This is a genomic window from Phenylobacterium sp. VNQ135 (assembly GCF_049445735.1).
Classification (GTDB): Bacteria; Pseudomonadota; Alphaproteobacteria; order Caulobacterales; family Caulobacteraceae; genus Phenylobacterium.
Map to the genome: position 1 here is coordinate 927,588 of NZ_JBMSDS010000001.1, position 203,326 is coordinate 1,130,913.

The 203,326-nt window shown below is 70.3% G+C and carries 202 protein-coding genes, 1 tRNA gene and 1 pseudogene (1 of these 204 running past the window's edge); 93 read left to right on the top strand and 111 right to left on the bottom strand.

Annotated features, from left to right (window positions below; all coding sequences use genetic code 11):
- Both ACO2Q0_RS04630 and ACO2Q0_RS04635 read left to right on the top strand, forming a co-directional pair.
- Positions 1-219: the end of a CaiB/BaiF CoA transferase family protein gene (locus ACO2Q0_RS04630; protein ID WP_423350303.1), read on the top strand. It extends 2,376 nt beyond the left edge of the window; 219 of the gene's 2,595 nt are visible here — the last part of the coding sequence; its start codon lies beyond the left edge, outside the window; the stop codon is at positions 217-219.
- Positions 220-534: 315 nt separating this feature from the next.
- Entirely contained in the window at positions 535-1,563 is a 1,029-nt protein-coding gene (locus ACO2Q0_RS04635; protein WP_423350304.1) for an alpha/beta hydrolase family protein, read from the top strand.
- Positions 1,564-1,661: 98 nt separating this feature from the next.
- On the opposite strand, the gene ACO2Q0_RS04640 is transcribed toward ACO2Q0_RS04635, so the two are convergent.
- From ACO2Q0_RS04640 to ACO2Q0_RS04680, 9 genes are all read right to left on the bottom strand, one after another.
- On the bottom strand, positions 1,662-2,435 hold the full coding sequence (locus ACO2Q0_RS04640) for an IclR family transcriptional regulator (protein WP_423350305.1): 774 nt from the start codon (positions 2,433-2,435) through the stop codon (positions 1,662-1,664).
- A 143-nt stretch (positions 2,436-2,578) separates the two neighbouring features.
- On the bottom strand, positions 2,579-3,100 hold the full coding sequence (locus ACO2Q0_RS04645; protein ID WP_423350306.1) for a 2,4'-dihydroxyacetophenone dioxygenase family protein: 522 nt from the start codon (positions 3,098-3,100) through the stop codon (positions 2,579-2,581).
- A gap of 174 nt (positions 3,101-3,274) precedes the next feature.
- Positions 3,275-6,484: an efflux RND transporter permease subunit gene (locus ACO2Q0_RS04650; protein ID WP_423350307.1), complete on the bottom strand. Its 3,210-nt coding sequence runs from the start codon at positions 6,482-6,484 to the stop codon at positions 3,275-3,277.
- Between the two features lie 2 nt (positions 6,485-6,486).
- Complete coding sequence (locus tag ACO2Q0_RS04655) at positions 6,487-7,647, bottom strand: efflux RND transporter periplasmic adaptor subunit (RefSeq protein WP_423350308.1); 1,161 nt, start codon at positions 7,645-7,647, stop codon at positions 6,487-6,489.
- Positions 7,644-8,900: a TolC family protein gene (locus ACO2Q0_RS04660; protein WP_423350309.1), complete on the bottom strand. Its 1,257-nt coding sequence runs from the start codon at positions 8,898-8,900 to the stop codon at positions 7,644-7,646. The genes ACO2Q0_RS04655 and ACO2Q0_RS04660 overlap by 4 nt, the downstream gene beginning before the upstream one ends.
- A 52-nt stretch (positions 8,901-8,952) precedes the next feature.
- On the bottom strand, positions 8,953-9,318 hold the full coding sequence (locus ACO2Q0_RS04665) for a hypothetical protein (protein ID WP_423350310.1): 366 nt from the start codon (positions 9,316-9,318) through the stop codon (positions 8,953-8,955).
- Positions 9,319-9,413: 95 nt separating this feature from the next.
- Complete coding sequence (gene cydX / locus ACO2Q0_RS04670) at positions 9,414-9,533, bottom strand: cytochrome bd-I oxidase subunit CydX (RefSeq protein ID WP_423350311.1); 120 nt, start codon at positions 9,531-9,533, stop codon at positions 9,414-9,416.
- 10 nt (positions 9,534-9,543) lie between these two features.
- The gene (cydB, locus tag ACO2Q0_RS04675; protein ID WP_423350312.1) at positions 9,544-10,692 is read right to left on the bottom strand and encodes a cytochrome d ubiquinol oxidase subunit II; all 1,149 of its coding nucleotides are present in this window, start codon (positions 10,690-10,692) and stop codon (positions 9,544-9,546) included.
- Between the two features lie 11 nt (positions 10,693-10,703).
- Positions 10,704-12,269: a cytochrome ubiquinol oxidase subunit I gene (locus ACO2Q0_RS04680; protein ID WP_423350313.1), complete on the bottom strand. Its 1,566-nt coding sequence runs from the start codon at positions 12,267-12,269 to the stop codon at positions 10,704-10,706.
- A 180-nt stretch (positions 12,270-12,449) separates the two neighbouring features.
- Here ACO2Q0_RS04680 and cydD point away from each other — a divergent pair, with 180 nt between their 5' ends.
- On the top strand, positions 12,450-13,988 hold the full coding sequence (gene cydD / locus ACO2Q0_RS04685) for a thiol reductant ABC exporter subunit CydD (RefSeq protein WP_423350314.1): 1,539 nt from the start codon (positions 12,450-12,452) through the stop codon (positions 13,986-13,988).
- The gene (locus ACO2Q0_RS04690; protein WP_423350315.1) at positions 13,985-15,604 is read left to right on the top strand and encodes an ATP-binding cassette domain-containing protein; all 1,620 of its coding nucleotides are present in this window, start codon (positions 13,985-13,987) and stop codon (positions 15,602-15,604) included. The genes cydD and ACO2Q0_RS04690 overlap by 4 nt, the downstream gene beginning before the upstream one ends.
- Positions 15,605-15,671: 67 nt before the next feature.
- On the opposite strand, the gene ACO2Q0_RS04695 is transcribed toward ACO2Q0_RS04690, so the two are convergent.
- From ACO2Q0_RS04695 to ACO2Q0_RS04715, 5 genes are all read right to left on the bottom strand, one after another.
- On the bottom strand, positions 15,672-17,600 hold the full coding sequence (locus tag ACO2Q0_RS04695; protein WP_423350316.1) for an alpha/beta hydrolase family protein: 1,929 nt from the start codon (positions 17,598-17,600) through the stop codon (positions 15,672-15,674).
- Between the two features lie 245 nt (positions 17,601-17,845).
- Positions 17,846-20,482 (bottom strand): TonB-dependent receptor domain-containing protein, encoded by a 2,637-nt coding sequence (locus ACO2Q0_RS04700; protein WP_423350317.1) that lies wholly within the window; start codon positions 20,480-20,482, stop codon positions 17,846-17,848.
- Between the two features lie 121 nt (positions 20,483-20,603).
- On the bottom strand, positions 20,604-21,650 hold the full coding sequence (locus ACO2Q0_RS04705; RefSeq protein ID WP_423350318.1) for a FecR family protein: 1,047 nt from the start codon (positions 21,648-21,650) through the stop codon (positions 20,604-20,606).
- Positions 21,647-22,201: an RNA polymerase sigma factor gene (locus ACO2Q0_RS04710; protein ID WP_423350319.1), complete on the bottom strand. Its 555-nt coding sequence runs from the start codon at positions 22,199-22,201 to the stop codon at positions 21,647-21,649. Before ACO2Q0_RS04710 ends, ACO2Q0_RS04705 begins: the two co-directional genes overlap by 4 nt.
- Positions 22,202-22,322: 121 nt before the next feature.
- Positions 22,323-22,398 (bottom strand) — tRNA-Ile (locus ACO2Q0_RS04715).
- 115 nt (positions 22,399-22,513) lie between these two features.
- On the opposite strand from ACO2Q0_RS04715, the gene ACO2Q0_RS04720 reads away from it, so the two are divergent.
- Positions 22,514-23,257 (top strand): SIMPL domain-containing protein, encoded by a 744-nt coding sequence (locus ACO2Q0_RS04720; protein ID WP_423350320.1) that lies wholly within the window; start codon positions 22,514-22,516, stop codon positions 23,255-23,257.
- On the opposite strand, the gene ACO2Q0_RS04725 is transcribed toward ACO2Q0_RS04720, so the two are convergent.
- Both ACO2Q0_RS04725 and panD read right to left on the bottom strand, forming a co-directional pair.
- Positions 23,247-23,633, bottom strand: coding sequence for a hypothetical protein (locus ACO2Q0_RS04725; protein ID WP_423350321.1), 387 nt, complete (start codon positions 23,631-23,633; stop codon positions 23,247-23,249). The genes ACO2Q0_RS04720 and ACO2Q0_RS04725 overlap by 11 nt on opposite strands.
- A gap of 67 nt (positions 23,634-23,700) precedes the next feature.
- A complete protein-coding gene (panD, locus tag ACO2Q0_RS04730) occupies positions 23,701-24,057 on the bottom strand; it encodes an aspartate 1-decarboxylase (protein ID WP_423350322.1) in 357 nt (118 codons plus the stop codon).
- A gap of 318 nt (positions 24,058-24,375) precedes the next feature.
- Between panD and ACO2Q0_RS04735 the strand changes: the two genes are divergently transcribed.
- Together ACO2Q0_RS04735 and ACO2Q0_RS04740 are read left to right on the top strand one after the other, a co-directional pair.
- Positions 24,376-24,924, top strand: coding sequence for a YbhB/YbcL family Raf kinase inhibitor-like protein (locus ACO2Q0_RS04735; protein WP_423350323.1), 549 nt, complete (start codon positions 24,376-24,378; stop codon positions 24,922-24,924).
- Positions 24,925-25,008: 84 nt separating this feature from the next.
- Positions 25,009-26,256 carry a serine hydrolase domain-containing protein gene (locus ACO2Q0_RS04740; protein ID WP_423350324.1) on the top strand — a complete coding sequence of 416 codons (1,248 nt, stop codon included), beginning with the start codon at positions 25,009-25,011 and terminating at the stop codon, positions 26,254-26,256.
- A 13-nt stretch (positions 26,257-26,269) separates the two neighbouring features.
- Here ACO2Q0_RS04740 and ACO2Q0_RS04745 read toward each other — a convergent pair whose 3' ends face one another.
- A complete protein-coding gene (locus ACO2Q0_RS04745) occupies positions 26,270-26,617 on the bottom strand; it encodes a hypothetical protein (RefSeq protein WP_423350325.1) in 348 nt (115 codons plus the stop codon).
- A 100-nt stretch (positions 26,618-26,717) separates the two neighbouring features.
- On the opposite strand from ACO2Q0_RS04745, the gene ACO2Q0_RS04750 reads away from it, so the two are divergent.
- From ACO2Q0_RS04750 to ACO2Q0_RS04765, 4 genes are all read left to right on the top strand, one after another.
- Positions 26,718-26,939 carry a flagellar basal body rod C-terminal domain-containing protein gene (locus ACO2Q0_RS04750; RefSeq protein ID WP_423350326.1) on the top strand — a complete coding sequence of 74 codons (222 nt, stop codon included), beginning with the start codon at positions 26,718-26,720 and terminating at the stop codon, positions 26,937-26,939.
- A 91-nt stretch (positions 26,940-27,030) separates the two neighbouring features.
- The gene (locus ACO2Q0_RS04755) at positions 27,031-27,519 is read left to right on the top strand and encodes a hypothetical protein (RefSeq protein WP_423350327.1); all 489 of its coding nucleotides are present in this window, start codon (positions 27,031-27,033) and stop codon (positions 27,517-27,519) included.
- A gap of 45 nt (positions 27,520-27,564) precedes the next feature.
- Positions 27,565-29,220 (top strand): alpha/beta fold hydrolase, encoded by a 1,656-nt coding sequence (locus ACO2Q0_RS04760; protein ID WP_423350328.1) that lies wholly within the window; start codon positions 27,565-27,567, stop codon positions 29,218-29,220.
- A 94-nt stretch (positions 29,221-29,314) separates the two neighbouring features.
- Complete coding sequence (locus ACO2Q0_RS04765; RefSeq protein ID WP_423350329.1) at positions 29,315-29,836, top strand: hypothetical protein; 522 nt, start codon at positions 29,315-29,317, stop codon at positions 29,834-29,836.
- An 81-nt stretch (positions 29,837-29,917) separates the two neighbouring features.
- On the opposite strand, the gene ACO2Q0_RS04770 is transcribed toward ACO2Q0_RS04765, so the two are convergent.
- Together ACO2Q0_RS04770 and ACO2Q0_RS04775 are read right to left on the bottom strand one after the other, a co-directional pair.
- On the bottom strand, positions 29,918-30,367 hold the full coding sequence (locus ACO2Q0_RS04770; protein ID WP_423350330.1) for a DUF6152 family protein: 450 nt from the start codon (positions 30,365-30,367) through the stop codon (positions 29,918-29,920).
- A 69-nt stretch (positions 30,368-30,436) separates the two neighbouring features.
- Positions 30,437-31,303 (bottom strand): hypothetical protein, encoded by an 867-nt coding sequence (locus ACO2Q0_RS04775; protein ID WP_423350331.1) that lies wholly within the window; start codon positions 31,301-31,303, stop codon positions 30,437-30,439.
- Positions 31,304-31,438: 135 nt separating this feature from the next.
- Between ACO2Q0_RS04775 and ACO2Q0_RS04780 the strand changes: the two genes are divergently transcribed.
- Complete coding sequence (locus tag ACO2Q0_RS04780; RefSeq protein WP_423350332.1) at positions 31,439-32,059, top strand: TIGR02466 family protein; 621 nt, start codon at positions 31,439-31,441, stop codon at positions 32,057-32,059.
- A 75-nt stretch (positions 32,060-32,134) separates the two neighbouring features.
- Here ACO2Q0_RS04780 and ACO2Q0_RS04785 read toward each other — a convergent pair whose 3' ends face one another.
- Positions 32,135-33,775: a M28 family metallopeptidase gene (locus tag ACO2Q0_RS04785; protein WP_423350333.1), complete on the bottom strand. Its 1,641-nt coding sequence runs from the start codon at positions 33,773-33,775 to the stop codon at positions 32,135-32,137.
- Positions 33,776-33,875: 100 nt separating this feature from the next.
- On the opposite strand from ACO2Q0_RS04785, the gene ACO2Q0_RS04790 reads away from it, so the two are divergent.
- The 3 genes from ACO2Q0_RS04790 (at position 33,876) to ACO2Q0_RS04800 (ending at position 35,799) form a co-directional block, all read left to right on the top strand.
- On the top strand, positions 33,876-34,427 hold the full coding sequence (locus ACO2Q0_RS04790) for a sigma-70 family RNA polymerase sigma factor (protein WP_423350334.1): 552 nt from the start codon (positions 33,876-33,878) through the stop codon (positions 34,425-34,427).
- The gene (locus ACO2Q0_RS04795) at positions 34,424-35,152 is read left to right on the top strand and encodes an anti-sigma factor (protein WP_423350335.1); all 729 of its coding nucleotides are present in this window, start codon (positions 34,424-34,426) and stop codon (positions 35,150-35,152) included. The genes ACO2Q0_RS04790 and ACO2Q0_RS04795 overlap by 4 nt, the downstream gene beginning before the upstream one ends.
- An 83-nt stretch (positions 35,153-35,235) precedes the next feature.
- Positions 35,236-35,799, top strand: a complete 564-nt coding sequence (locus ACO2Q0_RS04800; protein ID WP_423350336.1) for a fasciclin domain-containing protein — start codon at positions 35,236-35,238, stop codon at positions 35,797-35,799.
- Positions 35,800-35,865: 66 nt separating this feature from the next.
- Here ACO2Q0_RS04800 and carA read toward each other — a convergent pair whose 3' ends face one another.
- Complete coding sequence (gene carA, locus ACO2Q0_RS04805) at positions 35,866-37,038, bottom strand: glutamine-hydrolyzing carbamoyl-phosphate synthase small subunit (RefSeq protein ID WP_423350337.1); 1,173 nt, start codon at positions 37,036-37,038, stop codon at positions 35,866-35,868.
- Between the two features lie 75 nt (positions 37,039-37,113).
- On the opposite strand from carA, the gene ACO2Q0_RS04810 reads away from it, so the two are divergent.
- The 3 genes from ACO2Q0_RS04810 (at position 37,114) to ACO2Q0_RS04820 (ending at position 38,582) form a co-directional block, all read left to right on the top strand.
- The gene (locus ACO2Q0_RS04810) at positions 37,114-37,545 is read left to right on the top strand and encodes a DUF1330 domain-containing protein (RefSeq protein WP_423350338.1); all 432 of its coding nucleotides are present in this window, start codon (positions 37,114-37,116) and stop codon (positions 37,543-37,545) included.
- A gap of 62 nt (positions 37,546-37,607) precedes the next feature.
- A complete protein-coding gene (locus ACO2Q0_RS04815; protein WP_423350339.1) occupies positions 37,608-37,853 on the top strand; it encodes a DUF1272 domain-containing protein in 246 nt (81 codons plus the stop codon).
- A gap of 33 nt (positions 37,854-37,886) precedes the next feature.
- The gene (locus tag ACO2Q0_RS04820; RefSeq protein WP_423350340.1) at positions 37,887-38,582 is read left to right on the top strand and encodes an HAD family hydrolase; all 696 of its coding nucleotides are present in this window, start codon (positions 37,887-37,889) and stop codon (positions 38,580-38,582) included.
- Here the strand turns inward: ACO2Q0_RS04820 and ACO2Q0_RS04825 are convergent.
- Positions 38,575-39,011 (bottom strand): annotated as a pseudogene (locus ACO2Q0_RS04825) (GxxExxY protein). The gene ACO2Q0_RS04820 and the pseudogene ACO2Q0_RS04825 sit on opposite strands and share 8 nt — an antisense overlap.
- A gap of 132 nt (positions 39,012-39,143) precedes the next feature.
- On the opposite strand from ACO2Q0_RS04825, the gene ACO2Q0_RS04830 reads away from it, so the two are divergent.
- The 5 genes from ACO2Q0_RS04830 (at position 39,144) to rpoD (ending at position 45,342) form a co-directional block, all read left to right on the top strand.
- Complete coding sequence (locus tag ACO2Q0_RS04830) at positions 39,144-39,539, top strand: hypothetical protein (RefSeq protein ID WP_423350341.1); 396 nt, start codon at positions 39,144-39,146, stop codon at positions 39,537-39,539.
- Entirely contained in the window at positions 39,532-40,098 is a 567-nt protein-coding gene (locus ACO2Q0_RS04835; RefSeq protein WP_423350342.1) for a hypothetical protein, read from the top strand. Before ACO2Q0_RS04830 ends, ACO2Q0_RS04835 begins: the two co-directional genes overlap by 8 nt.
- Before the next feature lie 10 nt (positions 40,099-40,108).
- Entirely contained in the window at positions 40,109-40,969 is an 861-nt protein-coding gene (sigJ, locus tag ACO2Q0_RS04840; protein ID WP_423350343.1) for an RNA polymerase sigma factor SigJ, read from the top strand.
- Between the two features lie 105 nt (positions 40,970-41,074).
- Positions 41,075-42,994, top strand: a complete 1,920-nt coding sequence (gene dnaG / locus ACO2Q0_RS04845; protein ID WP_423350344.1) for a DNA primase — start codon at positions 41,075-41,077, stop codon at positions 42,992-42,994.
- 425 nt (positions 42,995-43,419) lie between these two features.
- Positions 43,420-45,342, top strand: a complete 1,923-nt coding sequence (rpoD, locus tag ACO2Q0_RS04850) for an RNA polymerase sigma factor RpoD (RefSeq protein WP_423350345.1) — start codon at positions 43,420-43,422, stop codon at positions 45,340-45,342.
- 12 nt (positions 45,343-45,354) lie between these two features.
- Here the strand turns inward: rpoD and ACO2Q0_RS04855 are convergent, their stop codons facing one another.
- The 3 genes from ACO2Q0_RS04855 to ACO2Q0_RS04865 form a co-directional block, all read right to left on the bottom strand.
- Positions 45,355-45,765, bottom strand: coding sequence for a cupin domain-containing protein (locus ACO2Q0_RS04855; protein ID WP_423350346.1), 411 nt, complete (start codon positions 45,763-45,765; stop codon positions 45,355-45,357).
- A gap of 101 nt (positions 45,766-45,866) precedes the next feature.
- Complete coding sequence (locus ACO2Q0_RS04860; RefSeq protein WP_423350347.1) at positions 45,867-48,797, bottom strand: TonB-dependent receptor plug domain-containing protein; 2,931 nt, start codon at positions 48,795-48,797, stop codon at positions 45,867-45,869.
- Positions 48,798-49,057: 260 nt separating this feature from the next.
- Positions 49,058-49,285 carry a hypothetical protein gene (locus tag ACO2Q0_RS04865; RefSeq protein ID WP_423350348.1) on the bottom strand — a complete coding sequence of 76 codons (228 nt, stop codon included), beginning with the start codon at positions 49,283-49,285 and terminating at the stop codon, positions 49,058-49,060.
- Positions 49,286-49,523: 238 nt separating this feature from the next.
- On the opposite strand from ACO2Q0_RS04865, the gene carB reads away from it, so the two are divergent.
- The 4 genes from carB (at position 49,524) to ACO2Q0_RS04885 (ending at position 54,686) form a co-directional block, all read left to right on the top strand.
- The gene (gene carB, locus ACO2Q0_RS04870) at positions 49,524-52,817 is read left to right on the top strand and encodes a carbamoyl-phosphate synthase large subunit (protein ID WP_423350349.1); all 3,294 of its coding nucleotides are present in this window, start codon (positions 49,524-49,526) and stop codon (positions 52,815-52,817) included.
- 199 nt (positions 52,818-53,016) lie between these two features.
- Positions 53,017-53,190, top strand: a complete 174-nt coding sequence (locus ACO2Q0_RS04875; RefSeq protein WP_423350350.1) for a hypothetical protein — start codon at positions 53,017-53,019, stop codon at positions 53,188-53,190.
- Between the two features lie 201 nt (positions 53,191-53,391).
- Positions 53,392-54,165: a glucose 1-dehydrogenase gene (locus tag ACO2Q0_RS04880; RefSeq protein WP_423350351.1), complete on the top strand. Its 774-nt coding sequence runs from the start codon at positions 53,392-53,394 to the stop codon at positions 54,163-54,165.
- An 11-nt stretch (positions 54,166-54,176) separates the two neighbouring features.
- Positions 54,177-54,686, top strand: coding sequence for an AAA family ATPase (locus ACO2Q0_RS04885; RefSeq protein WP_423350352.1), 510 nt, complete (start codon positions 54,177-54,179; stop codon positions 54,684-54,686).
- A gap of 3 nt (positions 54,687-54,689) precedes the next feature.
- Here ACO2Q0_RS04885 and ACO2Q0_RS04890 read toward each other — a convergent pair whose 3' ends face one another.
- Complete coding sequence (locus tag ACO2Q0_RS04890; protein WP_423350353.1) at positions 54,690-55,319, bottom strand: glutathione S-transferase family protein; 630 nt, start codon at positions 55,317-55,319, stop codon at positions 54,690-54,692.
- A gap of 195 nt (positions 55,320-55,514) precedes the next feature.
- On the opposite strand from ACO2Q0_RS04890, the gene greA reads away from it, so the two are divergent.
- From greA to ACO2Q0_RS04910, 4 genes are all read left to right on the top strand, one after another.
- Positions 55,515-55,988 carry a transcription elongation factor GreA gene (greA, locus tag ACO2Q0_RS04895; protein WP_423350354.1) on the top strand — a complete coding sequence of 158 codons (474 nt, stop codon included), beginning with the start codon at positions 55,515-55,517 and terminating at the stop codon, positions 55,986-55,988.
- 10 nt (positions 55,989-55,998) lie between these two features.
- Positions 55,999-56,973, top strand: coding sequence for a mitochondrial fission ELM1 family protein (locus ACO2Q0_RS04900; protein WP_423350355.1), 975 nt, complete (start codon positions 55,999-56,001; stop codon positions 56,971-56,973).
- A gap of 42 nt (positions 56,974-57,015) precedes the next feature.
- Positions 57,016-58,062, top strand: a complete 1,047-nt coding sequence (pseG, locus tag ACO2Q0_RS04905; protein ID WP_423350356.1) for a UDP-2,4-diacetamido-2,4,6-trideoxy-beta-L-altropyranose hydrolase — start codon at positions 57,016-57,018, stop codon at positions 58,060-58,062.
- Positions 58,063-58,124: 62 nt separating this feature from the next.
- Positions 58,125-59,684 (top strand): DegT/DnrJ/EryC1/StrS family aminotransferase, encoded by a 1,560-nt coding sequence (locus tag ACO2Q0_RS04910; protein ID WP_423350357.1) that lies wholly within the window; start codon positions 58,125-58,127, stop codon positions 59,682-59,684.
- An 8-nt stretch (positions 59,685-59,692) separates the two neighbouring features.
- Here ACO2Q0_RS04910 and ACO2Q0_RS04915 read toward each other — a convergent pair whose 3' ends face one another.
- Both ACO2Q0_RS04915 and ACO2Q0_RS04920 read right to left on the bottom strand, forming a co-directional pair.
- Complete coding sequence (locus ACO2Q0_RS04915; protein WP_423350358.1) at positions 59,693-61,384, bottom strand: hypothetical protein; 1,692 nt, start codon at positions 61,382-61,384, stop codon at positions 59,693-59,695.
- Between the two features lie 4 nt (positions 61,385-61,388).
- The gene (locus ACO2Q0_RS04920) at positions 61,389-62,327 is read right to left on the bottom strand and encodes a hypothetical protein (protein ID WP_423350359.1); all 939 of its coding nucleotides are present in this window, start codon (positions 62,325-62,327) and stop codon (positions 61,389-61,391) included.
- A gap of 117 nt (positions 62,328-62,444) precedes the next feature.
- Here ACO2Q0_RS04920 and ACO2Q0_RS04925 point away from each other — a divergent pair, with 117 nt between their 5' ends.
- On the top strand, positions 62,445-63,149 hold the full coding sequence (locus tag ACO2Q0_RS04925) for a cytidylyltransferase domain-containing protein (protein ID WP_423350525.1): 705 nt from the start codon (positions 62,445-62,447) through the stop codon (positions 63,147-63,149).
- Here the strand turns inward: ACO2Q0_RS04925 and pseH are convergent.
- The 3 genes from pseH to ACO2Q0_RS04940 are packed head-to-tail and all read right to left on the bottom strand — an operon-like array spanning position 63,146 to position 64,977.
- Positions 63,146-63,721, bottom strand: coding sequence for a UDP-4-amino-4,6-dideoxy-N-acetyl-beta-L-altrosamine N-acetyltransferase (pseH, locus tag ACO2Q0_RS04930; RefSeq protein ID WP_423350360.1), 576 nt, complete (start codon positions 63,719-63,721; stop codon positions 63,146-63,148). The genes ACO2Q0_RS04925 and pseH overlap by 4 nt on opposite strands.
- A complete protein-coding gene (gene pseI / locus ACO2Q0_RS04935) occupies positions 63,718-64,788 on the bottom strand; it encodes a pseudaminic acid synthase (RefSeq protein WP_423350361.1) in 1,071 nt (356 codons plus the stop codon). Before pseI ends, pseH begins: the two co-directional genes overlap by 4 nt.
- A 36-nt stretch (positions 64,789-64,824) precedes the next feature.
- A complete protein-coding gene (locus tag ACO2Q0_RS04940) occupies positions 64,825-64,977 on the bottom strand; it encodes a hypothetical protein (RefSeq protein ID WP_423350362.1) in 153 nt (50 codons plus the stop codon).
- Between the two features lie 47 nt (positions 64,978-65,024).
- On the opposite strand from ACO2Q0_RS04940, the gene trxB reads away from it, so the two are divergent.
- The 3 genes from trxB (at position 65,025) to ACO2Q0_RS04955 (ending at position 66,811) form a co-directional block, all read left to right on the top strand.
- Positions 65,025-66,032 carry a thioredoxin-disulfide reductase gene (gene trxB, locus ACO2Q0_RS04945; RefSeq protein WP_423350363.1) on the top strand — a complete coding sequence of 336 codons (1,008 nt, stop codon included), beginning with the start codon at positions 65,025-65,027 and terminating at the stop codon, positions 66,030-66,032.
- Positions 66,033-66,099: 67 nt separating this feature from the next.
- On the top strand, positions 66,100-66,312 hold the full coding sequence (locus tag ACO2Q0_RS04950; RefSeq protein ID WP_423350364.1) for a hypothetical protein: 213 nt from the start codon (positions 66,100-66,102) through the stop codon (positions 66,310-66,312).
- 10 nt (positions 66,313-66,322) lie between these two features.
- Positions 66,323-66,811, top strand: a complete 489-nt coding sequence (locus tag ACO2Q0_RS04955; RefSeq protein WP_423350365.1) for a GNAT family N-acetyltransferase — start codon at positions 66,323-66,325, stop codon at positions 66,809-66,811.
- A gap of 9 nt (positions 66,812-66,820) precedes the next feature.
- Here the strand turns inward: ACO2Q0_RS04955 and ACO2Q0_RS04960 are convergent, their stop codons facing one another.
- A complete protein-coding gene (locus ACO2Q0_RS04960; protein WP_423350366.1) occupies positions 66,821-67,978 on the bottom strand; it encodes a cell wall hydrolase in 1,158 nt (385 codons plus the stop codon).
- A gap of 192 nt (positions 67,979-68,170) precedes the next feature.
- Between ACO2Q0_RS04960 and ACO2Q0_RS04965 the strand changes: the two genes are divergently transcribed.
- The 8 genes from ACO2Q0_RS04965 to ACO2Q0_RS05000 all read left to right on the top strand — a co-directional run bounded on the left by ACO2Q0_RS04965 (position 68,171) and on the right by ACO2Q0_RS05000 (position 78,368).
- Positions 68,171-70,162 (top strand): ATP-binding protein, encoded by a 1,992-nt coding sequence (locus ACO2Q0_RS04965; RefSeq protein ID WP_423350367.1) that lies wholly within the window; start codon positions 68,171-68,173, stop codon positions 70,160-70,162.
- Between the two features lie 137 nt (positions 70,163-70,299).
- Positions 70,300-71,415, top strand: coding sequence for a quinolinate synthase NadA (nadA, locus tag ACO2Q0_RS04970; protein WP_423350368.1), 1,116 nt, complete (start codon positions 70,300-70,302; stop codon positions 71,413-71,415).
- Positions 71,415-72,935, top strand: coding sequence for an L-aspartate oxidase (locus ACO2Q0_RS04975; protein WP_423350369.1), 1,521 nt, complete (start codon positions 71,415-71,417; stop codon positions 72,933-72,935). Before nadA ends, ACO2Q0_RS04975 begins: the two co-directional genes overlap by 1 nt.
- Positions 72,932-73,777 carry a carboxylating nicotinate-nucleotide diphosphorylase gene (gene nadC / locus ACO2Q0_RS04980; protein WP_423350370.1) on the top strand — a complete coding sequence of 282 codons (846 nt, stop codon included), beginning with the start codon at positions 72,932-72,934 and terminating at the stop codon, positions 73,775-73,777. The genes ACO2Q0_RS04975 and nadC overlap by 4 nt, the downstream gene beginning before the upstream one ends.
- A gap of 59 nt (positions 73,778-73,836) precedes the next feature.
- Positions 73,837-74,046 carry a hypothetical protein gene (locus ACO2Q0_RS04985; protein WP_423350371.1) on the top strand — a complete coding sequence of 70 codons (210 nt, stop codon included), beginning with the start codon at positions 73,837-73,839 and terminating at the stop codon, positions 74,044-74,046.
- Positions 74,047-74,048: 2 nt separating this feature from the next.
- Positions 74,049-74,303 (top strand): hypothetical protein, encoded by a 255-nt coding sequence (locus ACO2Q0_RS04990; RefSeq protein ID WP_423350372.1) that lies wholly within the window; start codon positions 74,049-74,051, stop codon positions 74,301-74,303.
- 81 nt (positions 74,304-74,384) lie between these two features.
- A complete protein-coding gene (locus ACO2Q0_RS04995; protein ID WP_423350373.1) occupies positions 74,385-74,903 on the top strand; it encodes a Rid family hydrolase in 519 nt (172 codons plus the stop codon).
- Between the two features lie 189 nt (positions 74,904-75,092).
- Entirely contained in the window at positions 75,093-78,368 is a 3,276-nt protein-coding gene (locus tag ACO2Q0_RS05000; RefSeq protein WP_423350374.1) for a glycoside hydrolase family 99-like domain-containing protein, read from the top strand.
- A gap of 4 nt (positions 78,369-78,372) precedes the next feature.
- On the opposite strand, the gene ACO2Q0_RS05005 is transcribed toward ACO2Q0_RS05000, so the two are convergent.
- A complete protein-coding gene (locus tag ACO2Q0_RS05005; RefSeq protein WP_423350375.1) occupies positions 78,373-79,062 on the bottom strand; it encodes a DJ-1/PfpI family protein in 690 nt (229 codons plus the stop codon).
- Between the two features lie 84 nt (positions 79,063-79,146).
- Here ACO2Q0_RS05005 and ACO2Q0_RS05010 point away from each other — a divergent pair, with 84 nt between their 5' ends.
- Positions 79,147-80,082 (top strand): GlxA family transcriptional regulator, encoded by a 936-nt coding sequence (locus ACO2Q0_RS05010; protein ID WP_423350376.1) that lies wholly within the window; start codon positions 79,147-79,149, stop codon positions 80,080-80,082.
- Here ACO2Q0_RS05010 and ACO2Q0_RS05015 read toward each other — a convergent pair.
- Together ACO2Q0_RS05015 and ACO2Q0_RS05020 are read right to left on the bottom strand one after the other, a co-directional pair.
- Positions 80,079-80,630 carry a DUF1003 domain-containing protein gene (locus tag ACO2Q0_RS05015; RefSeq protein ID WP_423350377.1) on the bottom strand — a complete coding sequence of 184 codons (552 nt, stop codon included), beginning with the start codon at positions 80,628-80,630 and terminating at the stop codon, positions 80,079-80,081. The two genes, ACO2Q0_RS05010 and ACO2Q0_RS05015, sit on opposite strands and share 4 nt — an antisense overlap.
- Positions 80,631-80,702: 72 nt before the next feature.
- A complete protein-coding gene (locus tag ACO2Q0_RS05020) occupies positions 80,703-81,638 on the bottom strand; it encodes a cell wall hydrolase (protein ID WP_423350378.1) in 936 nt (311 codons plus the stop codon).
- A 473-nt stretch (positions 81,639-82,111) separates the two neighbouring features.
- Here ACO2Q0_RS05020 and ACO2Q0_RS05025 point away from each other — a divergent pair, with 473 nt between their 5' ends.
- The 3 genes from ACO2Q0_RS05025 to ACO2Q0_RS05035 all read left to right on the top strand — a co-directional run bounded on the left by ACO2Q0_RS05025 (position 82,112) and on the right by ACO2Q0_RS05035 (position 84,046).
- Positions 82,112-82,294 (top strand): hypothetical protein, encoded by a 183-nt coding sequence (locus ACO2Q0_RS05025; RefSeq protein ID WP_423350379.1) that lies wholly within the window; start codon positions 82,112-82,114, stop codon positions 82,292-82,294.
- Positions 82,295-82,539: 245 nt separating this feature from the next.
- Positions 82,540-83,445 carry an alpha/beta fold hydrolase gene (locus ACO2Q0_RS05030; protein ID WP_423350380.1) on the top strand — a complete coding sequence of 302 codons (906 nt, stop codon included), beginning with the start codon at positions 82,540-82,542 and terminating at the stop codon, positions 83,443-83,445.
- A 49-nt stretch (positions 83,446-83,494) separates the two neighbouring features.
- On the top strand, positions 83,495-84,046 hold the full coding sequence (locus ACO2Q0_RS05035) for a cytochrome b (protein WP_423350381.1): 552 nt from the start codon (positions 83,495-83,497) through the stop codon (positions 84,044-84,046).
- 6 nt (positions 84,047-84,052) lie between these two features.
- Here ACO2Q0_RS05035 and ACO2Q0_RS05040 read toward each other — a convergent pair whose 3' ends face one another.
- Positions 84,053-84,694 (bottom strand): beta/gamma crystallin-related protein, encoded by a 642-nt coding sequence (locus ACO2Q0_RS05040; protein ID WP_423350382.1) that lies wholly within the window; start codon positions 84,692-84,694, stop codon positions 84,053-84,055.
- A gap of 208 nt (positions 84,695-84,902) precedes the next feature.
- On the opposite strand from ACO2Q0_RS05040, the gene ACO2Q0_RS05045 reads away from it, so the two are divergent.
- Positions 84,903-85,601, top strand: a complete 699-nt coding sequence (locus ACO2Q0_RS05045) for a pirin family protein (RefSeq protein ID WP_423350383.1) — start codon at positions 84,903-84,905, stop codon at positions 85,599-85,601.
- A gap of 65 nt (positions 85,602-85,666) precedes the next feature.
- On the opposite strand, the gene ACO2Q0_RS05050 is transcribed toward ACO2Q0_RS05045, so the two are convergent.
- From ACO2Q0_RS05050 to ACO2Q0_RS05070, 5 genes are all read right to left on the bottom strand, one after another.
- Positions 85,667-85,990, bottom strand: a complete 324-nt coding sequence (locus tag ACO2Q0_RS05050) for a UrcA family protein (RefSeq protein ID WP_423350384.1) — start codon at positions 85,988-85,990, stop codon at positions 85,667-85,669.
- A gap of 162 nt (positions 85,991-86,152) precedes the next feature.
- Positions 86,153-86,362 (bottom strand): hypothetical protein, encoded by a 210-nt coding sequence (locus ACO2Q0_RS05055; RefSeq protein WP_423350385.1) that lies wholly within the window; start codon positions 86,360-86,362, stop codon positions 86,153-86,155.
- Positions 86,363-86,465: 103 nt separating this feature from the next.
- On the bottom strand, positions 86,466-86,714 hold the full coding sequence (locus tag ACO2Q0_RS05060) for a DUF3297 family protein (RefSeq protein WP_423350386.1): 249 nt from the start codon (positions 86,712-86,714) through the stop codon (positions 86,466-86,468).
- Between the two features lie 27 nt (positions 86,715-86,741).
- Positions 86,742-87,317 (bottom strand): peptidase S14, encoded by a 576-nt coding sequence (locus ACO2Q0_RS05065; protein ID WP_423350387.1) that lies wholly within the window; start codon positions 87,315-87,317, stop codon positions 86,742-86,744.
- Between the two features lie 303 nt (positions 87,318-87,620).
- Positions 87,621-87,932 carry a GxxExxY protein gene (locus ACO2Q0_RS05070; protein ID WP_423350388.1) on the bottom strand — a complete coding sequence of 104 codons (312 nt, stop codon included), beginning with the start codon at positions 87,930-87,932 and terminating at the stop codon, positions 87,621-87,623.
- A 129-nt stretch (positions 87,933-88,061) separates the two neighbouring features.
- Here ACO2Q0_RS05070 and ACO2Q0_RS05075 point away from each other — a divergent pair, with 129 nt between their 5' ends.
- Together ACO2Q0_RS05075 and ACO2Q0_RS05080 are read left to right on the top strand one after the other, a co-directional pair.
- Positions 88,062-89,816 (top strand): DUF885 domain-containing protein, encoded by a 1,755-nt coding sequence (locus tag ACO2Q0_RS05075; protein ID WP_423350389.1) that lies wholly within the window; start codon positions 88,062-88,064, stop codon positions 89,814-89,816.
- Between the two features lie 217 nt (positions 89,817-90,033).
- Positions 90,034-92,238: a DPP IV N-terminal domain-containing protein gene (locus ACO2Q0_RS05080; protein ID WP_423350390.1), complete on the top strand. Its 2,205-nt coding sequence runs from the start codon at positions 90,034-90,036 to the stop codon at positions 92,236-92,238.
- Positions 92,239-92,392: 154 nt separating this feature from the next.
- Here the strand turns inward: ACO2Q0_RS05080 and ACO2Q0_RS05085 are convergent, their stop codons facing one another.
- Complete coding sequence (locus tag ACO2Q0_RS05085) at positions 92,393-93,148, bottom strand: class I SAM-dependent methyltransferase (RefSeq protein WP_423350391.1); 756 nt, start codon at positions 93,146-93,148, stop codon at positions 92,393-92,395.
- A gap of 142 nt (positions 93,149-93,290) precedes the next feature.
- On the opposite strand from ACO2Q0_RS05085, the gene ACO2Q0_RS05090 reads away from it, so the two are divergent.
- Entirely contained in the window at positions 93,291-93,821 is a 531-nt protein-coding gene (locus tag ACO2Q0_RS05090) for an RcnB family protein (protein ID WP_423350392.1), read from the top strand.
- A 55-nt stretch (positions 93,822-93,876) separates the two neighbouring features.
- Here ACO2Q0_RS05090 and ACO2Q0_RS05095 read toward each other — a convergent pair whose 3' ends face one another.
- The 9 genes from ACO2Q0_RS05095 to ACO2Q0_RS05135 form a co-directional block, all read right to left on the bottom strand.
- Complete coding sequence (locus ACO2Q0_RS05095; protein ID WP_423350393.1) at positions 93,877-94,932, bottom strand: HlyD family secretion protein; 1,056 nt, start codon at positions 94,930-94,932, stop codon at positions 93,877-93,879.
- A complete protein-coding gene (locus ACO2Q0_RS05100; RefSeq protein WP_423350394.1) occupies positions 94,925-96,598 on the bottom strand; it encodes an MFS transporter in 1,674 nt (557 codons plus the stop codon). The genes ACO2Q0_RS05095 and ACO2Q0_RS05100 overlap by 8 nt, the downstream gene beginning before the upstream one ends.
- Positions 96,599-96,659: 61 nt before the next feature.
- Positions 96,660-97,319: a glutathione S-transferase family protein gene (locus ACO2Q0_RS05105; protein WP_423350395.1), complete on the bottom strand. Its 660-nt coding sequence runs from the start codon at positions 97,317-97,319 to the stop codon at positions 96,660-96,662.
- Positions 97,316-97,825, bottom strand: coding sequence for an SRPBCC family protein (locus ACO2Q0_RS05110; RefSeq protein ID WP_423350396.1), 510 nt, complete (start codon positions 97,823-97,825; stop codon positions 97,316-97,318). Before ACO2Q0_RS05110 ends, ACO2Q0_RS05105 begins: the two co-directional genes overlap by 4 nt.
- Positions 97,809-98,162 (bottom strand): ArsR/SmtB family transcription factor, encoded by a 354-nt coding sequence (locus ACO2Q0_RS05115; RefSeq protein WP_423350397.1) that lies wholly within the window; start codon positions 98,160-98,162, stop codon positions 97,809-97,811. The genes ACO2Q0_RS05110 and ACO2Q0_RS05115 overlap by 17 nt, the downstream gene beginning before the upstream one ends.
- An 84-nt stretch (positions 98,163-98,246) precedes the next feature.
- Complete coding sequence (locus ACO2Q0_RS05120; protein WP_423350398.1) at positions 98,247-98,543, bottom strand: DUF899 family protein; 297 nt, start codon at positions 98,541-98,543, stop codon at positions 98,247-98,249.
- Between the two features lie 114 nt (positions 98,544-98,657).
- Positions 98,658-98,870 (bottom strand): hypothetical protein, encoded by a 213-nt coding sequence (locus ACO2Q0_RS05125; protein WP_423350399.1) that lies wholly within the window; start codon positions 98,868-98,870, stop codon positions 98,658-98,660.
- Positions 98,867-99,049: a hypothetical protein gene (locus ACO2Q0_RS05130; RefSeq protein WP_423350400.1), complete on the bottom strand. Its 183-nt coding sequence runs from the start codon at positions 99,047-99,049 to the stop codon at positions 98,867-98,869. Before ACO2Q0_RS05130 ends, ACO2Q0_RS05125 begins: the two co-directional genes overlap by 4 nt.
- Positions 99,050-99,117: 68 nt before the next feature.
- A complete protein-coding gene (locus ACO2Q0_RS05135) occupies positions 99,118-99,324 on the bottom strand; it encodes a cold-shock protein (RefSeq protein WP_423350401.1) in 207 nt (68 codons plus the stop codon).
- A gap of 227 nt (positions 99,325-99,551) precedes the next feature.
- On the opposite strand from ACO2Q0_RS05135, the gene ACO2Q0_RS05140 reads away from it, so the two are divergent.
- Both ACO2Q0_RS05140 and ACO2Q0_RS05145 read left to right on the top strand, forming a co-directional pair.
- Entirely contained in the window at positions 99,552-99,761 is a 210-nt protein-coding gene (locus ACO2Q0_RS05140; RefSeq protein WP_423350402.1) for a DUF2188 domain-containing protein, read from the top strand.
- Positions 99,758-100,018 carry a hypothetical protein gene (locus ACO2Q0_RS05145; protein WP_423350403.1) on the top strand — a complete coding sequence of 87 codons (261 nt, stop codon included), beginning with the start codon at positions 99,758-99,760 and terminating at the stop codon, positions 100,016-100,018. The genes ACO2Q0_RS05140 and ACO2Q0_RS05145 overlap by 4 nt, the downstream gene beginning before the upstream one ends.
- Before the next feature lies 1 nt (position 100,019).
- On the opposite strand, the gene ACO2Q0_RS05150 is transcribed toward ACO2Q0_RS05145, so the two are convergent.
- Together ACO2Q0_RS05150 and ACO2Q0_RS05155 are read right to left on the bottom strand one after the other, a co-directional pair.
- A complete protein-coding gene (locus ACO2Q0_RS05150; protein ID WP_423350404.1) occupies positions 100,020-101,252 on the bottom strand; it encodes a cation:proton antiporter in 1,233 nt (410 codons plus the stop codon).
- A 98-nt stretch (positions 101,253-101,350) separates the two neighbouring features.
- Entirely contained in the window at positions 101,351-102,298 is a 948-nt protein-coding gene (locus ACO2Q0_RS05155; protein ID WP_423350405.1) for a methyltransferase, read from the bottom strand.
- A gap of 81 nt (positions 102,299-102,379) precedes the next feature.
- Here ACO2Q0_RS05155 and xth point away from each other — a divergent pair, with 81 nt between their 5' ends.
- From xth to ACO2Q0_RS05180, 5 genes are all read left to right on the top strand, one after another.
- On the top strand, positions 102,380-103,177 hold the full coding sequence (gene xth / locus ACO2Q0_RS05160) for an exodeoxyribonuclease III (RefSeq protein ID WP_423350406.1): 798 nt from the start codon (positions 102,380-102,382) through the stop codon (positions 103,175-103,177).
- 107 nt (positions 103,178-103,284) lie between these two features.
- Entirely contained in the window at positions 103,285-103,671 is a 387-nt protein-coding gene (locus ACO2Q0_RS05165) for a response regulator transcription factor (protein ID WP_423350407.1), read from the top strand.
- Positions 103,668-104,777 (top strand): YaiO family outer membrane beta-barrel protein, encoded by a 1,110-nt coding sequence (locus ACO2Q0_RS05170; protein ID WP_423350408.1) that lies wholly within the window; start codon positions 103,668-103,670, stop codon positions 104,775-104,777. The genes ACO2Q0_RS05165 and ACO2Q0_RS05170 overlap by 4 nt, the downstream gene beginning before the upstream one ends.
- 1 nt (position 104,778) lies before the next feature.
- Complete coding sequence (locus ACO2Q0_RS05175) at positions 104,779-105,822, top strand: HEAT repeat domain-containing protein (protein WP_423350409.1); 1,044 nt, start codon at positions 104,779-104,781, stop codon at positions 105,820-105,822.
- Complete coding sequence (locus ACO2Q0_RS05180; protein ID WP_423350410.1) at positions 105,822-107,291, top strand: glycosyltransferase; 1,470 nt, start codon at positions 105,822-105,824, stop codon at positions 107,289-107,291. Before ACO2Q0_RS05175 ends, ACO2Q0_RS05180 begins: the two co-directional genes overlap by 1 nt.
- On the opposite strand, the gene ACO2Q0_RS05185 is transcribed toward ACO2Q0_RS05180, so the two are convergent.
- Positions 107,245-107,517, bottom strand: coding sequence for an Hpt domain-containing protein (locus ACO2Q0_RS05185; RefSeq protein ID WP_423350411.1), 273 nt, complete (start codon positions 107,515-107,517; stop codon positions 107,245-107,247). The two genes, ACO2Q0_RS05180 and ACO2Q0_RS05185, sit on opposite strands and share 47 nt — an antisense overlap.
- Before the next feature lie 71 nt (positions 107,518-107,588).
- Between ACO2Q0_RS05185 and ACO2Q0_RS05190 the strand changes: the two genes are divergently transcribed.
- A complete protein-coding gene (locus ACO2Q0_RS05190) occupies positions 107,589-108,797 on the top strand; it encodes a GAF domain-containing sensor histidine kinase (RefSeq protein WP_423350412.1) in 1,209 nt (402 codons plus the stop codon).
- On the opposite strand, the gene ACO2Q0_RS05195 is transcribed toward ACO2Q0_RS05190, so the two are convergent.
- Complete coding sequence (locus tag ACO2Q0_RS05195) at positions 108,794-109,252, bottom strand: hypothetical protein (protein WP_423350413.1); 459 nt, start codon at positions 109,250-109,252, stop codon at positions 108,794-108,796. The two genes, ACO2Q0_RS05190 and ACO2Q0_RS05195, sit on opposite strands and share 4 nt — an antisense overlap.
- Before the next feature lie 164 nt (positions 109,253-109,416).
- Here ACO2Q0_RS05195 and ACO2Q0_RS05200 point away from each other — a divergent pair, with 164 nt between their 5' ends.
- Positions 109,417-109,632 carry a hypothetical protein gene (locus ACO2Q0_RS05200; RefSeq protein WP_423350414.1) on the top strand — a complete coding sequence of 72 codons (216 nt, stop codon included), beginning with the start codon at positions 109,417-109,419 and terminating at the stop codon, positions 109,630-109,632.
- On the opposite strand, the gene ACO2Q0_RS05205 is transcribed toward ACO2Q0_RS05200, so the two are convergent.
- On the bottom strand, positions 109,629-109,835 hold the full coding sequence (locus ACO2Q0_RS05205) for a hypothetical protein (protein ID WP_423350415.1): 207 nt from the start codon (positions 109,833-109,835) through the stop codon (positions 109,629-109,631). The two genes, ACO2Q0_RS05200 and ACO2Q0_RS05205, sit on opposite strands and share 4 nt — an antisense overlap.
- A gap of 114 nt (positions 109,836-109,949) precedes the next feature.
- Here ACO2Q0_RS05205 and ACO2Q0_RS05210 point away from each other — a divergent pair, with 114 nt between their 5' ends.
- Positions 109,950-110,411, top strand: a complete 462-nt coding sequence (locus ACO2Q0_RS05210) for a GFA family protein (protein ID WP_423350416.1) — start codon at positions 109,950-109,952, stop codon at positions 110,409-110,411.
- Positions 110,412-110,460: 49 nt separating this feature from the next.
- Here the strand turns inward: ACO2Q0_RS05210 and ACO2Q0_RS05215 are convergent, their stop codons facing one another.
- Positions 110,461-111,198 (bottom strand): hypothetical protein, encoded by a 738-nt coding sequence (locus tag ACO2Q0_RS05215; protein ID WP_423350417.1) that lies wholly within the window; start codon positions 111,196-111,198, stop codon positions 110,461-110,463.
- Between the two features lie 320 nt (positions 111,199-111,518).
- Here ACO2Q0_RS05215 and ACO2Q0_RS05220 point away from each other — a divergent pair, with 320 nt between their 5' ends.
- Positions 111,519-112,325: a hypothetical protein gene (locus tag ACO2Q0_RS05220; RefSeq protein ID WP_423350418.1), complete on the top strand. Its 807-nt coding sequence runs from the start codon at positions 111,519-111,521 to the stop codon at positions 112,323-112,325.
- 50 nt (positions 112,326-112,375) lie between these two features.
- Here ACO2Q0_RS05220 and ACO2Q0_RS05225 read toward each other — a convergent pair whose 3' ends face one another.
- The 16 genes from ACO2Q0_RS05225 to ACO2Q0_RS05300 all read right to left on the bottom strand — a co-directional run bounded on the left by ACO2Q0_RS05225 (position 112,376) and on the right by ACO2Q0_RS05300 (position 129,735).
- Positions 112,376-112,753: a VOC family protein gene (locus tag ACO2Q0_RS05225; RefSeq protein ID WP_423350419.1), complete on the bottom strand. Its 378-nt coding sequence runs from the start codon at positions 112,751-112,753 to the stop codon at positions 112,376-112,378.
- A gap of 198 nt (positions 112,754-112,951) precedes the next feature.
- A complete protein-coding gene (locus ACO2Q0_RS05230) occupies positions 112,952-114,409 on the bottom strand; it encodes an amidohydrolase (protein WP_423350420.1) in 1,458 nt (485 codons plus the stop codon).
- A gap of 79 nt (positions 114,410-114,488) precedes the next feature.
- The gene (metH, locus tag ACO2Q0_RS05235; RefSeq protein WP_423350421.1) at positions 114,489-117,137 is read right to left on the bottom strand and encodes a methionine synthase; all 2,649 of its coding nucleotides are present in this window, start codon (positions 117,135-117,137) and stop codon (positions 114,489-114,491) included.
- A gap of 1 nt (position 117,138) precedes the next feature.
- Positions 117,139-117,696, bottom strand: a complete 558-nt coding sequence (locus ACO2Q0_RS05240; protein ID WP_423350422.1) for a pyridoxamine 5'-phosphate oxidase family protein — start codon at positions 117,694-117,696, stop codon at positions 117,139-117,141.
- Positions 117,696-118,757, bottom strand: a complete 1,062-nt coding sequence (locus ACO2Q0_RS05245; protein WP_423350423.1) for a homocysteine S-methyltransferase family protein — start codon at positions 118,755-118,757, stop codon at positions 117,696-117,698. The genes ACO2Q0_RS05240 and ACO2Q0_RS05245 overlap by 1 nt, the downstream gene beginning before the upstream one ends.
- A complete protein-coding gene (gene metF, locus ACO2Q0_RS05250) occupies positions 118,754-119,686 on the bottom strand; it encodes a methylenetetrahydrofolate reductase [NAD(P)H] (protein WP_423350424.1) in 933 nt (310 codons plus the stop codon). The genes ACO2Q0_RS05245 and metF overlap by 4 nt, the downstream gene beginning before the upstream one ends.
- Complete coding sequence (locus ACO2Q0_RS05255) at positions 119,683-120,654, bottom strand: ArsR/SmtB family transcription factor (RefSeq protein WP_423350425.1); 972 nt, start codon at positions 120,652-120,654, stop codon at positions 119,683-119,685. Before ACO2Q0_RS05255 ends, metF begins: the two co-directional genes overlap by 4 nt.
- A 32-nt stretch (positions 120,655-120,686) precedes the next feature.
- Entirely contained in the window at positions 120,687-121,064 is a 378-nt protein-coding gene (locus ACO2Q0_RS05260) for a VOC family protein (RefSeq protein ID WP_423350426.1), read from the bottom strand.
- Positions 121,065-121,076: 12 nt separating this feature from the next.
- Positions 121,077-122,006, bottom strand: a complete 930-nt coding sequence (locus tag ACO2Q0_RS05265) for a 2-hydroxyacid dehydrogenase (RefSeq protein WP_423350427.1) — start codon at positions 122,004-122,006, stop codon at positions 121,077-121,079.
- Between the two features lie 49 nt (positions 122,007-122,055).
- Positions 122,056-123,318: a calcium-binding protein gene (locus tag ACO2Q0_RS05270; RefSeq protein ID WP_423350428.1), complete on the bottom strand. Its 1,263-nt coding sequence runs from the start codon at positions 123,316-123,318 to the stop codon at positions 122,056-122,058.
- A 92-nt stretch (positions 123,319-123,410) separates the two neighbouring features.
- Entirely contained in the window at positions 123,411-124,010 is a 600-nt protein-coding gene (locus tag ACO2Q0_RS05275) for a type 1 glutamine amidotransferase domain-containing protein (RefSeq protein WP_423350429.1), read from the bottom strand.
- 69 nt (positions 124,011-124,079) lie between these two features.
- Positions 124,080-125,723, bottom strand: coding sequence for a calcium-binding protein (locus ACO2Q0_RS05280; RefSeq protein WP_423350430.1), 1,644 nt, complete (start codon positions 125,721-125,723; stop codon positions 124,080-124,082).
- A gap of 194 nt (positions 125,724-125,917) precedes the next feature.
- Entirely contained in the window at positions 125,918-127,354 is a 1,437-nt protein-coding gene (locus tag ACO2Q0_RS05285; protein WP_423350431.1) for a calcium-binding protein, read from the bottom strand.
- Positions 127,355-127,415: 61 nt separating this feature from the next.
- On the bottom strand, positions 127,416-129,083 hold the full coding sequence (ettA, locus tag ACO2Q0_RS05290; protein ID WP_423350432.1) for an energy-dependent translational throttle protein EttA: 1,668 nt from the start codon (positions 129,081-129,083) through the stop codon (positions 127,416-127,418).
- A 109-nt stretch (positions 129,084-129,192) separates the two neighbouring features.
- Complete coding sequence (locus tag ACO2Q0_RS05295; RefSeq protein WP_423350433.1) at positions 129,193-129,441, bottom strand: hypothetical protein; 249 nt, start codon at positions 129,439-129,441, stop codon at positions 129,193-129,195.
- 12 nt (positions 129,442-129,453) lie between these two features.
- Positions 129,454-129,735, bottom strand: coding sequence for a hypothetical protein (locus ACO2Q0_RS05300; protein ID WP_423350434.1), 282 nt, complete (start codon positions 129,733-129,735; stop codon positions 129,454-129,456).
- 113 nt (positions 129,736-129,848) lie between these two features.
- Here ACO2Q0_RS05300 and ACO2Q0_RS05305 point away from each other — a divergent pair, with 113 nt between their 5' ends.
- Complete coding sequence (locus ACO2Q0_RS05305) at positions 129,849-132,227, top strand: PAS domain S-box protein (RefSeq protein ID WP_423350435.1); 2,379 nt, start codon at positions 129,849-129,851, stop codon at positions 132,225-132,227.
- A 24-nt stretch (positions 132,228-132,251) separates the two neighbouring features.
- Here the strand turns inward: ACO2Q0_RS05305 and ACO2Q0_RS05310 are convergent, their stop codons facing one another.
- Positions 132,252-132,620 (bottom strand): CC_3452 family protein, encoded by a 369-nt coding sequence (locus tag ACO2Q0_RS05310; RefSeq protein ID WP_423350436.1) that lies wholly within the window; start codon positions 132,618-132,620, stop codon positions 132,252-132,254.
- A 96-nt stretch (positions 132,621-132,716) separates the two neighbouring features.
- Here ACO2Q0_RS05310 and ACO2Q0_RS05315 point away from each other — a divergent pair, with 96 nt between their 5' ends.
- The 3 genes from ACO2Q0_RS05315 (at position 132,717) to ACO2Q0_RS05325 (ending at position 134,041) form a co-directional block, all read left to right on the top strand.
- Positions 132,717-133,310 (top strand): TetR/AcrR family transcriptional regulator, encoded by a 594-nt coding sequence (locus tag ACO2Q0_RS05315; protein WP_423350437.1) that lies wholly within the window; start codon positions 132,717-132,719, stop codon positions 133,308-133,310.
- A 62-nt stretch (positions 133,311-133,372) separates the two neighbouring features.
- Positions 133,373-133,555 carry a CsbD family protein gene (locus tag ACO2Q0_RS05320; RefSeq protein WP_423350438.1) on the top strand — a complete coding sequence of 61 codons (183 nt, stop codon included), beginning with the start codon at positions 133,373-133,375 and terminating at the stop codon, positions 133,553-133,555.
- Between the two features lie 54 nt (positions 133,556-133,609).
- Positions 133,610-134,041: a group III truncated hemoglobin gene (locus ACO2Q0_RS05325; protein ID WP_423350439.1), complete on the top strand. Its 432-nt coding sequence runs from the start codon at positions 133,610-133,612 to the stop codon at positions 134,039-134,041.
- Positions 134,042-134,045: 4 nt separating this feature from the next.
- Here the strand turns inward: ACO2Q0_RS05325 and ACO2Q0_RS05330 are convergent, their stop codons facing one another.
- Positions 134,046-135,086: a Gfo/Idh/MocA family protein gene (locus tag ACO2Q0_RS05330; RefSeq protein WP_423350440.1), complete on the bottom strand. Its 1,041-nt coding sequence runs from the start codon at positions 135,084-135,086 to the stop codon at positions 134,046-134,048.
- Positions 135,083-136,066, bottom strand: coding sequence for an MDR/zinc-dependent alcohol dehydrogenase-like family protein (locus ACO2Q0_RS05335; RefSeq protein WP_423350441.1), 984 nt, complete (start codon positions 136,064-136,066; stop codon positions 135,083-135,085). The genes ACO2Q0_RS05330 and ACO2Q0_RS05335 overlap by 4 nt, the downstream gene beginning before the upstream one ends.
- 177 nt (positions 136,067-136,243) lie before the next feature.
- On the opposite strand from ACO2Q0_RS05335, the gene ACO2Q0_RS05340 reads away from it, so the two are divergent.
- Complete coding sequence (locus tag ACO2Q0_RS05340) at positions 136,244-136,798, top strand: DUF882 domain-containing protein (RefSeq protein WP_423350442.1); 555 nt, start codon at positions 136,244-136,246, stop codon at positions 136,796-136,798.
- 6 nt (positions 136,799-136,804) lie between these two features.
- On the opposite strand, the gene ACO2Q0_RS05345 is transcribed toward ACO2Q0_RS05340, so the two are convergent.
- The 4 genes from ACO2Q0_RS05345 to epmA form a co-directional block, all read right to left on the bottom strand.
- Entirely contained in the window at positions 136,805-137,113 is a 309-nt protein-coding gene (locus ACO2Q0_RS05345) for a hypothetical protein (protein WP_423350443.1), read from the bottom strand.
- Between the two features lie 9 nt (positions 137,114-137,122).
- Positions 137,123-138,568, bottom strand: a complete 1,446-nt coding sequence (locus tag ACO2Q0_RS05350; RefSeq protein ID WP_423350444.1) for a L,D-transpeptidase family protein — start codon at positions 138,566-138,568, stop codon at positions 137,123-137,125.
- A 104-nt stretch (positions 138,569-138,672) separates the two neighbouring features.
- A complete protein-coding gene (locus ACO2Q0_RS05355; protein ID WP_423350445.1) occupies positions 138,673-139,698 on the bottom strand; it encodes a lysine-2,3-aminomutase-like protein in 1,026 nt (341 codons plus the stop codon).
- A gap of 28 nt (positions 139,699-139,726) precedes the next feature.
- On the bottom strand, positions 139,727-140,743 hold the full coding sequence (epmA, locus tag ACO2Q0_RS05360) for an EF-P lysine aminoacylase EpmA (RefSeq protein WP_423350446.1): 1,017 nt from the start codon (positions 140,741-140,743) through the stop codon (positions 139,727-139,729).
- Between the two features lie 89 nt (positions 140,744-140,832).
- Here epmA and efp point away from each other — a divergent pair, with 89 nt between their 5' ends.
- From efp to ACO2Q0_RS05385, 5 genes are all read left to right on the top strand, one after another.
- Entirely contained in the window at positions 140,833-141,399 is a 567-nt protein-coding gene (gene efp, locus ACO2Q0_RS05365) for an elongation factor P (protein ID WP_423350447.1), read from the top strand.
- Between the two features lie 114 nt (positions 141,400-141,513).
- On the top strand, positions 141,514-142,281 hold the full coding sequence (locus ACO2Q0_RS05370; protein ID WP_423350448.1) for a sulfite exporter TauE/SafE family protein: 768 nt from the start codon (positions 141,514-141,516) through the stop codon (positions 142,279-142,281).
- A 44-nt stretch (positions 142,282-142,325) separates the two neighbouring features.
- Positions 142,326-143,918, top strand: coding sequence for an amidase (locus tag ACO2Q0_RS05375; RefSeq protein WP_423350449.1), 1,593 nt, complete (start codon positions 142,326-142,328; stop codon positions 143,916-143,918).
- Positions 143,919-143,980: 62 nt separating this feature from the next.
- On the top strand, positions 143,981-144,400 hold the full coding sequence (locus ACO2Q0_RS05380) for a CBS domain-containing protein (protein WP_423350450.1): 420 nt from the start codon (positions 143,981-143,983) through the stop codon (positions 144,398-144,400).
- A 91-nt stretch (positions 144,401-144,491) separates the two neighbouring features.
- Entirely contained in the window at positions 144,492-145,706 is a 1,215-nt protein-coding gene (locus ACO2Q0_RS05385) for a glycosyltransferase (protein WP_423350451.1), read from the top strand.
- 10 nt (positions 145,707-145,716) lie between these two features.
- Here ACO2Q0_RS05385 and ACO2Q0_RS05390 read toward each other — a convergent pair whose 3' ends face one another.
- The 3 genes from ACO2Q0_RS05390 to ACO2Q0_RS05400 all read right to left on the bottom strand — a co-directional run bounded on the left by ACO2Q0_RS05390 (position 145,717) and on the right by ACO2Q0_RS05400 (position 148,395).
- Positions 145,717-146,943: an acyl-CoA dehydrogenase family protein gene (locus ACO2Q0_RS05390; RefSeq protein WP_423350452.1), complete on the bottom strand. Its 1,227-nt coding sequence runs from the start codon at positions 146,941-146,943 to the stop codon at positions 145,717-145,719.
- Positions 146,944-146,959: 16 nt separating this feature from the next.
- Complete coding sequence (locus ACO2Q0_RS05395) at positions 146,960-148,075, bottom strand: acyl-CoA dehydrogenase family protein (protein ID WP_423350453.1); 1,116 nt, start codon at positions 148,073-148,075, stop codon at positions 146,960-146,962.
- Positions 148,076-148,194: 119 nt separating this feature from the next.
- Complete coding sequence (locus ACO2Q0_RS05400; RefSeq protein WP_423350454.1) at positions 148,195-148,395, bottom strand: hypothetical protein; 201 nt, start codon at positions 148,393-148,395, stop codon at positions 148,195-148,197.
- A 122-nt stretch (positions 148,396-148,517) separates the two neighbouring features.
- On the opposite strand from ACO2Q0_RS05400, the gene ACO2Q0_RS05405 reads away from it, so the two are divergent.
- The 3 genes from ACO2Q0_RS05405 to ACO2Q0_RS05415 all read left to right on the top strand — a co-directional run bounded on the left by ACO2Q0_RS05405 (position 148,518) and on the right by ACO2Q0_RS05415 (position 153,380).
- A complete protein-coding gene (locus ACO2Q0_RS05405) occupies positions 148,518-148,760 on the top strand; it encodes a hypothetical protein (RefSeq protein WP_423350455.1) in 243 nt (80 codons plus the stop codon).
- A gap of 54 nt (positions 148,761-148,814) precedes the next feature.
- Complete coding sequence (pepN, locus tag ACO2Q0_RS05410; protein WP_423350456.1) at positions 148,815-151,433, top strand: aminopeptidase N; 2,619 nt, start codon at positions 148,815-148,817, stop codon at positions 151,431-151,433.
- 99 nt (positions 151,434-151,532) lie between these two features.
- Positions 151,533-153,380, top strand: coding sequence for an ATP-binding protein (locus ACO2Q0_RS05415; RefSeq protein ID WP_423350457.1), 1,848 nt, complete (start codon positions 151,533-151,535; stop codon positions 153,378-153,380).
- 28 nt (positions 153,381-153,408) lie between these two features.
- On the opposite strand, the gene ACO2Q0_RS05420 is transcribed toward ACO2Q0_RS05415, so the two are convergent.
- The 13 genes from ACO2Q0_RS05420 to ACO2Q0_RS05480 all read right to left on the bottom strand — a co-directional run bounded on the left by ACO2Q0_RS05420 (position 153,409) and on the right by ACO2Q0_RS05480 (position 169,258).
- Positions 153,409-156,297, bottom strand: a complete 2,889-nt coding sequence (locus ACO2Q0_RS05420; RefSeq protein ID WP_423350458.1) for a bifunctional [glutamine synthetase] adenylyltransferase/[glutamine synthetase]-adenylyl-L-tyrosine phosphorylase — start codon at positions 156,295-156,297, stop codon at positions 153,409-153,411.
- Between the two features lie 10 nt (positions 156,298-156,307).
- Positions 156,308-157,708 carry a sensor histidine kinase gene (locus ACO2Q0_RS05425; RefSeq protein ID WP_423350459.1) on the bottom strand — a complete coding sequence of 467 codons (1,401 nt, stop codon included), beginning with the start codon at positions 157,706-157,708 and terminating at the stop codon, positions 156,308-156,310.
- A 6-nt stretch (positions 157,709-157,714) separates the two neighbouring features.
- On the bottom strand, positions 157,715-158,392 hold the full coding sequence (locus tag ACO2Q0_RS05430; RefSeq protein ID WP_423350460.1) for a response regulator transcription factor: 678 nt from the start codon (positions 158,390-158,392) through the stop codon (positions 157,715-157,717).
- Between the two features lie 30 nt (positions 158,393-158,422).
- A complete protein-coding gene (locus tag ACO2Q0_RS05435) occupies positions 158,423-160,000 on the bottom strand; it encodes a Do family serine endopeptidase (protein ID WP_423350461.1) in 1,578 nt (525 codons plus the stop codon).
- Between the two features lie 142 nt (positions 160,001-160,142).
- A complete protein-coding gene (locus tag ACO2Q0_RS05440) occupies positions 160,143-160,595 on the bottom strand; it encodes a cytochrome c-type biogenesis protein (protein ID WP_423350462.1) in 453 nt (150 codons plus the stop codon).
- On the bottom strand, positions 160,592-162,580 hold the full coding sequence (locus tag ACO2Q0_RS05445) for a heme lyase CcmF/NrfE family subunit (protein ID WP_423350463.1): 1,989 nt from the start codon (positions 162,578-162,580) through the stop codon (positions 160,592-160,594). Before ACO2Q0_RS05445 ends, ACO2Q0_RS05440 begins: the two co-directional genes overlap by 4 nt.
- The gene (ccmE, locus tag ACO2Q0_RS05450; protein WP_423350464.1) at positions 162,577-163,074 is read right to left on the bottom strand and encodes a cytochrome c maturation protein CcmE; all 498 of its coding nucleotides are present in this window, start codon (positions 163,072-163,074) and stop codon (positions 162,577-162,579) included. Before ccmE ends, ACO2Q0_RS05445 begins: the two co-directional genes overlap by 4 nt.
- A gap of 9 nt (positions 163,075-163,083) precedes the next feature.
- Positions 163,084-164,163 (bottom strand): c-type cytochrome biogenesis protein CcmI, encoded by a 1,080-nt coding sequence (gene ccmI, locus ACO2Q0_RS05455; protein WP_423350465.1) that lies wholly within the window; start codon positions 164,161-164,163, stop codon positions 163,084-163,086.
- Between the two features lie 101 nt (positions 164,164-164,264).
- On the bottom strand, positions 164,265-165,680 hold the full coding sequence (locus ACO2Q0_RS05460; RefSeq protein WP_423350466.1) for a hypothetical protein: 1,416 nt from the start codon (positions 165,678-165,680) through the stop codon (positions 164,265-164,267).
- A gap of 82 nt (positions 165,681-165,762) precedes the next feature.
- On the bottom strand, positions 165,763-167,172 hold the full coding sequence (locus ACO2Q0_RS05465) for a sensor histidine kinase (RefSeq protein ID WP_423350467.1): 1,410 nt from the start codon (positions 167,170-167,172) through the stop codon (positions 165,763-165,765).
- A 7-nt stretch (positions 167,173-167,179) separates the two neighbouring features.
- The gene (locus ACO2Q0_RS05470) at positions 167,180-167,869 is read right to left on the bottom strand and encodes a response regulator transcription factor (protein ID WP_423350468.1); all 690 of its coding nucleotides are present in this window, start codon (positions 167,867-167,869) and stop codon (positions 167,180-167,182) included.
- Between the two features lie 37 nt (positions 167,870-167,906).
- Positions 167,907-168,239: a PepSY domain-containing protein gene (locus ACO2Q0_RS05475; protein WP_423350469.1), complete on the bottom strand. Its 333-nt coding sequence runs from the start codon at positions 168,237-168,239 to the stop codon at positions 167,907-167,909.
- A gap of 53 nt (positions 168,240-168,292) precedes the next feature.
- Entirely contained in the window at positions 168,293-169,258 is a 966-nt protein-coding gene (locus tag ACO2Q0_RS05480) for a DnaJ C-terminal domain-containing protein (protein WP_423350470.1), read from the bottom strand.
- A 136-nt stretch (positions 169,259-169,394) separates the two neighbouring features.
- Between ACO2Q0_RS05480 and ACO2Q0_RS05485 the strand changes: the two genes are divergently transcribed.
- The gene (locus ACO2Q0_RS05485) at positions 169,395-169,820 is read left to right on the top strand and encodes a DUF805 domain-containing protein (protein ID WP_423350471.1); all 426 of its coding nucleotides are present in this window, start codon (positions 169,395-169,397) and stop codon (positions 169,818-169,820) included.
- Here ACO2Q0_RS05485 and ACO2Q0_RS05490 read toward each other — a convergent pair.
- On the bottom strand, positions 169,817-170,281 hold the full coding sequence (locus ACO2Q0_RS05490; protein WP_423350472.1) for a YcgN family cysteine cluster protein: 465 nt from the start codon (positions 170,279-170,281) through the stop codon (positions 169,817-169,819). The genes ACO2Q0_RS05485 and ACO2Q0_RS05490 overlap by 4 nt on opposite strands.
- A gap of 81 nt (positions 170,282-170,362) precedes the next feature.
- Here ACO2Q0_RS05490 and ACO2Q0_RS05495 point away from each other — a divergent pair, with 81 nt between their 5' ends.
- The 5 genes from ACO2Q0_RS05495 (at position 170,363) to ACO2Q0_RS05515 (ending at position 175,744) form a co-directional block, all read left to right on the top strand.
- Positions 170,363-172,165, top strand: coding sequence for an ABC-F family ATP-binding cassette domain-containing protein (locus ACO2Q0_RS05495; RefSeq protein ID WP_423350473.1), 1,803 nt, complete (start codon positions 170,363-170,365; stop codon positions 172,163-172,165).
- Positions 172,166-172,721: 556 nt separating this feature from the next.
- The gene (locus tag ACO2Q0_RS05500) at positions 172,722-173,717 is read left to right on the top strand and encodes an ABC transporter substrate-binding protein (protein WP_423350474.1); all 996 of its coding nucleotides are present in this window, start codon (positions 172,722-172,724) and stop codon (positions 173,715-173,717) included.
- Between the two features lie 83 nt (positions 173,718-173,800).
- Positions 173,801-174,244, top strand: a complete 444-nt coding sequence (locus ACO2Q0_RS05505) for an endonuclease domain-containing protein (protein WP_423350475.1) — start codon at positions 173,801-173,803, stop codon at positions 174,242-174,244.
- Position 174,245: 1 nt separating this feature from the next.
- Positions 174,246-174,980 (top strand): ABC transporter ATP-binding protein, encoded by a 735-nt coding sequence (locus ACO2Q0_RS05510; protein WP_423350476.1) that lies wholly within the window; start codon positions 174,246-174,248, stop codon positions 174,978-174,980.
- Positions 174,977-175,744, top strand: coding sequence for an ABC transporter permease (locus ACO2Q0_RS05515; protein WP_423350477.1), 768 nt, complete (start codon positions 174,977-174,979; stop codon positions 175,742-175,744). Before ACO2Q0_RS05510 ends, ACO2Q0_RS05515 begins: the two co-directional genes overlap by 4 nt.
- A gap of 1 nt (position 175,745) precedes the next feature.
- Here the strand turns inward: ACO2Q0_RS05515 and ACO2Q0_RS05520 are convergent, their stop codons facing one another.
- The gene (locus tag ACO2Q0_RS05520) at positions 175,746-176,411 is read right to left on the bottom strand and encodes a TonB family protein (RefSeq protein ID WP_423350478.1); all 666 of its coding nucleotides are present in this window, start codon (positions 176,409-176,411) and stop codon (positions 175,746-175,748) included.
- A gap of 99 nt (positions 176,412-176,510) precedes the next feature.
- On the opposite strand from ACO2Q0_RS05520, the gene ACO2Q0_RS05525 reads away from it, so the two are divergent.
- Positions 176,511-177,035, top strand: coding sequence for a hypothetical protein (locus ACO2Q0_RS05525; RefSeq protein WP_423350479.1), 525 nt, complete (start codon positions 176,511-176,513; stop codon positions 177,033-177,035).
- Positions 177,036-177,260: 225 nt separating this feature from the next.
- On the opposite strand, the gene ACO2Q0_RS05530 is transcribed toward ACO2Q0_RS05525, so the two are convergent.
- The 4 genes from ACO2Q0_RS05530 to ACO2Q0_RS05545 all read right to left on the bottom strand — a co-directional run bounded on the left by ACO2Q0_RS05530 (position 177,261) and on the right by ACO2Q0_RS05545 (position 182,031).
- A complete protein-coding gene (locus ACO2Q0_RS05530) occupies positions 177,261-178,631 on the bottom strand; it encodes a hypothetical protein (protein WP_423350480.1) in 1,371 nt (456 codons plus the stop codon).
- A 178-nt stretch (positions 178,632-178,809) separates the two neighbouring features.
- Positions 178,810-180,405, bottom strand: coding sequence for a peptide chain release factor 3 (locus tag ACO2Q0_RS05535; protein ID WP_423350481.1), 1,596 nt, complete (start codon positions 180,403-180,405; stop codon positions 178,810-178,812).
- Between the two features lie 270 nt (positions 180,406-180,675).
- A complete protein-coding gene (locus tag ACO2Q0_RS05540) occupies positions 180,676-181,686 on the bottom strand; it encodes an ATP-dependent DNA ligase (RefSeq protein ID WP_423350482.1) in 1,011 nt (336 codons plus the stop codon).
- Positions 181,687-181,698: 12 nt separating this feature from the next.
- Positions 181,699-182,031, bottom strand: a complete 333-nt coding sequence (locus ACO2Q0_RS05545) for a DUF1491 family protein (protein WP_423350483.1) — start codon at positions 182,029-182,031, stop codon at positions 181,699-181,701.
- 150 nt (positions 182,032-182,181) lie between these two features.
- Here ACO2Q0_RS05545 and ACO2Q0_RS05550 point away from each other — a divergent pair, with 150 nt between their 5' ends.
- Positions 182,182-183,018 (top strand): hypothetical protein, encoded by an 837-nt coding sequence (locus tag ACO2Q0_RS05550; protein WP_423350484.1) that lies wholly within the window; start codon positions 182,182-182,184, stop codon positions 183,016-183,018.
- Here the strand turns inward: ACO2Q0_RS05550 and ACO2Q0_RS05555 are convergent.
- Complete coding sequence (locus ACO2Q0_RS05555; RefSeq protein WP_423350485.1) at positions 183,015-184,667, bottom strand: sensor histidine kinase; 1,653 nt, start codon at positions 184,665-184,667, stop codon at positions 183,015-183,017. The two genes, ACO2Q0_RS05550 and ACO2Q0_RS05555, sit on opposite strands and share 4 nt — an antisense overlap.
- 166 nt (positions 184,668-184,833) lie before the next feature.
- Here ACO2Q0_RS05555 and ACO2Q0_RS05560 point away from each other — a divergent pair, with 166 nt between their 5' ends.
- Positions 184,834-185,583: a sensor histidine kinase gene (locus ACO2Q0_RS05560; RefSeq protein WP_423350486.1), complete on the top strand. Its 750-nt coding sequence runs from the start codon at positions 184,834-184,836 to the stop codon at positions 185,581-185,583.
- A gap of 44 nt (positions 185,584-185,627) precedes the next feature.
- Entirely contained in the window at positions 185,628-186,053 is a 426-nt protein-coding gene (locus ACO2Q0_RS05565; protein ID WP_423350487.1) for a SufE family protein, read from the top strand.
- Positions 186,054-186,259: 206 nt separating this feature from the next.
- Here ACO2Q0_RS05565 and ACO2Q0_RS05570 read toward each other — a convergent pair whose 3' ends face one another.
- From ACO2Q0_RS05570 to ACO2Q0_RS05585, 4 genes are all read right to left on the bottom strand, one after another.
- Positions 186,260-186,784 (bottom strand): hypothetical protein, encoded by a 525-nt coding sequence (locus ACO2Q0_RS05570; RefSeq protein WP_423350488.1) that lies wholly within the window; start codon positions 186,782-186,784, stop codon positions 186,260-186,262.
- Between the two features lie 66 nt (positions 186,785-186,850).
- Positions 186,851-187,339 carry a PAS domain-containing protein gene (locus ACO2Q0_RS05575; protein WP_423350489.1) on the bottom strand — a complete coding sequence of 163 codons (489 nt, stop codon included), beginning with the start codon at positions 187,337-187,339 and terminating at the stop codon, positions 186,851-186,853.
- 196 nt (positions 187,340-187,535) lie between these two features.
- Complete coding sequence (locus ACO2Q0_RS05580; protein ID WP_041373591.1) at positions 187,536-187,955, bottom strand: MucR family transcriptional regulator; 420 nt, start codon at positions 187,953-187,955, stop codon at positions 187,536-187,538.
- A 297-nt stretch (positions 187,956-188,252) separates the two neighbouring features.
- Positions 188,253-189,149: a crotonase/enoyl-CoA hydratase family protein gene (locus tag ACO2Q0_RS05585; RefSeq protein WP_423350490.1), complete on the bottom strand. Its 897-nt coding sequence runs from the start codon at positions 189,147-189,149 to the stop codon at positions 188,253-188,255.
- A 142-nt stretch (positions 189,150-189,291) separates the two neighbouring features.
- Between ACO2Q0_RS05585 and ACO2Q0_RS05590 the strand changes: the two genes are divergently transcribed.
- Positions 189,292-190,830, top strand: coding sequence for an acyl-CoA synthetase (locus tag ACO2Q0_RS05590; protein WP_423350491.1), 1,539 nt, complete (start codon positions 189,292-189,294; stop codon positions 190,828-190,830).
- Positions 190,831-190,837: 7 nt separating this feature from the next.
- Here ACO2Q0_RS05590 and ACO2Q0_RS05595 read toward each other — a convergent pair whose 3' ends face one another.
- Positions 190,838-192,574: an ATP-binding protein gene (locus tag ACO2Q0_RS05595; protein ID WP_423350492.1), complete on the bottom strand. Its 1,737-nt coding sequence runs from the start codon at positions 192,572-192,574 to the stop codon at positions 190,838-190,840.
- A gap of 171 nt (positions 192,575-192,745) precedes the next feature.
- Here ACO2Q0_RS05595 and ACO2Q0_RS05600 point away from each other — a divergent pair, with 171 nt between their 5' ends.
- Positions 192,746-193,195: a MaoC family dehydratase gene (locus ACO2Q0_RS05600; RefSeq protein WP_423350493.1), complete on the top strand. Its 450-nt coding sequence runs from the start codon at positions 192,746-192,748 to the stop codon at positions 193,193-193,195.
- 3 nt (positions 193,196-193,198) lie between these two features.
- Here the strand turns inward: ACO2Q0_RS05600 and ACO2Q0_RS05605 are convergent, their stop codons facing one another.
- Both ACO2Q0_RS05605 and ACO2Q0_RS05610 read right to left on the bottom strand, forming a co-directional pair.
- The gene (locus tag ACO2Q0_RS05605; protein ID WP_423350494.1) at positions 193,199-194,023 is read right to left on the bottom strand and encodes a trypsin-like serine peptidase; all 825 of its coding nucleotides are present in this window, start codon (positions 194,021-194,023) and stop codon (positions 193,199-193,201) included.
- 139 nt (positions 194,024-194,162) lie between these two features.
- Positions 194,163-194,831, bottom strand: a complete 669-nt coding sequence (locus ACO2Q0_RS05610) for a lysozyme inhibitor LprI family protein (RefSeq protein ID WP_423350495.1) — start codon at positions 194,829-194,831, stop codon at positions 194,163-194,165.
- Between the two features lie 192 nt (positions 194,832-195,023).
- Here ACO2Q0_RS05610 and ACO2Q0_RS05615 point away from each other — a divergent pair, with 192 nt between their 5' ends.
- From ACO2Q0_RS05615 to ACO2Q0_RS05635, 5 genes are all read left to right on the top strand, one after another.
- Positions 195,024-197,108 (top strand): S9 family peptidase, encoded by a 2,085-nt coding sequence (locus ACO2Q0_RS05615; protein WP_423350496.1) that lies wholly within the window; start codon positions 195,024-195,026, stop codon positions 197,106-197,108.
- Entirely contained in the window at positions 197,105-197,650 is a 546-nt protein-coding gene (locus ACO2Q0_RS05620; RefSeq protein WP_423350497.1) for a GNAT family N-acetyltransferase, read from the top strand. The genes ACO2Q0_RS05615 and ACO2Q0_RS05620 overlap by 4 nt, the downstream gene beginning before the upstream one ends.
- A 163-nt stretch (positions 197,651-197,813) precedes the next feature.
- A complete protein-coding gene (gene ahpC, locus ACO2Q0_RS05625) occupies positions 197,814-198,377 on the top strand; it encodes an alkyl hydroperoxide reductase subunit C (protein WP_423350498.1) in 564 nt (187 codons plus the stop codon).
- A gap of 100 nt (positions 198,378-198,477) precedes the next feature.
- Entirely contained in the window at positions 198,478-200,055 is a 1,578-nt protein-coding gene (gene ahpF / locus ACO2Q0_RS05630) for an alkyl hydroperoxide reductase subunit F (protein ID WP_423350499.1), read from the top strand.
- 94 nt (positions 200,056-200,149) lie between these two features.
- Positions 200,150-202,165 (top strand): PAS domain S-box protein, encoded by a 2,016-nt coding sequence (locus ACO2Q0_RS05635; RefSeq protein WP_423350500.1) that lies wholly within the window; start codon positions 200,150-200,152, stop codon positions 202,163-202,165.
- Positions 202,166-202,192: 27 nt separating this feature from the next.
- On the opposite strand, the gene ACO2Q0_RS05640 is transcribed toward ACO2Q0_RS05635, so the two are convergent.
- Complete coding sequence (locus tag ACO2Q0_RS05640; protein WP_423350501.1) at positions 202,193-202,516, bottom strand: hypothetical protein; 324 nt, start codon at positions 202,514-202,516, stop codon at positions 202,193-202,195.
- Between the two features lie 84 nt (positions 202,517-202,600).
- Here ACO2Q0_RS05640 and ACO2Q0_RS05645 point away from each other — a divergent pair, with 84 nt between their 5' ends.
- Positions 202,601-203,017, top strand: coding sequence for a hypothetical protein (locus ACO2Q0_RS05645; RefSeq protein WP_423350502.1), 417 nt, complete (start codon positions 202,601-202,603; stop codon positions 203,015-203,017).
- Positions 203,018-203,326: the final 309 nt, after the last annotated feature.

Below are 203,326 nucleotides of genomic sequence, written 5' to 3' on the forward strand. Positions count from 1 at the left end.
TGCGATCACGATCCGCAGCTGCGCCACCTGGGCTGGCTGGTGGAGCTCGATCAGTCTGAGATCGGGCGTTGGCCGGTGCGGGAGCATCCGGTGCAATTCTCCGAAACGCCAGCCTACATGGGCGGGCGCTTCGATCGCTCGGGACCGAGCTACGGCGAGGACACCGAACGCGTACTCAGAGAACTCGTGGGACTGTCGCCCCAAGGCTCCGCCGTCTAGGCCGTAGAGGACGTCTGGACGCCCGCTGGACGAGGCTCCCGAGGAACTCTTCGGGAGCCCCTGCCCGCACGCGCCGAGGCGCCGCCCCGTCGCGTCGAGCGACAGCTTCGACACAAGCTCAGAACTGAGGACGGCCGACGTAGAGGGACGGCGCTCGCAACGTGCAGCGCGGGCTCGTCCGCCGGCCCATCTCATCGCGGCCCCGGCCCAATCCCTATTGACGTATCGCCAACAAATCGTCGACGCCGCGACCATCTCGTATTATGATTATTCCATTCAGAATACTGAATAGAATAGCGACATGGGAGGACGTCAATGAAGCAGACCATTCGCGGCGCGTTCGTCGCCTGCAGCCTTGCGCTCACGGCCTTGGCCGTAGCGATCCCTGCGGCGGCGCAGTCGCCGCCGACGAAGCCCGCCATGGGCCAGCTCGGCGGCGCGGGTCCCTGCACGGAAGGCACGGGCAAGTCCGGCTACGGCAACCGCGCAGAGTACATCTGGGTGAAGGTCCCGACCGGGACCGGCAGTCCGCGAACCGGCGGAACGTGTAACGATGCGAACCGCCCCGTGGTGCTGATCGCGCCGGGCTGGGGCGCCTTGGCGCCGAGCAACTACCCGAACCTCGTCAGCGACATGGTCAGCAACGGCTTCATCGTCATCTACGTGAACTTCTCACTCTATCCGATCCGGCCGGACGTGAACTACGCGCAGGTTCTCGACGGCTACAAGGTGGCCACGACGAAGTTCAACAGCCAGATCGGAAACCGCATGGATCTCGCCAACATCGGGATCTGGGGCCATTCGCTGGGCGCAGGCATGGTGCCCTGGCTGGCCAAGGAGATCTCCGCCCTTGGCGCCGGCAGCAATTCCCTGTGGCTGTCGTCGAACGCCACGTCCTGGGCCTTCTGGGTCGAGCTGACGGGGCCGATCGACATCCCCAGCCATGCTCACGCCCAGGTCATCGCCTATGATCAGGACACGAAGACCGATCATAACGTGGGCATCGACGTCTTCGAGGCCTACGACATTCCCGACAGCCAGAAGGACCACATCCAGATCCAGTCCGACGGCTCCTATGTGGCCGACCACGCCACGCCGACGGAGGGCGCCGCCAACTACCTGGACTGGTACGGCGTGCACCGGAATTACCAGGCGCTCGCGGACTGCGCCCGCTTCGGGACCAACTGCAACGTGGACCTGACCGACATGGGTCAATGGTCAAACGGCGTCGACGCCAAAGAGGCGATCGTCAGCGACGATCCTCAGGACATGGGCCCGGCCGACGCACTCGTCGAATGCGGCGAAGACAACGGACAGGGCGCCCCCTCGCGCTGCGGCCCCTGACTCACGATCCCGCCGCAGCGGATGGGGGACCCCTGACGCTGCGGCGGGGCTTGAGCCGAAGGCCCTATGAGGGCCGGCCGAGCCTCAGGCGATTGCACTCAAACCGCGATCGCGGCGGTCACCCTCGGCGCCAGCGCCTTCAGCGCCGCCCCCACCTTCGCGAGTTCGGCCTTCGATCGCTGCCCACGGAAGAAGCTGGTGGCCAGGATGAACGCGGGGCGCCCGTGCTGATCGAGCAGCGGAACCGAGACCGTTGAAATGCCGGAGAACAGGTCGCCGTCATCGAGCGCCCAGCCGCGCCTCCGCGACTGCTCGACTTCACGCAGGTACTTCTCGAGCGTCGGCGGGTTGTCCCATCGCAGCTGGGGAAACTGGGCCTCGATCGTGCTCTTCGGCACGGGCAGCGCGAACGCCACGCAGCGCCCGCCGGCGCCCGCCAGCAGCGGCAGACGGAACCCGGCCGTCATGTGGATGCGTGTGGCCGCGCCGCTTTCGGCCAACCCGATGAGCACGAGCCGCTGGGAGGTCACCTGCCACAGCACGACGGTCGCGCCCTGCGCCTCGGCGAACGGCTCCAGCAGAAAGGCGCATCGGGCGAACGCCCGGCGTCCCTCGGCTCCCCGAAGGCCGAGCGACAGCAGGAGCGAGCCGGCCGTGTAGGTCTTCGACACCGCGTCGAACTCGAGCATCCCCTCCGCGGTGAGCGTCTTGACGATGTTATAGCAGGTGCTGGGACTCACGCCCGCCGCGCGCGCCAGCGCATTGACGCCCAGCGGCGTGGGCTGGAACGCGACCTGTCGCAGGATCGCGATCGCGTTGACCACCGCCCCGACCGACGGCGCTTCTTTTGCGGGAGTTTTTCGCACCGACATACCTCGCACAGAGGGGCATTCAGAATACTGAATGGTCGGTAATTGCAGGCAACGATGCCCCACCGCAAGAGCCGGTGCGTGCTGTCTCCCCGGTGCGGGAGCGCGGAACGTGTTCGCGGACCGGCTCGGGCGGGACGGTGCGCCTATTCGCCGATGACCAGAACCCTCTCGGCCGAGAGGCCGGCCTGACGACAGCTTTCCCGGTAGGATTTCAGGATGGTGCCGGCGTCGACCACACGGGTCACGGCGCCGTTCGCATCGACGTCCAGGTTTGCTCCGAAGATGGCGAACCAGACCTCGGTCTCGCCAGCCTGGGCTTCGGGCACGGCCAGCGTATGAACCGATCCCGCGGGCTCGAACAGGAATGAGCCCGGCCGATTGATCTGCTCAGGATATTCCAGGTAGCTCCATTCGCCCTTGCTGGTGACGGCGAATACCGGGCCCGTGTGATAATGCGTCGGCAGGCGGCAACCGGGCTTGAAGCGGGAACGGACCACCCATAGCCCATTGGTGAGATCGACCTGCAGCAGTTGCAGTTCCGAGGCGTCCGACCGCTTCACGAAGGGCAGATCGTCGGCGCCGATGTGCACCGCCTCGCGCAGCGCCGACGACGCCGTAAGGAAGGAAGCCGAGGAGGACACGGACTTTGTTTCGGCGTTGATCATTCGAATTGTCCTGAGCTTGCGCGGGAGCGGCTCGCCCGACGGCGCGAGGCGGCGAGCAGCAGCCCCTACTCAGTTACTGACATTTGGTCAATAACTGAGCCGCACGCCTTCCGGCGCCGACGACGGCCGTCGATCGACGTGGGACCCCAGAAGGCCTCAGCGTCGGAAGGGCGTTCAGGTCAGCTTGGCCATGACGCCCCCTTCCAGCTTCGCCGGGCGGCGGCGCGCCAGGACCCGGCCGGCGAAGGTGGGCAGAACCACAAGCGTCAGCATCGTGGCGGTGATCAGTCCGCCGATGACGACGGTCGCCAGCGGCTTCTGGACTTCCGCCCCCGCGCCATGAGCCAGGGCCATGGGCATGAAGCCGAGGATCGCCACCAGCGCGGTGGTGAGAACCGCGCGGAGACGCCCCAGGGCGCCATCCACGGCGGCGGTGGCCGGGTCCACGCCGCCGTCCAGCCGGTCGCGGATCGCCTGCATGAGCACCAACCCGTTGAGCGTGGCCACGCCGGACACCGCGATGAAGCCGACCGCCGCGGAAACCGAGAACGGCATGCCCCGGAGCAGCAGCGCCAGCGCGCCGCCGACGAGCGCCAGCGGCACGCAGGCGAACACCAGGGCCGCTTGCGCGGCTGAGCCCAGGGCGAAGTAGAGCAGCACCGCGATCAGGACGAAGACGACCGGGACCACCAGCGCCAATCGCGCCTCCGCCCGCTGGAGGTTCTTGAACTGGCCGCCCCAGTCGAGCCAGGCGCCCGCGGGCAGCTGTACCTTGCCGTTCACCGCCGCCTGCGCCTCCGAGACGAAGCCGCCGAGGTCGCGGCCCCGGACGTTGGCCTGCACGACGATCCGCCGCTTGCCGTTCTCCCGACTGATCTGGTTCGGCCCCTCGCCCTCCCGGAAGCGGACGACGGAGCCCAGGGGGACGAAGCTCTGACCCTCGTTCACCGCCAGCGGCGTCTGCGCCACCGCGGCGAGATCGTTGCGCATGGCGTCGGGCAGACGGACCACCACGTCGAACCGGCGGTCGCCTTCGAACACCCGGCCGGCCTCTCGGCCCGCCAGCGCGATCTGCACCGCGTCCGCCGCGTCGGCGGCGTGCAGGCCGTAGAGCGATGCGCCCGCGCGGTCGACCTCGGCGGTGATCATCGGCAGGCCGGAGACCTGCTCGACGCGCACGTCCGCCGCGCCGCGCGTGCTGCGCAGCACCTGGGCGATCTCGTTGGCCGTCCGCTCCATGGCGGCGAAATCGTCGCCGTAGACCTTCACCGCCACGTCCGAGCGCACCCCCGAGATGAGCTCGTTGAAGCGCATCTGGATGGGCTGGGTGATCTCGTAGGCGTTGCCGATCTGGGTGGTGGCGGCCCTTTCGATCTTCTCGACCACCTCGGCCTTGGACAGCTTGCGGTCGGGCCAGTCCTTCTGGTCCTTCAGCACCACGAAGGTGTCGCTGATGCTGGGCGGCATGGGATCGGTCGAAACCTCGGCGGTGCCGGTCTTGGAGAAGACGAAGGCCACTTCCGGCGTCTCGATCAGGACCTTCTCAAGCCGGGCCTGCATCTCGATGGACTGCTCCAGGGAGGCGCTCGGCACGCGCAACGCCTGAACCAGCACGTCCTTCTCGTCGAGCGTCGGGATGAACTCCCGCCCGAGCGCCAGGAAGGCTAGCAGGCCCACGAGGACCGCCGCCCCGGCCCCGATCGCGACCGTCCGGGGGCGCGCCACCGCCCAACGGGTCGCCGGCTCAAGCCGGCGGCGCGCGAAGGCTTCGACCTTGCTCTCGTGCGGCTTGGCCGATGGTTTGATGAGCAGCGCCGTCATCGCCGGCACGAAGGTGAAGGTGAGAACGAAGGCGCCGGCGAGCGCCAGCATGACCGTGGCGGCCATCGGCTGGAACATCTTCCCCTCAATGCCTTCCAAGGCCAGGAGCGGGGCGTAGACCAGAAGGATGATGGCCTGGCCGAACGCCGCCGGCCGGACCATCTGTTTCGCCGCGCCCGCCGCTTCCTCCAGCCGTTCGGCCAGGGTCAGGTCCCGGCCGGCGCTGTCGCGCCGCAGGCCCATGCGGGTAAGCGTGTTCTCCACCACGACCACGGCCCCGTCGATGAGGATGCCGAAGTCCAGGGCGCCAAGGCTCATCAGGTTTCCGCTGACGCCGAAGCGGTTCATCCCGATCACGCCGATCAGGAAGGCCAGCGGGATCACCAGCGCGGTGATGATCGCCGCCCGCACGTTGCCGAGCAGGAAGAACAGGACGGCGATGACGAGCAGCGCTCCCTCCGCCAGGTTGCGCTGGACCGTGCGGATCGTGCGATCGACGAGGTCGGTCCGGTTGAGGACGGTCTTCACCGTCACGCCGGGGGGCATGGAGGGCGCGATCTCGGCGAGCCGCTCGCTCACGGCATGGGCCACCGTCCGGCTGTTCTCGCCGGCCAGCATCAGCGCCGTGCCGATGACCACCTCGTGGCCGTTCTCCTGCGCCGCGCCGAGGCGCACCGCCTGGCCGAATTCGACCTGCGCCACATCCGAAACCCGCACGACCAGGCCGTTGCGGTTGGTGACCGGAGCCGACGCAAGATCCTGCAGCGAGGTGACCCTGGCGTCGGCGCGGACCACGAAGGCTTCGCCGCCGCGGGAGACGTAGCCGGCCCCCGCCACGGTGTTGGCGTGTTCGACCGCCTCCACCAGTTCGTTCAACCCGACCCCATAGGACGAGAGCCGCGCCGGATCGGGATAGACGACGTACTCCTTCACATAGCCGCCGATGGTGTCGATGCCGGCGACGCCAGGCGTGGTGCGGAGCTGTGGCGTGACGATCCAGTCCTGGACCGTGCGCAGATAGGTCGCCTTCTGCCGCTCGGTGACGAGCCCCTCGCCCTCGGGCGTAAGGTAGGAGCCGTCGGGCTGCGGTCCCGGCGCCCCGGCGCGAACGCGGACGTCGGGCTTGAACTCGACAGTCCACATGAGCACCTCGCCCAGGCCCGTCGTGATCGGGGACATCTCGGGACGCGCGTCGGCCGGCAGGTCCTCGCGCACCGCCTCGATGCGCTCGTTCACCTGCTGCCGGGCGAAATAGATGTCGGTGTTTTCCCGGAAGACGGCGGTGATCTGGCTGAAGCCGTTCCGCGAGATGGAGCGCGTCTCCACCAGACCCGGGATGCCCCCGAGCGCCGTCTCGACGGGAAAGGTCACCCGCTGTTCGATCTCTTCCGGGGACAGCGCCGGGGCGATGGTGGTGACCTGCACCTGCTTGTTGGTGATGTCCGGCACCGCATCGATCGGCAGCCGGAAGAGCTGGGTGACGCCGAAGGCGGCCACCAACCCGGTTACGAGCACGACCACGATGCGGTGGCGCACGGAAAGCGAGACGAGCCTGCCGAGCATGGTCAGTGCTCCCCGTGTCCGGCTTCGCCCTTGGCGAGTTCGGCTTTCAGGACGAAGGCGCCGCGGCCGGCGATCCGTTCGCCGCCCTTCAGCCCCGCGATGATCTGGGTATAGCCGGCGCCGGATCGGCCCGGCGTCACGGGCTGAGCGCGGAATCCGCCCGCCTCGGCGACGAAGACCACCGGGGTCCCGGCCACGGTCTGCACGGCTTCGGAGGGCGCCGTCGGATAGCCGCCGGCTTCGGTGGCGATGGCGGCGCTGACGGCCGCGCCGGGCGTCAGCCGGCCGCCGCTGGGCCGCGCCCGCACGACGGCGGCGCCGGTGGCGCCTTGGGCCAGCGGGGCGATGCCGACGATGACCGCGCCGGCCTCGGAGCCATCCGGCCCGATCACCTTCAGCGGCGCGCCGACGCGCAGCTTGGCGGCGGCTTCGGCGGGCGCGTTGAACACCACCTCGACGTTGGCCGGATTGGCCACCTCGGCCACCGCGCCGCCTTGGGCGACGAAGCCGCCGGGGGCGACCTGAAGGGCCGTGACCACGCCGCCGATCGGGCTGCGCACGACGGTTTCGCCCGAGGCCTCGGGGGCGCCCGCGGCGGCGACTTTGGCCCGGGCCGCCACGGCCTCTGCGCTGGCGCGGGCCGCCGCCGCGCGCGCGGCCTCGAAATCCTGCCGTGCAGTGACGCCGGCCTTGAACAGGCGTTCCTCACGGGCCAGGGCCGCACGGGCCGCTTCAGCCTCTGCGCCGGCGGCGACGGACTCGGCCCGCACCGCCGCTCCCTCCGCGCTGCGGATCAGGACCAGCCCGCCGCCGGCTTCGACGTTGGTCCCGGGCGCGACAAGCACCCGGACCACGGCGCCCGACACCGGGGCGGCGACGGCCGCCCGCGCGGATGGCGCGGCCTCGACCCGGCCGGTCAGGCGCAGGTCGCCGGCGCCGCCGCGCGAGACGGTGACCACCGCGACGCCCGCGGCCGACGCCTGTTGCGGGGTCAGCTTCACCATCCAGCCGCCTTCGGCGTGTCCGGCTTCCTCGCCGTGCGGGTCTTCTTCGGCGGGCGCTGCGGCTCGGTTGATGAGCGCGGACAGCGCAAAGCCGCCGGCGCCAGCCAGCAGGACGGCGGCCGCGACGGCGCCGTAGAGACGGGTGTTGTCCCGCGTCATCGTTGTTCTCCGGGGGTGACGGCGCCGGTCAGCCGCGCCTGGGCGGCCTGGGCGCTGATCCGCTCGACGGCGGCTGCGATGGACTGTTCGCGCGCTTCGGCGAGCGCGCGGCGGGCGGCGACCAGCTCGGCCAGCGGCAGCTTGCCGGCCTCGTAGCCTATGCGGAACAGGCGATAGGCCTCACCGGCGGTGCGCTCGCCGTCGCGCGCAGCGGCCAGGCGGCTCCCGGCCGCGGCCGCCCGGGCCGTGCCGGTCCGGATCGCAGCCTCGGCTTCGAGACGCGCGGCGTTGAGCCGGGCCTCCGCCGCCGCTTCCTCCGCCCGGGCGGCCGCGATGTTCCCCCGGTTCTGGTCGAACAGCGGCAGGGGGACCGAGACGCCCGCGACAAGGGCGGTGGCGTCGTCCTCCTCGAAGCGCCGGACGCCCACTGAGACGGTGACGTCGGGCATGGCACGGCGGCGCTCGACGCGAAGGCGCCGGGCGGCGGCCTCACGCTCGGCCTGAGCCGCTACGAAGGCTGCCGTCGCTGTCGCCGCGGGGTTCGTGTCCGGGAAGAGCGGCGCTGTCGTGTCCAGGAGGCTGACCGGGATCGAGGTGATTGGCGCCGGCGCGCCTGCCAGGGCGGTGAGGTTGCCGAAGGCCGCGGCGCGCGCCGCCTGGGCCTGGTCCACGGCGGCTCGGGCCGACTGGACGGCGGCCTGCGCCTGAAGCCGCCGCAGCTCAGCCTCGCGACCGGCGTCGACCAGGGCCGACGCGATGCGGGCGTCCTCCTCGGTCAGGCCCAACCCCTCTCGGGCCAGCTGCAATCTCCGATCCGAGGCCTCGGCTTCGGCATAGGCGGCGGCGAGGTCGAAGGCGTATTCAGCCTCGGCCCGGCGGGCCTGGGCGCGGGCGGCCTCGACCTCGGCCCGCCCCGCGGCGGCGCGCGCCGAGCGCTTTCCCCCCAGTTCGAGGGTCTGGCCGAGGGTCGCGGTCGTCTCGGACAAGCTCGTTCCGCGGAAGGGACCGGAGCCGGAAAAGTTCTCGATCTCCAGCCCGAGCGTGGGGTTCGGTATGGCCCCGGCCTGGCGCGCGAGCCCTTCGGCGCGTGCGACGTTGGCGCGGGCTTCCGCGAGACGCGGCGCGCTGGCCTGGGCCTGGGCGAGCAGAGCTGTGAAAGGTGGTGCAGGACCGGCCACGGCGGCGCTTGCCCCGCCGAAGCTGGCCAGGATGAGCAGCACCGCCAGGGGCGGCCTGCATAGGTTCGAAGACATGGTGTCCCTCGTGAGCGTGACGGTCTGGCCGCGCGGGTGCGCGGAGCGGCCGTCAGGCTCTCGGGGGTCGCATCAAGCCGAACTTGGGATCGGACGTGGGCGCCCGATCGCGCGGTAGCGGATGGGCGACGCCGATCGGATTGCAGGGCTGCTCGGTCGCGGCTGGCGATGCCGACACACAAGGCGCGGCGTGATGGCAATGACCGTGGACGCAGACTCCCGAACCCTCATCCCGTGGGCCGGAGTGGTCATCGGCGGCGGAGGCCTCAGCCGCCGGCATCTCGGCGGCGACGGCGCTCAAGCCACCCTCGTCCTGGCACAGCAGGCCGTCGAGCCCGGGGCCCAGGGTGAGCACGGCCAGCACCAGCGCAGCGAGCGCCATGCCGACCTTGCGCCACCAGGATGAGGTCCGTGCCATCGGCGTGCCTATACCGAAGCCGATCGCGATCGGGAATGCGTTACAAAATCCGCTTCGACGCCCGCGGCTCGACCTCCAGCCCCGGGCGACATGCGTCAGGCGTCGTCCTGCCCCTGGTCGCCGCTGTCGAGCAGGTGGAACTCATGCCAGAGGCCGTTGAGAATCCCGAACGCGACGGCGAGACCGAGGCCGAGGACCCAGGTGAAGTACCACATGCGCGACTCCTCAGTAGAGGTCAGGGTTCGTGGCGAGCGCGTCCACGCTGGAGCGGCCCCACATGATCTTGAACGCCCAGGCGGTGTAGGCCAGCACGATCGGCAGGAAGACGACCGTCACGACCAGCATGATGAAGAGCGTCATATGGCTGGAGGATGCGTTCCACACCGTCAGGCTTGAGCGCCCGTCGATGCTGCTGGGCAGGATGAAGGGGAACATCGAGAGGCCGACGGTCGAGATGATGCCGAACGCGCCGACGGACGAGCCCAGGAAGGCGGGCGCCTCGCGGCCGGCGCGGATGCCGAAGAGCGCGACGGCGGTCCCGAGGAAGCCCGCGGCCGGGGCGATCCACATCCAGGGATGGGCGGTGAAATTGTCCAGCCAGGCGCCGGGCGCGGCCACGGCGGTGGAGCGGAGCGGATTGGATGCCCCGGCGAGATCCGCCGCGCCGTCCAGCCGGAAGCCAAGCCCGCCCAAGGCGACGAAGCCGTAGCCGGCGGCGAAGAGGATCAGGGCCAGCAGCGCCGCGACCGTGCCGAAGGCGCGGGCGCGGTCACGGACGGGGCCGATCTCCGCCTTCATGGTGAGCCAGGCCGCGCCATGGGTCGCCAGCATGGCGACCGACAGCAGGCCGCACAGCAGGGTGAAAGGCGTGAACAGGCCGAAGAAGCCGCCTTCGTATGTGGCGCGAAGGTCGCCATCCAGGCGGAAGGGAATGCCCTGCAGCACGTTGCCGACCGCGACGCCGAAAACCAGCGCCGGCGCGAAGCCGCCGACGAAGAGGGCCCAATCCCAACCGCCGCGCCAGGCTTTCGACGGCCGCTTCGAACGGTACTTGAAGCCGACAGGGCGCAGGATCAGGGCGGCCAGCACGGCGAACATCGCCAGGTAGAACCCCGAGAAGCTGACCGCGTAGACGAACGGCCAGGCCGCGAAGATCGCCCCGCCGCCCAGGATGAACCACACCTGGTTGCCTTCCCACGTCGGACCGATGGTGTTGATCACCATCCGACGCTCACCGTCGGTGCGCGCCACGAACGGCAGCAGCGAGGCGACGCCGAGGTCGAAACCATCGGTGATGGCGAAGCCGATGAGCAGCACGCCCATCAATCCCCACCAGATGATGCGGAGTGTCGGGTAGTCGAAGGGGAGGTCCATGGGGGAACGTCCTATTCAGCCGCCAGCCGCACAGCGTCCGCTGCGGCAGGCTCGGGATGGTCATGGTGGGCGTAGGGCCCGCGACGGATCGTGCGGACGATCAGGCTCACCTCGATGACCGCCAAGGTTCCGTAGAGCAGGGTGAACCCGATGATCGTGATCCAGACCTGTGCGGCGGTCAGGCTGGAAGCGCCGAGGAACGTCGGCAGCACGCCCTCGACCGCCCACGGCTGGCGGCCGATCTCGGCCAGGACCCACCCGGATTCCGCGGCTATCCAGGGCAGCGGCATCATCGCGACGGCCGGCCACAGGATCCACTTGGTCTCGGACCGGCGCATCGCCACGAGGACGAAGGCGGCCCCGAAGACGGCGATCTGCAGGAAGCCGATGCCCGCCATGACCCGGAAGACCCAGAACATCACCGGGACATTCGGCACCGTATCCCAGGCGGCCTTCTGGATCGTCGCCGCGTCCGCCATCCGGGGATCGGCGACATACCGCTTCAGCAGCAGCCCGTATCCCAGGTCACGCTTGGTGAGTTCGAACGCGGCCCGGGCCTCGGCGTCGGAGGGACGCGCCTTCAGCCGCTCCAGGGCGTCATAGGCCTTCACCCCATTCTCGATGCGGCTTTCGGCGACGGCGACGAGTTCGAAGATGCCGGCCACCGGCTTGTCGATGCTGCGGGTGGCGATCAGGCCAAGGACATAGGGGATCTTGACCTCGGCGTGGGTGGTGCGGTCGGCCATGCTGGGGATGCCGAAGGCCGCGAGGCCGGCCGGGGCCGGCTCGGTCTCCCACATCGCCTCGAGCGCGGCGAGCTTCATCTTCTGGTTGTCCGTGAGCGCATAGCCGCTCTCATCGCCCAGCACGACGACGGAGAGGGCCGACGCCAGGCCGAAGGAGGCGGCGACCGCGAACGAGCGCCTGGCCACGCGCGGCCACTTTCCGGCGAGCAGCATGATGGCCGAAACGCCCAGGACGAAGGCCGCGGCGGTCACATAACCGGCGCTCGCCGTGTGGACGAACTTGGCCTGGGCGACGGGATTGAAGATGACCTCCCTGAAGCTGGTCACCTCCATGCGCATGGTGTCGGGGTTGAACGTGGCGCCCACCGGGTTCTGCATCCAGCCGTTGGCCACGAGGATCCAGAGCGCGGAGAGGTTGGAGCCCAGGGCCACCATGAAGGTCACGGCCAAGTGCCCGACCCGCGAGAGGCGCTCCCAGCCGAAGAACATGAGCCCGACGAACGTCGCCTCCAGGAAGAAGGCCATCAGGCCTTCGATCGCAAGTGGCGCGCCGAAGATGTCGCCGACGTAGTGGGAGTAGTAGGACCAGTTTGTCCCGAACTCGAACTCCATGGTGAGTCCGGTCGCGACGCCGAGGACGAAGTTGATGCCGAAGATCGTTGCCCAGAAGCGCGTGATGGTCCGCCAGATCGGCCGGCCGGTCATCACATAGACGCTCTCCATGATCACCAGCAGGAACGACAGCCCGAGCGTCAACGGGACGAACAGGAAGTGGTACATCGCCGTAAGTGCGAACTGCAGGCGGGAGAGCTCGACGACACTCATGTCCATGGCGCGGTCCTTTGCCTTGCCTCGCGTCGGACGCTGGGGCGCCGCCCCGGCATCCAAGCCGGCTAAGATGCGCGATCATGCGGTCTTAGCCCGATGAGCGGCCCTGGGGCGGGCGCCGCGCCCGCGGCGCTGAAATCCTGGGGCCGGACGGCAGATGCTCCCGTTTCCCTCCTCTCCGCTTTGACGCTGGTCAATTCGACCGCGGCCGCGGGCTTCGCCGTGGGTCTGGCGCTGCTCCTCACCGGTCGGACGTCGGGGGGGCTGACCCTCGTCGGCGGGAGCTTGGGACTGCGCGCCCTCTGCGCCTGGGCCGCCGGCCGGCTCGCAGCCCGACACGCCCGGCGGGTGACGGCCGCGCTCCGGCGCCGGGCGGTCGCCGCCGTCCTCCATCGCCATCGCGGGACGCCGGACGCGGTGGGCGAAGGCCTCGCCGCGGCGGTGGACGAGGTCGAGGCGCTCGACGGCTATTTCGCCCGCTTCGCGCCTGCCGCGCTCGACGCACGGCTCGCGCCGCTGGTGATTGCCGGGGCGGCGGCCCTGGCGAGCCCCGTCGCCGCGGCGATCCTGCTGGCGACCCTGATCCCGTTCGTCGTGGCGCTCGCCCTCGCCGGCGGCGCGGCGGCCTCGGCCTCACGGCGGCAGTTCGAGGCCCTGGCGCGGCTCTCCGGACACTTCGTGGACCGCGTCCGCGCCCTGCCGGTGATCCTGGCGTTCGAGGCGGAAGCCCGGGAGACCGAGCGTGTGGCGATCGCCGCCGAGGACGTGAGCCGCCGCACCCTGCAGGTGCTCAAGATCGCCTTCATCTCCACGGCCGCGCTGGAATTCTTCGCCGCCCTGGCGGTGGCGCTCGTAGCGGTCTACTGCGGATTCGCGCTCCTCGGATTGCTGCCCTTCCCGCCCCCTGAGACGCTCGACTTCCGTCGCGCCTTCATCGCCCTGGCGCTCGCGCCCGAATTCTACGCCCCGCTCAGGCGGCTCGCGGGCGCCTATCACGAGAAGCAGCTGGGCGAGGCCGCCGCCGCTCGCCTGCTGACGCTGCTGGAGCGCGAGCCGCCGCCGGCGGACCGGCCTGCGGCGCGCCCCTCGCCCACCGCGCCGCAGGTGCGGCTCCGCAACCTCTCGCTGCGACTCGGCGACGTCCACGTGGGGCCCATCGACGACATCCTGCCTGCGGGCCGGGTCACCGCCCTCGTGGGGCCGACGGGCTCGGGCAAGTCGTCGCTCCTTGCCGCCATCGTGGGGCTCGAGGCGCCCGAGACCGGAACCGTGCAGCTGGGCGACCTGTCGCCCGGCGAAAACCTGCGGCCGTCGGACGCCGCGGCCTGGGCCGGTCAGGCGCCCGCCTTCCTGCCCGGCACCGTCCTCGACAATCTGAGGGCGGCGAGTCCAGGCGTGAGCCGGAGAGAAATGCTGGACGTGCTCGAAAGCGTCGGGCTCGCCGGCGCCCTCAGGTCCCGTCCCGACGGGGTGGACACCCTGCTGGACGAGCGGGGATCGGGCCTCTCGGGAGGCGAGCGGCGACGGCTTGCCCTGGCCCGCGCCCTGCTCAAGCCTGCGCCGCTCCTGGTGCTCGACGAGCCCACCGCAGATCTGGACGAGGCGGCGGAGGCGGAGGTGATCGCCTTGATCCGCGCCGCGGCGGGCTCGCGAACGGTGCTCGTCGCCACCCACTCCGAGCGCCTCGCCGCCGCGGCCGATCATGTGCTGAGGCTGGCATGAGCGGCCCCTCGTCCATCCGCGCCCTGCTGCGCCAGCAGGCGGAGCGCCGACGTGGCGATCTGGCGATCGCGGCCGCGGGAGGCGCGGCCGCGGCGGCCGCCGCCGCCCTCATGCTCGGCCTGTCGGGGTGGTTCCTGGCGGGCGCCGCCCTCGCGGGCGCGGCCGGGCCGGCGGCGGTCCAGGCCTTCAACTATCTCCTGCCCAGCGCGGGCTTGCGCGCCTTCGCCATCCTCCGCACCGTCGGCCGATACGGAGAGCGCCTCTTCGCCCATCGAGCCGCGCTCCGCGCCCTCGCCGTCCTGCGCCCCGCCCTTTTCGCCGGCATCGCCGCCTCGCCGCCCGAGCGGGCGCTGGCGCTCTCCAGCGGGGAAGCCTCGGCACGATTGGTGCAGGACGTGGACGCGGTGGAGACGCTGTTCGTCCGCCGGCCTGCGGCCTGGACCGCGGCCGCCGCGACCCTCGCCGGGGCGGGCGCCATCGCGGTGGTTTCCCGCCCGGCGGCTGCGGTGTTCGTGCTGGGGGTGGCCCTGCAGATCCTGGCGATGCGGCGCTGGGGCCGCCGCCTCACCGCCGGCCCCGCGGCGGAGCACCTGGCCGCCGCGGGACAGCTGAAGGACGCGCTGGGCGCCTACGCACCGGCTTCGGCGGAGCTGCGCTGCTTCGGGATGACTGACCAGGCGCTTGAGGCGGTCATGACCCGCGACACGCGCCTGTCCGCCGCCGTCCTGCGCCGCCGGGATGCGGAAGGCCTTCTAGACCTCGCCGAGGCCCTTCTGACGACCATGACCCTCCTGGCCGTGGCCGCGCTCACCGCGTCCTCAGGGCTGCCGCTGGCCGCGCTTGCGGTCCTTTCCGCCTTCGCGGGGTTCGAGGGCGTCGGCAGCCTCGTGCGTGCGGCCCGGGAGCACAGCGCCGCTTCGGCCGCCATCACGCGCCTCGACGCCGTCGCCGGCGCTCCCGCCGGGGAACGCCCGCGTCCGACGCCGGCCGCGGGGGAGTTACAGATAGACGGTGCGGTCCTCCCGCCCGGGCGGCGGGTCGCCCTCTCCGGGCCGTCGGGAGCCGGGAAGACGACGCTCATGCAGGCGCTGCTCGGCCTGCGCCCTGCCCCGCCGGGCCGGCTGCGGGTCGACGGCCGGGCCCTCGAAGAGGAGCCTCCGGGCTGGACCCGGCGGTTCTTCGCCTATGCGCCGCAGGACGCTCGCCTCCTTACGGGCTCGGTCGCCGACAACTTGCGCCTCGGGGCGCCCGACGCGGACGAGGCGGCGCTCTGGCAGGCGCTCGCGGACGCCCAGCTCCAGGCCAGGGTCCAACGGCTCCCACAGGGGCTCGACACCTGGATCGGCGATGGCGGCGAGGTGCTTTCGGGCGGCGAGCGTCGGCGGCTGGCCCTCGCGCGCGCGCTCCTGCGGCCGGCGCCTTGGCTGCTGCTCGACGAGCCCACCGAGGGGCTCGACGCTTCCACGGAGGCGGCCGTTGTGGAGGCGCTCGAGGCGCGGCTGCGACGCACCGGCCAGGGTCTGGTCCTGATCAGCCATCGGCCCGCCCCGCTGCGCCTCGCCGAGGCGACCATCCACGTCGGCGCCCGGCCCGGCAGCGCCCCGCAGCCGACCTAGGCGGCAGCGCCGGCGCCCCCCTCGCGAAGGACCGCTGCGCCGCCAGGGAAACCGCCCCGCTATGGCTCTACTGGCGAGCGCCGCCTCTAAGGCGCTCGTCGACGGCGGCCGATGGCGTCCACCGGGGCGCGGTCATCCAGCGATCGAACCATGCCAGACGACGCCTCTCGGCGTCGTACTGCAGGCCTGGCTCGGTGATGCCGTGACCGGTTCTGGGATAAACCACCATCTCGGTCGGCACCTTCAGGTAGGACAAGCCCTGGAAGACCACCATGCAGCCCTGCTGGACCGCCGGCGCCAACACCCCGCACTGGAGCATGGTCGGCGTCGTTGATCTCGGCAGATAGGTCACAGAGGAGATGCTGCGCAGGTGGGCGATGCCTTCGGGCGTGAAGGGGTCCTCCTGCCCGGTATTGATCTCGGCGATGTGGTGACCATAGCTGCCGATGCGCCGGAAGGCGGTGTTCAGGTAGTCCTGTTCGCCGGTGTCCCCCAGCAAGGCCGCCTTGAACTTCGTTGTCTGGGTGGTGGCGTAGGCGCCGAGCGAGGCGCCATAGCTGAAGCCCATCCAGGCGGTCTCGTCGGGGCGCGCAAGTCCCATCTTCTCCACCAGCGCGACGCCCTCCAGAACGTCGGTCAAGGGACCGGCCATGTAGTCGCTGTAGTTGCGGATGCCGTGCGCGAAGGCGCGGCCGAACCCGCCGCGGCCGCGCGTGGCGGGCAGGAGAACCGCGTAGCCGGCTGCGAGACTCGGCTGGTTGAGATGCTGCGCATTGCCGTCGCCCATGAGCGCGGCGGTGACCGGCGAGGGACCACCCATGATCGAGGCGATCAGCGGAAACGGCCCGGGTCGATCCCGGGGCGTCAGCAGCACGCCATGGATCGTGAAGCGCCCATCCCGACTGGGCCAGGTCAACTCGCGCACCTGTGCGGAAGCCTCCAGTCTCACATTGAGGTCGGGATTGAGGTTGGTGAGACGGCGCGGCGCCCAGCGTGCGGCGGACGACGCCCAGAGATCCGGCATCTTTTCATAGTGCTGGCGGACGAAGACCACCTCGCCGCGGGCGCGCGCCACGGCTGGGCGTTGATCGCACGCAAGGCTGCGAGAACCGGCCGACCAGGTGCGCCTCGCCGTCACGTCGACAAACTGGATGCCGCAGCCCAGTCCCTCATAGCCCCACCCGGCCAGGGTCTTGCCGTCGATCCACTCGAAATCCTGGGGCGCGCCGCCATCCCAGGTCTCGCCGAACCGCGCGATGCGTCGGTCGGCGATCCGGTAAAGGCCGACCTGAGCGGGCTTGTAGACGTCCCCGTCGACCGCCGTCCGGAAGGCCAAGGTCTTCGCATCCGGGGAGAACCTCGGGTTGTCGCTGTAAGCCGGCCCGACGAAGTCGATCGCGCCGGTCTTCGGATCGAACAGGCCCACGCGTGTGAACAGCTGGCCATCGGTGGTCGCGGCCTCGCCCACACCGCGCCGCGCAAAGCCCGCCAACGCCACGAGCTCGGTCGCCGGCGAGCCGTTCACCTCCGAGAGGAGGAGTCCTGTCTGTGAGCGGGCAAGCACGGCGCCCGTGGCGCGATCGAGCACGAGCAGGCGGCTTTCGCCAGACGGTTGCAGAGGCGTGCGGTGGTTCCATTCCGGCGAGACGGAGACACCTTGCTGCAGCGCCGGAGCCGGCACGGTGCGGTTGACGATCACCGCAAGGCGCCGATCGCCAGCAGACCAGTCCACATCGGCGATGGACACGTAGCCGTCGCCCTCGCCCGTCACGGGCGGCGCGAGCGAGCTGGCCGCGCCGGTCGCGAGATCGACGAGACGCAGGCGCTTGCGATCGGCCGGATCGATGAACACGAGGCTTCGGCTGTCTGCCGAGAAGCGCAAGGAGCTGAGGCTCGCAGCGCCATCAGCCTCATGACGCGCGAGCACCCGGGTCGGAAGGTCGGGATGGACAAGATCCTGCAGCCGCAGTTCCAGCACCGTGCGGTTGGCTTCCACATCGGCGCGCGTGACGCCGTAGGCGAGCCAACGGCCGTCCGGCGAAACCGCGTGAGCCTGGCCGTAGGGAAGCTTCAGGGCTTCGAGCTCAGCCTTGAGGACGGCCTGGGCCGCCGCCGGGGCGGCTTCAGGCGATACGGCGGGCGGCCTGGGGCTGACCTCCGCCGACCGGGCGTCGACCGGCGCCAGCGCCAAACCGCCGACGAGGAGAGCAGACGTCGCTCCGAGAGCCATACGACGGGCGGTCACCATGACTTGCGCACCTCCAGCGTGACATAGCGGCCGCGGGGATCGGCGTTGGCGGCGTCGTAGTGGACGCCTGTGGTCATCGTCCCGGCGGTCGCCACATACGGCGGCTTGGCGTCGAAGGCGTTGATGACCGCCAGCGAGACGCTGAGGCCGTGCGCCGGCGATGTCGCCCGCGCCTCGGACCTGTAGGCGACCACCAGATCCGCCGTCGTCCACGCCTTCACCTCGCCGGCCGGGAGGGTGAAGCTATTGTGGTAGGGTCCTACGTGGTTGACCGCCGCGTTGACCCGCCAGGGGCCGCGCGACCAGCCGGCATGACCGCGCACGCGCAGGCGGTTGGGCTCGCCGAGATTGTTGAGCACGTCCTGCGGGTCCGAGCCCGCGGCCAGCCGCGAGGTGATCTTCAGGATGTAACTGGCGTCGATGCCCAGATCGTAACGGTCGGCCCCACGCTCGAACGCATAGCCGGCCGAGCCGTCGAGACCGTTCTGGCGGACGATGGCCGCGTTGATGGTGTTGGCCCGGTAGAGGTAGCGCACCCCGGCGCCCGTTGTGTTCGCCAGATTCAGGAACTGGCCGCCCGCGGCGACGTGGGCGCTGACGTAGGCCTGCGCCTCCGCATCGTTGGCGAAAGTCGAGATCAGGGAGCCGTAGATGCCGGGGCGGGCAAGCGCCGTGGTGTCGAAGGTGGGCGTGACGATGCGGTCGCGATAGTCGATGTCGTAATAGTTCAGCTGCAGGCGCGCGCCGGGCCAGCGCCGGCTGTTCCAGTCGACGCCAAAGCTCAAGGTCTCCGCCTCCTCCGGGCCGAGACCCGGCGCCTGGCCCTGCTGGATGAAGGCCGGCACGGTGCCGACGCCGCTCGGCGCCGTGAACGTCAGGCTGGCCAGCAGGATACCCTGCGTCTGGTTGAGCAGTTCGTCGGCGGCCGGCGCCCGGAAGGACGTGCCCCAGGCGCCGCGCAGCGCGAAGCCCTCGACCGGCTCCCAGCGCAGCCCGATCTTGGGGTTGGTCGTCCCTCCGAAGGCGGAGTAACGGTCGTAGCGGACGGCGGCCGACAGATCGAGCGCCTGTACAAGCGGCCTGGCGTTGGCCTCGCCGACGATCGGCGCCGCCATTTCCGCATAGACCGACCGGACGGTGCGGTCGACGGTGCGCAGGCGGTTCGCCGCCGTCGAATACGGCAGGACGCTGGCGAACTCCTCCTCGCGATAGCCGCCGCCGACGGCGAGCTTCACCGGCCCGCCCGGCAGGTCGAACAGGCGCCCGTCGATATTGAGATCGATAGACGAGACGTCCTGGGTGTTCTTCAGGCCGATATCGCCCAGGCGATAGCCGGCGCGCGGCGGCGACTGTACGAGCGCACGGCGCCATAGCACCTGGCTGCTGAGGGTTCCGGAGAGATCCGCCCGCCAGTCGCCGCGGGTGTAACGCAAGCCGCCGTGCAGGTTCGTCCCTTCGGTTCGGACCTTCCCGTATTCGACGGCGGTGGGGCCCGAGGTGCTCTTGCGCCAGAGCAGCGTCTGGCCGAGCAGCGCGTCCCCGTAGACGGTGAAGCCCGCTCCGAGATCCTGGTGTGCGCTGAGCACCGCGGTCAGCTTGTCGTAGGTGGGGAGGATGTCCGTGTGGCGCGGCACCGCGGCCGTGAAGGACCGCTCGGTGGCCGATAGACGCTTCTGGTGGTCGTACTGCACATTGGCGAGGACGCCGCCGCCGTTCCACGCCCGGCCGATCAGCTGGCTGAGCGTCTGCTGCCGGTAGCCGCCGTCGGTGACCGCGCCCACGCGGACAGCCGTCTCCGCGCCGTCGAAGTCCTTGCGCAGGATCAGGTTGACCACGCCGCCCACGGCGTCTGCGCCATAGACCGACGAGGCGCCGTCGGTGAGCACATCGATGCGCTGGATGGCGGCCAGCGGAATGGCGGAGACGTCGACGAAGGCGCCGAACGCCGACGGCGCCATCCGATGGCCGTCCAGCAGCACCAGGGTCGCCTTGTTCCCGAGGCCGCGCAGGTTCACCCCGCTCGCCGCCTCGTTATTGGCGTTGCGGTTCTGGCCGCCGCCCAGGATGCCGTCCTGACTGGCGCCGGCGCCGCCACCGCTGAAGTTCTGCGGCAGGCTGCGCAGGAACTCCTGGACCGTGCTGGAGCCCGTGTCGGCAATGGCGGCGGCGTCGAACAGGCTCACCGGGCTCGTCGGGTTCTTCAGGCCCCGGATGTTGCTGCCGGTGACCGTCAGTTCGCTCACATCGGTCGGCTCAGCGGCGGCGGGGGCCGCCGCGAGCCCCTGGGGGCCGGCGCGCTCCTCCCGGCGGACGACGATGCCGCCGCTGGCGGTGCGCTCGGCGACCAGCCCGCTGCCGGCGAGCAGCCGCGCCAGCGCCGCGTCGCCGCTCAGGCGGCCCTGGACGGCAGGAGCCCGCTTGCCGGCGGTCAGCGCCTCGGTGAAGGCCAGCTGCTGGTGCGTGGTCTTGCCGAAGGCGCGCAGGGTGTCGGAGAGCGTGCCGGCGCGGATGTCGAAGCTGTAGTCGCGGGCCTGGGCCTGTGCGGCCGGCGGGGCGGCAAGGCCTAGGCCAGCGCTCAAGGCCGCGGCAAGCGCGGCGCTGCGGAACAGCGTGCGACGCTGGATGGTCATGATCGTCGTCCCCCTCACGGGCGCCTTTGCGGCGGCCCCTGTACGAGAGCAGGACGAGGCGATGTCGCGAATCCTCAGAAAAATCGTCACGCCGGCGTCACCGCGCGCCCTCGGGTTCGGATCAGCGATGGGACAGTCGGATCGTGCCATCGGCGTCCTGGGCGGCGGTGACCGGCAGGGCGCGCTGCACCACATCCAGGAAGGTGGAAAGATCTCCCGCGTTGAAGACGCCCGACAGGGTCAGATCAGCTGCGGAGGACTCCACCACCACCTTCGCCGGCGCGTAGCGGCCGACGCGGGCGGCGACCGCGGCGAGCGGCTCGTCGTCGAAGACGAGTTGTCCGGTCTCCCAGGCGACGGCCTTGTCGGCGTCGACCACCGCCAGCCGGATCGGGGGCGAGACCGGGTCGACGGACGCGGGCGCCGGCGCCGCGGCGACGGTCAGCTGCTGGCCGGGAACGAGTCTCGCCAGCAGCGGTGCGCCCGGTCTGGTCGGCGCCACCGCCAGGGGCAGCATCCCCCTTGCGTCGTCACGCAGGACGCTGACCCGCCCCTCGATCAGGGTGACCGTCACCGCGCGGCCCAGAAGATCGACGTTGAAGCTGGTGCCGGTGGCCACGACGACGGCGCCGGCTGCGCGGACGGTGAAGGGCCGGGCCGTATCGTGCGCGACATCGAAACGGGCCTGGCCGCGGATCAAGGCGAGGCGTCGCGCGCGCGGCGCCAGGCGCACCCGCACCTCCGTGCCGGCGTCCAGGGCGAGCTTCGAGCCGTCTTTCAGCGTCACCGTCCGCCGCTCGCCGAGCGCGGTGCGATAGACCTGCGGCGCCGTGCTCCACCAGGCGCCGACGCCGACGACGGCGACCAGCAGGCTCGCCACCAGCAGGGCCAAAGCCCGGCGGCGGCGCGCACCGGGTCGACCACGGGCGGCCTGCGCTTGGCGCGCGCGATCGAGCGCCGCGGCGCGCAACGCCATCACCTCCGGCTGGACCGCCTGCTCTCCCCACCACGCATGCGGTCGGCAGACCTGGTCCCAGGCTTCGGCATGCGCCGGCGTGGCGCGCCAGGCCTCGAAGGCCGGGGTCGTATCGACCTCCAGTTCCGTCAGCCGCACGCGCCATGCCGACGCCTCGGCCAGGGCGCGCAGGCCTTCAGCGTCGCGGGTCATGAGCCGCCTCCGTAGCGGCGCGCCAGGAAAAGGGTCGCCTTTATCACATGCTTTTCCACCGAGCTGGCGGACAGGCCGTAGAGCTCGGCGATCTCCCGATGCTTCAGGTTCTCGAGCCGGTGCAGGATGAAGATGTCCCGGGTCTTGGCGCCCAGGCGATCCAGCGCCTTCAAGGCGCCGGCGAGGGACTCGCGGCCGAGCAGCACGCGTTCGGGGGAGCGGGCCTCGACCGCGTCCGCCACCACCTCGCCGACGAGATCGAGGTCGATGGTGTCCAGAGGCCGTTCGTAATGGCGAGAGGCGCGCCGGCTGCGGTCGCGCAGCAGATTGGCGGCGACGGTGAAGACGAAGCCTTCGGCATGTTCGATGTCGCCGAGGCCGTTCCGCCCTGCGAGGAGCCTGAGGAACACCTGCTGGGTCAGGTCCTCAGCCTCGGCATGGTCCCGCATACGGCGCAGGAAATAGCTCATCAACGGGCGGCGGAAGCGCGCGTCCAGACGCGCAGCCAAGCCAGGGTCCTCCTCCGACGTGATCCGGGTACGAGGGCCCATGACCGCTCCAAGCCGACGTGCTGAGCTTATCTCAAGGCGTCACGCTATTGAGCAGGACGACCGACCGTCGAAAAACCGCAACGAAAAGTGGAACGTGTCGGGCATGCGTCAAAGGCGGCGCTGGTGGGCCCGGCAGGACTCGAACCTGCAACCAGACCGTTATGAGCGGCCGGCTCTAACCATTGAGCTACAGGCCCCAGCAGCGGTCCGGCCGGTTACCACGGGCTGCACGCACCTTAAAGCTTGCGTTCAGCTTGAGCTTGGGAGTTTCAGGGCCAAGGTCCGCTCCCCCGGGACCTGAAGGAGACCTCGATGAAGACCCTGATGCGCGCGTCCGCCGTCGCCCTCGCCCTGGCCTGCTCGGCCGCGGCCCCCGCCGCCCTGGCCCAGGCTGCGCCGCCGGCGGCCGACACCATGTTCCGCGCCACCACGCTGAACCTCGCCGCCTATGGCGAGACGAAGATCGCGCCGGACATGGCGACCATCACCCTGGGCGTCATGACGGAAGGCAAGACCGCCGCCGAGGCCATGCAGGCGAACGCTGTGCGGATGAACGCGGTCGTCGCGAGCCTCCGCAAGGCCGGCGTGCCGGACAAGGACATCCAGACCTCCAACCTCAACCTCAACCCGCAGTACCGCTACGTCGAGAACCAGCCGCCCCAGCTCGTCGGCTATCAGGCGTCGAACAACGTCACCGTCACCGTCAACGATCTGAAGCGCCTCGGCCCGGTGGTCGACGCCACGGTCAACGCGGGCGCCAACCAGATGCAAGGTGTGAGCTTCGGCCTGAAGGATCCGACCGCGGCCGAGAACGCCGCCCGCGAACAGGCGGTGACGGCGCTGGCCGCCAAGGCCGACCTCTACGCCCGCGCCACCGGCCATCGGGTCCTGCGCCTCGTCAGCCTGACGGAAGGGGGCGGCTATTCGGCTCCGCCGCCGATCATGCCGCCCGCGGCCATGATGGTGAAGCGCGAGATGGACGCCGGGACGTCGGTCTCGGCCGGCGAACTGAAGGTCAGGGTCGACGTCAGCGGCCTCTACGAACTCACTCGCTAGAGACGCCGGCGCGCCGGAAGGCGCCCTCCAGGCGGTCGGCCATCATCCGGCCGGGGAAGCTGCGGTCGCCCTCCATGACGGCGGCGTAGATCTGTGGCTTCCCCGCCACCGGGCCCGCGGCCCAGCCGACGCCTCGCGACCGGTCCGCCAGGGTCGGGCAGCTCAGGTATCTGGGCCGCCCGTCCTTGGCCACGGCGTCCAGCAACTCGCCCACCGACATCTCGCCGGGACCTTCGCAGTCCGGGTACGTCTTCGCGCAGGCGGTGGCCGTGTTGTAGCGATAGAGCGTCCGCCCGCCCTTCTCGGCGATCAGCACGCAGGTGTTGGGGTCGCCAATCGCCCGGGAAATGGCGGCGTCAAGCGCGGCCTTGTCCACGCCGGGCGGCGCGTCGGGCGAGCAGGCGGAAAGCAGGCCGCCGGCGAACGCGGCGGCCAGGAGGGCCTCAAGCGGCCTTCTTGATCTCGTTGCCATCATCCAGGAGTACGACCGTGGGCGCATAGTTCCGGGCCTCTTCGGCCGGCAGCATCCCATAGGTCACCACGATGACCTTGTCGCCCTTCTGCACGAGGCGCGCGGCCGCGCCGTTCACCCCGATCACCTTGGACCCGCGCGGCGCCTCGATGGCGTAGGTGGTGAAGCGCGCGCCGTTGGTGATGTTCAGCACATCCACCTGCTCGTGCGGCAGGATGCCCGAGGCGTCCAGCAGGTCGCGATCGATGGCGATGGAGCCTTCGTAGTCCAGGTCGGCCTGCGTGACCGTCGCCCGGTGCAGCTTGGACTTCATCAGGGTGAGCAGCATGGCGGAGATCGTCCTCGTCAAACGCTGTGAGCCGCGGGAGGCGACACGCACAAAGCCCCAAAGCCAATCTGGGCCCCGCTCGGAAGGCGACGCGCATATACGCACGAAGGCGAGCGCGTTCAATGCCGCATTGCAGCGACGATGCCGCAGCGGCAGGGGCCCTTGCCCCGTAAGGCGTTGCCGCCGCCGGTCCCTTCAGGAAGACGCTGAGATCGCGTGCGCTGCAACACGGACGGGCGCCGCACGCCCCGCAACCATCGAGCCTCGCTCTCGGTTCTAGTCTGGATCCCTTCAGGACATCGACGCAGGAGACCAGCGATGAGCGAGCCCGAACGGCATTCCGGCGAGTCCATCACCATCATGCGGGTGGACCCGATCTACGACACCGGCGTCCTGGTGACCTGCCCCGTGCAGGAGGCGGACGGCCGCCTGCCCGACCGCCACTCCGCCTATCACGACAACATCTCCCCGCCGCTGAACTGGTCTAGCGTGCCCGACGTGAAGGCCTGGGCGATCGTGGTCGAGGATCCCGACGCGCCGCGCGAGGAGCCGTTCGTCCACTGGATGCTCTGGAACATCCGCGGCGAGGTTCAGGCGATCCCGGAAGGCCTGGGCAACGACCCGAAGCTGATCTCGCCGCAGGGCGCGATCCAGGGAAAGAACGACATGGGCGGCTACGGCTGGTTCGGTCCGCGCCCCCCGGCGGGCCACGGCGTCCATCGCTACTACTTCCAGGTTTTCGCCCTGAACGACTGGATCGAGATGGGGCCCGACACCCCGCTGAACGAACTGCTGAACGCACTCAAGGCCCGCACCCTGGCCAAGGGCGAGATGATGGCCACCTACGAGGCGCCGACCGAGCAATAGCGCGCTCGTCCTCGGCTTGACGGACCCCGCGTCACTCGGGCCGTATGCCTGACCAACGATAAGTCAGGATCAGGAAGCTCAGGCATGGACGGCGCGCAGATCACCGGCGGCTTCGACCGCGAGGCCCTGGGGCAGGTCCCCGCCGCCCTGCAGGGGCTGATCGATCAGGGCGCGCTTTCCGGCATGGTCACCCTCGTCTGGCGGCGTGGGGAGGTCGTGCAGGTCAACACCCTCGGCTACCGAGATCTCGCGGCCAAGGCCCCGATGCAGCGCGACACGCTGTTCCGCATCGCCTCGATGACCAAGCCTGCGACTTCGGTCGCGGCCATGATGCTGGTCGAGGAAGGCAAGCTGAAGCTCGACGATCCGATCACCCGCTGGATTCCCGAGCTTTCGAACATGCAGGTCCTGAAGGACGCGGCGGGCCCGATCGACCAGACCTATCCGGCGCCGCGCGACATCACGGTCGAGGACCTTCTGACCCACCGTTCCGGCCTGGCCTACGCCTTCACCTCCGTGGGCCCGATCGCCCAGGCGCACGAGGATGTGCTCGGGCCGCCGCTGGGGCACGGCGTCACGCCGGACGAGTGGCTGAAGAAGCTGGGCACGCTGCCGCTCAGCTACGCGCCGGGCGAACGCTTCCACTACAGCCACGCCACCGAGGTCCTCGGCTTCCTGGTGGCGCGTCTCGAGGGCAAGACGCTGGGCGAGGTGCTTCGCGAGCGGATCTTCGCGCCGCTCGGCATGCATGAGACCGACTTCTGGATGCCGGCCGACAAGGCCGACCGCATGGCGCGCCTCTATCAGGCGCCGGCCGACGGCGGGCCGCTCAAGGACGTCTCCTGGCCCGAGCCGCCGCAGCGCCTGTCCTTCGAGGCCGGCGGCGGGGGCCTGATCTCGACCGCCGACGACTACCTGAAGTTCGCACGCATGATGCTGAACGGCGGCGAACTGGACGGCGTGCGCCTGCTGAAGCGCGAAACCATCGAGCTGATGCGCACCAACCGGCTCACCGACGAGCAGCGCGGCCACGGTTTCCTCGGCATGCCGTTCTGGCTGAGCCAGGGCTTCGGCCTGGGCGTCTCGATGATCCTCGACCCGGAGAAGCACCAGTGGATGGGCGCCGGCGGCGAAGGCGCGTTCGGCTGGCCGGGCGCCTTCGGCACCTGGTGGCAGGCCGATCCCACCGAGGACATGATCCTGATCTTCCTGATCCAGGACTCGATGCCCCTTGGCCCCGAGGCGGTCACCGCGATGCAGGGCCAGCGGCCGAGCGGGCGCCTGGCCCTGCCGATCTTCCAGAAGGCCGTGTACGCCGCGCTCGGCAAGTAGCAGCCGACCGCGCCTAGCGCCGCGGCGCGACGCAGATCGGCCGTCCGTCCACCTTGTCGCCCTCCAGCGTGCCGTCACGAGAGGCCTCGCGGCGCACCCTGTTGAGGGCGAGGTTTTCCGGCGGCGGCTTCTGGCCGGGCGCGCAGATCGGCACGCGTGTGCGCATGCCGCCGGCGGGGCAGGTGCAGATGAATTCGCTCTGATCGACGCGGCTGGCCGGCACGTTGCAGCGGGCCGGAACGGTGTCGCCGCTCACGTCGATGCACTGGATCGTCCAGGTGGGCGGACGCTCGCTGGCGGGCTGGGCCTGCGCCGCGCCGGCGGCGAACGCGGTCAGCAGCACGAGGGTCGGGACGCGCATGGAAGCCTCCTCGGGAATGCTCGTGATCATACGCCCGAGCGGCGCGCGTTCACCATGTCCTTCAGCAAGACCTTAAGCCCGACGGGCTCATGAAGGCTGCATGGACGCGATCTCCATCGCCCGTGGCGGCATGGCCGCCGCCGAACGCCGCTTCGAGGCGGCCGCCTCGCGCGTCGTCCAGGCGCCGTCGGACGACGGCGTCGATCTCGCCCGCGAGATGGTCGAGCTGGTCGAGGCCAAGCAGCATTTCTCGGCCAACCTGAAGGTCGTCCGGTTCGCCGACGAGATGTGGACGTCGCTTCTCGAAATTCAGGTACGCTGAAGCCTCTCGATCTGTGGACCAAAGCGCCGCCGTGGCGCAGAATGGCCACGACGCGCGACGCAACGATCGCGCGCTTGTCGGGGGATACGCTTTGCACCGTCTGACGCCCAAGCTGGCCCTCGCGGCCGCCGCCGTCCTGCTGCTCGCCTCGTGCCAGAAGAAGGCGGAGGAGCCGCAGTACTCCGGCCTCGATATGCAGGAGCTCATGGTCCACGTGGTCGACCCGGCCGCCTTCGCTTTCTGGCGCGGCTCGGGCTTCGAGCTGACCGAGGAGGGCGAACGTGACCTGGCGCCGACCACCGACGAGGGCTGGAAGGTCGTCGAGGACGGCGCCGCCACCGTCGCCGAGGCCGGCAACCTGCTCATGCTTCCCGGGCGCGGGCGAGAACCCGCCGACGAGTGGAACAAGTACGCCAAGCTCCTGACCGAGCGGGCCTTGGAGGCCAAGGCCGCCGCCGAGGCCAAGGACAAGAAGGCCGTCTTCGACACGGGCGGGCGCCTGTACGAGGTCTGCGTCGCCTGCCACGAGAAATACGTGATCCAGCCGATGCTCGAAGCCGAGAAGAAGGCCGGCAAGTAGCCCCGCCCCTCTTGACGCGAGGCCGCCAGGCCGTTGCGATCGGTCATGATCTCGGCAGACCGCGATCCCATCGTCAGCGCCCTCCTCCGGATCGCGGGCGACCCGGCCCAGTGGGAATGCCTGGCCGACGTTCTGCCAGGCTGCGAAGCGCCTAGGACGGCCTCCGACGGCGCCGGCCACATCGCCTCCGTGGCCGCCCTGGCGGCCCTGTCCCGCGCCCGGGGCGAAGGCGAGCCGACCGCGCCTGCCGTGGGCGAACTGGGGGTCGTGCTGACGGCTCCCAATGGGCGGGTGCTCGCCTGTAACGGCGCGGCCGCGGCTTCCCTGCGCGCGCTTGGCCGGGCCGAACCGGGCCAGCCGCTCGCCTTCGATGACGAGACCAACGGCCGGGCGGCGTCCGCGGCGCTGGAGACCGCCCGCCGGACGGGGCGGCGGGTGGGCGTGCGGTTCGACACCGCCCAAGGCCCGCTGTTCGCCAGCGCTGCACCCGCCAGAGCCCTCATCGGCGACGCGGCCCCGCATGTGGGCGCCCTGCTCGTCTTCTCTGCCGATGCGGGCGGCGAGGCGACCTCGGACCTGCTGCGCCAGAGCTTCCGGCTGACCGACGCCGAACTGCGCCTTGCCCGGGACCTGGCGAACGGCCTCTCGCTCCAGCGGGCGGCGCAGTCCGCCGGCGTCTCGGTCCACACGGCGCGCAACCAGCTGCGGGCGGTGTTCGACAAGGTGGGCGTCCAGCGCCAGTCCGACCTCGTCCGAGCGATGCACCAGTTCGACCGCATGGCGGGCGGGACGCCGGCCTTCGAAGCGCCCGCTGTGGAGGCCCCGCCCCTCCAGCGGATGCGGCTGCCTGACGGCCGCTGGCTCGGCTTCCGCGAGTATGGGGATCCCGCTGGACGCGCCTTCCTGGCCTTCCACGAAGGGCTGGGCTCCAGCCTCATGCCGCCCGGCACCGACGATCTCGCCCGCGCGCTGGGTCTGCGCCTCCTCGCGCCCGAACGGCCCGGCTTCGGTCAGTCGGATCCCTTGCCCCACGCCTACCGGTTCGAGGCCGTGGCCGAGGACATGGTCTGCTTCCTCGCCGAGCGCGGCGTTCAGCGGCTGCGGATCGGCGCGATCCTTTCCGGCGCGGCCTCGGCGTTGCACACGGCCGCACGGCTGGGCGAGCGCGTCGACCTTGTGCTGTTGTGCTCGGGTCGGGCGCCGCAACCGACGTCCACCGACCGCGCCTCCAGCCTCTTCGCCCGCCTGCGCGCGGGGTTCGAGCGGCAGCCGTGGGCGATGGAGGCGATCTTCGCCATCCTGCAGTTCCGCCGCTCCCCTGAACTCATCCGTCAGATGATCACCCGCGTCGCCTCGGCGGCGCCGGGCGACGCGGCGTGGCTGAGAACCAATCCGCAGTTCGCCGACTATGTCTGCCAGTACGTCGGGGAGTGCCTGGCGCGCGGCTCCCGCGGACCCGTTCAGGAGCTGGTCGCCTTCCGGCGCGGCCGCGACAGGCCGCCGCCGCTCGCGCCATCGACCCAGGTGGCCGTGTGGCATGGGGCACAGGGCGACGCGGCGCCGCTGGCCAGCCTGCTGGACGCCCTTGGCGCAGCGCCCGCCGAACTCCGCGTCTTCGACGACGCCGGCATGCTGATGACCCCCAGACGCTGGCCCGAGATCCTCGCCCGCGCCGCACGCCCAGACGACGCCTCCGTCTAGTTCATTTGCGTCATGCGTCGCCCCGGCGGGCTCGCCTAGGCAGCACGGGGACGCCGCGACGGCGCGGCGCCTGGTGTTCAGGGGGAATTTCGGGATGCATATCGTCAAAGCGGTCAGCCTGGCGGCTGTCCTGGCGCTGGCCGCCGCGCCGGCTGTCGGCGCGGAGTCTCAGCTGCAGGTCAGCTATCCGACCGACGCCAGCCTCGACTGCAGCGGACTGGCCGCCGAGTTGGCGCGGGCCGAGCAGGCCATCGCCGACGCCAACAACAAGATCTCCAGCGCCAACGGCGCCGCGCGCGGCGCCGGCGCCGCCGGCACGCTGGCGGTCGAGGGCCTGATGCGGAGCGGTCTCCTGAGCCGGGCGCCGGGCCTGGGCGGCTTGGCGAACCAGGCCTCCTACGCCGCCAAGCAGCGGGCGGCGACCGCCCAGCAGCAGGCCGCCGACCAGATCCGCGTCGCCGAGACACGCCGGGCGATGCTGGCGGGCATGTCGGCCGGCAAGGCCTGCGGCGCGCCCGTCGCGGTGCCCCCGCCCCAGGCCCTTCCGCAGCCGGCGACGGCGCCCGGGGGAGCGGTGATCCCGACCCTGCCCGCCGCGGCGACGAAGCACTACTGAGCGCCGCCGCTTCAGGAGAGAGACCAACAAAAAAAAGGGGAGCCTCTCGGCTCCCCTTTCCGTATCCGATCCGGTCGGACGCTACCGTTCGCTGGCGTCCGCGCCGTCCTTCGGCGCGCCGGTGCCCGACGAGCCCATGAAGATCTTCCGGCCATCGGGGAAGGTCACGTCGCGGCCGTTGGCCTTGCAGGCCGGCTTGCAGAGCTTGTCCTTCGACTGGTAGCCGCGGACCACGATCTCGGTGCCGGGCTTCAGCGAGTTGCGGTCGATGCCGGCGCGCAGCAGGGTGTTCGGCGTGCCGCCTTCCACCATCCAGGCGCCCTGAGCATACTGCGGGTTGGTGTTGGCGATGTGCACCCAGGCGTGCGGGTTGATCCACTCCACGCGGGTGACCTTGCCGCGAAGCAGGACCGGCGCCTTGCCGTCGAACTCCGCCGCGAAGGCGTGGTGCGCCACGGCTGCGCCGCCGGCGATCGCGCCGCCGAGAGCCACGCCGGCCACGGCCCCAATGATCCAGTGCTTCTTATCCATCTTGCGCCTCCAACGCCGGATGCAATCCTGTCGTCTCTTCCCTGACCGCCGGGTGAACGGCGGTCTCGATTATTTCAGCGGCTCTTTCCGCAGGTGCCCGTACATGAGCTCTTCCACGAACTCGACGCACTTGAACTGGTTCAGCTGAGCGTCTTCGCCCACCCGCTTGTAGAGGTTCATGCTCATCTTCCACGGACGGGTGAAGGTGTCCGGGTCGGTGATCGTCGCCTCGTAGCGCATGGTGTTCGGGCCGGTGGGCGTATAGCGCTCCACGACCGTCATATTGGCCGAATGGTGATTGCCCGCGCGGTCGAACCAGGTGCGGTCGTTCTGGCCGGTGACGGTGATCACCAGGCTGTCGCCGTCCCACTTCGCCACCGACTGGCCCATCCAGCTATCGACCGGCGCCGGGCCCGGATCGTCGAACATCACGTTGCGCACCGCGCCCGCGTATTCGTAGGCGATCATCAGCGACTTCTCGGACTGGAAGATCTGGAACGGCAGGTGCATGTAGTTCGCCCGCGGCACGCCCGGCAGGTAGCACTTCACCTCCGGGTCGCGATCCAGATAGTTCGCGCGGTTCTCGTCGCGCATCTTCCTGGCGTCCGGCGTGTAGGGGATCTCGCCGCCTTCCACGACGCCCAGGCCGCCCGGCACGGCGCCCACGGCGCCCAGGGCCAGCACGTCCTTCGCCGGCACCGGGATGTAGGGACCGGGCCGCATCTGCAGCGCCGCGCGCGCCGCGTGGGGTTCGACGTCCCAGCCGGCCGAGTTCATCACCTGCCAGACGCCATTGAGGTCGGGGAGCTTCGTGCCCGTCAGCCGCGGCGCCTTGTAGGTCGCCTGGGCGCCCGCCTTTGCCTTGGGTTGGGCCATGGCCGCCGGGCCGCTCACCACCAGACCGGCCACCGCCAGCGCCGCTGCAATCCTGATCATGCTCTTCGTTTCCCCCAACGCCGCGTCCGGCGAACCGGCGCAGCCCTCTTTGAATCAAGCCTAATCAACGTTCAGTCGCAGCGCCAGCTTGCGGCGCCGCTTTGACACGCCCGGCGTCGGCTAGTAGCGGACAGCATGGCCCTGCGACCGCTCTTCGTGACCCCGATCTACGAAGCCAGCCTTACAACAGACCGAAGCTTCGAAAATTTCAACGCCGAGATTTTCGACGCCTGTCAGATGCTGGCCGCCGAGGACGCCGCCGGGCGCGCCTGGTGCCGCGAACACGGCTATGGCGGCTATACCTCGTACGCCTCGCTGGACGACCTGCCGCAGCGGGTCAGCGCCTTTTCCGACCTGAAGTCGCGGCTGGACCGGCACGCCAAGAGCTTCGCCCAGGCGCTGCACTTCGACCTGGGCCGCGGACGGCTCAAGCTGGACAGTCTGTGGGTCAATGTCCTGAAGCCCGGCGCCGCGCACAGCGGGCACATCCACCCGCACAGCGTCATCTCCGGCACCTACTATGTGGAGGTTCCCGACGGCGCGAGCGCGCTGAAGATCGAGGACCCTCGCCTGCCGCTGATGATGGCCGCCCCGCCTAGGGCGGCCGACGCCCCTGAGGAAGCCCAGCCGTTCGTCTATCTCCAACCCCAGGCCGGCACGCTTTACATGTGGGAGAGCTGGCTGCGGCACGAGGTCCCGGCGAACCGGGCGAAGACCCCGCGGGTCTCCGTCAGTTTCAACTACGGCTGGCGCTGAGCTCACGGACCTCAGAGTGGCTGGGTTTTCGGCGCCGCGCCATGACGGTCGGCGCCGAAGACATGACCGCCGGTCTCAGCGGTCGGCGGCGCGCCGCCCGTCGCCGAATTTGCCGCCGAAGAAGTCGCCCTTGTTCCAGGAAGGACGCTCGTCTCCGTCGGCCAGTTCGCGCGCGATCTGGTAGTTGATACGCGCAAACTTGGCGCCGGCCGCGTAGTCGATGGGCTGGGAAAGGTCGTCGCAGACCTTGTGGTAGCAGTCCTTGAGGAAGCCGGTGAACTTGGCCTCCCCGCCGTTTTGGAAGCCGGTCATCAGGAACACCGAGGGCACACCCACCTCGACGAACCGGTAGTGGTCCGAGCGGGTGAACAGGCCCTCGTCCGGCAGCGGATCGCCCGACAGCGCCACACCGACCCGGCCCGCGGCCCGCCGCACGGCGGGGCCGATGCTGGATCGGTCGGCCCCGAACGCCACCACGTCGGTGAAGTCGTAGATCAGGATCGGCATGTCGAGGTTGACGTTCGCCACGGCGTTCAGCGCGCCCATGTTGCGGGCGAAGTACTCCGCGCCGACCAGGCCCTTCTCCTCGGCCGTCACCAGCAGGAACAGCACCGAGCGTTTCGGCCGCCGCCCGCTCTCCACGAACGCGCGCGCCACCTCGAAGGTGGTCGCCACCCCGCCGGCGTTATCGAGCGCGCCGTTGTAGATGCGATCCTCGCCCGGCTTGGCGTCGTCGCGGACGCCTTCGTGGTCGAGGTGCGCCGACAGCACCACCGTCTCGGCCTTGAGCGCCGGATCCGAACCTTCCAGCAGCGCCGCGACGTTGCGGCTTTCGCTGTCGGTCAGCTCGGTGCGGGCCTCGACCGAAAGCCTGCCAGGCAGGGCGAAACGGGGCGTGACGCCCTCGGGCGTCTGAGCGGCCGCATAGATCTGGTCCAGCGGGACCTTGGAGCCGGCGAAGAGCTTCTGCGCCCCAGGCACGCTCAGCGTGGCCAGGCCGGGCGTTTTCGGCGCGACGACGAACGGGCCGCCCGCGGGCGCTCGCCACGTCATGTTCCAGTTGCGCCAGTGCTTCGCCGATTCCGCGAAGGGCCGCATCTTTTCGGTGGTCGGCGTGTAGATCGTGACGAAGCCCACCGCGCCCCGCTTCTCCGCTTCCAGCCGCTTGGTGCGAGCGCTGCGGTAGTAGGCGCGCTCCTCCGACTGGAACGCTCGCGGAGCGCCGTCGAGCGCGACGACGATCTTCCCCTTGACGTTCAGACCCTTGTAGTCGTCGCGGCCGCGCTCGGGCGCGACCACGCCATAGCCAACGAACACCAGCGGCGCGGCGACCTTCAGCTCGGCCTGGCTCGGATTGCTGCTGATCATGAAATCCTGGCCCGCCGCCAGCGGCGTCTCGGCGCCCCTCGCGTCGCGTAGCGTGACCTTGCCCTGGTCCGCGGCCCGGTAGGAAACCATAGGGGTCGTCTGGAAATACGTGCCCGCGTCGCCTGCGGGCTTCAATCCCAGCTGTGCGAACTGCGCGGCGGCGTAGTTCGCGGCGATGTCGAACCCGCGGGTCCCGGCCTCCCGGCCTTCCAGAAGATCGCTGGCCAGGAAGGTCATGTGCGCCCGCACCCGCTCGGCGGACGAGGCTCCCGCCGCTGGCTGCGCGTGGGCGGCGCAGGCAAACGAAAGCGCCGCAACCGCAGCCGCCACGAACATCTTGGAACGCATGGAAACTCCCCGGGACCTGTCCCGGCGTTCTAGGCGGCGGTGAGGCGCGGCTGCAAGCTTCGCCCTTGCGCCGGCCCGGGCCTGCGGGCAGCTTGCCGCGGTGGCGCGCCCTTCCGACTCCCTGGCCGGCTTGATGCCGCGGATCGCCGCCGGCGACCGCGACGCCCTGCGACAATTGTACGAGGCCACGTCCGCGAAGCTTTTCGGGGTCTGCCTGCGTATCCTCTCCGACCGCGAGGAGGCGGAGGACGTGCTGCAGGAGGTCTATGTCACGATCTGGCGACGCGCCGACCGCTTCGACGCGGCGCGCGCCTCGGTCATGACCTGGATCGCGACTATCGCACGCAACCGCGCGATCGACCGGCTGCGCGCCCGCAGCCCTCTCGCCCGCGCCGAGCCGGTGGAGGACCTGGAGATCGCCGACGAGGGCCAGGTCTCCGCCGAAGCCCTGCTGTCTGCATCCGACGACGCCGCACGGCTGGGGGCCTGCCTTGGCGAGCTCGACGAGCGCACCCAGGGCGTCATCCGCACCGCATTCTTCGAAGGCGTGACCTACGAGGCCCTGGCCCAGCGACTGGGAACGCCCCTCGGTACGGTGAAGAGCTGGATCCGTCGGGGTCTCGCCAGGCTCAGGGGGTGCCTCGAGCGATGAGCGAAGGTCCCGAACTCGAAGGCCTGGAGGCCCTGGCCGCCGAGCATGCACTGGGCGTGCTGACCGGCGCCGAACGCGCGCGGGCGGAGGCCCGCATGGCCCGTGATCCAGCATTCGCGGCCCTGGTGGACGCCTGGCGCATCCGACTGGCGCCGCTGGCCGACGAGGTTGAGCCCGTCACCCCGCCCCAGCAGGCGTGGGACAGGATCGCCGCCCGGCTGCCCGCGAACGACAACGGCGCGGTCGTGCGCCGCCTGCGCTTCTGGCGCGGGGCGGCCGTGGGCGGCTTCGCCCTGGCGGCCGCCAGCCTGGGCGGCGTCATGTTCCTCGCCAACCGGCCGCCCGTGGTGGTGCAGCCGCCCGCGGCCGCGCCGGGCGCGCTGCTGAACGCCAGCCTGATGCCCAACGCCGGCGGCGTGCAGCCGCTGTTCGTGGCCGCCTACGATCCGCAACGGAAGGCCTTGATCGTCACCTCCCTGGTCCCGCCAGGGACCGATCCGCTGCATGTTCACCAGCTCTGGCTGATCCCCGAGGATGGCCGGCCCCGCTCTCTGGGCATGGTCGAGCCTGGCCGTTCCAAGGCCATGCCGATGCCGCAGCCTATGACCGACATGATCTCGGAAGGCGCCGAACTGGCCGTGTCGGTCGAGCCTCCGGGCGGCTCCACCAATCCGCAGGGCCCCAGCGGCCCGATCGCCGCCCAGGGCAAACTGGCGCCGATCTAGCGGCCCGGCGCATCCGGCGCGGCCAAGCCTCCGTATCTCGCCTGCGCCGCTTCAGGCGCTGAGATGCAGAGGGAGCAGTCCAGATGTCGAAGAAGATCCTCGCCGCCGCTGTCGCCGGCGCCATGGCCCTGGCCGGCGGGTCGTTCGCCATGGCCCAGACGGCCGAGAAGACGGTGATGGTGGGCGGCGCCGCCATGTATCCGTCCAAGACCATCGTCGAAAACGCGGTGAACTCGAAGGACCACACCACCCTCGTCGCGGCGGTGAAGGCGGCTGGTCTGGTCGACACGCTTTCGAGCGCGGGCCCCTTCACCGTCTTCGCCCCGACCGACGCGGCGTTCGGCAAGCTGCCGGCCGGCACGGTCGACACGCTGGTGAAGCCGGAGAACACGGCCACGCTCACCAAGATCCTGACCTACCACGTGGTGCCCGGCCGGGTGTCCGCCGCCGACCTCACGGCCAAGATCAAGTCGGGCGGCGGTAAGGCGATGTTGAAGACGGTCGAAGGCCAGTCGCTCACGGCCACCGCAAAGGACGGCGCCGTCTGGCTCACCGACGCCAAGGGCGGGATGTCCCGCGTCACGATCGCGGACGTGAACCAGTCCAACGGCGTGATCCACGTCGTCGACACGGTCCTGATGCCGTAGGGGCCGACCGGCGCGTGAGAGGGGGCCGGGTTTCACACCCCCCAGCCCGGCTCCCTCAGCCGTCGCTTACGCCTTGGCGCGGTCCATGTTCTCGGCGAACCGCTCGAACAGGTACAGGCTGTCGGTGGGGCCGGGCGAGGCTTCCGGGTGGTGCTGCACCGAGAAGACGGGCTTGTCCTTCAGCGCGATGCCAGCGTTCGTGCCGTCGAACAGGCTGACGTGCGTCTCGACCACCGGCGCGGGCAGGCTGTCGCGGTCGACCGTGAAGCCGTGGTTCATCGAGACGATCTCGACCTTGCCCGTCGTCAGGTCCTTCACCGGGTGGTTCGCCCCGTGGTGGCCCTGCTCCATCTTCACCGTCTTGGCGCCCAGGGCCAGGGCCAGCATCTGGTGGCCGAGGCAGATGCCGAACACCGGCTTGCCGCTCTCCACCAGCTTGCGGATTTCAGGCACCGCGTACTCGCCGGTCGCGGCGGGATCGCCCGGACCGTTCGACAGCAGCACGCCGTCCGGATTGCGCTTCAGGATGTCTTCCGCCGGCGTGTTGGCCGGCACCACGGTGGCCCGCGCACCGACCGAGGTCAGCGCCCGCAGGATGTTCCGCTTCACGCCGTAGTCGAGGACGACCACCTCGTACTTCGGGTTCTCGAGCGGCTTGGCGTAGCCGTCTTCCCAGCTCCACAGGCCCTCGTCATAGACGAACGGCTGCAGGGTGCTCGCGTCCTTGGCGAGGTCGAGGCCCACCAGTCCGTTCCACTCGCGCGCCTTGGCGACGAGCGCATCCAGGTCGAACTTGCCTTCCGGGCTGTGGGCGATGACCGCGTGCGGCATGCCCTGTTCGCGGATCTTGCGCGTCAGCGCCCGGGTGTCGACGCCGGCCAGACCCACGACGCCCCGGCGGCTCATCCAGGTCTCGAGGTCGCTGTCGGCCCGCCAGTTGGCCGGCTTGGTCGGCATGTCGCGGAAGATCGCGCCGCGCGCCGCCGTCTCGGCCGAGCCCGACATCTGCTCGATGTCCTGGATGTTCGTGCCGACGTTGCCCACGTGCGGGAAGGTGAAGGCCACGATCTGGGCCATGTAGGACGGGTCGGTCAGGATTTCCTGATAGCCCGTCATGGCGGTGTTGAAGCACACCTCGCCCACCGCCTCGCCCGTCGCCCCGACGCCGATCCCCTGCAGGATCGTGCCGTCCGCCAGCACCAGAACGCCGGTGACGCCAGGCAGCAGTTCGCGGGTCATCGGCAACTCTCCTTGTGGGCAAACGGGCGGCTAGGTAGTGACTCGGCCTCACGCGGTCAATCACGTGGGGACCCTATGGCGCACATCGATCCGGAACGCGAGGCCTGGGAGGTCTTCAAGACCCTGCCGCAGGACCAGCCGATCCACATGCTGAACCTCGTCAAGCTCAAGCCGGCGGCGGAATATCCCGAGGGACACCCCAATCACGGCGAGCCCCTGACCGGCCTCGACGCCTATCGCGCCTACGGCCGCACCACCGCCCACATCTTCAAGCGCCTGGGCGGCCGGCAGGTCTGGGTGGGCAAGCCGCAGGTCACCCTCACCGGCCCGGGCTCCGAGGCCTGGGACATCGCCTTCATCGCCGAATACCCTAACGCCGAGGCCTTCATCGCCATGGTCCGCGATCCCGAATACCGGGAACTCGTCCAGCACCGGACGGCCGGCGTCGCCGATTCCCGCCTCATCCGCATGAGCCCGATCGAACCCGGGGAAGGCTTCGGCGAGTAGCTGTCCGGAAAGGCGGGAAGCTTGGCCTTCCCGCCCCGCTGGTCCTGAGGCAACGTTCCGCCATGCTGGCCCTGCGACCCAACTGCGAGTGCTGCGACCGCGACCTGCCGGCCGAGAGCCTGGACGCGCGCATCTGCACCTTCGAATGCACCTTCTGCGTCGACTGCGTGGAGGCGCGCCTCGGCGGCGCCTGCCCCAACTGCGGCGGCGAGCTGGTGCACCGGCCGATCCGGCCCGCCGCTGCACTCGCCCGCTTTCCCGCCTCGACCGAGCGCGTGCTGAAGCCCCACGAGGCCTGCGCGGCCTAGGCGGACGCCGCGGGCTCGCTTAAGAGCCCGGCCATGCGCATCACGACGGTCGGCCTCGATGCCGACGACACCCTTTGGCACAACGAAGGCATCTTCCGCCTGACCCAGGCCCGGTTCCTGGAGCTCATGGCCGAGCATGCCGAGGGGCCGCTGCTGGAGGCCAAGCTGCGCGAGGTCGAGAAGCGCAACCTGCGGCTCTACGGCTATGGCGTGAAGGGCTTCACGCTCTCGATGATCGAGACGGCGATGGAGCTGACCGAAAACAACGCCCCCGGTCGCCTGATCGCCGAGCTCCTGGCCGCAGGTCGGGAGATGCTCGCCCATCCGGTCGAGACCCTGCCCGGCGTCGACCAGGCCCTGGCCGAACTCTCCGACGGCTACCGCCTCGTCCTGATCACCAAGGGCGACCTGCTGCACCAGGAGCAGAAGCTGGCGGCCTCGGGCCTCGGCGAGCTCTTCGCCGCGGTCGAGATCGTCTCCGAGAAGGACGCTTCCACCTACGAGCGCGTGTTCGCCCGCCACGGCACGGGGGCGGCCCAGGCGGTGATGTGCGGCAACTCCATGCGCTCGGACATCCTCCCGGCTCTCGAGGCCGGCGCCTACGCCGCCCACGTGCCCTATCCGCTGATCTGGGAGCACGAGATGGCCGATGCGCCCGAGGGCCATCCCCGCTTCGCCGAACTCGCGAGCATCACCGACCTCCCGGCGTGGGTCCGCTCGCTCAGCTAGTTGAAACCGCGGAAAACGCGGACGGCGCGGAATGGGAGAGCGCAAAGCGTTCGATCTCGACCCGCGGAACTGCGCCGAAGTTCACTAGCAAGCCAAGCTTCATGTCCGTGGCTCGTAGGTAATTTACGAGCTGCGCCGATGCTCGGGAGCGATGGCGCGCAGCGCTTTGATCTCCAAGATGATCGAGCCGAAGCACACAAAGTCGGCGACATAGCCCTGCCGAAGCGGCTCGCCACAATAGCTGAGATGAAGTGACCTCTGAGCTTCGAAGGGGATGCCCCGCCGTCTGAACTCGATCGACAGACATTCCTGATAAACGGCTTCAAGGAAGCCGGCTCCCATCGCCTTGTAGACTTGGAAGATGGCGCCTCGGATTCTGAATGCCTCCTCCCGATAGAGGAGCAGGTCGTTTTCGTCGCGCGAACGCATGTGGCCAGCTTAGCGCCACCCCCAGATCGGAACAATACAGGAACTTCCGCGACTTTCCGCGTTTTCCGCGGTTCATATGTCACGACCGAACCGTGCCCTCCGTCCTTGGGGCGAAACGACGGAGGGCGGGAGATGCTGCGGACCTGGGATCGCTGGCTGGCAGGCGCGCTGGCGCTGGCGCTGGGCGCCAACGGGCTGGCCATGCTGTTCAACGGCCTGGCCTGGTACGGCGCCGTGCCGGGCGTCACGTCGACCGGCCCCTACAACGCTCACTTCGTCCGCGACATCGGCGCGGCCTACCTCGTCGCCGCCCTCGGTCTCGCCTGGTTCGCCTGGAAGCCCCGGGAGGGCTGGCCGGCGCTGGCGGCCGGCGCGGCCTTCCTGACCGTCCACGCCGCCATCCACGTCTATGACGCCACGTGCGGCGCCAGTCCGCTCGACGACGTGAAGCGCGACTTCGTCGGCGTCTACCTCTTCGCCGCCCTTCCGCTGGCGCTCGCCCTCTTCCGCAAACCCGCCCATGACTGAGGAGAACACGCTCATGCTCCGCGCCTATCTCTCCCGCTGGATCGACGGCTTCGAGGCTCGCTACGCCTACGACGCGAGCTACATGCGTCACGTACTGCGCGTGAGCCCGGCCAGCCTGATGAAGTTCGCCTTCGGCGCGCGGGCCGCCGACGTGAAGGCCGCCCCGCATGAGGCCCTGATCGCAGCGGGCCTGGTCGGCACGATGTCCGAGGACTGCGGCCCCTGCACCCAGATCGCCTGCGACATCGCCACGGAGAACGGCGCAGATCCCGCGGTGCTGCGCGCCATCCTCGCCGGCGACGAAGCCGCCATGGGCGAGACCGCCGCCCTCGCCTACCGCTTCGCCAGGGCGAGCCTCGCCCGCGACCTCGAGACCTGTGATCCGCTGCGCGACGAGATCGTCCGGCGCTGGGGCGACAAGGCGCTGGTCGCCATCGGCCTCTCGCTGACCGGCTCGCGAATGTACCCGACGCTCAAGTATGCGCTGGGCTACGGCAAGGCCTGCTCCCGGGTGACGGTGGCCGGCGAAGCCGTCGCGCCGCTGAAGCTTGCCGCATAGGATGACGGCGATGGACCCGGCGCTCGTCAACGCCTTCGAGGCCCAGCGGCCGCGCCTGCGGCGCCTGGCCTACCGGATGCTGGGCTCGGTTTCCGAAGCCGAGGACGCGGTCCAGGACGCCTGGCTCCGCTGGACCCGCGCGGCCGGGAAGGTGGACGACCCTGCCGCCTGGCTGGTCCGCGCAACCACCCGCCTCTGCATCGACCGCCTGCGCCGCGCCAAGGCCGAGCGCGAGGCCTATCGCGGCCCCTGGCTGCCGGAGCCGCTGATCGAGCCGCTCACCGAAGATCCGGTCGAGAAGGCGGAGGAGGTCTCGGTCGCGTTCCTGCTGGCGCTGGAGCGGCTGTCGCCGCTGGAGCGCGCCGTCTTCCTGCTGCACGACGTCTTCGATCAGGAGTACGCCCAGGTGGCTGAAACCCTGGGCCGCTCAGAGGCCGCCGTCCGCCAGCTCGCCAGCCGGGCGCGCGGACACGTCCAGGACGCCCGCCCCAGGTTCTCCGTCGACGAGAGCCGGGCGAAGGAGCTGGCCGAGGCCTTCATGATCGCCACCGCCGAGGCCGACTATGGCCGCCTCGCCTCGCTGCTCACCGAGGACGCCATCATGGTCACCGACGGCGGCGGCAAGCGGCCGGCGGCGCTGCGGGTCCTGGTCGGCCGCCACGACATCATCGGACTGTTCGAAGGCATTCGGTGGCGCGCCGGCTTTCCCAAGCAGGGCTCCTTCGAGGCAGTCCGCGTCAACGGCGCGCCGGGTCTGCTGCTGCACCTGCCGGACGGCCCGGAAACCATGGCCTTCGAGCACGGAGAGGACGGCCGCATCGCCGCCATCTACGCTATGCGCAATCCCGAGAAGCTGGCGCACATCGGCTGACGACCGACTTTGTCGCACTCAAACCGCTAGAATCATCCACAGGTCCGTAGAAAGCATCCACACATCCACAGGGGCTTCCGGGCCGGGGGTTGCTAGCGGTCTTCCATGGTCGGGCGGTTCGACGAACGCTTCATTGAAGAGATCAAGGGGCGCCTCCGTCCGTCGGACGTGATCGGCAAGCGGGTCAAGCTGCGCAAGCAGGGGCGCGAGTACGTCGGCCTGTCCCCCTTCAACAAGGAGAAGACGCCCTCGTTCTACGTGAACGACGACAAGGGCCAGTTCTTCGATTTCTCGTCGGGCAAGAACGGCGACATCATCACCTTCCTGCAGGAGACCGAGCGGCTCTCCTTCTCCGAGGCCGTGGAGCGGCTGGCCGCCGAGGCTGGGCTTGCCCTGCCCGCCGCGGATCCCCGCGGCGCCGAGCAGGAGAAGAAGCGCCAGGGCCTCGCTGACTGGCTGGAGCTTGCCGCCCAATGGTTCGAGGCCGAGCTGAAGCGTCCGCCGGGCCGCGACGCCCGGGCCTACCTCGAACGGCGCGGCCTGCCCGAGACGGAGTGGGCCCGCTTCCGTCTCGGCTTCTCGCCGCCAGGCCGCACCGCGCTGAAGGACTATCTCGTCGCCAAGGGTGCCCGGCCCGCCGAACTCGTCGACGCCGGCCTGCTGATCGCCCCCGAAGATGGCGGCGCCCCCTACGACCGCTTCCGCGACCGCATCATCTTCCCGATCCTCGATGCGCGGGGCCGGGTGGTCTCGTTCGGCGGCCGGGCCATGGATCCCGAGGCCCGCGCCAAGTACCTCAACGGCCCCGAGACCGTCGTCTTCCACAAGGGAAACAACCTCTACGGCCTTTCGGAGGCCCGGAAGATCCTCGCCGCCGCCCGCGGCGACGAGCATCCGCCTCTGGTGGTGGTTGAAGGCTACATGGACGTCATCGCCTGCCATCGCGCCGGCGTGGCGGCGGTCGCGCCGATGGGCACGGCCCTGACCGAGGAGCAGATGGAGGTCCTCTGGCGCCACCACCCCGAGCCGACGCTCTGCTTCGACGGCGACCGCGCCGGCCGCCAGGCGGCGGGCCGCGCCATCGACCGGGCCCTGCCGCTGCTGAAGCCCGGCAAGAGCTTCCGGTTCGCCATCGTCGAGGGCGGCAAGGACCCGGACGACGTCCTTCGCGAACAGGGACCGGCGGCGCTCAAGGCGCAGCTCGACAAGACGACGCCCTTCGCCGAGGCGCTGTTCATCCGGGAGCGCGACCTCGAGCCTCTCGACACCCCGGAACGGAAGACCGCCTTCAAGGTCCGCCTGCGCAAGCTGGCGGCCACGATCGCTGACGGCGACCTGGCCCAGGCCTACAAGGAGGACCTGCTCGGCCGCTTCGAGCAGCTCTGGCCCCGGAACACGCCGCCTGTCTACGAGCCGGGCGCCGCGGGGCGCGCGCTCGCCAAGCACGGCTGGGCCAAGCGGAAGGCCGCCCTGGCTGGAGCGACCGACGAGGGCAAGCGGGCCGCCGCGGCGCTGAAGGGGACGGCCCGTCCGCTGGCGGCGGCGTTGGCCGTCGCCGCGCTGCATGATCCGAGCCTCATCGACGACTCCATCGAGCTGGTGGGCGCCCGCGGCTTCGGCGACGAGAAGCTGGACGCCATCGCCCGCGAACTGGTCAGCCTGCGCTACGAGGCCGAGGGCGCCGAGTTCGACGCCGTGGTCCGGCGCCTGCATAGCCGGGGCGTTCCGGACGAGGTCCTGGCCAAGCTGGAGAAGGACGCCCGCCGCGCCGGCGTCGCCGCCCCCTTCCTCGACGCCGGCGCCGCCCGCGATCGGGTCCGCGCGCTGTGGCGCGAGGCCTTCGACCTGCTGATGAAGCTGGAAGCCCTCGAGCGCGCCGTGGAATCGGCCGTCGGCGATATGGCCCGCGATCCCAGCGCCCATCACGCCCTCGTCAACCTGAAGGCCGAGCGCGACCACCTGCGCCGGCTGATAAATTCCGACTGGGCCAATCAGACCGGCGACAAGCCGGTTCTTCCGCATTAGCGACTGCGGCCGATCCGCTTTCGCGACGGTCCGCGCCGAATATCCGAACGAAATCATTCCCTCACGCGGCGTGGGGGCATCTTGACTTGGGCTATCCAGCACGCCATCTGGCGGCGTGCGGATTTAGCGCGCTGTCGACAGGCATCCACCGGGCCGCTGCGACCTTCTCGGGCGCGCCCACTTTCGAAGCCGATGCCTCCCTCGATGCGTGGTGATCCCAGGGCTTGCGCTGCGGGGGGCGACCTTCGCGGTCGCTCGGACGTGGCTTGGCCATGCAGGAGCGTCGAGTCCTGAACACGCACGATCAGAACGGAACGAATTGGCGGGAACCGGGTCGTAACGTCGCGGCCCCTTCGCCTTTCGCCGTCGCCCATTATCTGGGGCCCGCCTCTTGCATGAGGCGGGAGCCCACGCCGGAGATCTAGATGAGCTCGAACACAGCCGAAGCCGAAACGCCCGAAACCACCACTGGCGACGGCCCGCTGCTCGACCTGACCGACGCTGCGGTCAAGAAGTTCATCAAGCAGGCGAAGGCCCGCGGCTACGTCACGATGGACGAGCTGAACAAGGTCATGCCCTCCGAGGAAGTCACCTCCGAGGCCATCGAAGACACGCTCGCGATGCTCAGCGAGATGGGCGTCAACGTCGTCGAGTCCGAAGAGGACGCCGAGGGCGGCGAAGTGGCCGTGCGCGAGGAAAACGCCGTCGTCGAGACGACCAAGGAACCGGCCTACGACCGCACGGACGACCCCGTGCGCATGTACCTGCGCGAGATGGGCTCGGTGGAGCTGCTGTCGCGCGAGGGCGAGATCGCCATCGCCAAGCGCATCGAGGCCGGCCGCGACACGATGATCCGCGGCCTGTGCGAGAGCGCGCTGACCTTCGAAGCCATCATGGTGTGGCGCGAGGAGCTCGAGGGCGGCCGCATCCTGCTGCGCGAGGTCATCGACCTCGAGCAGACCTACGGGGGCCAGAACCCGCAGGCCGAAGCTGCGCCCGCCGAGGCCGAGCCGGAAGAGGCCGAGGGCGAAGCCGCGGCCGAGGGCGAAGGCGAGAGCGACGACGACTTCGATGACGGCGCGGGTCCCACGATCAGCGCCATGGAAGCCGAACTGCGCGAGGGCGTCATGGCGACGCTCGACCTCATCGCCGCCGAGTTCGAGGGCTTCCGCCTCCTGCAGGAGAAGCTGGTCGCCGCCCGCCTGAAGGGTCAGGACCTGTCCGACGCCGACCGCAAGGCCTATCAGGCCGCCAGCGGCGCCATCGTCCAGCAGCTCAAGACGCTGAAGCTCAACAACAATCGCATCGAGGCGCTCGTCGAGCAGCTCTATGCGATCAACAAGCGCCTGATGGTGCTGGAAGGCCGCCTGCTGCGCCTGGCCGACAGCTACGGCATCAGCCGCGCCGAATTCCTGAAGGCCTACTTCGGCCAGGAGATGGCGCCCGACTGGTCCGACCAGGTCAAGCAGCTGGGCGTCCGCTGGACCAAGTTCGCCGAGAACGACGCCGGCCAGATCGGCGACATCCGCTCCGAGATCGCCGCCCTGGCGCAAGAGACCGGCGTCCCGATCGACGACTATCGCCGCATCGTCCAGACCGTGCAGAAGGGCGAGCGCGAGGCCCGTCAGGCGAAGAAGGAGATGGTCGAGGCCAACCTTCGCCTCGTGATCTCGATCGCCAAGAAATACACGAACCGCGGCCTGCAGTTCCTGGACCTGATCCAGGAGGGCAACATCGGCCTGATGAAGGCGGTGGACAAGTTCGAGTATCGCCGCGGCTACAAGTTCTCGACCTACGCCACCTGGTGGATCCGGCAGGCGATCACCCGCTCGATCGCCGACCAGGCCCGCACGATCCGCATCCCCGTCCACATGATCGAGACGATCAACAAGATCGTCCGCACCAGCCGCCAGATGCTGCACGAGATCGGCCGCGAGCCGACGCCGGAAGAGCTGGCCGAGAAGCTGGCGATGCCGCTGGAAAAGGTCCGCAAGGTCCTGAAGATCGCCAAGGAGCCGATCTCGCTCGAGACGCCGATCGGCGACGAAGAGGACAGCCACCTCGGCGACTTCATCGAGGACAAGAACGCGGTCCTGCCCATCGACGCGGCGATCCAGTCGAACCTGCGCGAGACGACCACCCGCGTGCTGGCGTCGCTGACGCCGCGCGAGGAGCGCGTGCTGCGCATGCGTTTCGGCATCGGCATGAACACCGACCACACCCTCGAAGAGGTCGGCCAGCAGTTCAGCGTGACCCGCGAGCGGATCCGCCAGATCGAGGCCAAGGCGCTCCGCAAGCTGAAGCACCCGAGCCGGTCGCGGAAGCTGCGCAGCTTCCTCGACAGCTAAGGCGCCCGGGCTCTACCGGGGGATGGTCACGGCCGCCCCCGGCGGCGCCTGGTCTATCGTCAGGATCCGCACCGGCTCGTCGCCGACGACCACCGCCTCGTGCCATTGGTCGACGGCGTCGACCATCCAGTCCCCGGGCCTGGGCTCTGAGACCGTTCCCGTGTCCAGGTTCGTGACCCGCAGCCGCCCCGACAGGATCTGCACGACCCTCGGATAGGGATGCTTGTGGGCGGCGAGCTTGCCGCCCGGCGCCAGCGTCGTCTCGGACACCGTCACCCTGAGTTTCCCCGCCGGGGCCATGATCGGCTGGCCGGTGAGCGTGGCGTCGACGGTCGCGACCGGCTTGGTCACCGGTCCGGGCTGCGCCAGCGCGGCGCTGGCCGCCGTCAACATCATCGTCGAGAGCAGGATTGCAGTGCGCATGGCCGCACGATGGCCTGCGGCGGCGCGTCCCGCAAACCTCGGAAACGAAAAGGGCCGGAGCGTCGCCGCTCCGGCCCTCGCCGTCGTTTCGTCGACCGGCCCTAGAAGCGCGCGCGAACGCCCGCGAACAGGTAACGGCCGAAGATGTCGTAGGCCGTGTCGCCGCTGACCGCGCCGTTGCCGGTCAGGCCCACGGGGATGGTCTGGTCGAAGATGTTGTTCACACCGGCATAGACCTCGAGGCCTTCGCCGATGTTCTCGAACCGGTACCGCGCGATGAGGTCGTGGTACCAGACCGCCTTCACGTACGGGCGGTCGTAGCGCTCGAGCAGCCGGTCCTTGTTGCGGCGCGACTTGTCGATGAACTGGCTTTCCCAGGTCAGCGTCACCGGGCCTTGCGTGTAGGCCAGGCTCGAGATGAACGACCAGCGCGGATCGCCGATCTCACCCTCTTCGCGGTCCACCTGGTCCGGGTAGTCCTGGAAGGCGAACTGCCGGAGCTTCTCGGTGTAGTTGGCGGTCAGCGAGGCGGTGACCCGGCCGTCGAGACGGCTGAGCGCGCCCATGCCTTCCGTCCAGCCCGCCACATCCGAAGAGTAGGCCAGCTGGATGTCGTAGCCGGCCGTCTCGATCTTCGCCTGGTTCAGGTAGGTCGAGATGTAGGACGTGATCTGCTTGCTCGCCGGATCGCGGATGATCAGGTTGCAGTATTCCAGCGCCAGCTCGGGGCCGTCGACGCACTTGTCGGCGGCGTCCTGCGGGTCGAGGAAGCTGATCGCGTCGTCGATCTGGATGTCATAGTAGTCGACCGTCAGCGACAGGCCGGGCACGAAGCGCGGCTGGAAGACGAAGCCGACGGTCCAGGTCTCCGCCTTCTCCGAGCGCAGGTCCGCGTTGCCCGAGGTCACGCCCGGGAACTGATTGTCCGTCGCCTGGTCGAAGGTGACGCCCAGGGCCGCGCAGTTGGCGCGACGCTCGGGATCCACGTCGATCGAGTTGACGTCGCAGGGATCGAACACCGCGCTGAAGCCGGGGGTCGCCGGCAGGAAGGCTTCCGTGATGTTCGGAGCCCGGGTCGCCTTCGAGTAGGTGCCGCGCAGCGTCAGGTCGCTGACCGGGGCCCAGGTGCCGCGGACCATGTAGGCCGTGGCGCTGCCGGCATGGCTGTAGTCGGCCACGCGGATGGCGCCGTTCAGCGTCAGCTCGTGAGCGAACGGAGCGTCGCGAAGCAGCGGCGCTTCCACTTCGAGGAACGCTTCCTTGACCTCAAAGCCGCCCTTGGCGTCGGGCTGCGGCGCGGTCTCGGTGATGCCCGACTGGACGAAGGGATCGTTGACGTTCTTCGACTCCTCACGGCGCCATTCGAAGCCGCCGGCGAACTCGAGCGCGCCGCCCGGGAACGAGAAGAAGCGCGCCGTGTCCCACGCCGCCGTGGCTGTCGCCACCTGCTGAGTGATCGTGTGCGTGCGGGTCGCCTCGAACGTCACGTAGTCGATGGCGGCGCGGCTGTTCTGGGCGCCGAACAGGTTGAACGGCACGCAGGCTTCGTTGGTCAGCGTCGAGGCGTCGGGCGCGGCATAGCCCGGGTACCACGTCGACGGCACGTCCTTGCGGCAGCGGATCTGGCCGCTGGCCGGGTCGCGCACGGCGTCCACGGCCGCCAGGAAGTTGCCCGGGATCAGGCCGTTGTAGCTGTCGAACTTATTCTTCGTGCGACCGAAGTTGTAGGTCAGGTCCCACTTCACGTCCGAGAAGCCGGCGTCGAAGTCGCCGTCGAGCTGCAGGACGGTGCGGAAGGTCCGGCGACGGGTGTCGTCGTTGCGGCCGCCGATGTCTTCGTTCGTCCGGTTGACGTAGAAGAAGTCGCCCGGATTGGCGTCCAGAACCGCCTGGATCGCCGGGGTGATGAAGGCGTTGTCCGGATCCAGCACGTACTCGAACGTGGTGAACGACGACGAGAAGGTGTCGATCAGGTCGCTCTGCACGAACTTCATGTCGCCGCGGAAGCGGATGTTGTCCGTCAGCTGGTAGCGGATGGTGCCTTCCGCGCCATAGCGGGCTTGCCGCGGCGCCAGGACCGACTCCTCGTCGCCCGAATAACAGACGACGCAGTGCTCGGCGAAGGAGCCGTAGTAGAAGTTGTTCTCGCCCGTGCGCGGCGGGTAGCCGATCGGGTTGCCCGCGGCGTCAAAGCCGGTGATCGGGGCGAAGCTCGTCGCCGACACCAGCGAGCCGTAGCGGTGGAAGTACTCGGTCTGGATGTGCGGCCGGTAGATCGTGTCCGGGATGCCGTCGTTCGGGCCGGTGTCGTCCGGGTTCAGCACGATGCCCCAGTCGGCGAGACCGTCGATGTCGCGGGCGCGGATGCGCTCCTGCTTGTCGGCGAACACCGTCAGGGTGGCGTTGCCCCGGTCGTCCTGGAAGTTCCAGCCGCCGGTGCCGCTGACCGAGTAGTTCTGGCCGTAGTTGCCGTTGAGCGGCGTGCCGCCCTGGATGTTGAACTCGTAGCCCTCGAAGTTGTCCTTCAGGATGATGTTGATCACCCCGGTGACCGCGTCCGAGCCATAGATGGCCGAGGCGCCGCCGGTGATCACCTCGACCCGGTCGACAAGAGCGGTGGGGATGGTGTTCAGGTCCACGGCGGTGCTGCCGGCGTCGCCGCCGACGTGGCGCTGGCCGTTGACCAGCGTCAGGGTCCGCGCGGTGCCGAGGCTGCGCAGGTCGGGGAAGCTCAGGCCGCCCACGTTGGAGCCGGCGTCCGAGTTCGCCCGGGCGGTGCCGTAGGAGGACAGCGCCGGAAGCTGCGCCAGCACGTTGCCGAGGCTGGACGTACCGGAGTTCTGGATGGCTTCCGACGTCAGCGTCGTGATGGGCGTCGGCTGCTCGAGGTTCGGGCGCGCGATGCGCGAGCCGGTGACCACCAGCTCGTCGACTTCGTTGCCCGTTTGCGCGAACGCGCTCGGCGCGGCGGCGATGGCCAGCACGCCGGTCAGGAGCGATCCGGCGAGCAGGCGGGTCTTCATGGACGTCATACGATCCCCTCAGGTTCGACAGGGGATCGCACACGTTGGCGATCAATCCCGGCCCCGCCGAAACGTTAGGGCGCGAGCCTTTCAGAGGATTTCGCTGCGCGTCAATAGATTGACCGAAATGCGACGACGTTATGTCGTGCAGGTGTGTTCAGAACGCCGTTACACTGATGACGAGCGATGCGACTTGCTCTGTTACGACTTCCCGTAACAATTCCTGGTCGCAGCCTCATCTGAGGCCACAACCAGGCTTCACTATATGACTAGGCTGCGGCGACCGCGCGAGGCTTGCGCGCCGCGGCGCGCTTGGCCTTGGTGCGCTCCAGGCGCGCCTGCTTGCGCGTCTCGGCCTCTTCCTCCAGCGCCGGCAGGAGCTCGGCAGCGGCGGCCTGCTGCTTCTCGTCGCCCTGGTCGCTCAGCCGGCGGGCGTTCGCCAGGAGGTTCACCACCTCCTCATCGCTGAGGGTGGGGATTCTCTCGAGCAGGGTCATGGGCACTCCGATGGATTGCAGCGCCGCTCCGGCGCGCGGTCATCAAAAGAGAGCTCGACGGCCGACTTAGTTGCGTGATTCGACACATAAATTTCCGGGAACCCGACGGATTCCCCGTTCATCTCGCGCGTGCCTGTTGCGCGCGGGGACCTTGCCGTCTAAATCGCCCGCTTAACCTGCAGTTCCAGACGGTGTCGGGCGCGCCAATCCGCGCGGCCGCCCTTGCGCGCGAGAACAGATGCCCAAACGCACCGACCTCTCCTCGATCCTGATCATCGGCGCCGGCCCGATCGTCATCGGCCAGGCGTGCGAGTTCGACTACTCGGGGGTCCAGGCGTGCAAGGCGCTGCGCGCCGAGGGCTACCGGATCGTCCTGGTGAACTCCAATCCGGCGACGATCATGACCGATCCCGACGTCGCCGACGCCACCTACATCGAACCCATCACGCCCGAGATGGTCGAGAAGATCATCGAGAAGGAGCGTCCCGACGCCCTGCTGCCGACCATGGGCGGCCAGACGGCGCTGAACACCGCGCTGGCCCTGGAAGAGCGCGGCGTGCTGAAGAAGTACGGCGTGGAGATGATCGGGGCCCGCGCCGACGTGATCGACAAGGCCGAGGACCGGCAGAAATTCCGCGACGCGATGGACGCGATCGGCCTGGAGAGCCCGAAGTCCAAGGCCGCGCATACGATGGAAGAGGCGCTGGAGGGCCTGGAGTTCGTCGGCCTGCCGGCGATCATCCGCCCCAGCTTCACCCTCGCCGGCACCGGCGGCGGCATCGCCTACAACCGGGAAGAGTTCGAGGAGATCGTGGCCCGCGGCCTCGACCTGTCGCCGACGACCGAGGTGCTGATCGAGGAAAGCGTCCTCGGCTGGAAGGAGTATGAGATGGAGGTCGTCCGCGACAAGGCGGACAACTGCATCATCGTCTGCTCGATCGAGAACGTGGACCCGATGGGCGTCCACACGGGCGACAGCATCACCGTCGCCCCCGCGCTCACGCTGACCGACAAGGAATATCAGCGGATGCGCAAGGGCAGCATCGACGTGCTGCGCGAGATCGGCGTCGAGACGGGCGGCTCCAACGTCCAGTGGGCGATCAACCCGGCCGACGGCCGCATGGTCGTCATCGAGATGAATCCGCGCGTGTCGCGCTCCTCGGCGCTCGCGTCCAAGGCCACCGGCTTCCCGATCGCCAAGGTCGCCGCGCGCCTGGCCGTGGGATACACCCTGGACGAGCTGGCCAACGACATCACCGGCGGCGCCATGCCCGCCTCGTTCGAGCCCAGCATCGACTACGTCGTCACCAAGATCCCGCGCTTCGCCTTCGAGAAGTTCCCGGGCTCCGAGCCCTATCTCACCACCCAGATGAAGTCGGTGGGCGAGGTCATGGCCATCGGCCGCACCTTCGCCGAGAGCCTGCAGAAGGCCCTGCGCGGCCTTGAGACCGGCCTCTCCGGCCTCGACGAGATCGCCATCGAGAACGCCGACGACCCGGAGATGGGCCATGCGGCGATCGTGCGTGCGCTGGGCACGCCCACGCCCGACCGCCTGCGGGTCATCGCCCAGGCTTTCCGCGCGGGCCTCACCTGCGACGAGATCCACGCCGCGTGCAGCTACGAGCCGTGGTTCCTGCGCCAGCTCGAAGCGATCGTGAAGGAAGAGGCCCGCATCGCGGCCGAGGGCCTGCCCACCGACGCCGTCGCCTTCCGCCGCCTGAAGGCCATGGGCTTCTCCGACGCCCGCCTCGCCAAGCTGACGCATCTCACCGAAAAAGAGGTGCGCGAGCAGCGCCGCGCGCTGGGCGTGCGCCCGGTGTTCAAGCGCATCGACACCTGCGCCGGCGAGTTCCGCGCCGATACGCCCTACATGTACTCGACCTACGAGACGGGCGCTCTGGGCCAGGTCCCGGACTGCGAGAGCGAGCCGTCGGACCGCAAGAAGGCCATCATCCTCGGCGGCGGCCCGAACCGGATCGGCCAGGGGATCGAGTTCGACTACTGCTGCTGCCACGCGGCCTTCGCGCTCGACGAGATCGGCGTGGAGTCGATTATGGTCAACTGCAACCCCGAGACGGTCTCCACCGACTACGACACCTCGGACCGCCTCTACTTCGAGCCGCTGACGGCCGAGGACGTGCTGGAGCTGATCGAGACCGAGCGCGCCAACGGCGAGCTGATCGGCGTGATCGTCCAGTTCGGCGGCCAGACGCCGCTGAAGCTCGCCCAGCCGCTGGAGGACGCGGGCATCCCGATCCTCGGCACCTCGCCCGACGCCATCGACCTGGCCGAAGATCGCGAGCGCTTCCAGCAGCTGCTGCACAGGCTGAAGATCGCCCAGCCGGTGAACGCCATCGCCCGCAGCCGCGACGAGGCCTTCGCCGCCGTGCACAAGGTGGGCTACCCCGTCGTCATCCGCCCCTCCTATGTGCTGGGCGGGCGCGCGATGGAGATCGTCCGCGACGACGAGCAGCTCGAGCGCTACATCACCACCGCCGTGCAGGTGTCCGGCGACAGCCCGGTGCTGATCGACCAGTACCTGTCCCGCGCCACCGAGGTCGACGTCGATGCGCTTTGCGACTCGAATGGTCAGGTCTTCGTGGCCGGCGTGATGGAGCACATCGAGGAGGCCGGCGTGCACTCGGGCGACAGCGCCTGCTCGCTGCCGCCGTATTCGCTGAAGCCCGAGACGGTCGCCGAACTGAAGCGCCAGACCGAGGCGATGGCCAAGGCCCTCGAGGTCCGTGGCCTGATGAACGTCCAGTTCGCGATCGAGGAGCCGCAGAGCGACAACCCGCGGATCTACGTCCTCGAGGTCAATCCGCGCGCCAGCCGCACGGTGCCCTTCGTCGCCAAGACCATCGGCCGACCGATCGCCGCCATCGCCGCCAAGGTCATGGCCGGCAGGACGCTGGCCGAGTTCGACCTGGCCGTCGGCGAGTACGAGCATGTCGCCGTCAAGGAAGCGGTCTTCCCCTTCGCCCGCTTCGCCGGCGTCGACACCATCCTGGGCCCCGAGATGCGCTCGACCGGCGAGGTCATGGGCCTCGACTGGGTGCGTCCGGGCGAGGACATCGGCCTCGCCTTCGCCCGCGCCTTCGCCAAGAGCCAGCTCGGCGGCGGAACGGTTCTGCCGCGCAAGGGCTGCGTCTTCGTCTCGGTGAAGGACGCCGACAAGCCGTGGATCGTCGAGCCGGTCCGCATCCTGTTGGACCAGGGCTTCCGCGTGCTCGCCACCGCCGGCACCCAGACCTATCTCGCCGAACAGGGCGTGCAGGTGGAGCTGGTCAAGAAGGTGCTCGAAGGTCGGCCGCACATCGTCGACGCCATGAAGAACGGCGACGTGCAGCTCGTCTTCAACACCACCGAAGGCAAGCAGTCGCTGCTGGACAGCTTCGAAATCCGCCGCACCGCGCTGATGGGCAAGATCCCCTACTTCACCACCGCGGCAGGTGCGCTTGCCGCCGCGCGCGCGATTGCGGCCACCGCCGAGGCCCCCCTCGAGGTGCGTCCGTTGCAGAGCTACGCCTGACGACGATCACAGACCCGTGTTCGCTCTTTGATTGACCGTTTTTGAGCAGAGGCGCAGATTCCGCTCATCGCCCGGTTGAGCTGGGCGTTGAGGGCTCGCCCCGGCGGCCCATGCGTGAGTTCGTTCGGGGCGGACCAGCGGCGCCTGCCGCAGCCTGGCGTGGAGTGTGGAGCTCCATAACAGCTTGCGAGGAAGCGTCATGCATACCGAACCGCATCACGGGGAAGTCCGCCACACCAAGCCGAAGCATCTGGCGGAACGTTTCGAAGGCCTGCTGGGCGCGGCGATGATCGTCGTCGTCGTGTTGCTCGCCGTCGGCCTCATCTACGGGATCATGAGCGGTAGCGGCGGCACGCCCAGCTACCTGCAGTGACCTGAGTGACGAGCGCCCCGGCCTGATCCGAGGCGGCGCGTTCGACATTGCGGCCTGACGCCCGTCTTCCCTGGCGCGGACGGGGCTGGACAGCTTTGCGCCCGGGCTCCCGGGCCTCTTCCGGACGCCTGCTCACCGCGCCCTTAGCGGACGTGGCGGAACCCGTGTTAGCCGTAGCGCAAACACTCACGGGAGGACGTCATGGCGGGACGCGTGGACGGCAAGGTGGCGCTGGTCACGGGGGGCGCGAGCGGCATTGGGCGCGGCTGCGCCGAGCGGCTGGCGCAGGACGGCGCGAAGGTCGTCGTCACGGACATCCAGGATCATCTGGGTGAGGAGGTCGTGCGCGGCATCGGCGGCGAGGCCGCCTACCTGCGCCACGACGTCACCGACGAGGACGCCTGGGGCCGCGTCATCGGCGAGGTGAAGGCGCGGTTCGGCCGCCTCGACATCCTGGTCAACAACGCCGGCATCGGCCTGGGCTGCCCGGTCACCGAAATGACCCTGGCCGACTGGAAGCGCCAGATCGCCGTCAACCTGGACGGCGTGTTCCTCGGCGTGAAGCACGCCTTGCCCCTGATGCGCGCGGGCGGGGGCGGCAGCATCGTCAACATCTCCTCGGTGGCGGGCCTGAACGGCGCGCCGAACCTGGCCGGCTACTGCGCCACCAAGGGCGGCGTGCGGCTCTTCACCAAGGCCGTGGCGCTTGAGTGCGCGGCCCTGAAGGACGGCGTGCGGGTCAACTCGGTCCATCCGGGCGTCATCGAGACCCCGATCTGGACGACCGTCATGGGCGGGACGCCCGGAGCCAACGAGCCGCCGGACCTCGACGCGATGACCTCGATGTTCGTGCCCCTGGGCGTGAAGGGTTTCCCGAAGGACATCGCCGAAGGCGTGCTGTGGCTCGCCTCCGACGAAAGCCGCTACGTGACCGGGACGGAACTCGTCATCGACGGGGGGCTCACGGCGCGCTAGAGCCCGCGCCCATGTCCGACACGCCTCCCACGATCCACGCGATCTTCGGCCCTTCGGGCGCCGGCAAGACCACCTACGCCCACGCCTTCGCCCGCCGAGAAGCCGCCGTGCCGTTCATCCTCGACGAGTGGATGGCGCACCTCTTCGCCCCCGACATGCCCGACCCGCTGGAGTACGAGTGGATGATCGAGCGGGTGCAGCGCTGCGAGGCGCAGATTTGGTCGACGGCCGCAGGCGTCCTGGCCGCCGGCCGGCCGGTCATCCTGGACCTCGGCCTCATGCGGAAGGCCGACCGGGACCGGGTGCGCGAGATCGCCGAGGGCGCGGGCCTGCCGCTGCAGTTCCACTATGTGACGGCGCCGACCGAGGTTCGCCGGGCTCGGGTGGCCGAGCGCAACGTCGTCCGCGGCGAGAACTTCTCGATCACGGTGACGCCCGAGATGTTCGAGTTCGTCGAGGGCATCTTCGAGGTGCCCGACGCCGCCGAGCGGCGGGGGATGGTCGTCTCTGAGAGCGAGTAGCCGCTAGACCGACTGGAAGATCGCCGCGGGCCAGGTGGCGTCGGCGGCGCGGTGATAGGCCTCCCGAGCCGTGAGGCGGGCGTTGTAGTCCACCAGCGCCGCATGCTCGGGCAGCACCCGCCGGTGCAGCAGGAACGACACCGTCGCGCCCAGCACCACGTCGGCGGCCGAGAACCGCTCGCCCAGCAGGTACTTGCGGTCCATCAGCACCGACGACAGCACCTCGACCATGTCGTCGAAGGTGCCGAAGCCGGCCGAGAAGCCCGACACGTCGACGTTCTGCCGGTGCAGCACGGCCACGGGATCGACCACCGCCGTCGAATAGACCATCCACTTCAGATAGGCGCCCCGGTCGGGATCCTCGATCCTGGGCGCGAGTTGGCCGTAGCTGTAGCGGTCGGCAAGGTAGATCGCGATCGCGGGGTTCTCGCTGACCACCACGTCGCCGTCCGTCAGCGTCGGCACCTTCCCGGCGGGATTGAGCTTCAGGTACTCGCGTGACTTCTGCTCGCCCTTGCGGATGTCCACCGACTTCACGTCGAAGGCGACGCCGAGCTCCTCCAGCATCCAGTAGGCGGTGAACGCCCGGCTGGCCGGGGAGTGGTACAGCGTGATCCCGCGTTTGGCGGCCATATCGGCGTCTCCTGGTTTGCAAGCTTTAGCTAGGCTGGCCCGGGCGCGGCCGCCAGTCGCCCTCTCATCATAACGCCGCTCGTCGTCCGGTCTTGAATTTTGCGCCGCACAATCCTAACCTCTCCGCCCCCGGACGCCTGCGCCCGCGGCCGGCAGACGGATCAGAAACTAGGGCGAACTCGAGTCATCACCTCTATGGAAAAAGTCCCGATGACCGCCGAGGGCTACAAGGCCCTCGACGAAGAGCTGAAGCGTTTGAAGACGGTGGAGCGGCCCGCCGTGATCGCCGCCATCGCCGAAGCGCGTTCGCACGGCGATCTCTCGGAGAACGCCGAGTATCACGCGGCCAAGGAACGCCAGGGCTGGATCGAAGGCCAGATCGCCGAGATCGAGGACAAGATGGCCCGCGCCCAGGTGATCGACGTCTCCAAGCTTTCGGGCAGCCAGGTGAAGTTCGGTGCGACCGTCTCGCTGGTCGACGAGGACACCGAGGAAGAGGCCCGCTACCAGATCGTGGGCGAGCACGAAGCCGACGTGAAGGCCGGCCGCGTCTCCATCACCTCGCCGATCGCCCGCGCGATCATCGGCAAGGAGACCGGCGACGTCGTCGAGGTCACGACGCCGGGCGGCGCCAAGTCCTACGAGATCCTCAAGGTGGAGTGGGTCTGACCCACTCCCGATGGGGGCGACTTCGCCACCTCTGACAATCTGGGCCGTCTCTGACGGCCGCGCGGGCATCGAGGCCCAGGCGCTCGGCCTCGCCGAGGCCGTCGCGCGGCTGCGGCCGGCGCAGGTGGAGGTGAAGCGCGTCGCCTGGCGATGGGGCCTCGGGCGCCTGCCGTGGCGCATGATCCCGCCGTGCGCCCTTGTCGAGCCTCTCGGCGCGCCCCTCCCGGACATCTGGATCGCCGCCGGCCGCGCCACCCTGCCGCTCTCCACGCGGCTCAAGGGGAGGACCTTCGTCGTCCAGACTCAGGATCCGCGCGGCGCCTTCGGCTGCTTCGACCTCATCGTGCCGCCCGAGCACGACGGCCTCACGGGGCCCAACGTCTTCCCGATCCTCGGCGCGCCCAACCGCCTGACGCCGGCCAAGCTCGCCGGCGAACTCGCCGCCTTCCCGCAGCTTGCCGCCCTGCCCGGCCCACGGATTGCGGTCATCATCGGCGGCAAATCCAAGGCCCACGACCTGCCGCCCGCAGATGCCGCGGCGCTGGCCGACGGCGTCGCCGCGGTCGTCCTCGGCTCGGGCGGCTCGCTCCTGCTGTCGTTCACCCGCCGCACGCCCGCCGCCGCGCGCGAGGCGATGACCGCCCGCTTGCGTGACCTGCCCGGCCTGATCTGGGACGACCGGCCGCCGAACCCGTACTTCGCCTTCCTGGCCGCGGCCGACGCCGTCCTCGTCACGGAGGACTCGACCAACCTCGCCACCGACGCCGCCGCCACCGGCAAGCCGCTGTACGTCCTGCCGATGGCGGGCCACAGCGCCAAGCTCGCCCGCTTCCATGCCGAGCTCGCCGCCCGCGGCGTGGCCCGTCCGTTCGAGGGCCGGCTGGCGACCTGGACCTATCCGCCCCTTGCCGAGACCGACCGCGCCGCGGCCGAGGTGCTTCGCCGCTACGACGCCTGGCTCGCCCAAGGCCGCATTTCCGCCTGAGGCTCTTTGCATTTCGGCCGCGATGGCCTTTCCTCCGCGCCCATGAGTCTCCCGAGCGGTCCCCGCATCCTGTTCGTGGTCGACGCCGGCCAGAAGGTCGGCGGCGGCCATGTCATGCGCTCGCTCACCCTGGCCCGGGCGCTGGAAGCCCAGGGCGCGAGCTTCGCCTTCCTGGGCCCCCCGGCCGCCGACGAGGTGCTGGAGACCTTCGCCCCGGGCGCCGCGCGGCTGTCGGCGGCGTCCCCCGAGCCCCGCGACCTCGCCGCGGCCGTCGGTCGCGAGCAGTTCGACGCCATCGTCTTCGACCACTACCAGCTCGGCGAGCGCGATCACCGGGCCATGGCCCAGGGCCGGCCGGTGCTCGTGATCGACGACCTCGCCGATCGACCGCTGGGCGCCGACCTGGTGCTGGATTCCGGCCCGGAGCGCACCGCCGCCGACTACGACGGGTTGATCCCCGACGGCGCCCGCCTGCTGCTGGGACCCGGGTTCGCGCCGGTCCGACCCGAGTTCGCCGCCTTGCGCGAGCCGGCGCTCGCCTGGCGCGGCGAGCCGGTCCAGCGCCTGCTGGTGGCGCTGGGGATGACCGATGTCGGCGGCATCACCGCCCGCGTGGTGGAACGGCTCCGTCCCCGCGTCGGCGACGCCGGTCTCGACATCGTCCTCGGCGCCTCGGCTCCCAGCCTCCCGGGTCTCACCAAGATCGCACGTCGCGACTCGCGCCTGATGCTCCACGTCGACACCCCGCACATGGCCAGGCTCACGGCCGAGGCCGACATCGGGGTGGGCGCGGCCGGCTCGTCCACGTGGGAGCGCTGCACGCTGGGCCTGCCCTCGATCATGATCGTGCTTGCCGAGAACCAGCGCGCCGCCGCCAAGGCCCTCGCCGACCGCGACGCCGCCCTCGTCATCGACGCGGCGCAGGCCGATTTTGACGACGCCCTGGATCGCGCCGTCATGCGCCTGCTGCGCGACGCCGACCTGCGCCGCCGTTTGGCTGCAGCCAGCGCCGGGCTCTGCGACGGCCTGGGCGCCGGCCGCGCGGCCGAGACCTTCCTCAAGCTGATCGCCGCCCGCGCCTCCGCCTGAGCGCGCATTAACCATTCCGAACGCGGGCGCCTCTAGCTTCAGTGAGTCGGAGGCGGACTCGCATGAGCGAAGCGGCGGAATCCAGGATCGACAGCGCGTCCGCTGCGACCGGCGCCGTGCGCCTCGTGCATCTCCAGACCATTCCGATGGAGAACGGCATCCTCGGCGTCGCCGAGGTCTCCCGGCACATCGGCTTCCCCGTCCACAGGGCCTATTACATCCGCGACGTGCCCGAGGGCTCGGGACGCGGCGGCCACGGCCATCGCGCCCTGCGCCAGTGCTTCCTGTGCCTGCGCGGCAGCTTCGTCCTCACAATCAAGAAGGGCGGCGTGAGCGAAACTGTGCTGCTCGACCGTCCGGACGTGGCCGCCGTCGTGGAGCCGGGCTGCTGGCGCGACCTCAGCCACTTCTCCGAGGACTCGGTCGTCATTGTCCTGGCGTCCGACGAGTACGACGAGGCCGATTACATCCGGAAGTACGACAACTTCCTGCGCTGGGAGGCGGAGGGCGACCCCATCGCCTCGGTGCCCTACCTGGACCTCGCCCGCAGCGCCCGCGAGATGGCGCCGGAGCTGGAGCAGGTGATGCGCCGGGTGCTGCGCTCGGGCCACTTCATCGGCGGCCCGGAGGTGGCGCGGTTCGAGGCGCGCTTCGCCGCCTACTGCGGGACCGCCCATGCGGTCGGCGCCGGCAACGGTCTCGACGCCCTGGTGCTGGCCTTGCGCGCCTGGGGCGTCGGGCCCGGCGACGAGGTGATCCTGCCCGCCCACACGTTCGTCGCCACGGCGCTGGCCGTCGACGAGGTGGGCGCGACGCCCGTCCTTGTGGACGTCGAGCCGGACACGGGGCTGATGGACGTCGCCAAGGTCGGGGCCGCCCTGACCCCGCGCACCCGGGCGGTGATCCCGGTCCACCTGTACGGCCTGCCGGTCGACATGGACGCGCTGAAGGCCGCCCTCGCCGGCCATGACGTCCGCATCCTCGAAGACGCCTGCCAGGCCCACGGCGCGCGCTACAAAGGCCGCCGCTGCGGCGCGCTGGGCGATGCGGCGGCCTTCAGTTTCTACCCGACCAAGAACCTCGGGGCCCTGGGCGACGGCGGCGGGCTGACGACGGACGATCCGGCGCTGGCCGAAACCATCCGGATGCTCGGCAACTACGGTTCGCGCGTGAAGTACGAGCACGAGCTTTCCGGCCGCAACTCACGTCTCGACCCGCTCCAGGCCGCCGTGCTGGACGCCAAGCTGGATCGGCTCGACGGCTGGAATGCGCGCCGCGGCGCTCTGGCGCTCCGCTACTTCGCGGGCCTCGCCGGCCTGCCGGGCCTCGAGCTGCCCGCGGTGCGCCCCTGGGCGGAACCCGTCTGGCACGTGTTTCCGGTCCGCGTCGCCGAGCGCGCGAGGCTGCAGGCCTTCCTGGCCGAACGGGGTGTCGGCGTGAACATCCACTACCCGACGCCCATCCACCTGCAGCCGTGCTACGCGGGCCGCTGGCAGGCCGGGGACTTCCCGGTGGCGGAGGCGCTCGCCGCCTCGGTGCTGAGCCTGCCGCTCGACCCGACGCACACCGAGCACGAGATCGACTACGTCGTCGCCCAGGTCCGGGCGTTCTTCGGCCGCTGAGCGGACGATCAGCCGGCCGCGACCGCCAGCGGCGGCGACTGCTCCGCCTGCCACTGCGCGAACATCGCCCGGAAGCCGTCCTCCAGCCGCCGCACGAAGCCCATCTCGTCCCGAAGGGCGCTGCCGTCGAAGCCCGGCCGGACCCGCGCCCGCACGGCGTCCAGCGCCTCCACGTCGCGAGCCAGCTCCAGAGCCCGGGCCACGAAATCTTCCGGCGTTTCGGTGATCAGGTCCGGCAGGCCGCACGCCCGCAGCATCGTCGCCCCGTAATAGCCGCCGATGGTCGCCGGCCGCTCGGTCATCAGCAGCACCGGCACGCCGTTGGACAGCGCCTCCAGCGTCGTCGTCGACCCCGTGTACGGCCAGCTGTCCAGCATCAGGTCGACCTCCTGGAAGGCCTTGAAGTAGTCCTCGCCGGCGCTGTGGCCCGCGAACACGATCCGGTCGGGGGCCACGCCATGGGCCAGGAACCGGGCCCGGGTGAAGCTCTGCAGCACCGGGTCCATGTAGTAGCGGTACTTCAGCAGCAGCCGGCTCCGCGGCGCGTTCCGCAGCACCGTGGCCCAGGCCGCCAGGGCGCCGTCCGACAGCTTTCCCGGATGGTTGAACGAGCCGAAGGTCACCGTGCCCGACGCCTTGGCCGGGGTTGCGACGGGCTCCAGCCGCCCGGCGGCCGGGCGGAACGGCGAATAGACCGGCCCGATCGGCCAGAGCTTTTCCGTGAACAGCTCGGAAAAGTCCGGGGCCTGCTCGGCCGCGCCCTGGATCACATAGTCCATCTGCGGCAGGCCGGTCGTGTGGAAGAAGTTGATCCACGCCACCTGGACCGGCGCGGGCTTGCGCGCGAACACCCCCAGGCGGCTGCCTGAGGTGTGGCCCCAGCAGTCGTTCAGCACGTCGATGCGATCGTTGCGGATCAGCTCGGCGGCTTTGGCGTCGTCGAGGTTGCCCAGGGCGCGCACCGCGACCCAGGCGGGCCAGCCGGTCTCGGTCTCGGCCTCGGTGGGATAGAGCACCACCTCCACCGCATCGGGATCATGGGCCTCGAGGATCGGCGTGATGAACTGGCGCAGCTGCGAGTCCGCGAACTTCGGCGCCACATATCCCACGCGCAGCTTTCGGCCGGCCAGCGGAGGATTGGCATGCGCCGGAGGCGGCGGGATCGCCGCCCAGCGGGCGGCCCAGGCCCTGGCCTCCTCGGCATACCGCCGCTCCCCGTCGTCGCAGAAGAGCTGCGCATAGGCGAGGTAGTTGTGCATCGCCGCGGACGGGAAGTTCTGCACCGCGGCGGCCATGTACTGCGCCGCTTCTTCGCCGCGTGCCTGGTGCTGCAGCGACAGCGCATAGTCCAGCAGGCCCAGCGGGTCGATCTCGCCCTTGCTGAGCGCCATGCCCATCACGACCGAGGCGCAGGCGACGTGCTGCTGGTTGTAGAGCTGGACGCCGATCTGCCGGGCGTATTTCGCATCGGCCATCAGCCGGTTCATGTCGGCGCCGGCGCCCCGGGCGATCGACAGGGCCTGCAGGGTGCGCGCGTCGTCGAAGGCCTCGTGCGCCGGCTCGCCGGCCTGCATCAGCGCCGCCGCCAGGCCATAGCGCGCCTCATAGTCCCTCGGGTCCTGGGCCACCGCCTCGGAGAAGGCCGCCAGCGCCGTCTCGGCGTCCGCGGCGAGAAGGGCGGCGCGCCCGGCGTTGCTCATCGGCTCAGGCTTTCAGGACGGTGTTCTGGCGGATCACCGCGGCGCCGGCGGCGTCGAGGTCCTTGCGGGTATCGGAGAGGCTCAAGGGGCCTGTCAGGGTGGCGTTCACCGCATCCATCCCCGACCGGCGGGCCGCGCCGCGGGCGATCAGATAGCGCAGCGAGATCCGCTCGTGGTCGGCGGCGTCCGGCTGGGTCCCATGCAGGGTGCAGGCGTGCCAGATGGCCGCGAAGCCCCCGTCGCCCGTCAGGATGCGCTGGCGGACGTTCGCCTCGCCGTGCTCGCCGTTGCGGTAGAGCCAGCTCTCCTCGCCGGTCCGCGTCAGGTCGTGCGGGAAGACCGAACCGCCCAGCCGGTGGCTGCCCTCCAGCAGGTAGAGGGGCGCGTCCGACTTCGTCACCGGGTGGAGGTAGACGTACAGCGTCAGGAAGTCGGCTTCCCGCTCCTTGTAGTCGATCAGGTCCTGGTGGAAGTCGATGCCGTAGAAGTAGGTCACGTCACGGTTCTGCGGCTTCACATAGGCGCCCAGGTTGTTCACCGGATTGCCGTGGATCCGCTCGCGCAGCCACGCCGGCACGCTCTTGGCCGGCACGCCGCAGACCAGCTTCTTGTTGAGGATCTCGTAGCCCTCGCCCAGCAGGGCGGTCATGGCCTCGACGATGTGCGGGGCCTGCTCGACGAACCCCAGCCGATCCTCGAACTGCTCCAGCAGGTTGCGACCGGGCCTCGGATTGACCCCGGTGTACTGCGGATCGGCGTCGAACTCGGCCTCGCTGAGGAACAGCGTCTCGTCGAACCTCCGCGTCGCGCGGATCGCCGCCAGCAGGTCGGACGCCGCCTGCTGATCCACCTTGGCGTCGAAGAGGTGGGCGCCTTGGCGGATGAAATCCGACACGACCTGGTCCGACAGGCTCCAGGCGGCGGGCTTGGCCATCGCGGTCATGGGGGCTCCGATCACACACGCGCTTGAGCCCGCACGTCAGCCGAGTCGCGTTAACCCTAGCTTACCCCTCCGGCGGGCACCCTGCGGCTGCGACGGAGAGCCGCCCTGACACTCGCCATCCTCCAGGCCCGACTGAGCTCCACCCGCCTGCCCGGCAAGGTGATGAAGCCCCTGCTCGGCCGTCCAATGATCCTGCGCCAGATCGAGCGCGCTCGCCGCACGAGCCGCCTCGATCGCCTGGTGGTCGCCACCAGCACGGACCCCAGCGACGATCCCCTCGCCGAGATGCTGGAGGCCGAGGGACTGGACGTCTTCCGTGGGCCGCTGGAAGACGTCCTGGCGCGCTACATCGGCGCCCTGGACCGCTGGCCTGCCGACACCGTGGTCCGCCTCACCGCCGACTGCCCCCTGATCGATCCGCAGGTGCTGGACGCCACCATCGCGCTGCTCGCCGAGACGGGCGCCGACTACGCCCACTGCCGCACCCAGGAGGCCGGATACCCGAAGGGCCAGGACGTGGAGGCCATGACCGCCGCCACCCTGCGCCGCGCCGCGCAGCTTGCAGACAGCCGGGAGGAGCGCGAGCACGTCACCTGGGGAGTCTGGAGCCGGCCCGACCGCTACCGCATCGTGCGTCTCATGCCGCCTGAGGAGTGGGGCCATGTCCGCTGGACGGTCGACCGTCCGGACGACTTCGAGTTCGTGACCGCGGTCTACGAGGCGCTCTATCCGCGGGATCCCGCCTTCAGCTCGGATGACGTCAGGGCGTTCGTGGCGTCGCGGCCCGACCTCGCCCGCTACGGCGGCGAACCCAGGGTCTAGGGCGCGTCGGGCAAGTCCGCGGCGCGCACGCCCTTCTCCGCCAGCCGCGCCTCGATGCCGGGCTTCGCCGCTTCCCAGTCGGCTTTCAGCATCCCCAGGCCCACGACGTCCTGGAACCGGCCGCCTTTGCACACGTGCTGCCGGTAGCAGGCCTCGCGCTGGAACCCGAAGCTCTCGTGCAGCTTCCACACGGCCTCGTTCTCCAGCAGCACCTCGCACCACAGCTTGTGGTAGCCCATGCTCTCGAAGACGTGGCGGAGCACGATGTACTCCACCTGCGCGCCGACCCCCCGGCCGCGAGTCGAAGCCTCCGCAAGGTAGTAGGCCCAGTCGCAGCGCCGCACGATCGGGTCGATCTTGGCCAGGTTCGCCAGCCCCACCGGCTCGCCGTCCAGTTCGATGATCCAGTAGCGCCGGTCCTCGGCGGTCAGGGCGCCGGCGAACCAGCGGTCGTGTTCGGCCTCGCTGATCCTATGGTCGGTGTACATGTAGGCCGCGACCTCGGGCGAGTTGCGCCAGGCGAGCAGCCGGGCGCTGTCCGCACGCTCCACCGATCGCAGCCTGACCGTCATGTCGCCACAGCCTCCCCGATCATGTCCCAGGCCAGCGGTTCGCCCCGCTTCAGGTCGCGGGCCGCGGGCTTGCCCAGCACCGCGTCGAGCTGCGCCGGCGGCAGACCGTCGCCCGGGCGGATCGAGCGCACATTGGCTTTCGTCAATCGCTCGCCCCTCTTCACGTCGGCGGCGACATAGAGCGAGCGGCGGAACTGCACGTTGCCGCGCTCCGAGCCCACCAGGTCGTACTGAGCCCGGCCCAGCGCCCGCCAGGCGCCCTTGCAGTCGGCGACGAGGGCCGTGAACTCGGAAGGCTCGAGGCTGAACGCCGCGTCGGGCCCGCCGTCGGCGCGGGCCAGGGTGAAGTGCTTCTCGATGACGCTGGCGCCCAGAGCCACGGCCGCCACCGAGGCCGCCGTTCCCGGCGTGTGATCCGAGAGCCCGGCCGGACAGCCGAAGCGCGCCGCCATGTCGGCGACCGTCCGGACGTTGGCGTCCTCCAGCGGCGCCGGATAACTGGACACGCAATGCAGCAGCACGACGCCCGGCGCGCCGGCCGACAGCGCCGCGTCGCGCGCCGCGTCGATCTCGGCCAGGTTCGCCATGCCGGTCGAGATGATCAGCGGCCTTCCCTTGCCCGCGGCATAGCGGATCAACGGCAGGTCCACGGCCTCGAAAGAGGCGATCTTGAACGCCGGCGCGCCGAGGTCGGCCAGCAGGTCGACGGCGCTCTCGTCGAAGGGGCTGGAGAACAGGATGACGCCCAGCTCGCGCGCCCGCTCGAACAGCGCCGCGTGCCATTCGTAGGGCGTCTGGGCCTCTTGATAGAGGTCGTACAGGCTGCGCCCGTCCCACAGCCCGCCCTTGATGCGGAACGCCGGGGCGTCCACGTCCATGGTGATGGTGTCGGCGGTATAGGTCTGGATCTTGATCGCGTCGCAGCCGGTGGCGGCCGCCGCGTCGATCATCTGGAGCGCCCGCTCCAGGCTGCCGTTGTGATTGCCCGACAGTTCGCAGATGACGAACGGCTCGTGCTCGGCGCCGATCCTTCGCCCTGCGATCTCGACCTGCGGATGAGTCGACATGGGGCCATTCTACGCCCGCAGGGCCTGAAAGGCGCGTTAAGCCTTGGGCGGATTCCGGTTCTGGAAGACGACGCCTAGGGCGACGCCCAGCGCCAGGCCGATGCCCATGCCGCTGGCGAGATTGTCCATCGCCGTCCCGATCCCCGCGCCGATCGCGAGCCCGAGCGCTATGCCGATACCGAGGTTCATGGCTTGATCCCGTCGCAACCGCCCAGAATCCAACTTACATAGGGGCCATGTCCGAGACCACGCCCCGTTCCGTCCGCTGCCTCATCGTCGGCTCCGGCCCGGCCGGCTACACCGCCGCCATCTACGCCGCCCGCGCCCTGCTCAAGCCCGTGCTGATCCAGGGCATCCAGCCCGGCGGCCAGCTCACCATCACCACCGACGTGGAGAACTATCCGGGCTTCGCCGACGTCATCCAGGGGCCCTGGCTGATGGAGCAGATGCAGGCCCAGGCCGAGCACGTCGGAACCGAGATCGTCACCGACATCGTCGTGAAGGCCGACCTTTCGCAGCGGCCCTTCCGGCTCGAGACCGACAGCGGCCAGGTGTGGCTCGCCGAGACCCTGATCATCGCGACCGGAGCACAGGCCAAGTGGCTCGGCATCGAATCCGAGCAGAAGTTCCAGGGCTTCGGCGTCTCGGCCTGCGCCACCTGCGACGGCTTCTTCTATCGCGGCAAGAACGTGATCGTGGTGGGCGGGGGCAACACCGCCGTGGAAGAGGCCCTGTTCCTCACCAACTTCGCGGCCAAGGTCACCGTCGTGCACCGGCGCGACGAGTTCCGCGCCGAGCGCATCCTGCAGGAGCGCCTGTTCAACCACGAGAAGATCGAGGTGATCTGGGACAGCGCCATCGACGAGGTGCTGGGCGGGACCGATCCCATGGGCGTCACGGGCGTCCGGCTGAAGAACGTCAAGACGGGCGAGACCCGCGAGGTCGAGGCGGACGGCGTCTTCATCGCCATCGGCCATGCGCCCGCCTCCGAGCTCTTCAAGGGCCAGCTCGAGATGGACGGCTCGGGCTATCTGAAGGTGAAGCCGGGCACGGCTTCGACCGCGATCCAGGGCGTCTATGCCGCCGGCGACGTGACCGACGACGTCTATCGCCAGGCCGTGACCGCCGCCGGCATGGGCTGCATGGCCGCGCTCGAGGCGGTGCGGTTCCTGGCCGAGGAGGACCACAAGAAGGCGCACCATCCGATCAGCCACGACGAGGCCCAGAAGATCGGCGCCTGGTAGGCTCTCCACCGGGAATTGTACGGCCGCGCTGAAACTCGACCCGCATTTCACGGGTTGGGCGCGGACGATGCGGAACAGCAAGCGATACGAGGAGCAGGCCGAGGCGGTCAGCCGCCTGGCCGCGCGCGCGGCCAGCGAGGCCGAGCGCGAAGTCTACCTCAACATCGCCGACGGCTGGCGCAAGCTCGCCGCCGAGGCGATCCGCAACGAACGGCACGACTACGGCCCAGCGCGCCGGGGCCGGCGCGCGGTTGAAGACGAAGGCCAGGCGCAGGGCTAGACTGCCGGGCGTGATCCGCTACGCCCGCCCCGCCGACCGACCCGCCATCGCCCAGTTGGTGACCCAGGCCTTCGGGCGTGAGGCCGAGGCGCAGCTCGTCGATATGCTGCGGGCCGACGGCGACGTGCTCTTCGAACTGGTCTCGCTGACTGGGGAGGTCGTCGACGGTCACATCCTCTTCAGCCGCATGTGGGCCGACCGCGAGGGCCTGTACGCCGCACTGGGCCCGCTGGCGGTGCGGCCCGAGATCCAGCGGACCGGCCTCGGCTCCACCCTCACGAACGCCGCCCTCCAGGTCGCACGCGAGTTCGGCGTCCACGGCGTGATCCTCTTGGGCCACCCGAGCTACTATCCCCGCTTCGGCTTCTCGGCCGAGGCGGCCCGGCAGGTGCGCAGCCCATATGTAGGGAACCCGGCGTTCATGGCCCTGGCGCTGGAGCCCGGCGCGTTCGATGCACCGATGACCGCCGCCTTCGCCGACGCCTTCTCCCGGGTCTAGACCGAAGCGCTAGGCGGGCGGGGCGCCGGCCGCTGCGGGCGTTTCGAGGCCTTTGTCGAAGGCTTCGAGCTTCTGGTTGATCTCTCTGATCTCGTCGGCGGTGGCCTTGCGACGGGCGGGCGCGATCGTGCCCAGCACCCGCGTGCGTTCGCCGCCTTTCGCCGTCGCGTCGGCCACGGTGTAGGTGCGCACCTCGCCGGCCACGGCCAGGGTCACCTTGCGCTCGGCCGGCACGCCTTGCGCCTCCGGCGACAGCAGGCCGCCCTGGGTGCGTTGGTCCACACCGCCCAGGATGGTCGGCGACAGATAGGCCTCGCGGCCCGCATAGCGGCCCGTGAACGCGGGCGGCTCGCCCCAGGGACCGGTCCAGCGGTAGAAGATGTGCGCGCCCACCTGGGTCATCTTCACCAGGGTCGGCGCCCAGTAGGGCGCCACATAGGCGGCATGGTAGTGGGTCGCCGAGCCCACCGACTTGGCCACATGGCCGCTCAGCGCGCGTTCGGCGACGCGCTGCGCCTGGCGCCACAACGCCGGTTCCGGCGCCCAGCGCAGCGAGCCGTCGCAGGTGAAAGTGAACTGGCAGCCCGTCGCCCGGGCCGAGCCCTGGTAGACGACGCCGCACACCGACTTCGGATAGGCAGGGTGGCGCACGCGGTTCAGCACCACCTGGGCGACCGCCTCCTGGCCGACGCCCGGCTCGCGGGCCGCTTCGTAGTAGACGGCTTCCGTCAGGCACTGCAGCGCACGCTTGCGGTCCTCTGTCCCGGCCTTCAGCACGAACGGCTTCATGGGCCGGATCGGCAGGTCGGAGAACGGCCGCAGCTCGTTCATGTCCTCGGCCGTCGCGCCGTCCTGCGTGCCGAACCCGAGGTCCGGGACGTCGCCGATGTCCAGGCTGGCCCAGCCTTCGGGGCGGTTCCACAGGTCCGCCCGGCGCAGGCCGGGATCGTGACGCAGGGCCAGCGACCGCATGGCGGGATCCATGTACGAGGCGAACTTCGCCAGCGTCGCCTCGGAGAGGTCGTTGGTCGCGAGACCCGCCGGCGCGCGGCCGACGGGATCGGCGTTCGGCGCGCACGCCGCCACCGCCATGCCCGTGGCCGTCAGAGCCAGGGCGACCACTCCGTTCCGGATGTCGCGGCGGTTGTTCAGGGCGTCCCCTCGCATTGAGCCGACCGATATAGGCGTGGACCGGCGTTCTTTGGACCCCTGGGGGGCGAAAAAGTGGTCCCGGGCCGATTAAACTTCAGCCATGACGCGTGAACCGGCCCCGTGTTCAGCCGGGGTTGCGCCCGCCTCCAAGGCCCCGCATGCTCCTCGCCGGTCCCATGGGGCGGGCCTATGTTCCCTCGAGTATCCATGATGCACCCGACGGAGTGGCCGCTGCGCGTGATCCCGCGGCGGTCTCCGCCGTTATGGCTGGCCTTGGCGATCACCATCGTCGCCCTTGCGGTCGCCATGTCGCTGCGCGGCCTGTTGCTGGGCCTGCAGCACACAGGGGGCCTCGGCTCCACGACCTTGCCCGCCCTCATCGTGATCTGCCTTTACGCCGGCCCCCGGTTCGGCTGGGCGGCGCTGCTCTTCACGATGCTCTTCGGCAGCGGCCTCTTCCCGGTCGTCCAGCCAAGCGGAGCGTCGCATGGCGCCGTGATCGCCATGTTCGCCCTGTCAGGCGCGATCACCCTGATCTTCTCGGCGGCCCTGCGCGAGGCGCTGCTGCGCCTCGACGAAGCCAGCGTGGCGCGCGAACACGCCCGCAAGGCGTCCGCCGACTCCGAAGCCCGTTTCCGTGTCCTGGCCGACAGCGCCCCGATCCTGATGTGGGTCAGCCGCGCCGACGGGACGCGCGAGTTCGTCAATCGCACCTACCTCGAATGGCTGGGCGCGAGCTACGAGGACGCGCTCGTGTTCGACTGGCGCAAGATCCTCCACGAGGAGGACTTGGGGCGCATCCTGCAGGAGCAGGTGGCCGGCGAAGGTTCGCGACAGCTCTTCACCCTTGAGGCGCGCTACCGCGTGGCCTCGGGCGAATACCGCTGGATTCGTTCAGTGTCCCAGCCGCGCTACACGCCGGAGGGCGCCTTCGACGGCTTCATCGGCGTCGGTTACGACATCACCGACGCCAAGCGCGCCGAGACCGACCTCAAGCGCATCAACGAGCTGCTCGCCGAGCGCATCGAGGCGGCCCTGGCCGACCGCGACCGCGCCGAGGACGCCCTGCGCCGCGCCCAGAAGCTGGAGGCCGTGGGCCAGCTCACCGGCGGGGTGGCGCACGACTTCAACAACCTGCTGACCGTCGTCATCGGCGCCCTCGACATGATCCAGCGGCACCCGGCCGACGCCGCCCGCCGCGACCGGATGATCGAGGCCGCCCTGGGCGCCGCCCGCCGAGGCGAGCGCCTGACGCAGCAACTCCTCGCCTTCTCCCGCCGCCAGGCCTTGAAGCCCGAGCCCGTGCGCGTCGACGCCCTGCTCGCCGAGGCCGAGCCGCTGCTGCGCCGGGCCGTGGGCGAGTCGGTCGCGCTCACCATCGCGCCGGCCTCGCACGGCGCGGTGGTCAACCTCGATCCGGCCCAGTTCGAGGCCGCGGTGATGAACCTGGTGGTCAACGCCCGCGACGCTACCCCGCCCGGCGGCATGATCCGGGTGGAGACGCGCCGCTGCCGCGTCGACGCCGGCGAGGTCGAGGAGCTGGAGCCCGGCGACTACCTCTGCGTCGGCGTCCACGACACCGGGTCGGGAATGGATGCGGCGACCGCCGCGCGCGTCTTCGAGCCGTTCTTCACCACCAAGGCTCCGGGCAAGGGCACCGGGCTGGGCCTGTCCCAGGTCTATGGCTTCGCGCGCCAGAGCGGGGGCTCGGCCGTCGTCGACAGCGAGCCCGGCAAGGGCGCCACCGTCCACCTCTACCTGCCCCTCAGCGATGCGCCGGTCGCCCAGCCGGAGGAGCCCGCCGCGCCGCAGCCCGAACGCGGTCCCGGGCTGCGCGTGCTGCTCGCCGAGGACGACGCCCAGGTGGGCGAGTTGGTGGAGGCCCTGCTCGCCGATCTCGGCCATTCGATCGTCCGCCGGCCCGACGCCGCCGCCGCCCTCCAGGTGCTGGCGGCCGGGATCGAGGTGGACCTCCTCCTCACGGACCTGATCATGCCGGGCGATATGAACGGCGTGGATCTCGCCCGCGAGGCGGTGCGGCTGCGGCCGGGCCTGCCGGTGATCCTGTCGTCCGGCTATACGGGCGAGGCGCTCGACCCGGTCGACGGCGCGCCCTGGCCGCTGCTGCGCAAGCCCTACGGGTCCGACCAGCTCGCCCAGGCCATCGCCGACGTTCTGCCCGACGCTTCGAGAGCCTGACCCGACCGACTTCGCGAATCATCCCTTGCGCGCCGGCGTAGCGGCGCTATATGTCTTCAAGACGGTTTTGCTCGAAATGAGCAAAAGCAGCCCGCCGCGCCGAAGCCCTGCTCCGGCGCCTTTTAAAGGCCCTACAAATGCTCACTTTGAGCATAAGGGAGGATGCGATGGCCGCCGACGGTTTCACGTTCGACTTCACCCCCGAGGTCGAGGCCCAGACCCGTCCCGCTTGGGAGAAGGTGAAGCGGCACGTCACCCCGATGGAGTGGCGCCGGCAGGCCCCGCTGATCGCCGAGATCAACCGGCTGAAGCGCGAGAAGGACACCGTCATCCTCGCCCACAACTACATGACGCCCGAGATCTTCCACGGCGTCGGCGACTACGTCGGCGACAGCCTGGGCCTGGCCAAGGAAGCCGCCCGCTCGGACGCCAGGGTGATCGTCCAGGCCGGCGTCCACTTCATGGCCGAGACCTCCAAGATCCTCAGCCCTGAGAAGCGCGTCCTGATCCCGGATCTGCGCGCCGGCTGCAGCCTGGCCAGCTCCATCACGGGCGCCGACGTGCGCCTGATCAAGCAGCGCTATCCCGGCCTGCCGGTGGTCACCTACGTGAACACCACCGCCGACGTGAAGGCCGAGACCGACATCTGCTGCACCTCCGCCAACGCCGTGCAGGTGGTCGAGGAGGCCGCGAAGCTCTGGGGCGTGGACCGCGTGATCCTGATCCCCGACGAGTTCCTGGCCCGCAACGTCGCGCGTCAGACCCACATCGGCATCATCGCCTGGAAGGGCCGCTGCGAGGTGCACGAGCGCTTCACCGCCGCCGACATCCTGGAGATCAAGGCCGCCTATCCGGGCGCCGAGGTCCTGGCCCACCCCGAGTGCCCGGCCGAGGTGCTGGAGGTCTCGGACTTCGCCGGCTCGACCGCCGCGATGAACGACTACGTCCTGCAGCGGAAGCCCAAGCGCGTGGTGCTGATCACCGAGTGCTCCATGGCCGACAACGTCGCGGCCGACGCGGTCGACACCGAGTTCGTGCGCCCCTGCAACCTCTGCCCGCACATGAAGATGATCAGCCTCGAGAACATCTATGAGGCACTGCTCCACGACCGTTACGAGGTCACGGTGGACGAAGCCGTCGCCGAACGCGCCCGCCTGGCCGTCCAGCGGATGGTCGACCTGCCGCCGCCCGCCCAGCCCGCCCGCTACGACCTCGTGAAGGCCCGCCACCACGTCGACGTGGAGCTGATCTGATGCCGGACCGCCTGCGCCACGACGGGATCGTGGTCGTGGGCGCGGGCCTGGCCGGCCTCACCGCCGCCCTCGCCGCCGCGCCCACGCCGGTCCTGGTCCTCACCGAAGCCGCGCTGAACGCCGGCTGCTCGTCGGCCTGGGCCCAGGGCGGCATGGCCGCCGCGCTGTCGGCCCAAGATGCGCCCGCCCTGCACGCCGCCGACACCGTGGCGGCCGGCGCGGGCCTCGTGGACGAGGCGATGGCCCGCCTGCTGGCCGAGGAAGGCCCCGCCGCCGTCCGCGCGCTTGCCGACCTCGGCGCGCCGTTCGACCGCACGCCCGACGGCGCCTTCGCCCAGAGCCTGGAGGCCGCTCACGGCAAGGCGCGCGTGGCGCGGGTGAAGGGCGACCAGGCCGGCCGCGCGATCATGGAGGCCGTCTCCGTGGCCGTGCTCGCCGCGCCGCATGTCCAGGTGCGCACCGGCGCCAGGCTGACCGGCCTGCTTCAGGCGCAGGACGGCCGCATCGTCGGTGTGCTGGCCGAGCTCGACGGCCGACCGACCGAGATCACCGCCAACGCCGTCGTCCTCGCCACCGGCGGGATCGGCGGCCTGTATTCCGTCACCACCACGCCCGCCGAGCTGAAGGGCGAGGGCCTGGGTCTCGCCGCGCTCGCCGGGGCGACCATCGCCGACCCCGAGTTCGTGCAGTTCCACCCGACGGCGATCGACATCGCCCGCGATCCCGCCCCGCTCGCCACCGAGGCGCTTCGGGGCGAAGGCGCCCTGCTGGTCAACGCCTCGGGCGAACGCTTCATGGCCCGCTACCATCCGGCCGGAGAACTCGCGCCGCGCGACGTCGTCGCCCGCGCCATCCACGCCGAGCGCGAGGCCGGCCGCGGCGCCTTCCTCGACGCCCGCCAGGCGGTGGGCGAGCACTTCCCGGACGAGTTCCCGACGGTCTTCGCCGCCTGCCTGTCCGGGGGCGTCGATCCGCGCCGCCAGCTCATCCCCGTCGCGCCGGCCTGCCACTACCACATGGGCGGCATCGCCACGGACGCGGAGGGGCGCACGTCCCTGCCCGGCCTGTTCGCCGCCGGCGAGTGCGCCGCCACCGGCGTGCACGGCGCGAACCGTCTGGCCTCCAACTCCCTGCTCGAAGCCGCCGTCTTCGGCGCCCGGGCCGGACGCACGGCCGCCGCCGAGCCGCCGCGGGCCGGAAGCTACGAGGCGGTGACCGCCGCCGAGCTGCCGCCGGAGGGCCTGAAGGCGCTTCGTCAGGCTATGAGCCGCCATGCCGGCGTCGTCCGCGACGCCGAAGGCCTCGCGCGCCTCGTTCACCTGATCGACGGTCTGGAAGCCGCCTATGGCCGCAGCGCCCCGCTGGTGGCCGCCCGCTTCACGGCCGCCGCCGCCCTGGCCCGCCGCGAGAGCCGGGGCGGCCACTATCGCGCCGACTTCCCGGGCCAGGTCGCGCCCGCCCGCACCTTCGTCAAGCTCGCCGACGTCGAACAGGTCGGCCTGAGGTACGCCGCCGAATGATCGAGCCCATCCCCGACCTGCTCATCCTGCCGACCGTGCGTCAGGCTCTCGCCGAAGACCTCGGCCGCGCCGGCGACGTCACCGCCCAGGCCTGCGTGCCCGCCGACGCCGAGCTCGCTTGCACCTTCGGCGCCCGGCGCGGCGGCGTGGTGGCCGGCCTCGCCTGCGCCCGCCTGGCCATCGCCGAACTGGATCCCGCGGCGACGTTCACGCCGCGCGTGGCCGACGGCGAGCGGGTCGAAGCCGGGACCGTGCTGGCGGAGGTCCGCGGGAACGCCCGCGCCGTCCTCTCGGCCGAGCGCACCGCCCTGAACCTCTTCGGCCGCCTCTGCGGCATCGCCACCCTGACCCGCGAGTACGTCGACACGGTCGAGGGCACGCGCGCCCGCATCACCGACACGCGCAAGACCACGCCCGGCCTGCGTCATATCGAGAAGTACGCCGTCCGCTGCGGCGGCGCGGTCAACCACCGCTTCGGCCTCGACGACGCCATCCTCATCAAGGACAACCACGTCGCCGCCTGCGGCTCCGTCGGCGAGGCCGTGCGCCGCGCCAAGGCCTTCGCCGGCCACCTGATGAAGGTCGAGGTCGAGGTCGACAGCCTGGCCCAGCTGCACGAGGCGCTGGCCGAGGCGCCGGACGTCATCATGCTCGACAACTTCAGCCTCGCCGACATGGCCGAGGCCGTCCGCCTGGTCGCTGGCCGCGTCGTGCTCGAGGCCTCCGGCGGCGTCACGCTCGAGACCCTTCGCGCCATCGCCGAGACCGGGGTCGACGTCATCAGTGTCGGCGCCCTCACCCACTCGGCCAAGGTGCTCGACATCGGCCTGGACGCGGCCTGAGCCGTAGGAACCGAGCCCTACGGCCGGGGTTCACCCTCCGAACCAAGGAGGCAGACCCCATGTCGAAAGCTCCCCCGATCCCGCCGGAACAGCAGTCCCGTCCCGGCGAGAAGCCCCATATCGAGGGCTCCGATGTCGGCCGCCGCGACGCGGTCACCGGCGCCCAGTCCAGCCAGCCCGGCGACGATGACGTGAACATCGACCAGCAGGGCCGCCAAGGCAATGTGAACCAGAACACCCATCACCAGGGCTACCAGCAGGACCGTTGATCATGCCGGACAAGCATCCCAACACCGACCGCTACGGCGGTCCCGGCGCGAGCCATGAGGACCGCACCGAGCCCAAGCCCAAGCCGCAGCCGACGCGGCAGAACGGCGAGCCCACCAACACCGCCTTCTCGGGCGTGTCCGGCGGCGGCGGCGAACGCGACCGCCACCACAGCCACGATCCCGACCACAAGGCCGACCGCGAGCAGAACAGCGAGCAGCGCGCCAAGCACGAGACGCCGCCCCGCACGGCCCACTGACCGGTCGCGGCTCCGACCGCATCCGTCGCATTACACAGGCTTCACTGGCCCGGACGGCGGCCCCCGTCTTAAGTCCGGGCCATGCTGAAGCTCCACGCCCTCACGGCCGCCCTGCTGGCCATCCCCGCCGCCGCCGCGGCCCAGGACTATCCGAAGAAGATCCCGGCCCCCGGAGGCCACGTGGTCATCCCGGCCGCCGGCGCCCAGCGCGCCTACGACGAGTACAGGTACGCCCCCGCCCGCCGGGCCGGCGACTTCCTCTACATCTCGGGCGTGGTCGTAGGGCCGGCTCCCGACCAGGGCCGTGACGTCGAGGGCTTCAAAGCGGGGGTCCGCCGCGCCTTCAACCACATCAAGCTCAGCCTCGCCGCCGAGGGGCTGACCTTCGCCGACGTGGTGATGATCAACTCCTTCCACGTCTGGCAGGGCCCGGGCTTCGCCGGCACGCGGGACGAGCAGTTCGCCGCGGTCAGCGCCGTGAAGGACGAGTTCATGTCCGCCCCGCACCCGGCCTGGACGGCCGTCGGCACGACGGGCCTGCTGGTCGACGACGGCGTCGTCGAAATCCAGATGATCGCCTACGCCCCGAAGACGCGCTGAGCCTGCTTCGTCGCAAAACGGACGGCGTCCAACGACGCGGCGTGGCGTGCGGCGAATGACCCGACAGATTGCCGGCCGCCCTCGAGAGGGCGCTCCGTGTCATCTCCTGTCCGGCGTCCCATGCGCTTGCGTCATCCGCCACGTCCGCCCGCCCCGCCGGCGCTCCGGGCCTCGCCAGGGCAGGGCTAGATGCGCCGCATATCTGTGGGGCTGCGCATCGAGAGCCCTCGGTTCCTCACGGCCACGCTCAGGAGCCTGACCGCCCAGACCTTCTCCGACTTCGACCTGCTGGTGGTCGACGATAGCCCCGACGGACGGGCGGCCGACGCGGCGCGACGCCTGGCGGATCCTCGGCTCAAGGTGATCGACGGCGACCGGCGCGGCCCGGCTGCGGCGCTCCTGCGCATCTGGGAGGAAACGGACGGCCCCCTTCTCAAGATCGTGGACGAGGGCGACCTCCTGCGTCCCAACGCCCTCCAGACCCTGCACGCGCTGCTGGAGCAGGAGCCGGACGCCGCGCTCGCCTTCTGCCGCCGGATGATCGTCGACGAAGACGACTTCGTGCTGCGCCGCGCTCCGGCCGGGGGACCGCCGCAACGCTTCGTCCCCGGCGAACTCCCCCGGTACGTCGCCGCCCGCCTCGTCGATCCGGTCGACGGCTGGACCCCGATGCTCCTCCGGCGCTCGGCCGTGAGCGATCCGCGCGCCCTGACGACCTATGCCGGCGTATCGATCCGTACCCGTTCCAGCCTGCCCATCTTGATGAACGCCGCCGGCGCGCCTGCGGTGGGCTCGGCCGAGGTCCTCGCCATGGTGCGCGAGCGCGACCCCGACCTGGAGGGGCAGCGGATCTTCGAGTGGGAAGCGCTGCTCCGCGGCGCGGTCGTCTCCGGCCTGCTCGCCCCGGCCGCGGCGCTGCCGGCGCTCCAGGTGCTGGAGGAACTCTATGCTCGTCATGGCGAAGGCCGCGGCGAGCTGGCCCTGCTCAGGCGCGGCCTGGCGTCGCTTCGGGTCCACCTTGCCGCCGGCCGCACCGACGTGCTGGACGAGGCGTTCAGGTCCGACCTGCTGCTGGCCGAGAGCTGGAGCGCCGAGCGGGGCGAGTTCGGAGGGCATCGGCTGCGCCGCCGGCCGGATCCGGGATCGCCCGGCCCGAGCCCTCTCGACGAGCACGCCCGGTTCACGGCGCCGTCTCCCGACTTCGAAGAGGTCGATGCCGACATCCTGCAGGACATCGCCGCCGCGCCGACCAGCGCCGACCCGCTGTTGATCGCCTTCTACCTTCCTCAGTTCCACGCGATCCCCGAGAACGACCGCTTCTGGGGCAAGGGGTTCACCGAGTGGCGGCAACTCGCGCGCGGCGCGCCGCGCTTCCCGGGCCACTACCAGCCGCGCATCCCGCGCGACCTGGGCTTCTACGACCTCTCTGACCCCGACATCCTGAGGCGACAGGCGGGCATGGCCCGCGCAGCCGGCGTCGGAGCCTTCGCCTTCTACTACTACGCCTTCGCCGGCGAGCGGGTCCTGGAGCGCCCGCTGGAGAACCTGCTCGCGTCCGACATCGAGATGCCGTTCCTGCTCATCTGGGCGAACGAGAACTGGAGCCGCACCTGGACCGGTTCCACCTCCGACGTCCTGTTGCGGCAGGATTACGAGCCCGAGCACGAGGACGCCCTGCTCGCCGATCTCGCCCGGCACATGGCTGACCCGCGCTACGTTCGTCTCGAGGGCCGGCCGCTCTTCGTGATCTACAAGGCCGGCGACGTACCGAGGCCCCGCGAGACCTTCGCGCGCTGGCGGGCGAAGTGGGCGGCGATGGGCGTCGAGCCGCTGATCTTCATGGCCCAGACGTTCGGTCGCCACGATCCGCGACCGTTCGGGCTGGATGGAGCGCTGGAGTTCCCGCCCCACAAGCTGGGCTCCATCGCGCCGCGCCGGACGGTCGACGCCTTCTCAGCCGACTTCGCGGGCATCGCCTACGACTACGACGCCTTCATCGGCGCCTCCCTTCAGGAGCCCGCGCCGCCGTTCCCGTTGATCAAGACCGCCGTGCCCATGTGGGACAACGACGCCCGGAGGCCGGGGCGGGGCTCGTGCCTCACGGGCATGTCGCCGGCCAAGTACGAGACCTGGCTGGGCGCGCTGTTCGACCGTGCGACGGCGAACCGCGTCGGCGGGCGGGCCATCGTCGCGGTCAACGCCTGGAACGAGTGGGCCGAGGGCGCCTACCTGGAGCCGGACGTGCATTTCGGCGGCGCCTTCCTCAACGCGACGGCCCGCGCGGTGAAGCGCGCCCGCGCGGTACAGACGCGTCGCCGAGCGCCCTCGTCGGAGCCCTTGCGCATCTGCGTGGCGGCCGACAGCTTCGAGGTCGGCGGCGGCGAGCTCATGCCGCTGCAGATCGCCAACGCCCTTCACCGCCGCGGCCACCACGTCACCTATCTCACGGTGGCGGCCGAGGAGCCGAGCGAACGCCCGCACCTCCGCGCCCGGCTCGAGCGCGAGATCCCGGTGGTGCGTTGGGACGAGGTCGACGGGCGGCTGAACGCGTTCCTGCGCGAGCGCGGCATCCAGGTCTTCAACTCACACAACGTGAGCATCGATCACCGGCTGTTCTACCGGGGGATCCGCCCGCCGACCGCTTACCTCGTCTCGCTGCATGGCTCGTACGAGAACGCCCCGGAGTATCTGACGCCGGCCATGCTGTCGTACCTGCGCGGGGTCGATCTGTGGCTCGACCTGGGCGACGCGGGCCGGTCGGCGCTTGTGGCCCGCGGCCTCGATCCCCGGCGGTTCCGACGCAGCTTCAACGCCGTTGAGCGGCCGCAAGCGGTGCGCGAGCGCGCCGATATCCGTCGCGACCTCGGCCTGCCTCTGGACACGTTCGCCCTGGTGCTGGGTTCGCGCGCCATTCCGCAGAAGGGTTGGGCCGTCGCCATCGAGGCCTGCCGGCGACTTCACGAGCAGGGGCGGCGCGTCCGCCTCGCGCTCGCGGGAGACGGGCCGGCCGCCGACGCGCTCCGCGGCGTCTGGTCGGGCGCGCCGTTCGTCAGCTTCCTCGGCCACGTGCCCGATCTGCAGGCGATACTGCCCGCCTTCGACCTCGGCCTCTTCCCCAGCACCTATGCCGGCGAGACCTTCCCGCTGTTCCTGCTCGAATGCCTCCAGGCCGGCGTTCCGGTCGTGACGACCGACCTCGGCGAAATCCCGGCGATCATGGGGGCGGAGCCGGATGCGCGGCCGGGAGCGCTGGTGTCGGGCGCGCTCTCGCCCGAGGCCATGGCCGGCGTCATGGCGGGCGAGATCGCCAGGCCCTTCACCGACCGCCGCCTCGCCGCCCGCTGGGCCGCGAACGCCAGGACGACGGCTACGCGCTACGATCTGGAGTCCTTGGCCGACCTCTACGAGGCCTGCCTGCGCGAGCTGTCCGAGCAGCGCGCCGTGACGCGCCCCGCCGCCGAGTAGCCGCTCACGCCGGCACGGAGAGCCGGTCCGCCGCCGCGCGCGCCTGCGCTGTGCGATCGCCCAGCCGCGAGGCCATGAGCGCCTGGACCCGCGCCAGAACCTCGGGCCGCGCCAGCTCCGGCCTCCCTGACTGGAACGGCGGCGCCGGCGCATACTCCAGCCCCAGCTGCACGCCCTCGGCGTAGTCTTCGCCGGCCAGCTCCGCCAGGAGAGTGAAGGCGAAGTCCAGGCCCGCGGTCACGCCGCCGCCGGTGATGATGTCGCCGTCGCGCTCGACCCGCGCCTCCGAGACGATCGCCCCGAACGGCGTCAGCAGGTCGCGCCAGGCCCAGTGGCAGGCGGCCCGCCGGCCGTCGAGCAGCCCGGCCGCCGCCAGCACGAGCGAGCCGGTGCAGACGCTGGTCAGGTATTTCGCCTGGCTCCCGAGCCGCCGGATCTCCGCCATGAAAGCCTCGTCCAGCATCGCGTCCGTGCAGCCGAAGCCGCCGGGGACCAGCAGCACGTCGCAGCGTATGACGCCCTTCAGGTCGGCGAGGTTGGTGAAGGTGAGCCCCTCGGCCTCGATGTCCTGGCCGCCCATCGAGGCGACGACCACCTCGGCGTCCGGCGCGCGGCTCAGCACCTGGTGCGGGCCGGTGAAGTCCAGGTGGGTGACGCCGGGATAGAGCGCGATCACGATGCTGAGCTTCGACATTGGCGGGTCTCCGAGGGGATTGACGCGACCAGCCTAAGCGGCGCAGTTTACGGCAGGAATGACAATGTTCCGGCACATTCTGCCATGACGCATCACCTCGCCATCGTCGTCTTCCCCGGATTCCAGCTGCTGGACGCCGCGGGCCCCATCGCCGCCTTCGAGATCGCCGAGCGGCACCGTCCTGGCTTCTACAGCGCCACCGTCCTGGCGCCGGGCGGCGGAACCGTGGAGAGTTCTTCGGGCGTCGCCTTCGCGGCCGAGCCGCTGGACGCGGGACCCTACGACACCATCCTGGTCTCCGGCGGCGACGGCACGCGGTCGGTCGACAATCTGGCAAAAATCGTGGGATGGCTGAAGAAGACACCAGCTCGCCGGGTCGCAAGCGTCTGTTCCGGCGCCTACCTGCTGGCCGAAGCGGGGCTGCTCGACGGTCGCCGCGCGACCACCCACTGGGGCCGCACCGACGACTTCGCCCGACGCTATCCGAAGGTGAAGCTGGACGCCGACCGCATCTTCATCCGGGACGGCCACGTCTGGACTTCGGCCGGCATCACGGCCGGGATCGATCTGGCCCTGGCGCTCATCGAGGACGACCTGGGCGTCGATATCGCCCGCCGGACCGCCCAGCAGCTCGTGGTGCACCAGCGCCGCCCCGGCGGCCAGTCGCAGTTCTCGGCGCTGATCGACCTGGGCGGCCGCAGCGGCCGCTTCGCCGAGCTGATGGATTGGATGCGGGCCAACCTGGCCCGGCCGCTCACCGTCGAGGAACTGGCCGAGCGGGCCTGCATGAGCCCGCGCAACTTCGCCCGGGCCTTCGCCGCTGAGACCGGGACGACGCCCGCCAAGGCCGTGGAGCGCCTGCGCCTGGAGGCCGCCCGCACCGAGGTCGAAACCGGCCGCACGCCCATCGATCGAGTGGCAGAAATTGCGGGATTCGGCGATCCGGAAAGGATGCGCCGCGCCTTCCTGCGGGCCTTCGGCCAGCCGCCCCAGGCGCTGCGGCGCGCCGCGCGCGCCTAGTCCGACCGTCCGGTGAGCTGCTTGCGCAGGATGCGCAGGCTCTCGTTCTGCCGTTTGATCATCTCGGCCATCTCCCGGTAGCGCAGGGAGTCCATCTTGTCGTGCAGGTGCATGATCTCGAGTTCGGCCCGCAGGTTGACGATGTAGTCCTGCTCGGCGGCCTTGCGATCCCGCTCGGCGGCGCGGTTCTGGCTCATCATGATGATCGGCGCCTGGACGGCGGCCAGCGTCGAAAGCACCAGGTTCAGGAAGATGAAGGGATAGGGGTCGAAGGCCATGTGGTGCGGCTGGGCCCAGGCGTTCCACCCCATCCACAGCGCCAGGCACAGCGCGAAGCCGCCGATGAAGCCCCACGAGCCGCCGATCGCCGCCATGCGGTCGGCGAGCTTCTGCCCCCGCGTCCGCTCGTCCAGCTTCAGCTCGGGGTCGGCGGCGCTCGGCGCCTCGGTGGCGATCAGGTCGATCACGCTGCGCTGGATCGGCGTCAGCTCGGCGTAAGCGCACCCCAGCAGTTCCTGGGACAGGTGCTCACGGGGCAGCTCCGACATGACTTGGCGTTCCTGGGCGACGGCTGCCGGAGCATCAGGCGGACTCGGGCCCGACTGCAAGCGGCCGTTGAGCTAGGAGGCGGTCGCCGTCGGCGTGACCGCGCTGGCCGGCGAGGCCTTCAGCGCCGCCGAGTCCGCTCCCCTGCCCGGATGGGCGGGCGCGGGCTTGGCTTCCACCGCCGGGATCGCCGCGGCGTCCGCCGCCGGGGCGGCAGGGGCGGCCGGGGCGGCCTCGGAGGGCTTCTCCACCACCACAGCGTTGGTCAGCCGGTACTCGATCGGCTTCTCGGGCAGGGCGGAGGTCAGGACGGCCTGCTGCAGCGGAGCCTGGGCGGCGGCCTGCATCGCCCTGCGGGGGCTGAACCGATAGAACACGTGCATGCCCACCTGCGCCACGCGGCGCATCTGCGGACCCCAGGCCGGGGCCACGGCGGTGGTGTGGAAGTGGGTCGCCGAACCGACGTCGGCGATCGCCGCGCCGGCCAGCACGCGGCTGGCCACCTTGCGGGCGCGCTTCCAGGCGCTGCTCTCGCGGCCGCCGCGCATCGAGCCGTCGCAGGCGAAGCTGAACTGGCAGCCGGTGCGGCGGCCCGCGCCCTGGAACACCACGCCGCACACGGTCTTCGGGAAGGCCGGGTGCTTCACCCGGTTCATCACCACCTGGGCGACGGCGAACTGCCCCTGCGGGGTCTCGCCCCGGGCTTCGTAGTAGACCGCCTGGGTCAGGCAATCGAGATCGCGCTGGGCGGAAACCTTCTTGTCGCCCTGCTGGTTGTCCAGGCGCGCGGTCAGCTCCGCGAGCTGTCGCGCCTGGGCGCCCTGGCCCGGCATGTCGGTCAGCCGCAGGACGCTCGCATCCTGCAGGATCGCGCCGGAATAGCCGCCGGCGGCGGCCTGGGCGATCCGCTCGACGCGGCTGTGGTCGGCGGCGTGCTGGGCCATGCCCCCCGCCAGATAGGCTGCGCCCAGGCTCAGGCCGATGCCCGAACCGATCAAAGCGGCGCTCATCAGCATGCGCCAGTCGGCGCGCGCCTGCGTTCCAAAATTCAAGACACTCGGTTCCCTGACCGCGAGGGCGACGACACGCCCCCCGACAATTGTCGCCGCGGTCGCTCCTGCTCATGCTGGCAGCGCCCGCCGGCAGGCCTGGCCCCGGATCCGTATGTGGGGCAGGCGACGGCAAATGGTGAAGGATGTATGAATGAACTCAGGGCGCTTGGCAAGTCATTTTTGCACCGCAGCATAGGACTGGTGACGGCGCCCCTCGCTGTTCCGATATGATACATTCTGAATTCTGCCGAGCAACATTCGATCCACTTACCTTCATCCTCGGGAATCAGTCGTTTCAGGAACAAGGACTTCCGATCCTTGCATTACCTACTATTCGACCGGCGGATTTACCTGGACGCCGAGAGGAAGCTTGAGCGGAACTGATCTTGCCGGGGGGTGTTTCCCGCAGCGCAACCTCTGGAGGCTCCACCATGACCAAGACGCTCCTGCTCGCGGCCGCCGCGGGCATGGCCCTCACGCTTTCGGCCTGTGGGCACACCACCGAACAGAAGGCCGCCACGGGCGCCGTCGCCGGCGCCGTGGTGGGCGGACCGGTCGGGGCCGCGGCCGGCGCTGCGGTCGGCACGGCGGCCGGCAAGGTCGACGACAAGTAGTCCGACGGCGGCGGGGCCGCCCCGCCGCCGTCCATTCCGCTTGCCAACAAGCTTGGCCTTGGGCCTACTCCCCCGCAGGGATAGGGGGAGGCGATGCGTCACGTGCTCATCGCGCTCGCCGTGCTGGCGAGCGCCATCGCGGTCGCCGCGCGGGCGGGACACAGTTTCTGAGCAATCGCAGAACGGGGATCGCCCTCCTCGCGCGGCGTGCTAATCTACGCCGTAAATAATACGGGAGGGCTCCGATGATCCGCATCATGCTGGCCGCTGCGGCCGCGCTGTCGCTCGCCGGAGCCGCCGCCCAGGCCGCCCCACAGGACAAGTACGCGACCAACGCCGGGGTGAAGATCCACTACGCCGTCGAAGGCAAGGGTCCCCTCGTCGTCCTGCTCCACGGCTTCCCCGACTACTGGGGCACCTGGAAGCCGCTGATGGCCGAGCTCAACAAGGCCGGCTACCGCACCGCGGCCCTCGACCTGCGTGGCTACAACCTCTCGGACAAGCCCGAGGGCGAGGCGGCCTACGCCATGCCAAACCTGATCGGCGACGTCGCCGCCGTCGTGGCCGCCGAGGGCCAGAAGGACGCCGTCGTGGTCGGCCACGACTGGGGTGCGGCGATCGCCTGGCAGGTCGCCATGAACCGCCCGGACGTCGTGAATCGGCTCGTCATCATGAGCGTGCCCCACCCGGCCGGCTTCGCCCGCGAGATGGCCGGCAACAAGGCCCAGCAGGAGAACAGCCAGTACGCCCGCAACTTCCAGCAGCCGGGCTTCGAGAAGAACCTCACCGCCGAGGGGCTGGCCAACTGGGTCAAGGATCCCGCCGAAAAGCCCGCCTATGTCGAGGCGTTCAAGCGCTCCGACTTCACCGCCATGCTGAACTACTATCGCGCCAACTATCCGCGCGGGACGGGTCAGGCGACCGCCCCCCCGCCGACCATGGCGATGAGCAATCGGGTGAAGGTCCCGACGCTGGTCATCCACGGCATGAAGGACACCGCCCTGAACGCCGCCGGCCACTCCGGGACCTGGGACTATGTCGACGCCGACACCACGGTCGTCATGTTCCCGAACGCCGCCCACTTCGTGCAGCACGACGCCCGGGACCAGGTGAACCGCACGGTGCGCGACTGGCTGGTCGCCCACCGCTGAACTGATCTGGATCAACGATCCAGCCGCGGCCGCGGCCTAGCTTGCAGCCATGTCGATCGCCAACACCCGGGCGGGCTACGGCGCCGCCGCAATCGCCCTCCACTGGATTTCCGCGGTGGGCGTCATCGCCCTCTACCTGCTGGGCGAACGCCTCGAGGAGGCGGAGGGACGCGTCGCCAAGCTGGCGGCGTTCACCAACCACGTCTCCGTCGGGGTCCTGCTCCTCGCCTTCCTGGCCGCACGCCTGCTCTGGAGCGCCTCGCAGCCGAAGCCCGCGCCGCTCGAAAGGAACCGACCTCTGCGCCTGCTGGCCAGCGTCGTGCAGACGGCCTTCCTGCTCTTCATCGCGGTGCAGATCATTTCGGGCCCCCTCGTCATCTGGGCCAACGCCCGCCCGCTGCCGGTGTTCGACTGGTTCGCGATCCCCAGCCCGTTTCCGGTGAAGGTCGAGTGGCTGCACGAGGCCGCGGAGACCGTTCACAAGCTTACCGCCAACCTGCTGTGGCCGCTACTCGGGCTGCACGTGCTTGGCGCGCTCAAGCACCTCGTGATCGACCGCGACGGGGTCCTGCGGCGGATGCTGGTCCCCGTCCGGTCCTGATCCTGGTCAGTATTTCGCGCAGAGCAGGTCGCGCAGCACCGTCGAGCGGCCGATGACCTGACCGTCGGGGGCGATAGCGCGGCCGGCGCGCTCGCTGGAGTCGTACCAGACCGACGGCCCCAGGCCCTGGCGCCGGCAGAAGGTGTCGGCCCCGGTCTTGCCGGCCGCCACGTCGAGGCCGCGCACCGTCGGCCGGGCGAAGAACACCGTCCGCACCCCGTCCACGCCCCGGCTGTCGCCGCCGCGCGGACCCCAGCCGTCGTCGGGCCCAGGCCGCGGACCAGGACCGGGGCCCGGGCGCGGCGGACGTTGCCAGCCCGCGGGTTCCAGCGACGAGATCTGCGCCATCAGGCCGTACTGCGTGAGGTCGCGGACCTCCCCGCGGATCTCCTGGCAGCGGCCGCCGAAGTCGTCGTGCTCGCACACGCGCCAGGTTCCGGAGAACCGCGCGCTCTGCGCCCGGTCGTTGAACCGCCAGTCGCCGAGGTCCGGCGTCGAGCCGGTGATCGTCACCGAGCGCCCCTGGAAGTCCGGCAGCTCGTAGAGCGTCGCCGCGCCGCCGCCGCGCGCACCCGACTGCGCCGCAGCCTCGACTGCGCACGCCAGGGCGGCGATCGCGCCCGCCATCAGGACCATCGTCTTCGTCATGTCAGCCTCCATCTGCCTGTCGGGTCCCAGGAAAGCTTGACCGTGCTGAACGGCGGCTGAAGGCGTCGCTTCATCCACCGTTCATTTCCGAATTGGAAGCAATCTTCTACTTCGGATCGGCTTTGTCTCCGGTCCGGCGAGATTATCTTGACCTCCGAAAGCGGCGGCGCGCCCTCAACCTTCCGCGCCGCCCACGGGAGAGACCACGATGATCGAACGCAGGCCCTTCGCCGATCTCGGCGGCGCCGACCACGGCTGGCTCAAGGCGCGTCACCACTTCTCGTTCGCCAACTACTACGACCCGAAGAAGATGGGCTGGGGCCCGATCCGGGTGTGGAACGACGACGAGATCGCCCCGCAGTCCGGCTTCCCGCCGCACCCGCACGCGGACATGGAGATCATCACCTACGTCCGCCAGGGCGCGATCACCCACCAGGACAGCCTGGGCAACAAGGGCCGCACCGAAGCGGGGGACGTGCAGGTGATGAGCGCGGGCTCCGGCATCCGCCACGCCGAGTACAACCTCGAGGACGAGGTGACGAAGATCTTCCAGATCTGGATCATGCCGAAGACCGAGGGCGGCCAGCCCGCCTGGGGCGCCAAGCCCTTCCCGAAGGGCGACCGCGCCGGCAAGTTCGTCACCCTGGCGAGCGGCCTCTCCGGCGACGACGACGCCCTGCCGATCCGCACCGATGCGCGGGTGGCCGGCGCGACGCTGAATGCGGGCGAGACGACCGAGTATCCGCTGGGCGAGGGCCGCCACGTCTACCTGGTGCCGGCCGTGGGTGCGGTGGAGGTCAACGGCGTCCGGCTCGACGCACGCGACGGCGCCGCCATCCGCGACGAGGCCGTCCTGACGGTCACGGCCCTGGAGGACTCCGAAGTGGTCCTCGTCGACGCGGCCTAGAAGTGGCCGGGCCGCGGCGTCGCCGCCGCGGCCCGGTTCCGCACATCCGCGTTGTAAGGGAGAGCTTAGCGGGCGGCGTAGCTGTGCGTCAGGGCCGCCTGCTGGGCGCTGCGCACCCGGTCGGCCTTGTGGTTCAGTTCGGCGCGCACGCCCGAGCGGCAGGCGCTGCGGTCGGTGATGGCCTTGCGCTCGGCGCAGTAGCGGAAGGCGGCCGCATCGATGCGGTCCTTCAGGGCGGCGTTGCCCTGGGCGGTCAGCAGGTTCAGGTCCTTGACCGCGACCGTGGCCGGGGCGGCCTGGGCGGCGGTGGACAGGGCGGCCATCGGCAGGGCGGCGAGAGCCAGGGTGGCGAGGCCGGCGAGGCGGCTGGTGAGGCTGGTCTTTTGCATGTTCGATCCCTCTTGCGGTGCGCGGCGGGCGTTGCGTCCGTCGACAGGGATACGAATACTTCCGGGCCTCGCAGAATTCCCGTGAATACGAGGTAATGACGCCGATTTAAGAAAGTTACAGGGACTTAATACTTGAACATCCGGTAATGATCGCCGGCTTCGCTAGTGGAGCGGCGGGGGCTCCACCACCGCCTCGTCCCACTCGCCCTCGTGGTCGCAGACCAGCACCACGCGGCTCTCCTCGTCCACGCGGGTGTAGTCGCGCGCCGCGGCCAGAGCCTCGGCCCGGCTGTCGAAGCGGCCCAGTTCGCCGCCGTCGTCGTCCTGCAGGACCCAGAAGCCGCCCTGGGCCACCACGCTGAGATCGAACATCGAAAAGGCTCCCCTCGCCCTACCGCCGTTATCCCGGATCGGCGGTGCGAACGCGCGGGGATTTCGCGTCGCACGTGTGCGACACGGCGGCGCAGCCGAGGGTCTAGCCCTCGCGGAAATAGGGCTCCACGGGGCCGTTCAGCTTGATCGTCAGCGGATTGCCCCGACGGTCGCGCGCGGCGCCGGCGGTCACCCGCACCCAGCCTTCGCTGACGCAGTACTCGTCGACGTTGTTCTTGTCCTCGCCCTTGAAGCGCACGCCCACGTTCCGCGCCAGGACGTCGGCGTCGTAGTAGGGGCTCGTCGGGTCGACGGACAGGCGGTCCGGCGGGGTATCGGTCTTCTCGCTCATGGCGCGCGAGGTGGCACGGCGCGCCGTTCAGATCAAGCCGGCCACCAGCCCACGGCTCAGGGCCTCGTCGGAATGGACGTACCAGTTCACCTGCGCCCGCTCGAGGAGTTCGGCCATGCGCACGTCGCTGCCCTCGATCAGCGCCTCGAAATCCTGCTCTTCCAGGTCCAGCCCCGTGTCGATCTCGCCCAGCAGGGCCTCCACCTTCATCCGCGCGCCTTTCAGCGGTCCTTCGAAGGTCACGGTCTTGTTGAGCTGCCGGCAGTGGATCAGCAGCGCCGTCCCGCGGCTCAACCAGCGATCGGCCCTGGGAAAGCTCGACATGATCGTGACGCCGGCCGAATAGACCACCGCCTTGCCGAGGAAGATCGTCCGCCGCCCCGTCCGCTCGCGGAACAGCCGCACGTCGGTGGCGATCCGCCGTCCCACATCCGCGTCGCCGCCCGTGGTGGTCAGTTCCAGCACCAGCGGGCCCTCGCCCGCCTCCACCGCCGCCACGCCGTCCAGGAACGTGCGCAGCATCTCGTCGCCCACCTCGCCGGTGAGCCGCACTTGCGGGGTCGCCAGCTCCGCCGGCGTCCGGATCATCGATGCATCGTCCATGCCCCACCAACGCGTGAAGCGCGGCCAAGGCGCCCGCCTTGCCAAATGGCGCCGGTCGTCTGGATCCACCACGAACGAACACGAACCAACACGAACCAACACGAACGGGCTGCGGGCGCCCAGTTGCGCCAGGCAAGGCGCGCCCCTGGCGCGCGATCGATCCATCAGCGGGCGGGCGCGAACGTAGGTTCAGGGCCAACCTGTTCGTGTTGGTTCGTGTTCGTTCGTGGTTCGAAGCCTACAGCGCGAACCGCTCCACCTGCGCCTTCGAGTTGGCGCTGAAGTTCACCAGCAGCCCCAGCCTCAGGCCGTCGCCCTGAGATAGTTCAGCACCTGAGCTCGGTGCTCCGGCGCGATCTCCCGCGCAGCCTTCAGCTCGACGATGACCGACTCGAAGCAGACGAAGTCCGGAGCATAGGTCTGCTCCAGCCAACGTCCCTTGTAGGCCAGGCGAAGCGGAGGCTTGGCCTTGAACGGGATGCTCTGGGCGCCGAACTCCAGACCGAGGCATTCCTGATAGACGGCTTCCAGGAAGCCGCCGCCGACCGTGCGGTTCACCTCGAAGACCGCGCCCTGGATCCGGAATACCTCTTCAGCGAAGAGAAGACCGTTCATGCCGTCGCTCATGGCTAAACCGTAGCCTACGCTTCAGATTGGAACAATACATGAACATCACTCCTCTCGGTTGACCGCCTCCCCAGCCCGTCGTCTGTTCGGCGCCGCTGTTCGGGGGAGTTGTCGATGATGATCCGGGGTCTGGCCGTCGCGGCCGCATTGTTCGTGGCCCAGCCGGCCTTCGCGCAGGACGCGCCGGCCCAGTTCAGGCAGCTCCTGGACGACCACTGGGCCTGGTACCTGAAGGCCAATCCGGTCGAGGCCAGCTCGCTGGGCGTCCACACCTACGACAAGGAGCTGGGCGATCCCTCGCTCGTCGCCATCGACCGCCGCGCCGCCGAGGCGGGCGCCTTCCTGAAGCGGCTGGATGCTATCCCCGCCGAGGGCCTCACCGAAGCCGACCGCCTCAACCGCGACATCCTGCGCCGCGAGCTCGCCAATCAGGTCGAGGGCGGCAAGTACGTCCAGCGCGCCATCCTGTTCTCCAACCGCCGCGGCTGGCACCTGAGCTTCGCGCGCCTGTCCGAGCGGATGCCGCTCTTCACCCTGGCCGACTACGAGAGCTACCTGGCCCGGATCGCCGCCTATCCCGACTACAACCGCAAGGCCATCGAGACCACGCGCACCCTGGTGAAGGCCAAGTCCACCCACCCCTGCGCCGCCATGGTTGGCTTCGAGCGCGGCATCGCCGCCCACATCGTCGACGATCCCGCGAAGTCCGACCTCTACGCCCCGTTCCGCAAGCCCAAGCCCGCGAACCTCACCGACGCCCAATGGGCTGACCTCGCCGCCCGCGCGAAACCGCTCATCGCCGACGGCGTGGTCCCCGCCTACCGCGACCTCCTGAAGTTCTACGAGACCGAGTACGCGCCCGCCTGCCGCAAGACCTTCGGCGCCTCGGCCATGCCCGACGGCCGCGCCTGGTACGCCTACCGGGTCCGGCTGATGACCACGACCGACAAGACGCCGGAAGAGATCCACCAGCTCGGCCTGGCCGAGGTCGCCCGCATCCGCGCCGAAATGGACGCCGTCGTGAAACGCTCGGGCTTCCAGGGCGACCGCGCGGATTACGTCGAGCACCTGCGGACCGACCCGAAGTATTATCCGAAGACGCCGGAAGAGCTGATGGCTGTGGCCAGCGTGCTCGCCAAGCGCATTGACGGCGAGATGCCCAAGCTGTTCGGCCGCCTGCCGCGCACGCCCTATACGGTGAAGGAGGTGCCCGCCGCCATCGCCCCCGGCACCACCACCGCCTACTACAACTCCGGCTCCTACAAGGGCGGCCAGCCGGGCGTCTATTACGTCAACACCTCCAAGCTGGATCAGCGGCCGCTGTTCGAGATGCCGGCGCTCACCGTCCACGAAGCGGTCCCCGGCCACCACCAGCAGCTCTCCATCCAGGACGAGCTCGAAGGCCTGCCGCAGTTCCGCAAGTACGCCGTCAACTTCACCGCCTTCACCGAAGGCTGGGGCCTCTACTCCGAGCGGCTCGGCATCGACATGGGCCTTTACGACACGCCCGAGAAGGACTTCGGCCGGCTCTCGTACGAGATGTGGCGCGCCTGCCGGCTGGTGGTCGACACCGGTCTGCATTCCAAGGGTTGGACCAAGGACCAGGCCATCCAGTTCATGCTCGACAATACCGCGCTCTCCCGCGGCAACATCGAGGCCGAGGTCAACCGCTACATGGTCGATACGGCCCAGGCGCTGGCCTACAAGTTCGGCGAGTTGAAGCTGCGGGAGCTCCGCGCCAAGGCGGAGAAGGACCTCGGGCCGAAGTTCGACCTGCGCGCCTTCCACGACGTGGCCCTGGAGAACGGCGAGATCCCCCTGGACCTCCTCGACGCCCACGTCACCGCCTGGATCGCGGCGCAGAAGTCTTGACTGCAACCACGAACCAACACGAACCAACACGAACCGTTCGCCTGATGCGCGGCTGACGGATCGATGGCGCGCCGACGGCGCGCGCTTGTTTGTCAGGCGCAATGAAACCGATGCGTGTTCGGCGTGAGCCCGTTCGTGTTGGTTCGTGCTTGTTCGTGGTTCCATCAAATCGGCGGCCGGATTGCCAACCGCGGCCGCACCCTGTTCAACAGGCGCCATGAAGCTCCTCATCGCCGCCGCCGCGGCCACCCTGCTCGCGGGCGCCGCCATGGCCGAACAACTTCCCGCCAAGCGCATTTTCGAAAGCCCCGACCTCAACGGCCCCCGCGCGCGGGGCGTGAAGTTGTCGCCCGACGGCAAGGCGGTCACCTACATCAAGGTCCGCTCCGACGACCTGACCGTCACCGACCTCTGGGTCGCCGACGTTGCCGGCGGCGAGCCGCGCCGGCTCATCGACGGCAAGACGCTCGCGCCCGACGCCCGCGAACTCTCCGAAGCCGAGAAGGCCCGCCGCGAACGGGCCGGCGTCGCGACCCGAGGCGTTGTCGACTATTCCTGGGACGACCAGGGCCGGCTGATACTCGCGCCGGTCGAAGGCGACCTCTACGTCTATGACCTGGCCGCCCGGCAGGTCCGCCAGCTCACCCGCACGCCAGGCGACGAGATCGACGCCAAGGTCAGCCCGAAGGGCCGCTTCGTCTCCTACGTCCGCGACGACAACCTCTACGTCACGCCCGTCGCCGGCGGCGCCGAACAGGCCATCACCCAAGGCGGCACGGAGCTGAAGAGCTGGGGCACGGCCGAGTTCATCGCCCAGGAGGAGATGGACCGCCACACGGGCTACTGGTGGAGCCCCGACGAGAGCCGCATCGCCATCGCCTTCGTCGACCAGACCGGCGTCGACGTTGTCGACCGTCCCGAGGTGGGCGCCGCCGGCGCCAAGGTCGTGGCCCAACGCTATCCCCGCGTCGGCCGCGCGAACGCGGTCGTCGACCTCTACGTCCAGGATCTCGCCGGCGGTCAGCGGGTGAAGGTCGACCTGGGCGAGAACGCCGACGTCTATCTTGGCCGCGTCGCCTGGTCGAAGGACGGCCGCACGCTGTACGTCCAGCGCCAGTCCCGCGACCAGCGCCGTCTGGACCTGATCGCGGTCGATCCCGCCACCGGCAACGGCAAGGTGCTCCTCACCGAAACCAGCCCGCACTGGGTCGACCTCACCGACGACTTCCGGCCGCTGGCGGACGGGACCTTCCTCTGGTCGTCCGAGAAGAGCGGCTTCCGCCACCTCTACCTCCACCGCGCCGACGGCAAGGTTCTCCGGCAAGTCACTAAGGGCGCCTGGCCCGTCGCCGAGCTGCTCGGCGTCGACGAGGCCCGCGGCGTCGCCATCTTCAGCGCCAACAAGGACGCCGCCGTCGAGCGCCGCCTCTACGAGGCCTCCTACAGGCGTCCCGCCGAGCCCCGCGCGCTCACCCCCGCCGGCGGCTGGTGGAGCGCCGAGGTGGCCAAGGCCGGCGGCGCTTTCGTGGGCACATACGAGGATCCCCGGACCCCGCCGCAGACGGCGCTCTACCGCGCCGACGGCTCCCGCGTGCGCTGGATCGAAGAGAACCGGCTCGCCGCCGGCCATCCGTTCTGGCCCTACGTCGATCGGCTGCGCGCGCCCGAGTACGGGACCATCGAGGCGGCCGACGGCAGCCCGCTGTGGTACTCGCTCCGCACCCCGCCGGGCTTCGACCCGGCGAAGAAGTATCCGGTGATCGTCCAGGTCTACGGCGGCCCCGGCAGCGCCCGCGTCTTCAAGGGCTGGCAGTCGCCCGAGGACCAGATCCTGCTGGACGCCGGCTACGTCCTCTTCAAGCTCGACAATCGCGGCACGCCCAACCGCTCGGTCGCCTTCAAGACCGCCATCGACCGCAGGCTCGGCCAGTTGGAGGTCGACGACCAGATCGCCGGCGCCCGCTATCTCCAGACCCTACCCTACGTGGACAAGGACCGGATCGGCGTCACCGGCTGGTCCTACGGCGGCTACATGACCCTGCTGCTGCTCACGGCGCCCGACACTCCGTTTACGGCCGGCGTCGCGGGCGCCCCGGTCACCGACTGGACGCTCTACGACACCCACTACACCGAGCGCTTCATGGGCACGCCCAAGGACAACGCCCGGGGCTACGAGGCGTCGGAAGTCGTCCGCAGGCTGGACCGCCTGAAGCCGGGCAGCCTGCTCCTCGTCCACGGCATGGCCGACGACAACGTCACCTTCGACCATTCCACACGGGTCATGTTCGACCTGCAGGCCAAGGGAACGGCTTTTGAGACCATGGTCTATCCCGGCCTGCGCCACCGCGGCGGCTGGACGCCCATGAACCGCCTGCACCGGGCCATGCAGACCGTCGACTTCTTCGACCGGAAGCTCCGCTGACCTTCTCCCCTAGCGGGAGAAGGTGGCCGGCGGAGCCGGTCGGATGAGGGGTTTCTCCGTTCCCAAAACGAAGAGGGGCCGCACACGCCGTGCGACCCCTCATCCGTCAGCCTGCGGCTGACACCTTCTCCCGCAAGGGGAGAAGGCGCTCACATCACTTCGGCTTGCGGAACTTCATCACGAACTGGTCGGTCTTTCCGCGGATCGAGGGGTCGAACACGCTCGCCGTATGCGGGTCGGCGCTCGCCCGCAGGAGCTGGGTCTCGCCCTCGAACTTGAAGCCGGCCGCCTCGACTTCCTGGCGCACGATCGAGGGCTCGATCCGATGCACCTTCTGCGCCGCTTCGAGGCCGGAGCCCGGCGCGGCGACGTGGTCGACGATCACATAGAGGCCGCCCGGCTTCAGCGACTTGAACACCTCGGCGTTCACCTGGCCGGCCCATTCCTTGGGGAACGGCTGCAGGTGCAGGTCGTGGTAGTTCTGGACCGTGAACACCAGGTCCAGCCCGTCGGGCAGGTCCAGCGCGCCCAGGCTCTGGGTCAGGGCCGTGACGTTCTTGTAGTCGGCCACGACCTTCTTCTGGTTCTCGCCATAGCTCGCCTGGAACTTGATGAACTCGTCGGGCTGGTAGGCATAGACGTGGCCGTTGGGACCCACCGCGGCCGACAGGATGCGGGTGAAGTAGCCGCCGCCCATGATGAAGTCGGCCACCTTCTGCCCCGGCTTCACCTCGGCGAAGGCCAGGAGTTCGCCGGGCTTGCGGGCCGCGTCGCGGCCGACGTCGGCCTCGGGCCGCGCCTTGTCGGCCAGCGCCGCGGTGAGGCTGGCGGGCACGGCCTGGGCCAGGGCGGCGCTGGCGGCCCCGACCATCAGGACGGAAATGAGCGGAAGCAGGATCTTGCGGGCCATGGGGGCCTCCCTCGAACGTTGTTTGGCCGACCCTAGCAGAGGAACAAGCTGAACCGAACGGGGCCTGGCGAGTTCAGTAGCCGTTCAGGCGGGGGGTGTACTTTGCGTTCACCGAGGGGGGTGAACCAGACTGGAGCACCCGATGAAAAGATTTCTCCTTGTCGCCGCGGCTGCGGCGGCTGCTGCCGGCCCGATCTTCTCCGCCTCTGCGGCGGCGGCTCAGCCGCGTGAAGTCCGGCAGGAACAGCGCGAGCTGCGCGACGAACGCCGCGACGCCCGCCGCGACGGCTATGTGAGCGAGCGCGAGCGCCGCGAAATCCGGCGCGAGCGTCAGGACGTGCGCGAGGCCCGCCGCGACGCCCGTCAGGACCGCTACGACCGCCGCCGCGCCGACACCTGGCGCAACCGGGCCGAATGGCGCGGCTATCGCGGCGCCCGCGCCGGCTACTGGTACGCGCCCGGCTACGGCTATCACCCCTACACGCGGGGTTATGCCTGGCGGACGGGCGGCTACGTTCCGCGCGCCTACCGCAGCTACTATGTGCAGGACTACGGCTACTACGGCCTGCGCGCCCCGCCGCCCGGTCATCGCTGGGTCTACGCCGACGGCAACTTCGTGCTGATGTCGCTGGCCACCGGCCTGATCGCCCAGGTCATCGCCAACGGCTGGTAAGAGCCAGGCCCGACCGACGAGCCCCCGCCGCAAGGCGGGGGCTTTTCGTTGCGCCTCAGCGCGTCTCGATCTTCGCCACCACCGACATGCCGGGCCGCAGACGATCGATTTCCGGCTGGCCCGGATCGAGCGCGATCCGCACCGGGATCCGCTGCGCCACCTTGGTGAAGTTGCCGGTGGCGTTGTCCGGCCGGATGACGCTGAACTCCGACCCCGCCGCCGGCGAGATGCGCTCCACCCGCCCCGTCAGCGTGCGGTCCAGGGCGTCGACCTCCAGCCGCGCGCGCTGGCCCACGCGCACGCCGCGCATCTGGGTCTCCTTCAGGTTCGCCACCACCCACACCTGGTCGGGCACCAGCGACATGAGCTGCGTGCCGGCCGTCACGTACTGCCCCTGCCGGACCGCCACCTCGCTCAGCCTGCCGCTCGCCGGCGCCTGAACGCGGGTGTTGGCGAGGTCGATCTCGGCCAGACGCAGCGCCGCCTGCGCCTTCTCCACCGCAGCGTCCAGCGAGCCGCGCCCCACCTCGGTGGACGTGACGCCGGTCTCGGCGACGTTCTCCTGGGCCCGCGCCCGCGACACCGCCGCCTGGGCCGCCCGCAGCGCCGCCTCGGCGGTATCCACCTGCGCCTGGGCGACCCAGCCTCCGGCGCGGAGCTGCCGCACCCGCCGCGCCTCGGCCTGGGCGCGGGCGAGTTCCGCCTGGGCGCCGGCGAGGCCCGCCTGGGTCTCGCTCACCGTGCCCTGCGCCGTCGCGCGGCTCTGCCGCGAATTGGCCAGCGCCGCCTGGGCTGCGTGGAGGTCGGCCCGCGCCTGCTCCACCCGCTGGCGGTAGATGCGGTCGTCGATCACCGCCAGGAGCTGCGCCGGCTTCACGGCCTGGAAGTCCTGCACCGCGACGCTGGCCACATAGCCGGCGACCTGGGGGCTGATGACCGTCACCTGCCCGCGCACATAGGCATCGTCGGTGCGCTGCTCGCCGCGGCTGAACGGCGGCAGCTTCCAGGCGTACAGCACCAGCACGACGCCCAGCAGGGCCGCGCTCACGATCAGCAGGGTCCAGAGGACGCGCCGCCTCGGCGCCGTCGGGGTCTGGCTGGCTTCAGTCACCGGCCGCCTCCGCCGGTATGGCGACCGCAGCCGCCTTGCGCGCCGCCCGGCGCGTCCGGAAGTAGTATGCGAAGACCCACACGCTTCCCAACGCGGCTATGGCGGCGATGATCCGGAACACGTCGTTGTAGGCCAGCACGTGCGCCTGCTGGGTCACCTGCTGGGTCAGGAGCCGTGTCGCCTCGGCCTGCCGCCGCGCCGGGTCGGGGATCGTCCGGGCGTAGGCGCCGGCGAGCTGCTGCAGGCGCTGGACGGTCGCCGGGTCGCTCAGGCTGATGCTCTCGGCCAGCTGGTTGGAGTGGTATTTCTCGCGCACCGTCTCCAGCGAGCCTACCAGCGCCGAGCCCGCCAGGCCGCCCAGGTTCTGGGCCACCGAGAAGACCACGATGAAGCTCACCAGCACCTGCGGCCCCTTGCGCAGCACGCTGCCGATGCCCGCCACCATCGCCGGTCCCAGGAAGGCCGCGGCGGCGAACGCGGTGAGGGCCTGGCTGAAATAGAGGTTCACCGGCCGCGTCTGGGCGGTGGCGTGGCTGTCCAGGAAGGCGCCCAGCGCGATCAGGGCCAGGGCGCCGGCGATCGGGCGAATGGCCCGCTCGGGTGCGATGGTGAACGCACTCACCAGGACGCCGGCGATGGTGGCCAGCAGGATCACCGTGAACAGGCCGTGGAGTTGCTCCACGCCCAGCCCCATCTGCATCAGGAAGCCGACTGCCCCGGCCGTCTGCTCCGACAGCACCACCCGCACCAGCAGGATCGCCAGGCCCAGCCGCGCCACGTCCGCGCTCGCCAGGAAGGCCAGGCTGATGAGCGGGTTCTTGCGGTTGACCTCGATGGCCAGGGCCGCGCCCAACAGCACGCAGGCGCCGACCAGCGCCCAGCCGATCCACGGCGCCTCGGTCCACCAGACGATGCGCCCCAGGCCCAGCACGGCGGCCAGCAGCGCCACGCCCGGTGCGAAGAGGGCGAAGGTCAGGAAGTCCAGCGGGTCGAAGGCCTTCATCCTCTCGGACGGCGGCAGCCGCAGCGAGAACACCGCCGCCAGGCAGATCAGCGAGAGCCCCAGCTCCATGATGTGGAACGCACGCCAGCCGCCCAGCTCCAGCAGCGTCGGCCCGATCAACCGGGCGACCGGGGCGGCGATGGTGCTCATGCCGATGCCCAGCACGATTCCCTTCAGGCGGTGCGCCGGCGGGAAGGCCTGGATGAAATAGAGGAAGCTCAGCGTGGACAGGCCCGAGGCCGCCATGCCGGCCGCGGCTCGCGCCCCCAGCATCGCGCCGAAGTCGTGCACGAAGACGTTGGCGAAGGCGACGGCCGCGAAGGCGATCAGGAAGATCTCGGTGAACAGCCGCAGGCCGTACTGCTGGCGGAACTTCACCAGGATCAGGCCCAGGCAGGCGTTGGTCATCACGAAGACGACCGGGATCCACGCCGCCTCGACTGGCGCCAGGCCGAGCGCGCCCTGGAGGTTCTGCAGGTTGGCCGTGACGAAGGCGCTGCCCAGCGACGAGGTCACCGAGACCAGCACCGCCACGCAGGCATAGGCGATCCGCAGCCGCGTGGGATGGTCGGGCGTGGCGGGCGAGCCCGGGAACGTCGGCCGCTCATGCGGCTGCAGACGTTCCTGGTACTCGTGCCACGGGATGGGATCGCGGCGGGGCATCGCGCTCGGGACGGTCACCTCTGGCGAAGCGACAACGGCCCGGCTGCGACGCCGTTGCCGATCAGGCGGTCTCGATCGCCGGAGCGTTCTCGCGGAAGGGCGCGAGCTGCGCCTCCAGCGCCCGCTGGAAGGCCGGCCGCGCCTCGCAGCGGGAGAGGTACGGCCCGAGCACCGGGTGGCCGGTGACGATGTCGGTGTCGCGAAGGTTCCGCAGCACCGTGGCCACCATCAGGTCGCCGGCCGTGAAGCGGTCCTCCAGGTGCTCGCGCCCGCCCAGCCGCTTGGCCAGGGCGTCCAGCCGCCGCTCGATCGTGGCGATCACCTGCGGTCGCCGCTCGACCGTCCAGGCTTCGCCGGCGTGGAAGAGGTCGATATCCGACAGCGGCCCGATGTAGCTGTCCAGGCTGTCCAGGGCGGCGATCACCCACTGGACGGTCTTGGCCCGACCCGCCGGGTCGCGCGGCATCAGCGCCTCGGACCGTTCGGCGATGTGCAGCACGATGGCGCCGCTTTCGAACAGCGTCAGCCCGTCCTCCTCGATGGCCGGCACCTGGCCCCAGGGCTGGATCGCCCGGTACTCCGGCTTGTCCTGGTCGCCCAGGCCGAGCAGCTTCGTCGCATAGGGGATGCCGGCCTCCTCCAGCGCCCAGCGCACGCGCAGGTCGCGGACCAGGCCCTGGGCGAAGTCGGGGACCCACTTGAAGGCATAGAGCGTGATCATCGGTCGTCTCCCTCTTGGATGGGCTTGGCCTCGACGTAGGCCTGTTGCTTGTCGAGCAGTCCGCTCCAGCCGGCGATGTGGCTGTCGCGCCGCTCCACATCGGTGAACGGGGTCTGGTGGAAGGTCTGGATCGTGCCGCCGTGGGCTTCGGCGAAGGTGACCGTCACCGTCGTCTCGACGCCAGCGGCCGGGCCCTCGTCCCAGGTGAAGGTGAAGACGATCCGGCGCTCGTCGTCGATCTCCCGATAGACGCCCTCGTGCCAGTTCTCGCCGTACTGCTCGGACACGAAGCCCGCCCGCCACTTGCCGCCCTCGCGGAAGTCGTGACTGAAGTGGATGCACCGGCAGTTCTTGGGCGCCCACCAGTTCGCCCGGTGCACCGGGTCCGACCACATGCGGAACACCAGCGCCAGGGGCGCGTCGAAGTGGCGGACGATCAGCAGTTCGTCGTCGCGCAGCGGCATGCCCGGGTCCACGCCCGGCCGCGCGTCAGGTCTTGCGTCCATTCGGATCTCCCTTCGTCAGCTTGGCCAGGTAAGCGTCCATCTTGTCGAAGCTGCCCTCCCAGAACCGGCGGTAGTGGGCGAGCCAGCCGTCGAGCTCCTTCAGGGGCCCGGCTTCCAGCCTGGCCGGCCGCCACTGGGCTTCCCGGCCACGGCTTATCAGGCCCGCCTGCTCCAGCACCTTCAGGTGCCGCGAGATCGCCGGCAGGCTGATCTCGAACGGCTCGGCCAGTTCGTTCACCGTCGCCTCGCCCTGGGCTAGCCGCGCCAGGATCGCCCGTCGCGTCGGATCCGCTAGCGCCGACAGCGTGGCGCTCAGGGGGTCGGCCTCAGCCTGCATCGTTCTTCCCTCGCAAGGTCCTCATGCTCAGCCACGGCGCGACGTGGAACGCCGCCATCAGCAGGTACATCGTCGTCATGCCGCTCAGCGGCGAGCTCTCGCCGGGCAGGCACAGCGTCTGGGCGGGGCCGCCCGGCCACGGCCGTCGCCGCCGCCATGGCCGCGAAGGTGGGCGCGGCCGCCAGGCTCAGGCCTTCGGCGCAGCCTTGCCGGTCCCCGCGCGGTCTCGGACCTGTAGTCCTTCTCCACCGCCATCCACGGCATCCGCCGCCGCTCGGCGGCCAGGGCGTCTCGCGCGCCGGTGTGGGCGTTCTCCGTCGCCAGCAGCGCCCGGCGCGCAGCGTCCCAGGCGTCCGGCGATACGATCGGCGGCGTCCGCATGGGAATCTCCTTCCACGCTATTTGCCCAAGTGGTTAATTAGCGACTTTGTTAAATAGACAGGCTGGAAGCTTGTCAACCTTCGATCGCCGGTCCCGGCGAAGCGCTGCCCTTGCCTAGAAGATGGTGCTGGAGACGCCCAGCAGCAGGCGGTTGATGTGCGCCGCGAGGACGTCGGCGTCGTCCTGGCCCACACCGGGCTTCAGATCCAGGGTGAACAGCGAATTGCTGTACGAGGACGTCTCCCGCGTGGACGGGAAGAAGGCCAGGAACACGGCGCCGCTGCGACCCTGGCGGACCTCGCATCGGTGGGCTTGATCGGGGCTCATTGCAGGATGCTCCGGTCGCCGGCCAGGCGACGCCGGTTGAGGCGCTCGGCCAGGTCGTCGGCGTCAAGCCAGCTCAGCCCGGCCTGGGCGCAGAGGCCCAGCATCACGGTCTCGCCCGTCCACCGGTCGAAGACGGTCCAGCCGCGTGCGTCGCGGCGGGTGTCGTATTGGCGGGTCATCGCCGGCTCCTGGTAGAAGGGTCGGGACGCGCGGTCGGGCGGACCTCGTAAGGCCCGCCCGTTTGCGGTCAGCTCTGGAGCTGCGCGGCCGACATCTTGCCGCTGCGCTGGTCGCGCTCCAGCTCGAAGCTCAGCTTCTGGCCTTCGTGCAGGCTGGCCATGCCGGCCCGCTCCACGGCGGAGATGTGCACGAACACGTCATTGCCGCCGTCGTCGGGCTGGATGAAACCGAAGCCCTTTTGGCCGTTGAACCACTTCACAGTACCGGTGCTCATTTGTCGTCCCTTTCGGACATAAGTTCTCACGCCCGAAAATGGGTCATGAGATCAAATTTTCGGAAAGGGTCGGAAGACGAATCCGGGTCGAGATTTCATCCTCGACGGGAATGGCGCGCGAGCCAGAACGATATTTGATTTATCCAAGATGGGCGCCTCACGGGCCATCAGCAAGTTTTATTTTCTAAATTCTGCGGCCGCACCACAGTCGTGCTATAGGAAAACTTATGCGCATGACACCAGATCGGGCGGTTCTGACCGTCACACCTCGGGACGGCGGCTGGGCCGTCGAACTCGAAGGCGACACCTTTGGCCACTCCCGCGACAAGGACATCGCCCGCGCCGCCGCCAATCGCCGCGCGCGGGAGATCCAGGACGGCGGCCGCGCCTGCCAGGTCCGGGTGTATGGGGAACACGGCTTCTGGAGCGCCACATGACCCGCCTTCCCGCCCGCACCGCCGCAGCCCGCGGGTCCGTCGCCAGCCGCCTGCGCAGCCAGATCGAGGCCGCCGAGGCTGAGGGCGCCGCCCGCGAGGACATGGTCCTGAAGCTCACCCATTCCGACGTCAGCCACCTCAAGCGCGACAGCTCGCTGGCGGTGACCGACATCAGCTTCGCCGCGGGGGTGATGCGCTTCCTCGGCGTCCGGATCGAAGAAGGCGGCGTCCAAGCCAGCAGCCTGGACCCCGTCTAGCCTAGCCGTAAGGCTGCGGCGGCGCATCGGCCTCCGGGGGCCTCGGCAGCTTGCCGCTGAGCCTGTCGGCCAGCTTGAAGACGAACGGGTTCAGCACGATCGAGATCAGGGCCCCGGCCAGGATCAGGTCATGGGTCCCGCGGCTCAGCACCTCCAGCTTCAGCCCCACGCCGGCCAGGATGAACGAGAACTCGCCGATCTGCGCGAGGCTCGCGGCGATCAGCAGGCTGGGCGTCCGCTCCAGCCGGAAGGCCGTGGTGATCACCAGGGCGGCCAGCGCCTTGCCCACCACGATGATGGCGACCACGGCGGCCACGGCCACCGGCTGCTCCACCAGCACCCGCGGGTCGAACAGCATCCCCACCGACACGAAGAACAGCACGGCGAAGGCGTCCCGGAGCGGCAGCGCCCGCTCGGCGGCGTTGTGCCCCAGCGGCGTGCCGTTCAGCACCAGGCCCGCGATGAAGGCGCCCAGCGCGAACGAGGCGCCGAAGACGGCGTAGGCCACGTAGGCGATGCCCAGGGAGATCGCGAGCACGCCCAGGGTGAACAGCTCCCGCGAGCGGGTGTGGGCGATCCGCACCAGCACCCAGGGCAGCACCCGGCCGCCCACGATCAGCATGAAGGCGACGAAGACGGCGATCGACAGCAGCGTCCCGCCGACCTTCAGGGCGACGCCGGTCCAGTCGCTCGGCCCCTCGCCGCCGCCCCCGGCCGTCGCCAGCAGCGGGATCAGCACCAGGGCGACGACCATCACCAGGTCCTCGACGATCAGCCAGCCGACCGCGATGCGCCCCGTCTCGGTCTTGACCTGTTTGCGCTCCTCCAGGGCGCGCAGCAGGACGACGGTCGAGGCCACCGATAGCGAGAAGCCCATGAGCGCGGCCTCCGCGTCGCCCAGCCCCATCAACCGGCCGACGCCCCAGCCGAGGCCGGTCGCCGCCGCGATCTGGAACAGCGCGCCGGGCGCCGCCACCTTGCGCACCTGCAGCAGGTCCCGCGGCGAGAAATGCAGACCCACGCCGAACATCAGCAGGATGACGCCGATCTCCGCCAGCTGCTGGGCGAGCCCTGCGTCCGCCACCCAGCCCGGCGTGAACGGCCCCGCGACCACCCCCGCCAGGAGGTAGCCCACCAGGGGCGACAGCTTGAACCGCAGGGCCAGCATGCCCAGGACGAAGGCCAGCACGAAGCCGCCCACCAGCATCAGGATCAGACTGTCGTCGTGCGGCATCTGCGCTCCATCTTGTCGGGGAGCTATCGAGGTGCAGGCCAGGGTGCGCGAGGTCAACCCCGCGCGCCCGAAAACCGGCGTGCGGCGATCGCCCTGCCTTAGCGGCCCTGGGTCATCACCGCCGTCACCACCGCGATGCGCTCGACGTCGGCATAGGCCGGGGTCTCCAGCTCCTCCCCGAACACGTCGGGATCAATCTCGCGGTAGTCGAGGTTCGCGCCGTTCGCCTGCGCGAGCATGGCCAGCGCCTCGCCCAGCTCGTCGCGCCCGCCCGCCACGATCGCGCTGCCGGTGTAGAGCAGCAGCCGGCCGCCGGGGGCCAGCTTGGCCAGCGCGGCTTCCGCCCAGTCCACGGACAGGCGGCCGCCGTGCATGGCGCCGCCGTCGCGATAGGTCTGGTGCGAGTCGGCCATGTACGGCGGGTTGGCCAGCACCGCCGCCAGGCCCGGCTCCACGCCGTCGAGCCCGCTGGTCCGCCGCAGCGCCAGCGTCGCGCCCGCATGTGCGGCGTTGATCCGCGCGAGCCGCAGCGCGGTCGGGTTGATGTCGGTCATCGTCAGCTCGGCGGCAGCCGCCGACTGGAGCGCCGTCAGCGCGCCGACGCCCGCGCCGCCGCCCACGTCGACCACCCGTCCGGCCAGTGTCGGATCGAGCTCGCGGGCGATGAAGTCGGCGAACCGATAGCTGTCGGGCCCCAGGAAGACGGAGTCCTCGTCCTCGGTCGGGAACGCCGAATGGAGGAACAGTCGCCCTTTCAGCCGGGCCACGCGCAGGCGGCTCTTCATCCACCCGTCGCCCAGTCTCGTCAGGACGCCGGCGGCGGTCAGGGCGGCGGTCAGGAACCGAGGCGCCTCGCCGGCCGAGAACGGCAGGCTCCAGCCCAGGATGTCGCGCAGGTCGCCGCCCTGCGCCACGTCCCGGCGAGCCGCGACCCTTCGGTGGGTCGCCGGCGTCGGGGGCGTGAAGTCGTAGCCTCGCCGGTCCAACTCGCCCAGCAGGCCGGTCAGCGCCAGGTCGGGGTCGTTCAGCTTCGCCGATCCATCCATGCCCAGCGGAAAGCTCCAGCGAGGCGATGGTTTCGGATGGCCGCGCGAACCTTGGCCGCCCCCGGCCGTTCAGCCGCGGGCATGAGGATCGCCACCTACAACGTCAACGGCGTCAACGGACGCCTCCCCGTCCTGCTGCGCTGGCTGGAGGAGGCCCAGCCCGACGTCGTCTGCCTGCAGGAGCTCAAGGCGCCCGACGAGCGCTTTCCGGCCGCCGCCATCGAGGCCCTCGGCTACGGCGCCGTCTGGCACGGCCAGAAGAGCTGGAACGGCGTGGCCATCCTGGCCAAGGGCTGCGAGCCGATCGAGATCCGCCGCGGCTTGCCGTCGGGCCCGGCCGGCGACCCTGAGGACGTCCAGAGCCGGTACATCGAGGCGGCCGTGAACGGGCTGCTGATCGGCGGTCTGTACCTGCCCAACGGCAACCCCGCGCCGGGGCCGAAATTCGAGTACAAGCTGCGCTGGTTCGAGCGGCTGTACGCCCATGCCCGCACCTTGATCGACAGCGGCGCGCCGGCCCTGCTGATGGGCGACTTCAACGTCATGCCGACCGAGCTCGACGTCTACAAGCCGGAGCGCTGGCTGGACGATGCGCTCTTCCGTCCCGAGGTGCGCGAGGCCTACGCCCGGTTGCTGGCCCAGGGCTGGACCGACGCCCTGCGACACCTGCATCCGGGCGAGCAGATCTTCACCTTCTGGGACTACTTCCGGAACGCCTACGCGCGAAACGCCGGGCTGCGCATCGACCACCTCCTGCTGAGCCCGTCGCTGGCGCCGCGCCTGCGGGCGGCGGGCGTCGACCGCGATGTCAGGGGCTGGGAGAAGACGAGCGACCATGCGCCGGTCTGGATAGATCTGGCCGACCAGCCGACCGGATGATCGGAGCTGGGCCGCGGCGTCGTGCTTGAGGTTTTCTCTCGGCATGGTTGCAAAATGAAGCGTGCGGTCTTGACCCGGCCCGGCGTTACACGGACCTGTTTCGACAGATGAGCCAGTACATTCTGATCGCCGACGACGATCCGCTGCTCCGCGCGATCCTCGAACACAAGCTGGAGGCCGCCGGTTACGCGGTGAAGAGCGTCGAGGACGGGCAGGCCGCGCTCGAAGCGGCCGCCGAGGACGTACCGGCCATCGTCGTGCTGGACGCCATGATGCCGGTGATGGACGGCTTCGAGGCCCTGCGCCGCTTCAAGCAGGATCCCCGCTTCGCCGACGTGGCGATCATCATGCTCACGGCATTGAAGCGCGAGGCCGACATCGTCAGCGCGCTCAAGCTCGGCGCCGCCGACTACGTGGCCAAACCGTTCAACCCCGACGAACTGGTGGCGCGCCTCGACCGTTTGATGACCGGTCTGCGCGGAGGATCGGCTTGAGGCAACTGGTTCTGGCGGCCGTTCTCGCCGCATTCGCCCTGCCGGCGTTGGCCCAGCCGACGGCGGCCGATCCCTTGGCGACGGGCGTCGACCTGCGCCGCGCCGGCCGTGCGGCCGAGGCGATCCCGCACCTGGAGACGGCCAGTCGCACCCAGGCCTCGGACGCAGACGTCTGGCTGAACCTCGGCCTGGCCTACGCCGCGGTGGGCCGCTTCGACGACGCCGAACGGGCCCTGGCCGAGGCGCAGCGGCTGGCGCCCGACTATGCCGACGTGGGCGTCGCGCGCGCTCGGGTCGCCTTCTACAGGGGCGACTACGACGAGGCCGACCGCCGTCTCGCGCCCATCCTGGCCGCCGCCCCGACCCACGCCGACGCCCGGGCGCTTCAGGCCCAGGTCGCCGCCGCGCGCCGCGCCCCGCCGGCGCAGGACGACGCCCGCTGGCGCCTCGACCTGGGCGCGACCTACGGCGACCGCTCCAAGGGCCTTTCGTCCACGCGCATCGGCCAGGCCTCGCTCAGCCGCACGAAGGACGGCCTCACCCTCGGCGGCTCGGTCGAGCACGCCCGCCAGTTCGGCGCGACCGACACTTACCTCGAAGGCGTGGCGGCCAACCGCTTCGGCTATCTGGCGCTGGGCGGGACGCCCAACGCCCAGTTCCGCCCCGAATGGGCGATCCGCGCCGGCCTCGTCTCCGGGGCCCGCCCCGTCGGCGCCGGCTGGAGCGCCCAGCTCGCGGTCGACGGCGGCCATGCCCGCTACGTCACCGGCGGCGTCTGGAGCCTGCATCCCTCGCTGACCGTGGCGCGCGGCGAAGCGGTCTCGCTCACCGCCCGCTGGATCAACGTCATCGACGAGACCGACGAATACCGCACGGGCTACGCGCTGCGCGGCGCGTGGCGCCCCGTCGGTCGCCTGCAGCTCTCCGCCGGCTGGAGCCATGCGCCCGAGTCCAGCGAAGGCGTCACGGTCCGGGTGAAGGCGGTCAGCCTCGGCCTCGCCTACGACGTTTCCGACGACCTGACCCTGCGCATCGACGGCGTCCACGAGGACCGCCCCGCCTACGACCAGGACCTCGTCAGCCTCGGCGTGACCCGGCGCTTCTGAGGTGAGCACCCTGCTCCTCATCTGGCTCGTCGCCATCGCCATGATGGTCGCGGCCATCGCCTGGATGGCGGGCCTCATCCTGCAGCGGATGCTGCAGGCGCGCACCCGGGAGCGGCGCCTGGCCGAGCGGCGGGCCGTGGAGATGACCCTTCTGTCCGTGATGCAGGGCCGGGCTGACGCCGCCCTGGCGCTGCGCCAGTTCCGCGGCAAGCCGCGCCTGCTGGCCGAGACCCTGCTCGACTTCCTGGGCGTGGTTCGCGGCCGCGACCGCGATGTGGTGATCGAGGCGCTCGAGGCGATCGGGGTGCCCGGCGCCCTGCGGGCGCGGCTGACCCGCGGCTCCTGGGCGGGCCGGCTGGCCGCCGCCGAGGCGCTCGCCGCCTTCCCCGGGCCCGAGACCCAGGCCGCGCTCTGGCGCATGGCCGAGGCGACGCCGGAAGCGCGGCTGACCGCCCTCGAGGCCCTGGCCCGGGCCGGCGGCGCCGTCTCGGTCGACCAGCTCCTCGACGCCGCCGCCCAGGGCGATCTGCGCGCCTCCGGCCGCTTCGCCGAGTTCCTGCGCGAGCAGGTGGCGCTCGACGCGCCGGCCGCCGTCCAGGCCCTGGCGCGCGGCGACCTCCGCCCCGAGCTGCGCGTCCTGGTCATCGAGGCCCTGGGCGCCAGCGGCGACTACGGCGCCATCGCGGCCCTGGCGGGGGCCGCCGGCGACGCCGACGCCGCCGTGCGCGCCGCCGCCGTCCATGCGCTGGGGCGCCTGCAGCATCCCGCCGGCCAGGCTCCGATCGCCACGGCGCTCGACGACGCGAACGGCGATGTCCGCGCGGCCGCCGCCGAGGCCGCCGGCGAGGCCCGCCTGCCCAAGCTGGCCGACGCCCTCTACGGACGGCTCTTCGACGACGCCTGGCGGGTGCGCTTCCAGGCCGCCGCGTCGCTGGGCAAGCTGGGACCCGCCGGGCTGGAGCGCCTGCGCCGCGCCGCCGCCCTCGCCGATCCGCGCGCCCAGCGCGCCGCCGCCCTCACCCTGGCCGAACTGGGGGCGGCGTGATGGACCTGCCGCTCGACCTGACGGCGCCGGCCCAGGCGCTCACCGGCTTCGCCCAGGCGATCGCCCTCGTCGTCATCTCCGCGGGCCTGGCCCAGAACCTGTTCCACATCTGGCAGCTCGTGGTCGCCGCCGACGCCCTGCGCCGCGAGCGCGGCGTCGTCGAGGCGCGCATGCTGTGGCGCCGCTACGCCGACTCCGCCCCGCCCATCGCCCTGCTGGTGCCAGCCTACAACGAGGAGATGACCATCGGCGAGAGCCTCCGCTCGCTGCTGGCGCTGCAGTACCCGAGCTTCGAAGTCGTGGTGGTCAACGACGGGTCCAGGGACGGCACGATGGAGGCGCTCAAGGCTGCCTTCGACCTCCAGCCCACCGAGCGCGCCTGGGAGCCGATCGCGCCGCACGCGCCGATCCGCGGCATCTACGTCGCCCCCAACCAGCCGCGCCTGCTGGTGGTCGACAAGGAGAACGGCGGCAAGGCCGACGCGCTCAACGCCGCCATCAACCTCTCGCGCGCGCCCATCGTCTGCTCGATGGACGCCGACAGCCTGCTGGAGCCCGACGCCCTGCTGCGCGCCGTCCGGCCTTTCGTCGAGGATCCCGACCGCACCATCGCGGTGGGCGGCACCGTCCGGATCGCCAACGGCTGCGAGATCCGCCACGGCCACGTCGTCAGGATCGGCCTGCCCCGCAACCTCGTGGCCCTGGTCCAGACGATCGAGTACCTGCGCGCCTTCCTCATGGCGCGCATCGCCTGGAGCGAGATGAGCGCCCTGACCATCATCTCCGGCGCCTTCGGCCTCTTCCGCCGCAGCGCGGTCCTCGAGGTCGGCGGCTACAGCCTGGGCACGGTCGGCGAGGACATGGAGCTGGTCGTCAAGCTCCACAAGCACTTCCGCCAGCAGAAGCGTCCCTACCGCGTCGCCTTCGTCCACGAGCCGGTCTGCTGGACCGAATGCCCCGAAGACCTGCGGATCCTCGGCCGCCAGCGCGCCCGCTGGCACCGCGGCGCGCTGGAGACCTTCTTCCGCCACCGCGACATGCTCTTCAGCCCGCGCTACGGCCGGCTGGGCTTCCTCGGGTTCGGCTACATCCTGCTGGTCGACGTGCTCGGCCCCTTCGTCGAGCTGATGGGCTACCTGCTGATCCCCGCCTTCTGGCTCCTGGGCATCCTCAACACCGAATACCTGCTGGCCTTCCTGGCCGTCAGCTTCGCCTATGGCGTGGTGATCAGCGTGGGCGCCCTGGCCCTCGAGGAGGTGGAGCTGCGCCGCTTCCCCAACGCCCGCGCGCTGGTCATCCTGATGCTGGCGGCCATCCTCGAGAACTTCGGCTACCGCCAGATCAACAACATCTGGCGCATCCGCGGCACGTGGCAGTTCCTCACCAGGCAGCACGGCTGGGGGAACATGACCCGCAAGGGCTTCAGCTCGGCGACGCCAGCGCCCGGAGCGCCGAGATCAGGGGCCTGAGATCGGCCGCGCGGCCCTCGCGCAGATCGTCCTCCAGGGCGGCCGCGACCTGGCTCACCTCGGCATAGCCGAACGTGCCGGCGATCCCGGCCAGCTTGTGCACGCGCACCAGCAGCTCGTCCTGCGGCGTCCCGCCGGCCTCGATCCAGGCCAGGTCGTCGGCGGCGCGCGCCAGGAACCGTGTCCTCAGCGGCGCCAGCGGGTCGGGTCGGTCGGTTTCGCCCATGCCGCGCTATCCTCCGTGACGTGCGATGGTTTACCATCCCGCCTCGTCGAACGCTGCGGAATCCATCGCCTTTGAGTCCCTCCGAGCCCGCACGCCTCCAGGCGCTCCGTGAATATGGCGTCCTCGACACGCCGCCCGAGGCCGCATTCGACCGCATCACCGAGCTTGCCGCCGAGCTCTTCGACGCGCCGATCGCGCTCGTCTCGCTGGTCGACGCCGACCGCCAGTGGTTCAAGTCGGCGATCGGCCTGCCGGTTTCCGAGACGCCGCGGGCCTACGCCTTCTGCGACCACACCATCCGTACGGACGAGGTGATGGTGGTGCCCGACGCCACCGCCGACGACCGCTTCCGCGACAATCCGCTGGTGCTGGACGATCCGCTGATCCGCTTCTACGCCGGCGCGCCCCTCACCCTGCCCAGCGGACTGCGCATCGGCTCGCTCTGCGTCATCGACCGCCAGCCGCGCCCGCCGCTCAGCGAAAAGGATCGCCGCCGCCTCGCCATCCTGGCCGCCGCGGTCGTCGGCGAGCTGAACCTGCGGCTCGCCAATCAGCGCCTGGACCAGGCCCGCAAGGTGGCCGAGGCCGCCGCCGAGGCCCGGTCCGAGTTCCTCGCCAACATGAGCCACGAGCTGCGCACGCCGCTCACCAGCATCATCGGCTACTCCGGCATCCTCGCCGCCGCCCAGACCCTGCCCGAGCGCGAGCGGCATTTCGTGCAGCGCATCAATTCCGCGAGCCAGGCCCTGCTCGCCATCGTCAACGACGTCCTCGACCTCACCCGCCTCGACTCCGGCGCCGAGGACGAGCCGCCTGAGAAGGCCGACATCCGCCAGATCGCCGAGACGGCCTTGGGCATCGTCGCCGAACAGGCGCGCGCCAAGGGCCTCGACCTGCGCCTGGAGGCGCCGGGCGCCCTGCCCGAGCTCCACGTGCCCACCGCACGCCTGCGCCAGATCCTGCTGAATCTGCTGTCCAATGCGGTGAAGTTCACCGAGACGGGCCATGTGACCCTGTCGCTCGCCGCCGACGAGCGCCGCTTCACCATCCGCGTCGCCGATACCGGCGTGGGCATCGCCAAGGACCGTCAGGCCGAGGTGTTCGACCGGTTCGTCCAGGCCGACAGCTCGGTGGCGAAGAAGTACGGCGGCACAGGCCTTGGCCTCACCATCTCCCGGCGCCTCGCCGAGCGCATGGGCGGAGAGCTCAGCGTCGAGAGCACGCCCGGCGAGGGCAGCGTGTTCACGCTTGCCCTCCCCCTGGTCCTGGCGCCGGCCTAGGTCCGAAACCAGCCGCCCACCACGCAGGTCGCCACGCCGTCGCGGACCGTCACCGTCGTCCGCCGTACGGGCCCCGGCTGGAAGATCGTGGTCCCCCGGGCCGTGGTCACCGTCAGCACATAGGGCGCGTTGAACTGGCAGATCCGATAGATCTTCCCGTCCTCGCGGAATCCGGCGCAGCTCGCATGGCCGTGCCGGCGGGTGAAGGTGGCGTCGCCGTAGGTGAAGGTCATCGGCTGGCGGCGGCCCAGCGCGGGCGGCGCCTGCACGACCGGGCAAGCCGGTCCGGAGATCCCGTCCCAGGCCGCCTTCTCGGCCCGCGCCGCGTACCAGGTGCGGAAGACGTCCAGCAGCGGCACGCTGGCCACCATCACCAGCACGCCCGCCATCGCGGCGGTCTGCAGCCCGTCGACCAACCGCGTCCCCCTTCGGGCTGCATGCAGCGTCATGGCCATGGTGATCCTCCCGCTCCAGGATGATAAAGTTACACATGTAATTCGCCACGCTGCAAGAGCGCCGGCTCGTCGGCCATGCCTGGCCGCCAGGTCGAGCAGGACCGTAGAATTACGGGAAGGCCGGCCTTCGAAAACCGCGGTTATCGTTCGCCGCGGAGAGGCCCATGCCGACCTATCGCGCCTATCTGATGAGCCCGCTCGCGCGCATCCTCGAAGGGCACTGGATCGAAGCCGAGAGCGATGAGGAGGCCTTCGCGCGCGCCCGCGGCCTTTGCCGCGCCGACGCGCCTCGGGTGGAGCTCTGGCTTCGCGACCGCCGGGTCGGCGTCATCACGCGCGACGCGCCGCAGCCCGGAGACAACGGCGGTTCGCCGGCCTAGCCGCAGCAGCCTGCGTCGGACGAGGCGTCGCAGGAGAAGGAATCCAGCCGCTCGGCCCCCTGCCAGAGCTCGCATTGGAACGGTTGGCCCGCGCACAGCGCCATCGCCTTGGCCTTTGCGTCCGCCACGTCCTTGGCTTCCAGCCAGTCCCCAACCGCGATCTTGCCTTCGATGGTCATCTTGTAGAGGCGGAAGGTCGGCACATTGATTCCTTGTGTCGGGCAGCGGACGGTCCGCGCGTTTGACGTCGCGCGTTTGAACGATCACTGAACCAAGGCCAAGCTCGGAAGCCCGCCGCCCCTGTGGAGGAGCCCAACATGACCGATCGAACGTCAGCTCCGCGGGACGGCGGCTGCCGCTGCGGCCAGGTCCGCTTCCGTCTGTCGGGTCCGGCGCTGATCACCATGGCCTGCCACTGCCGCGGCTGTCAGAAGATGACCGCCAGCGCCTTCTCGCTCAGCACCCTTGTCGCCGACGAGGCTTTCGAGATCATCGCCGGCGAGCCCGTCGTCGGCGGCGCCGGCAGTCCCGACCTGCGCCACTTCTTCTGCCCCAAGTGCATGAGCTGGATGTTCACCCGGCCCGACGCCATCGGACCGTTCGTCAACGTGCGCAGCACCCTCCTCGACGATCCCTCCGGCCTGGAGCCCTTCGTCGAGACCCAGACCGCCGAGAAGCTCCCCTGGGCGACCACCCCCGCCCGCCACAGCTTCGACCGCTTCCCCGGCCCGGACGACTTCGGTCCGCTGATGGCGGAGTACGCCGGGCGCCCGGGCTGACGTCCTCGCGTTCAGTCGCTCCGCGACAGCTCCCCCGAGGGGGGAGCATCTATCCTTCCCCCGTCAGATCGCCTGGCTTCACCCCCGGCGCGGTGCTCCACACCACCTTGCCTCGCCTGAGCGCCTCGCGCTCCTCCGGCGTCTCGTCGGGATGGTCGGTGAACTTGCGCACGATCACCGTCATCGGCTGCGCCATTTCGGCGGCGTCCTGCGCCACCAGCCGCTCGCAGTACTTGCGCGGCGAAAGCCTCGGCGCCTGCCAGCGGATCAGGTCGAACTTGAACCGGCAGGCCCAGACATTGCCCGGCGTCACCTCGCGCGCCAGCTCGCGGGTCTCGTCGAACAGGTAGTCGCCCTGGAACTGCCGGGCGTCCACGTACATGTCCTGGAACTCGGGGATGCGGTTCACCCAGCGATAGACGGTGGCGGGCGTCGGCAGGTGCTCCTCCCGGCAGATCGAGATCAGGCTCTCGCCGTTGGCCAGCCGGAAGCAGATCTCCTCGCCGATCTCGGGCGTATAGGTCGGCTCATGCCCGCCGTCCCGGCGGGTCAGCGCCGCCCGCCGCGCTTTCCGCTCGGCCTCCCGCGCCCGGTCGGCCAGTCGCCGTTCCAGACGCGCCCGCCGCTGCGCCGCCGCCAGCCGCTCGCCGAACTCCACATGGCTCCGCCGCCAGACGCCGATGGCCGTCCGGCTCGGCATCCTCGGGTCCTGCTCCAGCGCGCCCAGGCTCTCGCCCATCGCCACCCGCGCCACGATCTCGTCGGCCAGGGCTTCGGTGAAACGCACATGCTCCCGCCGCGGGAGCCCGCCCCCGCGGCCCCAGGCGGGTCCGCCGTTCTCCATGCCGATTGTCCGCAAGCACGGCCACACGCCGCCCATCTGTAAGGTGGCTCAACCCCGTGGGAATGTCAAGAACAAATGGAGAACATCGCGCCACCACCCTCCAGCTACCACCCTCTGCTCATCCCCCGTTCATCCGACCGCCGCTTCACTCCCCGGCTGGCGGCGGCTCAGTGGGGGTGCGCGACCGCGCCGCACCCTGCCGGACCGCCGCCTGAGTTACGCTTCCCCCGCGTGTCAGCCGGAGCCCGCCCATAGTGCGTCACGTGACCCGAACCTTCGCCCTGGCGGCCCTCGCCGCCGCCACATCCGCCGCCGCGCATGCCGCCGGCCCGTCGCGTCCCGCCGGCCTGCCCTGGGTCGTCCAGCCCGCCGACGCCGCGTGCCGCACCGAGCTCGAGCTCGTCGCCCGCTCGGGCGCGGTGACGCCGGTGACGCTCACCTCCGACGGCCAGATCGTCAGCCTCACCTTCGCCAAGCCCGACCTGCCCGAGCGCGCCTTCCTGCCGATCCGGGTCGACCGCAACCGCTATTCCAACCTGATGCTGCGCCGCGCCGACGGCGTCACGGGCGAGCTGGTCCTCTCGGAGGAGACCGAGGCCGCCATGCGCAAGGGCGCGACGCTCGACATCGCCTGGCTGGGCGAGGAGCCGGTGTCCACCACGCTCGCGGGTTCGGAACAGGGGCTGACGGACCTGCGCGTCTGCGGCGCCCAGATCGCCAGCCAGGCGCGCGCCCGCGCGACCGCCGAGGCCGAGGCCAGGGCCCGCGCCGAGGAGGACGCCCGCAAGCAGGCCGTCGTCCAGGCCCAGCTCGAGGCCGCGCGCGCCCAGACGGCCGCCGCCGAGGCGCAACGTCAAAGGGTCAAGGAAGAAGCCGAGCGCCAGCGCCGCCAGGAGGCTCAGGAGCGCGAACGCGCCTACGCCGAGGCGCGCCAGCGGGAATACGACTACGCCGAAGCCCGCCGTCGCCAGACCTGGGAAGACGAGCAGGACGAGTACGCCCGGCCGCCGCTCCAGCCCCGTTACCCGATCTATCCGCAGCCCCAGCCCTATCCGTACCGCCGCTGGTAGTCACCGCCCCCCATCGCGGCAGCGATGGCGGAAGGGGGCAGGACGGCGCCTCAGTGCATCGTGCCGGCGACGATCTCCAGCTTGTTGCCGTCCGGGTCGAACAGCACGCAGCCGTAGTAGTCCGGCGAGATGTCCGGATGCAGGCCGGCCGGCCGCACGGGCTCGGCGCCCGCCGCGATCGCCGCCGCATAGGCTTCGTCCACCTCGGCCCGGCTGCCGGCGGTGAAGGCGATGTGGGTCCCGAGCCCGGCCACCTGCGCGCCGCTCACCGGATACAGATAGAGATGGCCGCCCACGCCGCCGGGGCCGTAGGCCAGCTCCTTCTCGCTCACCACCGAGGCCGCCACGCCCAGCGGCCCGAAGAAGGCGTCGTAGAACCTGCGCGCCGCATCCAGGTCGCGCACGCCGAGCGAAAGATGGTCGAACATGGAAATGGCCTCCTCCGGCAGAGCTTGAACCTCCTAGGTAGGAACGGCGAAGCCGTCTTTCACCGCCAAGACGCCCAAGGTCTCGAAGATGTGCTCTGTCGGCGCGGGCTCCTTGGCGCTCTTGGCGTCTTGGCGGTTTGAAACGACGAAGGCGCCGCTCGCGCGACGCCTCCGAAGTTCCATCGCGCCGGCGGCGCCTTACTCCGCGCCCGCCTTCTTGCGGTAGTCCAGCGGCGGCGGGCGGTCTCCGACCATCGCCTTGTACTGGAAGTTCGGCCCGCGCTTCTGGTCGAGTTCGGACTTGGCCTGCGCGATGGTCGCCGGGTCGCGCAACAGCGCGGCCCCGGTCAGGGCCATGGACTTGGCCGCGACCACGCCGCCCTTGGTCGCCATGCTGGTGCCGCCGGCGGCCACCGCCTGCCACGAGTGGCCGGGCGTGCCGGGCACCCAGGTCGCCGCGCTCATGCCGACGGTCGGCGTCACCCAGCTCACATCGGCCACGTCGGTCGAGCCGCCGCCCGCGCCGCCGATCTTCATCGGCTGCACCTCGGCCGCGCTCTCCAGCTTGGCGTTGGTGGTCGGCAGCTGCTTCTGCATGGCCTCGGCAAAGGCCCGCTCCTGGCCGTCCCAGACCACGCCGCCCACGTCGCGCAGGTTCGCGTCCATCACCTTGGCCAGTGTTTCGTTGGGCAGCATGTTGTACACGCCGCCGGTCTGCTCGAAGGCGACCTTGGTCTCAGTGGCCAGCGCCGCGCCGTCGGCGGCCTTCTTCACCCGCTCCATTACGTCCCGGACCACCTGCGGGTCGGCGTGGCGGACGTAGTAATAGACCTCGGCCTTCTCCGGCACGACGTTGGGCGCCTGGCCGCCGTCGGTGATCACGTAGTGGATGCGGGTCCCGTCCGGCACGTGCTCGCGCATCATGTTCACCGCATTGTCCAACACCTCCACGCCATCCAGCGCCGAGCGGCCGCGCCACGGCGCGCCCGAGGCGTGCGAGGAGGCGCCGGTGAACCGGAACTTGCCGCTGATGTTGGCCAGGCTGACGCCCTGGCTCGCGTTGTTGGAGTCGCCGGGGTGCCAATGGATCGTGGCGTCCACGTCCTTGAAGAGGCCGGCGCGCACCAGATAGACCTTGCCCGAACCGCCTTCCTCGGCGGGCGAGCCATAGACCCGGACCTCGCCCTTCACGCCGTTGGCGACCATCCATTCCTTCAGGCTGATCGCCGCCTGCACGGACGCCGCGCCGAACACGTGGTGGCCGCAGGCGTGGCCGGCCACGCCGGGCACGACCTTCCGTTCGGGGCTCGCCGCCTGGGCCAGGCCCGGCAGCGCGTCGTATTCCGCCAGGATCGCCAGCACCGGCCCGTCGCCCGTCTTGAAGCTGCCGACGAAGGCCGTCGGCATGCCCGCGACGCCGGCCTCGACCTTGAAGCCCGCCTTCTTCAGCTCGGCCTGCAGCAGGGCCGAGCTCTTGTGCTCCTGATAGCCGACCTCCGCGAAGCCCCAGATCTGCTTGGCCACCTCGCCGAGGCGCGGACCCGCCTTGTCCACGCTGGCCTTGATCTGCGCCCGGTCCTGCGCCGACAGCTCGGCCGCCTGCGCCATCCCCGCGAACGCCAGCGCCGCCACGGCGCCCAGAAGAACCCGCTTCATCGAAAAGCCCCCACGACTGAACTCGAGCGGCACTCTAAGCGCGGATTCCGGCCTCGCAATTGGTGTGTTCGAAACGGGGTTACGCGGGCTCGTAATTCAGGATCGGCGCTAGCCAGCGCTCCGCCGTGCGCATGTCCCAGCCCTTCCGGCGGGCATAGTCCTGCACCTGGTCGCGCTCGATGCGGCCCACGCCGAAGTAGTGGCTCTCCGGGTGCGCGAAGTAGAGGCCGGACACCGCCGCCGGCGGCGTCATGGCGAAGCTCTCCGTCAGCTCGATCCCCGCGGTGTCCGTGGCGCTCAGCAGCTCGAACAGCGTCGCCTTCTCCGTGTGGTCGGGTTGCGCCGGATAGCCCGGCGCCGGGCGGATGCCGCGATAGGTCTCGGCGATCAGCGCGTCGACGTCGAACGGCTCGTCGGGCGCATAGCCCCACAGCTCGGTCCGCACCTTGCGGTGCAGGGCCTCGGCGAAGGCCTCCGCCAGCCGGTCGGCCAGGGCGGTGAACAGGATCGCCGAATAGTCGTCGCCGGCGTCCTTGAAGGCCTTGGCCTGGGCAAGCTCCCCGTGGCCCGCGGTGACCGCGAAGCCGCCGATCCAGTCGGGCTTGGTCCCGACCGGCGCGACGAAATCGGCGAGCGCGACGTTGGCCCCGTCCCCGCTCTTGATCATCTGCTGGCGCAGGGTGTGCAGCCGCGTGAGCTCGCTCTGCCGGCTCTCGTCCGCATAGAGCACGATGTCGTCGCCGTCGGCGTTGGCCGGCCAGAAGCCCACCACCCCGCGGGCCTCCAGCAGGCCTTCTTGGATAATGCGGTCCAGCATCCGCTGGGCGTCGTTGAAGAGGTCCGTGGCGGCCTTCCCGACCACGTCGTCGGTCAGGATGTCGGGGAACCGGCCCACCAGCTCCCAGCTGGCGAAGAACGGGGTCCAGTCGATGTGCCGGCGCAGCTCGGGCAGGTCGTAGGGCGCGAAGGTGCGCGTCCCCAGGAAGCTCGGCTTCGGCGGCTCATAGACCGTCCAGTCCGGCGTGAAGGCGTTGTCCCGCGCTTCCTGCAGCGTCGCCCGGGCGCGATTGCCCTGCCCGCGCGCGAACTGCTCGCGCACCTTCTCGTAGTCGGCGGCCGTCTCGGCCAGGAACCGGGCCTTCTCCGTGGGCGACAGCAGGTTCGAGACCACGCCCACCGCCCGGCTCGCGTCCAGCACATAGGTGGTCGAGCCCGACGGATAGCGCGGCTGGATCTTCACCGCCGTGTGGGTCTTGGACGTGGTCGCGCCGCCGATCAGCAGCGGGACCTTGAAGCCCCGTCGCTCCATCTCGGCCGCCACGAAGCTCATCTCGTCCAGGCTGGGCGTGATCAGGCCCGACAGCCCGACGATGTCCGCGCCGCACTTCTCGGCCTCGTCCAGGATCTTGTCCGCCGGGACCATGACGCCCAGGTCGACGACCTCGTAATTGTTACATTGTAACACCACGCCGACGATGTTCTTGCCGATGTCGTGGACGTCGCCCTTGACGGTCGCCATCAGGATCCGGCCGTTGGTCTGCCGCGGCTGACCGTCCTTCTCCGCCTCCATGAAGGGCAGCAGATAGGCCACCGCCTGCTTCATCACCCGCGCCGACTTCACCACCTGCGGCAGGAACATCTTGCCCGCGCCGAACAGGTCGCCGACCACGTTCATGCCGTCCATCAGCGGGCCTTCGATGACGTGAAGCGGCCGCTCCGCCTTCTGCCGCGCCTCTTCCGTGTCGGCCTCGATCCAGTCGGTGATGCCGTGCACCAGCGCATGCGTCAGCCGGGCTTCCACGGGCTGCTCGCGCCAGGCCAGGTTCTCGACCTTGGCCTCGCCCTTTTGGCCCTTGTACTTGGGCGCCAGGTCGACCAGCCGCTCGGTGTTCGAGACGGCGCCCCTCGCGGGCCGGTTCAGGATCACGTCCTCGACCGCCTCGCGCAGCTCGGGATCGATGTCGTCATAGACCGGCAGATCGCCCGCGTTGACGATGCCCATGTCCATGCCCGCCGCGATGGCGTGGTACAGGAACACCGAGTGGATCGCCCGGCGTACCGGCTCGTTGCCGCGGAACGAGAAGCTGACGTTGGACACCCCGCCCGAGATCCGGGCGTGCGGGCACGCCGCCTTGATCCGCCGCGTCGCCTCGATGAAGTCGACGGCGTAGTTGTCGTGCTCCTCGATCCCCGTCGCCACCGCGAAGATGTTCGGGTCGAAGATGATGTCCTCTGGCGGGAAGCCCACTTGGTCGGTCAGGATCCGGTAGGCCCGCTGGCAAATCTCGACCTTGCGATCGGCCGTGTCCGCCTGCCCGACCTCGTCGAAGGCCATCACCACCACCGCCGCGCCGTAGCGCAGGCAGGCCTTGGCCTGTTCGATGAACTTCTCTTCGCCTTCCTTCAGGCTGATCGAGTTGACGATCGACTTGCCCTGCACGCACTGCAGTCCGGCCTCGATCACCTCCCACTTGGAGCTGTCGATCATCACCGGCACCCGGGCGATGTCGGGCTCGGCGGCCACCAGGTTCAGGAACGTCCGCATGGCCGCCACCGAGTCCAGCAGGCCCTCGTCCATGTTGACGTCGATGACCTGGGCGCCCGCCTCGACCTGCTGGCGCGCGACGCTCAGCGCCTCGGGGTACTGGCCCTCGGCGATCAGCTTCCGGAATTTGGCCGAGCCGGTGACGTTCGTCCGTTCACCGACGTTCACGAAGATGGGGCGCAACTCAACCTGCCTTGGGAGGAACTAGGGCCGGCAGTCCGTCGATGGACTGGGCGTTGGTGGCGTATCGGCGGGCGGTCCACTCGTCGATCGGCCGGTGCTCGACCCAGCGGCGAAGCTGATCGCGTTCGCCGCGGTAGTCGTAGAAGGGGATGCTCCAGCCGCAGCTGTCGGCGATGCGGGTGAGCTGGACCACGATCACGGCCCGGGCCCGGTCATAGCCCGGGAAACGCGCCAGCAGGCCGGGGAACTCCGGATCGTGCAGCGCCACCGCCCGCCCGCGGCCGTACAGCCGCAGGATCTTCGGCGCGCCGTCGAAGGCGCAGAACATCAGGGTGATGCGGCCGTTCTCCTGGACGTGCGCCATGGTCTCGGCGCCCGATCCGCCCAGGTCCAGGTAGGCGACGGTCCGCGGGTCCAGCACGACGAAGGTGTCGTAGCCCTTGGGCGACACATTCACCGAGCCGTCCCCCGCCAGCGGCGCCGTGCCGACGAAGAACATCTTCTGCGCCGCGATGAAGGCGATCAGATCCTCGTCGAGCTGTTCGAAGGTCTGGCTCATCAGGCGAGCTCGAACGGCTCCAGGCCCGCCAGCCGCATCGCGGTGGGACGTTCCGGGATCTGCCGCGGCGTGACGCCCTTCACGGCGTCGGCGACGTGGCGGATGTGGTCCGGCGTCGTGCCGCAGCAGCCGCCCAGGATGTTCACCAGCCCGTGCTCGGCCCACTCGTGCAGCATGTGGCCCGTCTCGTGCGGCTGCTCGTCGTACTCGCCCATCGCGTTGGGCAGGCCGGCGTTCGGATAGGCGCTGACCAGGGTGTCGGCGATCCGCGCGAGCTCGGCGATGTGCGGCCGCATCAGCTCGGCGCCGAGCGCGCAGTTCAGGCCCACAGCGAACGGCTTGGCGTGCCGCACCGAGTTCCAGAACGCCTCGACCGTCTGGCCCGACAGCGTCCGGCCCGAGCGGTCGGTGATGGTGCCCGATATCCAGATCGGCAGCGGCTCGTAGCCCTGGTCCTCCAGGTCCATGATCGCCTTGATCGCGGCCTTGCAGTTCAGGGTGTCGGTGATGGTCTCCACGAGGAACAGGTCGACGCCGCCCTCGTGCAGCGCCCGCACCTGCTCGGAATAGGCGTCATAGACCTGCTCGAAGGTCACCTTCCGCGCGCCCGGGTCGTTGACGTCCGAGCTCATCGACAGCATCACCGGCAGCGGCCCGATGGAGCCCGCCACGAACCGCGGCTTCTTCGGCTCCTTCGCCGTCCAGGCGTCGGCGGCGGCCCGCGCGACCTTCGCCCCCTCGAAGTTGATGTCCCAAACCGCCGCCTCCATGCCGTACTCGGCCTGGGCGATGGTGGTCGCCGAGAAGGTGTTGGTCTCCGAGATGTCGGCGCCGGCGGCATAATAGGCGTCGTGCAGCTCGGCGATGATGTCGGGCCGGGTGACGCACAGCAGGTCGTTGTTGCCGCGCAGCTCGCCGGGCGCGCCCTTGAACCGCTCGCCGCGGTAATCGGCCTCGGCCAGCCCGCGCTTCTGGATCATCACGCCCCAGGAGCCGTCCAGGATCAGCACCCGCTCCTTGGCGGCCGCCTTGAGGGCCGCGATGCGCTCAGCTCGCGTCATGCCGCGGCCTCCTTGGTCTCAGGTCCGGTGTCGCGCACGCCCAGCACCCGGCAGATGGCGTAGGTCAGGTCGGCGCGGTTCAGGGTGTAGAAGTGGAAGTCGCCGAAGCCCTCTTCGGCCAGCCGTGCGCACATCTCGCTCGAGATGGACGCCGCCAGCAGACGGCGGGTCTCGGCATCCTTGTCCAGGCCGTCGAACAGGTTGCCCAGCCACGCGGGCAGCTCGATGCCGATAGGCCCGGCCATCTTCTTCAGGCCCGCGTAGTTGGTCACGGGCATGATCCCCGGCGAAATCGGGATGGCGACGCCCGCCTTCCGCACGCGCTCCATGAAGCGCAGGAAGCCGTCCACGTCGAAGAAGAACTGGGTGATCGCCCGGGTCGCGCCGGCGTCGATCTTGGCCTTCAGCACGTCGATGTCGTGGTCGATGGACGGGCTCTCGGGGTGGACGTGCGGATAGAGGCCGACGCTCACCTCGAAGTCGCCGATGGCGCGAATCCCGGCCGTCAGCTCGGTGGCGTTGGCGTACCCGTCGGGCCGCGGGTCGTAGCGGCCGCCGATCTGGCCGGGCGGGTCGCCTCGCAGGGCCACGATGTGGCGGATGCCCGAGGCCCAGTAGTCGCGGATCACCTCGTCCACCTCGCCGCGGCTGGCTTCCACGCAGGTCAGGTGCGCGGCCGGCTTCAGCGTCGTCTCGGACAGCATGCGCAGGACGGTGCGGTGGGTGCGGTCGCGGGTCGAGCCGCCGGCGCCATAGGTCACCGACACGAACGAGGGGTTCAGCGGCTCGAGGCGGCGGATCGCCTCCCACAGCTTCTCCTCCGCCTCGGGCGTCTTGGGCGGCGAAAACTCGAACGAGACGTTCGGGCGGGGCGTCCCGCCCACGCCGGCGCGGGCGACGGGACCCAGGGCGGTGTTGGCGGGGGTCATGCGGCGGTCCTCTGAGGCTGGCGGGCGCGCTCGGCGGTCCAGATCTTTACGGTCAGGCCCTGCGTGCGGGCCGGCGGCAGCGTCTCGGCGGCCATTCGGTTCAGCCCGCCATCGGCAAGCCAGCGCTTGATCTCGGCGTCCGAGAAGCCGAGGCGGCGGTGCTGGTGCTGCTCGCGCAGGAACTCGAGGTTGTGCGGCGCGAAGTCGACGATCAGCAGCCGGCCGCCGGGCGCGGTGATGCGGGCGGCCTCCTTCACGGCCGCGGCCGGGTCGCCCAGGTAGTGCAGCACCTGGTGGACGACGACCAGGTCGGCGCTTTCGTCGGGCAGGCGCGTGCCGAAAATGTCGCCGTGGCGCAGCTCGCAGCGTTCGAGGCCGGCCTGGGCCACCTGCGCTCGGGCGATGTTCAGCATCTGCTGCGACAGGTCGAGGCCCAGGGCCTGGTCGGCGCGCGGCCCCAGCAGGGTCAGCATGCGGCCGGCGCCGGTTCCGAGGTCCACGAGGCGGCGGAACGGCCCCTGGCCTGCGGCCTTCAGGATCGCGGACTCCACGTCGGCCTCGGCCACGTACAGCGAGCGGATCTCGTCCCACCGGGCGGCGTTGCGGGCGAAGTATTCCCCGGCGTCGGCCGCGCGTTCGGCCTGCACCGCGATCAGGCGTTCGGCGTCCCGCATCAGCGCCGCGTCGGCCAGGTCGACCCGGCGCAGGATCTCGGCCGCCAGCTCGCCGGCGTAGCCCTCCTGCACGAGGCGGTAGAACACCCAGGCGCCGTCGGGGAAACGTTCCACGAGGCCCGCCTCGGCCAGCAGCTTCAGGTGGCGCGAGACACGCGGCTGACTCTGGTCCAACACGCGGCACAGTTCCAGCACCGCCAGCTCCTCACGAGCCAGCAGGGCGAGGATGCGCAAGCGCGTCGGCTCGCCCGCCGCGCGGAGCACGTCAACAGCCTGGGCCGCCGAAAGCTTCATGGCCCATATAAAGATATCTTTATGTCTTTAAGTCAAGAGACGGGGTCGGCCTCGGGCGGCTCCCAGAGCTCGATCTTCACCCCGGCAGGATCCATCAGCCAGGCGAACCGCCCGCTCGGGTCTTCGTCGTTGCGGTCCAGCGGCTCGACGCCCGCCGCGAGCGCGGTCTCCAGCACGCCGTCCAGGTCGTCCACGACGAAGTTGATCATGAACGTCGACCGCGACGGGTCGAAGTAGTTGGTGTCGGCCTTGAAGGGGCTCCACACTTGGTAGCCGCGCTTCAGCGGCGGGAACATGGCGCCGCCCCATTCGGAGACGTCCACGCCCAGGACGCGGCGGTACCATTCGCCCACGGCCTCGCCGTTCTCCGCCTTGAAGAACACGCCGCCGATGCCGAGGACCTTGGCCATGTCCCTACCTCGCTAGGCCGCCACCGGGCTCGCCACGGGCTCCCCGGCCAGGAACAATCGCACGTTCTCCACCGCCTGCGCCACCATGCGAGGGATGGAATCCACGGTGCCGCCCGCCGTGTGGGGCGTCAGTACCGTGTTCGGCACGTCCGCCCAGCGCGTCGGCGGGGTCGGCTCCTGCTCGAAGACGTCCAGCGCCGCGCGGCCCAGCCGGCCGTCCTTCAGCGCCGCGATCAGCGCGTCCTCGTCGATCACCTGACCACGCGCCACGTTGACGATCAGGCCCCGCGGCCCGACCGCTTCGATGACTTCGCGCGAGACCGCCTTGCGGTTCGACTCGTCCGCCCGACACGCCACCACGAGGATGTCGCAGGCCTCCGCGAGCGCGAGCAGGCTGTCGGCCCGCGGCCATCGCGCGGCCTTCGGGTTCGGCCCCCACCAGGCGACCTCCATGCCGAACGCCTCGGCGCGCACCGCCACCGCCTCGCCGATGGCGCCCAGGCCCATGACGCCCAGCGTCCGCCCCTTGAGCCCGGGCCGCGGCCTCACCCGCTCGTCGTTGCGCCAGCCGCCTTCGCGCACGACGCGGTCGCCGGCGACGATGCTGCGCCAGGAGGCCAGCACCAGGCCGATGGCGTGGTCGGCCACGTCGTCGGCGTTCAGCCCCTTCGCGTGGGTCACCTCGATGCCGCGCTCCCGGCACCAGGGCACGTCGACGCCGTCATAACCGACGCTGACGCAGGCGATCAGGCCCAGCTGCGGCAGGCTCTGCAGGAACTCCGGCGGCAGCCGGATCTCGCCCGCATGGACGATCACCCGCGTCGCCGCCCGCTCGGCGTCCGAGAGGTCCCAGCGCGCGGCGACGCGGAAGCCGGCCGCCTCCAGCGGCTGGCGCACGCGCGCCAGCATCTCGTGCGACAGCATCACCACCGGATCGGACATCTGGAACTCCCGCAAGGCAGCCCCTGATGCCAGAGGCGGCAGGGCGCGGCTAGCTCGTGAAGATCCAGCCCGGCGGCAGCGTGGCGTAGGAGACGCCGACGAGCACCATCTGGTCGCCGCCTCCCATGTCGATGACCGTGTCGGCGCCCTCCTGACGCAGGCTGTAGCTCGTCCCCGCCAGCACGTTGACGCGATCGCCTTCGGCCGAGTTGAAGTCCAGGACGCGGTCAAGCCCGGCGCCGGAGAAGGTGTGGAACAGGTCCGCGCCCGCGCCGCCTGAGATCGTGTCGGCCCCCCGGTCGCCGGCCATGTAGTCGGCCCCGTCGCCGCCCGAGATCGAGTCGTTCCCCTGCCCGCCGCGGACCACGTCGTCGCCGGCGCCGCCTTCCGCCCAGTCATCGCCCAGGTTGCCCAAGATTACGTCCGAGCCTTCTTCGCCGAACAGCCGATCCGAGCCCTGCCCGCCAACGACCCAGTCGCCACCGAGGCCGCCCCGTACGGTGTCTTCGCCGAGGTTGCCGTGGAGATCGTCGAAGGCGTCGCCGCCTGACAACACATCGTTCCCGTCGCCCCCGCGCAGGTAGTCTTCGTTGGCCATGCCCTCGAGCGTGTCGTCCCCCGCGCCGCCCAGCAGGGTATCCTTGCCGCCGCGCACGACGCCGCCGAAGTTCTGACCGCGATCCCCGCGGACGAGGTCCGCGCCGCCGCCGGCGTCGATCCAGTCGTCCCAATCGTCCGCCAGATAGGTCTCGGCGACCTCGCCCCCGTGCATCCGCGTGCTGGTGTTGAGATAGTCGACGCGCGTGACGTTCAGCACGATCGCGCCCGGCCCGTCGTGCGCCTGGTTGAGCCAGACCTCAGGCAGGAACCAGCTGCTCAGCTCCAGGCTGTTCTGGCCGGCGCCGCCATCGAAGACGATGCGATCGGTCGGGAGGAAGCTTCCCAGGACGAGGACGTCGTCGCCGTCGCCCCCCGTCACGCTCGTCAGGACCTGGGCCTGGCTCATGCCCGTGGGACGGCCGGCGCCGACCCGGTCGTCGCCGGCCCCGCCTTCAACCTGCGCATCGAAGACGTCGGCGGAGATTGTGTCGTTTCCGTCGCCCCCTAGCAGCGTATCGGCGCCCGTGACGACCAGGCTCTGGGAGTCGAAGGGGCCGAAATCCCCCAGGAAGTCGTCGCCGGCTCCGCCCTCAAGGAGGTCGGAGCCGTCACGGCCATACAGGACGTCGTTGCCGCCCAGTCCCTGCAGCACGTCGTTCTCGCCGCCGCCGGTCAGGGTGTCTGCGTTCCCCGTCCCCGTGAAGATGGCCATGTCGCTACGCTCCAGTTCAACCTACGGGCGCATACTACCCGCAAGGCGGCGTCGCGTAAGATCGTGACCATCTCACGCCGCGGCGGGCGCGGTCACACGCTCGGCCGCGTCTCGCCAGAGCCCGCTTGCGCGTGCCCCTGGTGATGCCGGCCCTCGGCGAACTCCTCGATCATCTTGGCGCAGAAGGCCGGCAGGTCGTCCGGGTTGCGCGAGGTGACGAGGCCGCCGTCGACCACCACCTCCTGGTCCACCCACTCGGCGCCGGCGTTGCGCAGGTCGTTCTTCAGCGACGGCCACGAGGTCATCGTCTTGCCGTCCACGGCGCCGGCGTCGATCAGCGTCCAGGGCCCGTGGCAGATGGCCGCGATCGGCTTCTCCGCCCGCACGAAGTCGCGGATGAAGTCGATAGCCTGCTCTTCCAGCCGAAGCTGGTCGGGGTTGATCACCCCGCCCGGCAGCACCAGCGCCTGGTATTCCTGGGCGCTGACTTGCGAGAGTTCGCGGTCGACCGGGACCTGGTCGCCCTTGTCGTGGTGGTTGTAGCCCTGGATTTGGCCGCCCTTCGGCGACACCACGTGCACCTCGGCTCCGGCGTTCTTCAACGCCTCGACCGGCTTGGTCAGCTCCACCTGTTCGAAGCCGTCGGTGGCGAGCACCGCCACTTTGCGTCCCTGCAGACGTCCGTCAGCCATGGCTTGGCCTCCTCGTTGGGTTGTCGGGTGTCGGCCCAACAACCCGCCGAGGCGCCCGCACGTTCCGGGCTAGCTCACGAAGATCCAGCCTGTCGGCAGCGCGGTGAGCTGCACGCCCGCCAGCACCACCTGGTCGCCGCCGCCCATGTCGACGACGGCGTCGGCGCCGTCCTGACGCAGGGTGTAGCTCGTCCCGACCAGCAGGTTCAGGCGGTCGCCCTCGGCGGCGTTGAAGTCGGTGATCCGGTCCAGGCCCACGCCGGAGAACGCGTGGAACAGGTCCGCGCCGGCGCCGCCGCTCAGAGTGTCCGCGCCGCGGTCCCCGGCCACGAAGTCGTCACCCGCGCCGGCCGAGACGGAGTCGTCCCCCTGCCCGCCGCGCACCCAGTCGTTCCCCTCTTCGCCGAACTGGGTGTCGTTGCCGAGATTGCCATAGACCACGTCCCCGCCGCCGTTGCCGTACAGAGAGTCATTGCCCTGGCCGCCGACCACCCAGTCGCCGCCCAGCCCGCCGATCACGGTATCCTCGCCCCAGTTGCCGTGCAGGTCGTCGAAGTCCGCTCCGCCCGTCAGCACGTCGTTGCCGTCGCCGCCACGCACGAAGTTCAGGCCGCCATCGTCGCTGAGGTCGTCGTCGCCCGCGCCGCCGAACAGGCGATCGTCGCCCTGGCCGCCCGCCACGGTGTCCGCCCCATCGCCGGCCTCCATCAGGTCGGCGCCCGCCGCGCCCTCGAGACCGTTGCCGGCCGCGTCGCCGGTCAGGGTGTCCGCGTAGTCCGAGCCGTACAGCGACTCCACACTCACGAGCGTATCGAGCCCGTAGCCGGTCTGCTGGGCGCCCGCGATCCGCAGGTCCACGGTGACCGCGCCCGCCGCCGCCGAGTAATCGGCCAGGTCCACGCCTGCGCCGCCGTCCAGCAGGTCCGCGCCTTCCCCGCCGTCGAGGATGTCGTCGCCCAGCGAGCCGGTCAGGGTGTCGGCGCCGCCCAGCCCGCCCAGGCCGTCGTTGCCGCCGCCGCCGTCCAGCCGGTCGCCCGCTGCCCCGCCCAGGACGACCTCGTCGGCCAGGCCGCCCCAGACCGTGCCGCCGGCGTCGCCCACCAGGACGACCTCGACGTTATCGATCTTGATCGCGCCGGCGCCGGCCGGCTGGTTCAGGAACACCAGGACCGGCTGGGCGCCGTTCTCGGCCAGGGCGATGTCGAAGCCGCCGCCGCCGTTCACGGTGTCGTCGACGCCCGCGACGATGGCGTCGTCCCCACCGGCCCCATTCAGCCGGTCCGCCCCCGCGCCGCCTTCCAGGTAGCTGCCCGCCCAATAGGCGGTCAGGGTGTCGGCGCCGGCCGACCCGATGATCTCCACGCCTGTCGCGCCGAACAGGATGTTCGACTTCACGACGCTGAAGTCCACGTCCGGCGGCAGGTCGCTGACCGTCGCCACCAGGGCGCCGGCGGGGTCGTAGAACTGGATGGTCTTGATGGGCCCAGCGATGGGGTCGCCGAACAGCTTCTGGGCGAAGGTCGTCACCGGCGTGAACACGACCTTGTAGCCAGGCAGGCCCGACGAGGCGTTGCCCACCAGCACCAGGGTCGTGGAGGTCGTGCTCTCGATGGTGTAGCGCGAGCGATCCCCAAGGATCGAGCTCAGCCAGTCGCCGCCCTCGCCCAGGCCAGCGTTGAAGTTGTAGGCGCGTTCGAAGGCGATCGTCGGCATGCGGAAACTCCCAGGCGTGGCGTCATTGCGCCAGGCTCAGGAGCGCGCCGTCCCGGGGACGCCCCGTCGCCGATCAGGTGACAGCATTCGCCGAACCCGCGTCCGGCGAGCGCGCGCATATCGTTCAGCAATGCGGCCGAAACGGGGCGCAGCTTGACCTTAAGTTGCTGATCTGGCGGTGGTTTTTCGTCGCACTAGCCGACGAAGATCCATCCAGCCGGCAGGGTCCCGAGCTGCACCCCCACCAGTACGACCCGATCCTCGCCCCCCAGGTCGACGATGGTGTCCGCCCCCTCCTGACGCAGGGTGTACGTCGTTCCCGCGAGCAGGTTCACGCGGTCGCCGTCGGCGGCGTTGAAATCGAGGATGCGGTCCAGCCCGACGCCCGAGAACGCATGGAACAGGTCTGCGCCAAAGCCACCTGAAATGGTGTCCGAGCCCCGATCGCCGGCGACAAAGTCATCGCCGTCACCCGCCGAGAGGCTGTCATTTCCCTGGCCGCCCCGCACCCAGTCGTTCCCGGTGTCGCCGTAGCAGGTGTCGTTGCCGAGGTTGCCGTACACGACGTCGCCTTCGCCGCCGCCGGAGAGCAGGTCGTTCCCTTGACCGCCCACGACCCACTCGCCGGCCCGTCCGCCCATGACAGTGTCGTCGCCGGTGTTTCCGTGCAGGTCATTGAACGCCGGCCGATTGTTCGAACTCGACGAGGTGTCGATGAAGTCATTGCCAGCGCCGCCGCGAATGAAATTCGAGCCGCCGGTGTCCATCAGCCAGTCGTCGCCATCGTCGCCGAAGAACTGGTCGTCGCCTGTGGAGCCGAACAGGGTGTCGTTGCCTGCACCGCCGACGAGCGAGTCGTGGCCGATACCGCCGGAGAGGCTGTCGGCGCCCGCCCCGCCGAGCAAGGTGTCCGCGCCCTTGTCGCCAATGAAGCTGTCGGCGCCGCCGCTATCGACCATAAGCTGACCAGCAGGAGCGCCGCCGCTGGTCGGCCAACCGTAGAGGTTCCAGGCCGTCAGCTGAGAGGCGTTGACGTTCTGGAGGCGAAGGATGTCGACCCAGCCGATCTGACTCGCCGGTCCATCGCCATCCCACTGGAACACCGTGTCCGCGCCTTGCTGGATCACGCGGTAGTAGCCGAGACCAATCGGATTGCTGGCGCCATCCCAGTCTCGCACCGCGCCCGGCTGGATGAAGATGCGGTCCCCCGCGTCGCCCACCTGGAAGTCGGTCACCACCGCCGGCGATCCCGCCCGCAGGTAGCCCTGGATCACGTCGCGCCCCTCACCGAGCGTGACCGTCGAAAGCGACGGCGCGACAAACGCTACGTAGTCGTCGCCCGTACCGGCGTTGATCGTGGTCTGTCCGCCGTACACCTCGATAGAGTCATCGCCAGCCCCGCCATTCAGCGTTCCGCTGACACGGCCGAAGATGGTGTCGGCTCCCTCTTCGCCATCCACGAGGACGCCCGTTCCGTCAGCCTGGAAGAGGTCGATGTTGTCATCGCCAGCGCCGCCGCGGATCTGGTCCGCACCGCCGTGTCCGATGATCAGATCGTCCTCGGCGCCGCCCGTAAGCGTGTCGGCCCCACCAGTCCCAAGAAGCCAAGCCACGCAACACCCCCACGACACTCAAGGTCGCGAGGGTATCAAGCTCTACCTTAGATAGGCCAGCCCCTTGGGGACCGGATTCCTACCGCGCGAACTTCTGGAACTTGATCCGGTGCGGGATGAGGCTGTCGGCGCCGAGCCTGCGCTTCTTGTCCTCTTCGTAGGCTTCGAAGTTGCCCTCGAACCATTCCACGTGGCTGTCGCCTTCGAAGGCCAGGATGTGCGTGGCCAGCCGGTCCAGGAACCAGCGGTCGTGGCTGATGACCACGGCGCAGCCGGCGAACTCCTCCAGCGCCTCTTCCAGGTTCTGAAGCGTCTCGATGTCGAGGTCGTTGGTCGGCTCGTCGAGCAGGATGACGTTGCCGCCTTCCGTCAGCGTCTTGGCCAGGTGGACGCGGTTCCGCTCACCGCCGGACAGCAAGCCGACCTTCTTCTGCTGGTCGCCGCCGCGGAAGTTGAACGAACCCACGTAGCTGCGGGTGTTGATCTCGCGCTTGCCGACCGCCAGCACGTCCAGCCCGCCCGAGATCTCCTGCCAGATCGTCTTGTCCGGATCGAGCGCGTCGCGGCTCTGGTCGACGTACGACAGCTTGACGGTCTCGCCCAGCCGGAAGGTCCCGCTGTCGGGCTGCTCCTGGCCGGTGATGATCTTGAACAGGGTCGACTTGCCGGCGCCGTTCGGGCCGATGACGCCCACGATGCCGTTCGGCGGCAGCTTGAACGACAGATTCTCGAACAGGACCTTGTCGCCATAGGCCTTCGACAGGTTCTCGGCCTCGAGCACCACGTTGCCCAGGCGCGGGCCCGGCGGGATCTGGATGGCGGCGAAGGTCTGGGCCTGGCGCGCGTTCTCCTGTTCGCGGACCATCTCCTCGTAGCGGGCGAGACGCGCCTTCGACTTGGCCTGCCGGGCCTTGGCGCCCGAACGCACCCATTCCAGTTCGCGGGTCATCGCCCGCTGGCGGGCTTCGCTCTCGGACTGCTCCTGCACGATCCGCTTGGTCTTCTGCTCCAGCCAGCCGGAGTAGTTGCCCTCGTAGGGGATGCCCTTGCCGCGATCGAGCTCCAGGGTCCACTTGGTCACCTGGTCCAGGAAGTAGCGGTCGTGGGTCACCAGGATCACGCAGCCCGGGAAGGCTTCCAGGTGATGCTGCAGCCAGGCGACGCTTTCGGCGTCGAGGTGGTTGGTCGGCTCGTCCAGCAGCAGCATGTCGGGCTTCGACAGCAGCAGGCGGGCCAGCGCGACGCGGCGCTTCTCCCCGCCCGACAGCTTGTCCACCGGCCAGTCGTTGGGCGGGCAGCGCAGCGCATCCATCGCCATCTCGATGCGGCTGTCGATGTCCCACAGGTCGCCGGCGTCGATCTTCTCCTGGAGGGCGGTCATCTCCTCCATCAGCTCGTCGGTGTAGTTCTCGCCCAGTTCGGCGGCGATGGCGTTGTAGCGGTCGACGATCTTCTTCTCGTCGCACCAGGCGATCACATTGCCCCAGACGTTCAGCTGTTCGTCGAGCTGCGGCTCCTGCTCGAGGTAGCCCATCTTCACGCCGTCGGCGGCCTTGGCCTCGCCCGTGAATTCCTTGTCGATCCCCGCCATGATCTTCAGCAGGGTCGACTTGCCCGAGCCGTTGACCCCGACGACGCCGATCTTCGCGTCGGAATAGAACGACAGCCAGATGTTCTCGAAGACCTTCTTGCCGCCGGGATAGGCCTTGGTCAGGCCCTGCATCTGGAAGATGTACTGCTGCGCCATTGGGCGTCCGCGCTCTTTCTTGGAATGTCCGGAAAAGTCGCGGTGCAGATAGCGGGCCGGGCCCTCCGGCGCAACGCCGACGGGCGATCTGGCGCGGCCTTCCCGAAGCTCAGCCGGCTTCGGCCAGCACCTTGGCTCCGCGGCGGAGCACGATCCGCCGCCCCAGGTGCTCGCTCTGGGCGGCCGTGAAGATCGCCTGGGCCACGGCGGCGCTGGCGGCCCGTCCGATCACCCGTTCCGCCCGGTCGCGGCTGAGGGTCCAGAGCTCCACCACATAGGCGAGCGGCTCGTCGGACTCGCGCCCGACGAACGGAGCCAGCGCGCTCTCATGTCCTTCGCCGTCCTGACGCTTGTTCATGGCGGCCGCCGCTCAGTGCGCCTGGCCGGTCCAGCGGCTCATGACCCGGTCCCTGTGCCGCAGGGTGACCACCCGCCCGGGGAATTCCCGCGTGGCCGCGTAGAACGCTGCGTAGCCGATGGAAGAGCTCAGGCTCACCGCCACCACCCGCTCGGCGAACTCGCCGTTCGCGTCCCAGATCTCGACCTTGTAGGCGAAGTCGTCCGCATTGCTGGGGAACCGATCGCCATACGGGCGCGTTCCACCGGTTTCATCGGTGGGATCGTCGGGGGGACTGAACTGGTGCGCGCCCATTTCCAAGGGGGGTCTCTCCGCGATTGCGGGGGCGATCCTTCGGCGCGCCGACGCCGCTGTCAACCTGCAGGCGACCCCATCGCGCGGCGGTCGTGGTGGTGTAAAGTGAGCCGATGGCGGCCGTGAGCAACCCCACCTACGCACAACCCAGTTTCGAGCATCTGGTCGACGCGCTCACCGAGTATGCGATCTATATGCTCGACACCGGCGGACGGGTCTCCAGCTGGAACGCCGGCGCCGAGCGTCTGAAGGGCTACACCGCCGGCGAGATCCTCGGCCAGCCGTTCGACCGCTTCTTCACCCTGGAGGAGCGCAACGCGGGCATCCCCCAGAGCCTGCTTGCCCAAGCCGCCGCGGCGGGCAGCGTCAGGACCGCCGGCTGGCGGCTGCGCAAGGACGGCAGCCGCTTCTGGTCGGAAGGCGTCCTCCATGCGGTGCGCAGCGAGGCCGGCGAGATCACCGGCTACGCCAAGATCACGCGCGACATGACGGCCGAGCGGGCGGCGCGGCAGGAACTGCTCGAAAGCGAGCGCCGCTTCCGCCTGCTGGTGGAAAGCGTCATCGACTACGCCATCTTCATGCTCGACGTGAACGGCTCCGTCATCAACTGGAACGCCGGCGCTCAGCGCATCAAGGGCTACACGGCCGACGAGATCGTGGGCTCCCACTTCAGCCTCTTCTACACGCCCGAGGACCGCGCCGCCGGCCTTCCCGCCAGGGCGATCGAAACCGCCCGCCGCGACGGCCGCTTCGAGGCCGAGGGCTGGCGGATGCGCAAGGACGGCAGCCGCTTCTGGGCGCTGGTGGTGCTGGACGCCGTCCACGACGACGACGGTCGCCTCATCGGCTTCGCCAAGATCACCCGCGACATCAGTCAGCGTAAGGCCGCCGAGGACGCCCTGGCCGACAGCGAGCGGCAGTTCCGCCTGCTCGTGGCGGGCGTCGTGGACTATGCGCTCTACATGCTGGACCCGAACGGCATCGTCTCCAGCTGGAACATCGGCGCCCAGCACATCAAGGGCTACAAGGCCGACGAGATCATCGGCCAGCACTTCAGCCGCTTCTACACCGAGGCCGACCGCGCCGCGGGCCTGCCCGCCCGCGCCTTGCAGGCCGCGACCGAGCATGGCCGCTACGAGTCCGAGGCCTGGCGGGTCCGCAAGGACGGAAGCCTGTTCTGGGCCAGCGTCGTCATCGACGCGATCCGGGACGAGCGCGGGATGCTGGTGGGCTTCGCCAAAATCACGCGCGACATCACCGAGAAGCGGAACGCCCAGCTGGAGCTGCAGCGCGCCCACGAGCAGCTCGCCCAGGCCCAGAAGCTCGAGGCGCTGGGCAAGCTCACCGGCGGCGTCGCGCACGACTTCAACAATCTCCTCATGGTGGTGACCGGCCAGGCGCAGCTTCTTCGCAAGCGGCTGGCCGACGACGCCCGGGCGCTGCGGGCGCTGGACGCCATCGAGGCCTCCGCCAAGCGCGGCGAGGACCTGACGCGCCACCTGCTCGCCTTCTCGCGCCGCCAGCGTCTGCAGCCCCGCTCGATTTCGCTTTCGGAGCGCCTGGAGGACCTGCGGGCGCTGATCGCCACCAGCCTGCCGTCCTCCGTCGGCCTGCAGCTCGATCTGCCCGACGACCTCTGGCCCGTGAAAGTGGACCCCAGCGAGCTGGAGCTGTCGCTGCTGAACCTGGCGGTCAACGCGCGGGACGCCATGCCAGGCGGAGGGATGCTGACCCTTCAGGCGCGCAACGTGACCCTCGACAAGCCCGGCGAAGGGCTCAAGGGCGACTTCGTTGCCGTCCGCGTGGAAGACACCGGCGTCGGCATCCCGCCGGATATCCTGCCGCGCATCTTCGACCCGTTCTTCACCACCAAGGAGGTCAACAAGGGCACCGGCCTTGGCCTCTCCCAGGTGTACGGCTTCGCCGAGCAGTCGGGCGGCGGGCTCGATGTGGAAAGCGAACTCGGACAGGGCGCGACCTTCATCCTCTACCTCCCCCGCAGCGGCGCGCCGGCCGAAGCGATTGAGGGCCAGGAGGCCGATGTCGTGGCCGCCAGCGCCCTGATCCTGGTGGTCGAGGACAATCCCGAGGTGGCGGAGGTCGCCGCCGCGATGCTGGAGCAGCTCGGCCATTCCGTGGTCGTGGTGGGCTCGGCCGACGCGGCCCTCGCGGCGCTGGCGAACGAGGAGAAGCCCGACCTCGTGTTCAGCGACATCGTCATGGCTGGAGAAATGGACGGTCTGGGGCTCGCGCGCCGGATCCGCGAGATCGCGCCTGACACGCCGGTGCTTCTGGCGACGGGATACAGCAAGGCCGCCGAGGGCATCGGCGGCGAATTCCCGATCCTGCGCAAGCCGTACAAGATGGCCGAACTCAACCGGGCCATCGGCGCCCTCCTCGGTCCCGGTGGGGATCCCGGCGAGGAAGACGCCGACGGAAAGCTGGTCGACCTGCAGGCGGCCCGTTCCCGTCGAGCACGGCGGGACGCCTAGACCTTCACGCGCCGAACGTCCCGGCTAGTTGCGGGCCGTCTGGATCGTCACCGCGCCGCGGTTGCAGGCGCGGACCTGACCGGCGGTCAGTTCGCGGCCGCGGCTCTTGTAGCTGGCGATCGGGCCGACTACGGCCGCCACCCGCTTGCACTCCTTGACCAGGCCGTCAGCGCCCGAACGCCGGGCGGCATGGCCCAGGCACTGGTCGCCTTCGCAACGCCAGGCGACGCCGTCGATGGTCGCCGACGGCGGGGCATGAGCCGGCGATGCAAGCGTCGCCTCACCGCCGAACTCGCCCGTGCGCGCTGCCTGGGCGTGGGCCGCGCCGGCCACGGCCAAGCCCGAGACGAGGGCCGCTGCGGCCATCGCCCCCACAACTCTGAAACTTTGCATCTTCGTGATCCTTCCGATAGAAAAGAGCACGACCGGTCGCTAAAGGCAGAAAGAGCACGGTCGGTCACTTTCTGTCAAGCAGGAGGCTTGGCCTGTATGCGTAAGGGTGAAGCGACACGGCTGCGGATCGTCGAGGCGGCGGCGCGCCAGGCTGCGCTGCGCGGCCTGGGGGCCGTGAGCCTTGCCGACGTGGCCGATGCCGTCGGGCTCTCCAAGAGCGGTCTCTTCAAGCACTTCGACTCGAAGGAGGCGATGGAGCTCGAGATCGTCGACTATGTGACCCTGCTCTTCACCGAATTCGTCTGGCGTCCCGCCGAGCGCCTGCCCACCGCCCGCGAGCGCCTCTCGCGGATCTTCGAGCTCTGGCTCGACTGGGAAGACAAGAAGTGGGCGGAGGGGGGCTGCCCCATCATGGCGTTCAGCGTCGAACTGGACGACCAGCCGGGGCCGGTGCGCGACCTGCTCCAGAAGCGGCTTCAGCAGTGGAAGAATACGCTCATCCGCCAGTTCCAGGGTCTTCGCGAACCGCCCCTGCCCGACCCCGAGGCCCAGGCGGCCTACTTCCAGATGAAGAGTTTCGCGCTGGGCCATCTCGACGCCCGGCGGATCATGGGCGACGCCGACGCCCGGCGCTCGGCCCAGGCTGCGTTCGAGGCCCTCCTGGACCGAACGGCGCGGGAGGCCGGCTGACGACGGAACAATCCGTCGCTCATTTGATTGTCCTGAGCCACGCAAGCTCGAGGAGGATCAGCATGCACCGCGATGAGATGAAGGGCGCCGGCAAGGACATGAAGGGCGCCATGAAGGAAGCCGCCGGCCGCGCGACCGGGGACGAACGCCTGGAGTCCGAAGGCACGGCCGACCGTGTCGAAGGCAAGGTCCAGAAGGGCGTCGGCAACCTGAAGGAAGCGGCCCGCGACGTGCTGAAGCACTAGGTCCGTATGCGCCCGGAGTTGGCGCCGGCGAATTCGGCGCTATCTCCGGGAAGCATGAACGCTGTCGAGCATCCGCGTGGACCGCGCATCGGTCCCGGCCTGGCCGCCGGAGTGACCGAGGACGTGATCCGCACCCAGGTGCACACCTTCTATGCCCGTGTGCGCGAGGACGAGGTGCTGGGCCCGGTCTTCAACGCCGCCATCGACGACTGGGACGAACACCTCTCCAAGCTGTGCGACTTCTGGTCCTCGGTCCTGCTGGTCACCGGCCGCTTCAAGGGCTCTCCCATGGCGGCTCACGCCCGCACCCCGGGCGTTGAGGTCGCGCATTTCCCCCGCTGGCTGGACCTGTGGCGCGACGCCGCCCGTCGCGTCTGCCGCCCCGAAGCCGCCGACCTCTTCATCGCCAAGGCCGAGATGATCGGCGAGAGCCTGAAGCTCGGCCTCGCCGTCAGCCGCGGCGAGATTCCGCCGCTCAACCGCTAGCCTGCTACACGGGCGCCTGGCGTCCGTAGATGCGGTCCAGCACCCGGGCCACGTCCACCAGCCGCTCGGCCGCGGGGTCGAACCGCTGTCCCTCGGCCAGCCTGCGCGCCCAGTCCGCCGCGGCCCGGCCGCCCCAGGCGTCGGGCGGCTCGGACAGGCTCTCCCGAGCGGTGCCGCGGTAGCGATCGGCCGTGAAATCGTAGAACGAGCCGTCGCGGTTCTTCAGCGCCGCGCCGCCGTCCGACCCGTAGAAGCCGGCCTGGATCATCGCGTCGGACCCGGCCTGCAGCCGCCACGAACAGGCCAGCCGCACCACCGTCCCGCCGGCCAGCCTCAGCCGGCATTCGGCATAGTCTTCGACGGTGTCGGTCCGGCCCGCCAGCGGCGCTGCCCCGGCGAACAGGTCGGCCTGCACGTCCTCCACGTCCGGGAAGTCCAGCGCCCACAGCGCCAGGTCCACCAGGTGCACGCCCAGGTCCATGACGCAGCCGCCGCCCGACAGCTCTGGGTCGTAGAACCACGGCTTGTCCGGCCCATAGGCGTTGTGGAAGACGAGGTCGGCCGCGAACACCTTGCCGATCTCTCCGGCCTGCACGATCTCGCGGATCCGCCGCATGCCCTCGGTGAAGCGGTAGGAGAAGTCCACGCCGAGCAGCCGGTCAGCCTGCCGGGCGGCCGCCACGACGCAGGCCGCTTCCGACGCCGTCCGCCCGAGCGGCTTCTGGCAGAAGACCGCGAGGCCGGCGTCGAGCGCGCGGATCGACTGCGCGGCGTGCATGGCGCTCGGGGTGGCGATCACCAATCCGTCCAGATCGGCCGCGAGGAGGTCGTCGAGGTCGCCGACGATCTCCGCCTCCGGCGCGATCTTCCGCGCCTCGGCGGCCATCTCAGCCGAGGGATCGGCGATGGCCGCCACCTCGACGAGACCGGTGTCGGCCATGGCCTGCATCCGGTGGCGTCCGATCCAGCCCACGCCCAAGAATCCGATCCGCGGACGCGTGGTGGCGGAGGACTTCAGCCGAAGCTTCTCCAGCACGTCGTTCACAGCGTCACCAGCGCCTTGAGGAAGCCGTCCGGCCGATCTCGCGTGGCGTCCAGCGCCTGGTCCAGCTCCTCCAACGGATAGCTGTGGGTGTAGAGCGAGGAGGGATCCAGCCGGCCCGAGGCCACGGCGTCCACGGCTTCCCGCAGGCCCTGCCCATAGACCGCCGGGTCCCGCTCATGGGCGTTGATCACGTCCAGGCCGCGCCAGTTCCAGAGCTGCATGTTCACCTGTCGGGGGCCGTCCTGGTGGTAGCCCGCGATGATCAGCTTGCCGCGTTCGGCGCAGAGCTCGGCCGCCAGATCCAGCGGCCACTGCTTGCCCACCGCCTCGATCACCCGCTCGCAGAACGTGCCGCCGGTGAGTTCGCGGACTTTCTCGATGATGGCCCAGTGGTCGTCCATCGGAACGACCTCGGCGGCTCCGAACTGCTTGGCCACGTCGAGCGAGAACGGCCGCCGCGAGATGGCGATCACGCGGGCGCCCGCGTCCGTGGCCAGCCGGGTGAGGATCGCGCCCAGGAAGCCGATGCCGACGATCGCCACCGTCTGCCCCGCCTGCACGTCGGCCCGGCGGAAGATGTTCATGGCGCAGCCCAGCGGCTCGCCGGGGAAAGGCTTGCCGTCCAGCTCCGGCGGCAGCTTCACGCAGGCCGAGGCGTCGGCGACGTCGTACTCGGCGTAGGACTTGTACGAGAGCGCGGCGACGCGATCGCCCGGCGCCAGTTCCTCCACGCCGTCCCCGACGGCGTCCACCACGCCCCAACCCTCGTGTCCCAGCGCGCCGGGCTCCGTCGGGAACGTCATCCACTCAGGCCCTTCCCAGGGCGTCAGGTTCGAGGCGCAGACCCCGCACCCCTCCAGCCGGACCCGCACCTGACCGGCGCCGGGCTGCGGCAGCGCCGCCTGCTCGAGACGCATCTCGCCGGGTCCCGAAACCACCGCGGCGCGCATGGTCGTAGAAACGGTCTGGGAACCGTCCATCACCCCTCGCAGTCAAATTGGCTTTCCCTGCGAGCAGAACCGCGCGGCTTGGCCTTGGTTCCGCCCGAACCTTGGCCAATCGCTACCTCTCGTCGCACCGCGGCGCTTGTTAGGTTGACGCTAAGGCTCGAGCCGCCATCTTTGCTCTACCCGTTCGCCGGTCAGGATGTGTTTGGGATGCCCACCCTAGTCCGACGTCGTGATGCGCTGGCGCTCGCCGGCGCGTTCGGCCTCTCCGCCTTCGCCCTGCCCGCCTGGGCCCAAGCGCTCTCGCCCGCCGCGCCCCGCCGGGCCGCGCTGAAGAACCTGCACACCGGCGACGCCTTCAACGACGTCTATTTCGAGAACGGCCGCTACCTGCCCGACGCCCTGGCCGAGGCCCAGCGGGTGCTGCGCGACTGGCGCACCGGCGACGAGCACTTCATGGATCCCGGGTTGTTCGACGCCCTGCACGCCATCGGCGACAAGCTGGAGACGCGCCAGCCCTTCCAGATCATCTCCGGCTACCGTTCGCCTAAGACCAACGCCATGCTGCACGCCAGGAGCAAGGGCGTCGCATCCACCAGTCAGCACACCCAGGGCAAGGCCGTGGACGTCCGGATCCAGGGCGTCGAGCTCGCCCACCTCCAGAAGGCCGCCCTGGCCGTCGGCGCCGGCGGGGTCGGCTTCTACCCGGTGTCCAACTTCGTCCACGTGGACACCGGCCGGGTCCGCCAGTGGCGCGGCGCCTGATCTAGCCTACTGCGGCGGCGTCTTGGCCGCCGGCGTCTCCGGCGCAGGCTCCGCCTCAGGCTCGACCGTCGTCAGGCCGACCGCCGCGGCGTCTTCCTGCACCTGCAGCTCTTCCGGCGTCGGCTGAGGCGGCGCCGTCGGCTGCGGCTCGGGCGCCTGGGCGGCGGCGGGCTCGGCCGCCTCCTCCGCCGCGGGGGCCGTCGCCACCGGCTCGGTCTTCACCGGCTCGGACGTGAACCTCACGCCGCGGCTGATGGCCAGCGCCGCCAGCAGCACCGCGCACGCGAGCGCGACCCACAGAACCTTCTTCAGCATCGGTCTCTCTTAAGCCTTCACGGGCGCCTGGCCCACGACGCCCACCTTGGTCAGCAGCAGGCGGTCCCAATTATAGGGATCGGAGCGGAAGTGCATCTGCCCATCGGCGCCGGCGAAGGCGGTCCAGTACAGGATCATCACAGGCACCTGCTCGGACAGCTTGACCCGCTGGGTCTTGGAGCCGTCGCCCAGCGCCGCGTCGATGCCTTCGGGCGACCACTTTGGATCGGTCCCGAGCAGGGCCTCGGCCAGGGCTCGCGCCTTCTCCAGCCGCACGCAGCCGTGGCTCGCCTGCCGCGCGTAGAGGTCGAACGTCCCCTTGCTGGGGGTGTCGTGCAGATAGACCGTGAACGGGTTGTCGAAGTCGAACTTGAAGCGCCCCAGCGCACTGCTGTCGCCGGACTTCTGCTGCAGCCGGGGCTCGCCGCCCTCGACCGGGATGATCCGGTAGCTGTGGCTGGCGAGGTATCCCGGATGCGCCCGCTCCTTCGGCCACAGCTCCTCACGGGCGATGCGGCTGGGCACGTTCCAGGGCGGGTTGATCACCACCGAATGGATCGCCGACATAAGCATCGGCGTCTCGTCGCCGGGCTTGCCCGAGACCGCCTTCATCGACAGCACCGGCTTGTCGTCCCGGAACAGGGTGACGATGGCCGCGCCCGAGTTCACCTGCACGCGGGTGGCCGGCATGGTCGCGGGCAGCCAGCGCCAGCGCTCCATGTTGGCGATGATCTGCAGCACGCGCTGGCCGACGGGCTGGTTCAGGTAGGCGAGCGTGCCGTTGCCCACCACGCCGTCGGGCTTCAGGCCATAGCGCTTCTGGGCGCGGACCACCGCATCCTGCAGCGCCTTGTCGAAGGTGGCCGAACCCGTCGCCTGGGTCTGCGGGTCCTCCACGGCCAGCCGCTTGCGCAACGCGGGCACCCGCGGATCGGTCGAGCCCAGCCCCATCGGTCCGCCCTGCGGGATGATCTCCCAGCCGCCGGCCGCGGCGATGTCGCGATAGCGGACGAGCCCGCGCTTCAGCGCCACATAGCCGGCGTAGCGCGGCGCCAGGCCGTCCAGCCACGGCTGCAGCCGGTCCTCGGCCACGGCGCGCGCCAGTTCGGGCGCAGGGTCATAAGGCGCCGGCCGCACGGCCCACAACTCCGGGAAGTCGCCCAGCGCCAGCCGGCCGGTCTTCACGTCCCGGGCGTAGCGCAGCAGGCCCTGCGTCAGCGCCGCATTGTCGGAGGGATCGGCGGGCAGATAGTCCTTCGGCTTCAGCCCATGCAGGCTGGCGTCGTTCAGGACCTTGAGCGCCGTCTCGGCCTGCGCGGGGGACAGGACGATGGTCGGGGCGGGCGCCGCCACGGCGGCCGCTGCGGGCGGCGGCGTCACCACCGGCGGCTCCTGCGCCACAGCCACGGCGTTCGCCAGAACCGCCGGAACCGCCGCCATCCACGCCCAACGCATTGAAGGTCTTCCCCTAGGACGCCGCCTCACGCCATCAACGCGTGAAAAGCCATTTCGATTCACCGTCTTTGCCGCAATGTCGCTGAACGGCGGATTGACGGATATCACTCGCACGCGGGCGGATATGCGTGGCGCAAGCCCGCAGGATCTTCGATGTGGTTTCCGTGCACATAGTTGGGCCCGATCGGGGCCTTGCCGTGCCCGCCGGGGATGTCCAGCACGTAGGTCGGCTGCGCCAGGCCCGACAGCCGCCCCCGCAGGTCGCGCATCACCGCCTGCCCCTCCTCGATCGTCGTGCGGAAATGGCCGGTGCCGGGCGCCAGGTCGCCGTGGTGCAGGTAGTAGGGCTTGATCCGGGTCTCGACGAAGCCCCGCATCAGCGCCTCCAGCACCGCCGGATCGTCGTTTACGCCCTTCAGCAGCACCGTCTGGCTGACCATGGCCGCGCCGGCGTCGATGATCCGCGCGCAGGCCTTGCGCACTTCCGCCGTCAGTTCCTCCAGATGGTTGGCGTGCAGCGCCACCCATACGGTCTTGCCCGAGGCCATCAGCGCCGCGACCAACTCGTCCGTCACCCTGCCCGGGTCCACCGCCGGCACGCGGGTGTGAAAGCGGACGACCTTCACATGGTCGATCCTGGCCAGGCGCTCGCCGATGTCCCGCAGCCGCCGTGGCGACAGGATCAGCGGATCGCCGCCGGTGACGATCACCTCCCAGATGGCCGGATCGGCGGCGATGTAGGCCATGGCCGCATCGAGTTGCTCCGGCGACAGCGGCCGCACGCCGTCCGGCCCCACCATCTCGCGCCGGAAGCAGAACCGGCAATAGACCGCGCAGGCGTGGTTGGCCTTCAGCAGCACCCGGTCGCGGTAACGGTGGACGATTCCCTCCACCGGCGAATGGGCCTCGTCCCCGATCGGGTCCGCCCGCTCCTCCGCCGTGGTGGCAAGCTCCGCCTTGGTCGGTACGAACTGCCGCGCCACGCCCTCGCAAGCCCGCGCCAGCTCCGCCATCGGCGGCGTGATCGCCACGGCATAGCGCTCCGCCACCCGCGCCAGCTCGGGCAGCGCCTCGGCGGGCGCGAGGCCGGCGGCCACCAGGTCTTCAGCAGTGCGCAAAGGGCGGGTCATGAGGGCGCGCCCCTTACACCATTCCCGGCTATTCGGCGACCGGCGTCCAGAGCACGTCCTCGATCCGCCGCGCGCCGACCGCCAGCATCACCAGCCGGTCGAAGCCCAGCGCGCCGCCGCTCGCCTCCGGCATCAGCTCCAGGGCGCTGAGGAAGTCCTCGTCGATGGGATAGCGTTCGCCATAGACGCGCTGCTTCTCGGCCATCTCCGCCTCGAACCGCACCCGCTGCTCGGCGGCGTCGGTCAGCTCGCCGAAGCAGTTGGCCAGCTCCACGCCGCAGGCATAGAGCTCGAACCGCTCGGCCACCCGCGGATCGCCCGCCTTCTTCCGGGCCAGGGCCGCCTCGCTCGTCGGGTATTCGCAGAGGATGGTCGGCCGCCCGAAGCCCAGCCTGGGCTCCACCTTCTCGACGATGATCTTCGAGAACACGTCGGCCCAGACGTCATCGTCGGCCACGCGCATTCCGGCGGCCTTCGCCTGCGCCGCCAGGTCCCCGAACAGGTCGATGCCGGCGTAGCGGTCGAACGCCTCGGCCACCGTCAGCCGCTCGGGCTCGGCGAAGGGATCGCAGGCGCCCTCGCGCCAGGTGAGCTCGCGGGTTCCCGCCGCCTCGGCCGCCCGCCGCATCAGCGCGGCGCAGTCGTCCATGATCGCCTCATAGGCCTCGGCCGCCCGATACCACTCCAGCATCGTGAACTCGGGGTGGTGCAGCGGCCCGCGCTCGCGGTTGCGCCACACCTTGCCCAGGCTGAAGATCCGCCGCTCGCCCGCCGCCAGCAGGCTCTTGCAGGCGAACTCCGGCGAGGTGTGCAGATAGAGGGGCCGCGCCTCGCCCGCCGTGGTCAGCGCCTCCGTGGCGAAGGCGTGCAGATGGGCCTCGTTCCCCGGCGAGACCTGCAGGGCCGCCGTCTCCACCTCGGTGAAGCCGTGGGCCTCGAACCAGGCGCGGAAGGCCCGCGTGATCCGCCCGCGTCCCTCGAGGAACGGCCGCCGGTCGGCGTGGCGCTGAGGGCTCCACCAGGGCGAAGGACGGGCTTCAGGCAAGGGGTGCGACGCCTCTGGGACTGGCGATTTCGGCGAAGGTCGCTATACGAGCCCGCCAAGAACTCGCAAAGCATCCTCGAGGACCGAACTTGAAGGTTTCCGCCAGCTCCCTCCGCAAGGGCAATGTCGTCGATCTCGAAGGCAAGCTCTACGTCGTGCTCAGCGCCGAGAACATCCACCCCGGCAAGGGCACGCCCGTCACCCAGCTCAACATGCGCCGCATCTCGGACGGCGTGAAGGTGTCGGAACGCTATCGCACCACCGAGACGGTCGAGCGCGCCACTGTCGACGACCGTGACTACACCTTCCTCTACGAGGACGGCGACGGCTACCACTTCATGAACCCCGAGACCTACGATCAGGTCACCGCCTCGCCCGACATCATCGGCGACGCCAAGTACTACCTGACCGACGGCTGCAAGGTTCAGCTCTCCACCCACGAGGGCGTGCCGATCGCCATCGAGCTGCCGCGCACGGCGGTCTTCGAGGTCGTCGATACCGAGCCTTCCGTGAAGGGCCAGACGGCGTCCTCGTCCTACAAGCCGGCCGTACTCTCCAACGGCCTGCGCACCATGATCCCGCCGTACATCACCGCCGGCACCAAGATCGTGGTCCTCACCGAAGACGGCTCCTACCAGGAACGCGCCAAGGACTAGGCGTCCTGGTCCCCTTCTCCCCTCGCGGGAGAAGGGCGACGTGCACCTTCCCTCACCGCGCCATCAGCGAAACTGGTTGGCTCCCGGCCAACCTGTGCCTTAGCTGGCGGCCGAATGGATCCGGATTTCTGGCTCTTCGCCGCCGTCGGCTTCGCGGCCCAGCTCGTCGATGGCGCGCTGGGGATGGCCTATGGCGTCATCTCCACCTCGGTCCTGCTGTCGGCGGGCGTCACCCCGGCCAACGCCTCGGCCAGCGTCCACGCCGCCAAGGTCTTCACCGGAGCGGCGTCCGGCCTGTCCCACATCTTCCATCGCAACGTGGACTGGAAGCTGCTCGGCCTGCTGTCGGGCGGCGGGGTCGTGGGCGGCGTGCTGGGCGCCTATGTCCTCACCTCGATCCCCGGCGAGGTGGTTAAGCCGTTCGTCGTCGCCTGGCTGGGCCTCATGGGCGTCGTCATCCTCTACCGCGCCTGGCGCCAGACCCGACCCAAGGTCTTCTCCTGGAAGCAGCCCCTGCCGCTCGGCCTCGTCGGCGGCTTCTTCGACGCCATTGGCGGCGGCGGCTGGGGTCCGGTCGTGACCTCCTCGTTGATGGGCGCCGGAGCAGACGCCCGCAAGGCCATCGGCACCACCAATACGGCCGAGGTCTTCGTGGCGGTGGCCACCTCCGCCGCCTTCCTGGCCAGTCTGCTCACCGGCCACTGGGAGACCGAAGGCCTGCGCGGCCTCCTCTGGCAGCTCGGCGGTCTCATCGCCGGCGGCGTCGTGGCCGCGCCTATCGCCGGATGGGCCACCAAGGTCCTGCCGCTGCGGATGCTGACGTGGCTGGTCGGCCTCGTCGTCGTCGCCCTGGCCGCATGGCAGGCGGTGGCGCTGTTCTGATCTCGCGCTACAACCGAAGCTCAGTGTTTCCGGGGGGCTTCCTGATGATCCGCACCGTCGTCGCCGTCGCCGCGCTCGCCGTCGCCGCGGCCGCCGTGGCCCAGCCCGCGCTCAGCCCCTATGCCTCGGCCGGCCAGCAGCAGGCGGCGATGAAGGACGGCCGCGTCAGCTCCGAGCTCCTCGTTCGCGCCTATTTCGACCGCATCGCCGAGATCGACCGCGCCGGTCCCAAGCTGAACAGCGTCATCGCCCTCAGCCCCCGGGCCATCACCGAGGCTCGCAGGCTCGACGCCGAGCGCGCCGCCGGCAAGCTGCGCGGCCCGCTGCACGGCGTGCCGGTCCTGCTGAAGGACAACATCGAGGCTGACATCGGCCTGCCCACGACCGCGGGGTCGCTGGCGCTCGCCGACAATGTCACCGGCCGCGACGCGCCCATCGTCAGACGCCTGACCGAGGCCGGCGCCGTCATCCTGGGCAAGACCAACCTCTCGGAATGGGCGAACTTCCGCTCGACGCGCTCGATCAGCGGCTGGAGCGCCGTGGGCGGCCTGGTCCGCAATCCCTATTCGCTGGACCGCACTGCCTGCGGCTCCTCTTCCGGCTCGGGCGCGGCGATCGCAGCCGGCATCGGCGCGGTCGCAATCGGCACCGAGACGGACGGCTCCGTCACCTGCCCGGCGGCCATGAACGGGATCGTTGGCCTGAAGCCCACGGTGGGCCTGGTCTCCCGCACCTTCATCGTGCCGATCTCGCCGGCCCAGGACACCGCCGGACCGATGACCCGAACCGTCGCCGACGCCGCAGCCGTGCTCTCGGTCATCGCCGGCTCCGATCCGGCGGACCCCGCCACCGCCGAGGCCGATGCGAAGAAGGCCGACTACCTCAAGGCGCTCGACCGCGATGCGCTGAAGGGCGTGCGCATCGGAGTCTGGAACCGCGGCAAGGGCCAGCTTCCGGTGCTGGACGCCGCCTTCGAGAAGGCCCTGGAGGATCTGAAGGCCGCGGGCGCCGTGCTCGTGGACGTGAAGGGCCCCAGCGACGTGGAGCTCGCCCGGGTCGGCGCGCTCGAGGGCGAGTTGCTGCGCTGGGAATTCAAGGCCGCCCTGGACGCCTACCTCGCCTCCACCCCGCAAAAGGTGAAGAGCCGCACGCTCGACCAGCTCATCGCCTTCAACAAGGCCGAGCCCCGCGAGCTCGCGCTCTTCGGCCAGGAGATCTTCGAACAGTCCGCCAAGACGCCCGCGGCAACCGATCCCGCCATGCAGGCCAAGCGCGCCGAAGCCCGCCGGCTGGCGGCGGCCGCCCTCGACCGCATGCTCGCAGAGGGTAAGGTGGACGCCATCGTCGCCCCGAGCGGCGGTCCGCCATCCATCGTCGATCCGGTGAACGGCGGGCGCTTCTTCGGCTCGCCCTCCACCCTTCCGGCGGTGTCGGGCTACCCGCACCTGACCGTGCCGATGGGATACGCCGGCGGCCTGCCGGTGGGGATCTCGTTCCTCGGACCGGCCTGGTCCGAGGCGAAGCTGCTGGGCTTCGGTTACGCCTACGAGCAGCAGAGCCGGGCGCGCCGCGAACCCGACTTCCTGCCCAGCCTCGCCAAGCGTCCCGACATCGCCGAAGCCTACGATCCCCGCTGAGGCGCAACTTCGCTCGCGTTACGGGGTTATGGCGGCGAGCTTGAACCCCGGAGCCCCCCGCCATGCGCATCAACGAGATCATGTCGCGCGACGTCGAAGTCGCCAGACCCCAGGACACCGTCCAGGATGTCGCCCGCCGCATGCGCGAGATCGACTCCGGCGCCATCCCCGTCTGCGAGGGCGCCGAGGTGAAGGGCATGATCACCGACCGCGACATCGTCGTCCGCGCCGTCAGCGAGGCCCGCAGCTTCGACACGCCCGTGATGGATGTCATGACCCCCGACGTCGAGTACTGCTACGAGGACGATGACATCACCGCCGCGGCCGATAAGATGGCCGAGCTTCAGGTCCGGCGGCTGATCGTCCTGGACCACGACCAGCGCCTGGTCGGCATCGTGTCCCTGGGCGACATCGCCCAGCAGGGGAAGGACAAGACCACTGGCCAAGCTCTGGAAGAGATCAGCGAGCCGAATCGGCACTAGGCGCGTTCTCTCCCGAGAGGGCGGACGCGAGCGGTCGGCGGCCCTCTTCCTCGCTGCGTCCAACAGCATCAACGACGAAAGGGCAGGCCGAGTGTCCGAAGCGACCGCCCTCAGACTGGCGGAGAAGGTCCGTCCCGCCGTGCTGGCGACGCCGCCGCGCGTCGAGGGCGGAGCGGGCTTCCACCTGCTCGACACGACCATGATGTACGCGCCGAAGTCCGGCGGCGTGAAACGCTACCTCATGGCCAAGCGCGCCTGGCTGGAAAAGCGCCGCCCCGACATCCGCCACTCGCTGGTGGTGCCCGGCGCCCGCACCCAGGCCGACGCCGCCGGGCTCGTGACCGTCGCCGCCGCGCGCCTGCCCTTCGGCAACGGCTACCGCATGCCGGCCAGCCTCGCGAAGTGGGAGACCATCCTCACCCTGCTGCGTCCCGACGTGATCGAGGCGGGCGACGTCTTCGTGCCGGGCCACGCCGCGCTCGAGGCCGGCGAGGCGCTGGGCGTGCCGGTCGTGGGCTTCTGCCACACCGACGCCGCGGCGCTGGCGGCCCTGCACTTCGGCGAATGGGCCGAGGCGCCGACCTTCAACTTCTGGGCCCAGGCCTACCAGCGCTTCGACCACGTCGTGGCGCCGTCCCAGCACATGGCCGCGCGCCTCGCCGACGCCGGCGTCGAGCGGCTGTCGATCCAGCAGCTCGGCGTCGACACCGAGCTGTTCGATCCCGTCCGGGGCGACCGCGCCAGGCTGTTCCGGCGCCTCGGCCTGTCGGCCGAAACCCGTCTCCTGGTGTTCGCCGGCCGCCCGGCGCGGGAGAAGAACATAGACTCCATGGTCGAGGCCGTGGAGCGCCTGGGCGCACCCTACAAGCTGCTGCTGGTCGGCGCCGGCAAGGACGTGACGCCGTCCGACTCCGTGATCTGCCTCGACTACGAGCGCGACCCGGTGAAGCTCGCCGGGATCATCGCCTCCTGCGACGCCTGCCTGCACGCCAACGAGAACGAGATCTTCGGCCTGGTGGTCCTGGAGGCCATGGCCGCCGGCCTGCCGGTGGTCGGCTCCAAGCGCGGCGGAGTCGGCGAGCTGATCGACGAGACCGTGGGCCAGCCGGCCGAGAGCGTCGACGCCCGCGGCCTGGCCGAGGCCATCGAGGCCCTGTTCGCCCGCGACCTCGGCGAGATTTCGCGCGCCGCCCGCCGGCGGGCCGAGGCCCGGCACGGCTGGGACGCCACCTTCGAGGCGCTGACCCGGCTCTACTCCGGCCTCGTCGCCCAGCGCGGCCGCCAGCCTCTTGCGCTGACGGCCTGACGCCGCGGGCTCAACGCCCGGTCGGCGCGTCCTTGAACGGGATGTCCTTGTCCACCCGGATGTCACCGGGCAGGCCCAGAACGCGCTCGGCGATGATGTTCTTCAGGATCTCGTCCGTGCCGCCGGCGATCCGCAGGCCCGGCGCGAACATCAGCGACCAGTGGAACGCCCCCTTCAGCGGCAGCAGCGTCTCGTCGGCGATGATCCCGTACTGATCCATCATCTCGACCGCGCTGTTCGCCAGCTCCTGCATCTGCAGCGCGCTGACCACCTTGCCGATCGAGCTCTCCGGCCCCGGGGTCTGCCCGCGCGACAGCGCGGTGATCGTCCGGTTGCGGGTGTGCTTCAGCCCCTCGGTCTGGACGTACCAGTCCGCCAGCTTCTCGCGCAGCGCCTGGTCCTTGATGGCCGGGCCGCCGTCCAGGCCGGTGACCGCGCGGGCCGCCTCCAGGAACTGGCTCCAGCCGGCGCCCGTGGGTCCGCCCACCGCCAGCCGCTCGTTCATCAGCGTCACGAGGCTGACCCGCCAGCCGTCGTTGACTGCGCCCAGCCGCTGGCTGTCCTTCACCCGCACGCCGGTGAAGAACACCTCGTTGAAGCCCGAGCCGCCCGACATCTGGTGGATCGGCCGCACCTCGATGCCCGGATCGCTCATGTCGACCCAGAACATGGTCAGGCCCTTGTGCTTGGGCGCGTCGGGGTCGGTCCGCGTGACGACGATGCCGAAGTTCGAGAACTGGGCCCCCGTGGTCCACACCTTCTGGCCGTCGATGATCCAGTCGCCGGAGCCGTCCGGCGCCTGCACCGCACGGGTGCGCGCCGCCGCCACGTCCGATCCGCCCGAGGGCTCGGAGAAGAGCTGGCACCAGATCTCCTCGCCGCGCAGGGCCGGGCCCACGAAGCGCTTCTTGGTCTCCTCGTCGGCGAAGGTCATCACCGTGGGCACGCACATCCCAAGCCCGATCTGGAAGGGGTTCGGCGGGATCGGGTGCTTGGCCTCTTCCTGGTTGAAGATCACCTGCTGGATCGGCGTGCCGCCGGGGCCGCCCCATTCCTTCGGCCAGGTGATCTGGGCGTAGCCGGCCGCCGCCTTCTTGGCCTGCCAGGCCTTCGACGCGGCCATGGTGTCGCCGCCCTCGGGATCGCCGCCCGCGTTCTTCTTGGGCGCGTTCTCCTTCAGCCAGGCCTGCACCTGAGCGCGGTAGGCGGCTTCTTCGGGGGTGTCGTTGAAATCCAAGGTCGTTCCTCCCGCCTTAAGCCGCGTTGCGCCGTTCGAGGTGGCTCACCAGCCGCTCCTTCCAGACGCGGGGCGCGCCCGCGACGAGGGAGAGCTGGCGCGAGCGCCGATAGTAGAGGTGGGCGTCCACCTCCCAGGTGAAGCCGATGCCGCCGTGGGTCTGGATGTTCTCCTTCGACCCGAACCAGTACGCCTCGGAGGCCGCGATCCGCGCCGCGCTCGCCGCCACCGGCAGCTCGGGCGCGTTCGTGTTCAGCGCCCAGGCCCCGAAGTAGGCGTTCGACCGGGCCAGCTCGTTCTTCACGTACATGTCCGCCAGCTTGTGCTTGATCGCCTGATAGCTCGCGATCACGCGCCCGAAGGCGTAGCGCTCCAGCGCATAAGCCTTGGCCATCTCCAGGCAGCGGTCGGCGCCGCCGCACTGCTCGAAGGCGATCAGAACCGCGGCGCGGTCCAGCACCTGCTCCAGCAGCGACAGGCCCTCGCCGGCCGCGCCCAGCCGCTCGGCCGCCGCGCCGTCGAAGATCAGCTTCGCCGCGTCGCGGGTCGGGTCCAGGGTCTTCAGCGCCTCGCGGGTCACGCCGCCGGCCGACAGGTCCACGAGGAACAGGCCGGGCTTGCCGCCCTCCTTGGCCAGAACCACAGCATGCGTGGCGATGTCGCCGTCGGTCACCGGGATCTTGGTCCCCGAAAGCTTGCCGCCCGAGACGCTGGCCTGGACGCTCTGCGCCGTCACCGGGCCCGGCCCTTCGGACGTCGCCAGCGCGCCGATCACCTCGCCCGCCGCGATCCTCGGCAGCAGGGCCTTCTTCTGCTCTTCCGAGCCGGCCAGCATCACCGCCTCGGCCAGGAAATAGACCGTGGACGCGAACGGGATCGGCGCCACGGCGCGGCCCAGCTCCTCGGCGATGGCGCACAGCTCCACGTGGCCCAGGCCCAGGCCGCCGTACTCCTCGGGGATCGCGGCGCCCAGCCAGCCCTGCTCGGCCACCTGCTTCCACAGGCCCTCGTCATAGGCCTGGCCGTCGTCGTCCAGCGTCTTGCGGACGCGTTGCGTCGTGCAGTGGGCGTCGAGGAACTTGCGCGCCTCGGACTTCAGGAACTTCTGGTCGTCTGAAAAATCGAAATTCATCTAAGGCCCCATGGCGCCGGTAATTTCCGGCCGCGGCTTCCTCTCCAGGCGGCGAGCATACGCGCGGGGAAGGCCCTGAAAAGTATGACCTCGCGTCATCCCGCGAGGTCAGAAGCCGCTCAGCCGGCTCCCGGGGTGAACACGCCCAGCTTCGAGAAGCGCCCGACGATCCGTCCGCCCGCCCACAGCTCGGCGGCCACGCCCGTACGGTGCTGGGCCCCGGCCCTGGCGACCGCCGCGGCGTCGTCCGCCGCTTCGAAGGTCTCGCCCAGGAGAAGCCGGCCATCGGCGCCCAGGCGGTAGATCCGGTAAGACGCCACGGCAAGCCCCGAACTGCCCCGCCGTTTTGGTCATCTAAGAGGGCGGCTGTCTGTCGCCTTCCTGACCCCCGCGCGCGGAAATCTCGGAACCTGTGCGCCCCGCGGCCGGTTCGGCACCTCAAATGAGCGTCGCCAAGCCGACCGCCATGCAGATTCTCGTGGCCTGGCGGGACAACAAATGGGTGGTGGAGCGTAACGCCTTGGAGGTCGCGGCCTACGCCTACCGTGTCCACGCGATCGAGCACGCCCGCGCCCTCGCGGCCGAGGCTGCGGCCATGGGCGTCGAATGCTACCTCCTGATCCGCGAGCAGGACGGCCGCTGGTCCGAGCGGCCCTGTCCTCGCCCGCGACGCGCCGGGCGCTGAACTCTTCGTCCGGCCGCCTTGGCGCCGCCCCATCCGAACGCCTAGATGGCCCTCATGCGCACAGAGACGCCCCAGCCGATCCGCCTCTCCGATTATCGCCCGCCGGCCTATCTGGTGGACGAGGTCTTCCTGACCTTCGACCTTTCGCCGAACGCCACGCGCGTGAAGGCCAGGCTCGCGGTCCGCCGCAACGGTGAGCATGCCGAGCCCCTGCGGTTCAACGGCGAGCGGCTGAAGCCGCTCTCGATCGCCATCGACGGCCGCACGCTCTCCGAGGCCGAGCGCCAGATCGACGACGAATGGCTCACGATCCCGAACCCGCCCTCCATCTTCACGCTGGAGACCGAGGTCGAGATCGACCCCGAGAACAATAAGGCGCTGTCGGGCCTCTACATGTCCGGCGGCCGCTTCTGCACCCAGTGCGAGGCCGAGGGCTTCCGCACCATCACCTACTGGCCCGACCGGCCCGACGTGCTGTCGCGCTTCACCGTCCGCATCGAGGCCGACAAGGCGTTCCACCACCTGCTGTCCAACGGCAACCTGATCGAACAGGGCGCGCTGCCGGACGGCCGTCATTTCGCGGTCTGGAACGATCCCTTCCCCAAGCCCAGCTACCTCTTCGCCCTCGTGGCCGGCGAGCTGGACGTGCTGGAAGACAAGCTCGTCACCATGAGCGGCCGCACCGTCGACCTGCGGATCTACGTCGATCCCGGCATGGCGCCCCGCGCCGCCTACGCCATGGATGCGCTGAAGCGCTCCATGAAGTGGGACGAGGACGCCTTCGGGCGCGAATACGACCTCGATCTCTTCATGATCGTCGCCGTCCGCGACTTCAACTTCGGGGCCATGGAGAACAAGGGGCTGAACATCTTCAACAGCTCCCTGCTGCTCGCCGATCCGGCCACCGCCACGGACCTCGATTTCGAACGCATCGAGAGCGTCGTCGCCCACGAGTATTTCCACAACTGGACCGGCGACCGGATCACCTGCCGCGACTGGTTCCAGCTTTGCCTGAAGGAGGGCCTCACGGTCTTCCGCGACCAGAGCTTCTCGGCCGACATGCGCGGCCACGCCGTCCAGCGGATCAAGGACGTGAAGGCGCTGCGCGCCCGCCAGTTCGCCGAAGACCAGGGCCCGCTCGCGCACCCCGTGCGCCCGTCCAGCTACCTGAAGATCGACAACTTCTACACCGCCACGATCTACGAGAAGGGCTCCGAGGTGATCCGGATGCTCAGGACCCTGATCGGCCCCGAGGCCTTTCGGTCCGGCATGGACCTCTACTTCGAGCGCTGGGACGGCCACGCCACCACCGTCGAGGAATTCACCCGCTGCTTCGAGGAGGCGGCCGGCCGCGACCTCTCCAACTTCTTCGCCTGGTACGAACAGGCCGGCACGCCGCGCGTCTCGCTCGCCAGCCGCTATGACGAGGCCGCCCGCAGCCTGACCCTGGAGCTTTCCCAGGAGACGCCGCCCACGCCGGGCCAGCCGACCAAGCGGCCGCTGCCGATCCCCGTCACCGTCGGGTTGCTCGACATCGACGGCCGCACCCAGGCCTTCGAACGCGACGGCAAGGCGGTGGACGAGACGGTCATCGTCCTCGACCAGGCCAAGGTCAGCGTCACCCTCACCGGCGTCGATCGCGATCCGGTCGTCTCCGCGCTCCGCGGCTTCTCGGCGCCGGTCGTGCTGACCACCGACGCGCCGCCGAAGGACCGCTACGTCCAGCTCGCCGCCGACCCGGACCTGTTCAACCGGTGGGAGGCCGGCCAGGACCTCGCCGCGGAGCTGATCCTGTCCCGCGCCGCCGGACGGCCCGACGAGGTCAACGAGGAGCGGTACGCAGAAGCCGTCGGCCGCGCCCTCAGCGACCAGGCGTCCGACGCCGCGTTCAAGGCCCTGCTGCTGGCGCTGCCGGCCGAGACCGACCTTGCGCTGCGCATGAGCCCCGCCGACCCGGCCGCCATCCACGCCGCCCGCGAGGCCCTGCGCGAACGCCTCTCTGTCCACCTGGAGCAGGAGCTGCGCCGGCTGCACACCGGCCTGCAGGACCTCGGCGAATTCTCTCCGGACGCCGCCGGCGCCGGCCGCCGCGCCTTGCGCAACGCCGCACTCGATCTGCTCGCCGCCAATCCCCGCCACGAAGTCGCCGACCTCGCGCTGGGGCACTATCAGGCCGCGGGCAACATGACCGACGCCATGGGCGGCCTCTCGGCCCTCATGCACATCGGCGGCGAGGCCTTCGACGAGGCGCTGGCCGACTTCTACGATCGCTGGAAGTCCGAGCCCCTGGTCATCGACAAGTGGTTCGCCGTCCAGGCGCGCGACCCGTCCGAGGCGGCGCTCGGCCGCGTGATGGGCCTCACCGCCCACCCTGCGTTCGACGCCAAGAACCCGAACCGCCTGCGGGCGCTCGTCTCGACCTTCGCCAACTTCAATCCCGCCCGCTTCCATGACCCGAGCGGGGCCGGCTACCGCTTCCTGGCGGACCAGATCCTGGCCGTGGACGGCTTCAACCCGATGACCGCCGCGCGCCTGGTCGACCCGCTGGGCGGCTGGCGCCGCTACCGGCCGGAGTTGGGCCAGCTGATGAAGGCCGAACTCTCGCGCATCGTCGCCACGGAAGGCCTGTCGAAGAACGTGTACGAGCTCGCCACCCGCGCGCTCGAAGGCTAGCCGGGCGAGTCGATCCGTCACGGTTACGCTGCGACTCGACTTCGCTTAGACTCCTGATTTGCGCCGGGCTGCCGGCGTCGGGGATGGGAGCGTCTGGCCTTGTTCGGTGGGGCGGTGAAGGCGGCGGAGGAGCGGCGTCCGGCCGAGCTCGCCGCCGTGCGGCCGCCCACCCAGCGCTTCGCGCGGATCGGCGTGCTCTCGGCCCTGCTGCTGCTCGCCGTCTACACCGTCGCGGCCCTCTTCCGGATGCGCGCCGGGCCGCAGGGCGCCGTCGAACAGCTGGTCTGGCTGGCCGCCCCGCTGATCGTGGCCTTCGCGCTCGGCGTCCTGCTGCTGATCGAGTCCCGCCGGGTCGAGCAGGCCCATGCGGCCTTCACCGACAGCGAGCAGCGCTTCCGGATGGCGGTCGAGGCCGCCCGGTGCGGCATCTGGGAATGGGACCTCGCCACCGACCGCATCTTCATGTCCGAGGTCACCGCCGCCCTCTTCGGCTGGCGGGGCGGCGTGGTCGAGGGCCAGGCCGTGCTGGACCGCGTCTCGCCCGGCCACCGGGACGGCCTGCGCGAGGCGCTCGCCAACGCGGCGATCTACGGCGACTTCGACGTCAGCTTCCGCGTGCCCAGCCCCGCCGGCGGCCGCCCGGTGTGGATCGACGCCCGCGGCCGCGGCTTCGGCGACGCGCCCGAGGGCGGCTACGCCCGCATCATCGGCGTCGCCCTGGACGTCACCGAGGAGCGCCTGGCCCAGGCCCGCGCCCAGCAGGCGGAGAGCCGCCTGCGCGACGCCATCGAGAGCGTGTCCGAGGCCTTCGTGCTTTGGGACCGGCACGGCCGGCTCCTGATGTGCAACCACAACTTCCGCGACTTCTTCAGCCTGGAGCCGATCCTGCTGGCTACCGGCGTCGGCCGCGACCAGGTCGAGCGCGCCGCCCGCTCGGCGATCCGCCAGGAATATCCGGCCCCCGGCGGCCGCCCGGGCGTCCGCGAAGCGGAGCTCTCCGACGGCCGCTGGGTGCAGATCTCGGAACGGCCGACGGCCGAGGGCGGCCTCGTCGTCACCGCCGCCGACATCACGGTGCTGAAGGCGCAGGAAGAGGCCCGCCGCCTGAAGGAGGCCGAACTCCGCCGCGTCGTCGTCACCCTGGAGCGCAGCCAGGAGCAGCTCTCCGAGCTCGCCCGCAAGTACGAGGCCGAGAAGATCCGCGCCGAGGGCGCCAGCCAGGCGAAGTCCGAATTCCTGGCCAACATGAGCCACGAGCTTCGCACGCCGCTGAACGCCATCAACGGCTTCTCCGAGATCATGGTCGGCGAGATGTACGGGCCGCTCGGCGATAGCCGCTACCGCGACTACGCCCGTGACATCCTCAATTCCGGCCAGCACCTGCTCGCCCTGATCAACGACATCCTCGACATGTCCAAGATCGAGGCCGGCAAGATGACCCTTCGGTTCGAACCCTGCTCGCTGGAGGAGATCGCCGAGGACGCCCTGCGCCTGGTCCGCAACCGCGCCGAAAGCGCCGGCCTCACGCTGGTGCTGGATTTCGTCGAGCTCCCGGACGTGGAGGCCGACTACCGGGCCATCAAGCAGGTCCTGCTGAACCTGCTCTCCAACGCCATAAAGTTCACCCCGCGCGGCGGGCGCATCACGCTCCGCGCCGACCGCCGCGACGATGCGCTCGGCGGCGAGCGGGTCCGCATCAGCGTGCAGGACACCGGCATCGGCATCTCGCCCGAGGACTTGGAACGCCTCGCCCGCCCGTTCGAACAGGTCGAGACCCAGCACGCCAAGACCCAGCAGGGCACGGGCCTCGGCCTTGCGCTCACCAAGGCCTTCGTCGAGATGCACGGCGGCCTGCTCGACCTGAAGAGCGCCGGCATCGGCGAAGGCGCCACCGCCAGCTTCAGCCTTCCCGTCCGCCAGAGCGCGACGGCGGCGGTGGCCGCCTAATCCCCCTTCTCCCGCAACGGGAGAAGGATCAGGGCCTCACCACCACCTGATACGCCTTCCGCGCTCGGGCCTGCGCGTCGTCCAGCTTCTTTCGCAGGCTTCGGAAGTCCCGCGCCCCGCCCGCCCGCGCCAGCAGCGCCCGGAACGCCTTGGGCTCGTCCGTCGGATCGGCGTTCTCCTCCAGGGCCACCTTCAGGAGCTGCGTGAGGTTCTGCTGCAGCCGCCAGGCCTCGATCAGCGCCTTGAGCGGTTCAGCGTCGGCCAGCTCGGCATCCCGGAACGCCGCGAGGGCGTCGGCGGTGTTCGGCTCCAGCGGCCCGCCGTCCGCCGCGTGGCAGAGCTGCAGGAACTGGGCGGCGAATTCGATGTCCACCAGCCCGCCCGGCCCGAGCTTCAGGTCCCAGTCGCCCTTGGGCGGGCGCTCGCGCTCCATCAGCGCCCGCATCTCTTTCACGTCCCTGGCGGTCGCCGCCCGGTCGCGCGGCCGTCGCAGCGCCGCCTCGACCGCACCCTGGGCTTCCGCCGCGAAGGTCTGCGACGTCGCCCACACCACCCGCGCCCGGGTGAGCGCCAACAGCTCCCAGGTTTCGGCCTCGGCCTGGTAGTACGGCTCGAACGACGCCATCGACACCGCCACTGGACCCTTCGTTCCCGACGGCCGGAGCTGCATGTCCACCTCGTACAGCGTCCCCTCGGCGGTCGGCGACGAGAGCGCCGCGATCAGCCGCTGGGTGAACCGGCCGTAGAACGTCGAGGCGTCCCATCCCTTCAATTCCGACATGCCCGCGGGATCGGCCGCCCGGTAGAGCGTCATCAGGTCGAGATCGGAGCTGGCGCTCATCTCCCGCGAGCCGCACTTGCCCAGCGCCACCACCGCCACATCGCCCGCGAACGCCCCGCCAAGCCGTTCCGCCTCCTCGAGCGAGGCCGGGGCCAGCGCCCGGATGCACACGTCGGCCAGGTCGGCGAAGGCCTTGCCGGCGACTTCCGCAGAGGCCGCGCCGCTCATCACCTGCACGCCCACCCGGAACGCCTGCTCCCGATGGATGCGCCGCACCACGTCCATCGCCGCCTCGAACCCGCCGGCCCGTTTGACCGCGCCGGCCATCACCGCCTCGTCCTCGGCCACGTCGATGGGCTGGAAGAACGCGGGGTCCAGCATGGCGTCGATCGCCGCCGGCCGCCGCGCGAGCGTCGAGGCCAGCCGGGGCGCGAAGGCCATGACCTGGACGATCAGTTCGAACAGGCGCGGCTGGGCCATGAACAGCGACTGGAGCTGCACGCCCGTGGAAAGGCCCGCGAAGAAGTCCGAGAACCGGTTGAAGGCCGGGTCTGGCGCCCCCGTCGCCTGCGCCGCCTCGAGCAGCTTGGGGGCCAGCCGGGTGAACAGCTCCCGGCCCCGCTCGGTGCGCGTCGCCGGGATGTGGCCGTGGTGCCAGCTCCGGATGGTCTGGGCCACCCGCGGCGGGTTCGAGAAGCCCATCCTCTGTAGCGTGGCGAGCGTCTCCGGATCGTCTTCGACGCCGGTGAACACCAGACTGCCGAACTTGGACGACAGCGGCTCCTCCTCGGCGAACAGCTCGCCGTAGCGGGCATTCACGCCCTTCAGGATCCGGGTGATCGCCGCATCGAAGCTCTGCAGCCGGTCATAGCCCGTCAGCGCCGCCACGCGCCGCCGCTCCGGATCGCTCTCCGGCAGACGGTGCGTCTGTTCGTCGGCCAGCATCTGGATGCGGTGTTCGACGGCCCGCAGCGTGCGGTAGCTTTCCGTCAGTTCGGCCGCGGCCGCCTCGGTGACGTGGCCGGCGTCCCGCAGCGCGGCCAGGGCGTCCAGCGTCCGGGGGCTCCGCAGCTCGGGGTGCCTCCCGCCCAGGATGAGCTGCTGGGTCTGGACGTAGAACTCGATCTCGCGGATGCCGCCGCGCCCCAGCTTCAGGTCGACGCCCTTGGCCGAGACGCGCTCGTCGACCTTGTGGGCGTGGATCTGCCGCTTGATCGCGTGGATGTCGGCGATGGCCGCGAAGTCGAGGTTCTTGCGCCAGATGTAGGGCACGAGCTCGGCCAGGAACGCCCGCGCGGCGGGGATGTCGCCGGCGCAAGGCCGGGCCTTGATGAAGGCCGCCCGCTCCCAGTTCTGGCCGACGCTCTCGTAGTATTCCAGGGCGGCGGGGACCGGCACCGCCGGCGGCGTGGACGCCGGGTCCGGCCGAAGCCGCAGGTCCATGCGGAAGACATAGCCGTCCGCGGTCTTGGCCTGCATCAGCTCCGACACCCGGTGGGTCAGCCGGACCGCGAAGCCCTGCGGTTCGACATCCTGCGCCAGGACCTCGGACAGCGCCTCGGGGTCGAAGAAGACCGAGACGTCGATGTCGCTGGAATAGTTCAGCTCGAAGGCGCCCTGCTTGCCCATGGCGATGCAGAACCAGCCCGGGACCGGGCCCGCCGCGCCCTCGCCCAGCCGCGCCAGCCGGCCGCCGTCCAGTTCGCCGCGCGCCGCCGACCACAGCGCCGCGGTCACCGAAGCGTCGGCGAAGCGGGTCAGCGCGCCCGTCACCTGATCGAGATCCCAGACGCCGCCCAGGTCCGCCAGGGCGGTCAGCAGGTGCAGCTCCTGCTTCAGCAGGCGCAGCGGCAGGGCGGCCTGCTCGGGCAGGCGCTCCGCCACCGCCGCCGTGCGCGCCAGCAGGTCCTCGAGCCTGGCGTCCGGGTCGCTTTCCAGCAGTTCGCCCAGGCGCTTCGGATCGCGCCTCGCCAGTCCCGCCAGATAGGCCGAGGCGCCGAACACCGGGGCAAGCGCCGGCCAGGCGGCCTCCATGGCCGGCGTCCAGAAGGTGTCGGCGATGATTTCGCGCGCCCGCTCGGCGGCCTTGGCGTCGGCGATCGGCCCGCACGGGCGAAGCTGGCTGACGAGGGTCATGCCCCCGTTCCTAGACCCTCGGCAGGATCAGCGCCACGCGCAGTCCGGGGCCCATCTCGCCCACCTTGCCCGGCCCTTCGTCCAGCTGCAGCCGCCCGCCGTGCGCTTCGGCCACCGCCGCCACCAGCGACAGGCCAAGGCCCGCGCCCGGCTCGTTGCGGCTGTTCTCGAGGCGCACGAACCGCTGGATCACCCGCTCGCGGTCGCCGTCGGGCACGCCGGGCCCCGTGTCCGTCACCGAGAATTCCACCTCGCCCGACGAACGCCGCCGCACGCGCAGCATGATCGCGCCTCCGGCCGGCGTGTACTTCACCGCATTGTCCAGGATGTTGGCCAGCGCCTGGGCCAGGAACTCGCGGTTGCCGCGCACCGTCAGGTCCTTGGCGAACTCGGCGTCGAACTCGATGTTCTTGTCCTCGCAGAGCGGCTCGTACAGCTCGGCGATGTCGGCGGCCAGCTCGGCGGGATCGAACACCACCGGGTCCGGCGCCTGGCCGGCCGCCTGCAGCCTGGCGATCGACAGCACCGCCCCGAAGGTCTTCAGCACGCCGTCGGTGTCGGTCAGCGCCTGGGCCAGGGCCTCCTGCGGGTCGCCCTTGCCGGCCTCGACATCCAGGTAGGCCGCCTCCAGCCGCGCCCGCAGCCGCGTCAGCGGGGAGCGCAGGTCGTGGGCGATGGCGTCGCCGGCGTGCTTGTGGCCGGCCATCGACCGCTCCAGCCGGTCCAGCATCTCGTTGACGCCCTGGGCCAGCTCGTCGAACTCGTCGCGTGTCCCGCGGACGGTGGCCCGCGCCCCCAGCTCGCCGTTCCGCACCCGATCCACCACGTCCGTGAGGCTCGCCATGCTGCGCGAGACGTTGCGGCTCACCAGCACGCCGCCTGCGATGCCGACGATGATGACCAGCACCACCGAGCCCCACAGCGCGTTGACGATCTTGCCGACGTAGGCCTCGTCCTCGCCGACGTCGGCGCCGACGAACAGGATCTCCCCGCCCGCCAGCTGCTGCTGCAGCCCGCGCGCGGGATGCTTCACCTCGCGGCCCTGCACGTCGAAATCGGTGACCTGGAACGTCGCCCAGGCGGGCTGGCCCGTGAACTCGTCGATCGGACTCTCCTCGATCGAGCCCGAAATCCGCTGCTCGTCGTGGCTCATCAGCAGGTAGAGGAACGGCCGCTCGCTCGCCGCCCGCTCGATCAGCGACTGGTTGACGGCGTCCACGCCCGCGCGGTCGTAGACGTCGGTCAGCGACCGCATCTCGCGCCGGATCTCCTGGTCCGTCCGCCGCGTCGCCTCGCCCGCCGTGGCCACGTAGATGTAGGCGAGGAACGCCGACGCCGCGCTGGCGAACAGCGCCAGGAACAGCAGCGTCAGCCGGAACGGCGTCGTCCGCAGGAGGCGCGGCAGGCGCACCCGGCCCTAGGCGTCCAGCCGGTAGCCCGCGCCCCGCACGGTCTGCAGCATCGGGCGGTCGAAGCCCTTGTCGATCTTCGAGCGCAGCCGCGAGATGTGGACGTCGATGACGTTGGTCTGCGGGTCGAAGTGGTAGTGCCAGACCTTCTCCAGCAGCATGGTGCGCGTCACCGACTGGCCGGCGTGGCGCATCATGAACTCCAGCAGCTGGAACTCTCGCGGCTGAAGGTCGATCTCCTTGCCCTGCCGGTGCACGGTGCGGGCGATCAGGTCCATCTCCAGCTCGCCCACCCGCAACAGGGTCTGCACCGAGCCCGTATCGCGCCGCCGGGCGAGCGCCTCGACCCGGGCGATCAGCTCGGCGAAGGCGTAGGGCTTCACCAGGTAGTCGTCGGCGCCGGCCTGCAGGCCGTCCACGCGGTCGGTCACCTCGCCCAGCGCCGAGAGGAAGAGGACCGGCGTGCGGTCGCCCTCCCGCCGGATGGTCTCGACGAGCTGCACGCCGTCCATCTTGGGCATCATGCGGTCGACGATCATCACGTCGAACTCGCCCTCAGCCTTGCGGGCCTCGACGAGCCCCTCCTCGCCGTCGGCCGCTGTCGTGCAGCTATGGCCGGCCTCGGTGAGGCCGCGGGCCATCACGCCCGCCGCCTCCAGGTCGTCTTCGACGATCAGGATCCGCATCTGATTCCCGCCCCCAGAACTTGGGGGAGCCTAGCCTGAAACCTTCAGCGGCAGGAAGGACGTCCGGCCGCCGCGATAGACGCCCACCAGCACGCTGGTGCGGCCGGCCTTCTTGGCGGCGTCGACCACCGCGGCGAGGTCGGCGGCGCTGGTCACCGCCCGGTCGTTCGCCCGGGTGATGACGTCGCCGCGGCGCAGGCCCTTCGTGCCGGCGTCCGAGTTCTGGTCGACGCTCTCGACGAGGGCGCCGCGCACGTCTGCCGGCAGGCTTAGGCGCTGGCGCGCCGCCCCGTCCAGCACGCCCAGCGACAGGCCCAGGATGGGCGGCGCCTTGGCCGCCGGCGCGTCGGGGGAGCCCGGCGTCCGGGGGTTGCCGGAGTTGTCGTTCGCCGCCAGGTCGCGCTCGGACGGGCGCGTGCCCGACCGCACGGTGACGGTCTGGCGCCGTCCCTCGCGGATGACGTCCAGGCGCAGGCTGTCGCCCGGCCTTGCGCGCGCGACCTGCCGGGTCAGCTCGGACGAGGAGCGCACCGTCTGGCCGTTGATCGCCGTGACGACGTCGCCCACCTGCAACCCGGCGCGCGCCGAAGGCCCGCCCGGCGTCAGGTCGGCGACGATCGCGCCCTTCTGGTCGCCCAGGCCCGCGGCTTCGGCCATCTCGCTGGTGAAGTTCTGGATGGTGGCGCCGATGTAGCCGCGTTCGATGCGGCCGCCGTTGATCAGCTGCTTCACCACGCCGTCGGCCACTTCCGCGGGGATGGCGAAGCCGATGCCCACCGAGCCGCCCGAGGGCGAGAAGATCGCGGTGTTCACCCCGATCACCCGGCCATAGACGTCGAACGTCGGCCCGCCCGAGTTGCCCCGGTTGATCGGCGCATCGATCTGGATGAAGTCCACGAAGGTCTCGCCGATGTCGCGGCCGTAGGCCGAGACGATGCCGGCCGTCGCGGTGCCGCCCAGGCCGAAGGGGTTGCCGACCGTGATCACCCAGTCGCCCACCCGCGGCCGCGCGGCGTTCTCGAAGTTGACGAACGGATAGGGGCCCTTGCCGCCCTTCACCTTGATCACCGCCAGGTCCGTGGCCTCGTCGCGGCCGACCACGGTGGCCTCGAGTTCGGTCTCGTCCTTCAGGACGACGGTGATCTTCTCGGCGTTCTCGACGACGTGGTTGTTGGTGACGATGTAGCCGTCGGCCGAGACGAAGAAGCCCGAGCCGGCCGACTGCTGGGTCGGCAGGCGCGGCTGGCCGCGCTCGGTGCGCCCGCCCTGATCGTCGCCGCCCTCCTCGTCGTCGCTACCGCCCGGCTGGCGCGGGATCAGGCCGAAGGGGAAGCCCGGGATCTGCCGCAGCGAGTCGGCGCTCACCCGGCTGGTCACGTTGATCGACACCACCGCCGGCGAGACCCGGTCGAAGATGTCGGCGAAGGACATGGGCGCGCCCGGCGGGGGCGCGAAGATGGGCGCGGTCGAGGCCTTGATGAGCCCGCCGCCCTGGAACTGATCGGCGCGCGCTTCCGGCATGCGCATCCCTGCGCCCGCCACCGCCGCGGCCATGACGCCTGCGCCGGCCACGGCGCCCAGCAGGTAACCCGTCTTCTTGGAGGTCATCAGCCTTCGTTTTCCCTGTGCGCCCCGCGACGTCGCGGGCGCCCGAACAACCTAGGTTCGATGCACGGAAGTGCAACGCCCCTCAAGTTACGTTTAGGCAAGCCTGCGCTCAGCTTCGCGTCTGATCTTTGGCGCAAACGTGTCAGCGCGTTTCGGGGTCCGTGAGTTTTTCGAGACGTCGGGCCTCATCCTGCGAAAGCTCCGCCTCCGTGGCCCGGCCGCCCAGCCGGCGCATCAGCAGGAAGACGCCGGCCAGCACCACCAGGAACGGACCGATCCACAGCGCCAGGTTCCAGGCGTTGAACGAGGGCGTCAGCAGCACGAACTCGCCGTAGCGGTCGGTCAGGAACTGCTTGACCTGGTCCTCGCTCTTGCCCGCCGCCACTTGCTCACGGACCAGCTTGCGCAGGTCCTTGGCGAGGTCGGCCTCGCTGTCGTCGATCGACTCGTTCTGGCAGACGAGGCAGCGCACGTCGCGGAAGATTTCGCGGGCCTTCGCCTCCTGCGCCGGGTCGGGCAGCCGCTCGGCGGGGTCGGACGCCGCGGCGATCGACAGCGCGCCGAAGACGATGGCGAGGAGCGCCCGGAGCCTCACGCCTCGGCCTCCCGGCGCCCGGGCTTGCTCGCCCGCGCCACGCCCAGCCGGAGCCTGCGGTCCGAGAGCGAGACGAGACCGCCCAGCGCCATGATCGCGGGACCGATGAAGATCAGCGTCGCCCAGGGGTTCCAGTAGGCGCGGACCAGCCACACCGGCTCGGCCCCCGCCTCGCGCCGTTCGCCCAGCACGAGGTAGATGTGGCTCATGCCGCGATAGCAGAGCCCGACCTCGGAGGTCGTCTGCCCGCCGGCCGAATAGAACCGCCGCTCGGGCGCGGCCCGGCAGACCAGCTTGCCGGCCTTGGTCACCGTCACGGCGCCGCGCTCGGCGTCGTAGTTCGGGCCTTCGACCGCGGCGATGCTGTCGAGGCTGACGTGATAGGCGCCCACGTCCAGGCTCCCGCCCACCGGCAGGGCCTCGGCGGCCTCGACCTTCCAGGTCACCTCGAAGACGGCGCCCAGCACGAAGACGCCCAGGCCCAGGTGCGCCAGCGTCATGCCCCACGCCCCTCTCGGCAGGCCCCAGAGCCGGCGCCAGCTCTCCGAGCCCGGCGCGCGGAACAGGCGCACGCGCTCGGTGATCTCCGCGACGGCGCCCGCGATCAGCCAAGCGCCCATGGCGACGCCGGCCGCGCCCAGGCCCTGGCGCGGCGCGACGGCGGCGAACACGACCCAGCCGACCGCCACGGCCGCCGCGAACGCCCACCACAGCCGCTTGCCGCTGTCCTTGGCGTCGCCGCGCTTCCAGGCCAGCAGGGGCCCCACGGGCAGCAGGATCATCAGCGCGGTCATCAGCGGCGTGAAGGTCAGGTTGAAGTACGGCGGTCCCACCGAGATCGCCTCGCCGGTCGCCGCCTCGCGGATCAGCGGGAACAGCGTGCCCAGGAGCACCGTCGCGGTGGCCGCCGTCAGCAGGATGTTGTTGAGGACCAGCGCGCTCTCGCGGCTCACCGGCGCGAACACCCCGCCCTGCGGCAGGCTCGGCGCCCGCCAGGCGAAGAGTGCGAAGCCGAGGCCCGCCGTCACGCCCAGGATCATCAGCAGCAGCACGCCGCGTGTCGGATCGACGGCGAAGGCGTGCACGCTGGTCAGCACGCCCGAGCGCACCAGGAAGGCGCCCAGCATCGAGAACGTGAAGCCGGCCAGCGCGAGGAACACTGTCCAGCCCGGCAGCGCCCCGCGCTTCTCGGTGACGACCGCCGAGTGCAGCAGGGCCGCGGCGATCAGCCAGGGCATGAAGCTGGCGTTCTCCACCGGGTCCCAGAACCACCAGCCGCCCCAGCCCAGCTCATAGTAGGCCCAGAAGGCCCCCAGGGTGATGCCGACGGTCAGGAAGCTCCACGCCGCCAGCGTCCAGGGCCGGACCCAGCGCGCCCAGGCGGCGTCCACGCGGCCTTCCACCAGGGCGGCCACCGCGAATGAGAACACCACCGACATGCCGACGTAGCCGGCGTAGAGGAACGGCGGGTGGACGGCCAGCGCCGGGTCCTGCAGCAGCGGGTTGAGCGAGCGGCCCTCGACCGGAACCTGCGCCAGGCGCGCCAGGGGGTTCGAGGCGAACACCGTATAGGCCAGGAAGACGACGCCCAGCAGCCCCTGGGTCGCCACCGTCACCGCCCGCAGGCCCCGCGGCAGGCTGCGGCCCAGCCCGGCGGCGGCCGCGCCGAAGCCGGTCAGGGCCAGGCACCAGAGCAGCATCGAGCCCTCGTGGCTGCCCCAAGTCCCCGCCACGCGATACAGCAGCGGCTTTTCGGAATGCGAGTTGGCGGCCACGTTGGCCACCGAGAAGTCCGAGGTGACGAAGGCGTGCATCAGGGCCGCGAAGGCCACCGCCACGCCCAGGAACGCTCCCAGCGCCGCGCCCTCGCCGGCGCCCGCCAGCACGGCGGACTTCCGCCAGCGCGCCGCCGCCGACAGCGCCGCCTGGGCGATCGAGAGCGCCAGCGCCAGGATCAGCGCGAAACTGCCGACCTCGGCGATCATTGGCCGTAGCCTCCGGCGCCGCCCTTATGCTCGGGCCGCTGGCCGTCGCCGTACCACTCGCCCTGTTCCTTCAGCGCCTTCTCCACCTCGCGGGGCATGTAGCGCTCGTCGTGCTTGGCCAGCACGCGCTTGGCCTCGAAGCCGCCGTCGGCGCGGAACGAGCCGATGGCGACGATGCCCTGCCCCTCCCGGAACAGGTCCGGCAGGTCGCCCTGGAAACTGACGCGGTCCGACGCCTTCTGGTCGGTGACGGTGAACTCCACCCGGCCGTCGGGATGCTTCACCACCGAACCCGCCGCCACCAGCCCGCCCAGCTGGATCGAGCGGCCGGGCTCGGGCTTCGCCGCCTCGGCCTGGCTCGGCGTGTAGAAGAACGAGATGGAGTCCGAGAGGCCCCACAGCGTCAGCCCCGCCGCCAGCGCCAGCACGGGGGCGATGGCCGCGATCAGGGTCAGGCGGCGGCGGGCTTTCGGCGACTTCGGCAACCAGCTCATGGCGTCACGCTACTGCATGGGGGCCGCACGGGCGGCCTCGTCCAACTGCTTCAGAACATCGGGCCTGTCTGCGAAGCGCGCCTTGGCCTTCGTCAAGGCTTCGTCCCGCTGCGCCGTTTCGCCCAGCACCGAATAGGACCGCACCAGCCGCACCCATCCTTCGGCGTCGTCAGGCGAGGCCTCCAGCTTGGCGGCGAGGCCCGCCACCATCCCGCGGATCGCGTCCAGCCCGGGCGACGGCTCGCGCGTCGGCGCGGGTCGGCCCTCGGCCTTGGCGATGGCGGCTTCCACATAGGGCCGCCGCTCGTCGTCGCCCGGGAGGTCGACCAGCAGGCCCTTCAGGTCGGCGGCGGCCTCGGTCGCGCGGCCGTCGTCCAGCTTCGCCTGGGCCAGGTAGAAGCGCGCGGCGGGATCGGTCGGATCGCGCCGCAGCAGCTCGAGGAACACCGCGCGGGCGTCGTCCTCCACCTTGCCGCCCGCCTGGATCACCAGCGACTCGCCCAGCATCCGGCGCAGGTCGTTGCGCTCGGGGGCCAGCGCCACGGCCCGGCGAAGCGCCCGCACCGCCCCCGGCATGTTGTCGGACGCGCCCTCGGCCATGGCCAGCATGCGGTAGCCTTCGGGATCGTCGCCGCGGGTCTTCAGCACGTCGCGCAGGACCGCGGCGATCTCAGGCGGGGTCAGGGTCTCGAGGTTCGCCGTGCGCCAATCGGCCAGCCGCTTGGCGTAGGGTTGGTCGGGGAAGCCCGGCGCGCCGACGCTCAGGTACAGCCCCAGCGTCAGCGCGGGCACGGCGACCACCGCCAGCAGCACGCGCTTGCGCATCTTGGGATCGGCGCTCCAGGCGTCCTTCGGAGCATCGGCGGCGGCCAGCAGCCGGCGGCCGGCTTCGGCGTGCGCGCTCTTGCGCTCGGCCTCGCCCATCAGGCCGCGCTCGGCCAGTTCGTCGATCTCGGCCAACTGCCGCCGGTACAGCAGCGCGGCGGGGTCGGCGGAAGACTCGGCGTCGCCCGCGGCGGCGGCGCGCATCAGGATCAGGGCGGCGGCGACGGCCGTCAGCACCCCCGCTGCGACCCAGAACACGATCATGCGGCGGCTTTAGCCGAAAGCGCCGGCCCTTGCGAGGCCGTCTCTGAGACGATCCTGAAACACGTTCCCGTTCCGGGCCGCGGCGAAACGCCCGGGGGGCCTCAGGCCCAGCGTTCGCGGTGCTCCGCCCCGGGCTCCTCATCCGGCTCGCGCCAGGTCGTGGCCGCGTCGGCGTTCGCGGCCGTCGCGGCGCGGCGGCGCACCAGGTCGGCCGCCTTGTCGCCGCGCAGCAGCAGCGACAGGTCGGCGGCGATCGCCAGGAAGGCCTGGGCGCGATCCTCCTCCTCCACGTCGCCGGTCTTCAGCAGGTCGATCATCTCATCGACATAGGCGTCGATGTGCTCGCCCACGCTCTCCAGCATGCGGCTGCGCGCCGCGGCGAACCCGCCGTAGTTGGCGCTGGAGCGCACCTCCTGCACGAACACCAGCAGGGTCGTGGCTCGGCGGACGTGCGTCTCATCGGGCGGCAGGCTCAGCCTGGGCTGCGGACGACGGATGCGCCGGAGCCTGGCCCGCTCCATCGGCAGCGAAAGCTTGGCATACTTCTCGGCGTCGCGGATCCGGCCCTCGACGACGCCGGCCAGCGCGGTCTTCTGCTTTGAGATGCGGTGGCCCCAGCCGTGATCGCGGGACAGGTCGACGCAGGTCTCGAGCTCGGCCACCTGCAGGGTGACCAGTTCCACCATCTTGCCGGCCTTGCGGCCCGCGTCCGGGCCCCCGTCCAGGTCGAGCTTGGCGATGGCCTTCAGGGACTCGTCGATCTCGTCGATCAGCCGCTCGCCGAACCCGGCCATCTCGGAGTCGGCGAGATAGCGTTCGCTCGGCTTGTCCATCACCTCGCAGATGACTCGCAGCACCATCCACGGGTGGGTCATCTGCGCCGCCAGCATCTCGAAGAAGCGCGGTCCCGCGTCCTCGGAGATGGCGACGGCGTCCTTGTAGGCGAGCCGGGCGGCGGCGGCGGATTCGTTGCTGAACGAGGCCAGCCACTCGGGGATGCGCAGGGTGGCCCGCCGCACGACGGGGGACAGCTCCAGGCAGGCGGCGAGCTGTTCGGCGCCGCCGGGACGGGCCGCGTCCGCCAGCTCCGCAGCCTCACGGAATTCCGGATATTCGCGGGAGCGCAGCGCATAGGCCGCGATCCGCGCCAGATGGTCGAACACCTCCGCCGAGGTCTCTTCGGGGCTGAACTCGGTGAACGCCGTCTGCGCCTCGCCCACCTCCTCCGCGGCGGTCGACCGCAGGCCGCGCCAGATCAGCGGCAGGACGCGGGCCGGGAAGGTGATCGTGCGTGGATCCTTGCCGTCGCCGACGCACATCGGCGCGACCGCCTGCAGCACGGTGTTGCGCAGATGGCGCTCGCGCACCTCCGCCTCGACAAGCTGCCGCACGCCGCTCAGGGCCGAGTCCTCGCCGGTTTCGGCCAGCGCCATCTGCAGGCCGCCGACCACCTTGTCGGGGGCCGCCTCGACAAGGGTCCGGACGATCTCGATCTTGCGCGGCGAAAGCGCGCCCATGGCCCTGGACTCCGGCGAACGTCGGTTCGCGACGGTCCAGCTTGCCGCCGGCAGGTTAAGGTTTTCCGAAGCTTAAGGCTGGTCAGGCCGCCGCGCGCGGCAGCGTCAGCGTCAGCATCAACCCGCCCATGGGAGAGTCGCCCAGCGCGAGAGACCCTCGATAGGCGCGCGCCAGCTCGTCCACGATCGAGAGGCCGAGGCCGGACCCCGGCGCGCTCTCGTCCAGTCGCATGCCCCGCTTCAGCACTTCTTCGCGCCGGTCCGGCGGCAGGCCGGGGCCGTCGTCCTCGATGGTCAGGATCAGGCGCTCGTCGTCCTGCGGCGCGGCGCGGACGCGGACCTTGCCCTTGCACCACTTCCCGGCGTTCTCCATCCCGTTGCCGGCGATCTCCATGAAGTCCTGCCGCTCGCCCAGGAAGAACAGGTCGTCTGGGGCGTCCCAGTCGATCTGCACGCCCTTGTCTCGGAAGATCCGCTCCAGGGTCCGGGCCAGTTCGTCCAGCACCTCCGAAACGTCCGTGCGCTCGCCCGGCCCTTGCGTCCGCGCCGCCGCCCGCGCCCGGCGCAGGTGGTGGTCCACCTGCTGGCGCATCGCCTCGGTCTGGCGGGTCACCACCTCCGCCAAGGCGCCGGGGCGCTGCTCGGCCTCGGTCATCATCACCGAGATCGGCGTCTTCAGGGCGTGCGCCAGGTTGCCCACGTGGGTCCTCTGCCGCTCGACCGTTTCCGCGTTGTGCTGGACCAGCGCGTTCAGCTCCTCCGTCAGCGGCTGCAGTTCGGTGGGATAGTCGCCCTTCACCCGTTCGGCCTTGCCGCGGCGGACGTCGGCCACCTCGCGGCGCAGGCGGTAGACGGGGCGCAGGCCCACCCGCACCTGGATGACGATGGCGCCGATCAGGCCGGCGCTCAGCAGGGCGAAGGCCGCCGCCGTCGTCGCCATGAAATTGCGCACGTCGCGGTCGATCGGCCGCCGATCCTCGGCGGCCATGAAGATCACCGGCCTCTCGTGGCCGTAGAAGGTGGTCCAGCGGGCCAGCACGCGCACCCGTTCGCCGGGCTGAGGGCCCTCGCTGTCGTAGGCGACGGGCTGGCCGGGGACGGCCTGCAGGCGGCTGACGACGTCGGGCGGCAGCGCGAGTTCGCTGTCGAACAGCGAGCGCGAGGTCAGCCCCTCGATGGGCCGCGCGCTGCCGTCCGGCAGCACCTGGGCGATCTGCCAGTAGCGGCCCGACAGAGCCCGGAGCGCCCGAGGATCGGTCAGCGCCGGCGCCACCACCTGGCCGTTCTCGATGGTCGAGCCCGCGATCAGGTTGTCGATCAGGTCGGACAGGCTGGCGTCGAAGCGGCGCAGCGACGCCTGCTGGAACAGCAGCGCCAGGACCACGGCGACGATCACGAGGGCCGCGAAGCTCCAGCCCAGCGCGAGCAGCACCAGCCGCCGGGCGAGCGAGGGCCGCCTGAGCGCGGCGGGAAGCGCGCGCCCCAGGTTCAACGCCGGCTCACGCCTTCTCGCCGGCCCCGAGCTCGTCCTCGGGGCAGATCAGGCGATAGCCCAGGCCGCGCACGGTCTCGATTCGGTCGGCGCCGATCTTCTTCCGCACCCGGCCGATGAACACCTCGATGGTGTTGGAGTCGCGGTCGAAGTCCTGGTCGTAAAGGTGCTCGACCAGCTCGGTGCGGCTGATCACCCGGCCCTGGTGCATCATCAGGTAGTGCAGCAGCCGGTATTCCAGCGAGGTGAGCCGGAGCGGCTCGCCGTTGACGCTGGCCCGCGCCGCGCGCGGATCGAGCCTCAGGCCGCCGCACGACAGGTTCGGCGTAGCGTGTCCGGCCGAGCGCCGCAGCAGGGCGCGCAGCCGCGCCAGCAGCTCCTCGGTGTGGAAGGGCTTGGTCAGGTAGTCGTCGGCGCCGGCGTCGAAGCCCGCGACCTTCTCGCTCCACGCGCCGCGGGCGGTGAGGATCAGCACCGGCGTCGCCATGTTGTCGCGCCGCCAGCGCTCCAGCACCGACACCCCATCCACCTTGGGCAAGCCCAGGTCCAGGATGATGGCGTCGTACGGCTCGGTCTCGCCCAGGAACTGGGCCTCCTCGCCGTCGGGGGCGTGATCCACCGCATAGCCGGCGTCCGTCAGGGCCAGCTTGAGCTGCCGCGACAGGTCCGGATCGTCTTCCACTAGCAGGATGCGCAACGTCCGCGTCCTTCCGTTCTGTTGTCCCTGGGCCCGCTCAGCCGCCTTGGCGGCCGATGATCTGCCCCGACTCGGCGTCCACCACGAAGACCACCACGCGTCCGTTTTCGAGCTGCCATTGCACGAAATAGGCGGGGCGGCCGCCGGCGTCCCCCTGCATGGTGTTCAGGTGGCGTCCGCCGTTGCGGGAGCCGATCATGCTCAGAACGCGCGAAAGCGGGACCTGGCGTCCCGACCGCACGCCCTCGCGGGCCTGCTCCTGGTCGCCACGGCCCGCGCCGAAGACCGGCCGGCCCATGTCCTGCGCGTGCGTCGCAGCCGGGGCTGCGGCGCCGGCGAGCAGGACGGCTATGGCGAAAAGGCGCTTCATGGGCCCCTGTCTAGCGGTCGAGGACTGAACCTCGGCTGAACGCCACCCTTATCCTAGGTTCGGCGCCGGGGCGAATAGGGCCTGGCCTTGCGCATGTCCTCGGCGAGGATCTCCAGCGCGGGATCGGGCGTGTCGGGCAGCGTCACCACCAGCCGGGCGAACAGGTCGCCGCGGTTCCCCTTGGCGTCCGACAGCCCCCGGCCCTTCAGCCGCAGCTTCGAGCCGGTGTTGGCGCCCTTAGGGATGGTCAGCGTCACCGGGCCGTCCGGCGTCGGCGCCTCGACCTTGCCGCCCAGGACCGCATCGTACAGCGTCACGGGCACGTCCATGACCAGCACCTCGCCTTCCCGGCGGAAGATCGGGTGCGGCGCGATCGACAACTCGATGAAGGCGTCGCCGGCGCCCGAGCGGCCGGGCGCGCCCTGGCCCTTCAGCCGCAGCGTCTGGCCCTCCTGGGCGCCCTTCGGAATGCTGACGTCGATGGTGCGGCCGTCCGAGAAGGCGATCCGGCGCTTGCCGCCGCGGATGGCGTCCTCCAGGTCGATCTCCAGCTTGGCGCGCACGTCGGCGCCGCGCTGCGAAAAGCCGCCGAAGCCGCCGCCCCGACCTCCATCCGGGCCTCCGCCGCGGCCGCCGCGCGCGCCGCCGAACATCTCGCCCAGGATGTCGCCCAGGTCGACGTCCTCGAACGTCTCGCTGCGATAGCCGCCGCGCCGCTGGCCGCCGAAGCCTCCGCCGGGCGGTGCGCCCCAGGGGCCGCCGGCGCCTGCGCCGCCGAAGCCGCGGAAGGTCTCGCGCCCGTCCGCGTCGATCTCGCCGGCGTCGAACTTCTTCTTCTTCTCGGCGTCGCCCAGGATGTCGAAGGCGGCGCTCACGCGCTTGAACCGCTCCTCGGCTTCCTTGTTGTCCGGATTGGTGTCGGGGTGGTTCGCCTTGGCCAGCTTGCGAAAGGCCTTGCGGATTTCGTCCGCCGAAGCGCTCCGGGATACGCCCAGTTCCTGATAGGGATCGCGCGCCAAGCTGTAAGAACCTCTTCCTCGAAAAACCCTCTAACGAGTGCGCCTTCTAGATTGGCCGCGCTCCGCCGTCACGCAACCCCGCATGTGATAATTTTGCCACAGGGACCGCCGGGGCCGGTCGCGCTAGGGACAGGCCATGGCCGACAAGCCCGCCTGGACCCGCTTCTTCTCCTTCCGCGGCCGCTCTGCGCGTCGCGAATACTGGCGCATCATCCTGGCCCTGCTGGTGCTCGGCGTCCTGCTGCAGCTCGTGGCCGCCATCCCGGGCGCCATCCTGATCGCCCTGCCCATCAGCATCGCCGGCAACATCGCCCAGTGGGCCGTGATCGCGCGCCGGCTCCACGACCTCGGCCGCTCGGGCTGGTGGCAGGCGCCGGCCATGCTGCTGGGCTCCATCGCCCTCGTCCGCGCCGTGACGCTCGGCCAGGCCGGCGCCGAGCTGCACCCCAACCTCTCGGCCGCCATCGGCGGGGCCATGCTGCTGACCATGGTCTTCTTCATCGTCATCGGCTCGGTCCGCGGCGACCCCGGGCCCAACCGCTTCGGCGAATCGCCCCGCTAATCGTCGCCGCGCTCGACCACCAGGTCCCAGGCGGCGAAGTCCAGCGCGTCCTCGGCGTCGGCCAGCGCCGTCTCGCTGATCGTCTGCCCGCGCACCGAGATGCCGGCCCGGTGCACGCTCTCCGGGTCGCCCGAGATCAGCGGATGCCACTCCGCCAGCTCGCGCCCCTCGTGCAGCCGCCGGTACGCGCAGCTCTTCGGCATCCACTCCAGCGCCTCGATGTTGTGCGGCGTCAGCTTGATGCAGTCGGGCACGTACTGCTTGCGGTTGGCGTAGTCGCTGCACCGGCAGACCTCGGCGTCGAACAGCTTGCAGTGCACCCGCGTCGGGATGACCTCGCCGGTCTCCTCGTCCTCGAACCGCACCAGACAGCACAGGCCGCACCCGTCGCAGAGGCTCTCCCACTCCGCCACGGTCATCTGCTCGAGGCTCTTGCGCCGCCAGAAGGGTTCACCCGCCATCGCGCCCATGTAGGCCTGTGCGCCCCCCGACGCGAGAGCGACCTTTCGCGCACGCCCTCGAACCTCTATCTCCCGGCCCCCATGAGAGCGCCCATCCTCGCCCTGAAGGACGTCCGGCTGGCCGACGGCCCGCGCATGCTGTTCGACGGCGTCGACCTTGGGCTGGAGCCGCGGGTGCGCGCCTGCCTGGTCGGCCGCAACGGCGCCGGCAAGTCCACCCTGATGCGGATCATCGCCGGCCAGATCGAGGCCGACAGCGGCGAGCGGGTGATCACGCCCGGCGTGCGGGTCTCGATGGTCCTGCAGGAGCCGGAGATCTCGGGCGGCACGCTGCTCGACTACGCCACCGCCGGCGGCGCCCCCGCCCACCGCGCCGAAGCCGAGCTCGAAGCCTTCGGCCTTGACCCGCGCAAGGCCGCGACCGGCCTCTCCGGCGGCGAGACCCGCCGCGCGGCGCTGGCCCGCGCCTTCGCCGAGGACCCGGACGTCCTGCTGCTGGACGAGCCCACCAACCACCTCGACATCCTGGCCATCGACACCCTGGAGCAGGCCATCGCCGAGAGCCGCGCGGCCATGCTGATCGTCAGCCACGACCGCGCCTTCCTGGAGCGCGTCACCGGCCGCTGCTTCTGGCTGGAGCACCGCCAGGTCCGCCGCCTCGACCGCGGCTTCGCCGAGTTCGACGCCTGGGTCGAGAAGATCGAGGCGCAGCAGGCCGAGGAGGCCCGCCGCCTCGACAAGGCCATCGAGCGCGAGCAGCACTGGCTGGCCCGCGGCGTCACCGCCCGCCGGGCCCGCAACGAGGGCCGCCGGCGCCGGCTGATCGCAATGCGCCAGGAGAAGTCCGAGCGCCTGAAGGAAGCCCGCGGCAGCCTCAACATGGGCCTCGCCAGTTCGGGCGTCTCGGGTCAGCGGGTGGTCGAGGCCAAGGGCCTCTCCAAGGCCTTCGGCGACCGGGTCATCCTGAAGGGCTTCTCCACCCGCATCGTCCGCGGCGACCGCGTCGCCATCGTCGGCCCCAACGGCGCCGGCAAGACCACGCTCGTGAAGCTGCTGCTGGGCGAGATCCCCGCCGACGCCGGCGAGGTGAAGCTCGGCACCAACCTCACCGTCTCCTACATCGACCAGGCCCGCGCCGGGCTGAAGGAGGAGATGACCGTCCGCGACGTGCTCACGCCGAACGGCGGCGACCAGGTGATGGTCCGCGGGCAGCCGAAGCACGTGAACGCCTACGCCAAGGACTTCCTGTTCACCGACCTGCAGCTCCGCCAGCCGGTCCGCAGCCTGTCGGGCGGCGAGCGCAACCGCCTGCTGCTGGCCCAGGCGCTGGCCAACCCCGCCAACGTCATGGTTCTGGACGAGCCGACCAACGACCTGGACATGGACACCCTCGACCTGCTCGAGGACCTGCTGGCCGACTACGACGGCACGCTCATCCTGGTCAGCCACGACCGCGACTTCATCGACCGCCTGGCGACCTCCACCATCGGCCTCGACGGGAGCGGCCGCGTCGTCGAGACGCCCGGCGGCTGGCAGGACTTCATGAGCCAGAACCCAGGCTTCTTCGGACGGGTCGCGCCGCCGCCCCCGCCCAAGTCCGAGAAGCCCGCCCCGGCCGCGCCGCGCCCGGCCGCCGCGCCCGCCAAGCTCAGCTTCAAGGAGCAGCGGCGGCTCGCCGAGCTGGACGCCCTGATCCACGACATGCCCGGCAAGATCGCCACGCTGGAGACCGCGCTGGCCGACCCCGACCTCTACGCCAAGGACCCGCAGGCGTTCGAACGCTACGGCCGGGCCCTGGAGGCCGCCCGCGCCCAGCTTTCCGCCGCCGAGGAGGAGTGGCTGGCCCTTGAAGAACGCCGTGAGGCGCTCGAAGCCGGCCGCTGACCGTTAGCTGTGGATAAGCCGAGCGCGTTGAAACCGCTCAGGATTCGCCGCGCGATACCCCGGTTGCTAACAGTTTCTTCACGGATTCTTGACGCCTCGCCCACACGGGGGCGGTTTCGGGCGCTTGCCTCATAGCGGGTTCGGGCGCACCGTCAAGTCGCCGAGAGGAACTGCGGCGCGGCGGACCGGAAAAGCTGGCGACAGCGGACCCGGAAAACCGAGCCGGCCCAAGGTGAAGCTGGCGACAGCGGAACCCGAAGCCAAGCCCAAGGCGAAGCTGGAAACAGCCGAACCGGACGGTGAGCGGAGTGTCCTTGCGGAACTTCAAGGAACCGGGGCGACCCGGGACCCGAGGATCCGGAAAGACATCGGCCGTGAGGGAAAACCACGGAAGACCTGCAAGGGCGATCCGGAACCGAACTCACGGACGGCCTCGATGGCGCAGATCCCCCAACGGATCTGGATGAGAGGGCGACGCTCCGGGCGACCGGAGCGCCGCCCTCTTGCATTTTGGGGCCCTTCACAAGCTCCGCCGCTGCGCCCTACCTTCCGGCGCATGAAAGCCTTCCGCGCCATCGCCCTCGCCGCCGCCGCCCTGCTGGCCGCCTGCTCCGGCCCCAAGGAGGACGCCAAGGCCCCGGCGGAAGGCGGCCGCACCGCCATCCGCTTCGCCACCGACTGGCGGGCCCAGGCCGAGCACGGCGGCTTCTACCAGGCCCTGGCCTCGGGCGAGTACGCCCGCCGCGGCCTCGATGTGCAGATCGTCCAGGGCGGTCCCGGCGTGAACGTGCCCCAGTTGCTGGCCGCCGGCGCCGTCGACCTCGGCATGGGGTCCAACAGCTTCATCGTCATGAACCTGGCGAACGAAGGCGTGCCGGTGAAGGCGGTCGCCGCCTTCATGCAGAAGGACCCGCAGGTCCTCATGGCCCACCCGGACACCGGCGCCGAACGCATCGCCGACCTCAAGGGCCGGCCGATCCTGCTCTCCGACGCCTCGGTCTCGGCGTTCTGGGTGTGGCTGAAGGCCAAGTACGGCTTCACCGACGACCAAGTGCGCAAGTACACCTTCAACCCCGCGCCCTTCATCGCCGACAAGCGCGCCGTCCAGCAGGGTTACGTCACCTCCGAGCCCTACACGATCCAGAAGCAGGCCGGCTTCGCACCCAAGGTCTTCCTGCTCGCCGACGAGGGCTACCCCGGCTACGCCACCATGGTCCTGGCCCCCGACGCCCTGATCGCCAGGAACCCGGCCGCCGTGCAGGCCTTCGTGGACGCCACCGCCAAGGGCTGGCGCGACTACCTCTATGGCGACCCGTCCGCCGCCGACGCCCTGATCCGCAAGGACAATCCCGAGATGACCCAGGACGTCCTCGACCAGGCCCGCGAGAAGATGAAGTCCTACCGCATCGTCGAGGGCGACGAGGGCCTGCCTGTCGGCGCCATGACCGACGCCCGCTGGACCGCCTTCGCCGACCTCGCCAAGGCCCAGGGCGTCTATCCCGCGGCCCTCGACCCCAAGCGCGCCTACACCCTCCAGTTCGCGCCGAAGTGAGCGATCTTACCTCCCCCGTTGACGGGGGAGGGGGACCACCCGCCGAAGAGCGGGTGGTGGAGGGGGCGGCCGCCTGCACAGACATGCGATCCTCGATCCTGACCTCGAAACGCGCCAAGGCGCTCCGGCGCGCGATGACCGAGCCCGAGGTCATGCTGTGGTCCCGCCTGAAGAAGCGGCTCGACGATGGCCTCGTCTTCCGTCGGCAACACGCTCTCGGCCCCTACATCCTCGACTTCTTCTGTCCGGCCGTCGGTCTGGCGATAGAGGTGGATGGCGCGATCCATGGTCACGACGCGCAGCTCATCCACGACCAGCGCCGCGATGACTGGCTTCGCAGTCAGGGCGTGACCGTCTACAGGATTCCGGCATCGGGGATTTACGAGGACCTGAACCAGGTGGCGGACGGTGTGCGCAGGCTCGCAGCGGAACTGCTGGTGCGGCCTCCCGCCCCCTCCACCCCCCGCTCTTCGCTGCGCTCGGCGGGCGGTCCCCCTCCCCCGTCGTCTTCGCGACGTGGGAGGTAGAATGGTCGCCGCTCTCAACGCCGTCACCGTCGACTACGCCCGCGGCCGGGCGCTCGGCCCGATCGACCTGGCCATCGGCGACGGCGAGGTCGTGGCCCTTGTCGGCCCGTCCGGCTGCGGCAAGTCCACGGCGCTGCGCCTGCTCGCGGGCCTCGAGGCGCCGACCGGGGGCCAGGTGACCCGCGCCGCCAGCCGCGGCGGGACGGCCGTGGTCTTCCAGGCGCCCACCCTCGCCCCCTGGCTGTCCGCCCGCGCCAACGCCGCCCTGCCGCTGGAACTCGCGGGCGCGCCCGCCGCCGAGGCCCGCCGTCGCGCCGACGCCGCCTTGGCCCGCGTGGGCCTGGCCGGCGCCGAGACCGCCCGCCCCGCCCAGCTCTCCGGCGGCATGGCCATGCGCGTTTCCCTGGCCCGCGCCCTTGTCACCGAGCCTCGGCTGCTGCTGCTGGACGAGCCCTTCGCCGCGCTCGACGAGATCACCCGCCGCGCGCTCGCCGACGACGTCCTGGCGCTCTGGGCGGCGACGAAGCCCGCCATCGTCTTCGTCACCCACAATGTGGAGGAAGCGGTCTACATGGCTTCCCGCGTCGTGGTGATGACCCGCGGCCCGGGCCGCATCGCCGCCGAATTCACCGTCGACGGGCCCCTGCCCCGCCCGGCCCATTTCCGCACCACGCCCGCCTTCCGCCAGACCGCCGAGGCGGTCTCCGCCGCCCTCGCCGAAGGGATCGCGGCGTGAAGCGGCTCGCCTACGCCCTTGCCCCGCTGGTCTCCACCGCCGTGCTGCTGGCGGCCTGGGAGATCGCCTGCCGCGCGCTGGAGGTTCCCGCCTACTTCCTGCCCGCGCCGTCCACGGTCGCCGTCTCGCTCGCCGACAACTTCCCCACGCTCGTCGCCGCTGCCTGGCGCACCCTTTCCACCGCCCTGCTGGCCCTGATGGTCGCCAGCCTCCTTGCCCAGGCGCTGGCGATCCTCACGGCGCTCAGCCCCTGGCTGGACCGCGCCATCCGCCCGCTCGCGTCGGTGGTTCAGGTCACCCCGGTGATCGCGCTCGCCCCGCTGCTGCTCATCTGGGCGGGCCTCGACCATCCCGAGCGCGCGCTGGTCGCCATGGCGGTGGTCGTCGCCTTCTTCCCGATCTTCTCCGGCGCGGTCGCCGGCCTGCGCGCCGCCGACCCTGATCTCGAGCGTCTCTTCGATCTTTACGGCGCCCGCCCGTGGCAGCGGGTCCTTCGCCTGCGGCTGCCGGCCGCCGTGCCGTTCCTGCTCGAAGGTCACAAGGTCGGCGCGGGCCTCGCCCTGATCGGCGCGGTGGTGGCCGAGTTCGGCGCCGGCTCCGGCGGCGTCAGCGGCCTGGCGTGGCAGATCCAGGACGCCGGCAACAAGCTGCAGACCGCCCGCATGATCGCGGCCCTCGTCGTCCTGGGCGCCATGGGCGTGGCGCTTCACGCCGCCCTCGAGAGGCTGGAGCGCGCCGGGCTGAAGTGGTGGCGGGGGCGCTAGGCTAGCGCGACGCCTGGTCGACCGGCTTCAGGTCGTAGCGCACCGGCACCCGGACTTTGGAGCCCACGATCGGCAGGCCTTCCGCCGACCACGGCTCGACCTTGAACTTCGGCGCCAGTGCCAGCACGCCCGGGCCGAAGCCCTGGCCCGCCGGCTCCTCCTTGTCGACGGCGCATCCGCTCAGCGACCCGCCCGCCTGCACGTCACAGACCAGCACCACGCGGATCGCGTTCGGGCCGTTCTCATGCTTAGGGATGGTCGCCTGGAAATCGGCCGCCTGGGGCATCGCGGCCCACTTGGGCGTGCGCGCCGTGAAGTCCGCCTTCAGCAGGTCGGCCGAGAAGTTCACCGGGACCTTCACTTCCGCGCCGGTTCGCACGCCGGCCACGCGCATGCCGCGGGCAAGTTGCCGCGCCGCCTGTCCGAAGCCGCGGCCGCGCGGGTTCTCGCCGATCACCGTGCAGTCCTTCAGCGCGCCGCCGGGCGCCGCCGTGCAGCTCAGGTCCACCGCGCCGGACAGGCCCTCGGCCTTCGCCTTCGCCGGAAACGCCGCCGCCACCTCTTCCCGGCTGGGCGCCTCCACGAAGGTCGCCGCGACCTGGGCGGCGGCCTGGCCGGCCGCGAGCGCCACGCCGGCGCCGATCAGGGTGAGCAGGGTTGCGCGCATGCTGAGTTCCTCCAACGACGCTAGAATGGCGCCGCTCCGGAGGTTGCGGAAGAACGAAAGTTCTTGACTTCGGACGGCCTGTATGTTCTCTTTTTGTTCGTGATCAGCGACGCCGACATGCTGGAGGAGATCGACGCCCGCCTCGCGGCGGTGGCCGACGTCCAGTTCGCGCTGATCCAGAAGATCCAGGGGCGCATCGAGGCTTCGGACGATGCCGCCGAGCTCCAGGCTCTGGCCGAGCCGCTCGACCGCTGCGCCCGCTCCATCCGCCTGACCTATGCGCTGCGCGTGAAGCTGCGGAAGGACGTCCGCAGCCTCGACCGTGAGGAGACCCGCCGCGCCGAGGCCGCCCACAGGGAGCGCAGCCAGGATCGCTGGGACGCGGTCCGCCACCGTGTCGAGACCCTCACCTGGCGCGAAGCCGACTGGGAGGACGAAGGCCTGCTGGCCGAGTACGACCGCGTCCTCGACTTCGAAAGCCTCGACGAACGCTTCCTCGACCTCACCGTCGAACAGCAGGCCGACCGCCTCATCGCAAAGCTCGACCTCAGGGCCGAGCCCCCGCCCTCATATCCCGAGGCGGAAGCGGCCGAAGCTCGCCAGAGCTTCCAAAGCTCCGCCTGATCCCAGCGCCGCAGGATCGACCACGAACGAACACGAACCAACACGAACAGCGCGGTTGGTCGTCGTCCCTCAGAGCTTCAGCCTTGTCGCGCGCCTTTAGGCGCGCCTTCCTCCCGAAGCGCACGCGCTTCCGGGCTCGCGCCGCATGCGCCGCCCCGTTCGTGTGGGTTCGTGTTGGTTCGTGGTTCTAAAGAAAACCGGCGCCGCCTAGGTCGCCGTCCGCGCCTAGTCCGCCTCGCGCACCACCGCGCCGCTCAGCCGCGCCAGCGCATCCGTCGCCAGCACGCTCAGGGACCTCAACCCATGCTCGCCGAACACGTCCAGCGCCGCATCCAGCGCCAGCGTCGCCGAAGCCCGCTCGCCCCGGTCGACGCCGGTCATGGCCAGCCGCGTCTCATACAGCCTGGCCAGGTGGAGCTGCGCCAGCGCCCAGCCGACCGGATCGCGCCTGGCCGACTTCGACGAGAGCTCCATCTTCATCGCCGCCTCGGCGACGTCCAGCACCGCCAGGTCCCCGGTCAGCTCGGCCGAGCGCGCCAGGCAGACGGCGCGGGCGCTCGCCGCCACGCCGCGCAGCGGCAGGGTGGTCGCATCCTTCAGCACCAGGCTTGCGCGGTCGTAGCAGCTCACCGCCTGCTCGAAGGCGCGCTCGTCGCCTGCGGCCTCGCCCAGCGACTGCAGCGCCTGCGCCAGCGCCACCTGCGTGCGCGCCCAATCGAGCGGGCTGTGATCGCGCGTCAGATGGTCCACGGCGTCCGCAAGGCGCTGGGCGCCGGCCGCGATCAGGTCGATCTCCCCCGTCGTCTCGCCCAACAGCGAGAGGGCCTGACCGTGGGCGATTTCGGCCCGGGCCCAGGTCAGCGGCTCATAGGCGGCGTCGACACGGGCCGCGGCGGCGGCGGCTTCGTCCACGGCCTTGCGCAGCAGGGTTTCGTCCTTCAGGCGCGCGCCCCAGCCGCACAGCAGGTCGGCGCGCGCCAGGCGCGCCTCGGCGGCGAGCGGCCGCACCGTGGTCGAGCGCCGGGCTTGGTTTTCGAGAGCCAGAATGGGGGCCTGGAAAGCCCCGCAAAGTTCACGCGCCTCCTGCGCGTCGGCGACCGCCAGCCGCCGGCGCGCCTCGATGGCGGCGAGGCCGACGTCGGCAAGCGGGGCGCAGACCCCGCCGCGAACGGCGGCGCGAACCTCGCGGAACGCCACCTCGGCGGCGGCGTCCAGACCGGGGTCGCCGAACAGCTCGGCGCCCAGCAGCGCGCAGAACGCCTGCTCGCAGCGGGCCCGGGCCCACCCGTCGGTGCGGCGCTCGGCCTCGAAGCCGGCGGCGGCGGTCTCGGCAATGGCGGCGGCCTTGCGGAGCGCGGCGGCGTCGCCCGTGCGGCGGGCCACCTCGCGCCAGGCGATCGCAGCCTCCAGCCGGCGCACCGGCTTGTCCTTGGAGCCTATGCGGCCGGCGGCCACGTCGGCTCCGCGCGCCTCGTCGGAGAGCAGCTTGAGGTCCAGCAGTTCCAGCAGCGCGGGATCGCCGCGGCTCAGCCCCTCGGCGTCGAACCGCCGGTCATGGGCGAACAGCCGCTTCAGCTCGCGTCCCAGCTCGAACATGGCCCCGCTCCGGCCCTCCTTCCGTCCCACGATGGGACGGCCCGCGAGGGCCCTGAACGGGTTCAGCAAAGCCGGAGCCGAGAGCTTTAACAAGTCATTAACTTCTGCGGTATGGTTAACGAAGCGTTGCCATCCACAGTAAAGCCCCGGCTGGGGACAAGTTCCGTAGGGGTCTGCGCTAGGCCCTTTCCTTGGCCCTATGGAACGCCACCTTCGGGAAGCGCTCCTGGACGTAGCCGATCTCCCAGGCGGATTTGCCGAGGAAGACGGGCTGCTCGTCGATGTCGACCGCCATGGCCGTGCGGTGCTTGTTCTGGAAGTCCTCGACGTCCGCCCGCTCGCCGGAGATCCACCGGGCCTCCGCGTAGGGGCTGGGCTCGAAGATCACCTCGAGCTGGTATTCGTTGGCGAGGCGATCGGCCATGACCTCGAACTGGAGCTGGCCTACTGCGCCCACGATGAAGTCGGCGCCGAGCGTCGGCCGGAAGAGCTGGGTGACGCCCTCCTCCGCCAGGCTCTCCAGCGCCTTCTTCAGGTGCTTGGCCTTCAGCGGGTCCTTCACCCGCACGCGCTGCAGGATTTCCGGCGCGAAGTTCGGCAGGCCGGCGAACCGCAGGGTCCCGCTCTCGGACAGGCTGTCGCCCACTCGCAGCACGCCGTGGTTGGGGATGCCGATCACGTCGCCGGCGAAGGCGTCCTCGGCCAGCTCCCGGTCCGAGGCGAAGAACATGGTCGGCGCGTTCACGCTCAGCTGCTTGCCCGTGTTCTGCACCTTCAGCTTCATGCCGCGCTGGAACCGGCCCGAGCACAGTTTCAGGAAGGCGATCCGGTCGCGATGGTTCGGGTCCATGTTCGCCTGGACCTTGAAGACGAAGCCGGTGACCTCCTTCTCGCCCGGTTGCACCTTGGCCTCGGCGCCCGCCTTGGTCGCCGGCACGGCCTTCGGCGGCGGCGCGTACTCGCCGATCACCGCCAGCAGTTGGTCCACCCCGAAGTGCCGCAGCGCCGAGCCGAAGATCACGGGCGTCATGTGCCCTTCCAGGAACGACTGCCGGTCGAACGGCTTGGAGGCCTCCTGCACCAGGGCCGCTCCTTCCAGGGCCTCGGCCAGCTCCGCCTCGTCCAGGAAGGCGGCCACCGAATTGCCCTCCAGCGACACCGGATCGGGATGCCCGTCCTGCTGCTCGCTGGGCTTGGAGAACGGGATGAACCGCTGCCCCTCCAGGTCGACCATGCCCTTGAACCGCCCGCCCGAGCCGGCGGGCCAGTACAGGGGCGCCGGGTCCAGCGCGAGTTTGGAGGCGATCTCGTCCAGGATCTCGATCGGGTCCAGCGCCTCGCGGTCCATCTTGTTGATGAACGTGACGATCGGGATGTCCCGAAGGCGGCAGACCTCGAACAGCTTCAGCGTCTGCGGCTCGATGCCCTTGGCGGCGTCCAGCACCATGACGGCCGCGTCGGCCGCGGTGAGGGTCCGGTAGGTGTCCTCCGAGAAGTCCTCGTGGCCTGGCGTGTCCAGCAGGTTGAACATCTTGCCGTCGTGGTCGAACGTCATGACCGAGGCCGAGACGGAGATGCCCCGCTCGCGCTCGATCTTCATCCAGTCGGACCGGGTGCGGCGGTTCTCGCCGCGGGCGCGCACGGCGCCGGCCGCGCGGATCGCCCCGCCGGCCAGCAGCAGGTGCTCGGTCAGCGTCGTCTTGCCGGCGTCGGGGTGCGAGATGATCGCGAAGGTGCGGCGGCGCGCGGCCTCCGCGGCGGGGGAAGTGCTCATGGGGCGGCGCTTATAGCGGGCGCCTCGCCGCTTTGCAGGAAATTCGGTGTCGCGGCCTTGAAAGCGCCGCCGTCGATCCTCATCTCAACGTTGCGGGCCGGGCCCCTCTGGCGATTGCGCGAGACGCGATCGTGATGTCGGACCGCATCGGGTGTGCTCGATGCCAATGGGTCCGGACGTCCCCCCACTTCCGCCCCGGCGTCGAGCGCCCCGAACACCCCAAGCAGCCCACACTCGGGGCGGCGGCTCCCCCTGCCGCCCCGTTTCTTTTCAGGCTGGCGGGCGAATCTGTTCGTAGGTGCATTGGCGCGGCGCCTTGTCCGGCCGCCATCGGACCAGCCTGGTCCCGTGCCGGAATCGGCCTCCGGTCACCTGGTCATAGCGGACCTCGACCACCAGCTCCGGCTTCAACGCCACCCACTCGCCGGTTCGCTCGGTGCTCCAGCGGCTGGGCCCGCCCGGCGCGTCGCCGGTGAAGCCTTCGCCCTTCAGCGTCTCGAGTCGCCTGGTCAGCTCCGGCCGCTCCGCGTTGGAGATGGTCGACGTGAACCCGACGTGGTGCAGCCTGCCGTCGTCGCCGTAGAGCCCCAGCAGCAGGGAGCCCACCTTGTCCGTTCCGCTCTGATAGCGGAAGCCGCCCACCACGCAGTCGGCGGTGCGGATCTTCTTGATCTTCAGCATCGCCCGCTCGCCCGGCACGTACGGGCCATCGCTACGCTTTGCCACCACCCCATCCAGCACGAACCCCGCCTCGTCCAGCCATCGGCAGGCCTGGTCCCGGTCCTCGGTGTAGGGCGAGAGCCGTACCGCAGGCGCGCCCTTCAGCCGCTTGAAAAGCGCTTCCAGTTCGGACCGCCGCGTCGACAGCGGCGCCTCGACCAGCGAGCGACCCTTGGCGTCCATCAGGCAATCGAAGAGCGTCAGCGTCGCCGGCTGCTCCGCCGCCAGCTTGCGCACGCGGCTTTCGGCGGGATGCAGGCGCATCTGCAGCGCCTCGAACGACAGGCGGCCGCCCACCTCTATGGTCAGTTCGCCGTCCACGACGAACCGCTCGACCGGCAGGGTCTTCAGCGCGGCCACGACGTCGGGAAAGAACCGGTCCAGCGGCTTGCCCGACTTGGCCCTGAGCGCCACGTCCTCGCCGGATCGGAACGCAAGGCAGCGGAAGCCGTCCCACTTGGGTTCGAACCGCCAGCCCGGCTCGCGCGGAACCTCTTCCACGAGCTTGGCCTCCATGGGTGCGAGGTCGAGCGGGACGGGCAGGTCGGCAAGCTGGGACACGCCGCAGAAGCGTCAGGCGCGTTCCACAGGTTCCACCAGGAAGTGCCGCCCCTCGCGGTCCTCGATCTCGACCACCCACACGTCCGGGTCGATGCGGACCGCGCGCTCGATGTAGCGGTCGAGGTCCGGCTCCTGCTCGGAGGCGGCGGGCTGCATCCAGATGCGCTCGCCGTCGCCGCGCGTGGCCTCGGAGTAAAGACGCGCCGTGCCGTCCGTCCGGTTCAGCACCTTCACCAGCACGGCGCCGGCGCGGGGATCGCCCTTGCGCGCAACCACGGCGAAGCCGCCTCCCAGTTCGACGCGACGGATGAGGGCGCCGACCCAGATGTCGGTGGAGAGCAGCATGGCGGCGACCATGCCCCGGCCGCTAACCGAACTTCAACACCCCTCGGCTACGCCTCCCCACGAAACCCGGAAAGAAGGGTCGGATACGGAATTCGGTGGATGCGGGACTCGCGCAGAACGGCGCGGCCGGCGTCTCGGTGGTTGGGGTTGATGGGCGCGGCCGCAGTCGTCGCGCCGAGCGCCGCACATGCGGACGCCGTGAACCTCTACTTCGAGCGGACCGTGCTGCAGGCGGCGGATGAACGCTGCAAGCTGCTGGCGCCGGAGGTGGGCGCCGCGCTGGCCGCCGGGGCGGCTCAGGCGCGCGGCGCGGCGTTGCGCCAGGGCATGGCCGAACGGGCGGTCAAATCCCTGGAAACCCGCGCCCGCGTCCGGGCGGCGGACCTGAACTGCTCGTCGACGCAACTCATCCAGGCCGCGCGCGAGATCGAGGTCGCCTACAGAGGCTTCTCGCGGATCACGCGAATGACCTATCCAGGCGACCAGTCCGCCTGGCGAGCCGATCGGACCCTGGCCAGGGAGGCCAAGTGGCGGCTCGCGCAGGACGTCCGGTTCGGCCGCGACCAGATGACCTTCGGCCTCGCCGGGAAGGCCACGCCCGGCGCGCTGCTGGCCGTGGCCCAGTTCGCCGACCGCGCCCAGCCCTACGGCGCGCGGCTGGTGCTGCGCGACACTCGCCGGACCCTTGGCCCCTACCTGCCCAGCGGCGCCAAGACCTTGGCCTCACGCCTGCCGCCGGCGAGCGCCGTGCAGGCCTATCTGGCGGAGGCGCGCAGCCCGGCCGGCGAGGACCTGCTGCCCAAGGACGCTCGCTCGGGCTGGGCCTTCCGCTTCCCGGCCGAGGCCGTCCGCGCGTTGTCGAACCTCGACCCGCGGGAGGCGGTGGCGGTGCAGTTCCTGTTCCCGGGCGACCGGGTGCGGACCGCCTATATCGAGGTCGGCGACTTCGCGGCCGGCCGCGCCTTCGTGCAGATGGCGGCGCGCTAGGCTTCAGCCGCCGGGGCCGGCGCTTCGATCGCCGGCAATGCCAGCACCGGCATCCGGACCGTGACCGTCGTGCCGTCGCCGACCCGGCTGTCGATGGTCATGTCGCCGCCGTGCAGGGCCGCGAAGGCGCGCACCAGCGACAGGCCGAGGCCGGACCCGGCCGCCCGCTGCTGGGCGTCGCCCGCCTGCTCGAAGGGGCGCCCCAGACGTTCGAGGTCGTCGGGCGCGATGCCGACGCCGGAGTCGGTCACCACGAGTTCGAGCACATCGCCGTCCGCCTGTGCGGTCACCGTCACCGTGCCGCCGCGCGGCGTGAACTTCAAGGCGTTGGAGACGAGGTTCAGGGTGATCTGCTTGATCGCGCGCCGGTCGGCGTCGGCCTCGAGGGGCTCGGTGGGCAGCACGCCCCGCAGGGTCACGCCCGCTCGCTCGGCCTGGCCGCGCATCAGCCGCAGCACCGCGCCCACCGCATCACGGACGTCGAACTCCTCGCGCGCCAGCTCGAAGCGCTCAGCCTCGATCTTCGACATGTCGAGCACGTCGTTGATCAGCTCCAGGAGGTGACTGCCGCTCTCGTGGATCAGTTCGGCATATTCCGTATAGCGGTCGGCCATGGGGCCGAAGAGCCGCTGCCGCATGATGTCGGAGAAGCCCATGATGGCGTTCAGCGGCGTCCGCAGCTCATGGCTCATATTGGCGAGGAAGCGGGACTTCCCGGCGTTCTGCTGCTCGGCCGAGGCCCGGGCCTGTTCCAGCTCCAGTTCGCGGGCGCGCTGGGGCCGGGCGTCGCGCAAAGCGGCGGCCAAGCGGTTGCCGGTGAGACGCTTCAGCGAGAGCTCCAGCCATCCGGCCGGATCGGACGCCGGTGCGAGGAAGAGCTCTGCCGAACCCTCGCGGGCGGCGGTCTGCAGGGCGTCGTCGACGGCGAGCCTGTGTTCGAGCGCGACAAGGTCGCCGAACGGCTGGTCGCGGCGCCTGTAGGGGCGAAGACCCATCAGATCAGGGCCGAAGGCGGTCAGGATCCGACCGTGGGCGTCGAGGGCCAGCACCTGTTGCGGCTGGTGGTCGAGCGCTTCGCGGAGCTCCAGTTCGGTCTCGTCGCGGGCGCGGGCGTCGTGGGCGGCGGCGACCTGCAGACCGATCAGGGCCGCAGCCAGGCCGAGGACGGTGGTGACGGACGCCGCCAGGCTGAGCCAGCCGGCGGCGGGTCCGGCGAGGCCCGGCAGCGGCAGCAAGGCGCCGCCGAGGGCGCAGACGCCGGCGACACCCACTGCGGCGGCTGCGCCGAGGGCAAGCAGCTCCGCCCGGCGGAAGGCCGCGGCGGCGGCCAGCGGCGTCAGGCACCAGGCGGCGAGCGGCCCTCCGGCCCCGCCGGTCAACTGCACGGCGAAGGTCGCGGCCACGGCCCAGACAATGATCGCAATGACGCGACCGGGCGCGCCCAGCCCCGCGAGCAGCACGCCGAACACCGCCGCCGCGAAGACGGCCGCCAGGGCGGCGGTCTCCGCGGCCGCCAGCAGGCCGAGCGCCGCCAACGCCGCGCCCAGGCCGGCGACCGCCAGCGCGAACAGCGCATGCCAGGCCCGGGCGAACCCGGCCCCCCGGCGCCGACGGCGCCTCGTCGCGGCTCTGTAGCGGACGTGCGGCACGGGCTTAGGTCAGGCCTTCCCCAGAGAACATGAGTCGAAGCTTAGCCGTCCGCTCGCAGGGCGGGTACCCCGCTCGCGCGACGCGCGATCTTCCGGGGGCATAAGGAAATCGTAAGCGCAAGGCGCCACTGTGGCGGTCCACCCAGCCGAGGCCCGCGCCCCGTTCATGCCCCCAGCCGCGCATCTTCGACCCGCCTCTGCCGCCGCCCGGCCGCGCCGCGACAACGCGCCCGACGAGCAGAAGCGGTCGTTCCTGCGGATGGCCAGTCATGAGCTGCGGACGCCTCTCAACTCGATCCTCGGCTTCTCCGAGATTCTCAGTTCGGAACTCTATGGGCCCCTCGGGGCTCCGCAGTACAAGGAATATGCCGAGATCATCCAACGCAGCGGACAGAAGCTGCTGAAACTTGTGAATCAGGTGTTGGAGATCGCCCGGCTCGAAGCCCAGACCATGGACTTCGACCTGCGTTCCGAGCCGCTGGACCTCGCCCTGGACGACGCCATGGCCGGGCTCGGCGACGAGCTGGCGGGCCTGACCGTCGAAGTCGCCGGTCGGGGCGAGCTGCCCGCCGTGACCGCCGACCCGCGGGGCCTCCGGACCGTGCTGTTTCACCTGTTGCAGAACGCCGCCGCCTTCTCGCCGGAGGGCGGCGTTATCTTCGTCAGCGCCCAGCGTCTGGCCGGCGGCGTGCAGATCGTCGTCCGCGACCAGGGGGCCGGGGTCGACCCGGCCGAACTGCCCCGCCTGATGAACCCCTTCGAGCAGGGCGAGAACGCGCTCACCCGACGCGGCGAAGGCGCGGGCCTGGGCCTGCCGATCGCCGACCTCACCTGCAAGGCCATGGGCGGGCGCCTGACGCTGGCGTCGAAGCCGGGCAAGGGCCTCACGGCCGGCGTGCGCCTCCCCGCCGGCTGAAGCCGGTTGCGCCACGCCTCGGCGGTCCTTAAGTGCCCGTCGCCATGGCCGCCATCCAAGACGCGCTGACCGAGCTCCAGGACGAGTTCGAACTCCTGGGCGACTGGGAGGAGCGGTATCGCTACGTCATCGAACTCGGCAAGGACCTTGCGCCGCTCTCCGACGCCGAGCGTTCGGAAGCCAACAAGGTGCGCGGCTGCGCAAGCCAGGTCTGGCTGGTCACCGAACCTCAGGCCGACGGCACGCTGGCCTTCCGCGGCGACTCCGACGCCCACATCGTACGCGGGCTGATCGCCATCGTGCTGCGGCTCTACTCCGGCCACTCGCCGACCGAGATTCTGGCCTTCGACGCCAAGGCGGCGTTCGAGGCGCTGGGGCTCGCGGGAGCGCTGTCGTCGCAGCGGTCGAACGGGCTGGCCTCGATGGTGGCGCGCATCCGCCGGGATGCGGAGCTGGCGCAGGCGGCGTAGGCGGCGCCGGTTTTTTTTAGAACCACGAACGAACACGAACCCACACGAACGGGACGGCGCATGCGGCGCGAGCCCGGAAGCGCAGTGGCTTGCGGGATGAGGCGCGCCGGAGGCGCGCGACAGGGCTGAAGCTCTGAGGGACGACGACCAACCGCCCTGTTCGTGTTGGTTCGTGTTTGTTCGTGGTCGATCCTGCGGCGGATGGATCAGGCGGAACTTTGGAAGCTCTGGCGAGCTTCGGCCGCCTCCGCCTCGGGATAGGAGGGCGGCGGCTCGGCTTTCAGGTCGAGCTTGGCGATCAGGCGGTCGGCCTGCTGTTCGACGGTGAGGTCGAGGAAGCGTTCGTCGAGACTTTCGAAGTCGAGGACGCGGTCGTACTCGGCCAGCAGGCCTTCGTCCTCCCAGTCGGCTTCGCGCCAGGTGAGGGTCTCGACACGGTGGCGGACCGCGTCCCAGCGATCCTGGCTGCGCTCCCTGTGGGCGGCCTCGGCGCGGCGGGTCTCCTCGCGGTCTAGCGCGCGGATCTCCTTCCGCAGCTTCACGCGCAGCGCATAAGTGAGGCGGATGGAGCGCGCGCAGCGGTCGAGCGGCTCGGCCAGAGCCTGAAGCTCGGCGGCGTCGTCCGAAGCTTCGATGCGCCCCTGGATCTTCTGGATCAGCGCGAACTGGACGTCGGCCACCGCCGCGAGGCGGGCGTCGATCTCCTCCAGCATGTCGCTATCGCTGAGCATGAACAAAAGAAGAACATAGAAGCTGGCGAAAGTCAAAAACTTTCGTCCTGCAGGCGAGCGAGGGGCCTAGGCGGCGCGGATGCCGGAGTGGACCTGGCCCAGTCCGACGACGGCGTCGTAGCCGAGGATCAGGTCGACGTCGGTCCCGTTCGAGGCGAGCGGGAGGCGCAGCCAGACCACGGAGAGGTGGGAGGCGCCGCGCCAGGCGAGGTTGTGGATGCCCACCGCCGGCCGGCCGTCGGCCACCAGCTTGCCGAGCTCGCTGCGCCAGTAGTCGGCCGCGGCCGAATTGTAGACTTCGCCCAACCTGCGACCGGTGATCTCGCGACCATAGACATTGTAGAGGCCGGTGCCCGCGAGACGGATGCGGTAGTCCAGAGGCGGCCCGCGCACCACTTCGGTCAGGCTGATGGTGGGCAGCAGGCGCTTGAAGCCCGCGGGGTCGATATCCGCGCGCGCGGGCAGGCCCGCGCCGCGACGCAGGGAGCTCCAGTACGCGAAGAGCTCTTCGTGGGCGCGGATCGCCGCGGCCGGAGCTCCGATCTGCGCCGCCATCAACAGATTCCTTAACAACTACTTGGAATCACGACGAATCACTTATCGCCTGATGCGCGAATCGGCGGCAAGGCCAAATGACGGCGAAGCTCAAAGAAAAGCGCGGCGGGCTAGACTGCAAAAAGGAAACGCCCGCCGAAACGGCGGGCGTCCCTAGACTGTATAGCCGGCTCCGCCGAGCGGAGCGGATCGGGGATCAGCGCTTCTTGCGCGGAGCCTGACGGCCGCCCTGGCCCAGGCCCATCTGCTTGGCGAGGTCCGATCGCGCCTTGGCGTAGTTCGGCGCGACCATCGGATAGTCCTTCGGCAGGCCCCACTTCGCCCGGTACTCTTCCGGGCTCATGTTGTACTTGGTGCGCAGGTGCCGCTTCAGCGACTTGAACTTGCGGCCATCCTCGAGGCAGACGAGGTAATCGGGCGTGATCGACCGACGGATCGGCACGGCCGGCTCCTTCGGCTGGGCCTCGACGGCCTCGGCCCCGGACGAGACGCCGGCGAGAGCGCGGTGCACGCTCTGGATCAGACCCGGCAGGTCGGCGGCGGCGACCGTATTGTTGCCCACATAGGCCGACACGATGTCCGCCGTCATCTCGATGACTTCCGTCTTCTCGTCCATTCTTTCGATCCGCGAAATCGACGCACAAGCAGGCGCCGGAATTGATTCACTAGAAGAGTAGGCGGTCAATATCTGGAACGTCGGCGTAGCACAACACGGAAATAGAGCTTAGTCGGGCTTCACATGCGAAAATTGAAGAACGTTCCTGCTCAACAGTGCTTCTGCGCGGCCGGCGAGTAAGGCGCTTACTGGAGACTGAGCAAGCCTGCCGTTCACGGCGGCCAGCCCGTCGGCGGCGCCGCAACTTGAATGCTGCAGCGCCGCATAACAGTGCGTTCTTCGAGCGAATATCAGCGGTTAGCTGAACTTCGGAGCCTCCCAGTGCGGCCAGACGTCGGGAAGATCGGAGGATACCCGATCGGGATAGTTCGGCGGCCGCTTCTCCAGGAACGAGCTCACGCCTTCGCGCGCATCGCCCGAACGGCCTCTGGCCTGTATGGCGCGGCTGTCGGCCTTGTGGGCCTCCATCGGATGCGAGGCCCCCGCCATCCGCCAGATGAGCTGGCGGGTCAGCGCCACCGAGACCGGCGCGGTGTTGTCTGCGATTTCGCGCGCGATGGCCTTGGCGGCCGGCAGCAGGTCCTCCGGCGCGTGAACCGAGCGGACCAGGCCCTTTTCGTGCGCCTCCTGGGCCGGGAAGATGCGGCCGGTGTAGCACCACTCCAGCGCCGTCTGGACGCCGACGAGCCGCGGCAGGAACCACGAGGACGCCGCCTCCGGATTGATGCCGCGGCGGGCGAACACGAAGCCGTAGCGGGCGTCGGTCGAAGCCAGGCGGATGTCCATGGCCAGCTGCATGGTGACGCCGACGCCGACCGCCGCGCCGTTGCAGGCCGAGATCACCGGCTTGAGGCTGTCGAAGATGCGCAGGGTGACGAGTCCGCCGCCGTCGCGGTGGACGCCGTCCTGCTGACGCGCCATCCGGTCCGCGCCGCCGCGGGCGTCGTAGTCGAACGTCTTGGCCCCGGACGAGAGGTCGGCCCCGGCGCAAAAGGCGCGACCGGCGCCGGTGATGATCACCGCGCGCACCGCATCGTCGCCGTCGGTCTCGTCGAAGGCGGCGATGAGCTCCTGCATCATGGTGGTGTTGAAGGCGTTCAGCTTGTCGGGCCGGTTCAGGGTGATGACGGCGATCCCGTCCTCCACGGCATAGTCCAGGGTCTCGAAGGCGGGCTTGGTGGTCGACTGAGACATCGGGCGTCTTCCCTTTCTCGGCGTTTCGTTTGGGCGCGCATTCCCGTCAGCTTGACGGACCGTAGGTCAAGACCCGCAATCGTTGCCTGAGAGAACAGAACGGCGGCTCCGAACCGCCCAAGAGACCCTCGGGAGTGAACGCATGCATCCGGCGCACCACGCCAGGACCCACGCCGACCGCGTCGCCTATGTGATGGCGGGCAGCGGTGAAACGGTGACCTATCGCGAACTGGACGACCGCTCGAACCAGGGCGCCCAGCTCTTCCGGTCGCTGGGCCTGAAGACCGGGGACGTCATCGCCGTCTTCATGGACAACAATGCCCGGTATTTCGAGATCGCCTGGGCGGCGCAGCGGTCGGGCCTCTACTTCACCTGCATCTCGTCGAAGCTGACCGCGGGCGAGGTGCAGTACATCGTCGAGGATTGCGGCGCGAAGGTGCTGATCGCCTCGCCGGGCGTCGGTCCGGTCGTCGACGAGCTGCCGGGCGTCCTGAACGGCGTGAAGCTGTACATGGCGTGCGGCGAGCGGCCGTCCTACGAGAGCTGGGAGGCGGCGCGGGACGCGATGCCGGCCCAGCCGATCGCCGACGAGACCTCGGGCTCGGACATGCTCTATTCGTCCGGCACCACCGGCCGGCCCAAAGGCGTGAAGCCGGCGCTGTCGGGCATGCCGATCGACAGCCCCAACGCCTTGCAGATGATGGCCCAGGGGCTGTTCGGCTTCCAGGAAGGCTGGACCTACCTCTCGCCGGCTCCGCTGTATCACGCCGCTCCGCTGCGCTGGTGCATGAGCGTCCAGAAGATGGGCGGCACGGTGATCGTGATGGAGAAGTTCGATCCGGAAACCGCGCTGGCCCTGATCGAGAGGCACCGGTGCGACTGCGGCCAGTTCGTGCCCACGCATTTCGTGCGGATGCTGAAGCTGCCGGAAGAGGTGCGGGCGCGGTACGACGTCTCGTCGATGAAGTCGGCGGTGCACGCCGCGGCCCCCTGCCCCGTGCCCGTGAAGGAGCAGATGATCGCCTGGTGGGGCCCGGTCATCTACGAGTACTACGCCGGCACCGAGGGCAACGGCTTCTGCTTCATCACCGCTGAGGAGTGGCTGGCCCACAAGGGTTCCGTCGGCAAGGCGGTGCTGGGCGAGCTGAAGATCTGCAACGAGGACGGCGACGAGGTGCCGCCCCGCACCGAGGGGCTGGTGTGCTTCGCCAACGGCCCGCCGCTGGCCTATCACAACGCGCCGGAGAAGGTCGCCGAGAGCACCAACAAGCACGGCTGGACGACCCTGGGCGACGTGGGCTGGGTCGACGAGGAGGGCTACCTCTACCTCACCGACCGCAAGAGCTTCATGATCATCTCGGGCGGGGTGAACATCTATCCGCAGGAGATCGAGAACCTGCTGATCGGCCATCCGAAGGTGGCCGACGCCGCCGTCGTCGGCGCCCCGGACGAGGAGATGGGCGAGAAGGTCGTCGCGGTGATCCAGCCGATGGACTGGGACGAGAGCCACGAGAGCCTTCGCACCGAACTCCTGGCCTATGCGCGCAGCAACCTCAGCCACGTGAAGTCGCCGCGGGTGATCGACTTCATGAAGGAGCTGCCCAGGCATCCGACCGGCAAGCTCTACAAGCGCCTGATCCGCGACGCCTACTGGGGCAAGGAAGGCTCGCGGATCGTCTGAGGCGCGTTCAGGCCCGGCGCTGCTCAGCCGCTTGTGGCGGGGCAGACAGCAGGATGTCGAGCCGCTCCACCAGGACCGCCAGCTCGATGGGCTTGGGCACGACGTCGTCGAAGCCGGCCGCCCGATAGGCCTGCGCCTCGTGAGCCAGCACGCTGGCGGTGACGGCGACGATGGGCGTGCGCGCTCGCCCCTCGGCGTGCTCGCGGGCGCGGATGGCGCGGGTGGCTTCGAGGCCGTCCATGTGGGGCATGTGGACATCCATCAGGACCGCGTCCCAGGCTCCCGCGGCCCAGGCGGCCACGCCCTCGGCCCCGTCGGCTGCGAAGCCGCATTCGCAGCCGAGCTCCTCCAGCATGATGCGCAGCACGAGCTGGTTGGCCGGCTTGTCGTCGACCACCAGGATGCGGGGCGCACGCTCGGCGAAGGAGGCCGGCTCGGGCGTGGAGGGCGGGGCGGCGACGATCTCGCCGGTGCGCGCGAGCGGGACATGCACGGTGAAGATGGAGCCGACGCCGGGCGCCGAGCTGACCGAGATCTCGCCGCCCATGAGCTGCACCAGGTCGCGGCAGATGGCCAGGCCCAGGCCGGTGCCCTCGAAGCTGCGGGCGGCGCCGTCGTCGACCTGAGTGAACTTGTCGAAGATGACCGCCTGGTCCTGCACGGAGACGCCGATGCCGGTGTCGCGGACGGTGCAGGTGAGGCCGCGGCCGTCAGCCCGGAAGCGGACCGCCACCTCGCCCGCCGGGGTGAACTTCAGGGCGTTGGACAGCAGGTTCGAGACGACCTGGCGAAGCCGCGCCTCGTCGCCGAGACAGGCCCCCTCGCCCGCATCCTCGACCTCCAGACGGAAGCCCAGCCCACGCTCTTCGGCGAGCACGGCGTAGAGGCGGCCGATCCCCTCGGCGAAGGCCTCCAGGTCGAACGGCTGGGGCTGGAGCTCCAGCTTTCCGACCTCGATCTTGGAGATGTCGAGGACGTCGTTCAGCACCTGCATCAGGGCGCCGGCGGACTGGCGGATGACCGCCAGGTGCTCGCGCTGGGCCTTGGCCAGGCGGCCGCGCTCCATGACCTGCACCATGCCCAGGACGCCGTTCAGGGGCGTGCGGATCTCGTGGCTCATGGTGGCGAGGAAGGCGGACTTGGCCCGGTTGGCGGCCACCGCCTCCACCGACATCCGCTCGGACGCCAGCCGCGCCTGGATCGCGCGGGAGACGGCGCCGCGCAGCAGAGCCGAGACGCCCAGCGCCGAGAAGCCGGCGGCGAGACCCATGAAGGCGTACCCGCCGAAGAGCTCCGCGCCCAATCGCCAGCCGGTCAGCGTCAGCCCGGCCATGGCCAGGCCCACGGCGGCATAGGCCACGCGCCACGTGGGCGCCGCGGCCGCCGAGATCAGGGCGACGAAGGTGAAGTAGATCAGCCGCCGCTCGTGGAAGACGACGAACTGGTGGACGACCACGTTGGCGTTGACCAGGAAGAAGGCGCCGAGCGCCATCAGCTCCAGCCGCAGCATGCCGGCGGGCGCGCGGCGCAGGCGCAGGCCGCCCAGGAGCAGCATCGCCGAGGTGGTCGCCGCGAGCGGCAGCAGGATGGCGAGGCCCACGCCGCGCTCGAGAACCGAATGGGCGATGGAGATCAGGGCATAGTAGACGCCGCCCGTCAGCAGCGCCCCGCTCACCACCGGAGCATAGGCCTGCGCGAGGTAGGACGAAGGAAGCGTGGCTTCCCGGCGGCGACCGGACAGCATCTTCGACTCGCGTTCACTTGGTCCGTCCGTACAGGGACGGAGCCTCCAAGCCGACTATCCCCTGAGGGGCCTTAAGGATTTGCGACCCGCTGCGGTTGACCTCACGGGCGCCTTGCGGCGGGGCCGGCAGATGCTAGACGCTGGTCGCGAACAAGCGAGGAGCGACCGCGAATGAACCCTGTCGAGATCAAGGATCTGCCCGGCCTGGTCGGCCAGGAGGTGGGCGTCTCGGACTGGCTGGAGATCAGCCAGGAGCGCGTGAACCAGTTCGCCGAGGCGACCGGCGACCACCAGTGGATCCACGTGGACGTCGAGCGGGCCACCAAGGAAATCGGCGGGCCGATCGCCCACGGCTACCTGACGCTGTCGCTGATCCCTTTCCTGTCGGCCGGCCTGCTGCCGATCAAGGGCGTGACGCGGGGCATCAACTACGGCTCGGACAAGGTGCGCTTCACCAACATGGTGCGCGTCGGCTCGCGGGTGCGGCTGCGCCAGAAGCTGATCGGCGCCGAGCCGAAGTCGGGCGGCATGCAGCTCAAGAACGAGTGCACGATCGAGATCGAGGGCCAGGACCGCCCGGCCTGCGTCGCCGAGACGATCAGCGTCGTCTACGGCGCGTAGGGACTAGTTCCGCGCCGCTTCCTCGGCGGAGGCGGCGCGGGCGCCCACCAGGGTTCCCCCATCGGCCACGGTCGATGGCGCGAGCGGGTTCTGCAGCAGGCCGATGGTCTCGCGGACGTACTTGGCGTGGGTGACGATGCCGATCTCCAGCCGCTCGGAGTTCAGCTCCACCTGCTGGGTGAGAAGGCCCGCGATGAAGCCGCCGTCTTCCTTGTCCGCGACCTTGGTGACGCCGACGCCCTTGTGCGCCTGGCTGACGAACACCGGGCCGCCCGAGTTGCCGGGGAACACCGAGAAGTCGAGCAGGAAGGTCGGGAACTGCTTGGCCGGGGCGACCGGATAGGACGCGATGCGGCCCGACCGAAGGATCGGGAAGCCGGCCTGGTTGGCCGACAGGCCGCGCGGGAAGCCCAGCGCCATCATCTCGTCGCCGGCGGTGACGTTGTAGCTGGTGAAGGTGTCGTCGGCGGCCAGGTAGTTGAGCGGGATCGCCGCCTTGGCGAACTCGGCCGGGGCCTTGATCTCCATCACGGCGACGTCGCGGGTCGGATGGTGCGTCCAGAGCTCGCCGCCCTTGCCGTCGCGGATCTTCAGCTGCTGGGGCGAGTAGCTCCAGGAGCCGTCGGCGTTGGCGATGCGGTAGCCGATGCGCGCGTTGGCGCTCGGCATCTTCTCGAGCACGTGGTTGGCCGTGACGAGGATCGTCCGCGGCTGGCCGTTGGCCGACGGCGCCGAGATGAGGAATCCCGTGCCGACGGTGCGCGTGCCGTCGCCCAGCGGCTGTTCGAGCTGAACAGTGGCGTGGATCAGCTCAACCGCAAGATCCATGACCATGGCGGTCCCCGAATACTAGAAGCCCCTCGCGTCTTCTGCGCGATCTCGATGTGGGATCAGTGAATCAGAGTCAGGAACCGACAACAAGCGAACATGCGCGTGAACGCCCGCGCCAGAACGACGCGACGTGGCCTTAGTCCGTACGGCGCTCCGGCCGAGGCTCGGGCAGCAGCGGCGGCGTATTGTCCGCGAACCCAAGCCAGTTCGACCAGACCTGCCGAGTCCGGGCCTTCGTCATCTCCGTTGTACAGGACAGGCTCATCCAGGTGCGGATCGTGCCGGTTCTCCACCAGTCGAAGACCGCGCCGCACTCGGCCTCGCGATAGAGGAGCCAACGCTTCTGCGCCTCATCAAACCCTTGCAGCGCGGCCCGCGCCCCCTCGTCGGCGGTGGTGTCGTTCGCGTCGTTCACCAGGCGCGCGCGGGCGGCGGCCAGGTACCGTTCCAGCTCTCGGGTCGCGCGGTCGGCATAGATGGCGCCACACTGGTTCATCCCGAGGGTCGTCTCGCCGTCACACTCGGGCGGCTTGTCCGAGATCGACATCAAGGCCTCGATCCGTTCGCGGTAGGCGGCTTCGAGGCAGGCCTCATCTCGGCAGATGTCTCGCCCTCTCAGCCACCGCGCCTGCTCGGCCCTCACGGCGTCCGGCTTGTTCGAACGGTCCAGCGCGCCGTCGAACGCGCCCTTCAGCTGCAGGTCCAGCATCTCCAGCGTGATGCTCCCGCAGATGAGCTTCTCGACCGGCGTCGCGGCCTTCTTGCAGTCGAAGCTGGCGGCCCGCGCGTCGGTCGCACCGACCATCAGGGTCGCAAACAAGGCGCAGGCCAGGCCGCGAGCCAAATGGGGCAAGACGCGCCCACGCCACGATGAAGACATCAGGCTTCCTCGACCACCACCCGGCGAACCACGAGCATCGCAAGAACCCATGAGCGGACCGGCCGTGTCAACGCGAGCGACCTTGAGCGACCAGCCAGGGCGGCGCATCTAGCGGGCATGAGCCTCCCCACGCCGCCCGCCGCGCCGAAGCGCCCGACCACGATCGAACAGCTCGGGCGCACGCGCACCGACGACTATGCCTGGATGAAGGACGACAACTGGCAGCAGGTGCTGCGCGACCCGAAGGCGCTGAGGGCCGACGTGCGCGAGCATCTGGAGGCCGAGAACGCCTACACCAAGGCGGTTCTCGCGGGCACGGAAGAGCTGCAGGCCAAGCTGTTCGCCGAGATGAAGGGCCGCATCAAGGAGGACGACAGCTCGGTCCCCGCGCCCGACGGCCCGTGGGCGTACTACGTCCGCTACGACGTGGGCGCCGAGCACCCGATCCATGCACGCAAGCCGAAGGGCGGCGGCGCGGAAGAAGTGCTGATCGACGAGACGAAGCTGGCGGCGGGCAAGGCCTTCTTCCAGGTCGGCGCGGCCAGCCACAGCCCCGACCATGCGCTGTTCGCCTGGGCGGCGGACGAGCAGGGGTCCGAATACTATCAGATCCGCGTGAAGGACCTCGCCAGCGGCGAGGAGGTGGGCGCGCCCATCGAGAGCGCCTATGGCGACTTCACGTTCTCGCCGGACAGCCAGTGGATCTTCTGGATCTGGCGGGACGAGAACGCCCGGCCGTCGAAGGTCTTCCGCCGGCCTGCGCGCGGGGGCGACGACGTGCTGGTCTATGAGGAGCACGACGACGGCATGTTCCTGGGCGTGGGCGTCACGTCGGACGACAGCCACATCCTGATCCACGTCGGCAACCAGGAGACCACCGAGCTGTGGCTGATCCCGGCGGCCGATCCGACGGCGCAGCCCGTCGTCGCCGAGCCGCGCCGGGTGGGCGTGAAGTACGGCCTGGACCACTGGACCGACCGCTGGGTGATCCGCACCAACGACGACGGCGCGGTGGACTTCAAGCTGTGCGTCTCGGAGGCGGACGTGCCGGCGAAGGAGACCTGGCGCGACTGGGTGGCCCATGCGCCCGGGCGCTACATCACCGGCTTCGCGGCCTACGCCGGGCATCTGGTGCGAGCCGAGCGGGTGAACGCCCTGGACCGGCTGCTGGTCATGGACCGGGACGGCGGCGAGCACGTGGTGGACTTCGACGAGGAGGCCTATGCGCTGAACCTCGAGACCGGGTTCGAATACGGAACCACCCTCACCCGCTTCGTCTACCAGTCGCCGACGACGCCCCGGCAGTGGTTCGACTACGACATGGCCACGCGGGAGCGCACGCTGCGCAAGACCCAGGAGGTGCCGTCCGGCCACGACCCGGCGCTGTACGTCGCCCGGCGCCTGCAGGCGACCGCCGCCGACGGCGAGCAGGTGCCGATCACGCTCCTGATGCGCAAGGACGTGGCGATGGACGGCACGGCGCCGGTGCTGCTGTACGGCTACGGCTCTTACGGCCACGCCATGGAGCCCAGCTTCTCGATCCGCAACCTCAGCCTGGTGGACCGGGGCTGGATCTGGGCCACCGCCCACATCCGCGGCGGTTCGGACAAGGGCTGGGGCTGGTTCCTGGACGGCCGCAAGGAGAAGAAGCCCAACACCTTCACCGACTTCATCGCCTGCGCCGAGCACCTGATCGCCGAGGGCTATGCCAGGCCGGGCAAGATCGCCGCCTACGGCGGCTCGGCCGGCGGCATGCTGATGGGGGCGGTGGCGAACCTGCGCCCCGACCTCTGGGGCGCGATCATCGCGGCGGTGCCGTTCGTGGACGTGCTGAACACCATGAGCGACACCTCGCTGCCGCTGACGCCGCCGGAGTGGCCCGAGTGGGGCAATCCCATCGAGGACGCCGCCGCCTATGACCTGATCGCGAGCTACAGCCCCTATGACCAGGTGAAAGCCCAGGCCTATCCGCCGGTCCTGGCCACTGGCGGCCTGTCGGACCCGCGCGTCACCTACTGGGAGCCGGCGAAGTGGGTGGCCAAGCTGCGCGATCATTCGACAGGCGCCGCCCCGATCCTGCTCAAGATCAACATGGAAGCCGGCCACGGCGGGGCTTCCGGCCGTTTCGATTTCCTGAAGGAAATCGCGTTGGATTATGCCTTCGCCATCTGGGCGATCGAGGGAAGCTGGAAGCAAGGATGATCATCCGCCCCGCCGAGGCGCGCGACACCGAAGCCCTGGCGGCGATCTACGACCACCATGTCCTGCACGGCTTCGGCAGCTTCGAGCTGAAGCCGCCAGGCCTCGCCTGGATGGAGGCCAAGCGCCTCGACATCCAGGGCTATGGCCTGCCCTTCCTCGTGGCCGAGCTGGACGGGCGGGTGGCGGGCTACGCCTACGCGGGTCCCTTCCGGCCGCGGCCCGGCTACCGGTTCACGGTGGAGGACAGCGTCTATGTCGCGCCCGACGCCCAGGGGCGCGGCGTGGGACGGGCGGTGCTGTCGGCGGTGCTGGAGCAGTGCGAGGCCATGGGCCTGCGCCAGGTGGTGGCGGTGATCGGCGACAGCGGCAATGCGGGCTCGATCGGCCTGCACCGGGCCCTGGGCTTCGAGGACGCCGGCGTCGGCCGGTCGCTGGGCTTCAAGCACGGCCGCTGGGTGGACATCGTCTGGATGCAGAAGTCGCTGAACGGCGGCGACGCGAGCCCGCCCGAGGGTCCGGGCATCCGCCTGGGCGACGCCTGACGGAACGTACGCCTGCGGCGGCCGGTTGAAGCGGCGAGGACGCGGCGCCGGCTGGAACATAGAAAATTCCAATCGGCTCGCGTTGATAAAATCAATTTTTCTTTTGCGCTCCGAGCGACTACCTCAAGGGCTCTAATCCACCGGGACTTCATTGGGAGCAGCCATGTCTCTGATCAACACCGAGGTGAAGCCGTTCACCGCCCAGGCCTACAAGGACGGGAAGTTCGTCGCCGTCAGCGACGCCGACCTGAAGGGCAAGTGGTCGATCGTCTTCTTCTATCCCGCGGACTTCACCTTCGTCTGCCCGACGGAGCTGGAAGACCTGGCCGACACCTACGCCGAGTTCCAGAAGCTGGGCGTCGAGGTCTATTCGGTGTCGACCGACACGCACTTCTCGCACAAGGCCTGGGCCGACACCTCGCCCGCCATCGGCAAGATCAAGTACTTCATGATCGGCGACCCGTCGGGCGTGGTGACCAACAACTTCGGCGTCATGCGTGAAGGCCAGGGCCTGGCCGACCGCGGCACCTTCCTGGTCGACCCGGACGGCGTCATCCAGTTCACCGAGGTGACCGCCGAAGGCATCGGCCGCAACGCCGCCGAGCTGCTGCGCAAGGTCAAGGCCGCGCAGTACGTCCGCAACCACCCCGGCGAAGTCTGCCCGGCGAAGTGGGAAGAGGGTGAGAAGACGCTCGCCCCGTCGCTCGACCTCGTCGGCAAGATCTAAGCCCGACTGCTCTTGAAGAGCCGGCGCCGTCCGACCGCGGGCGGCGCCGGTCTCCTCCCCCCGCCCAATTCGCTCGAACCTCGACGCCGGAGTTTTGCGTATGCTCGATGCTGCCCTGAAGACCCAACTGAAGGCCTATCTCGAGAACCTGCGCGAGCCCGTCGAGCTGGTCGCCTCGCTGGACGACGGCGCCAAGTCGCGGGAGCTCGCCGAGCTGCTGAACGAGATCGCCGAGGCCTCGGCCAAGGTGACCGTCAGCCAGGCCGGCGACGACGCCCGCAAGCCGTCGTTCGCGATCACCCGCCCCGGCACGGACATCTCGGTCCGCTTCGCCGGCATCCCGCTGGGCCACGAGTTCACCTCGCTGGTGCTGACCCTGCTGTGGGTCGGCGGCCATCCGCCGAAGGTGGAGCCCGAAATCATCGAGCAGGTGAAGGCGCTGGACGGCGACTTCCTGTTCGAAACCTACTTCTCGCTCTCGTGCCAGAACTGCCCCGACGTGGTGCAGGCGCTGAACCTGATGAGCGTGCTGAACCCGCGCATCAAGGCGGTGTCGATCGACGGCGCCCTGTTCCAGGACGAAGTCGAGCGGCGCCAGGTCATGGCCGTGCCCACCGTGCTGCTGAACGGCGAGCCCTTCGCCCAAGGGCGCATGGAGCTGGAGCAGATCCTGGCCAAGATCGACGTGGGCGCGAGCGCCCGCGCGGCCGAGAAGATCAAGGGCAAGGACGCCTTCGACGTGCTGGTGGTCGGCGGCGGCCCGGCCGGCGCCGCGGCGGCGATCTATGCGGCGCGCAAGGGCATCCGCACCGGCCTCGTGGCGGAACGCTTCGGCGGCCAGGTGCTGGACACCCTGGCCATCGAGAACTTCATCTCCGTGCCGCACACCGAGGGCCCCAAGCTGGCCTCGGGCCTCGAGCAGCACGTCAAGGACTATGAGGTCGACGTGATGAACCTCCAGCGGGCGGCGAAGCTGATCCCGGCCGCCGAGGAAGGCGGCCCGATCACCGTCGAACTGGAGAGCGGCGCCAGCCTGAAGTCGAAGACCGTCATCCTGGCCACCGGCGCCCGCTGGCGGCAGATGAACGTGCCGGGCGAGGACGAGTACCGCAACAAGGGCGTAGCCTACTGCCCCCACTGCGACGGGCCCCTGTTCAAGGGCAAGCGCGTGGCGGTGATCGGCGGCGGCAACTCGGGCGTGGAAGCCGCCATCGACCTGGCCGGCATCGTGGCCCACGTCACGCTGATCGAGTTCGACAGCCAACTCCGGGCCGACGCGGTGCTGCAGCGCAAGCTGGCCAGCCTGCCGAACGTGCGCATCGTCACCTCGGCGCTGACCACCGAGGTGAAGGGCGACGGCCAGAAGGTGACGGGGCTCGTCTACAAGGACCGCAACTCGGACGAGACGCACAATGTCGACCTCGAAGGCGTGTTCGTGCAGATCGGCCTCGTGCCCAACACCGAGTGGCTGAAGGACTCGGTCGCGCTGACAAACCGCGGCGAGATCGAGACGGACTTCCGCGGTGCGACCTCGGTCCCCGGCGTGTTCGCCGCGGGCGATGCGACGACCACGCCCTACAAGCAGATCGTCATCGCCATGGGCGAAGGCTCCAAGGCCGCCCTGTCGGCCTTCGACTACCTGATCCGCCTGCCGGCCGACACCGCGCAGGCGGCCTAGTCGGCCGAGGGTTGGGAGCCGGCGCGGCGGCTGGCCCCAACCCAAAGCAACGATGCTGCGGCGCCAACTCGGTCCAGACGCGTTCTGCCGCAGAATGGACGACATCCCCGCTTCCGAGACGCACCCGCTGCAAGACGATGAACGGCAGCGCCTGGCCGAGATGTTCGAGCAGGCCCCCTCCTTCATGGCCCTGATGAGAGAGCCGAGCCACCGCATCGTGCTCGCGAACCGCGCTTTCCGACGCCTCCTGGGCCGCGAGGACCTCGCCGGCCTCACCGCGCGCGAGGCCCTGCCGCCCGAGCTTGCCGAGCTGACCGTTCAGGCGCTCGACCGGGCCTACCGCTCAGGCGAGACCAGCCACTTCCCGACCGCGCGGATGCCCACCGCGAAGACGCCCGACCTGCCCGGCGGCGAGCGGATCGTGGACGTGGTCCTGCAACCGATCAAAGACGAGAGCGGCGCCATCGCCGGGGTGTTCGTCGACGGCAGCGACGTCACGGAGCGCCACCTGGCCGAGCGGCGTTTGCAGGGCGCTCTGGCGATCAAGACGGTGGGGATCATCTACTGGGGCGCGAACTTCGGCCTCACCCAGGTGAACGACGCCTTTCTGCGCATGACGGGCTTCTCCCGCGAGGAGGCCATCGGCAAGACCTGGCAGGAGCTCACGCCGCCGGAGTTCTGGTCCGAGAGCGAGCGAGCCGTCGAACAGGTCAACACGGTCGGCGAAGCGATCCCCTACGAGAAGCAGTACTACGGCAAGGACGGCCGCCGCTGGTGGGGCCTCTTCGCGCCGCGACGTGTCAGCCCCGACGAGGTGGTCGAGTTCGTGCTCGACATTACCGAGCGCAAGGAAGCCGAGGCGGAGCTGCGGCGCCTCAACGACACCCTCGAGCGTCGCGTTCTGGACGAGGTCGCCGGCCGCATGCAGACCGAGGAAGCGCTGCGCCAGAGCCAGAAGCTCGAGGCGATCGGCCAGCTCACCGGGGGCGTCGCCCACGACTTCAACAACCTTCTGACGGTGATCCGCGGGGCCGCGGAGATGCTGCGCCGCCCCGAGCTGTCGGACGACCGCCGGGCCCGCTACGTCCAGGCCATCTCAGAAACCGCCGACCGAGCGGCGACGCTGACCAGCCAGCTGCTGGCCTTCTCCCGCCGCCAGGCCCTCCGTCCGACCGTGTTCAGCGTCGGCGAGCGCATCGAGGCGATCCGGGAGATGCTGTCGACCGTGGTGGGGTCGCGCATCGTCCTCACCACGCGGACCGACTGCGAGGTCTGCTACGTGGAGGCTGACCCGACCCAGTTCGACACGGCCATCGTCAACATGGCGGTGAACGCGCGCGACGCCATGAACGGCGCGGGCGAGTTGACGATCTCAGTGTCGCCGGCGACCGCGGTTCCGCGCGTCCGCGGGCATGGCGCTGCGCATGGCGACTTCGTGGAGATCACCGTCAGCGACACGGGCGCGGGCATCGCGGCCGATCAGCTGGCGCAGATCTTCGAGCCCTTCTTCACGACCAAGGAGATCGGCAAGGGAACCGGTCTGGGCCTGTCGCAGGTCTATGGGTTCGCCAAGCAGTCCGGCGGGGAAGTCTCCGTCGAGAGCGAGCTGGGCGCAGGCGCAACCTTCCGCCTGTACCTGCCGCGCGTCGCAGCCGCCCCGGAGGCCAACCAGCCGCGCGAGGAAGAGGCCGAAGGCGCGATCGCCCCGGGGCACATCCTCGTCGTCGAAGACAACGAACAGGTGGGCGCCTTCTCCAGCCAGTTGCTCTCCGAACTGGGGTTCGAAACGACCTGGGCGGCGAACGCCGCCGCGGCGCTCCGCCTGCTTGAAGAGGACAAGGGTCGCTTCGCGGCCGTGTTTTCGGATGTCGTCATGCCGGGGATGAACGGGATCGAGCTTGGGCGCGAGATCGCTCGACGAGAGCCCGACCTGCCGGTCATCCTTACGAGCGGCTATAGCCATGTGCTCGCCCAGGAGGGCCGTCACGGGTTCGAGCTGCTGCAGAAGCCCTACTCGATCGACGATCTCACGCGCGTTCTGCGGCGGGCGATGAGGATGAGGCCGGCGGACGGGTCCGAGTCTTCCGAGGCGCTGCAGGGGTCTTGCTAGCCCACGAAGCGGCAGGCGCCGCCGGCGTCAGTCCGCGGTCTCGCTGAGGTCGGGCTCGGCGTCCTCGGGGGCGTAGCGGGCCGCGAGGTCGGCGTGCTCGGCCTCGCGGGTGGCGCGGGCGACGTTGAGGCGGGTGTAGATGTGGACCCCGCGGCGGGCCTGAGGCGACAGCTCCTCGGCGGCGCGTGACAGGTCGTCGGTCGCCGCGACGGCCACGACCCTGACGCCCTCGCCCCGCGGACGCACGAGCGCGTAGTTGCCGGCGATAGGAACGTGCCTCTGTCCGGCCGGAAGGAGGCGGAAGCGGTAGGCGGCGCCCGAGGCGCCCGTCAGGTCCAGGAACGGCTTCATGGGGCGGCGGTTAGGCGCTGGCGGAGCCCGCGTCGAGCCGAATCGACCCCTCGCGCGTTGGCTGCGGCGGGGAGTCGCGATTCGATGACGAAAAGATCTGCCGGCGGCCGAACAGGGGTCGCAAAGCGCCCCCGCCAGGGGCTCGGCCGGGTGTTCAGCGTCCGCCAGGAGACGTGGCGGCTGGATCAGGATCCGTCAGTGGAGCGGCCCGAGGTGACGGTGCTGGCGTCGCGGCGCAGCGCGGCGGAGGCGGCGGACGTGGCCCGGGCGGCGGCGTCGGTCTTCGCCCGGCGCGGCTATCACAAGGAGACGGCCTCTTGGTGGGGCTCGGCCGCGGGCCAGATCCACCGCTTCCGGGTGGCGGGCCCCGGCGGGCATGCGACCCTGCTGGCGGCCGGCCTCGGCCTCATCGCCGCGGCGGTGCTGCTGAGCCGGAGACGCGGGCCAGGCAAGGCCAGAGCGGAGCCCAAGACCGGGGGCCGTCGCCGCAAGTCGTCCTGATGTCTCTGGTGGGGAGAAGTGGCTGGGGAACTAGGAAACGGACAGAAGCCGATTTCTCTAAGTTTTTCAGCAGCCGAAACTCAAGGTCGGTGACCTTTTGCACCATCTTCTTGTACCAGTTTGCACTGGCGTGCAATGGGCCGCTTGACCCCCTATCCTGCTTCGGCGTTGCTTCCCCGGATTGTCAAACGGCGTTGAAAATTGACCCCCTATCGGCGTCCAAAATTGACCCCTCTGTTGGTTGTCCTGGGCTGGCGGCGAGGCGCGTAGCCATCAGCTAGCGCAGCGCGTCGCCGCCGGGTGAGCTGC

Excerpts from the sequence above, each read along its gene's own strand:
- ACO2Q0_RS04635 (WP_423350304.1), top strand. The coding sequence starts at position 535 with ATGAAGCAGACCATTCGCGGCGCGTTCGTCGCCTGCAGCCTTGCGCTC.
- ACO2Q0_RS04640 (WP_423350305.1), bottom strand. The coding sequence starts at position 2,435 with ATGTCGGTGCGAAAAACTCCCGCAAAAGAAGCGCCGTCGGTCGGGGCG.
- ACO2Q0_RS04645 (WP_423350306.1), bottom strand. The coding sequence starts at position 3,100 with ATGATCAACGCCGAAACAAAGTCCGTGTCCTCCTCGGCTTCCTTCCTT.
- ACO2Q0_RS04650 (WP_423350307.1), bottom strand. The coding sequence starts at position 6,484 with ATGCTCGGCAGGCTCGTCTCGCTTTCCGTGCGCCACCGCATCGTGGTC.
- ACO2Q0_RS04655 (WP_423350308.1), bottom strand. The coding sequence starts at position 7,647 with ATGACGCGGGACAACACCCGTCTCTACGGCGCCGTCGCGGCCGCCGTC.
- ACO2Q0_RS04660 (WP_423350309.1), bottom strand. The coding sequence starts at position 8,900 with ATGTCTTCGAACCTATGCAGGCCGCCCCTGGCGGTGCTGCTCATCCTG.
- ACO2Q0_RS04665 (WP_423350310.1), bottom strand. The coding sequence starts at position 9,318 with ATGGCACGGACCTCATCCTGGTGGCGCAAGGTCGGCATGGCGCTCGCT.
- cydX (WP_423350311.1), bottom strand. The coding sequence starts at position 9,533 with ATGTGGTACTTCACCTGGGTCCTCGGCCTCGGTCTCGCCGTCGCGTTC.
- cydB (WP_423350312.1), bottom strand. The coding sequence starts at position 10,692 with ATGGACCTCCCCTTCGACTACCCGACACTCCGCATCATCTGGTGGGGA.
- ACO2Q0_RS04680 (WP_423350313.1), bottom strand. The coding sequence starts at position 12,269 with ATGGACATGAGTGTCGTCGAGCTCTCCCGCCTGCAGTTCGCACTTACG.
- ACO2Q0_RS04690 (WP_423350315.1), top strand. The coding sequence starts at position 13,985 with ATGAGCGGCCCCTCGTCCATCCGCGCCCTGCTGCGCCAGCAGGCGGAG.
- ACO2Q0_RS04700 (WP_423350317.1), bottom strand. The coding sequence starts at position 20,482 with ATGACCATCCAGCGTCGCACGCTGTTCCGCAGCGCCGCGCTTGCCGCG.
- ACO2Q0_RS04705 (WP_423350318.1), bottom strand. The coding sequence starts at position 21,650 with ATGACCCGCGACGCTGAAGGCCTGCGCGCCCTGGCCGAGGCGTCGGCA.
- ACO2Q0_RS04710 (WP_423350319.1), bottom strand. The coding sequence starts at position 22,201 with ATGGGCCCTCGTACCCGGATCACGTCGGAGGAGGACCCTGGCTTGGCT.
- ACO2Q0_RS04720 (WP_423350320.1), top strand. The coding sequence starts at position 22,514 with ATGAAGACCCTGATGCGCGCGTCCGCCGTCGCCCTCGCCCTGGCCTGC.
- panD (WP_423350322.1), bottom strand. The coding sequence starts at position 24,057 with ATGCTGCTCACCCTGATGAAGTCCAAGCTGCACCGGGCGACGGTCACG.
- ACO2Q0_RS04735 (WP_423350323.1), top strand. The coding sequence starts at position 24,376 with ATGAGCGAGCCCGAACGGCATTCCGGCGAGTCCATCACCATCATGCGG.
- ACO2Q0_RS04740 (WP_423350324.1), top strand. The coding sequence starts at position 25,009 with ATGGACGGCGCGCAGATCACCGGCGGCTTCGACCGCGAGGCCCTGGGG.
- ACO2Q0_RS04745 (WP_423350325.1), bottom strand. The coding sequence starts at position 26,617 with ATGCGCGTCCCGACCCTCGTGCTGCTGACCGCGTTCGCCGCCGGCGCG.
- ACO2Q0_RS04750 (WP_423350326.1), top strand. The coding sequence starts at position 26,718 with ATGGACGCGATCTCCATCGCCCGTGGCGGCATGGCCGCCGCCGAACGC.
- ACO2Q0_RS04760 (WP_423350328.1), top strand. The coding sequence starts at position 27,565 with ATGATCTCGGCAGACCGCGATCCCATCGTCAGCGCCCTCCTCCGGATC.
- ACO2Q0_RS04765 (WP_423350329.1), top strand. The coding sequence starts at position 29,315 with ATGCATATCGTCAAAGCGGTCAGCCTGGCGGCTGTCCTGGCGCTGGCC.
- ACO2Q0_RS04770 (WP_423350330.1), bottom strand. The coding sequence starts at position 30,367 with ATGGATAAGAAGCACTGGATCATTGGGGCCGTGGCCGGCGTGGCTCTC.
- ACO2Q0_RS04775 (WP_423350331.1), bottom strand. The coding sequence starts at position 31,303 with ATGATCAGGATTGCAGCGGCGCTGGCGGTGGCCGGTCTGGTGGTGAGC.
- ACO2Q0_RS04780 (WP_423350332.1), top strand. The coding sequence starts at position 31,439 with ATGGCCCTGCGACCGCTCTTCGTGACCCCGATCTACGAAGCCAGCCTT.
- ACO2Q0_RS04785 (WP_423350333.1), bottom strand. The coding sequence starts at position 33,775 with ATGCGTTCCAAGATGTTCGTGGCGGCTGCGGTTGCGGCGCTTTCGTTT.
- ACO2Q0_RS04795 (WP_423350335.1), top strand. The coding sequence starts at position 34,424 with ATGAGCGAAGGTCCCGAACTCGAAGGCCTGGAGGCCCTGGCCGCCGAG.
- ACO2Q0_RS04800 (WP_423350336.1), top strand. The coding sequence starts at position 35,236 with ATGTCGAAGAAGATCCTCGCCGCCGCTGTCGCCGGCGCCATGGCCCTG.
- carA (WP_423350337.1), bottom strand. The coding sequence starts at position 37,038 with ATGACCCGCGAACTGCTGCCTGGCGTCACCGGCGTTCTGGTGCTGGCG.
- ACO2Q0_RS04810 (WP_423350338.1), top strand. The coding sequence starts at position 37,114 with ATGGCGCACATCGATCCGGAACGCGAGGCCTGGGAGGTCTTCAAGACC.
- ACO2Q0_RS04815 (WP_423350339.1), top strand. The coding sequence starts at position 37,608 with ATGCTGGCCCTGCGACCCAACTGCGAGTGCTGCGACCGCGACCTGCCG.
- ACO2Q0_RS04820 (WP_423350340.1), top strand. The coding sequence starts at position 37,887 with ATGCGCATCACGACGGTCGGCCTCGATGCCGACGACACCCTTTGGCAC.
- ACO2Q0_RS04830 (WP_423350341.1), top strand. The coding sequence starts at position 39,144 with ATGCTGCGGACCTGGGATCGCTGGCTGGCAGGCGCGCTGGCGCTGGCG.
- ACO2Q0_RS04835 (WP_423350342.1), top strand. The coding sequence starts at position 39,532 with ATGACTGAGGAGAACACGCTCATGCTCCGCGCCTATCTCTCCCGCTGG.
- sigJ (WP_423350343.1), top strand. The coding sequence starts at position 40,109 with ATGGACCCGGCGCTCGTCAACGCCTTCGAGGCCCAGCGGCCGCGCCTG.
- dnaG (WP_423350344.1), top strand. The coding sequence starts at position 41,075 with ATGGTCGGGCGGTTCGACGAACGCTTCATTGAAGAGATCAAGGGGCGC.
- rpoD (WP_423350345.1), top strand. The coding sequence starts at position 43,420 with ATGAGCTCGAACACAGCCGAAGCCGAAACGCCCGAAACCACCACTGGC.
- ACO2Q0_RS04855 (WP_423350346.1), bottom strand. The coding sequence starts at position 45,765 with ATGCGCACTGCAATCCTGCTCTCGACGATGATGTTGACGGCGGCCAGC.
- ACO2Q0_RS04860 (WP_423350347.1), bottom strand. The coding sequence starts at position 48,797 with ATGACGTCCATGAAGACCCGCCTGCTCGCCGGATCGCTCCTGACCGGC.
- ACO2Q0_RS04865 (WP_423350348.1), bottom strand. The coding sequence starts at position 49,285 with ATGACCCTGCTCGAGAGAATCCCCACCCTCAGCGATGAGGAGGTGGTG.
- carB (WP_423350349.1), top strand. The coding sequence starts at position 49,524 with ATGCCCAAACGCACCGACCTCTCCTCGATCCTGATCATCGGCGCCGGC.
- ACO2Q0_RS04875 (WP_423350350.1), top strand. The coding sequence starts at position 53,017 with ATGCATACCGAACCGCATCACGGGGAAGTCCGCCACACCAAGCCGAAG.
- ACO2Q0_RS04880 (WP_423350351.1), top strand. The coding sequence starts at position 53,392 with ATGGCGGGACGCGTGGACGGCAAGGTGGCGCTGGTCACGGGGGGCGCG.
- ACO2Q0_RS04885 (WP_423350352.1), top strand. The coding sequence starts at position 54,177 with ATGTCCGACACGCCTCCCACGATCCACGCGATCTTCGGCCCTTCGGGC.
- ACO2Q0_RS04890 (WP_423350353.1), bottom strand. The coding sequence starts at position 55,319 with ATGGCCGCCAAACGCGGGATCACGCTGTACCACTCCCCGGCCAGCCGG.
- greA (WP_423350354.1), top strand. The coding sequence starts at position 55,515 with ATGGAAAAAGTCCCGATGACCGCCGAGGGCTACAAGGCCCTCGACGAA.
- ACO2Q0_RS04900 (WP_423350355.1), top strand. The coding sequence starts at position 55,999 with ATGGGGGCGACTTCGCCACCTCTGACAATCTGGGCCGTCTCTGACGGC.
- pseG (WP_423350356.1), top strand. The coding sequence starts at position 57,016 with ATGAGTCTCCCGAGCGGTCCCCGCATCCTGTTCGTGGTCGACGCCGGC.
- ACO2Q0_RS04910 (WP_423350357.1), top strand. The coding sequence starts at position 58,125 with ATGAGCGAAGCGGCGGAATCCAGGATCGACAGCGCGTCCGCTGCGACC.
- ACO2Q0_RS04915 (WP_423350358.1), bottom strand. The coding sequence starts at position 61,384 with ATGAGCAACGCCGGGCGCGCCGCCCTTCTCGCCGCGGACGCCGAGACG.
- ACO2Q0_RS04920 (WP_423350359.1), bottom strand. The coding sequence starts at position 62,327 with ATGACCGCGATGGCCAAGCCCGCCGCCTGGAGCCTGTCGGACCAGGTC.
- pseH (WP_423350360.1), bottom strand. The coding sequence starts at position 63,721 with ATGACGGTCAGGCTGCGATCGGTGGAGCGTGCGGACAGCGCCCGGCTG.
- pseI (WP_423350361.1), bottom strand. The coding sequence starts at position 64,788 with ATGTCGACTCATCCGCAGGTCGAGATCGCAGGGCGAAGGATCGGCGCC.
- ACO2Q0_RS04940 (WP_423350362.1), bottom strand. The coding sequence starts at position 64,977 with ATGAACCTCGGTATCGGCATAGCGCTCGGGCTCGCGATCGGCGCGGGG.
- trxB (WP_423350363.1), top strand. The coding sequence starts at position 65,025 with ATGTCCGAGACCACGCCCCGTTCCGTCCGCTGCCTCATCGTCGGCTCC.
- ACO2Q0_RS04950 (WP_423350364.1), top strand. The coding sequence starts at position 66,100 with ATGCGGAACAGCAAGCGATACGAGGAGCAGGCCGAGGCGGTCAGCCGC.
- ACO2Q0_RS04960 (WP_423350366.1), bottom strand. The coding sequence starts at position 67,978 with ATGCGAGGGGACGCCCTGAACAACCGCCGCGACATCCGGAACGGAGTG.
- ACO2Q0_RS04965 (WP_423350367.1), top strand. The coding sequence starts at position 68,171 with ATGATGCACCCGACGGAGTGGCCGCTGCGCGTGATCCCGCGGCGGTCT.
- nadA (WP_423350368.1), top strand. The coding sequence starts at position 70,300 with ATGCTCACTTTGAGCATAAGGGAGGATGCGATGGCCGCCGACGGTTTC.
- ACO2Q0_RS04975 (WP_423350369.1), top strand. The coding sequence starts at position 71,415 with ATGCCGGACCGCCTGCGCCACGACGGGATCGTGGTCGTGGGCGCGGGC.
- nadC (WP_423350370.1), top strand. The coding sequence starts at position 72,932 with ATGATCGAGCCCATCCCCGACCTGCTCATCCTGCCGACCGTGCGTCAG.
- ACO2Q0_RS04985 (WP_423350371.1), top strand. The coding sequence starts at position 73,837 with ATGTCGAAAGCTCCCCCGATCCCGCCGGAACAGCAGTCCCGTCCCGGC.
- ACO2Q0_RS04990 (WP_423350372.1), top strand. The coding sequence starts at position 74,049 with ATGCCGGACAAGCATCCCAACACCGACCGCTACGGCGGTCCCGGCGCG.
- ACO2Q0_RS04995 (WP_423350373.1), top strand. The coding sequence starts at position 74,385 with ATGCTGAAGCTCCACGCCCTCACGGCCGCCCTGCTGGCCATCCCCGCC.
- ACO2Q0_RS05000 (WP_423350374.1), top strand. The coding sequence starts at position 75,093 with ATGCGCCGCATATCTGTGGGGCTGCGCATCGAGAGCCCTCGGTTCCTC.
- ACO2Q0_RS05005 (WP_423350375.1), bottom strand. The coding sequence starts at position 79,062 with ATGTCGAAGCTCAGCATCGTGATCGCGCTCTATCCCGGCGTCACCCAC.
- ACO2Q0_RS05010 (WP_423350376.1), top strand. The coding sequence starts at position 79,147 with ATGACGCATCACCTCGCCATCGTCGTCTTCCCCGGATTCCAGCTGCTG.
- ACO2Q0_RS05015 (WP_423350377.1), bottom strand. The coding sequence starts at position 80,630 with ATGTCGGAGCTGCCCCGTGAGCACCTGTCCCAGGAACTGCTGGGGTGC.
- ACO2Q0_RS05020 (WP_423350378.1), bottom strand. The coding sequence starts at position 81,638 with ATGAGCGCCGCTTTGATCGGTTCGGGCATCGGCCTGAGCCTGGGCGCA.
- ACO2Q0_RS05025 (WP_423350379.1), top strand. The coding sequence starts at position 82,112 with ATGACCAAGACGCTCCTGCTCGCGGCCGCCGCGGGCATGGCCCTCACG.
- ACO2Q0_RS05030 (WP_423350380.1), top strand. The coding sequence starts at position 82,540 with ATGATCCGCATCATGCTGGCCGCTGCGGCCGCGCTGTCGCTCGCCGGA.
- ACO2Q0_RS05035 (WP_423350381.1), top strand. The coding sequence starts at position 83,495 with ATGTCGATCGCCAACACCCGGGCGGGCTACGGCGCCGCCGCAATCGCC.
- ACO2Q0_RS05040 (WP_423350382.1), bottom strand. The coding sequence starts at position 84,694 with ATGACGAAGACGATGGTCCTGATGGCGGGCGCGATCGCCGCCCTGGCG.
- ACO2Q0_RS05045 (WP_423350383.1), top strand. The coding sequence starts at position 84,903 with ATGATCGAACGCAGGCCCTTCGCCGATCTCGGCGGCGCCGACCACGGC.
- ACO2Q0_RS05050 (WP_423350384.1), bottom strand. The coding sequence starts at position 85,990 with ATGCAAAAGACCAGCCTCACCAGCCGCCTCGCCGGCCTCGCCACCCTG.
- ACO2Q0_RS05055 (WP_423350385.1), bottom strand. The coding sequence starts at position 86,362 with ATGTTCGATCTCAGCGTGGTGGCCCAGGGCGGCTTCTGGGTCCTGCAG.
- ACO2Q0_RS05060 (WP_423350386.1), bottom strand. The coding sequence starts at position 86,714 with ATGAGCGAGAAGACCGATACCCCGCCGGACCGCCTGTCCGTCGACCCG.
- ACO2Q0_RS05065 (WP_423350387.1), bottom strand. The coding sequence starts at position 87,317 with ATGGACGATGCATCGATGATCCGGACGCCGGCGGAGCTGGCGACCCCG.
- ACO2Q0_RS05070 (WP_423350388.1), bottom strand. The coding sequence starts at position 87,932 with ATGAACGGTCTTCTCTTCGCTGAAGAGGTATTCCGGATCCAGGGCGCG.
- ACO2Q0_RS05075 (WP_423350389.1), top strand. The coding sequence starts at position 88,062 with ATGATCCGGGGTCTGGCCGTCGCGGCCGCATTGTTCGTGGCCCAGCCG.
- ACO2Q0_RS05080 (WP_423350390.1), top strand. The coding sequence starts at position 90,034 with ATGAAGCTCCTCATCGCCGCCGCCGCGGCCACCCTGCTCGCGGGCGCC.
- ACO2Q0_RS05085 (WP_423350391.1), bottom strand. The coding sequence starts at position 93,148 with ATGGCCCGCAAGATCCTGCTTCCGCTCATTTCCGTCCTGATGGTCGGG.
- ACO2Q0_RS05090 (WP_423350392.1), top strand. The coding sequence starts at position 93,291 with ATGAAAAGATTTCTCCTTGTCGCCGCGGCTGCGGCGGCTGCTGCCGGC.
- ACO2Q0_RS05100 (WP_423350394.1), bottom strand. The coding sequence starts at position 96,598 with ATGCCCCGCCGCGATCCCATCCCGTGGCACGAGTACCAGGAACGTCTG.
- ACO2Q0_RS05105 (WP_423350395.1), bottom strand. The coding sequence starts at position 97,319 with ATGATCACGCTCTATGCCTTCAAGTGGGTCCCCGACTTCGCCCAGGGC.
- ACO2Q0_RS05110 (WP_423350396.1), bottom strand. The coding sequence starts at position 97,825 with ATGGACGCAAGACCTGACGCGCGGCCGGGCGTGGACCCGGGCATGCCG.
- ACO2Q0_RS05115 (WP_423350397.1), bottom strand. The coding sequence starts at position 98,162 with ATGCAGGCTGAGGCCGACCCCCTGAGCGCCACGCTGTCGGCGCTAGCG.
- ACO2Q0_RS05120 (WP_423350398.1), bottom strand. The coding sequence starts at position 98,543 with ATGCGGACGCCGCCGATCGTATCGCCGGACGCCTGGGACGCTGCGCGC.
- ACO2Q0_RS05125 (WP_423350399.1), bottom strand. The coding sequence starts at position 98,870 with ATGAGCCCCGATCAAGCCCACCGATGCGAGGTCCGCCAGGGTCGCAGC.
- ACO2Q0_RS05130 (WP_423350400.1), bottom strand. The coding sequence starts at position 99,049 with ATGACCCGCCAATACGACACCCGCCGCGACGCACGCGGCTGGACCGTC.
- ACO2Q0_RS05135 (WP_423350401.1), bottom strand. The coding sequence starts at position 99,324 with ATGAGCACCGGTACTGTGAAGTGGTTCAACGGCCAAAAGGGCTTCGGT.
- ACO2Q0_RS05140 (WP_423350402.1), top strand. The coding sequence starts at position 99,552 with ATGCGCATGACACCAGATCGGGCGGTTCTGACCGTCACACCTCGGGAC.
- ACO2Q0_RS05145 (WP_423350403.1), top strand. The coding sequence starts at position 99,758 with ATGACCCGCCTTCCCGCCCGCACCGCCGCAGCCCGCGGGTCCGTCGCC.
- ACO2Q0_RS05150 (WP_423350404.1), bottom strand. The coding sequence starts at position 101,252 with ATGCCGCACGACGACAGTCTGATCCTGATGCTGGTGGGCGGCTTCGTG.
- ACO2Q0_RS05155 (WP_423350405.1), bottom strand. The coding sequence starts at position 102,298 with ATGGATGGATCGGCGAAGCTGAACGACCCCGACCTGGCGCTGACCGGC.
- xth (WP_423350406.1), top strand. The coding sequence starts at position 102,380 with ATGAGGATCGCCACCTACAACGTCAACGGCGTCAACGGACGCCTCCCC.
- ACO2Q0_RS05165 (WP_423350407.1), top strand. The coding sequence starts at position 103,285 with ATGAGCCAGTACATTCTGATCGCCGACGACGATCCGCTGCTCCGCGCG.
- ACO2Q0_RS05180 (WP_423350410.1), top strand. The coding sequence starts at position 105,822 with ATGGACCTGCCGCTCGACCTGACGGCGCCGGCCCAGGCGCTCACCGGC.
- ACO2Q0_RS05185 (WP_423350411.1), bottom strand. The coding sequence starts at position 107,517 with ATGGGCGAAACCGACCGACCCGACCCGCTGGCGCCGCTGAGGACACGG.
- ACO2Q0_RS05195 (WP_423350413.1), bottom strand. The coding sequence starts at position 109,252 with ATGGCCATGACGCTGCATGCAGCCCGAAGGGGGACGCGGTTGGTCGAC.
- ACO2Q0_RS05200 (WP_423350414.1), top strand. The coding sequence starts at position 109,417 with ATGCCGACCTATCGCGCCTATCTGATGAGCCCGCTCGCGCGCATCCTC.
- ACO2Q0_RS05210 (WP_423350416.1), top strand. The coding sequence starts at position 109,950 with ATGACCGATCGAACGTCAGCTCCGCGGGACGGCGGCTGCCGCTGCGGC.
- ACO2Q0_RS05225 (WP_423350419.1), bottom strand. The coding sequence starts at position 112,753 with ATGTTCGACCATCTTTCGCTCGGCGTGCGCGACCTGGATGCGGCGCGC.
- ACO2Q0_RS05230 (WP_423350420.1), bottom strand. The coding sequence starts at position 114,409 with ATGAAGCGGGTTCTTCTGGGCGCCGTGGCGGCGCTGGCGTTCGCGGGG.
- ACO2Q0_RS05240 (WP_423350422.1), bottom strand. The coding sequence starts at position 117,696 with ATGAGCCAGACCTTCGAACAGCTCGACGAGGATCTGATCGCCTTCATC.
- ACO2Q0_RS05245 (WP_423350423.1), bottom strand. The coding sequence starts at position 118,757 with ATGACGCGAGCTGAGCGCATCGCGGCCCTCAAGGCGGCCGCCAAGGAG.
- metF (WP_423350424.1), bottom strand. The coding sequence starts at position 119,686 with ATGACCCCCGCCAACACCGCCCTGGGTCCCGTCGCCCGCGCCGGCGTG.
- ACO2Q0_RS05255 (WP_423350425.1), bottom strand. The coding sequence starts at position 120,654 with ATGAAGCTTTCGGCGGCCCAGGCTGTTGACGTGCTCCGCGCGGCGGGC.
- ACO2Q0_RS05260 (WP_423350426.1), bottom strand. The coding sequence starts at position 121,064 with ATGGCCAAGGTCCTCGGCATCGGCGGCGTGTTCTTCAAGGCGGAGAAC.
- ACO2Q0_RS05265 (WP_423350427.1), bottom strand. The coding sequence starts at position 122,006 with ATGTCCGATCCGGTGGTGATGCTGTCGCACGAGATGCTGGCGCGCGTG.
- ACO2Q0_RS05270 (WP_423350428.1), bottom strand. The coding sequence starts at position 123,318 with ATGGCCATCTTCACGGGGACGGGGAACGCAGACACCCTGACCGGCGGC.
- ACO2Q0_RS05275 (WP_423350429.1), bottom strand. The coding sequence starts at position 124,010 with ATGGCTGACGGACGTCTGCAGGGACGCAAAGTGGCGGTGCTCGCCACC.
- ACO2Q0_RS05280 (WP_423350430.1), bottom strand. The coding sequence starts at position 125,723 with ATGCCGACGATCGCCTTCGAACGCGCCTACAACTTCAACGCTGGCCTG.
- ettA (WP_423350432.1), bottom strand. The coding sequence starts at position 129,083 with ATGGCGCAGCAGTACATCTTCCAGATGCAGGGCCTGACCAAGGCCTAT.
- ACO2Q0_RS05295 (WP_423350433.1), bottom strand. The coding sequence starts at position 129,441 with ATGAACAAGCGTCAGGACGGCGAAGGACATGAGAGCGCGCTGGCTCCG.
- ACO2Q0_RS05300 (WP_423350434.1), bottom strand. The coding sequence starts at position 129,735 with ATGGGCGCGCACCAGTTCAGTCCCCCCGACGATCCCACCGATGAAACC.
- ACO2Q0_RS05305 (WP_423350435.1), top strand. The coding sequence starts at position 129,849 with ATGGCGGCCGTGAGCAACCCCACCTACGCACAACCCAGTTTCGAGCAT.
- ACO2Q0_RS05310 (WP_423350436.1), bottom strand. The coding sequence starts at position 132,620 with ATGCAAAGTTTCAGAGTTGTGGGGGCGATGGCCGCAGCGGCCCTCGTC.
- ACO2Q0_RS05315 (WP_423350437.1), top strand. The coding sequence starts at position 132,717 with ATGCGTAAGGGTGAAGCGACACGGCTGCGGATCGTCGAGGCGGCGGCG.
- ACO2Q0_RS05320 (WP_423350438.1), top strand. The coding sequence starts at position 133,373 with ATGCACCGCGATGAGATGAAGGGCGCCGGCAAGGACATGAAGGGCGCC.
- ACO2Q0_RS05325 (WP_423350439.1), top strand. The coding sequence starts at position 133,610 with ATGAACGCTGTCGAGCATCCGCGTGGACCGCGCATCGGTCCCGGCCTG.
- ACO2Q0_RS05335 (WP_423350441.1), bottom strand. The coding sequence starts at position 136,066 with ATGGACGGTTCCCAGACCGTTTCTACGACCATGCGCGCCGCGGTGGTT.
- ACO2Q0_RS05340 (WP_423350442.1), top strand. The coding sequence starts at position 136,244 with ATGCCCACCCTAGTCCGACGTCGTGATGCGCTGGCGCTCGCCGGCGCG.
- ACO2Q0_RS05345 (WP_423350443.1), bottom strand. The coding sequence starts at position 137,113 with ATGCTGAAGAAGGTTCTGTGGGTCGCGCTCGCGTGCGCGGTGCTGCTG.
- ACO2Q0_RS05350 (WP_423350444.1), bottom strand. The coding sequence starts at position 138,568 with ATGCGTTGGGCGTGGATGGCGGCGGTTCCGGCGGTTCTGGCGAACGCC.
- ACO2Q0_RS05355 (WP_423350445.1), bottom strand. The coding sequence starts at position 139,698 with ATGACCCGCCCTTTGCGCACTGCTGAAGACCTGGTGGCCGCCGGCCTC.
- ACO2Q0_RS05370 (WP_423350448.1), top strand. The coding sequence starts at position 141,514 with ATGGATCCGGATTTCTGGCTCTTCGCCGCCGTCGGCTTCGCGGCCCAG.
- ACO2Q0_RS05375 (WP_423350449.1), top strand. The coding sequence starts at position 142,326 with ATGATCCGCACCGTCGTCGCCGTCGCCGCGCTCGCCGTCGCCGCGGCC.
- ACO2Q0_RS05380 (WP_423350450.1), top strand. The coding sequence starts at position 143,981 with ATGCGCATCAACGAGATCATGTCGCGCGACGTCGAAGTCGCCAGACCC.
- ACO2Q0_RS05395 (WP_423350453.1), bottom strand. The coding sequence starts at position 148,075 with ATGAATTTCGATTTTTCAGACGACCAGAAGTTCCTGAAGTCCGAGGCG.
- ACO2Q0_RS05405 (WP_423350455.1), top strand. The coding sequence starts at position 148,518 with ATGAGCGTCGCCAAGCCGACCGCCATGCAGATTCTCGTGGCCTGGCGG.
- pepN (WP_423350456.1), top strand. The coding sequence starts at position 148,815 with ATGCGCACAGAGACGCCCCAGCCGATCCGCCTCTCCGATTATCGCCCG.
- ACO2Q0_RS05420 (WP_423350458.1), bottom strand. The coding sequence starts at position 156,297 with ATGACCCTCGTCAGCCAGCTTCGCCCGTGCGGGCCGATCGCCGACGCC.
- ACO2Q0_RS05430 (WP_423350460.1), bottom strand. The coding sequence starts at position 158,392 with ATGCGGATCCTGATCGTCGAAGACGACCTGGAGGCGGCGGGCGTGATG.
- ACO2Q0_RS05435 (WP_423350461.1), bottom strand. The coding sequence starts at position 160,000 with ATGACCTCCAAGAAGACGGGTTACCTGCTGGGCGCCGTGGCCGGCGCA.
- ACO2Q0_RS05445 (WP_423350463.1), bottom strand. The coding sequence starts at position 162,580 with ATGATCGCCGAGGTCGGCAGTTTCGCGCTGATCCTGGCGCTGGCGCTC.
- ccmE (WP_423350464.1), bottom strand. The coding sequence starts at position 163,074 with ATGAGCTGGTTGCCGAAGTCGCCGAAAGCCCGCCGCCGCCTGACCCTG.
- ccmI (WP_423350465.1), bottom strand. The coding sequence starts at position 164,163 with ATGATCGTGTTCTGGGTCGCAGCGGGGGTGCTGACGGCCGTCGCCGCC.
- ACO2Q0_RS05460 (WP_423350466.1), bottom strand. The coding sequence starts at position 165,680 with ATGGGCGCGCTTTCGCCGCGCAAGATCGAGATCGTCCGGACCCTTGTC.
- ACO2Q0_RS05475 (WP_423350469.1), bottom strand. The coding sequence starts at position 168,239 with ATGAAGCGCCTTTTCGCCATAGCCGTCCTGCTCGCCGGCGCCGCAGCC.
- ACO2Q0_RS05485 (WP_423350471.1), top strand. The coding sequence starts at position 169,395 with ATGGCCGACAAGCCCGCCTGGACCCGCTTCTTCTCCTTCCGCGGCCGC.
- ACO2Q0_RS05490 (WP_423350472.1), bottom strand. The coding sequence starts at position 170,281 with ATGGCGGGTGAACCCTTCTGGCGGCGCAAGAGCCTCGAGCAGATGACC.
- ACO2Q0_RS05495 (WP_423350473.1), top strand. The coding sequence starts at position 170,363 with ATGAGAGCGCCCATCCTCGCCCTGAAGGACGTCCGGCTGGCCGACGGC.
- ACO2Q0_RS05500 (WP_423350474.1), top strand. The coding sequence starts at position 172,722 with ATGAAAGCCTTCCGCGCCATCGCCCTCGCCGCCGCCGCCCTGCTGGCC.
- ACO2Q0_RS05505 (WP_423350475.1), top strand. The coding sequence starts at position 173,801 with ATGCGATCCTCGATCCTGACCTCGAAACGCGCCAAGGCGCTCCGGCGC.
- ACO2Q0_RS05510 (WP_423350476.1), top strand. The coding sequence starts at position 174,246 with ATGGTCGCCGCTCTCAACGCCGTCACCGTCGACTACGCCCGCGGCCGG.
- ACO2Q0_RS05520 (WP_423350478.1), bottom strand. The coding sequence starts at position 176,411 with ATGCGCGCAACCCTGCTCACCCTGATCGGCGCCGGCGTGGCGCTCGCG.
- ACO2Q0_RS05530 (WP_423350480.1), bottom strand. The coding sequence starts at position 178,631 with ATGTTCGAGCTGGGACGCGAGCTGAAGCGGCTGTTCGCCCATGACCGG.
- ACO2Q0_RS05535 (WP_423350481.1), bottom strand. The coding sequence starts at position 180,405 with ATGAGCACTTCCCCCGCCGCGGAGGCCGCGCGCCGCCGCACCTTCGCG.
- ACO2Q0_RS05545 (WP_423350483.1), bottom strand. The coding sequence starts at position 182,031 with ATGCTGCTCTCCACCGACATCTGGGTCGGCGCCCTCATCCGTCGCGTC.
- ACO2Q0_RS05550 (WP_423350484.1), top strand. The coding sequence starts at position 182,182 with ATGGGCGCGGCCGCAGTCGTCGCGCCGAGCGCCGCACATGCGGACGCC.
- ACO2Q0_RS05560 (WP_423350486.1), top strand. The coding sequence starts at position 184,834 with ATGCCCCCAGCCGCGCATCTTCGACCCGCCTCTGCCGCCGCCCGGCCG.
- ACO2Q0_RS05565 (WP_423350487.1), top strand. The coding sequence starts at position 185,628 with ATGGCCGCCATCCAAGACGCGCTGACCGAGCTCCAGGACGAGTTCGAA.
- ACO2Q0_RS05570 (WP_423350488.1), bottom strand. The coding sequence starts at position 186,784 with ATGCTCAGCGATAGCGACATGCTGGAGGAGATCGACGCCCGCCTCGCG.
- ACO2Q0_RS05575 (WP_423350489.1), bottom strand. The coding sequence starts at position 187,339 with ATGGCGGCGCAGATCGGAGCTCCGGCCGCGGCGATCCGCGCCCACGAA.
- ACO2Q0_RS05580 (WP_041373591.1), bottom strand. The coding sequence starts at position 187,955 with ATGGACGAGAAGACGGAAGTCATCGAGATGACGGCGGACATCGTGTCG.
- ACO2Q0_RS05585 (WP_423350490.1), bottom strand. The coding sequence starts at position 189,149 with ATGTCTCAGTCGACCACCAAGCCCGCCTTCGAGACCCTGGACTATGCC.
- ACO2Q0_RS05590 (WP_423350491.1), top strand. The coding sequence starts at position 189,292 with ATGCATCCGGCGCACCACGCCAGGACCCACGCCGACCGCGTCGCCTAT.
- ACO2Q0_RS05595 (WP_423350492.1), bottom strand. The coding sequence starts at position 192,574 with ATGCTGTCCGGTCGCCGCCGGGAAGCCACGCTTCCTTCGTCCTACCTC.
- ACO2Q0_RS05600 (WP_423350493.1), top strand. The coding sequence starts at position 192,746 with ATGAACCCTGTCGAGATCAAGGATCTGCCCGGCCTGGTCGGCCAGGAG.
- ACO2Q0_RS05605 (WP_423350494.1), bottom strand. The coding sequence starts at position 194,023 with ATGGATCTTGCGGTTGAGCTGATCCACGCCACTGTTCAGCTCGAACAG.
- ACO2Q0_RS05610 (WP_423350495.1), bottom strand. The coding sequence starts at position 194,831 with ATGGTCGGTGCGACCGACGCGCGGGCCGCCAGCTTCGACTGCAAGAAG.
- ACO2Q0_RS05615 (WP_423350496.1), top strand. The coding sequence starts at position 195,024 with ATGAGCCTCCCCACGCCGCCCGCCGCGCCGAAGCGCCCGACCACGATC.
- ACO2Q0_RS05620 (WP_423350497.1), top strand. The coding sequence starts at position 197,105 with ATGATCATCCGCCCCGCCGAGGCGCGCGACACCGAAGCCCTGGCGGCG.
- ahpC (WP_423350498.1), top strand. The coding sequence starts at position 197,814 with ATGTCTCTGATCAACACCGAGGTGAAGCCGTTCACCGCCCAGGCCTAC.
- ahpF (WP_423350499.1), top strand. The coding sequence starts at position 198,478 with ATGCTCGATGCTGCCCTGAAGACCCAACTGAAGGCCTATCTCGAGAAC.
- ACO2Q0_RS05635 (WP_423350500.1), top strand. The coding sequence starts at position 200,150 with ATGGACGACATCCCCGCTTCCGAGACGCACCCGCTGCAAGACGATGAA.
- ACO2Q0_RS05640 (WP_423350501.1), bottom strand. The coding sequence starts at position 202,516 with ATGAAGCCGTTCCTGGACCTGACGGGCGCCTCGGGCGCCGCCTACCGC.
- ACO2Q0_RS05645 (WP_423350502.1), top strand. The coding sequence starts at position 202,601 with ATGACGAAAAGATCTGCCGGCGGCCGAACAGGGGTCGCAAAGCGCCCC.